Here is a 230,686-nt window from a genome sequence, read left to right on the forward strand (position 1 = left end):
ATTTACAGTCGAATTAGAGACACCATTAGTAGAAGGAATGAAACTTGAAGTAACTCAATCTCAAGAAGATGAAAATGGCGAAACAGTAGAAAGTGATCCAGTCTATGTGACTGTACAGCCAAGTGAGGATAACGGTGCCGATGATGGTTTCACGTTAGAAGCTCCTTTTGTTAATGATGTGTACGATGGGGACACAGCAGTTACAGGGAAAGGTGAACCTAGGTCTACTGTTCATGTGAAAAATAAAGCGGGTAATGAATTAGGTTCTGGATTAGTAGACGAAGACGGCAACTTTACAGTCGAATTAGGCACACCATTAGTAGAAGGGATGGAACTTGAAGTCACTCAATCCCAAGAAAATGAAAATGGTGAAAGAGTAGAAAGTGCTCCTACAAATGTGACTGTACAGCAAGTAGATACGGGTGATGGAGACGCAGATGGTCAGCCGGGAACTTCAGGTACTCCAGGAAATCAAGGAACGAACGGAAATGTTTCAGGATTTGGCAATAGCAATAGTAATACACTCCCAAATACGGCAACTGGTATTTGGACAGTAGGGGCCACTGGTCTAGGTGCATTATTAGCAGGTCTTGGCGCTAGATTATTTGGTCGCCGTAGAAAGCAATAACAATTTTCATATGATATAAATAGAAGAAGCAGATGTTATTTATACATTTGCTTCTTTTATCCTTATCATATGGAGGATTAATAAACACAAGTTAGCTATCCATCCATAACTAATAGATTGAAAGTAAGTTACGAAGCTGTTAAATCGAGCATTTTATGTTAACTGTCAATACTACTCATTCATTTCAAACAAAAGAGTTAAGTACATTTTTATAGATGAATCGAGGAGGGCTTTTTAATGAAGATATTTGGAAATGTGCTAATTATACTCGGGATCATTTTTGTCTCCCTTTTTGGTTATCAACTTTTTCAACATGATCAATCAGAGAAACAATCATTGGTCGAAGCGAAAGAGCGAATAGGGGAAGGGAATCAATCATCCAAAGGAGAAAACAATCAACCGAGCCCAGATCTTTTTAAAGCGAAGCACAATGAGGCCTTTGCGACTTTAGAGATTCCTAAACTAGAAAAAACCTTACCAGTTGTTGAGGGGACCGATCCTGACTCACTAAAAAAGGGTGTAGGTCATTTAACGAATTCATTGTATCCAGGGCAAGGAGATCAAATTGTTTTATCTGGCCATCGTGATACTGTTTTTCGTCAATTTGGAAAAATGGAAATCGGCGACCGGTTTATCGTCAATGTCCCATATGGATCCTATACGTATGAAATAAGAGAAACGGAGATTGTACCTGAAGATGATACGACAGTTATTAGGGAAATGGGTGAAGAGGTACTAGTCGTTACAACTTGCTATCCATTTAGCTATATCGGTAATGCACCAGATCGATTTGTTGCTTATGCTTATCCCGTAGATTAATTCTTATTAAATGAAGAAAAGGTAGAGGGATGCCATTCGGCTAATTACCCTGGAATACAAGAGTGAAGCGAGCTATTCAGGAAGGAATCTCGATGAAAAAGATTGAGGATCTTGTTGAACAGTAGATCAATGCAAAATACGGATGAATATTTTCAAACGAGTGCATTAATAAAATAAAGGCAAGTATTCTGTCTGGGGTTCTTTAATGAGGAAAGGGCGATGATCTTACAATCACCATCCTTTCTTCTTTATCCTAAGTTGTTTGTACCCGAAGTGATAAGGGGGGAGTTCTATGCTCTAATGTTGTGATTGCTTCGTAGATAAATGTATATAGTATGACGTGTCCTGTGTTCTACTATCTATCATTTTTCTGTAATTTCATGCTTAAACGCTAAAGTTAATTTGATGTTATTGCGAGACTTTGGTAAAAGATTATTAATATGTTTCTCGCAAAACCAAATGCACTCCATATTAGAAGCTAATTTGCTAGGAAACCAGTAAATGCTAGGCTTCCCGATATTTTTACAGCGGGCACATCAATATTTCCCAATGCTAATTTTGCTGCTTCTATAGCCCCTTCATAATCGTGACCGTAATAAAGTATATTTTTTTCAATTATTGTAATTGGACTCATGTTGACCAAAAAGCTCGATTTTCCCTCGAGCAATCGTGTAATCAAGTTTCCATATACATCCAAATCAGGTATTAATACAATAGTCTTTCGGTTAATCACGTATTATGCAGCTATATTCATATTCTTGAATGGATCTTAAGACATGCATTGGGATAAAAGTGAATGATTACACCTGAGATATTTATCTAATCAAATGTTTGATTAGCTATTTATAATGGATAGATTTAAATATTTATTGAGTAAACCTCAAAAAAATAATAAACAAACACGATTGACCATCATTGGTTCATACAATATTGAAAATGATATAGGAGATGAGTGTATGGGGCTATGGATTGATGTCTCAATCAAAAAGCACCAATTAAAACTTTTTGATGATCGTAAATTAATTAAAACGTATCCAGTAGCTTTAGGAAAGATGGTAACGCCAACGCCGCACGGAGCGTATACGATTATTAATAAACAGCCTAATCCGGGAGGTCCATTTGGGGTCATGTGGATGGGATTATCTAAACCGCATTATGGCATCCATGGAACAAATAATCCGTCTTCAATCGGAAAAAGTGTGTCGCATGGCTGTATTCGAATGCACAATCATGATGTACTTGAGCTTTCTAAAAAGGTTCCGATCGGGACTGGAGTTGTGATTCATTGAATAATGGATACCTTCCTAGAAGGTTTAGTAGAATACAATTTTATGAGAGGTACAATCCTTAACATTGATAACTAGTTTGCTCTGATTTTCCCAAATTTAAATTTATACGATTTTCACCAATTCCGTTCAAGCATCGATTTTTATTTGGTCAGCTATGTCAGTAAATGAAACGATAATTATATTACGAGTCAGTAGTCATTCTAAAAAAGGCAAGCTTGATATATCAAGCTTGTTTTATTTATCGTGGAGCAGTTCGCATATTTTCCTTGCATCCCTATAGGTGATCTGGAATTATTTGTACGCCAAGGTTCGTTTTCAATTCATGTTATAATTGAGAGATCAGGCGCATGCCTGCACTCAAACAACAAGGTTAGGTGTTGCATATTTTGAAGCGATTTTTACTTTTATTGTTAATAATAGGTATTGCATATATATCAAAACCGGTTTGGGAGGATTATTTGAACCGGGAAACGACGCTTTCTGCGAAAGATTCGATTACCACTAAAATGGAATCTATAAAAAATAACCCTGATGTGGCTACTGGATTAAACGCCATAGCAGATACGTTTCATGAAGTAATCGGATGGTTAGATGGTTCTATCGCTCAATTGCAGAAGGAACAGGAGCAATCAGAATTGTCACCGGTAGAAAAACCTACCTTGACTGCACCAGAACAACAAAAGTTTTCCTTGCATAATATCGAACTAGGGGACTCAAAGGATAAAGTTGAACAAGCGGTCGGTGCTCCGAAGCGTGTATCAAAAAATGAATATGGTGTTGATTGGTATAGCTACCATGAGAATTACCAAAATTTTATGATGATCTCATATAGCGAAAATGATATAGTGAATGGTCTTTATACAAATCAAGATTTAATCTCATCCTCTAACGGGGTTAAACTAGGATCTTCGAAAGAATCTGTGAAAGCCTATCTAGGTGAGCCAATAACGCAAATGCGTAAAGGTTTTGTTTATTATCAAATTCAGGATAATGGAGAGTATGAAATTTATCAAATAGACAATAGTTATATTACTGTTTTTTATGATCAGCATGAGAATAATACTGTCACAGCGATTCAAATAATTGATTTGGATTTAGAAGGAAATAGAAAAGATATGTATACGAAGCCAAGTGAACAGCTCAAAGAAGGTTTCGAGTATCAGCTATTTGATTTAACGAATGCATCGAGAGTGAATCACAACTTGGGCATATTAACTTGGGATGATCATGTAAAAGAAACAGCCCGAAAGCACAGTATAGATATGGCGGAAAATGCCTATTTTAACCATGAGAATTTACGAGGACAATCTCCTTTTGATCGGATGCACGAAGACAATATTGCCTTTATTGTTGCAGGGGAAAATCTAGCTTATGGCCAATTTAGCAGCATCTTTGCCCATGAAGGTTTAATGAATTCAATAGGACATAGAGAAAATATTTTAAAACCCGATTATCAGTATTTAGGTGTTGGTGTTGCATTTAATGAAAAATCGCAACCATATTATACCGAGAATTTCTTTAGTAATTAAGTATGGCAGTGGGTCTAATGACTCGCTGCCTTTTCTATTAAAACAAGTCTATACTCACAACCTTTTTCTATTTAATGTTAAATACCCCTAAAGTTATTGCGATTTAAGACGATATATAACTATGTAAAGTTTTTTTGATGTGTGTGTTTAAAATTGCAACGAAATTAAAGTGGGGGGAAGATGTATGAAAAAATTTAATGTAAGCTTGAAAAATAAACTAATTCTTTCTTTTATTAGTATCTTGTTAATTCCTAGTATTACGATAGCTATCTTTTCGTATAAGAGCTCGGAAAAGAATATAGATATTCAGATGCTTGAAGCTACACAAAAAAATGTGGAGATTATTAATCAGACAGTGGATCAATTTATGTTAGCGCAAATGGAAAACGTCGATTATTTATCCAATATGATGGAACCTAACAAAATTGATAAAAATAGTGATCCAGCAACGAGGAAACTATTAGATACGATTCAAGGTTCAAAAGCAGATGTTGAGCAAACCTATATCGGAACAGAAACTGGTCAATTTATGAATTCGCCTACATCTTTTAAAAATCCACCAGATTATGATCCGCGCCAACGTCCATGGTATCAGGAGGCAATGAAAAGTCGTGGCGAGGTTATTATTACCGACCCATACGTCTCACAATCTTCGCAGCAAGTAGTAGTCACACTTGCTAAAGCAACTGCAGATGGCAAGGGAGTTGTGGCTGTAAATCTTAAGTTGGAAAGTCTTACAGAAATGATAAGTAAGGTTAGTATTGGGGAGGAAGGTTATTTATTTTTATTAGATAAAAATAATCACTATATTAGCCACCCTACAGGGGAAGCCGGAGAGGAAGCTCCGAGTACTTTAGTAGAGAAACTTGGGTCATCTAATTCAGATAGTTTTACTTATGACATAGATGGTGATCAAAAAAAATTATCCTTTACAACGAGTGAGCCTACAGGCTGGAAGATTGTTGGAACCATGTTTCAGGACGAAGTAGACCAGGCAGTTAAGCCAATACTAAATACAACTTTAATCGTTATTATTGCTTCGTTGATTTTAGGTGGAATTTCGATCTGGTTAATTATTGTTTCTATTATTAAACCAATAAATACACTTGTAAGTGCAGCGGATCAGATGAGTCAAGGAGATTTAAGCGTTCAAATTAATCTGCAAAGTAAGGATGAGCTAGGCCGACTAGCCCAAGCGTTTAATCATATGCGAGCAAATCTAAGTGATATTATTTCAAAAGTTCATGAAAAGTCTAGTAACCTGGCAGCATCTTCTGAGCAATTAAATGCGAGTACGGAAGAAAATACATCAGCTACAGAACAAATTTCTTCATCTATTCAGGAAGTTGCCGCTGGAATGGAAATGCAAACTAGTCGGATTGAAGAAAGCTCGATCATGGCTGGAGATATGTCTAAATCCATTCAATATATTGTTACGAGTTCCAATGGGGTTTCACAAACGGCAGTAAACGCAACATCTGCTGTTGAAGAAGGAAATAAAGCAATTGAAACAACTGTAGCACAAATGGAATTTATTAAACAAACGGTGAATAAATTATCCGGAAATATTGAGGTCTTAGATAATCACTCACAAGAAATCAGTAAAATTGTAGATGTTATTACTAATATAGCAGAACAAACGAATTTACTTGCACTGAATGCTGCAATTGAAGCGGCTAGAGCAGGTGAATCTGGAAAAGGATTTGCTGTTGTTGCTGATGAAGTACGCAAGCTTGCAGAACAGTCGGCCCAATCAACGGAACAAATTAGAAAAATGATTGGTTCTATCCAGCAAGAGACTTCTGTTGCTGTGAAGTCTATGGAATCAGGAACGACGGAAGTAGATAGAGGAATTGAAGTAGTTAGCCATGCAGGAGAGTCCTTTACTGCTATTACAGGTTTCGTTAATACGATATCAGAACAGATAGCACAAGTTACATCTGAAATCGAAGGAATTTCTGCAGGAACGGAACAGTTTATTGGAACGTTCGAGGAAGTATCTAAAGTAGCAGACTCAACAGCAGGTGGCGCGCAAAATGTATCAGCATCAACACAAGAACAATTAGCTTCAATGGAAGAGATTAGAAGCGCTGCGATGTCATTATCAGAAATTGCAGAGGAACTACAAGGTCTAGTTCAGCAATTTAAACTGTAATTTTAGATAAAGTTGAAAAAACGCGATGTGGATTCATAGTGCATCGCGTTTTTTCTGCTTCTTTATAGCATTTACAAGCGGTTAGCAGTCATGTACTGTCCGTCGTGCGCAAATACTGGCGGTAAGGGAAATTTTACAAGCCATGGCAGATAACTTACTGTCTGTCATAGGCGAAATACTGGCTGTCACCATTTTTTTAGCAGACAGCTGGTGACAATATTCGCTTTATAACTTCTAGCAAAATAAAAAACGCAAGGCACATCATTGTGTGCCTTGCGTTTTTTTAATTCAATCCCGACGGTATATCTCTTTCGTTTCCGGGTATTGTTTCTTCGTAATGGTCCAACCAGTGAAGCCAAAGATAATATTAATGAGTGGGACGAGGAAGACAAAGAAACTGAATGGGATAAATTCACCTGGACTAGGACCGAGAATATTCATGGCAAATACAGCAGTTATTCCCCAGGGAACTAGGTTTATACCCACTGTTCCAGCGGCTTCTACACTTCGTGATAGATTTTTCGTATCGATTCCCATTTCTTTATATTTTTTTGTAAATGTTCTTGCTGGTAAAATAATCGATAAAAATTGTTCGCCACTCGCAAAGGCAATCACGAATGTGGATAGAATCGTGGAGCTAATAAGCGATCCGGTAGTACGCACCTTGTCCATTATTTTAGCAGTCAATGCATCGAAAGCTCCTGTTGTTTCTAAAATTCCCCCTAAAGCAGTCGCGATGATTAATATTGCTACTGTACTGAGCATCGACATTAAGCCACCGCTGTTTAATAAGGAATCAAGCGCATCTATATCGCTTGTAACTGAAAATCCATTTGTCATAATTTGTACTACTTCTGAAACGGATATACCTTGAACAATGACTGCGAGCACTCCACCTAGAAAGCTAACGCCGATCAAAGTAGGGATAGCTGGAAGTCGTTTCATCATCAGAAAGATGACAAGTACTGGCATGAGCAATAATAGCGGATGAATAACAAATATATCTTGTAAACCATCTGTGATCAGATCAATTGTATTTGTATTTACCGTAGATTTTGGCACAAAGAAAAGGCCAACGACCCAATACATGATTATCGCAATAAGGAATGCCGGAATGGTATCCCAAAGCATATGTTTGATATGGCTAAATAAGTCAGTATCAGCCATTGCTGGAGCGATATTAGTCGTGTCGGATAACGGAGATAATTTATCACCGAAGAAAGCACCTGAAATCACCGCACCTGCAACAAGTCCGCCAGAAAATCCGAGCCCTTCTCCAATCACCATGAAGGCAAGCCCTATTGTAGCAATGGAAGTAAAGGAGCTACCTAATGTAATCGAAACAATTCCAGTCACGAGCGCAACCATAGGAACAAACAATGAAGGGTGGATCAATGACAGTCCATAATAAATCATCGTTGGGATTACGCCACTTGCGATCCATGTACCGACTATAATGCCGATAATAAGAAGGATGAATACAGCGGGTAATGCTCTAGCAACACCACTCACCATCATTTTTTCAATTTCCGTCCAACTCCATCCGCTCATAACAGCAACAATTGCTGCTGCCGCAACTCCAATCAGTAAAGGGATATGCATACTGGCGTCCCATATAAAGATAGAGGCAACCGCCGAGCCTATTAGCCCGAGTATCGGAATCAGCGCCATGCCAATTGATATATTCTTTTTCATATATATGTGATCTCCTCTATGTTGAAAAAATACAAAAGTACCCGCATCATAATTTACTTTAGTGGGGCAACGCGAGCACGTAACATAGTATACCATGTTTGCAGAGTCGGGTACTACTAGAAGTTTATAGGGGATTGTAAAAGTAGAATAAAGTTCACAACCTTAAAAACTTCAATAAAGGACAAGGTATTTAAAATGAATATAAAGAGTATTCAGGACAATGAAATATATGGTACGATTTAAATACTAATATAGAAGAATGACGCTATTGAACAGAGTATTAATATCGAAAACGCTATTAAATAAAAAGAAAGCGCTATCTCGAAAGAGAAGGGGGGTCCATTGGTGAAGAGAAGTGTAAGAATTCCAATCATTTATCAGCATTTATTCATTTATATTATTCTACTAATTGTCCCTATCTTTATCATGGGCTATATTATCCATTTCCAGTTAATCACGAGTTTAAAAAGCCAAGTAACAGCATCAAATGAACAAAAATTGACTCAAATGAAAGATATAATGGATACGAAGTTACTTGAATTGCATAATATTTCTATGCAAATATCCAATCAACCTGAGTTAACACCGTATAGTATTAATAATTTTTATGATGTATTTAAGGCAAAGAAGTTATTAAGCTATAAAGTGGGTAATGATTTTATTTATGATCTTTTTTATTTTATTAGGGATGGAGATTATTTGTATTCAGGGGACTCCAGTTATTCTATTCCTCTTTTTATTGAGTCACATTATCAATATAAACATTGGCAGACCGATGAATTCTATCAAGACATCAATACAAGTGAACAACGCTTTTTGCGCAATGCAGAAGATATTACGTTATTCAATGGTGTTCAATCAAGAATGATTACCTATGGAGTTCCTGTCCCTTTAAATAATAGTAATCCTTACGGAACGATTCTTTTTTTAATAAAGGAAAAAACAATTAGGGATATGTTAAGAAACGTTGTTCATACATCGGAAGGAAATGCTTTTATATTAGATGAAAATAATCAAATGGTGGCAAGTCTCTCTCCTAATGACAAAGAATTATCCATGATTAATAAAGAAATAGAAAAGAACGGAGTAGAAGGGATTCGTAGTCTGAATATAGGAGATCAAACATATTTTATGTCACATGTAAAATCTGAATTTTTTGATTGGACATATATTACGTTTATGCCTGAGAAGGAACTGATGAGAGAGGTCCATGCTGTGAGAAATAAAGTGTTAACCTCTTATGCTGTTATTTTAGGTGTTGGGGGATTACTCATATACTTGGGTATTCATATGAATTATAAACCACTACGCAGATTGATTCGGCGTGCGGATGAAAAATGGGCACGTGTGGTGGATCATCGACATGAGCTAGATAAAATATGGGGAGCAATGGATTATACAGATTCGATGAATCGGAAGCTAAGTGAACAGGTCGAGAATAGTCTTCCTGTTCTCCAACAACATTTGCTTATTCGATTATTAAGAGGAGAACTGATCGATCATACCGAGTTTAATGTATTGGGTGCAGAGGTTGACTTGACGTTAAAAGAATCTTCCTACTTTGTGATGTTAGTAGATTTTAACAAAGATGAAATGCCACATGTCCACATGCGCGCCGAGCTAGTGGAAACATGGTTATCCCACCTGCCAAATATTGAAAAGTATCGAGTTGATTTATTTGAAACCTCAAAAATCGCAATGATTTTATCTGGTGAGGTGGATGCTTCCTTATTGGAAAATTGGTACCAAACATATATTAAAAGCCAATCATCTACTATTACCATTGGTGTGGGAAATAGTTATCGTGACTTTACGCAAATAGGAAAGTCACATTTGGAGGCATCAACAGCGCTTCATTATAAACTGATTAAAGGTGCCGATCAGATTATTTTCTTTACGGAAACTTCTGCACAACACTTAAGCTTGCGATGGTATGATAAACGTATGATTGAACAGTTAGAATTATTTTTAAGGCAGAAAGATAAGGATCGCGTGGATGAGATTATTGATCAGATTGTACATATTATTAAAGCGGAAGATACTAATTTATTTATGGCAAAATGTCTTAGCTTTGACGTATCAAGTACTGTAATGAGAATTGTTCATGATATGCGGCGTTTTCAGAAAGAGGTTGGCGGCACTTTACCAGATGTTTTCCTTATTAATGACTTTCATTCTGTAGAAGAAATAGAGGAGACAGTCAGAAGGATGATTCAAGCAGCTATCCGGCTTGATGATCAAACAGCACCAGAACAAAAACTATTGGATGAGTTATTGGATTATATGAATAGAAATTACCATGATTATGAATTCTCTATTCAATCGCTTGCGGATCAATTTGGCTTATCTGAAACATATATTATGCGTTATTTTAAAAAACAAACAGGTGATACAATTTTACAACATTTGAATCGTTTAAGAATGGATCATACGAAACAATTGTTGGAGACAACAGATATGCCGATTAAAGAAATCGTCACGCAAGTTGGGTATAGTGATGTTTCCAGTTTTATTAGAAGGTTTAAACAGTCGACACAATTAACCCCAGGAGAATATAGAAAAAGATATGCAAAGAAAAAAGCGTAGCTTAGCTAGGCTTTTTTTCTTTGGATTAATAATGAACTTTCTTGAAAAATTGCATTATATCAACGTTTCAACCAATGTGCATATTTAGCATATTGGTTTGCTTTTAGCCAATTGTATAAAGTTAGTCTCTTTCAGGTGAAGTTTGTTTTCGCATATGTATGTTGAAAAAACTGATTGCGCTACCTAAAAAAATTACTTTATGATAGTGGCACTGAGAGAGCCATTAGCCAGCTTGGATATAAATGTATCCGTTTTCAGTTAAAGAATGGGGGAGATGATATGGATGAACAAGGAAGTGCCATACTTCAAAAAGATCAAGCAGTAATCCTTAAGCAGAAGAAACGTTCACGTACATTGAAAAAAATAATGGGAAGTTATCAATTATATCTTTTACTTCTACCAACATTGATCTACTTTTTAGTATTTCATTATTTCCCTATGTATGGAGTCCAAATTGCATTTAAAAACTTCAATCCAGTACTCGGAATAAACGGTAGTCCTTGGATTGGTTTTGAACACTTCGAACGCTTTTTTAACTCGTATCAGTTTTGGACTGTCCTAAAAAATACGTTAGGCTTAGCAGTATTTGAATTGGCGATGTTTCCGATCCCAATTATCATGGCATTGTTATTAAACCAATTAGTAAGCTCACGTTTTAAGCGTGTTGTTCAAACGGTCACATATGCACCACATTTTATCTCTGTCGTTGTGTTGATTGGAATGTTATATCTATTCTTATCTCCACGAAGCGGAATTATAAACCAATTAATCGTGTTGCTTGGCGGCGATCCTGTCTTCTTTTTTGGAATTGCGGAATGGTTTAAACCGCTCTTTGTCTTTTCGGGCGTCTGGCAAAATCTTGGTTGGGGAATGATTATTTACTTAGCGGCTTTAACTGCTATTAGCCCTGATTTACACGAAGCAGCGGTGATGGATGGAGCAAGTAAATTACGCAGAATCTGGCATATTGATGTTCCTGGCATTATGCCGACTGTAATTATATTGCTAATTCTAAATGTAGGAAGTCTGTTAAGTATCGGCTTTGAAAAGGTATATTTGATGCAAAATTCACTGAATATGTCCTCATCAGAGGTTATTCAAACCCATGTGTACAAAACTGGATTATTAGGAGCTCAGTACAGCTATGCCGCCGCAGTAGGGCTATTTAATTCAGTCATTAATTTTATATTGCTTATTGTAATCAATCAGACGGCTAAAAAAGCTGGTCAGTCAAGTCTTTGGTAAAAGGAGGGGAAGTCTGTTGAACATTGGAAGCCGTACGAGAGGCGATAAAATATTTGATTATGCAAATGTCACCTTTTTTCTAATTATTCTATTTATCACGATTTATCCGCTTTATTTCATGCTGATTGCTTCTTTCAGCAGTCCTGATAGTGTGAACAACGGGGAAATATGGTTATGGCCGAAAGATATTACATTTGAGGGCTACAAAATGATTTTTGAACATGAGAAAATTTGGACTGGATATAAAAATTCGATCATCTATACGGTCGTTGGTACGTTAGTGAATGTTGTTTTAACGATTACTGGTGGTTATGCTTTATCGCGAAAAGATTTGGTTGGTCGTAATGTGTTTATGTTTTTTATCGTATTTACAATGTTTTTCAGTGGTGGGATGATTCCTAACTATTTACTCGTGAAAGACTTAGGGATGGTAAATACGCTATGGGCAATGGTCATACCTAATGCTATTTCTGTTTTTAATTTAATTATCGTCCGCACGTTTTTTCAAAGTACGATCCCTGATGAATTATTGGAAGCAGCTAAAGTGGATGGATGTAGTGATTGGAAGTTCTTTTTGAAAATTGTACTCCCAATATCTACACCAATCATTGCTGTAATGGTACTTTTCAGTGCCGTAGGACATTGGAATACTTACTTTTCAGCGCTCATTTATTTACGAGATTCCAATTTATTTCCACTTCAATTGGTGCTAAGAGATGTCTTGATATTAACTCAAGCACAGGAAGTCATGGATTCGGGTGCTTTGATGGAGGGCAATGCAGAATTACAAAATGTTTCGGAGCTGATTAAGTACGGCGTCGTTATTATTGCTAGTCTGCCGGTTCTCATACTTTATCCGTTTGTACAAAAACATTTTGTGAAAGGCGTTATGATCGGATCAATTAAAGGTTGATTGATCTGTTTATATATAAATTGTCATAAGGGGGAAACAAAGAATGCAGAAACGATTTATTGCTTTGACTATTGTTTTGTTACTATTGCTTGGTGCTTGTAGCTCTAAAAAGGAAGAAGCGGGAGCGAAAGAGGATGTAGATTCAGATGAGAAAGTAACGCTCAGTGCATTTGGAATAAAAGCACCAGCTGCTACAACAGATTACGATGAGATGCCATTTTTAAAAGAATTAGCTGACAATGTCAATGTCGATATTAAGTGGACGACAGCAACAACGCAAACATCTACGGAACAAATTAATTTAATGTTCGCCAGTGATGATTTACCGGATATTTTCTATTCTGCATGGTCTTTAGGCGGCAGTGATATTGTTAAATACGGATCGACAGGTCAATTAGTTGCACTCGATGATCTGATTGAAGAACATGCTCCGAATATTAAGGAATTGTTTGAAAAAAGACCTGATTTAAAAAAGATGATCACCGCACCTGATGGACATATTTATGCTTTACCTCAATACGATGAATCGAAAGCTAGTAAGTCCAATGATGCATTTTTTATCAATAAAAAATGGTTAGATCAATTAGATTTACCGATTCCGACAACGACAGAAGAATTCCATGAAACACTAAAAGCTTTTAAAGATAATGATATGAATGAAAATGGTAAAAAGGATGAAATTCCATTCAGCTTCACCTTTGAGAATCAAATACGTGGCCCTCACTCTATGAGCGGTGCATTTGGTGTGGTTGGTCGTCATATAGGTGTAAAAGATGGAAACGTATATTATGCGCCAGCACAACCAAAATATCGGGAATATGTGAAGTATATGCATGATTTATATAAAGATGGCTTAATAGATCCAGAGGCTTTTACACATGATGTTCAAGTGTATGATTCAAAAATTAAAAGCAGCACACCAATCTTAGGGGCGCTTTTTAGTTGGTCCAATTTTTCATCTTTCGGAAAAGTGGATACAGATTATGTAGCGATACCCCCACTAAAAGGACCAGAAGGGGATCAGATGTGGAATGCTAACGCTGGTGGACTAAGTATGTCAGGCTTTTCGATTACATCAGCTAATAAAAATCCAATCCGTTCCATTCAATGGGTGGACCAAATGTTTGATGAAGAAACGGGTATACAAGTATCATTAGGACCACTTGGTGAAAATATTAAAAAAGAAGACGATGGTACGATCACTATTCTTGAAGCGCCTGAGGGCATGAGTTATGAAGAATTCAGACATAAAACAACTCCTGGTTCATACGGTGTGTATGCTAATCTAGAGGAAACGAATGATAAAGTAAATAAAAGCCCCGGCCAAATTGAAAAGGAAGAATATGCGGAGATGTATGCTCCTTTCCAACCGGAGGAAATCTATCCAAACGTATTATATAGTGTAGAAGACGGAGATCGTTTGTCGATCTTGTCGACGGATATCGATAACTATATGAATGAAACGATTCCTAAGTTTATCATTAATGGAGATGTAGACGCGCAATGGGATGCATATGTGAAGCAATTGGAGAAAATGGGCTTGGCAGAACTACTGGAAATCTATCAGAAGTATTATGATGAATTTAAATAAGTAACATAAGGCTTGTAGACAGGGGCGGGCATCCGTACTCTGTTTACAAGTTTAATATATATTTGGATCATTGCGATCTTAGGGGAGGCATATGTATGGCTGATTTACGTAAAAAGAAGCCAAATATTGTATGTATAATGTCTGACGACCAAGGAATCTGGTCTTTAGGATGCTACGGAAATAAGGAGATTCAAACACCAAATCTAGATCGTTTGGCAGAAACAGGGGTAAAGTTTAATGAATTTTTCTGCACTTCACCAGTCTGCTCTCCTGCTCGCGCATCTATATTAACAGGAAAAATACCATCTCAACATGGCGTACATGATTGGATTGCAGGAGGAGATGTCGAGCAGCCTATCGAATATTTAGAAGAACATGTTGCTTACACAGAAATTCTGGCCGAAAATGATTATGTTTGCGGCTTAAGTGGTAAGTGGCATCTTGGTGATAGTTTAAAGCCGCAAAAAGGTTTCAGTCATTGGTATGTTCATCAAGCAGGGGGAGGGCCTTATTATGATGCACCAATGGTTCGCGATGGTACATGTATGAATGAACCCGGCTATTTGACTGAGGCGATAACGAATGATGCATTACAATTTTTAGACGACCAGACAAGAGATGAGCGGCCTTTTTATTTAGGTATTCATTATACCGCTCCGCACGATCCATGGCTAAACAGTCATCCAGAAGAATTTGTACAGCTTTATGATGATTGTGCTTTTGAAACATGTCCGCAAAAAGAACTACAAAAATGGTTTTCCCCTACAATGAATATTGGAGACGATTGGCGAGAGCATGCGAAAGGATATTATGCAGCGATTACAGCGATGGATCAACAGATTGGTCGAGTGCTTGATGCCTTAGAAGAAAAGGGAGTTCGTGAAGATACCGTAATTATATTTATGAGTGATAATGGTTTCAGTTGTGGTCAACATGGGTTTTGGGGTAAGGGAAATGGTACTTTTCCACTAAATATGTACGATTATTCAGTGAAAGTTCCATTGATAATAAGCCAACCAGGGCGTATTACTGAAGGCCGTAGTTGCGATGCTTTATTAAGTGGTTATGATTTTATGCCGACCTTGTTGGATTATGTTGGTCTAGATACATATAAACATGGGACAGATTTACCTGGAAAGTCCTTTGCTCCTCTGTTAGCAGAAGAAAGTCATGTAAGTGAAAATAATGCGGTAGTTATTTACGATGAATATGGTCCTGTACGGATGATCCGAACAAAGGAGTGGAAGTATATTCATCGCTATCCATATGGTCCACATGAATTATATCACTTAACGAATGATCCATTAGAAAGAATTAATTTAATTGAAAGCCCACACCATAAGGCAGTATGGAAGGAACTAAAATATCAACTAAGTAATTGGTTTCATGAGTATGTTGATACAAAGGTCGATGGCACAAAAGAAAGTGTAGTTGGTACAGGACAAATCAATTTAGCAGGTTTGAAAAATAGCGGGGAGAATGCTTATTATGGACGAAGTGATAATTAAAAGTACAGGCTATACATGTGTGAGAGGGAGACGCTTATGAAAAAACCAAATATTCTTCTGATTACAAGTGATCAGCAACATTGGAATACGATTGGAGCTTTTAACAATGAAATCTCCACACCTAATTTAGATAGATTAGTAAAAGAAGGGACGACTTTCAATCGTGCTTACTGTCCTAATCCTACATGTACACCAACGCGAGCTTCGATCATCACAGGGAAATATCCAAGTCAACATGGTGCATGGAGTATTGGTACGAAACTGTCTGAAGATCAGCTGACAATAGGTGATATCCTTAAAGAGGAAGATTATCGAACTGCTTTAGTTGGTAAGGCGCATTTTCAACCACTTACATCAACAGAAGAGTATCCATCACTGGAAGCATATCCGCTTTTACAAGATCTTGCATTTTGGAAGCGCTTTGATGAAGACTTTTATGGTTTTGAAGATGTCGATCTAGCTCGTAATCATACGAATGAAGCACATGTTGGTCAACATTACGCGATCTGGCTGGAGGAAAATGGATGTCATAATTGGCGAGATTATTTCCGGACTCCTACTGGCACAATGGATCCATCAGAAAAATACAAGTGGGATATTCCAGAAAAATATCATTATAACAATTGGATTGCTGAGAAAACAAATGAAAAATTAGAGAAGTATCAAGAAGAAGAGGAGTCATTTTTCTTATGGGCTAGTTTCTTTGATCCGCATCCACCATATATCGTACCTGAACCATGGGATACAATGTATGATCCAGAGAAACTTACATTACCTAAGATTGTTCCGGGTGAGCATGATAAAAATGCTCCACATTTTCAGTTAACACAAGCGGAGAATCCAGACTTTACACCTTATCAAGAGACGAATATTGGCAATATTGGTTTTCGTTCCTACGTTAATATAAAAGAGTCGGAAGCTAGAAAAAATATGGCCGTGTATTATGGCATGATTACGATGATGGATAAGTATATTGGTAGAATCTTAGACAAGTTAGATGAGCTTGGACTAGCAGAGGATACGATTATTGTCTTTACAACGGATCATGGTCATTTTTTTGGCCAACATGGGCTTCATGACAAGGGTGGATTCCATTATGAGGATGTAATGAAATTACCTTTTATCGTCCGCTATCCAGGAAATATCCAAGCAGGGCATGTCTCAACGGCTATGCAGTCACTTGTTGATTTAGCTCCTACTTTTTTAAGTTTTGCTGGGATTCCCATTCCAGCTACGATGACGGGCTGTGACCAAAAACCGGCGTGGATAGGAGAAGAAGAGCAAGTAAGGGACCATATTATTTGTGAATACAGAACACAACCAACGGCTGTACACCAGAAGACATTTGTAGATGAACGGTACAAAATAACCATTTATTATAATCGGCCGTATGGAGAAATATTTGATTTGCTTGAAGATCCTGGGGAAATCAATAATTTATGGGATGACCCAGCGTCTCTCCAGTTAAAGGCCGATTTACTATTAAAATATGCTTGGGCAGAGTTAGGTAAAGAAGCACTACCGATGCCAAGAATTTCAGGTGCTTAAAGGGAGCAGGCCTTAACGTTTATAAACATTTGTATCTTGAGAACACTAGGGAAGGATAGATGTTGAATATGAGTAAAAACACAAACAAAAAGCAGCCGAATATTATTTTTATTATGAGCGATGACCATGCTGCACATGCGATTAGCGCTTATGGAAGCAGGATTAATGAAACGCCGAATCTTGATCGTATTTCTAATGAAGGGATTCGCTTAGATAATTGTTTTTGTACAAATTCAATATGTGCTCCGAGCCGAGCGGCAATTTTAACTGGGAAATACAATCATGTGAATGGCGTGCGAACGCTTTATGAGGATATTGATTCGAGTCAGCAGAATGTCGCAAAAATATTGCAGGCTAATGGATATCAAACCGCAATGATTGGTAAATGGCATCTAGGGCATGGCGAGAATAGTAATCCGACTGGGTTTGACTATTGGAATATCTTCCCTGGCCAAGGAGAATATCATGACCCTGACATGTTTGAAATGGGTGAGAAGAAAAAGTTTCCTGGATATGCCACAGACATTACGACGGATTTATGTATTGATTGGATGGAAAAAAGAAATAAGGAACAGCCATTTTTTATGATGTGTCACCATAAAGCGCCGCACCGTCCATGGGATCCGGATGAAAAACATATGCATTTATATGAAGATATCGATATTCCAGAACCAGAGACTTTCCATGACAACTATGAAAATCGTACATATGCAGCTGCAGAGGCAGAAATGCGCATTGAACGAGATTTAAGAAAGAGAGATGTGAAGGAGGACCCGCCGGAAGGCCTTTCGTCATCTGAATTGAAAAGTTGGTATTATCAAAGATACATAAAAGATTATCTTCGTTGTATCGCCTCCATTGATGATAATGTCGGGCGCTTGCTTGATTATCTGGATGAAAAAGATCTGACGGATGACACAATCATTATGTATACTTCGGACCAAGGCTTTTTCCTTGGCGATCATGGATGGTACGATAAACGTTTTATGTATGAAGAATCATTGAGGATGCCGTTTCTAGTACGTTATCCGCGAGAAATTTCTCCTGGAAGCGCAACAGAAGATTTCGGTTTGAATGTTGACTTTGCTCAGACGTTCTTAGATTACGCCGGGATTCCAGCCCCTGAAGATATGCAGGGAACAAGCCTAAGGCCAATTTTAAAAGGAGAAACACCTGATGATTGGCAGGATTCCATGTACTATCGCTATTGGGAGCACATGAGCGAGCACAATGTCGCTGCACATTATGGAGTACGGACACATCAATATAAATTAATTTATTATTATGGGGAAGGGCTGGGGGTACCAGGCGCTCGCGATGTTTCCTTTGAACCACAATGGGAATTATTCGATTTAGAGAAGGACCCATATGAAATGAATAATGTGTATGGGCATGAGGATTACCAAGAGGTGGCTTCAGATTTGAAAGCGGAATTATATAGATTAAAAGAACAAGTAGGGGATCATGATTGATGACTTTTAACTTTATGCAGTGGGATAAACTCCGGCTGAATGAATTCAAATCACCGTCGGAGTTCACTAATTTTAGGGGAAGATTATCGAGCAGGTGATAAAATCTGGAGGCATTTCGCAGGGGTGTAATGGATAAAGAGGCATCCATCTCTATCAGTGGAGTTACTTGTGTATCAAGATCTTATGCTAAAAGTTTATTGCATACGAAACAATTTGTAACCACTGAGCAGTCAGAATACAGGTAGACTCCTGCGAGATATGCGAGACGGTGAGTCCCTGCAAGAAGCGTAGCGACTGTAGCGGCTTACCGCTCGCCCCGCGGAAAGCGAAGTGAATAAATGATGGGTAAATCGCCAAATATATTGATTATATTAAATGATGATATGGGTTATTCTGATATTGGCTGTTATGGTGGAGAAGTAGACACTCCAAATCTAGATACGCTTGCTGAACAAGGGGTTCGCTTTACGCAATTTTATAATACGGCAAGATGTAGCCCTTCAAGAGCATCATTACTTACAGGTCTCCATCCTCATCAAACAGGAATAGGTATTTTAACGGATGATGACGGTCCCGAAGGATATGCTGGTAATTTAAACAAGCAGTGTGTAACCATTCCAGAAGTTTTAAAAGGAAGCAATTATAGCACTTTCATGAGTGGGAAATGGCATGTGGCAAATGACTTTCATCATGTATCGGACACTTGGCCTAAGCAACGGGGATTTGATCAATTTTATGGCACTATTGCTGGAGCCGGTAGTTACTATGATCCAAAAACCCTTACTCGAGACAATGAAAATATTGAATGTGAAGCACAGGAAAATGACGATTTTTATTATACGGATGCTATCAGTGATAATGCTGTCCGTTTTATTCAAGAACATGTTAGTAGTGGAAAAGAGCAGCCATTTTTTCAGTACGTTGCTTATACAGCACCCCATTGGCCATTACATGCCCCAAAAGAAGTAATAGATAAATATAAAGGGCGATTTAATTCCGGCTGGGATAAATTAAGAGAGCAACGTCTAGAACGTATGATTGATATGGGCATCATAGAACCACATTGGAAATTGTCTGAACGAGATGCTTCCCAACCATTATGGGAAGATGCGGAAAATAAAGAGTGGCGACAACGTTGTATGGAAGTATACGCGGCACAAATTGATAGGATGGATCAGGGAATTGGAAGAATAATAAATGTATTAAAAGAAACAAATCAATTAGAAGATACAATCATTATATTTCTGTCTGATAACGGAGGTTGTGCAGAAGAAATAGGACCTGATTGGGGACCGAGACTCGTGAAAAATAGCGCCCGTGCAAAAACGAGATCAGGTGAAGAGGTTATCTTTGGGGATCGGCCAGAATATATGCCTGGACCGGAAAATACATATCAAAGTTACGGCATTGCATGGGCCAATGTATCAAACACACCTTTTAAATTATATAAACATTGGGTTCATGAAGGAGGAATAGCGACACCGCTTATCGTCCATTGGCCTAAAGGCATCAAAGCAAAAGGGGCGATCAGACATAGCCCTGCTCAACTAACAGATATAATGGCAACAGTTTTAGACGTGACTGGAGCCTCTTATCCAGAATCATATAAAGGAAATAAAATATTACCATTAGAAGGTCAGAGTATCGTTCCTTTCTTCGAGGAAGATATAGAGGAAGAGAGACCGTTGTATTGGGAACATGAAGGGATTTCAGCTATTCGAATTGGAAAATGGAAACTCGTTAAAAGATATCCAGGGGAATGGGAACTCTATGATATGCAAAGTGATAGAACAGAGCATCATAATGTTGCATATCAATATCCAAAAAGAGTAGCGAAGATGATTAAAAAATATGATGCATGGGCAAAGCGCTGCGGGGTTATTCCTAGAGAGAAGATATTAAAACGATAGAAGCATGAAGTAATAGATGTATGGAATTGTAGTTTCAACGGATTGTTAGGTTGAAGGGAAAAGGAAATAAATGGATTGAGAAAATGGCAGGTCATGATAAATGGTTTTTTTAGGGACAACTCTGTGATAGGAGTTGTCTCTTTTGATAATGATCGTGTAGTGGATTTAAACTTTGTACACATTGGATATTGGGATCATTTAAAAATTCGATTTGAACTTACCAGGGGGGAGTTAGTTCGATGTTAAAGAGAATTCCATTATTTTATAAGTATCTGCTTTCCTATTCTATACTATTAATCATTCCGCTCATTGTTACATCTTTGTTTTCATATAAACATTATACATCTATTTTAAAAGAAGAAATTATGCTTGGTCATGAACAAATGCTAGAACAAATGAGAGATACATTTGATACAAAAATGAGGGAAATGAACACTATTTCTTATGAAATATCTTCTAACCCCGAATTGACTCCCTATTATTTGGAGCAAAATATGTATCATGCCTATGCTGCAAAAAGACTATTGAATTTTACTGTTGCAAATAACTTTTTTCAGAACGTTTTTCTCTATATTAAAGAGGGAGATTATATTTATTCCGCCGAAAGTACTTATTCAATCCCGTTATTTACGGATAATATATATCAATATAAAAATTGGAGTCCTTCACAGTTCCGTAATGACCTTAACCGTTTAGAGACTCCTATATTACGTCCTTCCGAAGAGGTTGATTCGTCCTTATTAAAGAGTAACCGAGCAATAACATATATAGTGCCACTTCCGCCAAGTGGGGTTGAACCTTATGGAGCAGCAGTCTTTATTATTGATGAAGATACAGTAAAAGGATTACAAAGAGGTGGCATTGAAGAAAGAGTAGGAAATACATTAATTTTAAACGAAAAAGGAGAAGTTATTACTTCATTATATGATACTGATTATCTTCAGGATCAGTCATTTCTACAGTCTATTAAGGCATTACCACCTGGTTCAAAGTCGATAAAAATAAAAAATGAACAATACATTCTTTCAACAGCTAAATCTAACTATACTGGTTGGACTTATTTAACTATGATGCCACAGGAGCATTTATTGAAAAAGGTTAGCCAAGTGCAATATCGTGCAATGATTGTTCTAATTGCCAATCTATTTCTGGGAAGTATCGTTATATATTTTTTAATGAGAATCAATTACAGTCCATTACAACAAATATTTTCATATACAACGCTTCAACTTGGTAAATCTGTTCAAAATTCGAGTGATGTTTTAAATATGCTATCTAATATGAATAAAAAAAGTAAAGCCATAGAAAACAAGTGGAAGGATAATCAGTATGCTATTAGAAAGTATTTGTTAATTGAATTATTGCACGGACAAATAACGGACATGAAAGAATTTTATGATCGAGGGGAAGAAGTTGGATTAAACTTTAGAGAAAAGCGAATATTTGTCCTTCGCTGTGAGATTAAAGATGAAGATATTGACAATAAAGCAATAATATCGGAAAGGATTAATAACGAAATCTACACAAGATATGAAGGTTATGAGGTGAAGTGGGCTAATCAAAATGTGATTACCTATATATGTACCCTTGGAAAAGAAGATCAACAACTGAAGGAATTTATTCTGTTTCTTCATAAAATCCTTAAGGAACATTCTCAGGGGAGTATCACGATTGGTGTTGGTTGCATCTATGAAGATATGAATAAGATCGGAAAATCTTATATGGAAGCGTCAACGGCACTTGACTATAAACTAATCAAAGGTCAGAACCAGGTGATATTCTTTGATGAAATTAATTCTGAAAATCAGCTAGATTATTGGTATCCTAAACAAGAAATTGAAACACTTCAATTATTAGTGAATGAAAGGGATACCGCTAAAATTATCGAGATGATAAAGAATATTCATCGGGATGTAGAAAAGAACAAACCGCCATTGCATATGGTACGTTGTATATGCTATGACATCATTAATTGTATTATTAAAAATTCCTATAACAACGAAAATAGCTATCTCGCAGATTTAACGTATCCTGATATTGAGAAGCTTTCCAAGTTTGAAACATTGCAGGATTTTGAACAATTAGCTAATGAAATTTGCATGCGATTGCAAGGGGTGGTGCAGGACCGAAATATAGAATCTGATTTACGGGAGCGGGCCATTACATTTATACGTGAAAATTATCGAGATAATCAATTTTCAGTTCAGAAAATGGCTGATTCATTATCAGTAGCACAAACATATTTAAAAAGATACTTTAAACAACAGACAGGTCAGACTATTACTGACTATTTGAGCTTTTACCGGATAGAGCATGCTAAGCAATTGTTGAAGAATAGTAATATCTCTCTGAAAGAATTAGTCAAGGAAATCGGCTATCATGATGTTTCTAGTTTTATCCGTAAATTTAAAAATGAAATGAAGATTACACCAGGAGAATACCGAAAGATTCATACAGACCGAAAAAAGGTTAATTAGTTTAATGACTTCCTAATGCAAGGCGTTTTCCATTGTAATGGAGATAATGCTTTGCTTTTTTGGTGCTATTCGAATATTAGGAATATGTGAGTATGCTAATTGTATCTTTTAGGCTTTAGATATAGGGGAGAAACCGTGCTATAACTAGCTTTGGAAAAGCATGGATTTTTCGCATAGTTGTTGCACATATAGCATATTTACTGAAAATATCCCAATGGCTATAGTAAATGTAATCAAAAATGATAAGGAGGTGATCAATTGGCGATCGAAAAGGTAAATAAAATGACAGCGTTTACAGGAGTGGCGCGAACTACGAAAATAAAGAGATCTTTGACAATGTGGAAAAAGGTTCGAAAAAACTATGAGCTTTACATATTTTTGCTTCCAACCTTATTATACTTTCTCCTTTTCCATTATGTCCCTATGTATGGAATGCAAATTGCATTTAAAAATTATATTGCAATAAAAGGAATTCACGGAAGTCCGTGGGTCGCTTTCGAACATTTCGAACGTTTTTTTTCATCATATCAATTTCTAACGGTTCTTAAAAACACATTATTTATTAGTTTGTACCAGTTGTTACTAGCGTTTCCGATTCCTATCATTTTGGCGCTTTTATTAAATCAAATAGGTAGCATGCGTTTTCGAAGATTGGTTCAAACCATCACTTATGCACCTCATTTTATTTCTGTTGTGATTATCGTTGGTATGATGTACTTATTTTTATCACCAGTTAATGGTTTGTTTAATAATCTTTTGACTTTATTAGGAATGGAACCCATCTACTTTATGGGAGAAGCAAGTTGGTTTAAGTCTATTTTTGTCTTTTCAGGAATATGGCAAAACGCTGGCTGGTCGATGATTATTTATTTGGCAGCCTTGGCATCTGTCAGTGTAGAACTTCATGAAGCTGCAATCATGGATGGAGCAACAAAATTCCAACGAATTTTGCATATAGATTTTCCCTCCATCATGCCTACTATCATGATCCTACTCATCTTAGATGTCGGAAACTTTATGGCTGTGGGGTTTGAAAAAGTATATTTGATGCAAAATGCATTAAATATTGATTCATCAGAGGTTATCCAAACATATGTGTACAAAACAGGTCTTCTTAGTGCCCAGTTTAGCTATGCAACTGCAGTGGGGCTGTTTAACGCATTAATTAACTTTGCGCTTTTAATTGCGATGAATCAATTTGCCAAGAAAATGAAACAAACAAGCTTATTTTAAAAAGGGGGGGAGCGCTTGAATGTAATAAAAAAAAACAAAGCAGATCGAATATTTGATACTTTTAATTATACCTTTATGACGATCCTTATTTTGATTGTTCTCTACCCTCTGTATTTAATCGTTATTTCATCTGTCAGTAACCCTTATGCAGTAAATAGCGGTACGGTTTGGCTTATTCCCGAAGGCTTTACAATGGAGGGATATAAAAAATTATTTGAGTTTGGAAAGGTTTGGATTGGGTATCGGAATTCTTTATTCTATGCTGTGTTTGGTACAGTTCTTAATCTAAGTCTTACCCTTACAGCAGGTTATGCACTTTCTAGACATGATCTTGTCGGACGAAATTTCTTTATGTTTATCATTGCATTTACGATGTTTTTTGGCGGTGGAATTATACCAACATATTTATTGGTAAAGGATTTGGGAATGGTTAATACAATTTGGTCACAGGTAATTCCAAATGCTGTTTCCGCTTTCAACATCATTATTGCCAGAACATTTTTTCAAACTACCATTCCAAAAGGACTGCTTGAAGCAGCCCAGGTGGACGGATGTACAACTACGAAATTTTTCTTCAAAATTGTTCTTCCTTTATCGGTGCCTATTATTGCAGTCATTGCATTGTTTAGTGCGGTCGCTCATTGGAATTCCTATTTCCAGGCGCTAATTTATTTGAGGGATGAAAGTCTATATCCATTACAAATTATTTTGAGAGAAATATTGATAGTGAATGAATCGCAAGGAGATACAATGGTTATTTCTCCTGATTCTGAACTGCAGGATGTCTCAGAGATTATGAAATACGGTGCCATTATTGTTACTAGTTTACCGGTATTAATCTTATATCCATTTGTACAAAAATACTTTGTAAAAGGAGTTATGATTGGTTCGATTAAAGAGTAAAAAAGGGGGTTAGGAAATGAAAAAGATAGCTTGGATTTTTGCAATAATGGCAATTTTAATGATAGTGGGTTGTAAGAATAAGGAAGTGGCTAATGATGCGGGTGCTACTACAGACAATTTTAACAAGACAGGTTTGCCTATAGTGAATGATAAAATCACATTAAACTTTGTCACGTCAAAACCACCGCAACAACAGAAATCAACTGAAGATTTACAAGTTGTAAAAGATTTGGAGAAAAAAACGAACATCCATATTAATTGGGATGCCTCATCACAGGGTTACGCTGAAAAGAAAAATTTAATGTTTGCCAGTGGTGATTTGCCAGATGCATTCTTCGGGAGTGGTAGTTTAAGTTCCTCGGATTTAATTGAATACGGAAACCAGGGAATGTTAATCCCCCTTCAAGACTTGATTAATGAATATGCACCAAATATCAAAAAAATCTTGGATAGTAATCCTGATATAAAAAAGAAAATTACTGCGCCAGATGGGAATATTTATTCTATTCCAATGGTGCATGCTGAACCTGGTAATGCATTGCCTGAAGTCATATTCATTAATAAGGTATGGTTGGATGAGCTTGGACTTGAAATCCCTAAAACAACGGATGAATTTGAAAAGGTTTTGCAAGCATTTAAAGACAAGGATCCGAATGGTAATGGTAAAAGTGATGAAATTCCATTTAGTTTCCTTTATGGTAATAGCCTTAATGGTATTTTTTCCTTCTATGGTGCTTTTGGGGTGTTAGATCAGCCAAATCACATTAGTGTGGAGGATAAGGAAGTTTCATTTACTGCTATCACCCCAGAATTTAAAGTAGCAACTGCTTACTTTAATAGTTTGAATAACCAAGGCTTAATTGATCCAGAGGCATTTACTCATGATCGAACAGTATACTTTGCAAAAGGTCGAGGGGCAGATACTCCTTTATATGGGGCTTTCTCGGGATTTATTGCAAGCAATGTTATTGGCCCGGAATTTGCAGATCAATACATTCCAATCCCACCATTAGAAGGACCTGATGGGGTGAAGCAATGGAGAGAAGATGAAGCAATAGCGATGGCTAAGGGAAGTTTCTCGATTACTTCGGCAAATGAAAATCCTACAATTACCATGCGGTGGATTGATGAATTATATACTGAAGAAAATTCAATTCAATGGACGTTCGGACCTAATGGCACGAATATGAAAAAAAATGATGATGGCACTTATGATTATATTGAGCCAACAGATGGATTATCTTTCGATGAATTCAGATGTACTGAATCGCCGTGTTATTCCTCGGCCAGATCACTTCTGCCAGAAACGATGCAGAAAATACATCCGAATGAAAAGGATTCTACTAGGTTGGAATATTTCGATATTTATAAACCGTACATGAAAAAGACCGTTTTTCCTGATGTGTTTTTCACATTGGAAGATACTCAGAAATTAAACACTTTGACAACGGACATTATAGAATTTGTAGATAAAAAACAGGCCCAATGGATCATCAATGGGAATATTGATGCAGAGTGGGATGAATACTTGAAAAAACTAGATGATATGAAGTTGGATGAATTCGTTGATATATATCAAAGGAATTACGATGATTTCATGTCAGAATAAAGTACGTGGAGGATTATATAACTGCTGCATTGGATAATCATATGAAAAAGCGTATAGCATTTGTGCGCGATGATTAAATAGTGGTGATGGGCAATGAGTAAATTGTTGAATAGGGTTCACATGGCGAACGAATAACACAAAACGGGCTATAGAGAAATCCCTAGGAGAAATAAATGAAAGCATTGCAATCTGAAGAATTATTAAAAATGCATCTTTTCTTCAAAATGAAACTGAGAATTCAGGTCATAATCATAGGAATGAAGTGCACGAGTGATGATTATCAAAGAGGCTTTACTTTATCGCCAGATATGCAATCGACGATATCGGTTTTTATACTAATTAAATATGCATAACAAGAAAATGTGAGTCTCCCTTCTGAATAGTGGGAGACTCACATTTTATATTTCCTTCGTTTCCATCAGCTCGTATAATTTTAAACTTCCGTTCATATTTTTAATTTTACTTTTCGTTCTGTATGATCTATCTTTTGAAGAGTCTGGAGTAATAATAGTGAACTTTTCTATCGTTACTACTTCCCATGTATTGTCATCTATTTTTTTCGATGATTCTACAGTGGTGGAGAGAAGCTCTTCTGTAATACCTTTCGTTTCTAAGTAATCGATATAGTCATCTTGTTCTTTCGCCCTTGGTGCTCCAGGGACGATATAATCTTCCACGATGGAGAAATCACGCGCATTGATCGAGTCTACACTTTTTTCATTATACATCAGCATGAATGACGCAATGTCTTCATCAGTAATTGTTATTGGCGTAATGGTAGCTGAATACAATTTTTGTGAACCTTTCATCGTTTTTGTCGGTTCAAAGTCATTGTACCAGGAGCCGACATCCGCACTATCATGGACTAACCACGCTTTGGTTTTTGTATCATATTGTAATTCTACTTCACAATAATCGATTCTGTCCTCTAAGTCTGCTTCTTCGTCAGCATCGTGAAAATCCGCTAAAAAGTGAAAATTTGCTGGAACAATAACAGTAGGTTTCTTTGCATCCTCATCAAAAGATAAATCATCGAAGTTAAGATCGATAGATTCCAATTTCCCGGAAAAAAGATCTTGATAATCTTTGTAGGATGAAAAATTAGATTTAAAAATTTCTTTTAATTCATGTGTGGCGGTAGTAAACTTTTTCACGTCATAAGCGGCATGGGCTTGTACATATTCTTCACCGTACTTTAAAATTACGTCTGCCAATTCATCTGTAAGTTTTTCATTTACAGTTTCAGGATAAATTTCATGATAGCTATCAGTCATTTTTACACTGTCAGATTTAACCTTTCCCCACTGTGTTTCAACCATTGGTATAATAGCGACAGACCCATCTAAAGCTAAAGGTCCTAGTTTTTCAATTCTTAAATCTTTATTAAATTTAATGTTTTTTCCATTGATTTCAATGGAGGCATTTGTGATAGGTGTATTCTTTTCATTAAAAAGTTCTAATGTTACATAGTCTGCCTCTAAATCAACTTCATGGGTTACCCATTCATCATATTCATTAACGACGTGTACTTTCTCTTTTGCATTTACTTCTGTATACTCACCACTAAATTTACTCTCTAGTTCATAAATTCCGGGAGCCATCGGTCCATAAACGACACGTAGTTCCTCGCTTTCTCTGATAGGGAATTCCTTGCCGTTCATAGTGATGTCAATATCTTCAAATGGTAGGTCTAAATCGATGTATTGAGATTTCAATGCGATACTATGTCGTTTAAATAGCCCAAGAAATTTTCCGTTTTCTACGATTCGGAAAAGATGCTCATCTGATGAAAATTCTGCTGGCGCGATGGAATGTAGTTGCTCGTTGATATATTCAATTTCTTTATTAGCCAGCGTAAGCAAAGCGGTTGCTTCTGCTTTTGAAATAAAAGATCCATTACTGTTAATCGCTGTTTTTTGTAGCTTAGCTTTATCCCTGTCTTTTATTGCAGTAACAAATCGCTTCGCCGTTTTTTCTGGTGAGGCATAGGAATTACCCCACATATAAAATGCACTAAATAGGATAAGGATGGCAGCTATAATACTTGTGATTAGTTTTTGTTTTTTTGTAAAAGGCTTTTTACTATTATCTCGTTTGACTGTACTCGTCTTTAGTGGCGTCCCGCACTCTGTACAGATAAGATCTGTCTCATTTATTGGCTTTCCGCATTCTTGGCAAAATCTATTCATAAAGAAACCTCACTTATTTATATTAAAAGGATCATACATGGTATTAGAATAATGGTAAATCGTCCAATATTTCACCGACAATTGAATCCATCATGATCCCGGTGAAAATGGAAAATAGTATTCCAAATAAAACGATATAAATAATAAAAGCATATAAAGGATCTATTAAAGAAGATTTTTGTGCTAAATATTTTCCGACAATGTACAGCGGTAATATAATAATAGAAAACAGGAGGACGATACTTAACAGTGCGTTACCTGCCACATATGATTTTAATAAGATTAAGATAAAGGAAATAACTAAAAGAAGGATGAAAGGTATTAAATGAGTTCCATAGTGACTGACTATTTCTTTATATGTGTAGCCTGGTCCGAAAAATTTTCCGATAATAAACAAAGAAAACGTAACTAGTATCATACAAATAATTGTAAAAATAAACACACTTCCAAACGCAGTGAAAAAGGTAGGTCCAGCGTATTCCTTCATCAATAAACTTCCGTATGAACCAAAGGTGGAACGAGCGACACTTTGAACAAAACTATATAAAATTATTCCGATAAGAAAGGCGAAAATACCAATGGATATCACTCCATTAACAAATTCTTGCTGTTGATTTTCGAAAATACGTGCTGGTTGTTTCATATAATGTGTGAAGTAACTCCAATATTTCTTCGATGTATCTTTTACCTTTTCAATGTGAACATTTGGCTGTGTAGGTTGAGCTACATGGTCTCCTGTGGCTGCAGATTGTTGTGTGGCTGTAGTCACGGTTTCAGCTGATATTTTTTCTGCGTCTTGATCGACTAATTTGTTTCCACATTTTCCGCAGAAATTTCCTGTGTTTTGTTCATGTTGACAACTTGTACAAATCATCTTCATTACCTCCGCTTTCTCTCACTGTGTCTATCATATTGATTTGATAATCGTTTTATTTCGTTTAACTTGATTGTATATTCTTTCATACGTTCATAATTGGTGACTTCGCCTTTATGATTCGTAAAAACAAATCATTCTTATGTCGTTACGATTATGTCTTCTTTTAATAATGTAAAAATAATGGCATATCTTGACTTGTTCTATAAGCCACATAGAATGCTGGTTTGTATGTAACGTTTTTGGGAAAATCTAGCTTTACAAAAAAAGAGTCTTGATCTTCGTTGATCAAGGCGTGATAAAAAGCATTCAATTTTTATCAGGTGCTGTTATATGTTTCATCGTGAAATGTGTAAAACGATGAAACTTGTAATGAGGCTTATCTTTTTTCGTAAAGTTAAGGCTTAATTCTGCTTTGTGATTGAATGTTTGCTAGGACTATTATGCTAGCAATGTCAAAAGCGGTCCCGCATTCAGGGGCAGAATCTTTCCTCTTGGTGCAATTTTGTTACGGACTGCATGCAGAACTTATCTTCCGTTATACATACACCTTCTTTCAAAATGATTGTTTTTAGATATATAATTCTCCTTTATCCCATTATATTTATTAAATTCTATCATATATTTATGTAAAAGTGCTGAAAAAGTAGTTATAAAGATTTAGGTTTTATTACCTATTGTGAAGCCGCTGTAAAATAGTTAATTCAAAGAGTGACTAATATATCCATTCATATCGAAATAGTTATATAGACCTGATTGTAATTTAATACATAATAAAAGAAAAAAGGCCTATGTATGATAGGGATTTATAAATATCGAGTGAACGAAACCTAGATTCATTACAATCGTATAAAAGATAGTATAGGAGGAGATCGTGTGAGAAGGATGCTTAGTGTAATCTTTTTAGCATTGCTGGTGGCTGGTTGTTCGCAAGGTTCCACACCAAAACCGGTAGGAAAAGAGAAAGTGATGGAAAATAAAGTGGAAGAAAAAGGAGAAGACGAAACAAAGATATTGAATCAAGTCCAAGTTCCGACTTCGATAGAAGAACTACGTGAAACAGAGCCTGGCATATTAACAAGCGATTTTGAGAATGAAACGAGCGTATTTGCGGCGATTGATCCATTAGAAGGAATCGAGAAGCAGTGGGTTGCTGAATTGAAAAAGATGCCGAAAGAAGCTGACATTGAATTATGGATGAAGGCGCTCGTATACTATTTGGGTAATAATGCATATCAAAAAACGGTAGGTGATCTTGTTGAATTTGAGCCGAATTTTCCAGAAGCATTATTACCAGAACCAGAAACAATAACTAGAGATGATAAGACAAAGAAGGAATCACCAGATAAAGCAATCATTTTATTGGATGCGAGCTCAAGTATGTTACTTGATGTGGATGGAAAACAGAAAATGAAGATCGCAAAAGATGCGGTTTTGAATTTTGGTAAAACAATTGGTGCGAACAGTGAATTATCTTTATACATTTATGGACATGCGGGTACACAAAATGAGGAAGATATGACTTTATCTTGTTCGCAAATTGATGAAATTTATGATAGATCGAAGTACGAAGAGAAATCATTTGTAAAAGCTGTGAATGAAGTAGAGGCGAAAGGGTGGACACCGTTGGCAGAAGCAATTAAAACTGCTCATGCGGATAATGAAAAATATGAAGGAAACCTCACTCTTTATATAGTGAGTGATGGAATGGAAACATGTGAAGGAGATCCGATTGCCGAAGCGAAGGCATTTGCAGGTAATTTAGAAAAACGCCATGTTAATATTATTGGTTTTGATGTTGATGCAGATAGTGAAACACAATTAAAGGAAGTAGCTGCCGCCGGAAATGGAGAGTATTTAAAGGCGGATAGTGCGGAGGAATTACAAGGATCGATTACAAAAAAATGGGTGCCAAGTGACTTTGATATAGCAATGAAATCCCTACAGTCTCCGAAAAATTCATTTGCTTTAAGTTTTCAACGTCTGGAAGTAGATAAGATGGCAGTACTCATTCAGCATGCGATCTCAACAGAAAATCGCCGTTTTAATGAGGCAATCCGCATGGCGAAATCTGAAGCGGTCATTACAGATGAGCAGGAAGTGACATTACAAAAAGAGATTGACCGTCATAAAGAGTTATTACTGCAGTTGAAAGATACTTTGCAAGCAGAAAAACAACAATCAATTGAAGATGAAGTGAAACGGATTGATGGAAAAATAGAAGATTGGACAAAACGGATGGAAGATTTAAAATAGGAAACAAGGCTGGTGCATACACCGGCTTTTTTCTGTTTCATTCTATAGTTAACTATAGAATGAAACAAGAGGAATTAAATGAACGAGTAATTAATTCATATAGATTTACAATCCAGCAAGGACTATCAAAATCAAAGATAATTGCTTTACTCACATTAGTTTTCCTCTTTTATGTATGATAAATATAGTTTATCATGTTTGTTAAGACAGGGGATGCTTCTTCTTCAAACGAAAAACCAAAATGAAAACGATTTATTAAATGAGGAGTGAATATAATGGAAAAGTGGCTTGAATGGTCCAAAAGAATTCAGTCTATTGCTCAGGCGGGTATTGCCTTTTCTAAAGATGTGTATGATATTGAGCGCTTTGAGGAGCTTAGAAAAATAAGTTTGGAAATTATGGCGGAGCACACGGAAGTTGAAATGGAAAAGCTTACGGAGTTATTTGCTAATGAAACAGGTTATCAAACGCCTAAAGTAGATGTTCGAGCAGTTATTTTTCAAGATAATAAAATTCTGATGGTACGTGAAAATTATGATCAGCATTGGGCGCTACCTGGAGGATTTTGTGATATTGGTATTTCTCCATCAGAAAACGTCGTGAAAGAAGTCAAGGAGGAGTCAGGGTATGAGGTTGTTTCGAAAAGAATATTGGCACTTCTTGATTCGTACAAACACCCGCATCCGCCGCAAGCCTATCATTATTATAAAATATTTATTCTATGTGAAATTATCGGTGGGAAGGCAGATATTGGTGTAGAAACAAATGATATTGGGTTTTTCGCAAAAGATGAGCTGCCACCATTATCGCAAAATCGAAATACAGAAACTCAAATGGATTTATTGTTTCAATTTTTAGAAGATCCTCTTAAAGAAACGATATTTGACTAGCAAGATTCATGACAAATGAAGCTGGTGATATAAATGATAAAAAAGTTAATGAGTTTAAAGCTTCATACAAAATTGATGCTGTTTTTTTCGGCAATCACACTTATACCTCTCCTGTTTTTGGGGATATTTACTTATCAAGTTTCTTCTAAAATGGTGAAGGAACAAGTGAGTAAAGGGATCATGGGAAAATTAACACAGATTAATAAAAATCTAGCTTTTTTTTCTCGGGATATTGAACAGTTAAGTAATTATATTTATCGTTCTGATGTGGTACATAGTGTGTTAGAAAAGCCGGAATCGCGAACGAATTTAGAAAAGTATCAGGACTTCAAACAAATAGAAACGTTATTTGACTCTGTTTTAGGTACAAAAACATGGGATATCAATCTATATATTCTTGGTTTTAATGGCGATCGTTATTTTACAGGAGATTATTTACCATTAGAATATAGCGATATTCAAGCAAATTGGGGCATATTTAGAAAGGCAGAAGAAGGAAAGGGGGCAGCAGTATGGGATACGCATTATACGATTAAGCATACTGGTGAGCAGGAGGTGGTACTGCGTGTTGGAAGATTAATCAAAAGTCCTCAAAATGAAGAGACCATTGGTTATCTGGTGATTGATATATTAGAAACTTCGATTGCGGAGCTCTATCAATCTGACTATGAAGATACACAAAATCAGCTATTCCTCTTAGATGCAGAAGGGTATGTTATTTCAGGCTTTCCAAGCAAGACCACGATTGGTACGAGAATGCGCCATGAGTCTATGGATAATATTATGGGTAGCCAAAGTGGCTTTTTTGATACAAATTGGAATGAGAAAAAATATATTACTATTTTTGATACGAATGAAGAAACCAATTATAAAATTGCGACCTTTTTACCGGAGAACAATATTGTGAAAAGTGGTCGTTCCATTAGATTTTTAACCATATTATTAATTATTATCGGTTTTATTGTAGCTGTTTGGCTATCTTATTTTTTCTCGCTTACTATTACAACACCAGTCAACAGATTAAATAAGATCATGAAAAAAGTAGAGAGCGGAAATCTAGATGTTCGTTTTCAAGCAAAATTCCAAGATGAAATTAGTGATCTTGGACGAAATTTTAATAAAATGATTATTAAACTGAAAACCTCTATTAAGGATAGCCTAGAAAAAAAGAACCGTCTGCAGAAAGCTGAAATACAAACATTACGCGCACAAATCAATCCTCACTTTCTCTATAATACACTGGAAACGATGAGCGCCATTGCAAAGATCAAAGGGGTGCGAACGATTAGCGAATTAGCTATTTCCTTAGGAGAAATGATGCGTTATTCCATTAAAAAAGATAGTGAACTTGTGCGATTAGAGGAAGATTTATCATTACTAGAACGTTATTTATATATACAGGAAGTCAGATTTCGCGAAAAAATCACTATTATTTTTACCGTAGATGAATCAACGAAACACTTATTTATTCCTCCGTTGCTAATTCAGCCAATTGTAGAAAATGCGATTATTCATGGATTGGAAACAAAGGTGGGCAAAGGAAAACTATTGATTCGTATTTTTTCTCGGAATGCTTTTTTATATGTGGAGATTAAGGATGATGGGATTGGCATGAGTGTAGAGAAATTAGCATATGTAAATAGACTACTTCATCACACAGAGACAGCAGGAGAATCGGGAATTGGTTTGGAAAATGTGATGAAAAGGATATCGTTATACTTCGGAGATAATTATGGATTAACGGTTGATAGTGAGAAGGATACTGGAACAACCATTATAATGAAATTACCGATACTGAAGGAGAAATGATCATGATGAGGATGGTTATTGCTGATGATGAATGGCTGATCCGAGAAAGTCTTCGTTGTGGTATTAATTGGGAGGAAAAGGGGATTGATGTAGTCGGTATGGCAGCTGACGGTTTGGAGGCACTTGAATTAGTAAAAAAAGCTATGCCCCATATTTTGTTAACAGATATTAGAATGCCTGGGATTGATGGGATTGAATTAATTCAGCAAGCAAAAGAACTAGCTCCTCGTTTGAAGACGATTATTATTTCAGGATTTGGAGAGTTTGAGTATGCACAAAGTGCACTCAAAATTGGTGCGAATGATTATATATTAAAACCAATTGTTGAGGATGAATTAATTCAGATTGTGGAACGGCTATTACTCGATGTGAAAAAGGAAGAAAGTGAACAGCTCACTCATTATCTTTTCAAAGTTATCCAAGGAGAGATCAAGTATGATCATACTAAATTCGAACAATTATTAGCAAAGGGTGAGTATGCATTTATTTGTTGGAAAAGTGAACAAGCTGTTCAGATTCCGGTAATAGATGGCGTGCATCCTCTATTAGCTCAATCCTGTGAAGGAATTATATTTGTGGAAGAAGCAAATATAAAAAAGACTTATTTTAACCAATTGCATGAGTTATTTACCGAAAGAGGCATAGTAGGTGGTTGTAGTTCTATTTCCAGCCACCCCGAAGATTTTCATCATTTATATAAGCAGGCGTTGACGATTAAAAGTCAACATACATTAAGCGAAATAAAAGGAGGATTATATACGGAACATGCTTCACCGATTAACGTGGAAGAAGTTATTCAATATATTAAAGACAATTACCGAGAAGCGATCTCTTTACAAGACCTTGCTAATAGTTATTATATATCCGATAGCTATTTTAGTAGGATTTTCAAGCAGCATACAGGGAAAAATTTTATTGAATATGTAACAGATTTTCGGATAACAAAGGCAAAGGATTTATTAGTATATTCATCGCTAAAAACGAATGAGGTCAGTACCTCAGTAGGTTATTTGGATCAACGTTATTTCAGTCAAATATTTAAAAGGCATACTGGGATGACGCCATCTTCTTATAAGAAAAAACATAGAGATGTTCATTAATTTGAACGTCTTTTTTATTTTAGGGGACGAGATGATATATTAATCTTTCCATTTTACTTATTGTCTCCAGTTCGCAGAGACAAGCAAAGTCAAAATTCTCCTACAATGAGTCAATAAATTCTAATGTTCCTTACTTCATATCAGTGGGGCCTTATTTGTACGAGGAGCGTTTCTGCTATACTGTCATGAAATAATTTAAACATTTAAGAAATTACGTCCCGTTGTAATCGCTTTCTGTATGCGGATATAATTTAGTTAGAAAAGAAATATAAAGAAGGGGTTGAGGAAATTGAAAAGAATATTATCTCTGATGCTTATAGCCCTACTTGTTCTGACAATTGCAGCATGTGGAAATAAGGAGGAAGAGAAAGAGAGCGAAGGGAAATCTTCAACAAAAGTAACCGTGTATTCGCCACACCAAGCTGAAATTATTAATCCGATTGTAAAAGAGTTCCAGGATAGAACGAAAATCGAAGTGGAGCTTGTAACAGGTGGGACAGGTGAGTTGCTAAACCGCGTAAAGGCAGAGTCCAATAAAGCATTGGGCGATGTGTTTTGGGGAGGCGGAGCAGAATCCTTAGCCGCTTTTACAGACAACTTTGAGCCATATAAAGTGGAAAATGATGCAGACATTGCTGATATCTACAAGAGTGCCGATGGGGCATGGACTGGTTTTTCTGCCTTGCCGATGGTAATTATGTATAACAAAGATTTGGTGAAAGAAGACGAGGTTCCAAAGTCTTGGAGCGATTTACTCGATCCAAAATGGAAAGGGAAAATTGCATTTGCCGATCCAGCGAAATCAGGATCTTCCTATACACAACTTGTTACGATGTTATTTGCGAATAAGGATGATGGAAAAGACGGATGGGATTTCGTGAGTAAGTTTGTGGATCACCTAGATGGAAAAATTTTAGGTGGATCAAGCATGGTATTTAAAGGTGTAGCAGATGGGGAATTCCCTCTTGGTATTACGTTAGAAGAAGCAGCCTATCGCTATATTTCTGGCGGCGCAAATGTGGATGTGACATATCCAACGGAAGGAACATCATCTGTACCTGATGGAATGGCATTAATAAAAGGAGCAAAGAACAAAGAAAATGCCCAGAAATTTTTGGACTTTTTAGCAAGTAAAGATGTCCAAGAGATTATCGTAAAAGAATTTAATAGACGCTCTATTCTTGATGATGTAGAAGCGCCAGAAGGGTTAATTACTTCTAAAGAAATTCCTTTAGTTGACTATGATTTTAATTGGGCTTCAGAAAACCAAGATGATGTAATGAAAAAGTTCCAAGATTTAATTATTGGAAAATAGCGTAAATATTTGAATTGAAAAAGAAGAATCGTTTTTTACAGCGGTTCTTTCTTTGATAGGAGGAAATTATTGTGACAGACGTTCGAATAGATAGAGTAACAAAGTATTTTGGTGAGATGAAGGCAATTAATAATGCTGACATTCATATTGAAGAAGGAGAATTTTTTACCTTACTTGGCCCAAGTGGGTGTGGGAAAACGACTTTATTACGAGCGCTAGCAGGGTTTTATCGGCAAGATGAAGGAGATATTTATTTTGGCGAGAAATGTATTAATGATTTGCCAGCACATAATAGAAATATAGGGATGGTATTCCAGAGTTATGCTATTTTTCCGCATATGTCTGTGTTTGATAATGTTGCTTATGGTTTAAAAGCACGTAAGGTAAAGAAGCAAGAGATTCAGAGACGAGTGATGGAAGCACTGGAAATGGTAGAACTTGCCCATTTAAAAGATCGCCAACCATCACAAATGAGTGGTGGACAACAACAGCGTATTGCATTAGCCCGTGCCATTGTTATTCACCCTGGATTGTTATTAATGGATGAGCCCTTATCTAATCTGGATGCCAAATTACGTTTGAAAATGCGCTCAGATATTCGGGAACTGCAAAAACGACTTCATATTACAACTGTATATGTAACACATGATCAAGAAGAAGCATTAGCAGTTTCCGATCGAATCGCAGTTTTAAATAATGGGGAAATCCAGCAAATTGGGAAACCATATGAAATATATTTAAGACCGAGAAATAAATTTGTTGCCAATTTTATTGGAACGACAAATTTTTTAGATGGAGAACTCGTTCAACGAGTAGCAGGGGAGTCTGTAGTAAAAGTGGAAGGAGTGGAGTACCCAGTTTCTATTAATCAATCATATGAAGGAAAAGTAATTTATAGTGTCAGACCAGAACAAATTAAAATGAAAAAGCCTGAAACAAAGCTGGCGGGCGTATTTCTGCAAGGGATGATCAAGGAAACAATGTTTCTAGGTGAAAAAGTAGAGTACACAGTAGAATTAGCATCTGGTAAGTCTGTAAGTATACATGAGCATGCTATTAGTTATCGCGATTTGATGAATGAAGGAGAGAAAATTGAATTTTATATAAATCCAGAGGAGGCAATTATTTATTCGGAAAGTGGAGAGGAGGCGCTGAATCTCCATGGCAACGCCTAAACGCAAAAAGTTATTTCAATGGGATTTCTGGAACTTCGTTACGATTGCCGCTTTTCTATTAGTACTTTTATTTTTAATTTACCCGTTATTTAATATTTTTATTAATAGCTTTATTCAAGAAGGAAAGTTTACATTAGAAACATATAAAGACTTTTTTTCATTAAAGTATTATTATAGTTCTCTAACTAATAGTTTAATTGTATGTTCATTAGCGACGATTTTTGCTATTTGTTTAGGGTTGCCAATGGCTTATATTATGGCTAGGTTTGATATTCCTTTTAAGAAAACCATTCATATTTTAATTATTTTAACATTGCTCTCTCCACCTTTTATTGGAGCATATTCTTGGATTTTAATGCTTGGTAATAATGGGTTTTTAACAAGGTTTTTTCATGGTATTGGCTTAAATACAAAATCGATTTATGGATTGCATGGTATGATCTGGGTGTTTACAATCCAATTTTATCCGCATATTTATCTGTATGTGTCCGGAGCATTAAAAACAATTGACTCATCATTAGAAGAAGCTGCGGAAAGTTTAGGAAGCACACGCTGGGAAAAATTAAAAACCGTGACGATTCCACTAATTTTCCCTACTTTGTCTACAGGTGCTCTCATGGTATTTATGGCTTCCTTTGCTGACTTTGGTACACCAATGTTGATGGGGCAAGGGATTAAAGTATTACCAATTCTAGCTTACGAACAATTTATTAGTGAAATGGGTTCTAACCCTGCAATGGCAAGTACTTTAAGTATGATATTATTGGCTGTTAGTACGAGTATTTTGTTTTTACAGCGATATTTAGTTTCTCGTAAAACATTTACGATGAGTTCGATGAGACCACCTGCTATCATTAAGTTAAAACCATTTCAAAAATTCTTGGCTATGACCTACGTTTTTATCGTCGTTGGCGTATCAATTATTCCACAAGCGACAGTCATAACAACCTCATTTCTAAAGACAAATGGACCAGTGTTCACGAGTCAGTTTAGTTTAGATAGCTATCGCGAAGTATTGTATCGAGTACCAAAAGCGATCGTCAATACGTTTACTTATGCCAGTGTGGCAATTGCATTCATGTTAATCGCAGGTTTATTATTATCTTATGTCGTTGTCAGGAGGAGTTCTAAACTAAGTTCGCTCTTGGACGCGCTAATTATGATTCCTTACGTTATACCAGGAACCGTGCTCGGAATCAGTTTAATTATAGCTTTTAACAAGCCGCCATTAGAATTAACAGGAACATGGATTATCTTGGTGATAGCCTATTTTATTAGGAAACTACCATATACGATGAGGTCAAGCACGGCGATATTATACCAAATTGATAAGAGTGTAGAAGAGGCATCAATTAGCCTTGGAGTGCCTCCGATGAAGACATTTTTTAAAACTACAGCTGTTTTGATGATTCCAGGCGTTTTATCTGGGGCGATTTTAAGTTGGGTTACAACGATTAATGAATTGAGCTCAACGATCGTTTTATATGCGGGTTCGACTGCAACGATTACTGTTGCAATATATAGTGAAGTCTTCACAGCAAATTTTGGCACAGCGGCAGCGCTAGCATCAATTTTGTCTTTAAGCACAATTATTTCACTCATAATTGTTACCATTATTTCAGGGAAAAAGGGCGTATCTATTTAACGGGGGGCTGACCCCCGTTGCGTTAAACTGCTAAAGTAAGGAGGGGACACATTGAAAAAGTGGTTGAGTATCATTAGTTTGATCATTGTTTTTCTATGTGTATTTTTCCTCTATACTTTAAAACCGGAAAATGTGAATGAACATCAAATGGTAAATAAAGAACGGATTACATTTTGGGCATATTCACCGGGATTATTAAAGATTGCAGATCAATTTGAAAAAGAGAATCCAGATGTACGAGTTGTGAAAAAACTTTTGAAAAACTCAACAATATTATTGGAAGAGCTCTATGCGGCCCAATCTGCAGGAAATTCTCCCGATATTGCTGAAATTCCTTCGTGGTATGGTATTGCTCCACTAATAGAATCAGATGCGATTTTACCCATGGATGAATATTTAACGACGGAATTCCAGGTAGCGATGCCGAAATCCATTGCAAAACGTTTTTTACTTGACGATGTTTTATGGGCAATCCCACTCAACTATGAAATACCAATTTTATATGCGAATGATGCAATATTATCACATGATAAGGTCTCATTAGAAAATATAAACAGTTTCTCTAAATTGCTTGAAATGGGGGAAAAGTTAGAGCATCCAAATGTAAAGTGGGCTATCAATGCAGATAACTTATATCCATGGTATATAGAGAATTTAAATGAGGGATCTGAAAAAACTGTTGCTTCGCTAATCGATGAATATGAAGAGATTCTTCTTCATATGAACCATATGGCATTAACTCAATTTGTGAATGGCGAGGGTGCAGTCCTACTTAGCTCTTCAGGTAAGATGCAGTTAATTGAAAAATTAATTGGTAGTAGATTTAAGTGGAGCATGCGCCTATTTCCAGTAGCGCCCGAAAATATCATTCCGAATGGAAATGGAATTGTAATTTTAAAAAATGAAAAGGTTCCATCAGATTATACAAGACAGTTTCTTCGTTATATTCAAGAAGAGGATCAGTTGAAGACATTAGCAATGGAGCAGTCGCTAATACCTGCTAATATGCGGTTAATAAAAAATGAAAAATTTCATAATTTTTATCGCCACTTTCCTGGCTACCAGAAGATGCTGATTGAAAGTTTGAAAGCCGAAGGGCAATTTTTACGTAAAGACGATGAAGTGGAGTGGAAGATGATCTTGCATGCAAATGAAAATAAAGAATAGGTGTTGATGAACTGTATGACAATTTCAGTGCTAGAACTATTTAATCAAGGGAAATTGGGTATTCCGGAAATATGTGAAGATTTATATGTGGTAAACGATCATTTTGTAGCAGTTATAGATGGTGCAACGAACATAACCGGTAATTTAATACATGGGAAAGCACCTGGCAGACTTGCAGCAGAAGTAATTCAACGTGTGATTCTAGAAGCTAGAATGGATGTGACATTACAAGAGTTAATTGCTGACATAAATAAAAATTTGCAAATATTATATGAGGAATATGGTATTTTAGATGACATTAAGAAGTGTGCTTGGATGGCGCCTACAGCGTGCTTAATTTGCTATAGCCATTATTATCAAGAGGTTTGGCAATTAGGTGATTCCCAGTGTATGATCGATGGACAACTCCATACAAATGAAAAACAAATTGATGATATTACAGCTAATGCAAGGGCGTTATTTCTCGAAGCTGAAATTAAAAAAGGGAAAACAATAGAAGACCTGCTTGAGCATGATACAGGATGGGATTATATCAAGACATTAATTCAACTGCAGTATTATTTGCAAAATGATAGAGACAGTCAGTTTGGGTTTGAGGTAATCAATGGATTCGATGTTGATTTTTCAAGAGTAAAAACGATTCAAGTACCAAAAGATGCGAAAACAATCATCCTAGCATCAGATGGCTACCCTATGTTGAAAACGACATTGAACGAAACAGAAAGTGAATTACAGCATTTGCTTCAAACAGATCCGCTTTGCTTTCGCCAGTTTAAATCTGCTAAAGGACTACAAAAAGGACATCTTTCCTTTGATGATCGAACATATATTAAGTTTGAAATTGCATAAAAACAATAGCCATAATTGCAAAATTGGTGGGTGTAAATACTAATTTAATCCCTGATAGTAAAAAAACTGCCTGACAGCATTTAAATGCTGTCAGGCAGTTTTGGTTTTATTGAATTGTATCTAGCAATTGATATGCTTCTTCTGTTGTTTTCACAGATAAAAGATCGTTTCTAAATGTATCGTCCATTAACTTACGAGAGAGCATTTGTAAGATTTTCAAATGTTCATCTCCGGCGTTTTGTTCAGGTACAGCAATCATAAAGATAATTTTAGCGTCTGTACCGTCAAAGCTTTTCCAATCAACCCCATCGCGTTGAAGTCCGAATACGACTGCAGGGCGTTTTACAGCATTTGATTTGCCGTGTGGAATAGCAATGTTCGTACCGATACCAGTCGTACTTTGTGCTTCCCGATTTAAGATTGCTTCTTTAAAAGCTTCTTTTGAATCAAGAACATTATTTGCATATAGTTTTTCAATCATCTCATCGATGACATCATCACGAGTTGTACCACTTAAGTTTACATCGATTAATTGTTCATTTGTGATATCTGTTAATTTATGAATTTCTTTTTCAGTTGGTGCAGATTCCTTTTCTGCTTCCACATGTTCAGGAATTGGCGCACCCCCAGCTATTGCTGGCTCAGGATTAACATCTTTCTTCAAAAAGTTTACCATAAATGCTGTTACAAATACCCCGACAATTGCTGCAATGAAGAACATAAGCACATTATCAACTGCACCAAGGGCTGCAACAATTGGACCACCATGAGCAACTCTATCGCCAACGTTTCCGATCATCGCAATAACTGACCCAACGATAGAACCAACCATAATACTTGGAATTACTCGAAGTGGATCTTGTGCGGCAAAGGGGATAGCACCTTCTGTAATACCGAATAATCCCATCGTGAATGATGCTTTTCCTGTTTCTTGTTCAGCTTTTTGATATTTCTTTTTGTTTAAAAATGTAGCTAATCCCATTCCAATTGGTGGAATACAAATGGCTACTGCAATTGGTCCCATGATTTCATAGTTACCTTCGACAATCATTGCTGATCCGAATAAGAATGCAACTTTATTAAATGGACCGCCCATATCAAAGGAAATCATTGCTCCAAGTATAATTGCGAGTAAAATAGAGCTCGTTCCTTGCATACCAGCAAGCCAAGTAGTTAACGCTTCAAATACTCCTGCAACAGGAGCGCCAATGATATAAATAAAAGCCAATCCGACAATTAACGTAGCGAAAATAGGGATGATAATAATTGGCATGATTGGTAGAAGTGCTTTTGGTACTTTGATCTTTTTAATCCCAAGTGCAACATAACCAGCAAGGAAACCTGCGATAATACCACCAATGAATCCCGCTCCTGCTTCACTTCCGTAAAAACTACCGTTGGCTGCAATGAAACCGCCAATCATCCCAGGCGCAAGTCCGGGTCTGTCTGCGATACTAACGGCAATAAACCCAGCTAAAATAGGGATCATAAATGTGAAAGCAGCGCCACCAAGACTTTCGATTGTTTTCCAGATAGAATCTTCAGGAATAACAATACCACCCGGTGTTTTTTCTCCGCCTAGAGTCAAAGCAATTGCAATTAAAAGACCACCGATAACAATAAACGGGATCATGTAAGATACACCATTCATCAAGTGACGATAAATTGGATTTTGTTTCGAAGCTCTATCTTTTTTCGTATCATCAATGGAACGTTGTTCTGGTTTAAATACCGGCACATCACCAGCATTAAATTTATTAATTAGTTCTTCAGAGCGGCGAATACCGTCTTGTACCCCTGTAACAATGACGCGCTTTCCAGCAAAACGTTCTTTATCAACCGTTTTATCTGCTGCGATAATAATACCATCTGCTTCTTGAATATCTTGATCTGTGAGTGCGTTTTCAACACCGGTAGATCCTTGTGTTTCTACTTTTATATCGACGCCAAGTTTTTCCCCGGCCTTTTGCAAGTTTTCTGCTGCCATGTATGTGTGAGCGATGCCAACAGGGCAAGCGGTTACAGCTAAGATCTTCATATATAAGTCCTCCTTATTCATAGTATTAAATGACTACATTCATCTTATACCAAAAGGATTATGTATATATTTTTCTTTTTACCGTAAGTTCCGGTAAAAAGAATATATTGATCTGAAGGTGCAATGTGATAACGAAAGGGCGGAGCAAAAATTAGTGGAAGAAATGAAGCAGACTTTCTATTGAAGCGATCAAACTTAAAGAAGAAAAAACGATGGCAGAAGTTAGTCTAAAGGAAGTTAGCTGATAAAGGAAGGATTTTTGCGACTAATTTTATCAAAAGGATGACACGTCTAAACTGAAAGCAAATGGAATGATGCAGATGCTAAATCATTAGGCAACTGCATCACTGGCTACTAACAGTTAGGAATTCTACACCCGTGTCACATAAAGTATGATTGGAAAATGAGTTTATTTGAATAGCACAATAATAAATTATATTTCCCAGGAAATCGACATATTCTTTTATATTTAAAATCGTTCAGTTTATTATATATAAGGTTATTCGACAAGCGGGTGTTACTGTTATCCCTCGAACGAGATGAAGGAAATAGTGGAGGAAATGTAGGGAAATAAGCGGCCACTATTTCTTTCAATTAGTATGGAGAGGATAGGTGGTATAACTACTTGCTATTTTGGTAATTTATTTAAAAAGCTATCTAATTTCGTTTGTTTCGAGAGTTCTTTAACTAGCTCACTTTGTTCACTTAACAGGGATATTTCATTAAAGAGTTGCTTAATTACTTGTTGTTCTTCATGAACAACAGCAAGTAAAAATACAAGAGATACTTGTTCCTTTCCCCATTCAATCGGTTCTTTTAAAGTGGCTACAGCAATTCCAGAATGAAGAATATCTGATGGGTTTCCATGTGGAATTGCAATCGAGGATCCAATCGAAGTTGCTGACATTCTTTCTCTCAAAAGTGCGCTATGGATATATTCCCTTTTGACAAAGCCACGATCATGTAAAGAAGTTGCCAGTAATTCAACAATCTCGTAGCGATGCTTTTGATCAACTTGTAAAAAAATAGAATCATCATCTATAAAATGAAGCAGAGTAGCATACTGATGTTGAGTATGTTTATTTATTCCTTCATTTTTAATAAAGGCTTGTAAGCGATCTTGGTCAGCCGAATCAAATAAAGGAGAGATAACAATATGTGGTGCTGATACATTTGGCAAATCGATAGTAGAGATGATCATATCAAAATCTGTTGAAGCAAATTTATTTAAATCAGCTCTGCTAACGCAATGTTCAATCTGCAAATCTGAAATTTGGCGCTCAATTCTTGATCTTAATAAATGAGACATACCAATTCCAAGATGACAAACGATAATTGCTCGCTTTTTCTGTGATACCATACGCTTTCTGCGCTCTACAGAAGCCTGGAAATGAAGAACAATATAGGCCGCTTCATCTTCTGGAAGCATCATAGAAAATAACTCGCTACATCTTTCAAGCGTTAAAATCACCATGCTGAACATATAAGGATACATCTTTTTAATTTCAGTTAACAATGGATTTTTAATCGGTAACTGATAAGAAAGCCGATTCAATACTGGTTCTAAATGAACAGAGAGTCCTTGAAATAGTGTAATGTCAGAAGTGAAATCAATTTTTGTTAACTGTGTCATTTGCTCAATAAGTTTCGTAACTAACTTTTCTAAGAAAGGGTTCTCTATTTCGTCTGCTGTCCTTTTTTTACCGCTTATTAAATGCCAAGCTAAGTAAATAATTTCGCTGTCAGGAATGCGGATCGCAAAGAATGGCTCAATTTCCAACATTAATTGTTTGGCTTGTTTAAATTCTGCTTTTTCCGTTATTTCCATGTTTTGCTTAGGAAGTTGAATAGGACTTTTTTGTTTGATTCGTTTAATCATAATTAAAATATGAATGACTAAACGGTCGAATGTTTCATCTGTATAAGAAAAATCAGCTCGGTTTAATACAGTTTTCACGATGTTTACCTCTTGCTCTGGAAATAAACGGGTAATGGAGGTTTGTTCATAATCATGATTGCTAGCAAGTTGTGGAAGATGCGCCATAGCACTACGTCTTTTTGTTTCCGCTCCATCAAGAAATACTCCGACTTTTTGTTTAGAATAAAGATTGATTTCGAAAGCTAGTAACCAATCAGCGATGATATCTAGGTCTTTTTTTACCGTTGTTTTATTTGTAAAATGTTTGTCCGCAAATTGTTGGAGTGTAAGGGGGTGCTGAGCCGTTAATAATTCGTAAGCTATATCGAAGATTCGCTCTTCACTCGATTTTTCCCATTTTGCTTGTAACAAATCCAATACTTGTTGACGATCCACTTCTGTCCCCTGTAAAAAAATACCGCGGCCTGGTTTTCGATGGAGGCGAATATTGGAATATGCCACAAAAAAATCAGTTATATCCTTTAGATCATTTCGCACTGTTTTTTCTGAGCATCCAACTTTCTCTGCTAACTGATCAACTAATGCATAGCGTTCAGTACTTGTTAATAATATTTTTATTAACTCAAACTGGCGTACATTCACTCATCACACCCCCCTTATTTTTATCTGTCAATAATTGATTATTAGTTATTATTATACATGTACATTGTACTATGTACTAATGGAGAGCTTTTGCGCCTGTGGAAATCACAATATTTAAACAGTTTGAAAATATATTAAATATTATTAATCTTTATAGTATACTAGGGGAGAATGAATTTTCAGGTGAAGAAAGGGGGATGACATAATGAGAGTTAAATTAAGAAACGATGCTGGAGTTGTAAAAGACGTTAAAATTGGATTCAGTTGGACTACTTTTTTCTTTGGTTTTTTCCCGGCTTTATTTAGAGGCGATTTGAAGTGGGCTGCGATCATGTTTGTATCTTCGGTTGCTATCGGCTTAATTACATTTGGTTTTGGTGGTTGGATTCCAGGTATTATATTTTCTTTTATTTATAATAATATTTACATAAAAGATCTACTAGAAAAAGGATATCGTCCTGCTGATGAACAGGCAGAAGCTGAACTTAAAAGCAGAGGCATCATTTCAGGTAACCAAGCAGTGTCTTAATAAAAAGTAAGAGCCCAATACTCATTGATTGGGCTCTTACTTTTATTATGTGCCTCTTACATTTCCTCAAACAATCATTTGATAACCCCTCAAGCAATATTATCTTTTTATCTATATCAATATTCATGAATAGTCTGTCTTTCTTCTTATCATCCTGTGATAAAATAGAATCTAGTAAATAAGGTATCAGTGGTGATTGAATGCTAAAAAAAGTAAATGTCATTCCAATTATTTTAATATTAGGTATTCTTATATCAATCGGATTTACTTGTTTTTATTTTATGAATGCGCTTCATTATAATGTTTCGACAGATCCTACAGAAAAAATAGTGGAACCAGATTTTCATTTTGTTCTTATTGTTCAAGAAATGGATAACCCTTATTTTTCTGATTTACTAAAGGGAGCTCGAGACGTCGCTAAGAAAAGCAATGTTTCTCTTGAATATATAGGGACGCAGCAAACGGATATTAATGAACATATTAAACTGATTGAGAAGGCAATCGCTTCAAAGGTAGATGGTATATTAACGCAAGGTCTATCTAACGCGGAGTTTGAACCTGTTATCCAAAAAGCATTGGATAAAGGGATTCCTGTTATTACGGTTGATACCGATTTGGAAAATAGTAATCGTATTTCATATGTTGGAACAGATAATTATCAAGCAGGCTATATAGCTGGCCTTACGGTAATGGAGGAAACGAAGGATTCTGCCAATGTAGGGATTATTACAGGCAGCTTTCAATCAAATCAACACGAAAGAAGGGTACAGGGTTTTTTAGATGCAGTCGAATCAAATCCTAAAATCGAGGTATTGGCGATTGAAAGTTCTAATTTAACTAGTATTCAGGGGACCGAAAAGACGTATCAGATGTTGAGGGATTATCCAACAATCAATGTTATTTATGGAACGAGTGCTCGAGATGGGATTGGTATTGTTGGTGGTTTAGATATAGTGAAACCACAGTTGCCTGTTCGAGTATATACATTTGATGATTTAGAAGAAACGGTGAAGTTAATGAAAGATGATCGGATTCATACGATTTTTCAGCAGCAGCCATATGATATGGGCTATAAAAGTCTCATGCTTTTACTTGATTTGATGAAAGGGAAGGAGATTAAATCTACATATTATACAGATATCCATATTTTGCGGAAAGAAGATGTCATAGATCAATAGGTTAGGCGGATGCTGAAATGTATAAAATAAAGACTAAATTAATGGTATTTTTTATTCTATTATTTATTGTTTTAAACAGTTTATCGATCTTTTTATTTTATTCCCACAAGCAAACGATTAAACAATATGATCATATTCTTAATCGCTTTTTTATATTGAACAATATATCAAAATCTACAAATGATTCTTATGAATCTATGAACCTGTACTTAAATTCTAATAGAAGCAGTGATTTAGACGATTATAATGATCACCGTTCAAAGTTAATTTCCTTTAATGAAAAAGTAGAAACAAGATTAGAGAGTAATCAAAATAACACGGTTCTTAGTAATTATAAAAATATGGTAGATAGCCTTGTACAAGAAAATGATTTAGCGATTAGAAATTTCTCGAAAGGTGATATTGAATCCTATTCGATGCAACAAAGAGAAGCATTAAAACTGCTAGGATTCATACAAGAGGAAACATTGCTATTGTTAAATAATGAATTGACGGATTTACATTCTTTTTATGGAGCGATGAGTAAGAGAAATAGTTATATGAACTCGATGGGGATCGCTATGTTTCTAGGCACGTTTTTAACTGGATTTTTATTCGCATATTTATTTAGTAATAGTATCACTAAGCCGATTTATCAGTTAACCTCAACTGCAAGGGAGATAGCAAAAGGAAAACTGGACGGAAAAGATATAAGGTCTTCAAGAAAAGATGAGCTTGGCTTTTTGACGCATACATTTAATCAGATGCGGGGTGAACTTGATTATCTCGTTCGGCAAATAAAAGATAAATCAGAGCAGGAAAAGTTGTTAAAAGAAATGGAATTGAAAAGTTTACAGAGTCAAATTAATCCGCACTTTTTATTTAATACCCTTAATACTATTGCAAAGTCGGCATATCTTGAAGGTTCAGATCATATATCAAAGTTAATTACATCCCTTTCAAAATTATTGCGATATAACTTAAGTCATATTGAAAAACCAGTGAGACTATTAGATGAAATTAATATTGTGAAAGAGTATTTTTTTATCCAAAAAACGAGGTTTGAGGAGAGAGTACAATTCTCTATCAACATACCCGAAGAATGTTTGGCAGTACAAATGCCCATTCTTACTTTACAACCTCTTGTAGAGAACGCATTTATTCATGGGATTGAACCGTTTGAAAAACAAGGGAAAATAGAGATTGAAGCATATTCAGAAAAGGGGAGTGTGATCGTCCTTATTCGTGACAATGGGATAGGCATTGACGAACATAGGATGAAAGTATTGATGGATCGCTCATTAGATAGAATACCAACATCTGAAGGTCATTCCACGGGGATTGGTATAAATAATGTGATGAAAAGATTAGAGATGTATTACCAAAGTGATCAAGTCTTTTCTGTTTTTTCTGAAGTAGGACAAGGGACTACGATTAAAATCAAATTATCAGATCAACCTGTGGGGGTATTCCATGATTAAAATAATGATTGTTGATGATGAAAGAATCGAGCGGAAATCACTTCGGAAAACGATATGCGATGAGTATCAAGAAAATGTGGAGATCAAAGAGGCAGAGAATGGAAGAACTGCCATCATGATTGCCGAGGAATTTCGGCCAGATATCATTTTCATGGATATTAAAATGCCTGGAATTAATGGGATAGAAGCTGCACAAAAAATAAAAAATAGGAATAGTGACACTAAATTTATTATGGTGACAGCTTTTGATACTTTTGAATATGCAAGGGAAGTAATGAAAATTGGGGTCACTGAATATTTATTGAAACCGAGCACCCAAGAGGAAGTACTAACATCACTTGAAAGTGTAATGAACGAAGTTAATAATTCACGAAACAAACGTCGTGAGGAAATTACTTTAATTGATAATTATCGAAGGGCATTGTCGATCGTTCAATCAAAAGTAATTACCTCATTATTAATGGGTGAAATAGACGAAGGAGGCATATTGGATCTCCAGGATGGATGGGAGCAAGATTTTGAGAAAAAAAGTTTTGCGATGGTGTTCGATTTCAATAAAGAAGAAGGAGATGTAAAGACATTTACTGATCTTATTCAAAGGGAATTGGAACAATCTTTTTACAGAAGTTTTATTGGAACAATTGGGCATAATCGTTTGCCAGTGCTCATTCAGTTAAAAAGGGATGAGCGAATAGATACACATACAATTAGAAGACGAGCATTGCTTTGCGGAAGAGGAATTGTTGCATCGTTTAGAAAACGATTTCCTGGCAATGACGTGAAAATAGGAATTGGCACAGCGTATGATGAAATCGAATCATTTGTACATTCTTATCATGAAGCTATCTATGCTTTGACTACTTCTACCAGCTCAAATTCTATTGTTTATTATAGTCAAGTTGTGAGGGAGAGAACGGAAGCAAACAGTTATCCATATCAGCTAGAAAACCGCCTTCTTGAGGCAATTACCACGGGGGAGAAAGAAGAATGTATCCAACTTTTTGATACCTACTTTTATGCAATTGAGAAGTATTGTAATCATTCATTAGAGGGCATAAAGCAAAAATTAACTGAGTTTAATATTGTATTGAATAGGCAAATGATTAATATAGAGCAGCATTTTCAAACTACTAATAATTATCTTCATACTACAAATTTATTAGAATTGCATCAAAAGACAAAAGAGGAATTGCTTCATGTTACACAATCAATTCAATCCATGTACCATACACATAAAAAAGATGTCATCATGATCACAAAGGAATATATGGAGAAAAATTATCATAAACCAATCACGCTTGAAGAGGTAGGAGAAATGGTTCATCTGAGTCCACATTATTTTAGTAAAATGTTTAAAATAAGAACAGGTAGATCTTTTATCGACTATTTAACGGATATAAGGGTAGAGCGGGCGAAGGAATTAATGCATACCCATGAAAAGAATATAAAGGAAATTTGTTATGCTGTTGGATATAACGATCCAAATTATTTTAGTCGTGTTTTTAAAAAGATGACTGGTTTTTCTCCAAGTGAATATCGACAGGAAGTACTTTCATCTAGCTGAAACATCTATCTACTAAGAGGGCACTGAAAAGGACCTCCTCATGCTAGGATCTATTAATACCGTTGATTTGCGCTCTATGCGGGCGCTTTTTTACCTGGAGTCAAGTGTTTTCTCAAATATTAAATTAAGTGAGTGTAAGAGTGGATCATCGTTGATTTCCGCTTCAGGATGTCGCTTCCCGGGGGCATGCGGTGAGCTTCCTCGTCGCTACACTCCTGCGGGATCTCACCTGTCATGCTGATCCCCTCGAAGTCGCCGCTCATGCTTCAATCAACTTGGTTTTCCTTTTCCCTAGAGCCTTTTTGCTGTAACTGAATCACCCTATGATGAATTGGCGTTACACCGATTCATCATATTAGGTAAAATGCTTCTTTCAAGAACATGCACACACATACGATGGCTGCAACCTTACGATACATACTCTGAGGTTGCTTTTTTATTGTTCTTAATAATGTTGAAGCAGCAAAATAATCCAGTTCAAAATGAAATAATGCTAGTTTTATTTCTACAACAATTGGAATCTAATAAAAGGACTAGGAAATGCAGAAGATCGTAAAAATGTACAGATATAAAGCGCTACCAAAACTACTATAATTAGAGGCATATAAAGTATATAGGGGGAAGCTAAGATGAAGAAAATGCTATTAATCATTATATCCGTATTATTTTTAGCTGTAATGACTGCCTGTGGAGATAAAGAGTCTGCTGGTGGTGGAAGTGGGGAAGCTGGTTTCGTTGGTATAGCGATGCCGACCAAATCCTCCGAAAGATGGGTACATGACGGGGAGAATATGGTAAAGGAATTTAAAAGTTTAGGCTATAAAACTGTTTTGCAATATGCAGAAGATGTTGTAGAGAATCAGGTTTCACAAATTGAGAATATGATTACACAAGGTGTTGATGTACTTGTAATCGCTTCAATTGATGGTGAGGCATTAACGGATGTGCTTAATAAAGCTCATGATGAAGGTATTGAGGTTATAGCCTATGATCGTTTGATTAAAGGCAGTGAATACGTTAGCTATTATGCGACATTCGATAATTTTCAAGTTGGTGTTTTACAAGGGACATATATTGCTGATGCTTTAGATTTAGAAAACGAAGCGGGTCCATTTAATATCGAATTATTCGGCGGATCTCCAGATGATAATAACGCATATTTCTTCTATGATGGCGCATTATCTGTATTACAACCATATATCGATGAAGGAAAGCTAGTTGTGAAAAGTGGTCAGATGGGCATGGATAAGGTCTCAACAATGCGTTGGGATGCAGCACTTGCACAGGCGAGAATGGATAATTTATTAAGTACTTACTATACAGACGAAGAAGTGGATGCCGTTTTATCTCCATTTGACGGAATTAGTATTGGGGTTATATCGGCATTAAAAAATATCGGTTATAAAGAATTGCCAATTGTCACAGGTCAAGATGCAGAGTTAGCGTCTGTAAAATCGATTGTAGCTGGCGAACAAACAGCAACTGTATTTAAAGATACAAGGGAATTGGCAAAAAAAGCTGTTGAAATGGTGAATGCAGTTTTAAAAGGTGAAGAAGCAGAAGTAAATGATACAGAAACATATGATAACGGGAAAAAAGTTGTACCATCCTATTTGCTAGAACCTATTTTAGTAGATATCAATAACTACGAAGAGATAATCATTGATGGCGGTTATTACACAGAAGAAGAAGTGAAGTAATAAAGAAAAGCGCAAGCAACCGCTTAGCGATGTATGGACTGGGCTCACAAGATGAGCTTTCATCTTGTGGGTCTAATCTAGATTTAGTGGCAGAACGTTGCTGCTAAATCTTTTATTAAAAAGGTGTGGTGAAAAGATGATGAAACAGGTCATATTAGAAATGAAAAACATCACGAAAGAATTCCCAGGTGTAAAAGCACTTGATGATGTTAGCTTACAAGTTATCCAGGGAGAGATTCATGCACTTTGCGGTGAAAATGGTGCAGGTAAATCTACCTTAATGAAAGTGTTGAGTGGTGTGTATCCATTTGGAACATATGAGGGCGATATTCTTTTTCAAAATAAAAGATGTGAATTTAAGGATATTCGTCAAAGTGAACAATTGGGTATTGTTATTATCCATCAAGAACTTGCGTTAATACCCGAATTATCGATCGCGGAGAATATATTTCTTGGAAACGAACAAGCGAATAAAGGTGTTATTGACTGGAACGAAACAAAACGTAAAACAATTGAGCTTTTAAAAAAAGTCGGACTTAATGAATCACCTGATACTTTGATTAGTGATATTGGTGTTGGTAAGCAACAACTTGTTGAAATCGCCAAAGCCTTATCTAAAGATGTAAAGCTACTAATTTTAGATGAACCGACAGCGGCATTGAATGAAAATGATAGTGAAAATTTGCTCGAGCTTTTACTAGAATTGAGAAAACAAGGAATTACAGCAATCATTATATCTCATAAATTAAATGAAATTAAAAAAGTCGCAAATTCGGTAACGATTATTCGTGATGGGCAATCAATTGAAACAATTGGTACAGCTGACATTACAGAAGACCGGATTATTAGAGGGATGGTTGGTAGAAGTTTATCTAATCGTTATCCAGATAGAAAGCCGAATATTGGGGAAATATTTTTTGAAGTGAAGAATTGGAATGCGTATCACCCACTTCATGGTGACCGGCAAATTGCTAAAGACATAAATTTTCATGTCAAAAGGGGAGAGATTGTTGGTATTGCTGGGTTAATGGGTGCGGGACGAACAGAACTTGCCATGAGCATTTTTGGAAAGTCATATGGAAAAAAGATTAGTGGAGAAGTCATTAAAGATGGTAAACAGGTGCAATTAACGGATGTATCGAAAGCAATTAATCAAGGTATCGCTTATGTAAGTGAGGATCGTAAAGAATACGGATTGATTTTGATGGATGATATTAAACAAAATATTACACTTGCTAAATTAGAGAAGATTACAAAAAGGCAAGTGATTAATGAGTACGAGGAGTATGCGGAAGCTGAAAATTACCGAAAAAGGATGAACATAAAAACACCGACAGTAACTCAAACAGTTGGGAATTTAAGCGGTGGTAATCAGCAAAAGGTTGTATTGAGTAAATGGATGTTTTCAGAGCCGGATCTCCTCATCTTAGATGAACCAACACGTGGAATTGATGTTGGGGCAAAGTATGAAATTTACACGATTATTAATCAATTAGCCGATCAAGGAAAAGGAATATTAATCATTTCTTCTGAACTTCCTGAGATTATTGGCATGTGTGACAGAATTTATGTCATGAGTGAAGGCGAAATCACAGGCGAAGTAAGTCAGGAAAATGCGACTCAAGAAACGCTGATGAAGTATATGACAAATAGTAAGGGGTAATCAAGCATGAAATCAATTAATTCTTTAATGAAAAATAATATGAGACAGTACAGTATGATCATTGCTTTAGTCATTATCGTTATCTTTTTTCAAATAATCACTGGAGGTACATTATTAAAGCCACTTAATATAACTAATCTTATACTCCAAAATAGCTATATTTTAGTGCTTGCAGTAGGCATGGTGCTAGTCATTATCACAGGTCATATTGATTTATCGGTAGGCTCGATTGCAGCCTTTGTGGGAGCTATTTCGGCAATCATGATGATTGATATGCAATTAAACCCAATTATCACTATTATTGCTTGCCTATTATTAGGTGCTGTGGTTGGTGCATGGCAAGGATTTTGGGTGGCATATGTAGGGATACCTGCATTTATCGTTACTTTGGCAGGGATGCTCTTGTTTCGAGGGTTGACCTTAGTTGTCATGCAAGGTCAATCGATTGCACCTTACCCAGAGGCGTTTCAGAAAATTAGTACAGGATTTTTACCAGATCCATTTAAAGGGGACGGTATACATGTTTTATCCATTATCATTGGGGTAATTATTTCGCTAGTGTTGGTTGGTCTAGAATTTAGAAATAGAAAAAATCAAATAAAATATCAGTTTAACAGCTTACCAATAGGATTATTTTATGCGAAAATTATCGGTATTTTAGCAGTAGTGAATATATTTACATTTGTCCTAGCCTCGTATAGGGGAATTCCAAATATTCTAGTGATCTTATTCATTCTCATTGCTTTTTACACGTTCGTAATGAAAAAAACAATCGTTGGGCGACATATATATGCTGTAGGTGGAAACTTGAAAGCAGCATCGCTTTCAGGAGTGAAAACGAAGCGCGTTACTTTCGGAGTTTTTGTAAACATGGGGGTATTAGCTGCATTATCAGGATTAATTTTTGCTGCCCGTTTAAATGCCGCAACGCCTAGAGCCGGGAATTTGTTTGAATTAGATGCGATTGCCGCTGTCTTTATTGGTGGTGCATCTGCATATGGTGGGGTGGGAACTGTAATCGGCGCAGTTGTTGGAGGTCTCGTTATGGGCGTAATGAATAACGGAATGTCCATTAAAGGGTTAGGAATCGATTGGCAGCAAGCGATTAAAGGGTTGGTTTTACTCGTTGCGGTAGCTTTTGATATTATTAATAAAAAGAAATCTTAAGAGACTTAAGTAGCTATTTTGAGTGTCATTCCTTAAAATAGCTTTTTTAGAGTAATATTATAATAGTGGAAATATACGCTGGACATATAACGATCAATTGAGATAAAATCACAGTACGCTTCCTATCTTTTAAGTGAAGAAGATTAGTAGGATTCGAAGCGTTAAGTAAATAAGGGAAGTTGGGGAGTATATAATGTCTAGTAAAGTAAAGATTGGAATTATTGGAAGCGGTGGCATTGCGCAAGCTCATGCTAGAGCGTACAAGCAAATGCCTGATGTGGAGATCGTTGCAGTAGCAGATGTAGTACCTGGTAAGGCAGAGGAATTTGTGCGAAATTTAGAGTTAACGGAGGCAAAAGCCTTTGATAACCATTTGCATTTATTGGAATTAGATTTAGATGGGGTAAGTGTTTGTACACCAAATGTTGCTCACCATAGAACGAGTATCGATTCATTGCGAGCTGGGAAACATGTGTTAGTGGAAAAACCACTTGCTGTAACGCTTGAACAAAGCATTGAAATGGTTCAAGAAGGAAAGAAAGCTGATAGAATGTTAACGGTTGGATTTCAACCTAGATATGACCCAAATATGAAAGCGGTTAAGGAAATTGTGCAATCTGGACAATTGGGTGATGTTTATTATATACAAGCAGGCGGTGGTCGAAGAAGAGGGATGCCTGGGGGAACATTTATTAATAAAGAATTAGCTGGTGCAGGCGCAATGGCTGATATTGGTTGTTACTCACTGGACTTAGCCCTAAATGCAATCGGTTATCCAAAACCTTTAAGTGTATCTGCCTATACATCCAACCATTTTGGCACAAATCCTACATACCACCCAGAAGCGGATAAGTTTGAAGTGGAGGATTTCGGTGTAGCAATGGTTCGTCTTGAAGGCGGAAAGGTACTTAATTTTAAAATCTCATGGGCGATGCACATGGATTCATTAGGACCAACACTCTTTTTAGGAACGGATGCTGGACTAAAGTTGACACCAGCTGGAAGTGGTCCATGGAGTGGAGTATGGGATGGAGGTATTGGTTCGATCACACTTTTCCATGATGTGCTTAACCACCATACTGAAAGCGTTATTCCTGTACAACAACATAACTTTGATATTTTCTATGAAAAAGTGCGTGCTTTCGTTAAAGCAATCCAAACAGATAAGGTTGCTCCTATTCCAGGAGAGGAGATCCTCATCAATCAAGCGATTATTGATGGTATTTTGAGATCCTCAGAACTAGGAAGAGAAGTGGAGATTGTTATACCGGAAGTGTAAGAGCTAGACTTAATCCCTGCAGAGTATCTGCAGGGATTAAGATATTTAATGAGAATTCACTTAGGAGGTGACTACTAGGAGATGCAAACAATTTATATCATATCTGGACCATGTGGAGTCGGCAAGTCTACCGCTGCTAAAGAGCTTGCAAAACAGGTTCCGAAAAGTGCGCTTATTCATGGGGATGATCTTTTACACTTATTTGATGATCGCTCTTCACCCCCTTGGGATGAAAAGTTAGCAATCATGTGGAAAAATATACTTGCTGTGACAAACAATCTCATTCAACATGATTTCAACGTCATTATCGACATTGTTGTGGAGGATGAATTAGAGTGGTTTTGTAGGCATTTTCAGTATATGAACGTGAGTTTTAAATATATCGTTTTGCGAGCGGATGAAGAATTATTAGTAGAGAGGATTAACAAACGCGGTGATGTATATATGATTGAGCGTTCTTTATTTTTGCTAAATCAACTTGAGAATGAGACATCGTTTAATCAGCCTTACCTTTATGATACTACAGGTAAAGAACCGGCAGACATTGCGAAAGATATAATTGAGCTTCCAAAGTTTAGCTTGCCAAAGTAATTCGTGTGGAAAAAAGAGCTTCAATTACGTTTAAATTCATGGAAAAGCTGGCCATGATCGAGCATGGACGCTTTGATTACGCCCATGCTATTTTTCAATTTTAAGCCTTGATCCAATTAGAGGTAACTGGTACACCAGCATCTAATAACAAATTCATAACAGGACATCTTTTTTCAACGGCAGTTTTTAATTCCTGTAATCTTGCTTCACTTTCATTCGTCTTCACAATAACATCAAAATTAACAGATTGAAAATGCGGAGATACCCCTTCCACGCCCATTAATCCTTGTAAATCAATTTCACCGGCATTTTTAAATTCAGCAGCTTCATAAGTGAATTTTTGTTCCTTAGCGATAATTGCAATCATGATCGAAGTGCAGCTAGATAATCCGGCTAAAACAAATTCAACTGGATTTGCTCCTTCATCTGTACCACCAAGGCTTTTCGGCTCATCGACGATAAAAGGTTCGAAATTTCGAATAGCTATGGATGTTTTTAGACCCCCTTTCCAAACACCGCTTGTTTCTACATTTAATAATTGACCGATTGACATTTCACTCATCCCTTTTCAATTCATAGTAATATGGTTTGTTTTATTAACTATAAATTACTATCAATTAATATGCAATATTAAAAATATTCACCAAAGGTTTCTATTGTTTTTAAACATATAAAAATCGAGATTAATCGTAGAATTTATTTATCGGTAAATAGGACTTATTAACACTCGACAAAATATATGATAATGCATGGAAAAAGTCTTGAGATGAATAGAAATGGATGTGTATTAGTGCGGAATTTGTCGGTGGATCTAGGCGGTTTAACAGGTGTTGACCATCGTATCATCTGTTATAATATGAGTATTAGATTGGAAAAGAGGGATATATTTTGTCTTGGAAAACAAAAGTGGATCAGTGGATAGCTTATACATCTTTAGATAAATCTCTGAAAGAAAAGTTAGTATCTATTCAAGGGAATGACAAGCTTTTAGAAGAGAGTTTTTATAAGGAACTTGAATTTGGTACTGGTGGTATGCGTGGAGAAATAGGGCCAGGTACTAATAGAATGAACATTTATACAGTAAGAAAAGCAGCGGAAGGGTTGGCGCGTTATATCGTGCAACAAGGAAAAGAAGCGATGGCGCGTGGGGTAGTTATTGCTTATGATTCACGTCATATGTCTCCTGAATTTTCGCTTGAAGTAGCTAAAACAGTAGGCAAACATGGCATTCAAGCTTATTTGTTTGAATCTTTACGTCCAACGCCTGTACTGTCTTTCGCAGTACGCTATTTACATGCATTTACAGGTGTGATGATTACGGCAAGTCATAATCCTCCTGAATATAATGGTGTGAAAATGTATGGGGAAGATGGTGGACAATTACCACCAGCAGCGGCAGATGTCATTATTGACTTTGTTCAAACCGCTGGCAGTGAGTTAGAAATAGCGTTTAGTACGAAGGAAGAACTTTTAGAAAATGGGTTACTTACATATATTGGTGAAAAGGTAGATCGTGCATACATAGAAGCGATGAAATCTATTCATTTAAATCATGAAGCTGTTAAACAGGCGGGGAAAGATTTAAAGATCGTTTTTACACCACTTCATGGAACCGCTAATCATTCCGTCCGTGATGGCCTTCAAGCATTTGGTTTTGAGAATGTAACTGTCGTAAAAGAACAGGAACTACCTGATCCGGAATTCTCCACTGTTGAGTCACCGAATCCTGAAGAACATGCAGCGTTTGAACTTGCAATACGCTATGGTAAGGAAATAGATGCAGACGTACTTTTAGGAACAGACCCCGATGCAGACCGTCTTGGTGTAGCAGTGAAAAACGATGAAGGGGAATATGTCGTTCTTACAGGGAACCAAGTAGGCGCATTGATGATGCATTATATTCTTGATCAGAAGCAGAAAAACGGAACGCTTCCTGGAAATGGAGCTGTTCTTAAAACAATCGTAACATCTGAAATGGGTCGTGCGATTGCGGAAAGTTTTAATATAACCGCATTAGACACACTGACAGGTTTTAAGTTTATCGGTGAAAAGATTCTTGAATTCGAACAAACAGGAGAGCATACATTTTTATTTGGTTATGAAGAAAGTTATGGTTATTTGATTGGTGATTTTGTGCGTGATAAAGATGCAGTTCAAGCAGCCGTATTCGTTGCGGAAATAGCTGCATTTTATAAAACGCAAGGAAAATCATTGTATGATGGATTATTGGAATTATATGAAAAATATGGTTACTTTAAAGAATCATTAAGATCATTGACTTTGAAGGGAAAAGACGGTGCGGAGCAAATAGCTGGGATTTTGGAAACCTTCCGAGCAGAGCCTCCTTTGCATATTAATGATCAAGCTGTTGTCTTTATTGAAGATTATGCTGCAAGCGAACAATTCGATGTACAGAATGATACTAAGTCATTAATCGATTTGCCAAAATCAAACGTGCTGAAATTCAAATTGGCTGACGGCTCATGGTTTTGCGTCCGTCCATCTGGAACAGAACCGAAAGCGAAATTTTATTTTGCTGTAAAAGGCGATTCACTTGTTGACAGCAAAGCGAAAATTGATGGACTAGAAAACACTGTAATGGAAATAGTAGAAAAGTTAGTATAAAAGGGGTCTGCCCCCCAACGCTTTAAGTGTGAAGTTAAAGTAGCGAAAATTACTAAAAAGTTGACTGATTGGTATTCATATCAGTCGGCTTTTTTTATTTTGCTAGATCCATTTAAATAGTTTTCTATTCAGATTTCATATAAAAAGAGAATAGATTAACTTTTTGGCTTTTTCGTGTATGATATATGAAGGAGAGGTGGGTTATGATGTACATAAAAAAAGATATATTTGGACATGTAGAAAGCACGCCAGTTTATTCATTTACACTAGTGAATGATCAAGGTGTGGAAATTCACTGTATTAATTATGGATGCGTTATCACTAAAATAGTAACTCCAGATCAGCAAGGAAAATATGAAAATATTGTTCTCGGATTTGATAATCTAGATCAGTATATGACTGATTCACCATTTTTCGGTTGTGTAGTTGGCCGTGTAGCGGGCAGGATTAGTGGAGCTGAATTTGAATTGAACGGTCATACCTATCATTTAGCAAAAAATGAAAATGGTAATCATATTCATGGTGGATTACATGGTTTTGATAAGGTAATTTGGGAAGCATCAGTTACGGAAAAGGAAGACCTGATACAGGTTCAGTTTACCTATTCAAGTCCAAATGGAGAAGAAGGGTATCCAGGAAACTTAGACATGAAGGTTACTTATACGCTGAATAATGAAAATGAATTCTCCATACAGTATGACGGAATCTCAGATGAAACGACATTGTTGAATATGACGAATCACTCTTATTTTAATTTAAGTGGTGATTTAAAGCGAGATGTACTAAATCACTCGCTGACATTAAAAAGCGACCAATATCTTGAGCTTAATAATGAATTACTACCAACTGGGAAGTTGGTTAATGTTGAAGGAACCGTTTTTGACTTTCGCGAGGGGCGGCAAATTAAAACGGGGGTACAATCAGAAGACCCTCAAAATCAACTAGCTGGTGGAGGCTATGACCATCCATTTGTATTAAAAGAAAATAATAATCAAGAAATTATTCTTGAAGACCCAGAAAGTGGACGAACAATGACTGTGGAGACAGATGAAGTGGGTGTTGTCGTTTACACGAGCAATCAGCTTAGTGATGAGGGCGAAGTGTATGGCGTTTCCTCACGTAAACATCTAGGTATTTGCCTTGAAACACAAGGTCTCCCTGATGCGATTAACAACCCACAGTTTCCATCTTGGGTGTTAGAAAAGGATAAACCCTTTACCTCTGTTACAAAGTATCAGTTTGGTGTCGTGAAATCATAAATAGCGTTGCATTAATTTAAATGAAATGCTCAAAGTGTTCAATTGATCACTTTGAGCATTTTATATATGTGGTAACGCGTCCAAAACATATGGAAAGGATTATACGAATAACTTAATACCTGTTTTTCATTTAATTTTCCGGATAATATGTTCTTCAAAAATAAATCTTACCCTTTAACGGATCCAATCATGACACCTTTTTCAAAGTATTTTTGCATAAATGGATAGAGAACTAAGATTGGCAAGGACGAAACAATAATCACGCCATATTTAATTTGATCAGCATATCTTTGTGCATAGCCACCACCAGTACCTCCGCTACCAGCTCCTTCTTGGAAGACTTGATTTGATAATAGAATATCCCTCAAAACTATTTGTAGTGGTTGTATACTATAATCCCTAATATAAATCAAACCAGTAAAGAAATCATTCCAGTGCCAAACTAAATAATAAAGACCAATCACAGAAATTACAGCTTTTGATAGAGGTAATACAATAGCAGTAAAGAACTTAAAGTGAGAGCATCCATCCATCGTAGCTGCTTCATACAATTCTTTGGGAATGGTATTTTCAAAAAATGTACGTGTAATAATCAGATTAAAGACATTTACAGTGACAGGGTTGAATATAAATACCCACATTGTATCAATAAGGTTTAAATCTTTCATTAATAAATATGTCGGTATTAACCCTCCATTAAAGAACATAGTAAAAATAAAGAAGAACATCAATAAGCGTCTAGCGCGGAATTCTTCTCTAGATAATACATATGCCGCTGGTAAAGTGAAGAGCAAACTAATCAAAGTACCACCGATTGCATAGATTAATGTATTCCTATAACCGATCCAAATTCTCGAGTCTTGAAATATTTCCTGATAGCCAAATAAACTAAATCCTTTTGGAAAAAATAACACTTTTCCTGTTGAGACAAGAGTAGAATCACTGACAGATGCTATGATGATAAAATACAATGGATATGCCACGATAAAAAATACTACAATGCAAATTGCATATACAATAAAATCAAACATTAAATCGGACTTTTTTCTAGCTTTTAATCTTTGTAAAACAGCAGCCATTTTCTTTCTCCTTTCACTTTTCATACATTATATTTACGGAGGATTTATAGTCAGAGTCTAAGGCTACTACCACAAACTTATTTTAGATGAGCGTTTAGCAATATAGTTCATCAGTAATAATAATGAGAAGTTAATCAATGTATTAAACAAGCCAATGGCAGCTGCATAGCTAAATTGATTTGAAATAATACCAATCTTGTAAACGTACGTTTCAATCACTTCAGAAACTGGTAAATTCAAAGAATTTTGCATTAAAAATATTTTTTCAAACCCTGTACTAATGATGGACCCCATATTAAGTATCAAAAGGATAATAATGGTAGGGATGATTGCAGGGATTTCTACATTTTTTATAATTTGCCATCTACTGGCCCCATCCACTTTAGCAGAATCATATAACTGTGGATCTACACCAGATAAGGCTGCTAAATAAATAATGCTGTTCCAACCAACATGTTGCCAAACATCTGAAAGAACATATACAGGTACAAATGCCTTTACTGATGCAAGTAAATTAGAATTTTCAAAACCAAAGGCACTTATTAAGTGACCAATAATCCCAGTATTAGGGGAAAGCAAAACATTTAGTAAACCAACAAGCACAACAATTGAAATAAAGTGTGGTAAATAAACAGTTGTTTGAAGTATCTTCTTTCCTTTTTTCCACTTAATTTGGTTTACTAGTAATGCCAAAGCAATCGGCGCAGGGAATCCTACTAAAATCGTTGTAATGCTAATAACAAGTGTATTTCTAATTAAATCCCAGAACATATGACTATTCAAAAACTGGGAAAAGTATTTGAAACCTACCCATTCACCACCTGTAAGTCCGGCAGTAAAGTCATATTCACGAAATGCTAATTGAATGCCGTACATAGGGATATAGTTAAATATAAGAACGCAAACAATGGCTGGAAATATCAATAGCCATAATTGATAATCACGTTTAAACGTATTTATAATTGTCGGTTTACTTTTCTTGGTATTAGCGACCGTACCTATAGATGGATGTCTTTTCGTTTGAGAAGGTGTAAAAGCCATAGCATGTACTCCTTTGCTTTAAGGAGATATTTGTTTATAACTAAATATCTCCTTAAAAATTTTTGAGTTAGATTAAATTAAATTATTGGTTGTTTTTATATTCATCGAAATATTTTTGTATCACTTCAATATTTGAATGAAGTCCAATTTTCTCCATTTCTTGTACGTATTGATCCCATTGTTTTTCAATATCACCTTTCGTGATCCATTCACCAAACTTGGACATACTTAAATTCATCAGATCTGTATTGACCAAAGCCATTTGGTTGTTGTCTTCCGTACTATACTTTAAAAACATACCCGGCAATACATTGTCCTCTAGATTTAAAGTTTCAAAGGTTTTGATAAAAGGCTCCTGTTGAGCTCCGACTGCCTTCATATCTTCTCCAAGTTCCAGTTCAAGTGAATCGGCTATATACATTGGACCGTTATCAGCCCATGTGGAGGTCCATTTCCATGTACCCGGATCCATAGAATCATCTTCAGGAGGTAATATTTTATACGTTTCATCTCCATTATCCTGAATATTCGGACCAATTGAACCGAAAAGTACTTGCATACTTACTTCCGGATCATATAATTCATTAATAAACTTCATCGCAGCTTCTTTATCTTTTGTCTTTGATGACATTTGAATGAAATTTACTCCATAGTTCAATTCATTATAGTCATATGTCCAAGAAACTTCCCCAGCATAATCAGCTGATGTTTTCATAGGTGCAAAGGAAACATATTGATCTGCAATTTCTAAGCCGAACCTATCTGTTCTTTCCCAGCCAAACGTGTAGCCTATCTTCGCCACATCGCCATTGCCGCGAGCAACGGATTGATACTTCGTATAATCCTGTGTAAATACTTCTTCGTTTATTAAGCCATTTTTATATAATTTGTTTAAAAAGGTTACAACTTCTTTATAGCGTTCATCAACAAAGAAGTTCTTGACCTTACCATCTTCTAGGAAATATCCTTGGCCACCTCCACCTGTAATGGTCATACCGGTACTACCTAATAAAACGGTTGGCTGGAAATAACCGAAACCACCTGTGCCAACTGGTGAAAAATCCATCGGTATCTCATCGTTCCGGTCACCATTTCCATTTGCATCTTGCTCTTTAAACGCCATTAATACGTCAAATAATTCATCCCAATTGGTAGGGACTTCTAGGTTAAGATTATCAAGCCAATCTTGATTTATAAATTGCATTGTTGCTGTTTCAGGCCAAAACCTTTGATATTTTGGCAATCCATATATTTCTCCACCAGATTGCGTAGATAAATCTTTTGTAAGCGGCTTTTGGTCGTACATTTCTTGTATATTAGGACCGTGTTCTTTTATTAAATCAGACATATCTTCAAATAAACCGGTAAACTTAGCAAAATCCGCATCTGTAATCGCATTAGGGCCAATTATTAAATCAGGGATATCACCACCAGCTAACATTGCTCCTTTTTTCTGGTCCCAGTCAGCAGAAACTTCTTCCCATTTAATCTTTACTCCAGCACGCTCCTCTACTTCTTTTAGCCACTCCATATCATCTACACTTTTCGTTAAAGGATGTTTTGTAATCAAAGCAGTAAGGATAGGCTTGCCATCTCCTGTCACTGCCTTTTTTTCTTCTTTATTGCACGCTACTAATACAAATATCCCCAGTAAGCTAAATACAAGTAAAGATATAACTCTTTTTCTCATTTTGATTCCCCCTCGTATTTTATTATTAGCAATCTTCCAGAAAGAACAGTATAAAAATAGATTGCTAACCACTCTAATAGACAGCGCTTTCTTTTTTTATTGAAAGACAAACTCTACCGTACCACCTCCGTTCATATATTAAGATGACCGCACATATCTATTGAGTTCTTAATAATAGTTGTACGCATGATGTTTGTTTTAAAGTATAAATAACTGACGTAACATTTGCAACAAAATTCTAAAGAATATAAAAATAAAAGTTCAGGATGTTATATGAATTTTTCTCCACGTTAAAACCAGTCATCATTTCAACTTTATGCAAGAAAAAAACCTCCATACTAGAATATAGTTAGGTGGTAATCCATTGCTAATAGGGGACATAAGAAAAAACAAGGAAGTATTTCACCATCATTTATGCAAAACTAAAGTAAGTTCATCTTTACATTCACTATTCGCTAGGTTAATAAAGTCGCAAGCAGCCATTTTAACTATTTATCAGAAATAAAAAACCGGCCCTTTTTGAAGGTGCCGGTTTTTATTAGTTTGCTTGCTTTTTTTTCAGTAAACTTTTTGTCGAATTCCGAATAACGAGTTCAGGTTCGTAGGTAATCGATTTTTGTAGTTCTGGTTGATTTTTCTCCACTGCATCCACTATCCATTTCGCAGCGTCCGTCCCCATTTGTACTTTTGGATGCGTGACGGAGGTAAGTTTAATGTCAGATGCCCAAGCTAAAGTGGAGTCATCATAACCAATAACAGATATATCCTCTGGCACATTAAATCCATTGTTGCGCAATATCGCAATGACAGTTAATGCGCTAGCATCGTTATAACAAACGATACCAGTTGGTATATCCGTAGGATTTGCAAGAAGTTCTTTTAACCTATCTTCTAATACTGTGTCCAAGTCTTCTGTTGTATAAGAGATAATTGTATCATTTAAAAAAGGAACTTTATTTTCGCGGAATGCGCGAATAAATCCTTTCATCCTATATACTCCTTGCATATCGTCTGTCTTAAAAATGCCAATGATTTTCTCATGTCCTAATTCAATTAAATGTTCCGTAGCAATAAATCCACCTTTTTCATCGTCCAACATAATATAAGGAGGATTTAGTTGTGAGTAGTATTGGTTGATCATTAAATAGGGGATGTTTTTTCGTTCCAGTTCCAAATAATAGTGAATGTTAGGATTGTATCCACTACTTTTTGTTGGTTCGATAATAAGTCCGTCAATATTTCTACTTAACATTGCTTCTAGGCATTGTTTTTCTTTATCTAAATCATTATCAGTAGATGAGATGATAAGTGAGTATCCCTTTGAAGTTAAATAAGACTCCATTCCTCTGATGATCGAAGGAAAAATATAATCGGAAATATAAGTCGTAATGACACCAATATTTTTACCAGGCATTTGGGGAGCCTGGCCGGTAATAGGCGCTACTTCCAATGGAGAAACTGGGGGATGAGCGCAAAATGTACCAGCGCCTTGCTCCCTATATAGCATCCCCTCATGTACAAGTTGGCCTACCGCTTGGCGAATCGTATGTCTACTTACATGGAACATTTTTGCTAATTCATTCTCGGAATAAATTTTTTCACCGGGCTTGACCTCTCCGTTCGCAATCCATTCCTTTATTTTATCAATCACGATCATGTATTTTGTGGGTTTAACCATAAAATCCCTGCTTTCGAGTTGTTCGTTTAAAAATTTAGTTGTTGGTACAATTATTTCCATTATACATGAATGATAAGCGTAATAGTATCACTTTAATCTATCAATTTGATGATATGGTAAAATTGACATGTACGTACGTCAATATTATGATGTCTATATTATATAGAAGAGGAGAAGGGGTAAATGAATGTAATCCAGAAACCATTTGGGTCTATGAAAGATGAAGAAGTAAATGAGTTCACACTTATGAATGATAATGGTATAGAGTTGACTTGTATTAATTACGGTTGCGCCATTACGAAGATAATAACTTCTGACCAAGATGGCAGTAAAGAAAATATAGTCCTAGGCTATGATTCTCTTGAGGAATATGTAAATGGCTCATCATTTTTTGGCAGTGTTGTTGGCAGGGTTGCCGGGCGAATTGGTAATGCCGAGTTCGAGTTAAACGGGAAGAACTATACAGTCGCAAAAAATGAAAACGGTAACCATCTTCATGGTGGAGTAAAGGGCTTTGATAAGGTTATTTGGAATGCTGCGATATTGGAAAGTGAAGAATTGGCTCAGGTACAATTTACCTATTTAAGTCCAGATGGGGAAGAAGGTTATCCTGGTAATTTGGAAATGAAGGTGACATATACACTGAATAATAACAATGAATTCACTATTCTTTATGAAGGAATTTCAGATGAGAAAACCATCTTAAATGTTAGCAATCACTCTTATTTTAACTTGAGCGGGGATTTAAAACGTGATATTCAGGACCATAAATTAATCTTAAAAAGTGATAGATTCCTTGATTTACAAGAAGACCTGCTACCAACTGGCAAATTTGTCGATGTAGATAATACAACATTTGATTTTCGCGAAGGAAGAAATATTAGAGCTGGAGTAGAATCTAATGATGTTCAAAATCGATTAGCCGGCGGCGGTTATGATCATCCATTTGTATTGAATGACAATCATAATCAGGAAATTATACTCGAAGACCCCGAAAGTGGACGGACGTTGACAATCGAAACAGATGAAGTTGGTGTCATTGTTTATACAGCTAGCCAACTCCCTGAAGAAGGAGAAGTGTATGGAGTGCCTTCACGGAAATATCTTGGGATTTGCTTAGAGACACAAGGGCTACCTGATGCTGTGCATCATGCTGAATTTCCATCTTGGGTACTCGAAAAAGATACACGGTTTTCATCTGTAACGAAATATCAATTTGGTGTGAAAGAGAAATAGAATATACGTCAAAAAATCAGCACATTATATCAGATATATCCCTTAGGGGTGTCTGCAATAATGTGCTCATTTAAGTTTATAGGTAAAATAATTTAAATACGATATCTTGATCATGGTTTCCGAATTTCTTTCCGAAAATCGATGCTCCTCCAACATGCTTTGCATCCTCTTTTACTTCGATCCGAAAGGTCCACCTATCACAAGATGTATCTAGATCTTCAACTAAAACCGGAGACAGCGGATCACCATCAATATATGTGCCGTGGCTTGTAATTCTAATGGTCTTTAACAAACCATATTGATTGATATTGTGTGGCCACCAATCAGGTGTGAATTTTCCTCTCGTATCAGCAAAGTCACCTGGGCTCGTCCAAGTGCCTAATTCTAATCCGTTTAAGGAAAAAGTTATATCTGAAGGCCAAACATCATTTGAAAACGGAAATTCTGAAGAGAGTTCTAGGCTGATTTCAAACTGTTGCAATTTCTCATCTGCTTTTAAAAAGTTAGGGATATTATACTGGATGAAACCTTGGGTGAACCATAATATTTCAGCATCTACTCTTTTTGGATCCATAAAGTATATTGGTTCGTCTACTCTGCCGATAAATTCTTTCTCCGATGCAATTCCACAAGTTGGCTTTAAGTCAAAGTCAGTATAATGACCAATTGGAACAGAGGTTTCGTAGGATGCAAATGAATGGAAGATCTTTTTCGGGAAGTTAATCTCAATATGATCTACTTTTAAGATGGAAATTCTTTGTCTCCCCGATTTACCAGGGATTTTTTCTGTTTTAATTATCCCAGCGTCTTCTAATTTCTTAATATGCTTTGTCACGATTGGACTGCTTATATTAAGTTCTTCAGCTAATTCCTTAATATTCATTTTATTTTTGGAGAGTAACTGAATTATTTTAATTCGAACCTCACTAGCTAAAGCTTGATACACAACAAGTGAGGATTCGTCTATTTCAAGTTGCATGCTATACCTTCTCCCAAAATTATTTTGTGAAGCGAAAGAGATTAACCTATATATATAATACGTTAAAAAGTGATTAATTCATACGTATAATAACATAAAGGTTAATTGCTTGTAAATAACACTTAATTCAGAACTATATAGTTAACCAAAATGTTAACATGGTGTGTATAAATTATTATATAATTCACTAAATAGTTATTGACAGCGTTTTCTGTCGAATGTATACTAAACCCAAGTTAATTATTCGCGAAGATTGTCGTGAATAATTATTCGAATAATTATTAGAAAAAATAGAAAGTGGGGGAAAGGTATGAAAAAAAAGTTCGTTTTTTCAGTGATGCTTGTTTTTTTAGTTACAGTGATATTGTCTGGATGTAGTGGTGATGACAAAAATACGATTACATTCTGGACACCACTAACTGGTGATGATGGTGCGTACATGGACCAATTAGTTAAAGATTATAATGAAACAGATCCGGAGATTAAGGTGAAGCATGTTATTACTTCCGATATGTATACGAAAATGTCGACAGTATTAAACTCTGGAAAAGGTATACCAGATTTATCGATTATTCATGCTGATCGAGTACCATCATACGCTAAGCAAGATGTGTTAGAACCGATGACCACTATAATGGAATCTGGATCTGAGCTAAAAGAAGAAAATTATCTACCGCAAGCATGGTCTTCTGGAAATATAGATGGCACACAATATACAATCCCACTAGATATCCATAGTAATGCCATGTACTACAATAAAGATTTACTAAAGAAATATAATGTAGAGCACTTCTTGGATGATGATGTTGTTACTTTTGAAGAAATGTTGTCTTTACAAGGGAAATTAGATGAAGGCGATTACGTTGTCAATGATGCTTTGTTAAGCTGGGTTATCTTTGCCCAAATTCAAAACCTTGGTGGTGACATCCAAGAGGATGGAAAGCCTGCAGTTGATACGGATGTAATGAAACAGTCGATTGAAGCGGTGAAAGAAATAGCTGATTTAGGTTTAATGACGCCATATGGTGAAGACGGTTACTTAATCTTCCAATCGGGTAATGTGCTGTTTTCAACAGATGGTACTTGGAGTTCTACCGCACATGCTGAAGTGGAAGGATTGAATTTTGGTGTAACAAATATTTATGCTTTCGAACCTGAAAAATTTACTAACAGGGCTTCTTCACACTTATTCGCTATGTTAAAGAGTGAAAAAAGAACAGAAGAAAAAGAAAATGGGATTGCAGATTTTCTAGAATTTATTCGTAAAAATTCAATTGAATGGGCAGAAGCTGGACAAATCGTGGCAAGTAAAGAGGTCAATGAAAGTCCGGAGTATGAAAAGTATATGCAATCTTTCTTTACTTCAAATGAGAAAGAAATTGAATCCCTTTACATTTATACATATGAATATTATCCATATGTTGCTGAAGCGTTAGATACGTATGTTGCCGATATGGTTCATGGGGAAGTGGATATCGATGAAGGATTAAAAACAATGCAGACCTTTGTAGAAGATAAAATTGCTGAAGGTGACAAAGGAGAAGCTAAGGCAGAATAGATAGCAAAAAGTAATGTGCCGTCACATGGCACATTACTTTTACAAAAGGAGAATTACTATGAATAAGAAATTAAATGCGACACCTCTTTTCTTTGTTGGTCCCCATGTGATTTTGTTTGCTGTCTTTATTTTTCTTCCAACGATCTATGGAATTTATGCTTCATTTACTCAATGGAATTTAATTAATGATCCGGTTTGGGTAGGGCTTGATAACTATAAAACTATTCTTTCGAATAGTGAGTCCACTTTCCACTTCCAATTCAGGAATGGTTTAAAAAATACGTTGATTTTTGTTGTTCTCAGTGTTCCTTTATTAATTGTTATCCCGTTAATGGTGGCTGTAGCACTAGAACATAAAAAAGTGAAATTGAAAACTTTCATTCAATCAATTATTTATATACCTGGATTAATATCAATTTCTGCAGCTGCACTAATCTGGTCTTTAATTTTTAATAAACAACTAGGGATTACTGGAAATGTATTTGGATCAGATACTGTGTGGGCGGCAAATCAGCCCTATGCTTGGCTTATCATTATTGTAATCACTGTTTGGGGTGGAGTTGGAGGGAACATGATTATTTATCGTGCTTCCATAAACGGTGTATCGCAGGATTTGTATGAATCAGCAGAAATTGATGGAGCCGGGCCGATTCGGAAATTCTTTAGTATTACCTTACCATCTATTCGTTTTCCGTTAATTTATACATTTGTCATGACCACTGCTGGTGCGTTTAATGTATTCGGTCAACCGTTAATGATGACCGATGGTGGTCCGAAACAAAGTACAACCGTATTGATGATGTATATTCGCCAACTAGCATTCAGTCACGGGGAGTCAATTGCTGGAATGGCATCAGCCATGGCAGTATTACTAGGATTGGTCATTTTAGTCATCTCTGCACTGCAATATTACGTGATGAACCGAAATGCTTCCTAAAATGAACGATGTATATTTGCTAATAATGGAAACGGAAAAGGTGTGAGAAAATGTTGAAAAAAATAAGTATATCAAAATACTCAGCATATACATTCTTAATTGTTCTTTGTGCTATATGGGCGATTCCTATCATATTTGGAATTACCACATCCTTTCGATCCCAAACAGAAGTTGTCTCTGTCGGATTTAGGTTATTACCTGTTAACTGGATTGTTGATAATTATGTTAATATTCTGGCGAACACTTCTACAGCGCCTATCTTGCGTTGGCTAATGAACTCTCTATTTATTTCAACCATGCATACACTATTAGTGGTGGTTGTCATTTCTATCACCGCTTATGGTTATTCCCGGATGAAATTTAAAGGGAGAGATACATTGTTTTTTACATTGTTAGGTATTTCATTTTTTCCAGGAGTAGTTAACCTAATTCCTTCCTATAAGATCATTGATGCTTTAGGTTGGGTGAACACTGCTTGGGCCATGATTATTCCTGGGTTAGCGGGAATGGGGAATATATTCTTAGTGAGACAGTTCATGAAAGGGATACCAATGGAGTTGGACGAGTCTGCACGGGTAGATGGCGCTGGTGATTTTAGAATCTATTATTCTGTCATGTTACCGCTAATAAAACCAGTATTAATTGTTTGTGGTTTATTCTCATTTACTGGGTCGTGGAATGATTTCCTTTGGCCAGTTATCGTTTATACGGATGTAGATAAAATGCCAGTAACAGCAGGGCTGCTTTTATTACAAGATATCTATGGTAACTACCGTATGATTGGTCAATTAATGGGCTCAGCGATATTAGCGATAATTCCAACATTATTATTGTTTTTATTCGCCCAAAAATATTTTGTACAGTCCATTAATTTGAACTCGGGTATTAAAGGTTAGGAAATTTCTTATGTATGAATAAAGTGAGGAATGAACATGAAAAGAGGGTTAGAAAGAAAGTTACTAATAGTTGGTTCCATATGGAATATGTTTACAGCTCTTATAACCATTGTAGGATATTCCACTTGGTTTAAGAAGACTGGGATCGAAGGGATACAAGATAATACCGTAGATTCTGTGGTAGCGGGAATGACACTAGTTGATAACGTAACAAAAGTGATATTGACCTTTGGATTATTTATCTTTGTTGGTGCGATCGTGAACTTTTTGATTGCAAGAAATATAAAAGATGATGAAATTCAATATAAAACATTAATTTGGATTGCTTGCTGGGCGTTACTTCAATTGGTAGTCATGGATATAGTTGGCTTCGTATTGTTTTTGATCGTATTTGTTATTTACACGGCAAAAAATAAAGCAATTAAGTTATCACAAGTTCATCCTGAAAGTATTTAATAAAGTGATAGTGATAAAACTGACATAAATTAATAATAAAAAATATAAGTATATAGGGGTTGTCATCATGACTGAATTTAACGTAAAAAATCCACTTATTGAACAAAGAGCGGATCCTTGGATCTATAAACACACAGATGGTTATTACTATTTCACAGGTTCTGTTCCGGAATATGACAGAATTGAACTAAGGCGTTCCGTTTCAATACAAGGATTAGCAAATGCTGAGTCGAAAGCGATTTGGTACAAACATGAAACAGGTTTAATGAGTGCGAATATATGGGCACCGGAGATTCATTATATAGATGGAAAGTGGTATGTGTACTACGCTGCTGCACGTACATCTGAAACAAAAGATGGGCTCTTTGATCATCGTATGTTTGTATTAGAAAATTCATCTCCAAATCCGTTGGAAGGTGAATGGGTGGAAAAAGGCCAAGTGAAAACAAAATGGGAATCGTTCTCCTTAGATGCGACATCCTTCGAGCACAAGGGAGTTAGATACTATGTATGGTCACAAAAGGACCCTGAAATAATAGGGAATTCTAATATCTATATCTCTGAAATGGAAAATCCGTGGACACTTAAAGGAGAGCAGGTGTGTATTACTACCCCTGAATATGACTGGGAGAAGATTGGTTATTTAGTCAATGAAGGTGCTGCAATAATGAAACGAAATGGTCGAATTTTCATGACATTCTCAGCAAGTGCAACAGATTCAAACTATTGTATGGGATTATTAACAGCAGACGAAAACAGCAATTTATTAGACGCAAAATCGTGGGTGAAAACACCGGAGCCTGTTTTTACTACTTCTGAAGAAAACGGTCAGTTTGGTCCAGGACATAACAGTTTTACTGTATCCGAAGACGGCGCACAGGATATTCTAGTTTATCACGCAAGAAGTTACAAAGAAATTGAAGGAAATCCATTATATGATCCGAATCGTCATGCACGCGTACAAGTTATTCAGTGGAATGAAGATGGTACACCAAACTTTGGGATCCCTAGACCGGATACAAAGTAATAATTGAAATGAACCATTGTCTCACTAAATAAAGTTATCATCTTTTGATCATCTGTAATAAATTTTTCTTAATTTGTATATTTTGATTGAAAAAAGCTTTTTAAATGATAATATGGAGGAAAGTGTTATACGTACAAGTTAGGTATTACTTATCATTACTTGGACGAACGTGTTGTAAATGATGAAATGAAAGGATGAATTATTTTGGTCAAATATACAATCGGCGTTGACTACGGAAGTCTATCAGGACGAGCAGTACTTGTAGAAGTAGATTCAGGGAAAGAAGTTGCTACTGCCGTGAAAGAATATACGCATGGGGTCATGGATGAATTTCTGCCCGATGGAACGACTAAGCTTGAGGATGACTGGGCATTACAGCATCCCAATGATTATTTAGAAGTTTTAGAGATTACTATACCAAAAGTATTACGAGAATCTGGTGTATCTGCTAATGATGTTATTGGTCTTGGTATTGACTTTACAGCTTGTACGGTCTTGCCAATTAAAAAGGATGGCACTCCCCTCTGTATGACAGATGAGTGGAGTGGCCATCCGCATAGTTATGTAAAACTATGGAAGCACCATGCTGCACAGGATGAAGCAAATCGATTGAATGAAATTGCCGAAAAACGAGGGGAAGAGTTTCTAAAACGCTATGGTAGAAAGATTTCATCGGAATGGATGATACCAAAAGTGTGGCAAATTTTAAATGAAGCTCCGGAAATTTACGAAGCGGCTGATCAAGTAGTCGAAGCAACAGACTGGGTAATTTCCCAACTAACAGGAAGCATTAGTAGAAATAGTTGTACAGCAGGTTATAAAGCCATTTGGCATAAGCAAGAAGGATATCCTTCAAATGAGTTTTTTAAAGCACTTGATCCACGATTAGAAAATGTGGTGGAAGAGAAGCTTTCAAATGACATTTTCGCTATTGGTTCTAAAGCGGGTGAACTAACGGAAAAGGCGGCTGAATTAATTGGCCTAAATCAAGGAACAGCTATTGCTGTTGCCAACGTGGATGCACATGTATCGATTCCAGCAGTGGGGATTACTGAACCAGGAAAATTACTGATGATTATGGGAACGTCTACATGTCATATTTTACTTGGAGAAGAAGAAAAAATTGTTCCAGGTATGTGTGGGGTTGTAGAAGATGGTGTGCTTCCAGGATATATGGGCTATGAGGCAGGTCAGTCATGTGTAGGAGATCATTTCGAGTGGTTTATCGAAAACTGTGTCCCTGCTAGTTATTATGAAGAAGCAAAAGAAAAAGACTTGAACATCCATGTCTTACTAACAGAAAAGGCAAGTAAACTTCAGGTTGGTGAAAGCGGTCTCCTAGCTTTGGATTGGTGGAATGGAAATAGATCGACACTTGTGGATGCAGATTTAACTGGGGTTTTAATAGGATCGACGTTATTGACGAAGCCGGAAGAAATATATCGAGCATTAATTGAAGCAACAGCTTATGGAACGAGAATTATCGTAGAGGCATTCCAAGATAATGGTGTCCCTGTCGATGAAGTCTATGCATGCGGTGGAATTGCTGAGAAAAACGCATTGATGATGCAAATTTACGCAGATGTGTTAGACATGGAAATTAAGATTTCAGCATCTTCGCAAACGCCGGCATTGGGGTCTGCTATGTTTGGGGCAGTTGCTGCTGGCAGTGACCGTGGCGGTTTTGACAATATTACAGAAGCAGCAAAAGTAATGGGTGGAGTGAAAGAGGAAACATATAAACCAATAGCGCAGAATGCCAAAGTTTACGAACAGCTTTATGCAGAATATGAGGAGCTATATGATTACTTTGGGCGTGGCGAAAATGATGTGATGAAAACATTGAAGAATATTAAAAGAACAGCCTCTAATTTGAAATAGGAGGAATGACAATGCTTGAAACATTAAAAAAGGAAGTATTGGAAGCAAATTTACAACTTCCTGAACATGGACTTGTAACTTTTACTTGGGGAAATGTGAGTGGGATTGACCGTGAACAAGGACTTGTTGTCATTAAGCCAAGTGGTGTGGCTTATGAGGATTTAAAACTGGAAGATCTAGTTGTTGTTGATCTAGAAGGGAATATTGTGGAAGGAGAATTGCGTCCTTCATCTGATACAGCGACACATCTTGCACTTTATAAAGCATTCGGTGAGATAGGGGGAGTTGTTCATACCCATTCTCCTTGGGCGACAAGTTGGGCGCAGGCTTCAAGACCTATTCCAGCACTTGGAACAACACATGCTGACTATTATTATGGAGAAATTCCAGTCACGCGCCCACTAACACAAAAAGAAATAGAAGAGGCTTATGAATTAGAAACAGGAAATGTCATTATTGAGACCTTCCGAAATCTTGACCTAGATCCGAAGGCAATGCCTGGTGTACTTGTTTCTGGACATGCTCCATTTTGTTGGGGGAAAAATGCGTATGAGGCTGTACATAATGCGGTAGTTTTGGACGAAGTGGCCAAAATGGCATTTCATACGTTTCAACTAAATCCTCAAGTACAAGCAATGGACCAATTTCTTTTAGATAAGCATTATCTACGTAAACATGGACCGAAGGCTTATTACGGACAAAATTAATTCAGATAAGCATTATTCATACTATAAACCTAGGGGGAATTCCTTTGTTAAAAACGAAATCTTATGAATTTTGGTTTGTAACAGGTAGCCAAATGTTATATGGGGAAGATGTACTACAACAAGTGGAAGAGCATTCAAAAAAAATCGCTACAGGAATTGACAATGATCCATCAGCAACTTACAAAGTGGTTTTTAAATCAGTTGTAAAAGAGTCTGATGCCATTCGCAGATTGTTTCTTGAAGCAAATGCAGATGAAAACTGTGCAGGTATTATTACTTGGATGCACACATTTTCACCTGCGAAAATGTGGATTTCAGGTTTGAATGCATTAACCAAACCACTATTACATTTACATACACAATTTAATCGTGACATTCCATGGGATAGTATCGATATGGATTTTATGAACTTAAATCAATCTGCTCACGGTGATCGTGAATTTGGGTTTATCGGTAGTAGAATGAATGTCACAAGAAAAGTAGTTGTTGGTCATTGGGAGAACGCTGAAGTAGTTGAACGAATTGGTGCTTGGATGCGGACTGCTGTTGCCTTTAGTGAAAGTCAGAATTTGAAAGTCGCTCGATTTGGAGATAATATGCGCCAGGTCGCTGTAACAGAAGGCGATAAAGTGGAAGCACAAATTCAACTAGGTTGGACAGTAAATGGATATGGAATTGGCGATCTTGTTCAGCGCATGAATGATGTATCAGATCAAGAAATCGATCAGTTAATGGATGAATATAAAGAGAAATACGACATTGTCAGTAAGGGAGACTCCGATATAGAGTCCATTCGCTATCAAGCAAAAATTGAAATTGGGATGAAATCCTTTTTAGAAGAAGGCGGTTATACTGCTTTTACAACAACCTTTGAAGACTTGCACGGTATGCGCCAACTGCCAGGGCTGGCTGTTCAACGACTGATGGAACAAGGTTATGGATTTGCTGGTGAAGGGGATTGGAAAACGGCTGCTCTCGTTCGCTTAATGAAAATTATTGCCGATGGTAAAGATACTTCGTTTATGGAAGATTATACGTACCATTTTGAACCTGGAAATGAGCTTGTGCTCGGATCACATATGCTAGAAGTATGTCCGACAATAGCAGCGACAAAACCAACGATTGAAGTTCATCCTTTAGGAATTGGTGGCAAGGAAGATCCAGCTAGAATCGTATTCAATGGTGCAAGTGGTGCTGCATTAAATGCATCTATTATTGACATTGGTCATCGTTTCCGCTTGGTAATTAATGAAGTGGATGCAGTGGAGGTAGAAAAAGATATGCCAAATCTTCCGGTTGCACGAGTACTATGGAAATCGCAACCATCCCTTGCTCAGGCAGCGGAAAATTGGATTATGGCTGGTGGTGCACACCATTCATGTTTCTCATACAAAGTTACACCAGAACAGCTAAAAGATTTTGCAGAGCTTGTTGGTATTGAATCTGTATTAATTAACAACGAAACAAATACACATGCGTTTCAAAATGAATTGCGTTGGAATGACGTAATTTATCGTTGATTTGCGTTTCAGGCGGACGCTTTCCGGGGGGGGCTGCGGTGAGCTTCCTCGTCGCTGCGCTCCTACGGAATCCCACCTGTCACGCTAATCACCCAGGAGTCGCCGCCTTACGCTCCAATCAACGGAGCCTGCTAAAAGTTCTAGCACCATTCTTTAAAAATAGAAAGATTTCAAGTGCCCTCAAGGTACGAGGGAGAAGGCTCACAGGTCGCCTAAGTGCGCAAAGTGAATCTGACTGCGAGTTAATAACTATATATACGAAAACGGCCAATAATTTTTAATAATTTGAATGATAGGGTTGTCATGAAAAACGAGCCTACATATTATTTTTCAAAAGGGAGATTAGGATGAAGAAAAATACGGTTGTAATCAATGCAGATATCGGAAAAGGTGTTATTAATAAAAATATTTATGGGCACTTTGCTGAGCATTTAGGACGAGGAATTTATGAAGGGATTTGGGTTGGCGAAGATTCACCTATTCCAAATACAAATGGTATTCGTAATGATGTGCTAGAGGCTTTGAAGAATTTAAAAATTCCTGTTTTACGCTGGCCAGGGGGTTGTTTCGCCGATGAATATCATTGGAAAGACGGAATCGGTCCTCGTGAAGACCGTAAAAGAATGGTTAATACACATTGGGGCGGTGTCGTTGAAAACAACCATTTTGGTACACATGAATTTATGATGCTTTGTGAGATGCTTGATACAGAGCCGTATATTTGTGGAAACGTTGGAAGCGGAACAGTTCAAGAAATGTCCGAATGGGTTGAATATATGACATTTGATGGTGAATCACCAATGGCGAACTGGAGGAAAGAAAACGGTCGAGATAAGCCTTGGGATTTAAAATACTTTGGTGTTGGTAATGAAAACTGGGGTTGCGGAGGAAATATGCGTCCCGAGTATTATGCAGATCTTTATCGTCAATATCAAACCTATGTGCGGAATTATGGGGATAATCGTATCTATAAAATCGCCGGCGGAGCGAATGTGGATGACTATAATTGGACGGAAGTACTAATGAAAAATGCTTCTTGGTTGATGGATGGTCTTAGTCTCCATTATTACACGATTCCAGGAGATTTCTGGGAAGGGAAAGGCTCAGCTACAGATTTCCCGGAAAGCGAATGGTTTATTACGTTGCAAAGAGCGCTTCATATGGACACATTAATTACGAAACATAGCACGATTATGGACAAGTATGATCCTGAGAAAAGAATCGGCATGATTATTGATGAGTGGGGTACTTGGTTTGATCCAGAGCCAGGCACAAATCCAGGATTCCTATATCAACAAAACACAATCCGTGATGCACTTGTAGCGGGTATTCATTTTAATATTTTCCATGAGCATGCTGATCGTGTACAAATGACGAATATTGCGCAAACAGTCAATGTTTTGCAAGCAATGATTTTGACCGAAGGCGAGAAAATGCTATTAACACCAACCTACCATGTATTTGAAATGTTTAAGGTACATCATGATGCTACATTATTATCGGTTGATGGAAATTTTGATACGTATGAATTTGATGGTCAGTCATTGCCGCAAACAAGTGTCTCTGCTTCTAAAGACGAAAACGATGTAGTGCATATTAGTCTATGTAATCTTGATCATCAAAATGGCGCTAATATTGATGTAGATCTTCGTGGAATAGACTTAGAGGCAGCTGAAATTACTGGGAAACTTTTAACCGCTAATGAAATGAATGCCCATAATACATTTGAACAACCAGAAAATGTAAAACCAGTTACTTTCAATGATGTGAAGGCAAAAGGTCATTCACTATCCGTTGCTCTACCACCAATGTCTGTCGTTGTTCTAGCTGTTAAATAAGGTGCATCCCTATGAAAAACCTTTGCAAAGGATGTTCGGAAAGCGTCATTATTTCTAATGATGTAGTGGATGAGATCATTCTAGGAGCAGTAGAGTTAGGAAAAACGATTGTATCAAATTCTATTTATGAGGAGCGGCTTCGTATATGTGATAGCTGCCCCTCCTTACAATACGGTACTACTTGTAAACATAATGGCGTGTTTGTTCGTTATCATGCAAAGCTAGCTGCAAGGAGTTGTCCATATCCGCATGATCCAAAATGGAGAGAACATGTGTGAATAGAAAAAGTGGCATACCAGTAGAGGAGATGAGTGAAAATGAGTAGTAAAAAAGCGAAGATGATCGTAGAAAAGGACTTTAAAGTGTCAGATATAGATAATCGAATTTACGGGTCATTTGTAGAACATCTTGGCCGTGCAGTATATGGTGGAATTTATGAACCAGGACATCCCGATGCAGATGAGAATGGTTTCCGTAAAGATGTGATTGAGCTTGTGAAAGAGCTGAATGTACCACTGGTTCGCTACCCAGGGGGAAATTTTGTCTCTGGTTATAACTGGGAGGATGGAGTGGGTCCAAAAGCGGATCGCCCACGTCGACTTGAACTTGCATGGAGAACGATTGAAACAAACGAACTTGGTACGAATGAGTTTATGGATTGGGCGAAGCTTGCCAATGCGGAAGTAAATATGGCTGTAAACCTTGGAACGCGCGGAGTGGATGCAGCCCGTAACCTAGTAGAATATTGCAATCACCCATCTGGTACGTATTACAGTGATTTACGCGTTTCTCACGGTTACAAAGATCCACATAAAATCAAAACTTGGTGTTTTGGCAATGAGATGGATGGCCCGTGGCAAATTGGTCAAAAAACAGCTGTCGAGTATGGAAGAATTGCCAATGAAGCAGCAAAAGTAATGAAACTTGTTGATCCGACAATCGAACTAGTAGCCTGTGGAAGTTCAAGTCGGACGATGCCAACATTTGCAGATTGGGAAGCAACAGTACTCGATCATACATATGAGAATGTTGAATTTATCTCCCTGCATCAATACTATGGAAATCGTGATAATGATATAGCGAATTATTTGGCACGATCGCTTGAAATGGATGATTTCATTAAATCTGTCACTTCTATTGCGGATTACATCAAGTCAAAAAAGCGAAGCAAAAAGACCATTAACCTAGCATTTGACGAATGGAATGTTTGGTATCATTCCAATGATGCTGATAGTAAAATGGAGCCATGGAGTATTGCGCCCCCTCAGCTTGAAGACATTTATAATTTTGAAGATGCATTGCTTGTTGGCTCTATGCTCATTACATTATTAAAAAATGCGGACCGAGTGAAAATTGCTTGCCTTGCACAGCTCGTGAACGTCATAGCACCTATCATGACTGAAAACAATGGTCCAGCGTGGAAACAAACAATCTTCTATCCATTTATGCATGCTTCCACATTTGGAAGAGGAGCTGTATTGAATCCAATCGTTTCTACGCCTAAATATGATAGTAAGGATTATACTGATGTTCCAGTGCTTGATACGACGGCTGTTTATAATGAAGAAAAAGAAGAACTAACGATTTTCGCTGTTAACCGTGATCTGGAAGACAGCTTACTACTAGAATGTGATATTCGTAATTTCGAAGATTATAAGGTTGTGGAACATATCGTATTGGAAAATGATGATTTGAAAAAGGTTAATTCTGCTAAAAATCAAGCTGTAGCTCCTCATAGTGGAGGGAATGCAGAAATTGATAACGGTCTTATCTCAGCAACATTGCCAAAATTATCATGGAATGTGATTCGATTGAAGAAGTAATAATGTCAGGTGGGAAATTTAAACCACCTGACGCTTATTAGTGACTGAAAATTCAGATAAAAACACTCACCTGTAGATCTATTGAAAAATAGAAGCACCTCAGATTGATAAATAGAGAGGTGGAAAAACAAATGAAAAAAAATCATTTTTATAGAATGATCATCTGTTTTATGGCAATGGTTTTCATTATACCTAGTTCTGTGTTTGCGAACACAAAGGAAGTGAGTAAGCCAGTGTTCAAGGAAGTATCAGTTCATGATCCCTCTATTATAAAGAAGGATGACATGTATTATGTGTTCGGTTCACATATTGATGCTGCTAAGTCAACGGATTTAATGAATTGGACGACTTTTACAAATGGCTATACTACGCCTAATAATGTGATATATGGGGACTTGTCAAAAAATCTAGCTGGTTCGTTTGCTTGGGCTGGTGAAAATGACTCTGATAGTAAAGGTGGATATTCTGTATGGGCCCCAGAAGCATTCTGGAATGAAAACTATCTGAATGAGGATGGAACAAAAGGTGCTTATATGATGTATTATAGTGCATCCTCTACATATATTCGTTCAGCAATTGGTTATGCCGTTTCGAAAAATATAGAAGGGCCTTATACATATGTAGATACAATTATCTATTCTGGTTTTACTAAAGATGAAGCATATGATAAAGATAGCAAGGTTAATAAGAAATGGACAAATACAAATATCAAAGATTTAGTAGATAACGATATCCTAGGTGGCGAAAGTTCCAGCTGGTTTAATAAGGATGGTTCCTATGCGAACGGTAATTTCCCAAATGCAATTGATGCAAATTTGTTTTATGACGAGAATGGGAAGCTATGGATGACATATGGATCTTGGTCCGGAGGAATTTTTATCCTTGAAATCGATAAAGTGACAGGAAAAGCTATTTATCCTAGGGAAGATGGGACTACAACTGATGGTAGACTGATTGATCGATATTTCGGCACAAAAATATCTGGTGGCTTTGGAAAGTCAGGGGAAGGTCCTTATGTTGTTTATGATAAAAATACTGGCTATTACTATTTGTATGTAACTTATGGTTGGTTAGCTTCAGATGGCGAATATAATATGCGACTGTTTAGGTCTAAAAATCCTACTGGTCCTTATGTAGACGCAATGGACCAAAACGCTGTTTTACCTGGAAATGTAGATCATGCTCCTTATGGAAATAAGCTGATCGGGCACTTCTTATTTGAAAGAAAAGTAGGTGATCCAGGTACAGGTGTTGGCTATGGTTATGTATCTGCAGGACATAATTCCGTTTATCTTGACCCACAAACTGGTCAACAGCTCTTAGTTTTCCATACACGTTTCCCGCAAAGAGGTGAAGCTCATGAACTTCGTATTCATCAAATGTTTATGAATGAAGATGGTTGGCCAGTAGTAGCGCCATATCGCTATTCAGGTGAAACACTTGATAAAGTAAATAAAGCGGATTTAGTTGGGGCATACCAATTTGTTAATCATGGAAAAGATAATTCGAATGTGATAAAAAAAGCCAATACCATTCTGTTAAATGAAGAAGGAACTGTCTCTGGGCTGGATAATGCGAAATGGGAATTGAAAGGTGATTATCATGCGACTTTGACCATAGGAGACGATATATATAAAGGTATGTTTCTACGTCAGTGGAACTCGATTACTGAAAGCTATAGTATGACATTTACCGCCTTATCAAATAAGGGGGAGTCAATCTGGGGAATTAAAACCTTAGATCGTACAGATGAGGAGCTTGTAGAGATCATCAAAGATGAGTTAAGTCTAGGCGATACAACCGGGGTGATGGCTAATTTATCTCTACCAACTACAAGTATTGGTGATGCGAAAATTTCTTGGAAGTCCTCACATCCTGATATTGTTTCCGAACAAGGTGTTGTCAATCGACCGGGTTCCGATAAAAGGGATGCACATATTACCCTCACTGCTACGATCTCAAAAGGCGCTATTTCAACTACAAAAGCCTTTGATGTAGTTGTCCTAGCTATGAAAGAGGGGAAATTAGTTGCCTATTATCCATTTGATGATAATTTAGAAGACCGTACGAAAAGCGGTGCTTCTGGAACAATTACTGGTGATAAAGTGGACAATATGGGAGGCACAATTACTTATTCAGATGGGAAAAAGGGGAAAGCTGCCCTCTTTGATGGTCAATCTGGTGTTTTATTACCAAAAAGTTTAATTTCAAGCGATAAATATACCGTTTCTTTATGGCTAAATCCTGAAGAACTAACTGAATTTACAACCACCTTTTTTGGAGCAACCGCTACAAATCATTGGATCAGTTTTTTACCAACAGGTCCCGTAGATGGAGAAACGATGTTATGGTCGGGGGAAAATTGGTATGATGCCCCTGTAAGTATGACGATGAATAAGAATGAGTGGACACATATGGCTTTCAATGTGGATAAAGGCAAGGTTGATGTATATATCAATGGTGTTGAAAAGTTTTCTGGTACAGACTTTCCTAATGTATTTACTTCGAATGATGCCATATTTGCATTAGGAGTAAACTATTGGGATACCCCTTATAAAGGCCTAATGGATGAGTTACTTATTTATGATAATATGACTTTGTCGGAAAAAGAAATAAAGAATTATTATGAAGCGGGAGAATTTCCCGGTTTAGAGAAAACAGAAGACGAAAAGAAAGAAATAGATAAGAAAAAATTAGAAGCGTTAATAAATGAAGCGAAAAAAATTAAAAATGATAATAATAAATATACGGTTGAATCCTATCAAACTTTAGAGGCGGCAATTGTAACCGCAGAATCTGAACTAGATGTAATAGACTCAGAGGAATCTCTTGCACGTGCGATTGCCTCATTACAAGCAGCGATGGATGGGTTAAAAGAGGTGGAGTCTAAACCGAAAGAAGATAATAAAGATCAAGAAAAAAAGAAAGATGAACTTCAAGAAACGACAAAAGATAAAGGGAAAGAGGTGAGCAAACCTCATAACAAAGAGGGGAAGCTTCCTAACACAGCAACATCCTTATACAATATGTTATTCATTGGTATCGCATTGATCATGTTAGGGGGAGTCTCTTTCTTTGTAGTAAAAATACGCAGTCAAAAAAAGCAATGAGTTGCGGTAATTAGAGTAATTGATTGTAGGAAATATTAGTTAGCCGAGAAAAAACGAATAGATTGCTAGATTAATTATTATAATAAAGGGGCTAATTTAATGGGAAATGTAAAATTACTTGACGGTGTTTTTAAGCGATCTCAAGAAAAAGGAAAGGAATATTTATTGTATTTAGATGTTGATAGGCTTATTGCACCATGTTATGAGGCAATCGGGCTCGAAGCAAAGAAACCTCGTTATGGTGGATGGGAGGCAACGCAAATTGCGGGACATTCCATTGGGCATTGGCTCTCCGCAGCCTCTGCTATGTATATAGCGACCAAAGACGAAGATTTACTTGCTAAGCTAAAGTATGCCGTGAATGAACTTGCCTATTTACAAAGTTTGGATCCAGAAGACTATGTTAGTGGCTTCGCTAAAGACTGCTTTGACAGGGTTTTCACTGGCGAATTTGAAGTGGAGAGATTCAGCCTTGGTGGAAGCTGGGTACCTTGGTATAGTATTCACAAAATTTATGCTGGGCTTATTGATGTGTATTCCTTAGTGGGAAATAAAACGGCTCTCGAAGTTGTTATAAAGCTTGCTGACTGGGCTAAACAAGGAACAGATCATTTGGATAATGCACAATTTGAAAAAATGCTTATTTGCGAATATGGTGGCATGAATGAGGTAATGGTCGACCTCTATAATATAACTGGAAATAAAGATTATTTGGAACTGGCCATTCGATTTTGTCATCATGAAGTGCTTGACCCATTATCAAAAGGGCTTGATGAACTTGAAGGTATGCACGCTAATACTCAAATACCAAAGGTGATTGGTGCGGCTAAGCTTTATGAAGCAACAGGCGATGAAAAATTTAAAAAAATGGCTCTGTTCTTTTGGGATCAGGTAACGAAATATCGATCATATATAATGGGTGGAAATAGTAATTATGAACATTTTGGTCCACATAATCAAGAAAAACTAGGTGTTCAAACCGCTGAGACATGTAATACGTATAATATGCTTATTCTTACTGAAATATTGTACAGTTGGGAGCAAAAGGCCGAGTATATGGATTACTATGAAAAGGCGCTTTACAATCATATTCTCGCTTCTCAAGATCCTGATTCCGGCATGAAAATGTATTTTCTCTCTACCCAACCTGGACATTTTAAAGTATATAACTCACCAGATGATTCGTTTTGGTGCTGTACAGGAACAGGAATGGAGAATCCTGCACGCTATAACCGAAACATATATTATCGCAAAAATGAAAAGGTATACGTGAATTTATTTATTGCTTCCGAGTGGACTAGTGATGATAAGAAAATCAAACTAAGTCAGGTAACTGATTTTCCTCATTCAGAGAAGGTAGTAATAAGATTGGAAAAAGCCGAATCACCATTTTTAAACATGCATATTCGCGTCCCTTATTGGGTTTCAGGTCCTATTACTATAATGATTAATGGCGATAAAGTGGATGTTATTGCTAATGATGGATATATAATGATCGAAAGAAATTGGAGTACTGGCGATATAATGGAGATTAATTTACCTATGTCCCTTCATACTTATGAAGCGAAAGATAATCCTAATAAGGTTGGGATCCTGTATGGACCGATCGTATTGGCTGGAGCACTTGGTACAAAAGACTTTCCAGAAAGTGATATTTTAGGAGATCATTTAAAATTAAATAATCATACGCTTATTGATGTTCCTAATTTGATTGCAGATAGGGACAATATTGAGGCATGGATAACTCGCGTTGACAATGGATCACTGGAGTTCGAAACGGATCATGTGGGACAGCCCGGAAATAGTAAATTGACACTTATCCCTTTTTATGAACTTCACCATCAGAGATACACTATTTATTGGAATATGATGGATGAGGAGACTTATAAGACGTTTGTAGATGATGAGAAGGAGCAAATGGAAAAGTTAAGAAAGATAACAGTTGATTTTGTTCAACCTGGTGAACAGCAACCCGAGGTAGAGCATGGAGTTAAATCGAAAAACTCACAAACTGGATATTTAAATATTGCCGAAAGAATGTGGCGAGACAGCCTGAATGATGGATTTTTCGGGTATGAAATGGCAGTGATTCAAGATCAACAAATGTATTTACAGGTCACATATTTTGATGGTGACAAATTCATTTTTGCTGATGGAAAATGGTATGAACAAGACTTTACGATAGTAGCGGATGGTATCAAAATCGCTGAACAAAGAATGGAAGGCAAACGAAGCGATCGTCTTTTTAATATTTGTTACGAAATCCCATTTGACTTGACCAAAGACAAAGAAAAAATTGAAGTGACATTCGTAACAACGGAAGGAAAAGCAAGTGGTGGGATTTTTGGAGTGAGGATTGTAAATGAGAAATCATAAACAATAAAGGTATTCTCTAGGGTTGTAAGATGAATGAAAAACGGCTAGAAAAGAAAGGCATTACAAAGGATGGATTATAATCATCAAATTAGTTAGAATGCGATTTAGTAAAATAGATTGATCATTTTTAAGGGCATCTTTACATGCTCTTTTTTTTGTTTTGGAAACAAAAAAAGCTATCTTATTCCTTATTAAACAAGGTTCGACACTAATTGTGAAATCCTTAAAAAAGGAAGTCATTTTTATACACCTAATATAGTTTTTAGTCTACCGACAAAGAATTAATAGGATGATAGTATAAATGCTATAAAGATAAACATTTGCAACTAGAGTAGAGAGGTTGAGGGTTAAAGAAGGAAGAGTAAACATTAATAGGGGAGGAATGAAAGGTGGCCAAGAGATTAAACCTCATATTGTTAACAGTCATGGTAGTTTCCCTTGTATTGCTAGGTTGTACATCAAAGGAGACGGCGACAAAGTCTAGTAAAGATGGCCCTGTAACATTAAAGTTTATGGGGTGGGAAGCAAGCCCGCTGGAAACGGAAAGTGTTAAAAATGGGATTAAGAAATTTGAAGAAACACACCCTAATATTAAAGTGGAATACACACCTGTACCTGGTGATCAATATGCGTCGAAACTGTTAACAATGATGGCTGGTGATGCTCCTCCAGATGTCTTCTTTTTAGGGTCAGTTGATTATCGTGCATTCCAAGAGCGTGGTGTACTTCTAGACCTATCAACCTATTTTGAAAATGATTTAAGTATAGACGACTTTATCCCATCTTCAGCGGATATTATGCAGATTGATGGAAATATTTATGGTGTAAGTAGCTGTACAGTATCTCCAGTGCTTTATTATAATAAAGAAATTTTTGATAAAGCGGGTGTTCCTTATCCACCGAGTAATCCGGATGAAGCATGGACATGGGATAAGTTTGCTAGTGTAGCTCAAGATCTAACAGTTAAAGAAGGGAAAAAGATAACTCAATTTGGTACTTATGGATTTGAAACATTAGCGAATACTGTTGCCGCAATTACGGAAAATGATGGATCCATCTTTAATGATGAGTATTCAGCGGTCAATATGAACTCGCAGCAAACAAAAGATGTATTAGAAGCCATACTAGCATTGAAAAAAGATGGAGTAAGTCCCGAAGCAAAATTATTAGAGGAATCAGGAATGAGTGCTTCGCAAATGTTGCAAACAGGAAAAATAGCGATGCTCATTGATGGATCATGGTCCTTACAGCAATTAAGCCAAATGGATTTTCCAGTTGGAGTAGCGGCACTACCAAAGTTTACTCAGGCCGTAACAAATGGACAAGCACATGTTCATGCAGCATCAGTTAATACTGAGTATCCAGATGAAGCGTGGGAGTTTATAAGTTTTCTATCCTCTGAGGATTATCAGATTGACTTAATTAATGAAGGATTATGGATGCCGAACAGGGCGTCTCTATATACCGAGGAAGGTATTGATAAGTGGTTTAATGAAAAGGTTCATCCTGCTGGATTTAAGGAATTAGTACCATATTTTCAAGCTGCAAATGTTGATCCATTTGCTAAGATTGGGAAAAATCAAGTAGATGACATCATGATAGAAGAATTAGATAAGTTTTGGTATGATAACCAGCCGGTTGAAGATGTTCTCGCTAATATTGATAGAAGAGTAAATGAAGAACTAACGAAAGACTAATTATTCTTTTATCCTATTAGATTTCTAGAACCGTTGATCAAGGAGGGAAAAGCTTGAACCTCAATACAATATTTTATAAGGATGGTCCGTGGGCGTTTATATTATTGCTCCCGAGTTTAATCGGATTTTTGATCTTTGTTCTTTTTCCTGTTGTTGCCTCCTTTTTTCTTAGCTTCACAAGCTGGGATCTGCTAACACCTATTCAATGGATTGGTTTTGAAAATTATATCAATCTATTTAATGATGAGACATTTAAAAAGGTGTTATGGAACACACTTTATTTTACGGTAGTGACGGTACCTGTAGGGATCATTATTTCATTATTCTTAGCAGTTGCTCTCAATCAGAAGATAAGATTTATTAAGTTTTACAGAGCTGCTTATTTCTTGCCAGTTATTTCTTCCATGGTTGCAGTCGCAGTAGTATGGCAATGGATTTATAATCCGGAGTATGGTTTGTTAAATTTTATTCTTAGTTTAACTGGAATTCAAGGTCCAAGCTGGCTAAGTGATACGAAATGGGCAATGCCAGCAGTTATGATCACTTCCATTTGGAAAGGATTAGGGTTTAATATGTTGATATTTCTCGCTGGAATACAAGGAATATCAGAAAGTTATTACGAAGCAGCGGATATCGATGGCGCTACATGGTTTAAAAAGTTTCTTTATATTACCGTTCCGTTGCTAAGACCAACAACTTTCTTCGTTACGGTGATGGCTATTATCGGTTCATTTCAAGTATTTGATGCGGTATTCTTAATGACAGGTGGAGGACCAGCTCGATCCACATCTGTGCTAGTTCATTATTTATATCAGAACGGTTTTGAGTATTTTAGAATGGGTTACGCAAGTGCGATGGCTTATATTTTATTTTTTCTTGTGCTTATCTTTACATTTATACAATTTACATTACAGAAGAAAAGAGGGGAAGTTTAATATAGGGGGTGCATCATTGAATAAATTAGTAATGAAAGATAATCAATTTATTAAAATGAATGGCGAGAATCCTATTCAAAAAAGAAGAGTGAAAAGATCGATTCGCTATAAAAATATACTTGCACATATATTTCTTAGCCTCGGGGCGCTGACCATGTTATTTCCATTCGTATGGATGATAAGTACATCGTTAAAAGAGTTGAGCGAAGTGTTTGTGTTTCCCCCTACACTATTAGGTAAGTCAATCCAATGGGAGAATTATTTGAAAATATCAGATCGCTTCCCTTTTATGCAATACTTTTTTAACAGTTTAAAGGTAACTAGTATTGTTGTCATATCACAACTCCTTACTAGCTCCATGGCTGGATTTGTATTTGCAAGATTAAAATTTAAAGGTCGGGATTTGATTTTTGGTTTATATTTAGCGACGCTCATGATCCCAATGCAAGTGACGATGATACCAAACTTTGTTATTATGCGTTTTTATGGATTAGTGGATACTCATGCCGCATTAATATTACCTGGATTAGTAAGCGCTTTCGGCACATTCTTAATGAGGCAGTTTTTCCTCACTATTCCAAAGTCGTTGGAAGAAGCAGCCAAGATTGATGGCTGCACACCATTTGGTATTTATTGGCGTATATTTGTGCCATTAACAATGCCTGCAATGGCAACTCTAGGAATATTTGTTTTTATGGGTACGTGGAATGATTTTTTCAGCCCACTTGTATATATCAATACACAAAGTAAAATGACACTTCCTCTTGGTTTAGCTTCCATGCAAGGTATGTATGCAACTGATTGGCCTGTACTAATGGCTGGAACAGTGATTAGTGTCCTGCCGGTGATTATCATCTTTTTACTGGCACAGGATGCCTTCATTAAAGGAGTTACTTTGTCTGGGATTAAAGGGGAGTAATGAAATAACACATATTGGAGGAATGAAAAATGGAAAAGCTGAGCTTAAAACGATTAGAGAATGTAGATTTAAAAAAGGTGGTTATTAATGATTCATTTTGGTCAAAACGACAAAAACTCATCAAAGAAACTGTCATCCCCTATCAATGGGCCGCATTAAATGATGCGATCCCTGGAGCTGAACCAAGCCATACAATCGAAAATTTTCGGATTGCAGCGGGGGAATCGAATGAGGAATACTATGGAATGGTTTTTCAAGATAGTGATTTAGCTAAGTGGTTAGAGACTGTTGGCCATTCATTAGCTATAGAAAGAGATGATGAACTTGAAAGAATTGCTGATAAGGCGATAGATTTAATTGGTCGCGCACAACTGTCAGATGGGTATTTAAATACGTATTTTACAGTAGCTCACCCAGATAAAAAGTGGACAAATTTAAGAGACGATCACGAGCTATATTGTGCTGGACACTTAATTGAAGCAGCAGTCGCTTATTATGAAGCGACAGGCAAACAAAAGATTATCGATATTGTATGTAAATTAGTAGATCATATCGATTCAGTATTAGGACCAGAAACGGGAAAAAAACGTGGGTATCCGGGCCACCCAGAAATAGAACTAGCACTTATGAAACTTTACAAAGTAACTGGAAATAAACAACACCTAAACTTGTGTAAGTTTTTTATAGAAGAAAGAGGGGCACAGCCGCCGCATTACTATGATATAGAGGCTAAACTACGAGAAGAAAAACATAAGAACAAAAAGGATTTATTTCACAGTAAAGACTATTCACAAGCCCATTTGCCTGTCAGAGAACAGAAGACGGCAGAAGGACACTCCGTTAGAGCTCTCTATTTATATAGTGGAATGGTCGATCTCGCTACAGAACTACAAGATGAAAGTTTAATAGAGGCATGTAGGCAACTGTGGAAAAATGTTACAAGACAAAGGATGTATATAACTGGAGGAATAGGTTCATCACAGTATCGGGAATCTTTTACCGTAGATTATGATTTACCAAATGATCGTGCTTATACTGAAACATGTGCTTCGATTGCCTTGGTTTTCTGGGCAGATCGTATGCTTCAAATAGAGGAGGATAGTGAATATGCAGATGTGATTGAACGCGCTTTATATAATGGAATATTAAGCGGAATGTCATTAGATGGTAAAAGCTACTTTTATGTCAATCCATTAGAAGTATGGCCCTCCACTGTAGACCATCGAAATGATATGGAATCTGTTCAGTACAAAAGGCAATCTTGGTTTGGTTGTGCGTGCTGTCCGCCGAACTTATCAAGATTAGTAGCTTCCTTAGGTAGATATATATATTCGCATCATGACAGTAATAAGGAAATATTTATTCATCAATATATTGGTGGTAACACAACTGTTGAGCTTGATGGAAACAATGTAGGAATTACACAAAAAACGGAATATCCTTGGGATGAAAAGATAAACGTCCAAATAGAGATAGAGCACGAAATGGAATTTACAGTGGCACTTCGCTTACCTTCGTGGTGTAAAAATCCAAGAATTAAGGTAAATGATGAAATCATTGACGTTTCATCTATTAGTAAAAAAGGATATGCGAAAATTACACGTAAGTGGAAGAATGATGATCGAATCGAATTGGTTCTTCCTATGCCGGTTGAAATGGTACGCGCAAATCCTAATGTGAGAGAAAATATTGGAAAAGTAGCCCTACAACGCGGACCAATTGTTTACTGTATCGAAGAAGCGGACAATGGGGAGAATTTAAAATCAATCAGTTTAGCCACCAATTCAGCATTATCAGTAGCATATGAGAAAGACTTATTAGAGGGGGTAACAGTTATTACAGGCGAAGGTTTACGAATAAAAGAAATCGAAAGCGACCAGCTTTATTTTACAGGAGAGATAGAGATGGTGAGATCAGAGGTAAAAGCAATCCCATACTTTTCTTGGAGTAATCGCAAGCCTGGAGAAATGAGCGTATGGATTAGAGAAGAATAGGCTTTACATGGATGGGGTTGTTGTTATAAAGCGGCAACCCCGTTCGCTATCAGATAGTTTAATTATTGTTCATTTTTGTCCTGAAAAAGGAAGATCTGTACTCTGTTGGGGTCATGTTTTCATATTTTTTAAACAGCTTCATAAAGTACTTTTCGTCTTGAAATCCTACTGAATAAGCAATTTCTTTAATACTTTCATTCGTTCGGGCGAGATAATCCTTCGCCTTCGATATCCTGATGAAATGTATATACTCGATTACAGTCATGCCTGTATTTTTCTTGAAATAACGGGATAAGTATTCCCGACTATAATTAAATTTGTTTGCGATCAAAGTGACAGAAATATTTTCTAACGCGTGAATTCGCGTCCATTCAAGTAATGAATGTAAGTTTTTATCTTCCTCGGTATTTTGATTTGGCAAATATATATGTGAGATGGCTTGTTCGGTTAATTCAATAAGAATAGAAGTTGTTAAATAATGACCACTATAACAAGTAAAGTAGTTTGATTGATAAACATGTAACAGTTGTCGAAACATGATATTAATCCGATCTATACTGCTTGGGCTGAAAAAGATTGGTAAATAAATATAATTAACAGACCTGGAATTATTTGCGTTTTTCTTCGAAATATTTACCTCATCTTTCATTTTATCTTGGTTTATGATTTCGTAATTTGTTGGACAGTAGAAGTGAAACCAATAAAAAGACAGATCCCTTTCGCTCATATCAAACCCCTTATGTTCCATATGGGGGGATAGAATTAGTACTTCGCCTGGATTCACCATGTAGTCAATACCGCCTTGCTCTATATAAAGTGTTTTGTTTGCACCGATGATTATTTCAAAACTATCTATATTTCTTTTTGTATGAATCCATGGCTTTTCAGAAATAAATTGCCCGCCAGAAATAAACTCAACGGGAGTATTAATGGGCATTTTTAAAATTTTAGTCATGAATTAACTGGCTCCTTTTTAAAAATTCTTTACTTGTATTATTCGTTGAATCGTCGCATTACCCTTTATTAAATGAATCGGAGGTACGTACATGTATACGATTGGCTATGACTTTGGAGATACGATCATTCAATTAAAGCAACTTCGCTTTGCGGTGAGATTGTTTACTGAAGTAAACGCATATGCACCAGACCCTGATCGTGTGGAAATAATAGAAGAAAATAATCGAGTCTACTTAAAAGCAACGGGTCTATCATGGGCTGGAAACCAAGAAAAGGCAGAAGGAAAAATCGAACTTGATATTGCAATCGGAAAGGATAATCGCTTCATTGTCCAAGCAAAAGGCAGCCATTCGCATGAAATATGTAAATCTATGTTAATTCAAGTTTTCGATATTAATTTAAAGTCGCTTCATTTCGATCAAAATAATATCGTTACGATTTCAAAGGATAGTTATTGCCGTGATATTAAAGCCCAGCATTATCCATCAAGGTTAAAAATGCCAGTTGTTTTTGTAGGGGACCAAAAAGGTGATAACTGGTTTGTTTTATCTAAGGATAAGAAACTAAGATTAAAAGGATTCGCAAGTCATTATGATCCATATCTTGAAACGCAGGTTTTAGATCTTTCCCATGAAGAGGACAAGCGCTATAGATCAACTGAAATGACCATGCCAGCGTGGCATATCGGTTGTAACCAAAGCGAAGAAGCGGTATTACTTGAACGCTGTGAAGATTTAGAAAAGAACTTTGGATTGGTTCCATATAACCAAAGGACAGATACACCTATGTGGCTAGAAGATATTAAACTCGTAACAATCCTTCATGGTGAGCATTGGACTGGTCATGTATTCAATACCTTTACTGAGATGGAAAAACGCTTAGAATGGATAACGAATGAAATAGATGGAAAAAATGTACTCGCCTTTTTACCTGGTTGGGATGGGAGATATTATTATAATTATCCAGAATATGAGCCAAGCCTTCGAATGGGCGGGGAAGAAGGATTAAAAAGCTTTGTGAAAAAGGCGCATGAACAAGGGGTTAAGGTCATCCCGATGTTAGGTGCTAATAATGCTAATATAGAGGTAATGGAAAAGCTAGGGTTGGAAGACGCTGTGATTCGCGACCCGTGGGGACTTGAAAAGCGATGTGATTGGGTAGATTGGGACTATGATTTATCAGCAGAGAATAATTGTATGCTAGCAAATATGGGTCATCCAGGCTATTTAAAACACATGATTGAAAAATCTAATTACCTCATTGAAACATTTGGTGTAGACGGAATTTTTCTTGATATTACTTGTTTTTGGGCAAATGACCCCAACTATTCTCCATATGAAGGTCTAGTAAAATGGGCGAAAGAAATGAAGAGGAAGCATCCTAATTTACTTCTTTTCGGAGAAAATAGTTATGATGCACTTTGGGGAGTATTCTCGGTCTTTCATGAAATGGGGACTCCATCCGGCCATGGGCATGCGCTCTACCGGTATGCTAAACAAACGCATTATCTCGCATATCCTGCACCCGGAAAGGGGTCAGGCGGAATTCATGAATATGCCTGGAATCAAAATGGTCTTCCTTGGGAAAGGGATATACCAGAATTAATTCCAACACTCTCGGTCGTTTCAGATACGATTGAACAATATTCGCAGAGTGCTAAGTTTCAAATTAAAAAGGCTAATAATTGGTATCAGGTCTATCCGGGTATATCTGGTAAAAATATAAAAAGTTTAAGTCTAAAATAGATATGAGTAAAAGCAGACCCTTGTAAAATATAGAAGTGTAGAAAAGCCATGATTTTTTATAATCATGGCTTTTCTACATTTAAGTTTAAAAAGACCCAGTCTATGTTCGGTGTCTATGTCCAATAATACAAGCTATTAGTGTAATTCTAAATGAACTTATACCAAACTATATAAAATGTTAGCGTTGTCATGATATATTAAAGATGACTACTAATGGAGCTTATCTCTATCATACATTTTATTGAAAAGGGGCGTATATGAATGAATATTACTGCGATTAAAGATTTAGCTGACGAGATAAAACAGAATATTCAACAAGTAATTGTTGGAAAAGACGAAGCGATTGATTTACTGCTTGTTGCACTTATTTCTTCGGGGCATGTTTTACTTGAAGATGTTCCCGGAACAGGAAAAACATTATTGGCCAAGTCGATGGCACAATCTCTATCGTGTTCTTGCAAACGGATTCAGTTTACGCCTGATTTACTGCCTTCTGATGTAACTGGGATTAATTTTTATAATCAAAAGGTTGGAGAGTTTGAATTTCGTCCTGGGCCGATATTTTCTAATATTATTTTGGCGGATGAGATTAATCGTGCAACACCAAGAACACAATCAAGTTTGCTAGAGTGCATGGAAGAACAACAGGCCACGATTGATGGTGAAACTCATTCTTTAGAGGGGCCATTTATGGTAATCGCGACACAAAATCCATTAGAGAGTCAAGGGACTTTTCCATTACCAGAGGCACAGATGGATCGTTTCTTGTTAAAACTCGATTTAGGATATCCATCTAAAGAAGAAGGGATAGCTATTCTTAAACGTTTTAAAGAAAAAAATCCGATCCATCAGTTGCAATCTATTGTAGGCAGATCTGAGATTTTAATAGCACAACAACTATTTTCTCATGTATATGTAAGTGATGATATGTTTGGGTATATGATGGAAATTATAGAAAAAACGAGAACGCATGAGCATATTGAATTGGGCGTTAGCCCTCGTGGAAGTCAGGCCTTATTAAAAGCAGTTCAGGTATATGCCGTATTAAAGGGGAGAGCATATGTTATTCCAGATGATGTGAAAGCAATGGTCAAGCCAGTGTTAGGACACCGTCTCATTTTGGCTCATACGATGAGGCTAAGGGATAATCAAGTCGATGTACTTCTTGATGAAATTCTTGATCAAATTACTGTGCCGGCGGAAGAGTTGATATTGAAAGGATCGAATTAATCGATGAATATCGCCTGGTTTATTATTGTTACCATTGTGTTTATCGGCATACAAACCTACATATACGGTAAATGGGGCCTATCTCGTATTCAATATACTCGATCGTTTAACGAAAAAGCTGTTTTTGAAGGCGAAAAAATAGAAATGATTGATGAAATTTCTAATAAAAAGCTACTTCCGATTCCATGGCTTCGTCTAGAATCGAAAATAAGTGAGCATCTGAAATTTCAAAAGCGCTCTGAATCGGATAATGATATTAACAGTGGTGAATTCCATCGGACACTTTTCAGTTTAATGCCGTATCAAAAGGTAAAACGCAGACAATATTTAACATGTGAAAAAAGAGGTTTTTATCGTTTTCAAACGGTCTCACTTTCAACAGGTGATATATTTGGGATTACTGAAAATTTTAGAAGCGTTCCATCTACCGCTGAAATTACTGTTTATCCACAATTACTGGCAATCGATGAGATACCGCTGCCTGCACATAGTTGGTTAGGAGATGTGATCGTCCGTCGCTGGATTATTGAAGATCCATTTTTGACCTCAGGTGTTTGTGATTATGCTTTTGGTGATCCGTTGAACGCTATTAATTGGAAAGCAACAGCTAGAACTAATCGTATGCAAGTAAATCAAAAAGACTTTTCGGCCGATCATCATTTGATGATTTATATCAATTTTAATCAGACGAAAGATGTGTGGAGGCCAATAATTGATGAAGAAGCGTTGGAAAAGGCACTTTCATATGCTTCCACCGTTGCTCAATATGCGATCGCAAATGGGATTAGTACTGGTTTTGGCTGTAATGCGTATATTGATGAAGTGAATAAACAATCCATCCGCATCGAACCAGAAAATGGTAGGCAACAGCTAACATACTTATATGAAACGATGGCAAAAGTGAAAATGGGTACAAGTACGTTTTTTGATTATTTTCTAAAAGAAGATATTGATAAAAACATGAATGGAACAGATATTCTTTTAATAACCGCAATGATAACGGATAAAATGACAGAGATGATTAAGCATTTAGAGGAACAGGGAAATTCGGTTGAAGTTCTCATGATGGAACTTGATGCTGTACATCAGCAAGCGAATGAGGAGGTGTTAAAATGAGGCAAAGAAACCTCCTTATTACGCTTTTCCAAGGGATGGTCGAATATCTCCTTCTTTTTCCGATTATTCTTATCATTGGTGTTTTATTGGAGGCTCCTTCATTAGGTGCTTGGCTTATAAGCTTGTTCGGGTTATTTTGCATTGGTGTTTTATTTAAAACGTTGTTACCAAATCAGAAATGGTGGGTGTATGCGAGTTTTTCGCTTGTTATTGGTGTTTTTTCCAGTGTGTTTTTTTATGAACAGTTAATCGTTTGGATTATATGGGCGATCATCCATCCCAGCTTAATTTATCGTGGGATCATGTACGCAAGTAGATCGTGGGATCGTCTATTATCAGCTGGATTCCTGTGGTTTGGTGGGTTTATTATTTACTTCATTAGTTATTTCTTCTTTCGTTATGTGGAAAAGCTTCATCCATACTTGACGCTTATCACAGTGGCAGGAGCTAGTGTAATTGTTCTTATCCTATTTATCTCTAATAGTGAACAGCTAAAGTCTGCAACACTATCCAAGCAGCGAACGCCTTTTATTAGTCGAACGATTAAAAAGCAAAATAGGTTGTTTCTTGTTATTACAATCGCGTTGATTGCATTAGTAACAAATGGACAAGCGATAAGGGATGTGTTATTAAATGGAGTAAAATCATTCATAAACTGGATGCTTGGATTTGTTTCTAGCTCACAAGGTGAACAAATGACAGAGCAGGCTCCTCCACCAGCACAGCCAAATCTTGGTCTGGAACCTGGAGGACCTTCAGCGTTTGCTAAATTTCTTGAAATGATTATGACCTATGTATTTTATGTGTTTTTAATAGTAGCAGCCATTGCAGCCCTTCTTTTAATAATAAAGAAAAGTAGACTGTGGATAAAAAGAATAATCGGTTCGTTTATCGCGTTTTTAAAACAAATAGGAAACAGATCGATGGAACGGGAAGAAACCGGACAATATATCGATGAAAAAGAGAGTGTTTTTGACTGGAAGGAATGGAAAAAAGAACAGCAGGATAAAGCGAAAGAATTGGTTCAAAACATATTCAAGCGGGAACCTCGCTGGGAATCGCTATCCAATCACCAAAAAGTTCGATATATATATCGGCGTTTTTTATTACAACAATTAACTAAACTTAACTTCAAACCGACTAATACTCCGAGGGAAACATTGCAGGAATTAAAAACAAATATAGTGGATGAGGGTCAAATAGACAAGTTAAGGGATGCGTACGAGCAAACGAGATACGGGGAAGAAGATATCGGGGATGAGAAGATAAAAAAACTTTATGCTTTCATGAGAGAAAAATAATCCTATAATTTAGGAGGATCCTGTGACTATATCGAGTTTATTTCAACAAGAATTAATAGAAGACAACTATTATGCCAAAGTGAATGCATACTATTTTAAGCAATGGGATGCTTTCGACATGGCCTATCATGAACATAAAGATGTAGAAATAATGTATGTAATCGATGGGAGCTGTCTAGTTAAGACATTAACAGAATCTATTTCTTTAAAAAAAGGCGATTTTATTTTGCTGGATTCTCATGTACCTCATCGGTTAGTCGTTGGAACTGGCCAACTTTGCAGAATGTTAAATGTGGAGTTCTCCTTTATTCACAAAATTAGCCGCTTTCCTTCTATAAAGGAGCTAGCAGATGAAAATAGTGCATTAAGGCAATTTCTAGGGATAAAGAGATCATTTATCACATTAAAAGATCCAAATGAGATTTATCACACGCTCAAAAATGTCGTGCTTGAAAGTGATAAAAAGGAAACAGATAAAGAGATAATGGTCCAACTACTACTATCACAGTTACTTATTCAAATAGCTAGATTAGGTGTGGAAGATCAAAAGCTAAACAGGGAAAATCAGCAAGCAAATGTGTATGTGAACCAAGCTATTGAATTTCTTCATTATCATTATGATTGTGATATTAAAGTGAGTGATGTAGGAAAAGCAGTAAGTTTGCATCCGGGTTATCTGCACAGGATTTTCAAGAAACTGATGGACTGCACAATGATGGAATATTTGGCGACTTTGAGGATGGAAAAGGCAAAAATGTTATTAAAAGATACGGAGATTCCAATTATTGAAATAGCTCAATATGTCGGCATTAATAGCAGTCAATATTTTAGTCAGCTTTTCAAAAAACATACGAAAATAACACCGATAGAGTTTAGAACATTATATAAAATGGATATCGTCAAATTACAAAAAGGTTAAGATTTTAAACATCGAATACGACAAAAAAGTTACGATGGTACAATCTTCATGCTGGAAATACTGTTAATCTATTATTAATCAACATATTTCTGAAAGGGGATAGTCCCATGTCATTTAAAATAGCGTTTATTGGTGCAGGAAGTATTGGATTTACTAGAGGACTTTTAAGAGATCTGCTTGCGGTACCCGAGTTCAATAATATAGAAGTCGCTTTTACAGATATTAATGAACAGAATTTGAATATGGTTACAGAGCTTTGCCAAAGGGATATTAATGGAAACGGTTTAAATGTTAAGATCCATGCTACGCTTGATCGTAAGGAAGCATTTAAAGACGCCAAATATATCTTCTCTGTCGTTCGTATCGGTGGACTTGAAGCTTTTCAGACAGATGTGGATATCCCATTAAAATATGGAATTGACCAATGTGTAGGGGATACTTTATGTGCGGGCGGCATTATGTATGGGCAACGTGGTATTCAGGAAATGTTAAATATTTGTAAGGATATAAAAGAAGTAGCTGCCCCAGATTGTTTACTGCTTAATTATGCAAATCCAATGGCAATGATCACATGGGCATGCAATAAATACGGTGGCGTGAAAACAATTGGTTTATGTCATGGTGTACAAGGCGGTCATTGGCAAATTGCCCAAGCGCTTGGTCTCGAAAAAGAAGAAGTCGATATTGTTTGTGCTGGTATTAATCATCAAACATGGTATATAAGCGTAAAACATAATGGTGAAGACATGACAGATGCCTTACTTGACGCTTTTGAAAAACACCCTGAATTTAGTAAAACAGAAAAAGTTCGCATCGATATGCTGAGACGTTTTGGTTATTACAGTACAGAATCGAATGGGCATTTAAGTGAATATCTACCATGGTATCGAAAAAGACCAGAAGAGATCAATGAGTGGATTGACTTAGGAACGTGGATTAATGGTGAAACAGGTGGTTATTTAAGGGTTTGTACAGAAGGACGAAATTGGTTTGAAACAGACTTTCCAAATTGGTTAAAGGAAAAACCAATGGAATATAAAGAGGGAAATCGTAGTGAAGAACATGGTTCCTATATTATCGAAGGACTGGAAACAGGCCGTGTTTATCGAGGTCACTTTAATGTCGTGAATAATGGTGTAATTTCAAACCTTCCAGATGATGCGATCATTGAAGCACCCGGTTATGTCGATCGCAATGGAATCAATATGCCACAAGTAGGAGATTTACCACTCGGCCCAGCTGCTGTTTGTAATGTAAGTATTTCTGTGCAGAGACTAGCTATAGAAGCGGCAGTTTCAGGAGATGACTTTTTATTGCGTCAAGCGATGATGATGGACCCACTAACAGGTGCTGTCTGCAACCCTAAAGAAATATGGCAAATGACGGATGAACTACTTGTCGCCCAGGAAAAGTGGCTACCGCAATATAGTAATGCAATCGCAGAAGCGAAACAACGATTGGGTGCTGGTGATTTAATTCCTACAAAAGACTATAAGGGTGCAGCCCGTCTGAAAGTGAAAACGGTAGAAGAAATGGCTGAGGATAGAGAGGCTGCAAACAAAAATGCAGGTGAAGCTGATAAGGCGAAAGAGCGGCCTTCGGAAGTGTAATAATTTATGGGGGGAAATAATCAAAAGATTATATCCCCCCATATAAGGAATAGAAGGCAATCTTGGGAGATGCGTGGAACAAACCGTTAAGTAATGTTAATTTATTGTCTTTAGCCTATTTCTTATGTGCATATATCTGAATTTACGGATAATTACTTGCATTCTCATCTCAACAATTTCGACAATGGACAAGAAAAAGGGAGGGGAGTCAATGAATAAAGATATACTAGAGAAACTATTAAAATCTCCATCAAAGTCACTGTTGTTTACTAGTAAAGAGAAGAAGGATGCATGGCGGATACAGGTGAAGCGGGATGCCGATATAGCACCATTCATTAACGAAATTAAAGCGGAAGCTAAAAGACTGATCATTGAAAGTGGAACGGAATTGTCCTATTCTTTGTTTCGGGTTTTTCAGGAAAATGGCAATCGACTTGAGTATGAACGAGTATACTTTGAGAAAAGAAGACGGTTAAATACCTTTGCCATGATGGTTTTGCTGGAGCCAGAGGAATCGGTGTATCGAGATGAGTTGCAAAATATCATATGGTCTATTTGTGATGAGTATACATGGTGTTTGCCTGCGCATATAGGAGATGGCCCAGAAATGAATGTGAAACATGATTACTCCTTGACAGAATCATTAAATGAAGAGCGAACAATTGATTTATTTGCCGCCGAAACGGCGTTTGCACTGGCTGAAGTTTTGGAGTTAACAGGTCAATATTTGGATCCACTCATTTGTAAGCGGATTCAAAAAGAAATATATAGCCGTATTTTTTGGCCGTTTCAAACGCAAAATCCATTTGGTTGGGAAACGGCCACCCATAATTGGTCAGCTGTTTGTGCGGGTTCGATTGGTGCTGCTGCTATTCATTTAATGAAAGATAGCGAAGAACTTGCGATTGTGTTGAAGCGTGTACTACCAGCAATGGATGCTTATTTAAGTGGATTTAATGATGATGGTACTTGCCTAGAAGGATATGGATATTGGCAATATGGATTTGGTTATTATGTATATTTTGCAGATCTATTAAAGAAAAAAACAAACAATGGATTAGATTTATTTCAATCGGAGAAGGTTCATCAAATTGCTCTTTTTCAACAAAGAATTTTTTTGAATAAAAACAAGCTTGCTAACTTTTCAGACGCTGTTCCAACAAGCAATTTATTTCTGGGACTTAGTCATTATTTAAGTGAAAGATACGCTGATTTTATCGTGCCAGAAAAAAGTCTAAGGGCAAAATATACAGAAGACCATTGTAGCCGTTGGGCGCCCGCCATTCGAAATTTACTTTGGTTTAATAAAGATGCCGAGGGGCGACCATGGGAAAATACATCTTATTATTTCAAAGAGTCGTCATGGTTGATATCTAGACATAATAAACATGCTTTTGCGGTAAAAGGAGGGCATAATGCGGAGCCGCACAATCATAATGATATAGGTCATTTTATATTGCTATTAGATGATGAATTATATTTGCGTGATTTAGGTTCTGGTATATACACGAAGGATTATTTTGGAGCAAAACGTTATTCATTTATATGTACTGGTTCACATGGGCATTCAGTTCCCATCATAGATGGTCAATATCAACAGGAGGGTGAATCTTATGCTGCGACTGTAAAGCAGGTCGAAGTTCGAGAGGAGCAAGACTTTTTTATTTTGGAGATGGCGCATGTATATAATCTTCCTAATTTGCAGAGTCTAACTCGTACCTTCACCTGGGTGAAAACGGAAAGTCCACTGCTTCACGTAATAGATGACTATACTTTTAAAGAAAAGCCCGCTTCTATTGTTGAGCGATTGATTACTTCTGTATTTAAGTTGACCGAAGACGAAGCAGGGATTATTTTACATGGTAAGAAAAAACTGCGTATCCACTTCGATCGTAAACAACTTAAATTTACTAGTAATAAACTGGATTTTGTGAATCATGCAGGAATAAAAGAATCATTATTATCACTCGATTTTACGTTAATTGAGCTGAGAAAAAGTTGTGAAATCCAAATAGCATTTCAAATAGAATGAAAGTGGTTATACAGGAAATAGTAAACGTTAAGTTAATAAATTGAACATGCGAAAGATACTATTTCTAATGCTTTTGGCGTGTCTTTAACACAGGTAAGTCTTCTGTTTGTGGAGTGAATAATCGCCTTAAAAAGAGAAACCTACATTTCAAAACACTAAAAATGTCGGAATTTATCGATAAATAGAATTTTCAAATAAATCATTGACAAAGGGAAAAAATAACATTATATTTATTTGCAACCGGTTTCAAATTACGCGATTTTATTAACTCTACTAATTATTATGTTTTCATGTTGGGCTAGAAGATACACATTTGTTTAACAATTAATTCTTTGAATAAATAAAATGACACCGGTTGCAATTTTTAAAGCAATTAGATCGGGAGGTGTGGTAAACAAAATGCTAGTCTCTTTAAAAAAATTGATGAATAAAGTGATAAATATGCACTTTATCCAATCGACACTTCTAGCATTTAATTGTCAATAAAAGCTATGAATAAATAGAGATATTCATAGACAGGTATTTTGGAGGGATTGAAATGAAAAATGTGACTGTGCAATTGGAAGCACCTATCATTCAAAAAAAAGCAAAGGATACTGTCTTTAAGAGAATGTGGAGGAACCGGTCCCTTCTTCTCATGTGTTTACCCGCAATTATTTTCTTTGCTGTATTTGCATATCTACCAATGCCGGGGTTATATCTTGCATTTGTAAACTATGATTATGCACGCGGTATATTTGATAGCGCTTTCGTAGGGTTTGATAATTTTCGCTTTTTGGTGATGACCGGCGATCTATGGAAGTTAACCTTTAATACGATTGCTTATAATCTAGCTTTCATCGTGCTCGGTAATATACTACAAATTGGTGTAGCCATTATGCTTAATGAACTAACCAATAAATGGTTTAAAAAAATCTCACAAACAATTATGTTTCTACCACATTTTATTTCCGCAGTTTTAGTTGGACTTTTAGCCTATAACATACTTAGTTACGATTATGGCGTACTTAATTCATTTTTGAAAATGGTTGGACTAGACCCAGTACAGACGTATTCAAATCCAGCGATTTGGCCTTATATTATTGTTATTGCTTTTCTTTGGCAATCGACAGGTTATGGATCAATCATCTATTTTGCAGCCATCATGGGTCTTGATAAATCCATCATAGAAGCAGCTGAAATTGATGGGGCTAACGCTTTCCAACGTATTAGATATATTGTTATTCCTTGGCTAAAGCCTACCTTTATTATTTTACTATTATTCTCTTTAGGTGGAGTTTTAAAAGGAAACTTTGGTTTGTTTTATAACTTAGTCGGTGCTAATAATACAATGCTCTATCCAACTACGGATATTATTGAAACTTATGTGTTCCGAACATTGATGACGAATTTTAACTTTTCATTGGGAAGTGCTGTAAGTTTGTATCAATCTATCTTTGGATTCTTTATCGTCATTACAGCAAACTGGGTTGTTAAAAAGGTTTCGCCAGAAAATTCATTGTTTTAAAGGAGGAACGAATTTATGGAGAATGCAGCCAGACATAATATAGATTATTCAACTTTAATAGTTCGTTTTATTGGATACAGCTTTATTGGTCTTTTTGCTCTATTTTGTCTTTTGCCATTTGTCTTGATCGTATCATCTTCATTCTCATCTGAAAGTGCAATCATGGAAAGTGGATTCACATTATGGCCCAAAGAGTTTTCAGTTTTTGCATATGAAATCGTATTTCAAAATCCAAGGCTTGTCATTGGATCATATGTTGTAACGTTGGGAATCACAATTGTCGGGACTGCGCTAGGTTTGTTTATTGTAGCGATGACAGGTTATGCCCTGCAACGCCAGGATTTTCTATATCGTAATAAAATATCATTTTTTATCTATTTCACAACGCTTTTCTCAGGTGGGCTTGTCCCATTTTATCTATTAATAACGCAGTATTTGCATCTTAAAGATAATTATCTGGCAGTTTTGCTACCAGCATTACTAAGTCCATTTCTAATCATCATGATGAAATCGTTCGTAAAATCCATTCCGCATGAAATTACGGAATCTGCGAAAATGGATGGCGCTGGAGATTTCACAATATTTTTACGATTGATCTTGCCGATGTCTACTCCCGCTTTGGCGACAATTGGACTTTTCATTGCTCTAGGATATTGGAATGAATGGTATAATTCGATGCTTTTTCTTTCACCTAACATGGAGTTTAGACCGCTACAGTTATTTCTTTATAACGTTATCACCAGTGCTGATTTTATACGGAATTCTGCTGCATCTTCCAATGTAACTCCTCAAGATGTGCCATTGGAAACGATGAAAATGGCAACAGCAGTTGTGGCTACAGGACCAGTTATTCTATTTTATCCGTTTGTACAACGGTACTTTATTAAAGGTATTACAATTGGTGCAGTTAAGGGGTAATTGAATATGGTTGAGGAACTTTCCTCATTTCATAGAGTTTTTGTACAAAAATATTAAGGGGAAAAGGGAGGAAATAAAATGTTGAAGATGAGGAAATTCATTGTAATAGTGATGGTAATGCTATTGACCTTTAGTCTTGCGGCCTGCAATGGATCAAGCCAAACTGGTACAAAAAATACAAAGCCCAGTACAAAGGTAAATGAAGACGGGGAAGTAGATACTTCTGAATTTGTTACTATTACGATGATGACGCTTGGAGATAAACCGACCAATGGACAATTAGAAAAAGTAATGGAAGAAGTAAATGCAAAATTAAAAGATAAAGTAAACGCTCATATTGAGTTGAAATGGATTGAATGGGCGGATTATATGACGAAGTATAACCTCACTCTAGCTTCTCGTGAACCTGTTGATTTAATTATTACAGCAACTGACTGGTTGGATGCTTGGGGAAATGCACAAAAAGGCGCATTCATGGATATTTCTGACCTTCTACCACAATTCGCTCCACAGACATGGGAAGAAGTTTCCGATGAAAGTTGGGAGGAAACAAAATACAATGGGAAAATTGTGATGATCCCGGAGGATGCTTATACACAATGGGTGAACCATGGCTTTTTCTATCGTACAGATTGGGCAAAAGAGTTTGGAATTAATGAGCATATTAAAGACTTTGAAATGTTAGGAAAGTACTTTCAAGGGATTGTAGATAATAAAAAGGGAGTCATTCCTTGGGATACACCAGGTACAAACGTTACTACAGCATGGGGATACTTAAATTCTTATTCAGATGCAATTGAACTTCCAATTACTACGGGGGTATTCCCGATTTACTGGGGTAAATCATATGACGAATTCACCAATGTTACTAGTCCAGTATTCGAAGATATATTTGTAGATTATGCGAAACTGATGAAGGAATGGGCAGATAAAGGCTACTGGCGCACGGATGTGTTGAATTACAAAGGTGACACACGCGAGTTGTTCCAAGCTGGTAAAACAGGTGCTGACCAACATCATACGCAAACTTTTTCAGGTCTGCGTACGCAAATGGACTTAAAACAACCAGGTTCAGAAATCGATATGTTTGCTTGGTCTGATACACGTGATAATTTAATTTCGATGTCCATTACTCATGGTGCAACAGCTGTAGGAGCTCATAGTAAAAATCCTGAGCGTGCCCTTATGGTATATGATCTAATCCGTAACGATGAGGAAATATACAAACTATTCAACTATGGTATCGAAGGGGTGCAGTACGAAATTGTAGACGGTAAGCGTGCTCATCCTGAAGGATATGACGAAACAAAAGATTCATTTGCTTCTAATTTTTGGGGCGGTCGTGTAGATAAGTTTGAAATTCCATCTGAGGATACATGGGATGGAGTGGCTGATATCTATGCAAAGTATGATGAAATTAAAAAGCCATTCCCATATGGTAGATTTGTTTTTGATAGTACACCTGTAGATGCCGAAATTGCTGCTCTATCACAAGTAACTGCACAAATGGTACCAGCGATTGCGTTTGGTAAAGCTGGAGATCCAGAAAAAGCTGTTAATGATTTCAGAAAGAGACTTGAGGCAGCAGGTTATGAAAAGGTACTAAATGAAATCCAAAAACAGATGGATGAATATAAAGAGCTTGTAGACGGTAATTAACGTTAAAGTTACTCTCAGTTGAAAAAGGGCTATCGCACACTTGATAGCCCTTTAACTTTATTCAGCCTTAGCCATTTTAAAGAAATTATCGAGTAAACTCGATAAAAGTCTGGGCGCAAATACGCCAAGGAAAGTGTGAGCTATAAGTCTATTGAAAGAAGTGTTTGTTAAACGTAAAACTCGAATGATTAAAAGATAAGAGGTGTAAAGTAAATATGGTAAATACAATAGAGCAAGAATGGAATCTGTCTGTTAAAAGTAGGAAATTTAACTTTGATTGGAAGTTCTTAAAAGCTGACAATTCTCATGCATTTAAGAATGAGTTCGACGATTCAGAATGGCGTACATTAGATTTGCCACATGATTGGAGTATTGAAGGTCCCTTTAAAAAGGAATACGCAAGTTCAACTGGTTATTTACCTGGAGGGATTGGTTGGTATCGAAAAAATTTTATTGTACCTGATAGCATCGGGGAAAAGAAATTAATTATACAATTCGATGGGATTTATAAAAATAGTGAAGTGTGGATAAATGAACAATATCTTGGTAAAAGACCCTATGGATACAGCTCATTTCATTACGACTTAACCCCATATTTACACTTTGATAATAAAGAAAATACGATTGCTGTTAAGGTAGATCATTCAGACTTTGCTGATTCTCGCTGGTATACAGGATCTGGTATTTATCGAAATGTATTTATCCATCTGACTGATAAAATGTATATCAAGCCGTATGGAATATTCGTAACAACACCGAAGGTATCAACATCAGAAGCAGAAATTAGCATTCAAACAACGGTGGAAAATGAATATCAGAGTGTAGAAAATATCCAAATTGAACATCAAATTAAAGATGTTACTGGCAAAGAAATAATCAAAAGTTCATCATTGGAGACTATCCAAGCCAATGCTGAACAAGATTTTACACATTCCATTTTCCTAGAAAATCCAAATCTTTGGTCACCGGATAATCCATATTTATATAGCGTGGAAACAAAGGTGATGAGAAATGGTGAAGTGATAGAATTTGAGACTACTCCACTTGGTATTAGATATTTTCATTTTAATGTAGACTCAGGATTTTATCTTAACGGTAAGAATATAAAATTGAAAGGTGTATGTATCCATCATGACGCGGGATGTCTTGGTGCAGCAGTTCCTGAAAAGGTGTGGCAGAGACGATTGCAACTTTTAAAAGAAGCTGGTGTTAATGCAATTAGAATGAGTCATAATCCGCCTGCACCGGAGTTATTAGATATGTGTGATTCTTATGGCTTTTTAGTACAAGATGAAGCATTTGATGAATGGGAACATCCTAAAAACAAATGGGTAGAAGGTTGGAATATAGGTGAACCATCATTAGACGGTTATGCATCTGATTTTACTAAGTGGGCAGAAATCGATTTGAGAGATATGGTTTTAAGAGATCGCAATCATCCTTCCATTGTTTTCTGGAGTATAGGAAATGAAATTGATTATCCTAATGATCCATATTCACATCCTGTACTTGAAGAACGTTATAAAGCAAGTAAACCTGAAGCAAAGGGCATGGGGGATATCGCTAAGAGACTTACAAAGATTGTGAAACAATATGATCCAACGCGTCCTGTTACAGCTGCGTTAGCAAGTGTCATCATGTCAAATGAAACTGAATTTCCAGAGGCACTTGATGTAGTGGGTTATAACTATCAAGAATTTCGTTATGATGAAGACCATGCAAAATATCCAGGTAGGATAATTTACGGAAGTGAAAACGGAAGAAATCACGATGCATGGTTGGCAGTAGAAAATAATGACTTTATCTCAGGACAATTTATCTGGACAGGGATTGACCACTTAGGAGAAGCGAGAGGATGGCCCACTCGTCATGCCACTCCTGGAATGCTCAATTTAGCAGGCTTCAAAAAACCTTTATTTTTCTTCAAACAAAGTCAATGGTCAGATAAAGAGATGGTGCATATAGGATTGACTTCCATTAAAGAAGATAATCCCGCTCACATTAACTGGGACCATGAAGTTGTTTGTCAATGGAAAGGGAAGGAAGGAGAGATAGTCAGGGTTGCATGTTGTACCAATTGTCCTGAAGTGGACTTGCATGTAAATGGCGAATCTGTTGGTGTCAAAAGACGTAAGGACTTCCCTGGTGGAACAATCTATTGGGACATCCCATACTGTAAAGGAACAATAAAGGCAATAGGGAAAAGAAACGGAACGATTAGGTGTACACATGAATTAAAGACGGCAGGTAAGCCAAATAAGATACATTCATACTCAGACGTCCTAACTATTAAAGCTGACAAACAGGATATCGCTCATGTAGAGGTAACCATCCTTGATCAGGACAATAACCTTGTCTATGATGCAGAGAATGAAATATCTTGTCAAATCGAAGGACCTGGTGAAATGATCGGTATTGAATGTAGTAACCCTGAAAGCCATCAGGCTTATAAAGGACACGACAGAAAAGCCTATCATGGGAAATTATTAATCTATGTGAAAGCTACTGATCAACAAGGGATGATAACATTAAACACATCTTCTCCAGATTTGAAAAGTTCGTCTATAACAATTGAAGTGAAATAAAAATTATCACGAAATAATAAAGCCTAGCGATGATCCAAGCGTTTATTAATTATATATGCGGATTGGAGTATTAAATAAATTATTTGGGGGAGAAGGATGAAAAAAGTATGCTCGTATTTCGGAGTTTTTCTGATGATGGTTTTAGTCATGGTTAATTTTCAAAGCGGTAAATTGGTGATAGCAGCTAGTTGGAGCCCACCAAGTCCGGATGAATTGGCGGCAAATGATTATATTCTATACTTTGTAAATGCAGGTGCTTCAACACCAGATGAAATACCACCAGGAGAGAAGCTAGGATTATACCAGAGTAAAACAGAACAGTCCTATAATGTTGATGCAGTAACAGGTAATAGTTGGGGATATACTACAACATATAAAAGTTCAGCTACGAGTTCATCTTCTCCAAATAAATTTGATACAGTACGCTACTATGACCCTCCGGCCGCAGATAAGGTACCCAAAAAGGGATTGGAATATAAATTTGATTTACCGAATGATAAATACGAGGTGACACTTGGTTTTAAAAACCCTTGGAGTACAAGGGAATCAGATATTATTTTGGAAAATAGCAATGTTGATAAACGTTACACAGTCGTTCAAGGAAAGGAACAAATTGAAACATATGAAGTGGAAGTAACTGATGGTGAGTTGAATATTGAGGTTGTAAGACCGGCTGAAGGTGGTTCCGCGACGTCAACATGGGCAGACCCATTGGTAAGTTTCATTGTAATTAAATTGAAGGTGGATATAACAAAGGAAGTTTTGCAGAAAGCGATCAATAAAGCGGAATCGATTAATCGAGATGACTACACAGACTATTCACTAGATAAATTAGATCAGGCAATTGGTGAAGCGAAAGCAGTTTTAGAAAATGGGAAAGCCCACCAGGAAGAAATAGATAAGGCATATAGAAATTTAAACGATGCGTATAACAATCTTGCTACACCATATTCATCTTTCGTCCCTGGAGCTGTTTGGAATGATACGGGTGGTACTCCTATCCAAGCTCATGGTGGCGGAATAATGAAAGATGGCGATACGTATTACTGGTATGGCGAAGATAAGACAAACGGTTATTTGCCTGCGACTGGTGTACATGCATACTCATCAAAAGATTTATATAACTGGAAAGATGAAGGCGTGGTAATGAGAGCGATCGAAAGCAAAGATCAATTTACTACTGATCCTTATTTTGCAGATTTATATGCTCATAGATCGGAAGAAGAGAAGGATCTTATTTTCAGTGATATTAATTCGGAAAGAGGAATATTGGAAAGGCCTAAAGTAATTTATAATGAAAAAACGAAAAAATATGTTTTATGGTTGCATGTTGATGGCCCATATCAAGGCTCAGATGCCAATTATGCCAAAGCGAAATCAGGTGTGGCGATTAGTGATTCACCGACAGGTCCATTTGAATATATAGAGAGTAATCGCTTAAATAAGGCACCAGAAGGTGAACCAGTTTATGGACCAGATACTGGGATGGCACGGGATATGACGTTATTTAAGGATGATGACGGTACAGCTTATGTTATTTATTCGAGTGAAGAAAATATGTCTTTGTATATTTCTAAGCTTACAGATGATTATTTGCAGATAACAGGCGAAAAATATGGTATGGATTATATTAGAGCACTTCCGGGGAAACAGCGGGAAGCTCCAGCAATGTTCAAATATGATGGAAAATATTACTTGATGACATCTGGGGCCACAGGTTGGGACCCAAATCAAGCCAGTTATGCAGTAGCGGATTCGGTGTTGGGAGACTGGACGATTAAGGGGGATCCAAGCGTTGGGACAGGCGCTAATACAACCTTCCAAAGCCAGAGCACATATATCATTCCAGTGGATCCTGAGAACGGAAAGTTTATCTATATGGGAGACAGATGGAATTCAGGAAACTTAAAGGATTCTCGTTATATTTGGCTACCACTTGAATTTGACCAAGAGGGAGATATGATGCTTAAGTGGTACGATAAATGGGACTTAAGCGATTTAGACAATAAAGGAGTATTAGAATTAGTTACAGCCCTTCCAGATGCTGTTACTTTAGGAAAACAACCAGAACTACCAAATACAATAGAGATTATTAATAGTGGCAGCCAACAAAAGGTTCCAGTCACATGGAAAATTGATGAACAAAGCTTTTCTAAACCAGGTCCCTTAAACATTACAGGTATTTTGCCAACTTTGAATAATAAAATAATCACCCATCGATTATTTATAATTCCTGATAATGTGAAGTATTTTGTTAGTCCGGGTAGTACGGTGACAAAAGACTATGAAGAAATGTCTTCATATATGGAAGATACGCTAGAAAATAAAGGTGTAAATGATCAAGTATACGATTCAAATAGTGGAAATATATGGGGGTACTCGGGTGGTAAGACTGCTACTACAGATGGAAATGATATTTTTAGTTCCCTTCGGTATATTGTTAAAGACAGCGAGCAAAAGGATTTTACCTATACATTTGAGGTAGGGGAAGGAAATTACACAGTATTTGCTGGATTTTATGATCCTTGGGCTGTTTATGCCAAAGGTGATAGAAAGGCAGATATTTTTGTAAATGAGAAATTAGTAGACTCAGAATATACGTATTCTGATCAATATGAAGTTAAGGGATATAAAAATAGGAATGCGGTTAATGGAAAGATAGAGATGAAAGTGCAGCCAGCAGCCAGTGTCGCAGGGAAACCTAATTCCGATTCGCAAATTAGTTGGATCATGATTATTGATGATCATGCAGAACTTAAAAAGCTTATTGAAATAGCAGAAACGAAAGAAGAAAGAGATTATTCAAAGGCGTCCTTCGCTTTATTGAAAAAAGCGATTAAAGAGGCAAAAGAAGTTATTGCTAACAGTGCGAATCAAAAAGAGATTGATGCAGCAGTTGATAAATTAGAAGCTGCACTTGATGGTTTGCAAAGATTGGTACAAAATACAGGGGATATGTTAAAGATCCTTGAGGATTTAGAGAAAGAGGGAGCATTTGCTAACAATGGTGCTTTCCGTTCCTTAGAAGTTCATTTAATAGCTGTAAATCGTTTTGAACAAAAAGAGGTAGCTGAAAAAGTTGTTAAACACTTAAACGGTTTTAAAAGTCTACTTGCTAATCATCAAAAGTCAGCATTGATTTCTGAGGAGGCTTTTAACGTTCTTTATGTGCATACAGATTATTTAATTGCAAAGTGGCAGTAGGTTTTAAATCATGATGCAGAACCCCTGTGAAAAGAAATCTTATATCACAGGGGTGCAATTAGATGCCCTACAAATATCCGAACTAGAATGCCATGGAAGAAAGCAAATTGAATGCCAAGGATATTTACGAGTGGGGGTTTGTTGCAATAATGGGGAAAAGAATGCGGCAACTTATAGGGGACCCTAACAGAATGATTGTTTACTAATAAGAAGGAATAGACAGAAATTTGCATAACATATATTGAATGTACAGTAAACTAGTAGTACAGTTAAGTTAACTAGTTTTTACATTAAATGGGGTAAGCAAATATGAAAAAGAAAAATATTACTATATATGACGTTGCAAAAGTCGCGAATGTCTCGCCAACAACAGTTTCTAGAGTTTTAACAAGGAGTCCGCTAGTAAAAGAGAGTACACGAAGGCGTGTGCTTGGAAAAATGGAAGAGTTGGACTTTTCTCCGAATGAAGCGGCAAGAAGCTTGACGACGAATCAAACAAATATGATTGGCTTCATCCTTCCAGATATTACAAATCCCTTCTTCTCCCAAACATATATTGATGTTGAAACCAAGGCGCGTGAAAAGGGATATACAGTATTATTAAGAAATTCAATGAGCAGAAGTGAGATGGAATCAGCCCATTTACGTGAGCTGGCGGAGAGACGGGTAGAATGTATTGTTTTTATGGGGGGAAGGATAAATAAAGTAAATCCTCCAATAAAAGAAATAGAAGAAATGTTAGAAGTGATAAAAAAGGTTCCAATTATCATGGTCAATGGAGAAATGAAAGGAATTGATAGTCATATCATTCGTACAGATGAAGAAGAAGGAATCAGATCTATTGTATCCCATTTAGTTTCACAAGGTCATAAGAAGATTAGTATGATCGGAGGGGCAAAGGGGATTTCATCTACCGATATAAAAGTAGAAACCCTCCAAAAGGAATTGAAAAAGTATCACTTAGATTACAATGATAATTGGCAAATTTATTCAGGGTTTGGCATTGAGGATGGACGTGAGGCAATGGAGCAATTATTGTTAGAAGATAGCCATCCGACAGCTATTATTGGAATCAATGACATGGTCATATATGGAGCTTTAAAGGAGTGTCGGGAGCAGAATGTTCCCATTAGCAACTTTTCCTTTGTTGGCTTTGATGATATTTTTCCATCAGATATAGTGCATCCAAGCTTAACTTCAGTCAACCATAATTATGATCTTTTAGGCACAGAGATTGTCCAATCTCTTAGTAAAATAATTGAAAAAGAACATCTGGAAAAGGAGATATTGATTGATACTAGATTAATTATTAGAGAGTCTAGCCAAAGCAAACTGTAGAGTATAATTATTTTTAAAATGACACCGGTTGCATAGTTGGTAAAACAACATTTTGAAGAAAAAGGTTTTACAGAATACACCAATTTATCAAGCAGAACCATTATTATTATAGGAAATACAAGAAACATCAAATATGAAAGAAAGAGGGATCTTCGTGCTAAAACAGTTAAAGAAGTTTGAGTATACGCCACCGAAAAACGGTTATCCGGAATGGAATAATAATCCGGAAATCTTCCAAATTAATAGATTGGAAGCACACGCAAGCTTGATGCCATATAAAACAGTAGAAGAAGCTTTACTGGGTAATAGGTATGCATCAGATTTTTGCCAGTCTTTGAATGGGAAATGGAAATTCCTATTTGCGGAAAATCCAGAGCAACGCAATTTAGCATTTTTTGAAGCTGATTATGATAGTAGTGCCTGGAATGAAATTAAAGTGCCAGCACACTGGCAATTACAAGGCTACGATTATCCGCAGTATACGAATGTACGTTATCCATGGGAGAATACGGAAGATATTGAAGCCCCGTTTGCACCAACGAAATATAATCCTGTTGGACAATACATACAAACATTCACTGTTCCAGAAGAATGGGATGGGCAGCCTGTATATATTAGCTTTCAAGGAGTTGAATCGGCCTTTTATATTTGGGTGAATGGTGATTTAGTTGGTTATAGTGAAGATACATTTACACCAGCGGAATTTGATTTGACGCCTTATTTAATGGAAGGAGAAAATAAGCTGGCGGTAGAAGTATATCGCTGGTGTGATGCAAGCTGGTTGGAAGATCAGGATTTCTGGAGGATGAGCGGGATTTTTAGAGATGTGTATTTATATTCTACCCCCATTGTCCATATCAACGATTTTTTCGTACATACAGAATTGGATAAGGATTATCAACATGCGGAACTAAAAATTGATGCAAAGGTTACAAATTATTTTGAGCAGAATAATGGGAAAATCGTTATTGAAGCGATGTTATTTGATCAAGAACAACAAACAGTATTAGATGCGCCGATAAGTGTAGAAATGGATGTGTCTAATGAAGCGAATGCTGAAATTAGTACGTCGGTGTATATTGAAAGCCCTTTAAAATGGAGTGCAGAAGATCCAAATCTTTATACACTTGTACTAAGTTTAAAAGATGAAAATGGTAGTTTGATAGAAACAGAGAGTTGCAAAGTAGGATTTAGAACATTTGAAATGAAAGATGGTTTGATGAAAATTAATGGCGAACGGATTGTATTCAAAGGTGTGAATCGTCATGAATTTTCAGCTGATAAGGGGCGTGCCGTTGATTATGAAGACATGGTTCACGATATTAAGTTGATGAAACAGCATAATATCAACTCTGTTCGTACATCGCATTATCCAAATCATCCATTTTTATATGAATTATGTGATGAATATGGCCTCTATGTTATTGATGAAAATAACTTAGAAACGCATGGAACATGGGAATATGGGCAGCAAGAGGAAGGTAATGCATTGCCAGGGAGCAAGCCGGAGTGGACAGAGAATGTGTTGGATCGATGTAATTCAATGTTCCAACGTGATAAAAATCATCCGTCCATTATCATTTGGTCATTAGGAAACGAATCATTTGGCGGCGATAACTTTATTAAAATGCATCAGTTTTTCAAAGAAATAGATCCATCTCGCCTCGTTCATTATGAGGGAGTGTTTCATTTCAGAGAGTCGGAAGCAGCATCCGATATAGAGAGTACAATGTATGTGCCTCCACATCTAATAGAGAAATATGCAACGGATGCTGAAAAAACGGAAAAACAAGCGAAGCCATATATTATTTGTGAGTATAGCCATGCAATGGGGAATTCCTGCGGTAATCTATTTAAATATACCGAGTTATTCGATCGCTATCCGATTTTGCAAGGAGGATTCATTTGGGACTGGCGGGATCAAGCCATTCATACAAAAACGGAGGATGGAACTGAGTTTCTAGCTTATGGTGGAGACTTTGGGGAGTCACCGCATGATGGAAATTTTTCAGGTGATGGGCTTATTTTCGCTGATGGAACTGTTTCACCGAAAATCTATGAAGTGAAAAAATGTTACCAAAATATTGAGTTCACAAGCGTTAATCTAGAACATGGCATAATCAAGATTAATAATAAGAATCTTTTTGTAAATCTTAGCGACTATGAGTGTCGTTGGGAAATTAAGAAAGATGGGAAAAGCGTTAAAACAGGTGGCGCGGAAGTAAGTATAGAACCAGGATCAAATAAAGAAGTGCAGTTGAGCTATCAACTAGCTGATTTTGCTTCTATTGATGGTGAGCTTGTATTGACTGTAAGCATGCATCTGAAGGAAGCGAATGTTTGGGCGGTGCAAGGTCATGAAATTGCGTTTGAACAATTTGTACTTCGCGAGGCAACGAAGGAAAATAGGGAGCTAGCTGCATTAAATTTGGATGTAGCAGACAATGATGCTGCATTAGCAATTTCAGGTGAGAATTTCTCCTTTCGTTTCAATAAGCAAACTGGAGACTTAGAATCTTATACTTTTGAAGGTGTGGAATTGTTAAAAACAGCACCGAGGCCAAATTACTGGAGAGCTATGACAGACAATGACAAAGGTAGTAGGCTTGATCAGCGGAGTGCTACATGGCGGGAAGCTGGACTGAAGCGAATTCTGTGCTCGTTTGACTTAGAGAAATGGAATGAGCATGTTGCTATAACTGTAAAGTATCAGTTGCCAACAACAAATGAGTCAAGTACTGTGATTCGCTATACAATTAATCATGCAGGCGAAATTACGGTAGATTATGAAGTATCACCAGGGGAAGATTTACCGGAAATTCCGGAAATCGGTATGCTTTTCACGATGGAAGCTAATTTCGAAAATATTGAATGGTACGGAAAAGGCTCACATGAGAACTATATAGATAAGGAAAAGGGAGCTAAAATCGGTTTATATGCAGGGAAGGTTAAAGATCAGTATGTCCCTTATTTAAAGCCACAAGAATGTGGAAATAAAACGGAGGTAAGATGGGCAACTATCAAGAATGAAGATGGACTGGGGCTGGAAGTTTTGGGATATCCAACGGTTGAGCTTAACATCCTTCCATATACACCATTCGAACTCGAAGAAGCAAGTCATGGTTATAAATTGCTTAATAGTAACCATTCAGTCGTGCGCATCAACCATAAACAAATGGGGGTTGGCGGTGACGATAGCTGGAGTCAAAAAACACATGCGGAGTTTACCATATATGCAGATCAAACATATCGGTATACGTTTACGATGAAGGGTGTTAGTAATAATTAACAGGCAGGCTATCTTAGTTTTATTCTAGGATAGCCATTATTATTTCCTCAAGAATGGTATCTGAAATTAGAAAAACATTCCCCCTTTATATGCAGTAAAGGGAGCGAAAAATTATTCAAATAATGTGGTTAGATATATATTAAGTTAACCAAATATATGCAATAATTAAAGTGAGATTGGTATGATACATAATCTAGCGATTTTGAAAGCGTACTTTGCTAAGGAAAGTTTAATGCCAGTTGTCCGTATCAGTTGATTGAAAGCGTTTGATACCGGTGTAGCAGTTATTAATTATGAATCCTAAGAAAGGAAGTCTTTATTATGAAACTAGAAGAAATGATTTCAGAGATTGAACTAGCCGCTAAGGATTGCGAATGTGGAAATGCACATAATAAAATTACCATAGAAACAATGACGGTTGGCGACGATGCTTTTGAAAAGTGTGCAGCATTTATAGTGATGAAAAAATATAAACGTGTTCTGATGATAGCTGATGTACGTACATATGCAGCAGCTGGAGAAAAGCTTCATTCTATATTTGTGGAAAAGGAGATTGAACATGCCATCTGTTTGATTGAACCGAATGTGAATGGGGATGTCGTTGCCGATGAGGTATCAATTGTTCAGGCGATGTTGGAGTTGGATGCTGATGTTGATGCAATTATTGCTGTCGGTTCTGGTACGATCCATGATATTGCAAGATTTTGTGGTGCGAAAACGAGCAAACCATTCATCTCGATTCCGACTGCAGCTTCGGTAGATGGATTTACATCATTGGGGGCTCCGATTATTGTCAGAGGAATGAAAAAGACTTTTCAAACAGTATCGCCGATTGCTTTGTTTGCTGACATCAATGTACTAATAAATGCGCCAAAGGAAATGACTGCTGCTGGGTTTGGAGATATGTTAGCAAAATTCACTTCACTTGCAGACTGGAATTTTGGTCATTTGCATGCGGGCGAACCATTTTGTCGGCTTTCCGCCTCTATTACTGAGGAAGCGCTGCGTGATTGTGTAGAAAAAATAGAGCAAATTGCAACTGGTGAAGAAGAAGGGATTGGCAGTTTGATTACAGCTCTTATTCAATCTGGGCTCGCCATGCTCATTTTTGGGCAATCACACCCAGCATCTGGTGGTGAGCATCATTTATCACATTATTGGGAGATGGAATTTTTACAAAAAAATCAGCCGCAAGTTCTGCACGGAGCTAAAGTAGGGGTCAGCTCTATTATACTCGCAAAGCTCTACAAGCAATGGTTTGGTAGTGAGTCTAATATCCCCGAAGGTTTAAAGGAGCGAGCTGCTAAAGTTGCTGCAATTGTTGAGAATATTCCAGATGCCGATAGGTTGAAAAGCTGGCTTGAAAAAGTCAGTGGCCCGACAACTCCACTTGAACTTGGAATCAGCTCAGAACTTGTTGAGAGAAGTTTAAAAGAAGCCTATTTATTGCGAGATAGATCTACGATGTTAAAGTATTTTAATGTCGAGATGAGATAGGAAGACAACGAGATTGTCTGCGTATGAAGTTAGTAGTTATTAAAACAAATGGAATAGAAGGAAATTCTATCGAGTGAAAGGGGAGTAAATAATGAGCAAACATAGAATTGTTGTGGCAGGATGCGGGGGAATGTCGAATACATGGTTTGATTATGTAGCAGAACGGGACGATGCACATGTTGTTGCACTCGTCGATGTCCATCTGCCCGCCGCTAAAGCGATGGCTGAACGACGTGGACTAAATGTGCCACTTTATTCTGATTTGAGTGAAGCGATTAAAGAGAATGAGGCAAATCTTGTGTTTGATGTCACTATTCCTAAAGTGCATAAACAAATTGTCACAACTGCATTAACAGCGGGCTGTAATGTGTTTGGTGAAAAACCAATAGCTAAAACACTGGCAGATGCCAATGAGGTTGTTGATGTTGCTGGAAAAACAGGTAAAACATATTCTGTGATGCAAAACCGTAGATTCAATAAGCAGATCCGGGCTTTTCATCAACTACTAGCAGATAAAACAATTGGCAATGTGGGTACGCTACATGCTGACTTTTTTCTTGGTCCGCATTTTGGCGGATTCAGGGATGTAATGGACAGTCCACTCATTGTTGATATGGCAATACATACTTTTGATCAAGCTAGATTTCTTATGAGGGCCGATCCTGTATCTGTCTATTGTCATGAATTTAACCCACCTGGATCTTGGTATAAAGGGAATGCTTCTGCAATTTGCATTTTTGAAATGAGTGATGGCTCTGTTTTTACATACCGTGGTTCATGGTGTGCAGAGGGATTTGCAACTTCTTGGGAGAGTGATTGGCGTGCGATTGGCGAACTTGGAACTGCAAGATGGGACGGCGAACACTTACCAACCTGTGAAGTTGTAGACGAATCACAACCTGCTGACTTTTTGAGGAAAGCAAAGGCGATTGATGTTCCAGATGCTTGGAAAGGTAGAGAAGGCCATTGGGGTTGCTTGGACGAAATGTTCATTGCACTCGAACAAAATCGCCAAGCAGAAACTGATTGTACAGATAATATAAAAAGTATGGCGATGGTTTTTGGAGCAGTGGAGAGTGCAAGAACTGGGAAGAAAGTGTTTTTAGAAGGGTAGTGGTCAAAATTAGATATGAATTCAAATGAATAATGGTAGTTCTTTAAAAAAAATCACTCCTTTTGTTTTATCGATCTTTGCAAGGGTAAATACAAAGTAGAAGTTAGGTAGACTTAAGGAGGAATGGTATGCATGGATGATAAAAGATTCATCGGTATTTTCCCAGTGGAAGAGGAAGCTATTCTTAAGATTCAGGAATTGAAAATTCAAGGATATGAAGCAGATGATATATATGCAGTAGCAAAAGATGAAAATGAGATTAATATGTTAAGAGGCCGTACAGATGTGGATGTGCAATCGGCAGATGGAGCAGAAACTGGTTGGGTTGATCGGTTTATATCTTTTCTTTCAGGTGAAGAACCAGTAAGGGACGCACTAGGGAAAATGGATTTATCCGGTGCTGAAGTGGAGCGTTATTATCAAGCAATTGAAAATGGTAATATCCTATTATATGTAGATAAAGAGTATGGCACTCTATATGATAGTGGTGCCAATATCGTAAAGCCAGCAGATCCAAATTTAGGACCAAATCCATTAAATCCACCAATAGATTCAGTAGATCCAGTTGATGATACGAAGGATGATTCATATATGGAAGAAAGAGAACAGGTTAAAGTACAAACAGATACCGATATTAGTCAACAAGCAAGCATGGAGAAGCAACAAAAAGAAAAAAGCGATGAATTGCAGACAAAGGACAATAATCCATATACTAATCCTGATGAAGACAGTCGTTATTGATTAGGTTCGTTTCAAACTACCTATTATTAAAGCGGATAAGAAAGTAAGTATCCACCTACTTACTTTCTTATCCGCTTTTCTATTTTTAAAGAATATATAAAGTAAATTAAGATACCAATATTTTTACTTGGCATATTTTCAATCGCAATTTGAAACACCAACACGTTTTATCCTCACAGACTTCCGCACTTACTCAAATTATAAGTTAAAGGGATTATCCAACTTGTGGTTAATCCCTTTAACTATGTCTACATTTTCATATAATTTTCCGATGATCTGAATGTATTGTAAATAGAATAAAACCGATAGAGTGAAAATTTAGGATACTATCTTAATATTTTAGTATTATAAAATTTATAGATAGCGCTTACAATGGGACTGCAATTAATTAATAAGGGGGGAAGAAAATTGAATAAACTAAAAAGAAGTAGTTGTATTGTTCTTTTGCTAACAATAATATTAGTTGTTTCTGCTTGTTCTGGTAAAGGTCAAAAAAGTAGTTCAGAATCCAAAGGAGGAAATGGTGAAAAGATTGAGTTAACTTTTTGGAATTCTTGGACAGACCCATCTCCACAGAATGAAGCTAATACAAAGCAAATTGAAAAGTTCATGAAAGAAAATCCAGATATTGTTATCAAGCAAGAGAAAATTCCACACGATCAATTTAAGGTGAAAGTGAAAACACAGGCAGCAGGTAAACAACTTCCGGATTTAGTTCAGGTTTGGCCTGGAGCAGAGTTGAAACCGTTGGTAAGTGGTGGATTACTTCATAGTATTGATGAAATGATGGACCATTGGGATGAATTAATTCCAGAGGGACAGTTGGGTGATTATCAAATTGATGGTAAGCAATATGCCATACCGGCAAGTCTAACGCCGACAAGCCTTGTATACTATGACAAGGATATGCTCTCTGAAGCCGGATATGAAGAATTTCCTACAACATACGAAGAATTTAAAACCCTAATAGACAAGCTGAATGAACAAAAAATCATTCCGATTGCGCTTGGTAACAAGGCACAATGGTTATTGCAGTCCTCTTATATTAGTACAATTGGAGATCGCTTAACAGGTGATGACTTTTTGACCTCTGTATTAGATACGGGTGAAAAGAAATTTACGGATGAAAAGTTTATTGAGGCACTGTATGTGATTAAAGAGCTAGCTGATATGAAAGCATTCAATGAAGACTTTAACTCTATCGATAATACTCAACACAGGGATCTCTTCATGTTAGGTGATGCTGCAATGATGATTGACGGTGTATGGTCCCTAGGTCCGCTATTGGAAAATGCTCCTGATAAAAATATTGGTATTGCATTATTCCCAGAAGTGGAGGGCGGGCAAGGAGATCCAACCGCTGTTTCGGCTGTAACGGGAACAGGAATTGGTATGAATAGTGAATTAGAAGGAAAGAAGTTGGAGGCAGCGCAAAAATTCTTAAAAGGCTTTTATACAGAAGAATACTATGAGAATTTAATGAAGGCTGATCTCGTTGTTGTAGCTGATATTGAAGTGCCATCGGAGATAAGTCCAGCATTGAAGGAAGTAGCACAATTGACGTCTCAGAAAATCGTACCTGTTTATGATGCAGTATTACCTACAGATGTTACAGATATTATTAATTCCGGTTTACAAGAGTTAACAATTGGCACGATAACACCAGAACAATTAGCAGAAAAACTACAACAAGCAGTTGAGAAACAAAGGTAAGAATATGGCAGGGAATCAAGCGCTTTGTCTCTTGGTTTCCTCTCTTTATTTAGGAGGGATGTTATGCATCTATTAAGTCGAAATAAGTGGCCTATTATTATCGGATTAACACCAGCGCTCCTAATTTATGTAGTGTTTGCTATTATCCCGATATTTATTTCATTTTACTATTCTGTTATGGAATGGGATGGCTTTACAGAGATGAAGTTTATTGGACTAGCAAACTTTAAGGAAGCCTTGAATGACCCAATTTTTTGGAAATCTCTAAAAAACAATATGTTCGTCGTGGCAGCATCTGTACTAGGACAAGTACCTATAGCTCTCGGACTTGCCCTTCTATTAAATAGAAAACTAAAGGGCGGAAAAATTTTTCGAACACTTGGTTTTATGCCTGTTGTTATCTCAACCGTTATTATTTCATTGGTATGGGGAATGATGTATAACTCGCGAATGGGATTGTTTAATCAATTGCTTACATCTGTCGGTTTGGAAAATTGGAAACAAAATTGGTTAGGTGATCCAAAATGGGCAATGATTGCAGTCTGTATTACAATCATTTGGCAATTCGTTGGTTTATATTTAATTATCTTTTTAGCGGGACTACAAAATATTCCACAAGAAATTTATGAAGCAGCGGAAATAGATGGGGCATCTGGTTGGACCAAAACACTTTATATTACGCTTCCAATGATGAAAGATATCATTACGATAGCTGTTATTCTATGTATTAGTGGAAGCCTTCGCACCTTTGACCTCATTTATGTAATGACCTCTGGTGGTCCAGGGCATTCTACAGAAGTTTTGGCCATGTATATGTTTGAACAAACATTTTCTTCAACAAGATATGGATATGGTAGTGCTCTGTCGTTGTTTATCTTTTTCTTTAGTTTAGCTTTGATTTATCTATCGACCGCAATTCTTCAAAGAAAAACAAAAAAGTAGTGAAAGGGAGAGAGGCTGATGGAAAAAGTACTATTGAAACAACAGCATAACCCTCAACTTGGATTGAAAAAATACTCGAAAAAGACAATAATTTATGTCATCCTCATTATTTATGCTTTGATAAATGCTTATCCGATTTTGTGGATGATATTGAATTCGTTTAAGAATAGCTTGGAATTTGCAAAAAGTCCATTTGCGCTGCCAACAGAGTGGCTTATCGCAAATTATAAAACAGCCTGGGAAACAGCTCGATTAGATACGTATTTTTTAAATAGTATCATCGTCTCCGTTGCTGCTGTTATTATAACCGTTTTCATTGGAGCGCTTGCTTCCTACTTTTTAGCCAGATTTACATATAAATGGGGAAAACCTTTATATGCCTTTTTTGTTTTCGGTTTGCTCATTCCGATTCATGCTACTTTAGTGCCTATGTTTTTACTTATGAAAAACTTAAATTTATTAAATACACATATTGGATTAATTCTGCCATACATCGCATTTAATTTGCCGATTACTATTTTCATCCTTGTTAGTTTTATGCGGGCTTTTCCACAGGATATTGAGGAATCTGCAATAATGGACGGATGTGGTGTGTTTCGCATATTTTGGTCCATTATACTACCAATGACAATGCCCGCCATAGCGACTGTCGTTATCTTGAACTTTATTAACAATTGGAATGAATTTTCATTTGCATTAGTGTTAATCAATGATGATGCTTTAAAAACATTACCTTTAGGACTTGCTAATTTTGCGGGACAGTACACAACAAATTATGGTGCACAAATGGCTGGATTGACGCTTGCCATTATCCCAACAATTGTTATTTATATGCTATTGGAAGAATATCTTGTGAAAGGGATGACAGCGGGGGCGGTTAAAGGATAATCTGGAAGAACAGATCTCAGCGTAAAGAGGCGAGTGTCATGAAAAATATGCTGTTTTTTTCCAGGTGGAATCTACAATGGAAGTTTTTATTTCTCTTTTTGTTGCTCGTATTACTTCCGATGCTGGCTTTCAGTATTTTTATTTACAATCAAGCGAATAAAGCTGTCCAGGTCCAAGCAGTTAATAATGTAAAGAGCCATTTAGAAAAGATGAACCAAAATTTATTAACTGCGTTACAGGATATAGAAGATATTTCAGCCTATATGATATATAGCGAGGATATCCGTTCTTTTTTACAGTCATCTAATCCAGTAGATAGTAATTTATATAGCAAAAGAATAAACGGATTTGCTGTATTTCATCTTACATCCAAGCCATATCTGAATTCCATTTCACTCCAAAATTTTAGTGGAAGTCAAATGGATATCGGAACAAATCTTGGTGAAAATGATGAGAGTAAATGGAGAAATAAAGCAGAAATGCTTAAGGGAAAGATTTTTTGGAGTGATGCTTATTCCATTAAGGATCAATGGGGAAGAGAAAATAAAGTGATTACGCTATATCGTGTAATCAATGATTTGAATGACTTTACATCAGCACTTGGAATGGTGGCGATCCGACTTGATGCAGAAAAGTTGTATCGCAAAATGGAACCAGACTTTCAAAATATAGAGGAGATTTACGTTCTTAATCGTAATGGAGATGTCATACTTCACTCTAATCCGAAGTTAATTGGCCATCCGTATCCTAAAGATAGTATCGCCACAGCCATTCAAAAAGGTAAAGGTAGTTCTGTGTCTCTTGATTTTAAAGAAAATAAAGTCAATTATACTGCAGTTGCTGGTCCTATAGAAGGTACCAACATGGTCGTGCTCGGAATTGTGAATAAAGAAAATGTAGCTCAAGGTATTTCATCGATCCAAGAATCCATTCTTATCATGATGGTTGTATTAACTACTTTGGGTTTACTGGCGCTGCTAGGATTTTACCAATTTAATATAAAAAGGATTAAAATATTGGCTAATCAAACGAAACAAGTAGAAAAAGGGGATTTTACCGCAAAAGTCTCGGTAAAATCGGGAGATGAAATTGGTTTATTGGGTTTAAGATTCAATAAAATGGTGGAGCGTTTAAAGCATTTAGTAGAAAATGAATATCAAATGGAAATTAGAAATCGTGAATCCGAATTAAAGCTACTGCAAAGCCAAATCAATCCGCATTTTCTTTATAACACTTTAGACATGATCCGTTGGACAGCACGACTAGAAAGTGCGGGGGAAACAAGCAAATTAATTGAGCAACTTTCCAAGATGTTTCGTATTAGTTTAAACCGTGGCAAACCATGGATCACGCTGAAAGATGAACTAACATACAATCAAATCTACCTAGAGTTTCAAAAAAGAAGGCTCGGGGATAAGTTGAAATTCACTATATACTGTGACTATAGAGTGCTAGAAAGTTTTGTGTTGAAACAAATGATTCAGCCGCTAATTGAAAATAGCCTTCAGCATGGTTTTGAAAATAAGCGTATAGTACGGCATATATATATACGTAGCTATCTTGAACATGACATGCTAATTATTGATGTAATTGATAATGGGGAAGGCTTTAATACTAACCATTTTAATGATGCTATAAAGACAGGATTTGCCTTGCAAAATATTCACTCAAGGTTGCAAACGGCATTCGGGAAATCTGCAAACATCACAATAAAACAAATAAACTCTCCAGGAGCATGGATAAGAATAACACATCCATATACTGAATCTTTATTAGAAAATGATATGGAGGTCAAAGGAGTGAAATAAGTGATGTTTAAAGTATTGATCGTTGATGATGAGCAGATTATTTGTATGGGACTTAGGCAAACTGTTCCTTGGCAGAAAATAGGGGCGAAAGTAATTGGTGAAGCATATGACGGGGAAGAAGCGCTTGGAATGATTGAACGAATGGATATTGATTTAGTCATTTCTGATGTCAAAATGCCAATAATGGATGGGTTAGAATTGGCCGAGCACATTGAAGCGCGGCATCCCCATATAAGAATGATCATTATTAGTGGCTATGACGAATTTAATTATGCAAAGCGTGCACTTCAGTTTAAAGTAAGCGACTATTTACTGAAACCTGTAGATATTGATGAATTATTGGAAACTGTAAGGAAAGTTAAAATTGAAAAGAAGCAAGAAAAACAGAGGGAATGGCATTATTCTATGAACCAAGTTTTAATCACTTTAGCAATGGAGCAAGAACTAGAAAATAAAGAGTTCGACAAACGTTGTTTAAATAAAGGATACCGGCTTATTGGAAGTGAAATGGAGGATTACGCTGCAACGATTCTCCACTTACCTGACAAGGAAAAAAGTAAAATCAAAAAGCAATGGAATCTTCAGTTAGAAAAAGAATTACTAGCAAGAGGGATTCATGGAACTTCTGTTTTTATAAGTAAAAATCGCTTGATTACGTGTTGTAATCTAATTGAGAGTGATGCACAAACAATGTCTATATTAAACGAAATTGTTTTGGCTATTCATAAAAACTTGGGACATAAACTGAAATTTTGCTTTTCATCTTATTCAGCTTCAGCTAGAGAATTGCCTGATCAATACCAGTTATTAATAAAAAGTATGCGGGCACATCCATTTCAACAAGAAGCTGTATACAATACAGAAGAACTCGACTTAACTATAATGAAAAAGGAAATACCTGCATTTTTTGAACACCAATTTAAAAATATGGACAAGTTAGATGAAGACGATTTAATTCGGTTTACTAAAAGTCTGTTTCAATATTTTCAAGAGAATGCTTGGTATATCGAGGAAATTATAATATATTTAAAAACATTCGAAGAAAAGTTTTTTATAGAATTAAAAGATGTGGTGCAACTTCAAATGCTTCATCGAGTGAATGCAGATGTTTATAATTCATATAACCAAATGGAACTACTATTTTTAGCTGATCTCAGAGCATTTTTTACCTATAGAAACAAGCTTGACCAAGGAAGACAGCAATTGCTTGCTAAACAAGCGGTAACTTATATGAAAGAACATTTTTCAAGTGATTTAAAAGCTACAGAGGTAGCAGATGTAATAAATGTGTCAGCTAATTACTTTAGCCAATTAATTAAACAAGAAACAGGTCAGCACTTCAATGATTATTTACATTTTATTCGTATTAATCATGCAAAAACATTATTGCAAGAAACACCTTATCGTATTTTTGAAATTGCAGACATGGTGGGTTATAAAGATTATAAGTATTTTGTGCATATATTTAAGAAAACAACGAATATAACCCCGACTCAATATAGGAATATGGGAATGAAAAATGTCGTTATAAATGGGGAGTAATGGATATAACAAACACGGAATCTAGCTATTTTAATTATTTTGTGAAGTGATAAAAAATTCATACAATGTACTATTTAACTATTTGCTATAAATAGTATAGTATATTAGTAACCTAAGCAGCCAACCCTGCGTTATAGGGAAGGATGCTTTTCTTTATAAGAATGATCTTGTATGGAAAATATGAATGATTAGAGGAAGTAACTTTATGTCAAACAACCATTCTCGCTGGAAACTTAAATTGTTTTTGTTTTTTGGAAGTTCGATTAGCGCGCTCGTTGTTAGTTTTCTACCACTTTATTTTCAAAAAAAGGGTATAACAAATGCTCAAATAGGCATGTTTTTAGCACTTGGTACATTTGTAGGTTTGATCTCACAACCTACTTGGGGATATTTAAGTGACAAATTTAAAACTGTGAAAACAATCTTGATCATTTGTTTGCTAGGAGTCCTAATTGGAGTTATCTGGATATTCAAACTTGAATCGCTTATCTGGGTTTTCGTTGCGGGTTCATTCTTTTTCTTCTTTTTTTCAGCAATTAACCCATTGTCAGACAACCTATCTAAACGAATTGCTGATGAACAGAAGGTTTCCTTTGGATCCATTCGATCATGGGGATCTTTTGGCTTTGCTGTCATTTCCCTTGGAAGCGGTTTCTTATTTACTGCTATTAGTGTTGAATACCTTTCTATCCCAATGTTCCTCATCGCAATCATCGCTTTTATATTGGCGCTTGGACTGCAAGATGCAAAAACTGGAACGAAGAAAGTGAATTTAAAGGAAATAGGTCAGTTTTTTAAGGATCCAACATTATTAATGTTCTTTTTATTAGTGTCTTTCATTTCAATGACACATCGCACCAACGACAGCTTTGTCAGTTTGTATTTATTTAGCATCGGTGGCGATGAAATGTTAGTTGGCTGGCTTTGGTTTATCGGTGTATTAAGTGAAGCTATATTATTCTTTTTAAGCGCTATTTGGTTTAAGGCTGAACATCCAATCAAGTATATTATATTTGCCGGTTTTCTATATTTTATAAGATGGATGATGACTGCCTTCATCACGGATCCAGCAATTCTTCTTTCCATTCAAGTATTGCATGGTGTATGTTTTGCTATTCTCTTTTTGGGAGCTATCGAATATTTGTATAAAGTGGTTCCATCAGAAATGCAGGCTACCGGTCATATGGTGTTTATGGGAATTGCCTTTGGAATTACTGGTATCATTGGCTCATCTCTAGGTGGAATGATTTTTGATAGATTTAGTGGTACAGCACTTTATCTGTCAATGGCTGCATCAGCCCTTACCGGAATGATTGGATTTATTATATTTTACTATAAAGAGCGGAATAAAGAGGTTATAATGGCGATTGAGAAATCATAGTGATGTAGAGTGTGATTAGCACCAATCTTGTATATGGCGTTCCCACTCTCGTATAAAGCGATTCCATTCTTGTGAAGCAAGTTAACTCCGGTTTAGTATGATCTATGGTCGCTATATTTAAACGAAAGAGATAGTTCCCACTGCAAACATGCAATGGGAACCACTCCTCTATAAATCCTCTTTGATTTTATCAAGTAATACCCTACACCCCTCACTAACGAGGTCATATGTTTCTTGGAAATCTCCTGTGTAATAAGGATCTGGTACATCAGATTTATGATCAGTTAGATCTAATAAGCGAAAAATCTTTGGATGTTCTGGCTTACCGAGTATGTTATACATATTGTGAATATTGCTTTCGTCCATTCCGACAATATAATCAAATTTTTCAAAGTCCTCAGTAGTAAACTGTCGACCTACGAGCCCTTCTGCGCTGATCCCATATTCATTTAGTTTACTCAATGTCCCTTTATGTGGGGGAGAACCGATATGCCAATCTCCAGTTCCAGCAGAGTCAGTTGAAATTTGCTCATCTAGTGTATCTTTTTTCACCATATCTTTGAATATTGCTTCAGCCATTGGTGATCGGCATATATTGCCAAGACAGACAAACAGTACATTAATCATCATTTAAAACCTCCACATTTATATTCAATTGATGTAACGCTTCGTTCCAATGTATTACCATCTCTTTTGAAAAAACAAATGACCAAGGCTGTGAACAATGCGGATTAATAATAAGGTTGGGTTTGAATCTGCCTTCAGCTATTAAAGTATCATCAGAGTTAGTAACTTTTATATAAGCTTGATTGATGTGTAAAGAATCCGGATACCCATTATTAAGTAAAACGGTGACAACGAATCCCCCATTATCTTTATAATTTGAGATCACTGCTTTAGTTGTTAATTGGTTTTCAGTGAATGGAAGAGCGGACACGATACGAGTGAATTTTTCCTTTTGATCATCAGCCATCGTTTTTTCCCAAACAGACTGGAATTGTATTCGATATGTATTCATGATCCACCACCTTTAAGTGAGGACCATTAGGCATGGCCCTACGTTTTATCTTCTTATTCATCTTACCTCTTTTTTGGTTGGTTTGAAAGGCAGGCATGAATAATCTCTCCTGTCGGCTGTATGATATCCTTTATGTTTTGATAGCAAACTTATATCAATTGTAGCAAGTGAAATCGATAGTATAATAGATTCTTACTTTAAGAGGAATCTAATTTATGGCAATTTAAGCGTCCAAAAACAGCTAAAATGAAGTAAGATATAGAGGACAAATGAAAAAAAACTGAGGTATAAATATGAATAAAAAAAACTTATGGCTAACAGCTGCGATTGTATGGTGTGTAGCCATTTTTCTTGCATCGGCTTCACCTTCCGCCACTGGTGGCAATACAGAAATGCTCATCCAGCGATTTTTTCAACTTACGGACAGTCAAGCAGCATTTTTTAACGTAGCCTTTCGAAAATTTGTTCATCTAAGTGCATTTGGGCTTCTGGCTATATTAATTTTCAATGGAATTGGTCAGAAAAGGCCTTGGCTAGCGTGGCTATTAACAACGATATACGCCGCTACAGATGAAATCCACCAGGCTTTTCTGCCAGAAAGAACTGGGTCGGTGATGGATGTTGGACTAGATTCAATTGGTGCACTGCTGGCAGTATGTGGGATGATGTACCTAAAGAAAAAACGGCTTCAACATTTGAAAAGAAGCTAAACTAGGTTAAAATGTGGTATAGATACAGCGTGGAAAGGATGATGATAGAAATGAAACAACCATTATTTTTAGAACCAGTTTTTCAAGAAAGAATTTGGGGTGGTACTGCTTTAAAAGAGAAATTTGGCTATGACATTCCATCTGATCTTACAGGTGAATGCTGGGCGATTTCTGCCCATCCAAATGGACCATCAATTGTAAAAAATGGTGAGTTTGCTGGTAAAACATTAATCGAACTGTGGACAGAACAGAAAAAATTATTTGGAGACCATGATACAGAAGTATTCCCTCTTTTAACAAAGATTTTGGATGCGAATACAGATTTATCTGTTCAAGTTCACCCAAATGATGAGTATGCAAAACTTCATGAAAATGGAGAATTAGGAAAAACGGAATGCTGGTATATTATTGATTGTGAAGACGGTGCTGAAATCATTTTCGGTCATAACGCACATACGAAAGCAGAATTTGTAGAGATGATTGAGAAAGGTGAATGGAATCATTTGCTACGAAAAGTGAAAATTAAACCAGGTGACTTTTTCTACGTACCTAGCGGGACGATCCATGCACTTGGTGAAGGAACTGTCGTGCTCGAAACACAACAAAGCTCTGACACGACATATCGTCTATATGATTATGATCGTGTTGGTCAAGATGGCAAATTGCGTGAACTACATATTGATAAATCAATCGAAGTTTCTACGATTCCACATCGTGATGCAGTAGCAACACCTGAACAAAGTACAATCCCAGGCGCTAGCATTACAAAATTTGTAGAAGCCGAATATTTCACTGTTTATAAATGGGACATTGATGGTAAAGCACAATTTGAATTTAAACCATTCGTACTAGCGAGCGTCATTGATGGACAAGGAACATTAACTATCGATAGTGAAACATATTCAATCAAAAAGGGAGATCATTTTATCATCCCAGCAAATGCGGGTACTTTTGAGGTAGAAGGAAAAGCGAAGCTGATTGTATCACATGTTTAATGGTAGTAAGTATGGAACAAATCGGGCGCGATGGTTAGTAAACATCGAAAAAAATTATTCGATCTCACCGTTTTATGAAAACTTGCCGAGTAAAATAATGGATTTTATTCACTTAAGCAGTTAAATGCTAGGCCAGTCATTACGCTAATTAATAATATTAGAAATCCAAATAAAAGTTAATTACAACTAGTAAAACCCCAGCCACAATGTGACGGCTCATATTTTACTACTCACGGCCGGTAAATCAGCTTCAACGCGATATTTACATAAAGTTTTTCGGAAAATAGAGCGAAATCATTACTTTATGTAAAAAAATATGGATTCGAAAAAGTTGACTCATAAGCGGGTCAACTTTTTCAGTTTTGTTGAAGTGGTGCAATTAACGTGGAAGTGATGCAATTAATACCAAAAGTCGTGCAATTAACGCAGAATAAGAGCAATTAACCATTGAAGTTGAGCAATCAATATTCGAACCCCTCTTGTCAATAAATATAAGTATTAATTAATTACCATTCATTTGTTTAAACGAGAGCTATATCCAATATGTTTCATTTAAAAACATCAAACCAAGGCTCTCACAAAGATCCCTGATACATGTTCATAGATCTCATCAAATTGTTCAATAGGGAGAGGGTTTTGGCCAAGGCCAAGTTCGAGAGTGAAGCCAGGCTTACGGAACTGCTGAATAAACCAATCTTTATAACCTGCGTAACTATCAACATAACGGACAGATTTATAGCCACTCACCATCGCGAAATCGTTTGCAAGTATTTCTGATTCTGGTGGTTCTAATCCTTCGTATCCCCAATAAATTTCTTTACCTTGTGTGTGTAAGGCGAGCAGTCTTTCAAAACCAGTTTGCTCGGCCAATGCCGCCATTGCTTTTGATTCGGGTTCCGATAACGGACTATACCCCGGAAAGTCACGTGGTCCGGGTTCTTTTGGTTTACGTTCTTTTTCAAATTCCCAATTTGCGGGGAACTGTTTATTTAAATCGACGCCTCGAATATTCGCTTTCCATCCAGAAAAGTCGGTATTCCCTTTATTCAATTTGACCACTTCTGCTTTTACCGATGCCGGTGGTCCGTTCAATACAAGATTCACTCCGTCTGGATTTACCATTGGGACGGCAGACAGCTGAGAGCGCAAATATAAAGTGAGGGCAGATATTCCTTTTATTGTTTGCCCATTTGTTAATGCGAGTAAATATTCATTTAAAAATTTCATAAGAATGGGTGTGGTGATCCACTCATTTGCATGAAAGGAAGCATTTATATTTACTTTTCTACTACTTTTTCCAACTCTGACTTGGTCAAGTGGCAATTGAAGTACACTTTTACCTACTTCATTGCTCTTAATAAATGGATAAATGGTTCGCAGTGTTTCTAAATCTTTACTCATTATGTTAAAATCATAAGCCCTATTGCCATTCACAATAGGCTTTGTCACTCTCTCAGGTAAGCGAAGAATGGTGCCAATTTTCAAATGTGTTGGATTGGCATCCTGGTTTAACAGCATCAAAGCATCGATATCCACGTTTCGGGCACGCGCCAGTTTCCAGTACGTATCGCCGTTTCGAACGGTGTATTTGCTCGTTGTAAAGCCAGGTATTTTAACGAATTTTCCTAATGGAAGTGCATTCGGATCAATTTCAGGATTTGAATCAATAAGTAAGACAAGCGGAATATAAAGCAACTTGCTATAATGCCAAAGCGTATCGCCGGCTCGAACACGTACGTCCATATGCATTCCCCCTCAAACAAAAATCGTCATCAGTTTAGATGTATGTGAGAAAAGGAAAGTCATGACAATTAGTTTTCTAAAAAGACATCTGCTAAAATCAAAGAAGCTGCACCAGTTGCTGTACTGTACGAACCTTTAGTGGAACAAGAAATATCTGTAGTTTTTGCTTGTTCCGTTAATCCTCTTTTCGTTATAGCTTCTTTAATATGTTGCAAAATAAAATCACTCGCACCAGATACACCACCACCAATAATAATTTTCTCTGGATTAAACATATGAATTAAGTTGGTAAGTCCGATGCCAATGTATTCTCCTGTTTTCGCTAAAACCTCAATCGCTAATGCATCTCCAGCGACCGCTGCCTCATACACTGTTTTTCCTTCAATCACTTTATTTTCTAATATACTTTTGTTTCCTTGAAAGAGTGCATGTTTCGCTTCCTCAGCAATCGAAGGGCCAGAAACGAGTGTCTGCCAACAGCCTATATTTCCACAAGAACAAAGTTTTCCTGAAAGATCTACAGTCATGTGACCTATTTCTCCGGCCAAGTCATGTTCGCCATGGAATAACTTTCCGTTTAGAATAATTCCAGCTCCCACACCATGACCAAGATTTACTGTCACCATATTCTCGTTATGCTCTCCATTTCCATACCAATACTCTCCAAAGGCCATTGCTCTTACATCATTATCTACCTTTATTGGAACATCAAAAGCCTTCTCAAGTTCAGATTTCAAATGTACATCTTTCAAATGGAGCATTGGTGCATACAAAGCTATACCGCGCTCAACATCGACGGCCCCATGCATGCCAATCCCGATGCCAATTATTTCTTTGTCTTCATGATCTGAAACAAGTTTAGTAACTAGCTTTTTTATGAAAATAATAAGTTTTTCGTTCGTGATTGATTCTGTGATGGGTAAATGATTATGTTCTATAAGTTTGCCAGTTAAGTTCGTCAAAATCCCACGTATGGATGTTGGACCAATATCTAAACCAATTACATGAAAACGATCAGTATTTATAATGAGCATCGTCGGTTTGCGACCCCCGAGTGATGCCCCAATTTCACTTTCTATAATTAATTCTGAACTCAGTAAATCACTCACGATTTTACTGACAGTGGGAGGAGTCAGCTTTGTATCCCTAGCAATTTCAGCTCTAGAAATTGGACCGTCGATGCGGATTTTATTTAGAACAATAGAACGGTTCAATGATTTCATCCATTGAAAACTACCTTTTTTCATAAAAACTCCACCTCTTTGTAGAAAATGATTGCAAATACATTGAATATATAATAACATAAAAAGTAAATTAAATTAATTAACAAAGTTATTTCATGCTATAAAATATAAATAGGTAGGTGACTATATTGGAAAATTTACAAGAATTAAAAGCAAAGTTCGTAGAAATATTTGGTGGAGAAGGAGAGCAACGCTGTTTTTTCGCACCAGGACGTGTTAATTTGATCGGGGAACATACTGATTATAACGGGGGACATGTGTTTCCATGTGCACTTGATGTCGGAACGACAGCAGTGGCAAGGAAAAGAATAGATCGTAAGCTAAGACTTTATTCGATGAACTTTCCAGAGAAAGGAATCATTGAAGTAAGTTTAGATTCGTTAATATATAGTGAAGAAGACGATTGGGCCAATTATCCTAAAGGGGTAGCAGCAACGCTTCAGAAAAATAATATTAACCTAGAATTTGGATTGGATGTACTATTCTTCGGTAATATTCCAAATGGTGCAGGTTTGTCTTCGTCAGCGTCTATTGAAATGGTAACCGCTGTCATGTTAAATGACATATTTAATCTTCGTCAAGATATGGTAGAGCTTGTAAAAATGGGGCAGCAAGCGGAGAATGAATTTGTTGGTGTGAATTGTGGAATTATGGACCAGTTTGCTATTGGTATGGGAAAAGAAGAGCATGCTATTTTGCTAGACTGCCAAACGCTAGATTATCAATATAGTCCATTTCGACTTAAAGATCACACCCTTGTGATTGCGAATACGAATAAACGACGTGGGCTTGCCGATTCTAAGTATAATGAACGCCGAGAGCAATGTGACCGTGCATTGGAACAGTTACAAGGCGAGCTAAAGATTGATTCATTAGGTGAATTATCGATAGAGCAGTATGAAGCGAATAAACATCTTATTCAAGATGATACAGATCGTAAACGTGCAAAGCATGCTGTTTATGAAAATCAACGTACATTGGCAGCTGTAGAAAAATTGAATGCAGGAGATATTGAGGCATTTGGTAAACTAATGAATGAATCGCATATTTCATTAAGGGATGATTATGCGGTGACAGGAACAGAGCTAGATGCGCTAGTTGAAGCAGCTTGGGATGCTGGTGCTGTTGGTGCCCGCATGACAGGTGCAGGTTTTGGTGGTTGCACGATTAACCTTGTTCATAAAGAAGCTTCTAACAGTTTTATTGAAAAGGTAGGCGAACAATACGAAGCAGCCACAGGAATCAAAGCTGACTTTTACATTGTGAAAATTGGTAGTGGCGCACAGGAAATTTAATTTAATATGGCAAGAAACGCTCACTTATATAGTGGGGAAATGAATGCAATCTAAAGATTCCCCCCTGCTAAATGAAGTGAAAGCCTCTAACGGATGTCGCAGATTTTGAATCGGGTAAACTGGATTCAAAATCTGGACGCAATAACGCCAAGGTTTAGTCGATTAGATGCTTTGAAAAATAGATGGAAGCGGAGGAATCATGAATGACAATTTTAGTTTGTGGTGGAGCTGGATATATTGGTAGTCATGCTGTTGCAGAATTGATTGGACGTGGAGAAGAAGTTGTTGTCGTCGATAATTTGCAAACGGGGCATGCAGCTGCATTGACGGAAGGAACCAAATTTTACGAGGGTGATCTACGTAATGAATCTTTTCTTGATCTTGTTTTTACAGAAAATGAGATTGATGCAGTCATGCACTTTGCTGCAGATTCACTTGTTGGTGTAAGTGTAAAAGAGCCATTGCAGTATTATGATAATAATGTTGGTGGAGCTATTTCATTACTAAAAGCAATGCAAAAGCATGATGTGAAAAATATTGTATTCTCATCTACCGCTGCAACGTATGGGGAGCCGAAGGAAAGTCCAATTGCTGAAACTGCGGAAACATCACCTACAAATCCATATGGTGAAACAAAGCTTGCGATTGAAAAGATGTTGAAATGGAGTGAACAAGCATATGGAATTAATTATGTTGTTCTTCGTTATTTCAATGTCGCTGGGGCACATCCAAATGGCGTGATTGGAGAGGATCACAACCCAGAAACACATTTAATCCCAATCATTTTAGAAGCTGCATTAGGTAAACGGGATCAAATTTCAATTTTCGGTAATGATTATGATACACCAGACGGTACATGTATTAGAGATTATATTCATGTGATTGACTTGGTTGAGGCACATATTTTAGCTATTGAAAAATTGCGTAAATCCGGAACGAGTGCTACGTATAATTTGGGCAATGGTAATGGCTATAGTGTCAACGAAGTACTTGCGGCTGCTAGAGAAGTAACAGGTAAGGAAATTCCTGCTGTCATCGCTCCGCGTCGTGGTGGTGATCCTGCGAGACTTGTTGCCTCATCAGAAAAAGCAAAGCAAGAACTGGGCTGGAAGCCGCAATATGAATCATTAGAATCAATGATCGATAGTGCATGGGCTTGGTTCCAGAAACATCCTAATGGCTATAAGCAGTAAGAGATGAAGGAGGATATCCATGTCAATATATGAATCTTTAGAACAGCTTGTTCAGTATGGATTAAATAAGGGGTTAATTGAAAAATGGGACGTTGATTTTGTCCGAAACGATTTGCTAGCAACATTAGGTCTTGAAGAGTGGAAATCAACTGAAATAATAGAAGTAGATGATGAATCACCTGTTCATATTTTAGAAGAAATTTTAGATTGGGCTGCTGAGAATGGAAAATTGCCGCATAATACGATCACATATCGTGACATGCTCGATACCAAAATAATGGCAGCATTTATTGCTCGCCCATCTACGGTGATCAGTACATTTAATGATCTATATCACTCAGAAGGACCGGAAGCTGCTACAAATTACTTTTACAACTTATCACAAGACTCCAATTATATTAGAACAGATAGGGTTGCGAAAAATGAGCATTGGTATGCGGAGACACCATATGGTGATCTGGAAATTACGATCAATTTATCGAAACCAGAGAAGGATCCAGTAGCAATTGCAGCTGAAAAGGATAAAGTGAAGATCGCTTATCCAGACTGTTTATTATGTAAGGAAAATGTCGGGTATGCTGGGAGGGTTGATCATCCCTCGAGACAAAATCACCGCATCATTCCTGTTACATTGAATGAGGAACAATGGTATCTCCAATTTTCACCATATGTGTATTATAATGAGCATGCGATTGTGTTTTCTGGAGAGCATGAACCGATGAGAATATCAAAATTAGGCTTTCAACGACTACTTGATTTCGTCGATCAGTATCCACATTATTTTGTTGGATCGAATGCAGATTTACCAATTGTTGGTGGATCTATCCTTAGCCATGACCATTTCCAAGGTGGAAACCATGCTTTTCCAATGGCGAAAGCTAAATTGGATTCGACCTTTACAATTAAAGGGTATGAAGAGATAGATGCAGGGATTGTACATTGGCCAATGTCGGTCATACGTCTACGAGGAAAAGATCGCCATCAAATTGCCGAGCTTGCAGACTATGTAACCAACGCATGGAAGAATTACAGTGATCCTGAAGCAGATATCCACGCATTTAGTGGCGCCGAGCCACATAATACAGTAACACCAATCGTCCGACGTTCGGGAGAATATTTTGAGTTTGATATTGTTTTACGCAATAACCGAACTAATGAGGAGCATCCAATGGGGATATTCCATCCACATGAGGAAGTCCATCATATTAAAAAAGAAAACATTGGCTTAATTGAAGTAATGGGGCTTGCGGTTTTACCAGGTAGACTAAAAGAAGAACTGCAAAAAGTGGGAACTTATTTACTTGAGGCAGATTATGAACAGCAGCTAATTGCTGACGAACTCACGAATAAGCATGCGGTTTGGGCGCTAGGAATTAAAGAAAGACATAGTGATATAAATGAAGAAAATGTACATGAAATCATTAGGAATGAAGTAGGTCGCGTTTTTTCTACTGTTCTTGAACACGCCGGAGTGTACAAACGGACACCAGAAGGGCAGCAAGCCTTTCAAAGATTCATTGATTCCATTTAAGAAAGCAGTTCTCCAACGCAATGATGCGATGGAGAACTGCTTTACTTTATCATCCACGAATTAGCCTAATATCATCAACAACGTCAAGACTTTTCATGTTAATTAGCTCAAACGCTCTATTTTAGTTAAGGTATTATCCATTATCCTCCAATGTTTTCTTGAGAAAGTGCTCGACTGAAAACGCGGAGACGCCTAATGCCGTGGAAGGAGTAAATGGGCTAGAAAATTGAATACTAACCTCGCCTTGTAGAGAAGCCATTGCATGCTTTTTAACATAATCCTGTACAGGTCTTTCTATCCACTTTTTAGCCCCAGATAGAATATTGCCGACGATAATTTTCTTTGGATTAAGAGCATGAACAATACTGACAATCCCCATACCAAGATGAGCAGCAATATCATCTAGAAGAGAAATTGCTTTACTGTCAGATGCCTCTGCTTTTTCGGTCACTTGAATCACACAGTCTTCTTCTCCTTCAATTAAATTTAATTCTAAGGCCCTTTTTATTAAAAATTGTTCAGAAGCGTATAACTCCCAGCAACCGATATTTCCGCAACGGCATCTATCTCCATTCATATTCATCGTCATATGGCCGAATTCTCCGGAGAATCCATAAGAACCCTTGTACAATTGCCCGTTGAAAATGATACCGGTTCCGATTCCCGTTCCGGCACTGATATAGACTAGATCATTTACATCTTTTGCTAGTCCAAACATCTTTTCTCCGTAAGCGCCCGCATTTGCTTCGTTCTCAATGATAACTGGAATATTAAAATCGGATTCGATTTCTTTTTTAAACGAAGAATTTTTCCAACCAAGGTTTGGTGCAAGTAATACGTCATTATTTTCATCAACAATGCCGGGAGCCCCTATGCCAATTCCTACGATCCCATAGGGGGTGGAAGGTGCTTCGGAGATTAAATGGGAGATGTTAGCTTTTACATGATCTAAAGTTTGTTCGATGGATGATGAAGTATAGGATTGCTGCTTTTGATTTAAAATATTACCCTGAAGATCCGTTATAATGCCACGAATATAATTTACGCCAAGATCAATACCAATGGCAGAACCAGCACTTTGATTAAAGGTGAGCATGACTGGGCGCCTGCCACCACTAGATTCACCAGGACCTGTCTCTAAAATTAATTGTTCTTTAATTAATTCCGCAACTAATGAGGAAACAGTCCCTTTATTTAATCCCGATTGTTGAGCAATATCCGCACGCGAAATCGGTGATTTCGTTTTAACTAGCTGAAGCACAATCGACTTGTTTTCTTTTTTTATTAACTGTTGATTCCACGTTGAAATTTTCATTGGATTCTCCTTTGAGCTTTAAACGTTAATTTACTCAACCTTGGCAGTTGAATTTTAATTGCAATCTCTTAAGCTAGGATAGCTTAAGAGATTGCGATTAAAATTATATACTAAACTTGCTTTTAGTTGAATGCCTTGTATGTAAAAAAGACACCTTGTCCCTTGGTATAAAAATGGCGATGAACCAATTACACAAACAGAAAGGTGTCACCAGTATGTTATCTGAAAATGCTTCCTTTTTCCACTTGTGGAGCTCGAGTTTTTTTACTTCCCTTAATTAAGCCGCGGATTCATTGTTAGGGTCACCATTCTCTTAACAATGAAAGTTTTCAATTCCATTGTATATCCGTTTACCAATATTACTTTTCAAATCGATTCGACCTTCTCTTGTTACTTAAACTATACACTAAAAATCTCTTAGGCATCAAAAGATATAGAGTATAATGTAACGTTTGCATGATTGGAACAAAACATAATGTGGGAAAGTAAAAACCAAGTTGATTGAAGCGGCTCCGAGGGGATTAAGCGGCTCACCGCACGCCCTTCCGGAAGCGGAAATCAACGACGATCTACTCTTACATTGTGATAATTTACTCAGTAAAAAGATAGGAGAGAAAACCACTTGCCTACAGGTAAGAAAGCGCCTGCCTAGAGTACAAATCAACGAAAATTAACATTTAAGCATAATATCATCTTCAGTGTTAAGAGAACTGGGGAGTACCTGTTTTTTAAGCTCCAAAGTTATAGATAACTCTATTTTTTGTGGAGATGCTATAATATAAGGAAGTAGCTCGAAATTTGATGTCGTTGCGTCTAGTAATTTGGTTAGGAGGGATGAATGATGTCAGATAATGAATGGTGTAAAGTGTTAATTGTCGATGACGAGGTCCTTATTAGACAAGGGATTAAATATTATGTGAACTGGGAAGAAGAAGGATTTCAAATTGTAGGTGAGGCAGCAAATGGTAGTGAAGCATTGGAGTTGATCGAAAAGACGCAACCTCATATCGTGATCACTGATATTGTAATGCCGATAATGGATGGAGAAGATTTAACGAAGATTATTAGAAAAGATTATCCAGATATACAAGTGATTGTATTGAGTAGTTTTAGCGATTTTGAATATGTGCGTTCTACATTTCAAAGTGGTGTGACTGACTATATTCTCAAGCCGAAATTAGAAGGAGCGGAGCTTTTAAAAGCTTTAAAAAAGGCCGCTAATAAGCTTACAGGGTTCCAAGTCCTTCATAAATCATATGATGATAATTTGTCTCCAATTGATCATATTCTCGCTACTATTATGTCAGGATTTAGTGAAGATATTGACGAGGATATAATCAAGGACACCTTTCGAGAGAAATATTATAGTATCCTTGGGATCAGTATGACACATAAAGAGGATACTAATGGACAGATGGTGAAGGATCATGTGGAGCAAGCATTAAACATACACTTTGGAGATATTGCGATCTATCCCCTTATGAAGGAGGATTATGATCTGGCTTATATTTTGAATTTTAAATTAAACAAGCTTCCAATTATTCGTCGTAATATGAAAGAACTATCCACTAGTTTATCTGGGACGATTAAAGGAATAAGTTTGAGTGAGCCGTACAACGCCATTAAAGATACAAACAAAAAATATCAAGAAAGTATATCGACGCTAAAGAATTGCCGATTTTATTTTCCAGATAAATCTGTTTTTATTTATGATGAATTGCCAGCCGCTCCAGCTTTAAAAGAAACCTTTAATTTAAATCGTTTTATCGAGGTTTTTAAACGTGGTGAATTTAATGAATCCTTTCATTATTTAAATGGTTATGTCGATTATTTATCACATCAGTTTACAAAGGACGTTCATGAATTCAAATCATTTATCGGTAATATCATATTCAATATTACAGTGCTTTTAGGAAATCTGCATTATGATAATAAACAATTGGATAAAGAAAAATACCAATATTTCACGTCAATTAATGAAGCAGTGGATATACATGAAACTGTTGGTTACTTACATTCATTTTTAGAGGAAGTAAATGAAGTCATTATATCAAAAATGAATGATAAGAGTGATACGAATATACAAAAATTACTCGACTATATTGATCAACACTATGCTGAGCCGCTCAATTTAACAGAAATGGCCAACCATTTCCACTTTAATCCTTCTTATTTATCTTCTTATTTCAGTACACATCATAGTGTCGGGTTTAATGAATATTTAAATAGGGTTAGGATTGAGAAAGCCAAGGATTGTTTACGGAGTGGAAAAATTTCCATTTCAGAAATTAGCGGTATGATTGGTTATTCTGATCATAGCTATTTTTGTAAAGTATTTAAAAAGATGACAGGGATGTCACCAAGCAGCTATAGAAAAAGCTTTATTTAGGAAATGAGAAAAGCGATGACGAAATTTTTAGGGCAATTTAAAAGTAATGGTTTATTTTTTAAAATGTTTATCGTAATGGTTGTTAGTATTATTTCAGTTTCCGTACTTATTACTTATAACACGATTAGGATGTCAGAAAAACTATTCATGGAAACATTTAGTATTACGAACTATAAAGTATTAAGTCAAATTAAAACAAGTTTTGAAACCTTCAGCTTTTCAATTGTAAGGGCAGCTAATAATGTGCAACAAAGTGGAACGGTTCGAAAATTTTTAACAGCTGATGATACAGATTCCATGTCAGTAATGAAAAATTATTATGATATTATTCAGCAAATGAAGGGTTTGTCTTCACCTGTTGATGAATATGAGGTCAATATGGTGATCACGGGTTTAAATGGACGTGCCTATTCAACCAATTATTATTATTGGCCAACCTCTGAGGAAGATCTGAAAACTGATCCGATTACGTTAAACACACTAGAAGAACCGAATCGATTATTATACCAATATGATCCTGCTGACGAAATGAAAAATTATCCGTCCATTGTTATCTCAAAAGCTTTAGTTGATAGATCAACTCAGAATCATTATGGTGTATTATATATCTCCATTCGAGAAAGCGATTTTAAACAATTTTATAGTAATTATACGAGTGAAGGTAATGATGTTATTCTGCTCAATCCGTCGGGTACGGTTGTGTCGAGTAATAGAGAAGATTTACTTGGTATAGAAAATAATCGATTACTTGAACATGCCAAGGAAATTGAGGAAATGAATCTCGATTATAAGGATATAGAAGTATTTGGTAAAAGTCATGTGATGATCGCTGAATATTTACCAACTTACGGAATGTATCTCGTCAATTTAATTGATCGAGAGTCAGTGACAAACAATATTGTTGATACGAAAGCGATTGTAATGATTAGTATCTTTATTGTATCTGTAGCTTTGTTGATTGTTTACTTTATTTCACGTAGATTAACAAAGTCATTGACAATGCTTGTACAGGAAATCTCTAATATGGCAAAATATAATTTCGGACAATATGTCACCGTAAAAGGAAGCTATGAGACAAAGGAATTAGCGAATGCTTTCAATTATATGCTAGATGAGCTTCATGATTATGTAGAACAATTAGTCGAAACGCAAAAAAAACAGCGAAATGCAGAATTAGCAGCACTTCAGCAGCAAATCAATCCACACTTTCTATATAATACATTAACATCTGTTAAGATTATGGTTCAGCAAGGGAATAAAGAGAAATCAGCAAATACAATTCATGCTTTAATTTCTTTGTTGCAAAATTCAATCGGTAATGTAAGTGAAACAGTTACGGTAGAAGAAGAATTAGAGATGATGAAAAATTATATATATATTAATCAAGTGCGTTACGGAGACCGAATCAAAGTAAATTACTTCATATCACCTGATTGTTTACCATATCAACTTCCTAAACTTATCTTACAACCTTTTATAGAAAATGCATTTTTCCATGGATTTAATAGGAAATACGAAGGTTATATCCATATTCTCATTGCAGAAAAAGATAATAAATTGATATGTGAGGTAATCGATAATGGGGACGGAATGGAAGTAAATGCAAGTAAGGAAATTCAAAGTCATAAAAATAAGCGCCATCTCTTCAGTGGGATTGGTATTCGCAATGTTGATGAGCGTATAAAATTATTGTACGGTGAAGAATTTGGTATTGAGATACTAAGTGAAGTAGGTGAGGGAACGCGAATCATTATTCAACTCCCACTCATTACAGATAGAAATAATGCAAAAATCTAAAAATAATACAAATGTCTAAGGTTGTCGAAATATGATGGATAAAATCCAAAACAAACTGCAAATACATTCTAAAGATCGTGCTAACGGTCTTCTTTTTTTTTATGATAACCTTTACATATGGAGCAAACGCTTCCAATATCCAAGGGGGTTAACCACATGAAAAAAATAATGTTATTACTTGTAACAAGTATTTTATTACTTGCAGCATGTTCATCAGGTTCCAAAGACGGAGCTGATAGCAGTGATAGTGAAAGCAATGCGATTACAGCTTGGGCATGGGATCCAAAATTCAATATTGCAGCATTAGAACTTGCTGAAAAGTCTTATACAGATGATGCTGAATTTGATCTTAATATTATTGAAAGCGCACAACCTGATATCGTTCAAAAATTAAATACAGGTCTTAGCTCTGGTACGATGAACGGAATGCCGAATATTGTACTGATTGAAGACTACCGTGCACAAAGCTTTTTACAAGCTTACCCAGATGCATTTTTCGAATTAAGCGATTACTTTAATGCGGGTGATTTTGCAGAGTATAAAATTGCACCGACAAGCTTTGATGGAAAACAATACGGCTTACCTTTTGATACAGGTGTAACCGGTTTATATGTCAGAACGGATATTATTGAAGAAGCAGGCTATACGTTGGAAGATTTAACAAATATTAGCTGGGATCAACTAATTGAAATCGGTAAAGACATTAAAGAAAAAACAGGTACGAACATTATAACTCTTGATCCTAATGATCTTGGTACAATCCGTATGATGGTTCAATCTGCAGGAGAATGGTATTTGAAAGAAGATGGTGTAACACCTAATATTGCTGGAAATGAAGCATTAAAAGATGCTTTCCGTGTGTATAAGACCATGCTAGATGAAGATATTGTAAAACCTACATCTGACTGGAGTCAAATGGTTGGTTCCTTCAACAATGGCGAAGTTGCAATGATTGCACAAGGTAACTGGATTACTCCAAGTGTAAAGGCAGAAGAATCTCAAGCTGGAAAATGGGGAGTCGTTCCTACTCCAAGTTTAACTGTTGAAGGGGCAACAAATGCTTCTAACTTAGGAGGAAGTTCTTTCTACGTATTAAATGTTCCAGGTAAAGAAAAGGCAGCAGAATTCCTTGGAAAAACTTTTGGTTCAAATGTAGACTTCTATCAAAAACTTGTTACTGAAGTAGGTGCACTTGGTACTTACGTTCCAGCTACTGAAGGTGAAGCATATCAAAGTAGTGACGAATACTTCGATGGTCAAAATGTTGTAGCAGATTTCTCTAAGTGGATGGATGAGATTCCAGGTGTGAACTATGGAATGCATACGTACGCAATCGAAGATATTTTAGTTGCTGAAATGCAAAATTATTTAGGTGGTAAAGATATTGACGAAGTTCTAAATAATGCTCAACAGCAAGCTGAAGCACAATTAAAATAAGCAACATAAATAAAGCCTTGGATAGCAGCTGTCCTCTTAGTAGGAAAATTGCTCCAAGGCTTTCTTGCAAAAAGAGATGTATAGGCTTTCTCTAAATATATCAACTTTCTATTATGTAAGGAGTGAAGATCGTGAATCATAAGTTGAGGAGTAATGCGAGCGGTTGGGCGTTTGTATTAATTGCGACTGTTTTTATCGCCATATTTTCTTTTTATCCAATGATCCAAGCGTTTCTCCTGTCATTTCAATCAGGAATGGGAAACAATTTAAAATATGTTGGGCTTGATAATTATATTCGTTTATTTAGTGACCCGACATTCATTGCGGCAATCAAGAATACATTCATTTATTTAATTATACAAGTACCGATCATGATTATACTTGCATTAATCATATCTGTATTACTGAATAGTAAGACGCTAAAATTTAAAGGCTTCTTTCGAACAGCGATTTTTCTACCAGCTGTAACATCACTTGTAGCATATTCTATTATATTTAAATACTTATTCGCAGGAGACGGTATTATTAACCAGCTCTTGATGAATCTTTCACTAATTTCAGCACCTATCCAATGGTTAACAGATCCATTTTGGGCGAAAATAACGATCATTATTGCGATCACATGGCGTTGGACAGGCTATAATATGATTTTCTATTTGTCAGGTCTGCAAAATGTGGATGAATCCATTTATGAAGCAGCGAAAATCGATGGAGCAAACGCATTTCAAATATTTACAAAGATCACGATTCCTGTTTTAAAACCAATCATCCTATTCACTTCCATCACATCAACAATTGGAACACTACAAATCTTTGACGAGATCATGAATATTACAAAAGGTGGACCAGGTAATGCAACAACGTCTATTTCTCAGTATATTTATAATTTATCTTTTAAATATACTCCTGACTTTGGATATGCTGCCGCAGTGTCCTTTGTCATTGTAATATTAATTATCATCTTCTCGGCACTACAATTTAAACTGGCAGGTGATCGAAATTGAGTAAGCTTAAATCGATTTTCGGCTATCTTTTCTTATCAGTAGCTGCGCTCATTTCCATTTTTCCATTTTTATGGATGATTATTAGTTCTACAAATAAATCTGTAGATGTAACAAAAGGTCGCTTACTTCCAGGTAATCAATTCTTTGAAAACCTTTCAAATTTATTTGGTACAGTTAATATGGGAACGGCATTGTGGAATTCAGCAGTAATTGCGATTGTTACAACCATTCTTGCATTGTTTATTTCATCTTTAGCAGGATATGGATTTGAAATTTATCGTAGCAAAAAGAAAGACTTAGTCTTTACTATTTTATTATTATCTATGATGATACCGTTTGCAGCATTAATGGTTCCGTTGTATCGTATGTTTGGGGGCATTTCTCAAACAGCACCATTTATCGGAATTGATACTTTAGCAGCAGCGTTTTTACCAACGATTACAACTGCCTTTCTGATTTTTCTTTTCAGACAAAACACGAAAATGTTTGCAAAGGAACTAGTTGAAGCAGGACGAATTGATGGGCTAGGGGAGTTAGGAATTTTCTTTAGAATCTTCTTACCTTCTATGAAAACGACTTATGCAGCAGCAGCTATTATTACATTCATGAATAGTTGGAATAACTATTTATGGCCGCTCGTTGTCTTACAATCACCTGAAAGACAAACGATACCATTGCTTATTTCTAATCTAGGCGCAGGATATTCTCCAGATTATGGTGTAATTATGACGGCAATTGTCATTGCGACATTACCAACAGCATTAGTGTTCTTCATCATGCAAAAACATTTTGTTGCAGGTATGACTGGATCGGTGAAATAAGGTACAGACAAGTAAGTTTCTTATAATATTATGTGAAAAAGAGGGATGAAGATGTTTAGTAAACTGAAGAAATTTGAGTACACTCCACCAAAAAACGGATATCCTGAGTGGAATAATAACCCTGAAATTTTTCAATTAAATAGGCATGAGGCGCATGCTACATTAATGCCCTATCATACAGTGGAGGAAGCATTAAAAGGTAAACGTGAGGCTTCTAAAAATTATCAATCATTGAATGGTCAATGGAAATTTTCATTCTCTGAAACTCCTGATACACGAAACTTTGAATTTTTCAAAGCGGATTTTGATTATAGTAAATGGGATGAAATTAAAGTTCCAGCCCATTGGCAATTAGAAGGTTATGATTATCCTCAATACACGAATGTGAGATATCCTTGGATTGATACAGAAGAGCTTGAAGCACCTTTTGCACCAACAAAATATAATCCAGTCGGACAATATATTACAACGTTCAAAGTTTCTGATTCATGGAAGAACCAACCGGTATATATTAGCTTGCAAGGTGTTGAATCTGCCTTTTATATTTGGCTAAACGGAGAGCTTGTTGGCTATAGTGAAGATACATTTACACCCGCTGAATTTGATTTAACACCATATTTAATAGATGGTGAAAACAAACTTGCAGTAGAAGTATATCGTTGGAGTGATGCGAGCTGGCTTGAGGATCAAGACTTTTGGCGTTTGAGTGGAATCTTTAGGGATGTCTATCTATACTCGACTCCACTCACGCATGTTCAAGACTTTTTCGTAAATACAGAGCTTGATGAAGATTATCGAAATGCAGAACTGAAGATCGATGCGAAAGTAACGAATTATTTAGCTGAAAAAAATAATGGGGTTACATTTGAAGCAATGCTTTTTGATGAAAATCAGCAAGAGGTATTAGAAACCCCTCTCACAGTAAAAGTAGAGATTTCTGAACAAAAGAAGAAAGATATTCATACATCTGTGTTAGTTGAAAACCCACGTAAATGGAGTGCGGAGCATCCTAATCTATACACACTTGTAATCAGCTTGAAAGGCGAGAATGGTAATTTAATAGAAACACTTAGCTGTAAAGTTGGATTCCGCAAGTTTGAACTCAAAGATGGTTTAATGAAAATAAATGGGGAGCGTATCGTATTTAAAGGAACAAATCGCCATGAATTCAATGCTGATAAAGGACGAGCGATTGATCATGAAGATATGGTTCACGATATTATTCTAATGAAACAAAATAATATTAATTCAGTTCGTACATCGCATTATCCAAATAATCCTTATTTATATGAATTATGTGATGAATATGGGCTCTATGTTATTGATGAAAACAACTTAGAAACACATGGAACATGGAAGTATGGCCAGAAAGAGCTTGAAAATGCGATTCCTGGAAGTAAGCCTGAATGGACGGAGAATGTATTAGATCGTTGTAATTCCATGTTCCAACGCGATAAAAACCATCCATCAATCATCATTTGGTCACTTGGTAATGAATCATTCGGCGGCGATAACTTCCTGAAAATGCACCAGTTCTTTAAAGATGTTGACCCATCACGCTTAGTGCATTATGAAGGAGTATTCCATTATCGTCCATCGGAAGCTGCATCTGATATGGAGAGCACGATGTATGTTTCCCCTGAAAACGTAGAGAAGTATGCATTAGAAGCAGAGACAGCTGAAAAACAAGCAAAGCCATATATCATTTGTGAGTACTCTCATGCGATGGGAAATTCTAATGGTAACCTTTATAAATATACTGAGCTCTTCGATAAATATCCGATTCTTCAAGGTGCATTTATTTGGGATTGGCGTGATCAAGCAATTCGTACGAAAACCGAAGATGGAATTGAATTTTTAGCATATGGCGGAGATTTCGGCGAGTCCCCACATGATGGAAACTTCTCTGGAAATGGATTGATTTTTGCTGATGGTACACCTACACCAAAGCTTTTGGAAGTGAAAAGATGCTATCAAAATGTTGAATTCACCGCTGTAGATCTTGAAAAAGGGATCATTAGCATCTGGAATAAGAATTTATTTACGAATGTAAGTGAATACGAGTTACGTTATGAGATAACAGTAGATGGTAAAAGTGTTAAAGTGGGTCAAGCAGAATTAAATATAGAGCCACTTACTACTGGCAAAGTTCATCTCGACTATGTACTAACTGATATTGAAGCAAAGGGAGAACTTATTCTCACAGTAAGTCTTCATTTAAAAGATGCTACTACTTGGGCAGAACAAGGACATGAAATTGCTTATGATCAATTCATCCTTCGTGAAGGCGTAATTGGAAATGATAAAGTGAAGCTAGGTGAATTAAATGTGAATGATCAATCTGAAGAGTTAATCGTTTCTACAGAACAAATTTCGGTTCGTTTTAATAAACAAACCGGTGATTTAGTATCTTACAAAGTATCAGGAGTAGAATTGTTGAAATCTCCACTCATTCCGAACTATTGGAGAGCAATGATTGATAATGATATAGGTAGTGGGCTTAATGAGCGTAGTGCAGCTTGGAGAGAAGCAGGTGCGAAGCGGAAACTGGAATCATTTCATGTAGAATCAAAAAATGATCAAGTGAACGTCACTGTGAACTATCTGCTGCCAACTGTAAATGGATCTAAAACAGAAATCCGTTATACAATTAGTGGGAACGGAGAAATTACAGTAGCATCCAAGTTGACACCGGGTGCAGATCTTCCGGAAATTCCTGAGGTTGGTGTGCTGTTTACGATGGATCAACCATTTGAAAACCTTGAATGGTATGGCAGAGGACCACATGAAAATTATATTGATAAGAAAAAGAGTGCTAAGATTGGTCTTCATAATGGAAAAGTTAAAGATCAATATGTTCCTTATTTAAAACCACAAGAATGTGGAAATAAGACAGATGTGAGATGGGCTACTGTAACAAACAACGAAGGGGTAGGACTAAAAATTACTGGACTACCTACAGTCGAAGTAAATGTTCTTCCATATACACCGTCCGAACTTGAAGAAGCTAGCCATTTCTATAAATTACCGGTTAGTAACCAATCTGTTGTACGGGTGAACTTCAGACAAATGGGTGTTGGTGGAGATGATAGTTGGAGTCAAAAAACACATCCTGAATTCACGATTTATGCAGATCAAGAATATATTTACTCATTTACATTAGCGCCAATCAGTAAATAAATACTATGATGAAGTGATAGCTGATACAAAATAGCTATCACTTTTTTTATTATTTTATTTCACTTAAAAAAACTTTGTTTAATCGATAGACAAAGTTTAGCTGCATGTGCTATACTAATTTCAAAAGGTGGCGTTCTTCAATAATTAGTAAACGCATTCATCTAATAAACAATACGGAGGTATTAAAATGGCTTACTTTGAAAACGTAAACAAAATTCAGTATGAAGGTGCAAGTTCTAAAAATCCTTTTGCTTTTAAGTATTATAATCCGGGAGAAAAAATAAATGGACAAACAATGGAGGAGCTATTGCGTTTCTCAGTGGCGTATTGGCATACATTCACAGCGGATGGAACAGATCCATTCGGAGTCGGAACAATGCTTCGTCCATGGGATAAATTCCAAGGAATGGATTTAGCAAAAGCACGTGTAGAAGCAGCATTTGAACTATTTGAAAAACTAGATGTTCCATTTTTCTGCTTCCATGATTCTGATATTGCACCTGAAGCTGATACCCTAAAAGGAACATATGAAAATCTTGACGTGATTACTGCAATGATTAAAGATTATATGAAAGATAGCAAAGTGAAATTGCTATGGAATACAGCAAATATGTTCACTCATCCGAGATATGTACATGGCGCTGCTACATCAAGTAACGCAGATGTCTACGCATTTTCTGCTGCAAAAGTAAAGAAAGGTCTAGAAACTGCAAAAGAACTTGGAGCAGAAAACTATGTGTTCTGGGGTGGACGTGAAGGGTATGACACACTTTTAAACACGGACATGAAGTTGGAGCAAGATAATCTAGCGCGCTTCTTCCATATGGCTGTTGATTATGCGAAGGAAATTGGTTTTAATGGCCCGTTCTTGATTGAGCCTAAGCCGAAAGAGCCGACGAAGCATCAATATGACTTTGATGTAGCAACTGGACTTGCGTTCTTGAAAAACTATGGCCTTGAAGAGCACTTTAAATTTAATATCGAAGCGAACCATGCGACATTAGCTGGTCATACATTTGAACATGAGCTAAGAGTTGCTCGAATCAACGGTATGCTAGGATCTGTAGACGCAAACCAAGGTGACACATTACTAGGATGGGATACAGATGAATTCCCAACAGATTTATATTCTACAACTTTAGCAATGTATGAAATCTTGCAAAATGGTGGACTTGGAAAAGGCGGTTTGAACTTTGATGCGAAAGTGCGCCGAGGATCATTTGAGCCAGAAGATTTATTCCATGCTCATATTGCAGGAATGGACAGTTTTGCAATCGGCTTAAAAGTAGCTAATAAACTATTAGAAGATCGTGCGCTGGAAGACTTTATTGCGAAACGCTATAGCAGCTATACGGAAGGGATTGGTCTCGATATCGTCGAAGGTCGTGCCGATTTCCATCAACTTGAAAAATATGCACTGGAATTAGGAGAAATTAAAAACATTTCTGGAAGACAAGAACGTCTACAAGGCATTGTTAACCAGTATTTGCTTGAAACTTTATCAAATCAAGGTAAATAAGTGGAAAATGGGGCTGTCCCAAAATAAAGGCCAAGTATTTCTTACGTGCTTCATGTAAGAATGCCTTATGGGACAGCCTTTTTTCTTATCATCATATCCGAGGGGGAGTAGCAATGAAATATGTTATTGGAGTGGACTTAGGAACGAGTGCAGTGAAAGTTTTACTAGTGAATCAAAATGGTGAGGTGTGCCAAGACGTTTCCAAATCATATCCACTTATCCAAGAAAAGTCGGGTTATAGCGAACAAAATCCTGAGGAGTGGGTGGAAAAGACGGTCCAAGCTCTTGCTGAAATCACAAAAGATTTTGAAGGCAATGTAGAAGATATCGAAGGGATAAGCTTCTCTGGTCAAATGCATGGTCTTGTTCTGCTTGATAAAGAAAATCGAGTGTTAAGAAATGCTATTTTATGGAATGATACGAGGACAACAAAACAATGTCGTAAGATTGAAGAGCAAGTAGGAAAAGATACACTTTTGAAAATCACTAAAAATCCTGCGTTAGAAGGTTTTACATTACCCAAGTTATTATGGGTAAAAGAAAATGAACCAGAAATATATGAAAAGGCTGCAGTATTTCTTCTTCCAAAAGATTATTTGCGATATCGACTGACTGGGCTTATTCATAGTGAATATTCCGATGCGGCAGGTACATTACTGCTTAATGTGGAAGAGAAAAAATGGAGCAAGGAAATGTGCGAGCTTGTAGACATCCGTTTTAATCTCTGCCCACCGCTTATTGCCTCACATGAGCAAACAGGAACAATTACTAACCAAATAGCTACAGAAACAGGTTTAGAGGAATCAGTAAAAGTCTTTGCTGGTGGCGCGGATAATGCTTGTGGTGCTATTGGCTCTGGAATTTTATCTGAAGGAAAAACGATGTGTAGCATCGGTACATCAGGCGTTGTTCTTTCATATGAACAACGCGGCGATCAAGACTTTCAAGGAAAAGTTCATTATTTTAATCATGGAGAAGAAGCTGGATTTTATACAATGGGGGTAACATTAGCCGCGGGATATAGCTTGAGTTGGTTTAAAGATACCTTTGCAACAGATGTAGACTTTGATATTTTATTACAAGATGTGAATGAAGTTCCAATTGGAGCGAATGGCTTATTATACACCCCTTATTTAGCAGGAGAAAGAAGTCCACACGCCGATTCTACTATTCGAGCAAGTTTCATAGGCATCGATGCCTCCCACGAAAGAAAAGACTTTGTTCGCGCAGTACTGGAGGGAATTACGTTTTCTTTAAATGAATCAATTGAGATATTCAAAGAGAATGGAAAAAAAATCGAATCAATTGTCTCGATTGGCGGCGGTGCGAAAAATGAGCATTGGCTACAAATGCAAGCAGATATATTCAACGTAAAAATCGTAAAACTAGCCAGCGAACAAGGCCCAGGAATGGGGGCAGCAATGCTCGCTGCATTCGGAAGCGGCTGGTTTACATCGCTGCAAGCATGCGCTGAAAAATTTGTTCAAGTCGTCGAAACCTACTACCCTAAACAAGAAAATGTCGCTAAATATGAAAAACTATTTCCCATTTATCAAGAGGTGTACGTAAAAACAAAAGAGTTAAATCAACGATTGGTTGAGTTCAGGAGATAGAGGGGCATTTGGGTTAGGTCAAACTACCTAATAAAAAACGAAAAACTTTTCATTCACTTTATTAGTTGTTATAGTTAATATATCAACTGATAAGGTGATGTTAAGATGAATGTGCCGTTGTATAAACAAATTTATAAGAGTATATTGAACCAAATCACTCGTGGAGAGTTAAGCAAGGGGCAAAAAGTTCCTTCAGAACAGGAATTGGCAGAAAAGTTTAAAGTAAGTCGAATTACATCTAAGAAAGCCTTAGATTTATTAGCTCAAAACGAAATTATAGAAAGAGTGCAAGGGAAAGGTTCCTTTGTACTACATTCTGTAGATTTGCCAACAAGTCAATTGAATAGAGCTAATATAGAAAATGAAGGAAATAGGATTCTGAAAATTGGATTAGTTATTACAGATCTTTCGGATAGTTATGGTATTGAATTAATGAAAGCAATAGAGCACAATATCAGTAAAAGTGGGGCGCATATGATTGTCAAGTTCACTCATGAAATGATTGAAAATGAGGAAAAGGCGATTACTGAGCTATTACAAGCAGGAGTGGAAGGGATGATTGTGCTTCCGATTCATGGTGAGCATTATAATCCGAAAATTCTTGAGCTAGTGCTACAAAATTATCCCATTGTTCTTGTTGATCGGTATTTGCGTGGGATTCAAGCGAGTTCAGTTTCCACAAATAATATGAAAGCAGCCAAAGAAGCGACAGAGTATTTAATTTCTTTAGAGCATGAAAAAATTGCTTATATTACTCTCCCTTATGATGGTACCACTGTATTAGAAGATAGAATGAAGGGATTTCAACTTGCTCATACAGAACAAGGTATACCCCTTAATCCTAATTATCTCTTTACGAATAATGCATGCGAATTGGCTTATAAGCCGACAATGAAACATGAATTAAATAAGGAGCTTAATAAAATAAAGCAGTTTATTAAAGAAAATCCAGAGATAACAGCTTTTGTGGTTTGTAGACACTCTTTTGCAGAAATCCTTATTTATGTGCTTGAATCTATGGGGAAAAATGTACCTGAAGATTATTCAATTATTTGTTTTGATTCACCAATCGCTACTATCGACAAGCCACAATTTACGCATATTCATCAAAAGGAAGATAAACTAGGTGAAAAAGCGGTAAAGCTTGTCATTGAACAATTGGCAGGAGATACTGATATTCAAACGGAATTTATTGATTTTGAATTAATAGAGGGAATATCGACAGGGAAAATGAAGAATTTATAATATTCTTCATTTTTTTTATGAAAACAGTTGACATGTTGATATATAGTAATATATTATTCTTGTTATATTGGATATATCAACATCTTGTGTAACTACATAAATAGAAAGTGTAAGCGCTTTAGGGAGGTAGGTAAGAAGTTTCACGTCTGTAAGAATAATAGGGGGTGTAAAAATGAAAAGAAAAGTTGGAAGATTTGGTCAATTGGTGGTCGTTTTAATTCTTACGTTATCTTTATTTCTAGCTGGATGCTCGTCGAAGGAAAAGGCTAGTGGTGGTTCAGATGCAGGTAAGAAAGAAATAACACTGTGGCATGGTAGTACTGGCATTGGCTTAAATGCACTAAAAGTATTAGTGAAAAGTTATGAAGAAAAGAATCCTGATATTAAAGTGAAAATGGTATACACGGAGGCTAGTGAGGGAGCAGACCAAAAGTTGTTAACTGCTGTAGCTGGTGGAAATCCACCTGATGTTGCGACTTTTGATAGATTTAAAGTTGGATCTTGGGCTGCTCAAGGATCACTGACGGATTTAACGGAGATGGCAGCATCAGATGGCATTTCAGAGGAGTTATATTATCCGTATGCATGGGAAGAAGCGAACTATGAGGGGAAATTATACGCTATCCCAACTTCTACAGATTCGCGATTACTCTATTATAATAAAGATCACTTTAAGGAAGTTGGATTAGATCCAGAAAACCCTCCAAAAACAATTGCGGAATTAGAAGCTGCTGCTGAAAAATTAACGATAAAAGAAGGAAAACGATTTAAGAGAATTGGCTTTATCCCATGGTATGGTCAAGGGTGGCTTTATAGTTGGGGCTGGGGATTCGGCGGTGAGTTTTATAATAAAGAAACTGGAGAAGTAACTGCCAATGATCCTAAAATCGTAGAAGCATTACAGTGGATGGTCGACTTTGGTAAAAAGTACAATGTTGAAGATATCTCTGGATTTGAAAGTTCGGCAGGTAGCGACGCAATGGATCCATTTATTGCTGGCCAAATAAGTATGAAAGTAGATGGAAACTGGTCGGTAACAGCTATTGAAAAATTTAAGCCAGATTTAAATTATGGTGTAACTCCTATTCCTACTCCAACCGGGACTGATTTCACAACCTGGTCTGGCGGTGGAGCTGTTATTATTCCAAAGGGTGCCAAAAACGTAGAGGATGCTTGGGACTTCTTGAAATATTATGGTAGTGAAGAAGGGCAAGAAGTTTATTATGGCGAGCTCTCTGGGGATTTTTCTGTTATAGACTCTGTTAACGAAAAATTAGGTCATAAAGATGATCCAATTGGAAAAGAGTTTATCGAAATATTACCGGTATCAAACTCACGTCCTGTTATTACAGAAGGGCAACTGTTATGGAACGAATTAGTTACTGCTGTTGAAAACGCGACTAGAGGTAATGGTACTCCGCAAGAGAACTTAGATAAAGCCACTGAAGCGGTAAATAAAGCACTGCAGAAATAATAACAAATAGGGGAGGGCTAGCCCCCTTCCCATTCAATAGGGAAGGGGTTTCTGAAATTGGCGAAGATAGACAAATCTACTAGTGTCCTAGATGTACCTATCAGCAAAAAAAGAGTATTTACTGCATCCAATCGAGCTGGTTGGCTGTTTGCCTCTCCGTGGATCATAGGCTTGGTTATGTTTTATGCTGTGCCATTAGTATCTTCTATTTACTTTAGTTTTACTAACTATAGCATCTTACAACCCGGTGAATATATCGGTCTCCAAAATTATAAAGAGCTATTTAAAGATGATTTATTTTGGAAGTCTATCTATAATACTATTTATTTTGCTGTATATTTCGTGCCTTTAAGTATTATCTTTGGTGTTGCGCTAGCTATGATCTTAAATATGAAGGTAAAAGGTATGGCGATATATCGGACGATATTTTTTCTCCCGACTCTAGTGCCACATGTTGCTCTGGCAGTTCTTTGGATGTGGCTTTTAAATCCTGGCTTTGGCCTTGTCAATGGCATGTTAGAATTGGTCGGCATACAGGGACCAAACTGGCTTGGTAGTGTGGCGTGGTCAAAACCGTCACTAATATTGATGTCATTATGGGGGATAGGACAAGCTGTTATCATCTATCTTGCTGGGTTAGCTGATATTTCAGATGAATACTATGAAGCAGCAGATGTAGATGGTGCCAATTGGTTTCAAAAAACGATTAATATTACGATTCCATTGCTCACACCTGTTATATTCTTTAACTTAGTCATGGGGGCAATCGGGGCGTTCCAGCAATTTACGTTACCATATACAATGACAGCGGGGCAAGGAACCCCAGCAAACTCACTTACATTTTATGTGATGTATCTATACGATAACGGATTTAAGTTTTTCAAAATGGGCTATGCATCTGCGATGGCTTGGATACTATTTATTATCATTATGGCATTAACAGCCGTAATATTTATGACATCCAAGCGTTGGGTTCATTATCAAGGTGAGTAGAAAGGAGTGTGTTGAATGCAACCTATAGTAAAAAAGAGGTTTAAATTTACAATAGCCCACTTATGTCTCATTATCGCTTCTGCATTCTTTTTAGTTCCGTTTATTTGGATGGTCTCGACCTCATTAAAGCCGATTACACAAATTTTTTCCTATCCACCTGAATGGATACCTAGCCCATTCCAATGGGCGAATTATATAGATGCGATCGAGTATATCCCGTTTTTTACATTCTTGAAAAATACGGTAGTCATTACTGTTTTAAGTACAGTAGGAGTAGCTATTTCATGTCCACTTGTCGCTTATAGTTTTGCGAAGCTAGAGTGGAAGGGCCGTAATGTTTTGTTCGTCATTACTATTGCAGTCATGATGATTCCAGCGCAAGTAACGATGATTCCATTGTTTTTACTATTTAATAAGATTGGATGGGTGGGAACCCCATTACCATTGATTGTTCCAGCATTTTTTGGAGTCCCATTTTTTATCTTTTTGTTGCGTCAGTTTTTCATGGGACTACCAAATACATTACGGGATGCCGCTAAAATTGATGGGGCGGGAGAGTTTAGAATCTATTGGCAGATTATGCTGCCTTTAGCGCAGCCAGCTGTCTTAGCAGTTGCTTTGTTTCAATTTATGAATAGCTGGACAGACTTTATTGGTCCTTTACTGTATTTAACAGACGAAGTTCAATATACTTTATCATTAGGTCTTCAGCAATTTCAAACACAAATGGGTACAGAGTGGGGCTTAATGATGTCTGTCGCTACTATGATGACATTGCCAATTATAGTTATGTTCTTTTTCCTACAAAAAACATTTATAAATGGTATTACATTTAGCGGCATAAAAGGGTAGAATATGAGATGTGTGAAAGCGTATTATCAAAATAACTTATATAGAAGGAGAATGAATCATGACAAAAAAGTTAAAAGTTGCAATTGTAGGTTGTGGAGGAATCGCTAACGGTAAGCATATGCCAAGTCTTAGTAAGGTAGATCAAGTGGAAATGGTTGCTTTTTGTGATATAGAAGTTGAGAAAGCAGAGAAAGCTGCTGCAGAATATGGAAGCGCTGACGCAAAAGTATACGTCGATTATAAACAATTATTAGAAGATACAGAGATTGATATTGTTCATGTATGTACACCTAATATTTCTCATGCGGAAATCTCTATTGCAGCGATGGAAGCTGACAAGCATGTTATGTGTGAAAAGCCGATGGCTATCAATACAGAACAAGCTAAATCAATGGTAGAGGCTGCGAAACGGACAGGCAAAAAATTGACTGTAGGTTATAATAATCGTTTCAGACCTGATAGCCAGTTTTTACATAAGGTGTGTGAACGTGGAGACTTAGGTGAAGTCTATTATGCGAAAGCACATGCGATTCGTAGAAGAGCTGTACCAACATGGGGTGTGTTTTTAGATGAAGAAAAGCAAGGTGGTGGCCCTTTAATCGATATTGGTACACATGCACTTGATTTAACGCTTTGGATGATGAACAACTACAAACCAAAAGCTGTAATGGGTTCTGTAAATCATAAATTAGGGAAAAAGAAAGATGCTGCAAATGCTTGGGGACCGTGGGATCCAGAAAAATTCACAGTGGAAGATTCTGCTTTCGGATTCATCACAATGGAAAATGGTGCAACGATTGTACTTGAATCAAGCTGGGCATTGAATTCCCTTGATGTGGACGAGGCAAAATGTAGCCTGAGTGGAACAGAAGGTGGGGCAGATATGAAAGAAGGTCTTCGCCTTAACGGGGAAGATATGGGGAAACTTTATACAAATAAAGTCGAACTTGGTGCTGGTGGTGTTGCATTTTATGATGGAAAAGTAGAAAACGATTCCGAGTTGGAGGCACGCCTTTGGGTGGAAAGCATTATTAACGACACAGAACCAGTTGTAAAGCCTGAGGAAGCACTTGTTGTTACTCAAATTTTGGAAGCAATTTATGAATCTGCGAAAACAGGAAAAGCTGTTTATTTTAATGAAGAAGCACAATCAAATGTAGGAGAAAAAGGAGCGGTTCTAGTTGATTAAGGTAGCATTATTAAGTAGATGGCATGTACATGCTGATGATTATGCACGAGGTGCAAAAGAAAATGAACAAATATCCATTGAATTAGTATGGGATGAAGATGCAGAACGTGGTAAACAATGGGCAGATGAATTGGGAGTACCTTTTGAACAAGAATTAGAAACTGTACTTGCAAATCCTGAGATTGACGCTGTCATTGTCACAACTCCAACAAATATGCATAAAGAGGTAATGGTTGCCGCGGCTAATCACGGGAAACATATCTTTACAGAGAAGGTATTAGCTTTTTCAACTGAAGATTGTGAAGCAATATATCAAGCGGTAGAAGAGCAGGGCGTTCAATTAATGGTATCTTTGCCTAAATTAACAGATAGCCCATTTGTATATGCAGAAAAGGCATTGCAAGCAGGAAAATTAGGAAAATTAACAACTGTTCGCTGTCGCTTTGCTCATAATGGAGCTGTTGCGCCAGAAGGACAAGCAACTGGTTGGTTGCCAGAACGTTTCTATAACTTGGAGCAGACTGGTGGAGGTGCTTTAATGGATCTTGGCGCACATCCCATTTATTTAACAAATCGTTTAGCAGGGAAGGCAACAGCAGTACAAGCCCGTTTACAAGAGACCAATAATCTTGGTGTAGATGATAATGCCGTAGTATTGGTAGAATACGAATCTGGCGCACTTGGTATCATTGAAACTAGCTTTGTATCGCATGGCAGCCCTTTCCAATTAGAACTTTATGGGACAGAAGGGTCATTGATGATTGAGGAAGGCCGGATCCGCCTGAATAGCCGTCATGGAGAAGAAGAAGTTTCTGCAGAGACGATTACTTCATTGCCAATGCCAATGGAACAATGGGTGCAAGTAATCCAAAATGAAACAACACCATCTATTACTAAAGAAGATGTGTTGCGACTAACAGTGATTAATGAAGCAGCAGCGAAGTCACATCAAGAAAACGCAAGAGTTCAAATAGGTTAATTATACTTTGTAAGAAAACATTAATATAATACAAAAAGAATCATTCTTTCGCTTTGGTTTAGGAATTACACCAAAGCGAAAAGGATGATTCTTTTATTTGGTACATAAATAAGGGAAGAATATATAGTGGATTAATCTTATGTTTGGTGAATAAATGTTAGAGGTTCTATTGGTCTAATTGACAATATTTGAATATAAAACTATGTTAAATTCATATTTGTGAAATGATAGTCAAGTTTTCAATGGTACTAAATGTTAGCGCTTTCCGTAAATGGAGGTGAGGTATTAGCAAAAGCAGTGAAGAGAATGGAAAGTCACCGGTTGTATTTTATATTTAAGTAATTAAAAACTAGTGAGGTGGAAATGTGTCTTTCAAAAAATTAAGTTATCAAGTTATTCTATTACTTATCGTATCTATGTTTGCCATGCCATTGAAGAGCGGAGCATCAGCACCAATATCTTCGTCTTGGTATCCAGAAGATCTCCTCGAATGGAGTTCAGAAAACGATCCAGATGCTATTTATAATCAAAGTACAATCCCATTGGAAAATAAAGAAATACTTTTTCAAATGAATGATCATGCGCAAACAGAGGCCAAGGTTGCTGCACTATCTGCATTAAATCCTCACACGAGCGGTGTCCCCTCACAGGGAGGGAAAGAATTTTTTGCAAACACTTTTAGTTATTGGCAATATGTCGATTTAATGGTGTATTGGGCTGGGTCTGCTGGTGAAGGAATTATTGTACCTCCTAGTGCAGATGTCATTGATGCAGCACATAAAAATGGCGTTCCGATTCTAGGTAATATCTTTTTTCCACCGGCTGTATATGGTGGGAAATTGGATTGGGTGGAACAGATGGTTACTCAAGCTGAGGATGGATCGTTTCCAGCGGCAGACAAACTAATCGAGGTAGCGGAGTTTTATGGATTTGATGGCTGGTTTATTAATCAAGAAACAGAAGGTGGAAATACCGAAACAGCGCTAAAAATAAAGATGTTTATTGATTATTTACAAGCGAATAAGCCCGAAAACATGCAGATCATGTGGTATGATTCCATGATTGATAATGGAAAGATTTCTTGGCAAAATCACTTGACAGACAATAATAAGGACTTCTTTCAACGATCTGATAGTATGTTTTTGAATTTTTGGTGGGAAAATCAGCAAGTATCTGCTAAAAAGGCAAAAGAGATGGGGAGAAGCCCTTATGATCTTTATACAGGTATTGACGTGGAAGCAAAGGGAACAGCAACAAAAATTCCATGGGAAGGGATATTTCCAACTGGGCAAGATGCTTTTACTTCTCTAGGAATTTACCGTCCTGACTGGGCTTTTAAGACTGCATCAAATATGAAAGAGTTCTTCGAAAAAGAGGATCAGTTTTGGGTTGGAGAATCAGGTGACCCAAGTGACACAGTTAATAATGGTGATTGGAAAGGTTTAGCTCATTATTTTACTGCCAAAACAGTTATTAACGAGCTTCCTTTCGTTACAAACTTTAATACGGGAAGCGGAGAAGTATTTGCAATTGAAGGGGAAATAGCATCAGAGCAGGAGTGGAATAACAGAAGTTTGCAAGATATCTTACCTACATGGCGTTGGATAAAGCAAAGTGATGGCACGCCTTTAGATATCAAATTTGATTGGGAAACTGCTTATTATGGCGGAAGCTCATTGGAGATTTTTGGAGATTTAAATAAAAAGAACTCGACAAATTTCAAGCTTTATAAAATGAATGTACCTATTGAAAAACATACTGAAATTGCTCTAACTTATAAAGCAAATAGCGATGAAGCGAATGTAAAAGTAGGCGTAAGCTTTCAAGATAATCCTGACAATTTCACATTTTTCGATGTGAGAAAAAGAAGCCATGGTAAATGGGTAACAGATCAATTGAAGCTTCATAAGCATGAAGGAAAAAGAATTGCTGCTGTTTCCTTATATATAGAAAGTGCAAAAACAATTTCCGATTATACGACTAATATAGGAGAACTGAAGATATATAACAAGCATGAAAATAAAGTTAAGGCCCAATCAATCAAGGATATGACATGGCTTGAACAGAATTTCAAGGATGGCATCTATGCTAATCTCGGATTTACATGGGAAAAGGTAAACGAAGAAATTCGCCATTATGAGATTTATAGAGTGATGGCTGATGGAAGTAGGCAATGGCTAGCTGCTACTCCTAATAATGCATACTATCTTTCGAATTTGAAAAGAAATGGAAACGAGCCACAAACATCATTAGAATTGATAGCGGTAAATGAACATAATCAACGGAGTAAAGCACTCCCGTTCTCATTTGAATGGCCAGCATATCCGAAGCCGATTGCCGATTTTCAAGTAAATAAAACAGTGGCAATGCCAGGGGAAGAAGTGCAATTTCTTAATAAGTCATCGGAAGTGACGGAAGAAGTGGAGTGGCATTTTGAAGGAGGGACACCTGAGTCAAGTGTTGAAAATAATCCTGTTGTCAGTTATGCGGAAGAAGGAACTTATAGTGTTCGCTTAACCGCTAAAAATAGCGAAGGTGAAGATATAGAAACGAAAGAATCGCTTATTACAATCACGGAAGATGCTAAAAATATGATAAATCTTGCTTTAAATAAAGTAGGTTCTGTTAGTGGGCAGTGTGCTGCAAACGAAGGAGCTGCACAAGCTACTGATGGGATAATTACAAATAATAGTAAATGGTGCTTATTAGATAAAAATGCATGGCTTGAGCTCGATCTTGGGGAAATAAAGACGATTTCCAAATTTGTTTTAATGCATGCTGGAGCGGGTGGAGAACCTGCAGTATTAAATACAAAAGCCTATACAATTAAATGGAGCGAAGACGGGATGAATTGGTCTGAAGGTGTCCAGATTACGGACAATACATTATCAACCTCTGAACATTCTATTGCGCCTGCAAAGGCACAGTATATTCGCCTAGATATTCAGCAACCAACACAAGGTGGGGATCAAGCAACTAGAATTTTTGAAATGGAAGTGCATGGTTATTAACAATTTGGCCTTTATCGATAAACATCGATAAAGGTTCTTTTCGTTTTTGGGATAATAACAAAACAATGGGTTAGTGATAACTTTCAAAAAGAAGTTAATTGTTCAACATCGACATAGTGCCTCGGAGCCACAGGGCGTGGGGATCTATATGGCCATCGTCGAGCGACTAGCTTTACAAATTATCGTGTTTCTTTAATCCGGCACTACAGATACCTCAACTAAGAACGCTACATCCTCTGACCCCGGAGAACCCGCATCATACGGAACAGTTTGTACATCGCTAAACGGACGCTTGTGTTTTTATTATGTGCACATAATTTAGAAATAGTGTAAAAAACTTATGCATTGTTTCAGGCTTATTGACTTTACGTTTATAGAAAACTAAGGTAGAGATGCACGGGAAGATAACTTATAGAAATAGGAAATGAAAGCGCATATAAATTAAAAGTAATGTACAGAAAGTTTTGCTATTTATTCAGAAATTTAAGTGTGATTGATAACGCTTCCCGAAGCGTTACAAAGCAAATCGTTTACGGAAGGGATTGTGAATAATCATGTCAAAAACAACAGCTCATATTATCTCGCACTCACATTGGGATAGGGAATGGTATTTACCCTTTGAAAAGCATCGCTATTATTTGGTAAAACTAATGGATGATTTACTAGAAAAACTAGAAAGTGACCCTGAGTATAAAAGTTTTCACTTGGATGGTCAAACCATTGCAGTAGATGATTATTTAGAAATTAAACCAGAAAAACGTGAATTACTTAAAAAGTATATTGAAGAAAATAAAATTATTATCGGCCCATGGTATATTTTGCAAGATGCCTTTTTAACAAGTGCTGAGGCAAATGTACGAAATCTTATTATTGGTATGCATGATGCAGAGAAATTTGGCTCATTCTCCAAACTAGGTTATTTTCCAGACACATTCGGTGTGTATGGACAAGCGCCACAAATGCTACAGCAAGCTGGGATTTCAACTGCGACATTTGGCAGAGGTGTAAAGCCAACTGGTTTCAACAATATGGTTAGCGATAGTGTTAATTTCGAATCACCGTTTTCTGAATTAGAATGGCAATCTCCAGATGGATCAAGCGTCCTTGGTATATTACTAGCCAACTGGTATTCAAACGGGAATGAAGTGCCAACTTCTGAAGAAGAGGCGAAGCAGTTCTGGGAGCAAAAGCTAGCTGATGCAAGGAAATATGCTTCTACACCGCATTTATTATATATGAATGGTTGTGACCATCAGCCATTACAAAAAGATTTACCAGAAGCAATAAGAATGGCAAAGGATTTATATCCTGAAATTGACTTCGTTCATTCTAACTTTGCCGATTATATGGAAGCGGTACAAAAAAACTTACCGGAAAATTTGCAAACGGTTCAAGGAGAATTAAGAAATCAAAGAACAGACGGCTGGTCAACACTTGTAAACACAGCTTCTGCAAGGATTTATTTAAAACAAATGAACCATCTTTGCCAAATTAAATTGGAAAGACTTGCGGAACCACTTTCAACTTTTGCTTATATGCTTGGTGAAGAATACCCAGAAGATTATTTACGATTTGCATGGAAACAGTTAATGCAAAATCATCCGCATGATAGTATTTGTGGCTGCTCCGTTGATGAAGTCCATGAAGAAATGGTGACAAGGTTTAAAAAAGTCGACCAAATGACAGATATGATTATTCAAGAACAAATAGAGAAATTGACCAATAAAATAGAAATAAATGCACCGGCCGGTTATAGTCATGCAAAACCGCTAGTTGTCTTCAATACTGTTGGTCATGAGAGACATACAGTGATTGAAAAAGTGATAGATTATGAACGTGTGTATTTTAGAGATATGTCATTTACTAAAATACCAGATTATCTAAAAGGAAAAGTATTACCAGAACTAGCAATCGTTAATGCTTCAGGGGAAGTACAAGCTGCTTCGATTGAAGATGCAGGTGTGGAATTCGGCTATGACTTGCCAGATGATGCATTTAGACAGCCTTACTTCGCTAGAAAATTGAAATTAACTTTTGCAACGGACAAACTTCCGGCAATGGGATACCAGACTTATTTTCTCGTAGAAAAACAAGAAGCAACAGAGGAAGTCTTAATGATAAAAAATGATCGAGTGATAGAAAATAATCATTTGAAAATTTCTGTTCATAGTAACGGTTCATACGATATTGAACATAAGGGATCTGGAAAAACGTATTACCATGTTGGTGGATATGAGAATACGAGCGACATTGGTAATGAATATATGTTTAAGAAAGGCACAAATGAAAAGCCTTATACAACATCAGCACTTAAAGCTAATATTCAAATCCTTGAAAACAATGCTGCAAGAGCAATGATGGAAATAACACATAAATGGGAGATTCCAGTATCAGCGGCTGCTGAGTTGGAGGATATGAAAGATCGACTTGTTTGGCATCGAGATCGCGAAGCTGGAAGATCCGAAAAAATGACAACGCTTGTGTTGAAAACAATTTTAACATTAGGCAAAGAGTCAGAAGGATTAGCTGTTAAAGTAACGATTGACAATACGGCTAAAGATCATCGACTGCGCGTTCTTTACCCGACAAGTTTACAAACAGATCACCATTTAGCGGAAAGTGCGTTTGAAATTGTGCAAAGACCAAATAAACCTGAAGTAGAATGGGAAAATCCAAGCTTTGATCATCATCAACAATCTTTTGCGTCATTATCAGATGGAGAATTTGGTTTAACAGTTGCGACAAAAGGCTTACATGAATATGAAGTGCTTGAAGATCAAACAACATTGGCTGTTACTGTATTACGATCTGTATCAGAGCTTGGTGATTGGGGCTACTTCCCAACACCAGAAGCACAATGCTTAGGAACACAGACAGCTGAGTGGTTTGTCATCCCACATGAAGGTAATGCCATCGAAGCAAAAGTGTATGAACAAGCATATGATTTCCAAACACCGGTTGTTTGCCGACAAGCTGAGATAAAAGCAGGATCTATACCAACAAATAACTCTTTCATAAATTGGAACAGTGATGGATTGGTTTTCACAAGCTTGAAAATGGGCGAAAAACAAGACGATATTATCATGAGATTTTACAATCCAGCAGATGCTGAAAAGTACTTATCTATTGAAAGTCCACATATCGCTGACTACTATACGAGCAATATTATCGAAGAGAAGTTAGATAAGGTCGGCGAAACTTATGCGAATATACCTGTTAGCAAATATAAAATTATGACAGTTGCCATGGAGGGAAGAAAATAATGAATACAACATTACCGAATTCATTACAAACAACAATCGAAAAGGTTAAAAAAGCGTTTCCTGGTGAGACGAAGCTACATGATATGTTTGCTCAATGCTATGTAAATACTTTTTCTACCACATTAAAACATTTGGAAGATGGGACAACTTTTGTTATTACGGGTGATATTCCTGCAATGTGGCTGCGAGATTCAGCAGCCCAAGTGCGTCCATATTTAATGGTCGCTGATCAAGATGAAGAAGTTAAAAATATGCTTGTTGGTGTCGTAAAAAGACAATTGAAATTTATTTTACTTGACCCATATGCGAATGCATTTAATGATTCTCCAAATGGAAAAGGATTTCAAGCAGATGTAACAGAGATGTCTCCACACGTTTGGGAGCGGAAATATGAAATTGATTCATTATGTTACCCAATCCAACTTGGATATTTATTATGGAAAGCAACGGGAGAAACGGCTCATTTTGAAGAAGACTTCCATGAAGCGATTAAAACGATTATTCATGTATGGAAAACGGAACAAGATCATGAGAAGCAATCACCTTATCGATTTGAAAGAAAAGATGTAAGACAGTCTGATACGTTAATACGTGATGGAAAAGGAAGTAAAGTTATCCCAACAGGCATGACATGGAGTGCATTTAGACCGAGTGATGATGCATGCACGTATGGCTATCTCGTTCCGGCTAATATGTTTGCTGCTGTCGTATTGGATTATGCGGCTGAAATATGTGAGGTTGTTCTACAAGATAAGGATTTATCACAATCATGTAAAGACCTTAAGCAAGAAATTCGTATAGGAATTGAGACACATGCAACAATGGAACATCCAGTCCATGGGAAAATATATGTATATGAAACGGACGGAGCTGGAAATTATCAATTAATGGATGATGCAAACGTGCCAAGCTTGCTTGCTGCACCTTATCTTGGATATTGCTCATTCGACGATCCAGTTTATCAAAATACGAGAAACTTCTTATTAAGTAGAGATAATCCATACTATTACGAAGGAAAAGTGGCTTCTGGTATCGGTAGCCCTCACACGCCAGATCATTATATTTGGCATATCGCCTTATCGATTCAAGGAATGACAAGTATAAGTGCGGAAGAAAAAGCAAAAATTTTACAAACGATGATTGCAACAGATGGCGGCACAGGCTTTATGCATGAAGGGTTTAATGCAAGCAAGCCAGAGGAATTTACACGCGATTGGTTCGCTTGGTCGAATTCGATGTTTAGTGAATTTGTATTGAGTATGTGTGGATCGGCTGTAAAAGGCAGTCCTTTGCATAATCAGGTTGACGGACAGTAAATACAGTGCGATGGCTTATAAAACGAGTTGATGGACAGTAAACAGATGGCAACGGCAGGTAAATATCGCCTAACGGCCAGTACACACTCCGCGACGGCCAGTAAAATATAAAATATATAAGAGAATCTGAGGTAAATATACCTATTTACCTCAGATTTCATTATCTAAACGAGTATATTTGGTTTGCTTCATCTAAATAGCTAAAATTTCTGATGAAATGTAAAGCGAATCACATGGTTAATAAAGTACTTATTATTGTCATTGATTTGATAGATTTCTTCAGCACATATATCTTAATTACACGTCATGGCTCTTTACAGTAAAGGATGATTAATATATGAAAGTATTTCAACAGATAAGTGAATGGATTATGAGATTGATCTGGACAAACCTTTTATGGATTGGTTTTACTCTATTTGGGCTGATCATATTTGGTATTATGCCAGCTACAGTGGCGTTATTTGCTGTGACAAGAAAATGGACAATGAAAGAGTTTGATTTCTCCATATGGAAACTGTTTAAAGAAACATATATGAAAGAATGGAAAAACAGCAATAAAATCGGAATTATTTTTTTGATAATCGGTATGTTTTTATTTTTCAATCTAAGTATTGCCGAACAGATGGAAGGTTTTTTCTCTCTTTTTCTATATATCTTTTTTATCTTTCTTATGCTTTTTTATATGATGATGATCAGTTTCTTTTTCCCCATATATGTTCAATACAGGTTTAGTGTAAAGGAATACATTAAGCAATCATTTATTTATTCACTTGTCAGCTTGAAATCAACTTTACTTATTTTACTTGGCTTATTCTTTATTGGCTTTTTATTGTTGAAAATGCCAGGGCTTATTCCATTTTTAACAGGTGTTCTTCCAGCATATTGGATTATGACTGTGTGTATGAAGAGATTTCGATATTTAGAGAAAAAACTAGCAACTGAGGAGTGAGCATATTGTTTTTGACAGAAAGAAAGTTTGAAGCACGTATCCAAGAATTAGACGGATTTAGATATCGTGATTGTGTTTCCATTGAACAATTTTATACTAGGGAAGATGATGGGGAAATAGGAGCGAAACCGCCAACAGAATACAGTGTTAGCGACAGTCTTGCACTTGGCGATCATTGGAAAGGGAGAGACCGTTATTTATGGCTCCACGCAAATATAGACACTCATTTACAACTTGCTAATCAACAAATCGTTGGATTATTCTCTTTCGGTAGAACCGGTGGGGGTAATAACTCGGGGTTTGAGTCGTTATTATTTGTAAATGGTAAACCTTATCAAGGTGTTGATTCTAATCATGAAGAAGTCCTATTTGATGAAACAGTAGGTAACGGACCTTTACGTTTAGATTTTCGACTTTGGTCCGGTCTTGAAGGCGGCGGGGAGCCGAAAGAACAAGAGTATAAGCTAGAGACAGCGAAGATTGGCTGGCTAGATACGAAAGTGGATAATTTATATTTCACACTTTTAGCTGCCTATGAAGTATTAATGGAAACGAATGAAGCAGATCCTGCTTTTATGTCATTAAAAAAAATGATCTCCGATTCACTTGCGGTGGTTGATTGGACGGAGCCTGGAAGTGAGTCATTCTATGAGTCTTGTTATCAAGCAGAAGCAATTTTAACAGAAGCAATTAGTAAAACTGATAAAACTTCAGACATTACGATTCATGCAGTGGGCCATACACATATTGATGTTGCGTGGTTATGGAGATTAAAACATACAAGGGAAAAATCAGCGCGTTCTTTTTCGACAGTTTTGCATTTGATGAAAAGATTTCCCGATTATTTATTTTTACAAACGCAACCACAACTTTATGAATATATAAAAGAGGATTATCCAGAGATTTATGCGCAAATGCAAGAACGGATTGCGGATGGTCAATGGGAAGCTGGCGGAGCGATGTGGCTGGAAGCAGACTGTAATATTCCGAGCGGTGAATCCCTCGTACGCCAAATATTATATGGAAAAGAGTTCTATAAAAAAGAATTTGGTGTAGATTGTGATTACCTTTGGTTACCAGACGTATTTGGTTACAGCTGGGCACTACCACAGATTTTGAAAAAGTCAGGCATTAAAACAATGATGACGACAAAAATAAGCTGGAACCAATATAATCGGATGCCGCATGATACGTTTAATTGGAAGGGTATCGACGGTTCTGAAATCCTCACTCATTTTATCACAACGCCTGAGCCGTGGAATGGTCCGGATTCTTGGTTTTATACGTATAACGGCTTTATTTCGGCGAAAACGGTCAAAGGCTCTTGGGATGGTTATCGGGATAAAGACTTGTCGAAGGATCTTCTTCTATCGTATGGATATGGAGATGGTGGAGGTGGCGTAAACCGTCATATGCTCGAGATGAGACGCAGGTTTGATCAATTGCCTGGAATGCCAAATGTGAAAACGTCGACAGCGGGCGAGTTTTTTGAAAAGTTACATGAGAATGTAAGTGAGTCTGATGGATATATTCATAAATGGGATGGCGAGTTGTATCTTGAGTACCATCGCGGTACATATACGAGTCAAGCATTTATGAAAAAGATGAACCGACAATTAGAATTGCAATACCGTAGAGCCGAGTTCCTTACATCGTGGTTATCAGATCAAGCAAAATGGATTGGAAACGACGATATAAAAGAAGGTTGGAAAATCATTCTTCGTAATCAATTCCATGATATTATCCCTGGATCTTCCATAACAGAAGTATATGATGATGCGAAATTAGAATACGCTGAAGCATTTCAAATTATTAATGATGTAGAGAAGGAAATCACAAGCAAATCTGTGATAAATGACGAGAATACCGTTGCTTTAATAAATCCGTCTCATTTGCAGGGGACGCGAAATGTGGTGATTCCTAAATCGGAAAGTTACGAAGATGGCATCTGGAAAACAAGTGAAGGTAAAGCGTTAAAAACACAGAAATACAAAGATGGTTATCTTGTTGAAGTGGATGCACTTCCTTCATTTGGTGCGAAAACAATCCATTTTGAACAAGGGGAAATAACTGAGGGAACATCTAATTTCCAATATGATGAGAAGTGCTTGGAAACACCTTTCTATACAGTGGAATGGAATGAGGTTGGCCAAATTATCAGTTTATACGATAAAGAGGCTAAGCGTAATATTTTATCTGAGAATGAAAAAGGGAATGTCCTGCAAATTTTCGAAGATAAACCACTTGCACATGATGCATGGGATATAGATATTTTTTATCAAGAGAAGATGGAAGAAGTACGTGAACTTCTCGAATATAATGTGGTAGAAAATGGCGAGCTTGTCTTCAGAATGCAGATGAAATGGAAGTATCACCATTCAGAAATCGAACAAAGTATTATATTCTATGCCAATGATAGACGTATCGATTTTGATACGAAAGTAGATTGGCATGAAAAACGAAAAATGTTAAAAGTTGCGTTCCCAGTTGATATTCGTGCTACAGAAGCAACATATGATATTCAATTCGGTAACGTAAAAAGACCAACACATTGGAACACGAGCTGGGATATGGCGAGATTTGAATCTGTTGGCCACCAGTGGGCTGATTTGTCTGAAGCAGATTACGGGGTAAGTTTGATGAATGACTCCAAATATGGCTATGACATTAAAGAAAGTAATATCCGTCTAACATTATTAAAATCAGCAATCTATCCAGACCCATTGGCAGATCAAGGTGAACATGCTTTTGTATATTCTCTTTACCCACATATTGGGGATTGGAGAAAAGCAAAAACGGTAGAAAAAGCATGGGATCTAAATGATCCAGTCGCTACAGTATCAGGTAAATGGGATAAAGAAACTTCTTTCTTAGAGCTGGATGCAGACCATGTATGGATCGATGCAGTAAAACCTGCTCAAGACGGAAATGGATTGATTATTCGTCTTCATGAATATGAAGGAAGAAGAGGGAATATATCATTAAATATGCACCGAAAAATTGGATCGTGGGTAGAAACTGATTTAATGGAGCAGCCAATTGGGGAAAAACAATCGGATGCACCAATAAATTTTTCGATTACACCTTATGAAGTGAAGACTTTTAAACTATATATTTAATATGAAGGGCCGGGAAGAGAAACGGCCCTTTTTTTATATTCAAAATCTTGTAATCTGTTCCATACAATTGGGTAAAAACATGCTATTATTCAAAGTACATAATGAATTTAGGAGGAAGTATATGGATAGTCGTTTAAAATTTCGCGATGATGGTACGTTTAAAATAGTTCAACTCACCGATTTGCATATAGGGACAAATGATGGCAACGAGGCTGATGCCCGCACATTCAAGTTAATAAGTGAAATTATCCAAAAAGAAATGCCTGATTTGATTGCAATTACTGGCGATCTTATTTGGAGTGAGGCAGACGGAGCAGGTCAATCATACCGAAGGGTATTGGACCATATTTCACAATGGGACATTCCGTTTGCAATTGTTTATGGAAATCATGATTCAGAAGCGAATATTACTAGGGAAGAATTACATGAAATTCAAGAAGGCTATCAACATTCATTATCTAAAGTTGGTCCACAAGAGATACATGGGGTAGGCAATTATTCTTTAGCGATTCAATCTAATGATGGAAAAGAGACCGAAGCATTATTATACTTTTTAGACTCTGGAGATTACGCACCAAAACATATTGGTACATATGAGTGGATTCATTCTAATCAAGTAAGTTGGTTTGTTTCCGAATCACATAAGTATGCAAAACTTCCTGCATTAGCATTTTTCCACATGCCACTACCAGAATATAATGAGGTGTGGAAAAGAGGGAAAGTTTCCGGAAATAAACTGGAACAGGTTTGTTGTCCAGTAATTAATAGTGGCTTATTCACGGCTATGCTTGAAACCGGCAATATAATGGGAACATTTGTAGGACATGATCATGATAATGATTACTGTGGTGAGCTTCATGGAATATCCCTATGTTACGGAAGAATAACTGGTTATAATGTGTATGGCGAATTGGAACGGGGAGCGAGAGTGATCCAGCTATATGAAGGTGAGCATCGTTTTGAATCATGGCTTCTCCTTGATAATGGGGAAAGAACATCTCACTATATCCACAATCATCAGGTAGAAGAGCCAAATTAAAAGATAATACAAGATATGGAAGTTTGTATATTGGGGACAGAGAAAAGTTCATCCATCCCAATTGATAATCAAACAATTAAAGGAAAGCGTATTCAATGATTCTTTTATTTGAGGATCTCATTCCTCTTACTTTTATCTGTTAGTTTCATATTTTCCGAGATTTTCCACCACGACAGCTTGGACTTCAATGCTAAATAGATACGGCGATTTGCAATATAAAGATTGAATATTAATTGTTAGCAGATTCCGTTGATTGAAGCGTGAGGCGGCGACTCCAGCGGCTCACCTGAAACGGAAATCAACATTGTTCGAATCAAGAATTATCTATATTGATTCAGCTAAAAACCTAGCACTTCAAATATGCTTGGAGAGGAAATATATATAATCCCATGGAGAAAGATATCAATGGAAAAAAGTCCGTTATCATTATTGCTTTAATTACTGCAGTGAGCGTGTTGGGAAATGAAATGCTTTTTATTGTGATGCCCATATATTGGAAGTTTTTTGGACTCACTTCAATATGGCAAATTGGCGTTCTGCTTTCAGCGAATAGAATCATTCGTCTGCCTATCAATTCATTAGTAGGCTTATGTTACGAAAAAATGAGTAAAAGAAGTGGTTTACTCCTTGCTGTTATTCTTGCCGTTATTTCTACCTTTTCCTATGGTGTGTTTAAAGGTTTTGGGGTATTGCTTGCGATGAGAATTCTTTGGGGAATCGCTTGGTCCTTTCTTCGCTTAGGTGGTTATTTAACCGTTATCTCAAGTAGTGATCAAAAAACAAGAGGGCATTTTATTGGTTTATATAATGGTCTTTGGGGGTTAGGTACTTTATTTGGGATGTTAATAGGTGGTATTTTTACTGAAATTATAGGTATTAGGACAATTACTACGATATTTGCAATACTTGGCATATGCAGCATTCCGTTTGTTATTCGGTATGTACCAAATAAGACAGCTGATGAGGGAATGGAGAAAAAGAAGACCCAACCTTCTGTTAACGTTAATAGGAAGCAGCTATTATCCGTATTACTAAGTGGATTGTTAGTTGCCTTTGTCGTATATGGCATTTTTACATCGACATTAAGTAAAGTGATTGAACATCAAATTGGTGATAGTCTCGTATTTTTAACGTATACAGTTGGGGCAGTTGCCGTTGCCGGAGTATTACAATCATTTCGAATGGGGTTAGATCCTTTTTTAGCTCCTTTGATTGGAAAGTTGTCTGACCAAAAATTTGGAAGGGTCCCTATATTAATATTTGCGCTCTCACTTGGAACTATTTGTTTATTTATTATTCCAATTAACACTCCATTTATTGCATTCCTATTCATTATCCTAGTTTTTCAATTAGTATCAACTTTATTAATAACGACTAGCGATTCTATGGCAGCAGATTTATCGAGTGACTATTCGTCTGTAAAAACAATGACACATTATACTTTATTCGTAGACCTTGGCTCAGCTCTCGGACCATTAATTAGTTATTTTGTTATTGATTTTATTGGCCTTCATTGGCTGTATTGGTCCACAGGAATAATAATGATATTTTTAATCGTTTTTTGGTCTAAAGAATTCCAGCAACAGCGTAAAAAAAACTTTGCTCATTAGGAGATCTTTAAAACAGAAAAGGATAGTTATATGGGTAAGGCTGACGCAATTTTGCGTCAGCCTTATTAAACTTTCATCAACATATAAATGCTTATTTAATTTGTCCAGTGAATCTCAAGTAAGTCAACTATGAATAGGCTTACATGTTTTTTATAATAAGTATATGAAAGTGTTTACAACAACGTGAGAAGGAGGTCGAGGAGGAAATTGAAGAAGATATTCAAAGACCTAATAAACAACCGTATTTGGCTCCTTATGGTACTTCCAGGTACTATCTGGTTTCTGCTGTTTTCCTATTTACCGATGTTTGGAACTGTCATTGCCTTTAAGGACTTTCGTATATCGCGAGATGGCTTTTTCGCCAGCGTATTAAATAGTGAATGGGTTGGATTCGACAATTTTAAATATTTATTTAGCACTGATAGTGCATTCGTCATTACGAGAAATACAATTTTGTATAATCTGGTATTTATTATACTAGGATTGGTTTTGGCGGTCGCAGTGGCCATTATTTTAAATGAATTGGCTAATAAAAAACTAGCGAAAATATATCAAACAGGAATGTTATTTCCCCATTTTCTTTCATGGGTTATCGTCAGTTATTTTGTATTCACCTTTTTGAGTGCGGATAGAGGATTATTGAATAATATTCTGGATGGCTTCGGTATTGATGCTATTTCCTGGTATAATGAGCCGAAATATTGGCCGTTTATCATCATATTTATGAGCATGTGGAAAGGCATCGGATACGGAAGCATCGTTTACTTAGCTGCAATTGTCGGTATTGATCGAACGTATTATGAGGCAGCAATGATTGATGGTGCAACGAAGTGGCAACAAATTCGTCACGTTACCATTCCGATGATCACACCGCTGATTGTCATCCTGACTATTTTAAACGTAGGTAAGATTTTTAACTCTGATTTTGGATTGTTCTATCAATTGCCAAGGGATTCAGGGGCCTTATATTCCGTTACGAACACGATTGACACCTTTGTTTACCGAGGACTTATGTCATTGGGAGATATCGGTATGAGTACGGCAGCAGGACTTTATCAGTCATTTGTAGGATTGGTTCTCGTGCTACTAACAAATTATATTGTTAGTAAAATTGATGAAGAGAATGCATTGTTTTAAAACATATCACTTATTCATGAAAGGGGGCAGGTCGCTTAGCGGCTGAAACATATGGCGAGCAAAAATACAAAAAACACTTTTGTTGAAGCAGAAACTCTTTCTACTAGTGACAAAAATATTAAAGTAGTTTCAAAGAATAAACGAAAAAAGAAGTTTGATCCTCATGGTTTTCACCCAGTAACGAACTGGGGCTTGAATATATCATTGGCTATATTTACATTCATGTGTTTGTTTCCTTTCTTCTACGTAATCGTTATTTCCTTTACAGATGAGGCAACGATTGTGCAGAATGGTTTCCAACTTATCCCCGAAGCATGGAGTCTTGAAGCATATCAATATCTATGGCATATGAAGGATCAATTATTACGGTCATATGGTGTGACCATTTTCATTACTGTAGTAGGAACAGTTATTAGCGTTCTGATGATTGCTTTTTATGCCTATGCGATTTCTAGAAAACAGTTTATATATAGAAAGTTCTTTACATTCTTTGCATTCTTCACGATGCTTTTTGGAGGAGGAATGGTTCCTTTCTATATCGTGTCCACACAGTTTTTAGGGTTGAAAAACTCTGTTTGGGCATTAATATTGCCACTCGCAATGAATGCCTTTTACATTATTATCATGAGGACATTTTTTATGAGATCCGTTCCCGAATCTATTTTGGAATCTGCCAGAATTGATGGAGCGAGTGAAACACGAATTTTCTTCCAAATTGTTTTCCCACTATCATTACCAGGGATTGCGACCATTGCATTATTTAGTACTTTGGGCTACTGGAATGATTGGTTTAACGCATTGCTGTTTATTGATGTACCAGACTTGGTCCCATTACAGTCCTTACTCATGAAGATTGAAAATAATCTTGAGTTTATGAGACAAAATATTGAAATAAGTGCGATGCAATCTAGTTTATTTTCAACCATACCAGCAGATGCTGCAAAAATGGCCATGGTAGTAATCGCCACATTACCAATAGCAATATCTTATCCGTTTTTTCAAAAATACTTTATTAGCGGACTAACTATTGGTGGCGTGAAAGAATAAAAAACATAGTGTTAAGGGAGGAAAGATGAAATGAAAAAGAGATTATTAATGTTTCTTGTTTTAATGTTAGGAATTGGCGGTATTTTAGCTGCTTGTGGAAATGATAAGGAAACAAGCAAAAAAGGAAGCGGGTCTTCAGAAAAACCGTATGAAATTTTATGGTATACGATTGGTACACCGCAAAAAGATACGGATAAGGTATTTGAGGAAGTAAATAAGTATACAAAAGAAAAAATTAATGCAACTGTAAAGCTTACTCAAATTGACTGGGGCGATTACGAACAAAAGATGCAAGTGATTATTGCCTCTGGTGAGCCTTTCGATTTAGCTTATACAAGTGGTGGTAAATATGTACAAGATGCGCAAAAGGGTGCATTTGAACCATTGGATGAATTGCTAGATAGCCATGGTAAAGAGCTTAAAGAAGTGCTTGATCCAGCTCTAATGGAAGGTGCCAAAGTGAATGGAGAATTATACGGCATCCCATCCAATAAAGAAGCAGGTCGTCAATCAGTTTATACTTTTAACAAAAGATTAGTAGATAAATATAATTTCGATATTTCTAAAGTGAAAACATTAGAAGATTTAGAGCCAATGCTGAAAGTAATTAAAGAAAAAGAGTCAGGGATTTCACCAATCGCAACATTTAATGCTTATCTACCGTTTGACTATGTGTTAACTGGTAAACTTCCATTTGCATTCCCATTAGAAGGAGATACAGATAAAGTAATCAACTTCTATGAGTCTGACGAAGCAATGCAAACATATAAAACAATGCATAACTATTATAAAGCAGGCTACATCAAAGCTGATGCAGCTACAAGTAAAGAATCATGGCCGATGGATGTAGAAAACTGGTTTGTTCGCATGGGAGATTCACAACCTTATGCTGATCTATTATGGTCACGTTCGGCAAAATATGAAGTTGTTTCTACACCAGCTGAAGAGCCTACTACATTCAATAGTTCAGTAACAGGTGCAATACAAGCTATTTCATCTACAACTGAAAATCCTGAAAAAGTAATGGAATTCTTGAACTTATTAAACACAGATGAATATCTTCGTAACCTCGTAGATAAAGGAATCGAAGGCGAACATTATGAGAAAAATGAAGATGGTACAATTAAAGACCTTGAAGCTCGTATAGAAAGATACAATATGCCAACATATTCACTTGGAAACCATTTCAACTTATATCTATATGAAGAGGACCCTGCTGATAAATGGGATGCTTTCAAAGCGTTTAATGAATCATCAACAGCAGCACCAACGTTAGGATTCCATTTTGATAGTAATCCAGTAAGATCTGAAATTGCGTCTATCTCAAACGTTGCAGAAGAATTTTATCCAGCATTGGCGACTGGAACAGTTGATCCAGAAGAATACTTACCAAAAGCGAACAAAAAATTCAAAGAAGCTGGTTTGGATAAAGTAATGGAAGAAATTCAAAAACAATATGATGAGTGGAAAAAAGAAAATAAATAAGAAGAGTCGAGCCGGATGGAAATCCGGCTTGCACTTTTTTATAGATTACAATGGGTTTATAAATCCCTGTTTTAAGATGCATGTTCATATTCTATAATCATGAGACGATAAGAGGAATCCATATAAATATTTAATTGTATATCCATTGGTTGGCCTCGTTTGATATTTTCAATCCGTGATATAATAGTAATATAATAAGCTTATCAAACTTAATGAGGGAGCAAAAAAAGCGTGGACTTCAAGAGAAAACTACCTTATAAGCATAAAATATTTAATAAATTATTATTAACTTCCTCTATTACGATCATAGCGACAGTTTCCATTTTGTTTGTTACAATCACAAACTATTATTCTGAAGTACTTATTCAAAGGGAAATGGATTTGAGTACGCGAACTTTGGAAAGAGTAGATGATTATTTTACTCGTAAAGAAACAGATGTTACAAATATGATAAGAGATCTTTATGGGAAAGATGGCCTAATTAATGATATGTCTTACGCCCTTCAAAATGGATATCAAGATTATCTTAAGTATCGTCTCGATCGATATACAGATAGTCCTTCTTTTGTTCCCATGGATATTAATACATTTTTCAATGGCTATTTTGATCAATATAATGATGTGAATGCGATTAGTTTACAAGCCAATGAAACCCCATCTATTGAATATTTATTTATTTATAATTATTTACGGTGGAATAGCTCGATTATTAAAGAATCGATAGACTATTCAACGATTGAATATTACCAAAATGAATTAAATCCAATTCCGTATGTTAAGATCCCTTCAAGAGAATTACAGGACACATTTATAATAAAACGGGACATAAATAATCCTAGTACACTAAAAAAAATGGGAGAAGTTTCTGTTTATTATACGACAGATGAATTGAATGAGATGATTAAAAAAAGAAAAACAGAAGCAAAGTCCTCTATTTTTTTATTGAATGATGATGGAGAAATTCTTTATTCCTCCAATCAAGCTATTCCTACTCAAATGATTCAAGGATCCTCTCAAGAGACAAATGAGAAAGTGATGAAGTGGGAGGGAGAAACCTATTATGTGAACTCGATTGCTGGACATAATCATTTTACGTACATTGCTGTCATCCCGCAAAAAGAACTAAATAAATTAACCATTGTTAGAGGTACGATGTGGTTGGTTATTGCCATTTCTACATTTATCGCTATATTGATTACGTATTCACTAATGCGTAATTACTCGTCAAGAATTAAAGATATCGATTCAGCGATACGAGAAGTAGAGAAAGGGAATTTAGCCGTTCGTATACCGGAATTTAAACAAAAAGATGAACTTTCAACTATTGCAAATAGCTTTAATTCTATGCTTGATGAATTAAATAGTTACATTGACCGTTTTTATGTGTTAAATATTAAACAGCAACAAGCTGAGTTGAAAGCGTTGCAATCACAGATCAATCCACACTTTCTATTTAATACATTAGAGGTAATTCGAATGGCTGCAGTAATAGAAGGTTCTAAAACCTCTAGTAAAATGATTTATCACTTATCAAGATTATTTAGGTATACGCTCGACTCTAAAGAAACGGTACCATTATATATTGAATTGGATCATACGAATCAATATCTACAACTAATGCAACTGCATCATCCAAACAAATTAGATATTATCGTGGATATACCTAAAGATATCGAGAATATACCTATTCAAAAATTAATCCTTCAGCCTGTTATCGAAAACTATATGATTCATGGATTTCGTAAAGACCAAACCGACAATCATTTAGAGATACGAGTTTCACGAGTGGAGGAAAAGATAGAGATTACTGTAAAGGATAATGGTATAGGAATTTCAAAAGCAAGGCTAAAAGAAATTATGGATCATCTTGATGATAAAGGAGACGTAATACAATCAATTGGTTTGAAAAATGTGCATCAACGTTTAAGACTGAAGTATGGAACAGACTATGGTTTATCCATTCAAAGTATGGAAGGGATAGAAACTATCATCACAATTTCGATTCCTATAGGGGGAAACTCGCATGTATAAAGTACTTCTTGTAGATGACGAACCAATCATAACACAAGGGTTGCAAGCTTTATTAAATTGGGAAGATTACGGTTTTGAAGTCGTTTATATTGCACAAGACGGGGAGGAAGCCCTCGCGTATATGAAGGAAAACACGATTCATTTACTTGTTACTGATATTATGATGCCGAAAATGACCGGCCTTCAGTTGATTGAAGAATCGCAAAAAATACAGTCACATATTAAATATATTATATTGTCGGGCTATCAAGAATTTGACTATGTAAAGCAAGGAATGCGACTTGGCATTGAAAATTATTTGTTGAAGCCTGTAGATGAAGAGGAATTAATCAAGACAGTTCAAGCAGTTAGTCAAAAATTATATACCTCTTTAAATAGAGCTCATGATCCGGAATTTACAACATTAAAAGATAATACACTGTGGCGGTTGCTAAATGGAGAAATTGAAAAAAGTGATTGGCAAGAAAGATTATCCTTGTATGAAATGAGTTTTATTCAATCATTTTACAATGTGTCCATTCTTCATTTTACGAATGATAGAGATATGAAAAAAAGTAAACAATTAAGAAGATATATTGAGGAAAACTATTCGGCTACTTGTCTTTATAATCCGGATCAAGAATTGATCATTATTTTTGAAGCTGAAAGAGAAGATATATTGGTAGAGTATAACAAAAAGCTTACATGGTATCTTGAAAAAGCATATGCGGAAATAGGGAACTTTTTTCTATCGATGGGTAAAGCAGTAACATCGATAGAGGACCTGGAAGATAGTTATATTTTAGCGAGAGAATTATCATTATATCAAATTTGTTTGGAAGCTAATATGTTGATTTCGGATAAAATAAACATTGATAAGCAACAGTTATTAAGAGTTCAACAAGAGTATAAAGTGGAAGTGGCAAAGAGAGTGTTGAAATCAGAGGAAGAAATAGCAAAGGGAATCAAACAGTTTTTTGGGGCATTACATGTGGGGGAGTCTTATGTATCACATATTGTTGTGAGAAAATATACGATTGATTTAATTTCATATATCCATCATTCGGTGCAAATAGATAAATATTATAATCATACATCAGCAATTGAAAAGCTCGTGTATGCCTCCAATATAGAGCAAATACAAGAGGTGCTACAGGACTATTGTGATGAGTTGATTCATACAATTGACAATCAAAATGATACGCGTAGCCCGATTGTGCAAAATGTACTCGAGTATATGCATGCGAACTATAATCAAGAACTTTCTTTAAAAACATTAAGTCAACGTTTCCATGTCAATCCAATTTACCTTGGTCAATTATTTCAAAAAGAACTTGGGGTTGTATTTTCAGAATATATTAATCACTATAGATTAGAAAAAGCGAAAGAATTATTGAAAAGCACCCATTTGCGTGCAGGAGAAATTGGTAAGCAAGTAGGTTATTCTGATACGACTTATTTTTATAAGCAATTCAAAAAAAATGTAGGAGCAACACCTACTGAATGGAGAAATATTTAAACTTAAATTGGAGGAAACTGAAAAGATTGTTTTAATATAGGGTACTTTTGATTTCCGCTCCAGGCGGGCGCTTTCCGCGGAGCGAGTGGTGAGACGCTTCAGTCGCTACGCTTCTTGCAGGGTCTCACCTGTCTCGCGGACCCCGCAGGAGTCGCCGCCCTCCGCTCCAATCAACTAGGTTTTCTTTTTCTTACATAGTTTTGTTCTTTTCATGCAAACGCAGCAAGATGCTTTATATCTCCTCGGAAATCTTCATGCTAAATTAACCTAACGAATATAGGGGCTTTGTACTGTAATTGAATCAACTTGCGATGTATTGATATTGCGACGATTCTTAATCAATTGAGATATCATATTGAATAAGTTGAATAGTCATTTTAGTCTTTATTTTATTGCCTAATTTAGGTATTGTATTATACCCTTTTTATTTTCATCTCTGCTAAACTTGACAGATTGGTACGAAAATCAACATTTTTAACAAATCCTTACATTAAGTGTATTTTTCAATGTCAGCGTATCTTAGCATGGGAGATTTTCTCTATTTAGTTTTACCAGTAAATCTTAGAATTGTTTACTTTAATGACCAGGACCTTCTTATATATAATAGTAATTGTAAGGGTTTTCTAAAACGATGAATATATTAAAAAATTGGGAAGGCGGTAGGAGTTATTGCAACAAGCAAATTAACTTCCATCGCCTTTTATTATTTAAGTGAAAGGATTGATCAATATGGAAAATAAATTTTATCCATTTCCGACAGATTTTTGGTGGGGGTCTGCTTCATCTGCAACACAAATGGAGGGAGCATCAACACAAGGTGGAAAAGGCGAGAATATTTGGGATTACTGGTTTCAAGAAGAACCTAATCGTTTTTTTAATGGTGTAGGACCAGGGAATACCTCTAATTTTTACGAGCAATACAAAGAAGATATATCCTTAATGAAAGAGCTCGGTCATAATAGCTTTCGACTTTCCATTTCTTGGTCAAGGTTAATCCCGACTGGTGATGGTGAGGTTAATGAGGAAGCGGTTACCTTTTATAAAAATGTACTTAATGAAATGATAAGCCAAGATGTTGAACCATTTGTAAATCTTTATCACTTCGATATGCCGATGGCGATGCAAAGAATAGGAGGATGGGAAAGTCGAGAGGTAGTCCAGGCTTACGTACGATATGCTTCTATTTGCTTTGAGTTATTCGGTGATTTAGCGAGTAAGTGGTTTACACATAATGAACCAGTTGTTCCTGTTGAACAACAATACTTATACGGTAACCATTATCCAGCTGAATGTGATTTTAAGAAAGCGGTACAAGCAGGTTTTCATTCCGTTTTAGCTGGAGCAAAAGCTGTAAAAGTATTTAAGGAAAAAGGATATAAAGGTGAAATCGGCGTTATTTTAAATTTAACACCATCCTATCCGCGCAGTAACCATCCTGAAGATCTGAAAGCGGGAAATATGGCTGATTTATTCTTTAACCGCTCTTTCCTTGATCCATTTGTTAAAGGAGAGTTTCCTTCAGAATTGGTTGATGTGTTGAAGACAGAAGGTTTTATGCCTGAAATCCAAGAAGGTGATCTTGATATCATCGCAAATAATACAGTTGACCTATTGGGGGTAAATTATTATCAACCAAGACGTGTAAAGGCGAAGGAAAATATGCCAAATCCAAATGCACCATTTTTGCCAGAACGTTATTTTGATCATTATGAAATGCCTGGAAGAAAAATGAATCCATATCGTGGCTGGGAAATATACGAAAAAGGTATTTATGATATTTTAGTTAATGTGAAGGAAAATTACGGAAACATCCCTTGTTTCATTTCCGAAAATGGCATGGGTGTGGAAAACGAAGATAGATTCCTTAATAGCGAGGGACAGGTCCAAGATGATTACCGTATTGAGTTTTATAAAAACCACTTGAAATGGATGCATAAAGCAATAGAGGAAGGTGCCAACTTAAAAGGGTATCATGTGTGGACATTTATTGATAATTGGTCATGGCTAAACGCATACAAAAACCGATATGGTTTAATTTCTCTTGATCTGGATAATGGGTTCAAACGGACAATTAAAAAGAGTGGAGAATGGTATAAAGAGTTGTCCATACAGAATGGTTTTTATGATGGAGAATCAGTGAAATGAAGCTTTACTCTGTAATGGATATTGGTGGGACATATGTTAAATCCGCCGTAATGAATGAAAGAGGAGAAGTCGTATCAGAGGAAAGAATTCCGACTCCTGAACAAGGAGAAGGAGAGATTTTTAAACTGATTCGCAGTATCGTTCATAGGGATATCAACGTGTATCCAGCTATTTCTGGGCTTGCTCTGAGTGTCCCAGCAGCAGTGAATGTGGATAATGGTTATGTTTCTTATGCAGGTTCAGTAACAGATTTAATCGGTAGTCAGATAAAAGAAGAACTTGCGGACTTAAAGATACCAATTGAAGTAGAAAACGATGCAAATTGTGCTGCATTGGCGGAAAAGTGGAAAGGTAATGCCAAAGATGCGGAATCATTTCTTTGTGTAACGGTTGGGACAGGAATAGGTGGTGCCATTTACTTAAATAATGGCATTTTGCATGGGCAAGAAGGAATGGCTGGGGAATTTGGATTGATGCTTTTAAACCATTCAGGAGAAATGGATGATTTATTCGCGAAGTGGTCATTTAGTCGTGTTGCTTCAACATGGAACATGATTGACCATTTGAACAAAGAGTTCAATATAAGCCGAACAGGTGAAGAATGGTTTCAACTCTATGATAATGGCGATAAAGAAGTGGCTATTATCGTAGAAAGATTCTATTATCGGATGTCGCTTGGAATTATTAATTTAATGCATATATTTGCTCCGGAAAAAATAATGGTCGGCGGCGGTCTTAGCGAGCGAGGAGATTTAATTGATTTTATTCGCCAACAAGTTGCCAAGGTCCCTACGCCAATCGCCCGAAAAATAAAAATTGAGGCATGCAGGCAAGGTAATCAAGCAGGATTGATCGGTGCCTTGTATCACTTTTTACAAAAGCACTAGGATGATGTTAGCTCTGGATCCTCTAATAATTCTGCGCAGTTCATTCGTCGATGCTAAGCGGTTATATAGCGATGTCATACTTCCATAAACATGATAAACTAAAGATATAATATATTATAGTGGGGTAGGGGTGTTTTTTATGTTAGGAGCAATTGAAGCAGGTGGAACAAAATTCGTGTGTGCAGTTGGTACAGTAGAAGGAGAATTAATTGAACGAATTCAAGTGGATACGGAGATGCCAGAACAAACAATGCCGAAAGTGATTGCTTTCTTTCAAAAGCATCCAATTGAAGCGCTGGGTATTGGATCATTCGGTCCAATTGATATAGAAAAAGCGAGTAATACATATGGGAATATTACATCCACACCTAAGCCAGGTTGGGGAAATTATCCTTTTGTTGAAACAATGAAAGAGGCCTTAGATGTACCGATTGAATTTAATACAGATGTTAATGCCGCTGCTTTAGGAGAGTTAATGCATGGTGCAGCCAAAGGACTAGATAGTTGTTTATATATCACTGTTGGAACAGGAATCGGTGCTGGTGCTGTCGTTCAAGGTAATTTATTGCAGGGGCTTTCCCACCCAGAAATGGGACATGTACTCGTACGTAGACATCCAGAAGATACGTATAAAGGACGCTGTCCATATCATGGTGATTGTGTAGAAGGTATGGCTGCTGGGCCTGCGATTGAGGAACGTTGGGGTAAAAAAGGTTTACAACTTGCTGATCGTCATGAAGTATGGGAATTGGAAGCTTATTACTTAGCACAAGCGCTCATGCAGTATATTTTAATCGTATCGCCGAAAAAAATCATCATGGGCGGTGGCGTCATGAAACAGGCGCAAATTTTCTCACTCGTTCACAAACAATTACAGGAATTGCTAAATGGATATGTGGCAATGCCGCAAATTTCTGAGCGAATCAACGAATATATTGTACCACCAGCACTTGGTGATGATGCTGGAATTACGGGTGCGCTTATGTTAGCAAAGCAAGCACTTGAATCAAAAGCATAAAAACGGGTGTCAGGTACTGCCAGATGTTAAAATTAGCTCATTTTATATTCTTTCACATAGTAGGGCTGATTTCTATTTTAGGTACAATCTAGTCGCAGTTCCATAACCGAATAAATTAGAAGGTACTGTCCAAAGTGAACTAATATACATTTTTGGACAGTACCTTTTCTTACACATCGGTTTCTAAATATACATTTTCTCCACTTTCAATAATTCCTTGTCCATTTGTCAAATCAGTCATCCAGTCGCTAAAGTTTTCTACCTGTGCTTCTTCTACATAGGTTTCAATGTCGACTAGATCAGAGTAATGAATTTCTTTTAGTTGATAAACAGAAGAACGAAGCTCATTTTCCAATTTACCAAGCCAGGAATAATCTACTTTGACATGCATTATAACCATTAATTTACGCTCCACAATACCAACAGTGTTAAGTGCTTCTGATACTGACTTGCCATAGGCACGGATCAATCCTCCTGCTCCAAGCTTGATGCCGCCAAAATATCTAGTCACTACTGTAACTGTATCTTTCAGATCGCGTTTTTTTAGTACTTCAAGCATAGGGACACCTGCGGTTCCACTTGGTTCCCCGTCATCATTGGCTTTTTGAATTTGGTTTTGTTCGCCAATTAAATAAGCGGAGCAATTATGGGTTGCATCCCAGTGCTTTTTTTTGATTTCCTGAATGAATTCCTGGGCAGCCGTTTCTGTTTCCACTCGGCCCACATAAGTAATAAATCGTGATTTTTGAATAATGATTTCATGTTCGCCCTTTTCCTTTACAGTAAAATAGTGCGGAAGCATCAAATCTAACTCCTCTCTCATTGAAAATTTAGCAACGTCTACAGCTTTCGCTTGATCTTCACTTAAATGATTTTGTATCATTACTCCTTCGTATAGGTCTACTAACTCTACATCATAATTTAAAGAATTTAACTTACCATTCCAGTCCAGACGTTCAAACAGTTCGATCATGTAAAATTGCCAAATGGTATCGACTTATGTATTTACATTTCGGACGAGTGGATCGAAATCATCTGTAATATAGTCCTTTGTTTTTACTTGATCAACAATAACAACCGATAACTGTTGTATGATTGGTTATGATAAAACTACAGCTAGAGTAGCAAACAAAAAATCCTCCGTTCAAAAGAAGGGGGTTTTTGTGGTAAAATTAACTACATACTAGGTATTTTTATGGAGTACAAACTAAACAGCCTTTAAATGAAACTAAATGACATATCTATTATTACTATAAGGTTTCAATAATATCTCGATTTGGATACTAGGCTTTTTTATTTACAAATCTCGATATATAATAAACATATATGCTAACGATAGCCGCCAGATCGCATGCATTTTTATCAGTAATAAACAAACAATATGCAAAGCAATACGAAAGTTCAATGTTTATCAACACTCATTACTATACATGATATAATAAGTAATTAGAATCAATAATGCGTTGATAATGTTAAACCTATTTTAGAGAATTTTATAAGATTAAGGCTTTAGATTCATTTTTATGGGTATAAAGTGAGTAGGCTATTAAAATACGGTGGTTTTATAAGGGAAAAGGATGGTTTTTATCGAAAATATTATTTAGTTTTTACATTTTCATGTAAAACAGAAATAGCCAAATAAGGGGTTACCCTGGAGGGAAAGATGGCATTAAGAAAATTAGATGTAAAAGCATTAGATTATATTGTTGATCAAATGATTACAACGGTCGATCGCAGTAAAGATGAAATCTTTCGAATCGGAGAACAATGCCGTAATGACCATGATGCAATAGTTGCAGAATTAAAAGATATGAAAGAACAAGTTAAACAAGTTATTGAAGAAAGTGATGCTTTAGAAGTGAAGACGCGACTCGCGCGGCTACGTCTATCCGAGGTAAGTAAACATTTTCGTGACTTTTCCGAGGAACAAGTTCGAGAAGTATATGAAACAGCACATGAATTACATACTAGATTGCTAGTCAACCGCCAAACTGAAAAGCAATTGAGGTTACGACGCGATGATTTGGAAAGGCAGTTACTCGTTCTGCAAGAAACAATTGAACGGGCGGGAACACTTGTCTCCCAAGTAACCATTGTTTCTAATTATCTTGTTAGTGATATTAAAGAAATAGGCGAAGTGCTTGAGGATGCGAAAATGAAACAGGACTTCGGACTGCGGATCATTGAAGCGCAAGAAGAAGAGAGACGGCGTTTATCGCGTGAAATACATGATGGACCTGCACAGCTTTTAGCAAATGTGCTAATACGCTCGGACTTAGCTGAAAGAGTACATAAGGAACAAGGACCAGAGCAATCACTCATTGAGATAAGAAGTCTAAAGGAAATGATCCGAACCGCTCTATACGAAGTTCGTAGAATTATTTATGACTTGCGACCAATGGCACTGGATGATCTGGGATTGATTCCCACACTCCAAAAATACCTAGCTACGATCGAAGAATACAATAAGAAGACAGTTATTCGGTTTATACATCTCGGTAAAGACACGAGATTAGCATCAAAATATGAAGTGGCGCTTTTTCGACTTATTCAAGAATCTGTACAGAACGCACTTAAACATGCCGAGGCAGATGAAATAAAAGTAACGATTGAGATACGAGAAGATAATGTACATGTTATCATAAAAGATGATGGTATTGGATTTAATATTGAAGATAGAAAAAGCAACTCATTCGGAATAATGGGTATGAAAGAACGCGTTGTTATTTTAGAAGGTGAAATAAATATTGACTCAAGTCCAGGTTTTGGTACTTCTGTAGTGATCAAAATACCATTACTTGATTAAGAATATAATATTATAAAATGGTTGGTAGAGATTTAAGGGGGAATAGTTAGTGACGACGAAGATAGTAATAATTGATGATCATCAGCTTTTTCGGGAAGGAGTGAAGCGAATACTTGAATTTGAACACTCATTTACCGTGGTAGCAGAGGGTGATGACGGGAGTGATGCTGTCCGCCTTGTGGAGGAGCATTCTCCAGATGTTGTTTTATTGGATATAAATATGAAACAGACAAATGGTATTGAAGCCACACGTCAGTTGATTGAAGCTTTTCCAACAACAAAAGTGATGATTTTATCTATTCATGACGATGAAGCATATGTAACGCATGCACTGAAAACAGGTGCATCCGGATATATGCTAAAAGAAATGGATTCAAGTGAATTGATCGAAGCAGTCAAGAGGGTTGCAGAAGGTGGTTCTTATATCCATCCAAAAGTCACGGATAAATTAGTGAACGAATATCGCCGTCTAGCCAATCAATCTAATAAAGGAAGAGGCTATCAACAGCCAGAAGTTCACGTTCCACTCCATTTACTAACAAGCAGAGAATGTGAAGTATTACAATTGCTTGCAGATGGAAAAAGTAATAGAGGAATTGGCGATGCCCTTTTTATTAGTGAAAAAACAGTTAAAAACCATGTCAGCAATATTTTACAAAAAATGAATGTCAACGACCGTACACAGGCAGTAATTACTGCTATTAAAAACGGATGGGTTGAAGTTCGATAAGAATAAATAAACGTCCTAAGCTAAAATGCTTAGGGCGTTTTTATGCTTGCTAGAAAAAGTAGAAAAAAGTGAGGACGGCTAGTAAACGTTTCACCAAGGCTTGTAAGCTTCACCTGACGGCTTGAGAATGACTTGCGACGGCCAGTAAAAAGCCAGTGACGGCTCGTAAAAGATATGTAACGGCCAGTAAGCTCAGGAAGGTGCTTTTGCTCAGCTTCCCAAATACACATATACTGGAAAATGGTGACAATAAAGTGGCTTTTTCTCGCTCAAGTTTGACCGTTAGTTAAATGAATTTAGTGCATATATTAAAAAAAGTAGTACAAACCAACATTCTTGGTTGTACTACTTTCTCTTATATGAATGACTTATCAGCTTGTGTGATCTTGTTCCAATAGTGATGCTGCTTCCTCATCAATGATTACGATTGCGTTATCACTATTTCTAAGTGCTGTAGCAGGACAGTCTGTTGTGATTTCACCTTCTAGTAAAGCTTTTACTGCTTCTGCTTTAGATTTTCCAGATACAAGAAGTATTACTTTTTCTGCTTCTAATATTTCAGTAAATCCTAGCGTTAACATTTCTGTTGGAGCTTCTTCTCTTGATATGCCATAGCCGCTCATCGTACTTTGAATAGTAGATTCATCATGCTGAGCTAAGAACATAGTTGAGTCAAAAGGGGTTCCTGGTTCATTAGCACCGATATGACCATTCGTACCTAATCCTAATACTTGTACATCTCTAGGATATTGATTAAGAATCTCTTTATATCTAGCAATTTCTTTATCTGTGTCCTGAGTTTCTCCGTCGATTAGAAAAATATTTTTAGGCTCTGTATTGACTAAGTTATATAGATTTTCATACATAAATGTTCTTACTGTATAAACAGCATCTTTAGGGCCCATATATTCATCTAAGTTCATAATTGTCGTATTACTAATATCTAATCCATTATTAATATCTTCTACTAATAATTTAAACAATCCTCTAGGTGACCCACCCGTAGTCATAGATATGACTGGTTGCTCTTTCGTTTCTATCACTTTTTTCATTAATTCATAACCCTTTTTTGACATTTCATTATAATCTTTTACAAATATAGTTTTCATTTGGTGTTTCATTAAAGCGAAATTGCTTTAATGAACTTCCCTCCTTTTAAGATGTTAATATATCAATGGTTTCATCACTAAGACGAACCACTAATTAAAATGCTATTTTTTTACTTCCTTTTTTAAGGACCGTGCTGCTTGTTCTACTTTAGGACCATATACGACTTGAATATTCTTCGTATCAATTTTAACAAGTCCCATGGATCCGGTTGCTTTTAGTAATGATTCATTGACCAATGAAGTATCATTTAGTATTAATCTTAATCTTGAAATGCAATTATCAATTTCTACAACATTTTCTTTTCCACCTAGAGCTTTAAGAATAGTAGCTCCAAGTTGGTCTCCATCTGATGCTACTTCGATTTCTTCCTCGCTTAATTCAGAGTCTGTGTTTCTCCCAGGTGTTTTAACGTTAAATTTCAGAATCACAAATTTGAATACATAGTAGTAAATAACTGCATAAGCTATACCCACTAACACGACTAAGTACCATCTCGTATAAGTTCCTTGTAAAATCCCAAAGATGGTTAAATCAATCATTCCTCCCCCAGCATTCCCAACTGCAACATTCATCAAAGTCATTAGGAAAAATGACAACCCTGCCATAAACGCATGGAATATCCAAAGAACTGGTGAGATAAAAATAAACGCAAATTCTATCGGTTCAGTAATACCGGTTACAAACGCAGTTAAAGCAGATGCAAGAAGCATTCCTTTAATCTTTGGCCGATTTTTTAAATAAGCAGTTTTATACATTGCGAAACATGCAGCAGGTAAGCCGAATAACATGAAAGCATGGGATCCCTGTGTCAAAAAGCGAGTTGATTGTCTTAATGTATCAATATCTGGTTGTGGTGATGCAAGTACTGAATTAAAAATAGTTAATGCTCCTGATACTGTTTGTCCGTCAACAACTGCAGTGCCGCCAATTGGTGTAAAACGAATCAACTGATTTAATACATGATGTAGACCTGTTGGTATAAGCAAACGCTCGGAAAAACCATACATAAAAGTACCAAATGCTCCTGATTTACTAATCAAGGTTCCCAGCCCGTTGATGGCACTATTGAAATAAGGCCATATAAAGAAAGTTGCAATAGAGATGAACGGAATCGTAACAATGATGACAATTGGTACAAAACGATTACCACTAAAAAAACTAAAAGCTGTAGGAAGTTGTTTCGTGTGATACCTGTTGTGAATAAAAGCAGTCCATAGACCTACAAGTATTCCTCCAAAAACTCCCATGCGATACGTAAATACACCTAACATTGTTTCATAAGCATTTGAAATCTCAAACGCTTGAATTTGAGTTAGCCCCTGTTTCAGCAAATATTCCACTGAAGTGGTTTCGAGAGTAATATCTTTTAATTGTAATAAATAACCGATCACTACATGGAAAATGATAAAGGCGATTACTACAGCAAAACCTGCTATCTCTTTATCCTCTTTTGCCATTCCAGTTGCTACGGATATAGCAAATAAAATAGGGAGCAAACCAAACATCATAGAAACAATCGCCCGAACGCCGCCTATGAAATTCTGAATAATAACAGCGTTAGAAACAGTTTCGCCAACAAGAGCCGGATTCTGTAAGATGGATACTATACCTAAAAGCAATCCAGAGGCTACAATGATTGATAATGGCCCCATTAGTGTTTTACCGAACTTTTGGATACTCGTTCTCATAATTCCTCACCTACTAATTTATAAATTAGAAAATCAAGTTGAATTCAAAGATACTTAAGCAATATATAATTCTAAAATATTCCCCCTCGTTATTTTTGTATGTTCTCCGGAAACATACTCCTAATAACATAAAATTATCTCTAGAGACGTGCTATTAGAAAATTGATGAATATTTAAGCAAACCCTTTCATCTGACTTTCTGAACCCATGTTATCACTTAAAAAAAATGCAAACAATATATTCTTATAACTAAAACTCTTTAATCCAATTTTGAATATTACTCCACATTGTGAAAAAAAAATCAGGCGAACGTACCATCCTATTATTAACATGGGCCTTTGTAAAGTAGATTGTTGTTTCGGTGAGGACATACTAATATTTAATATTATTTTTTGCCATTGGAGCAATCACAAGAGGATGAAGCACAAAACTTGTACCACACATTGAAATATAATGAGAATCAGAGAATCACAGGAAAATAAAAATTGGTATTTCATCCACGACAAAAGGCTCTATTCCATGAAGAATTAACAAGACTGGAGCCTGCATCATTAAGGATATTTGAACAAGGTGCGATGACTTTATTCGGCATTATATCCAAAGAGGATAATGGCGCTAAAATAGAAACAAAAATAAAGAGAACATAAAAAAGCAAATTTACGTTCTGAATCACGGAAACTTGCTTTTTTCTTCCTGCATGTGTTCCCTGACAAAGAGGGGATTGACTGTGGATCCATAGCCCAGCAGAAGCACTAGTCCAAAATGGACGAAATTTCGTTTTAATTGCGTGGTAAATTAAGATAAGGCACAAAATCAATTTATAAAGATATGGTGGAGAGTCGGAGCAAGAAAACTAATGATTTTCTTAAACTAAGAGTTCTTTTAGACATAAGAATTCGCCCCCTTAAAGCAGATAGATTAAAGTGATTAGCTATCTACTTTTAGAGGGTATAATGAGTGGTGTACAAAAGTTAAATCTGATTTTATTTGTTATAAAGTAATTATTATTCTAAACCTGCTTCAGTAAAAACTTTTGTAAATGCTTTTCTTGAACGACCAGCGAGCACTTCATTTGTTTCCGTAGGTTCTTCAATGGATAAAATTTCTTGAGAAACTACGCCAGTATAGTTAATTTCTTTTAAGCAGCGAAGAAATCCATTTAAATCAATCACTCCTTCACCTGGATATAAACGATCATTATCAAGCACTTCTTCTACCGGTCCGTCTTTTGCATCATTAAGGTGAACATAAGCAATCTGATGTGGCTTTAATGAAATAATGTCTTCAAGTGTTCCCTCACTCGTATACCAATGAATGCTATCTAGTACGATTCCAACATTGTCTTCACCAATAATATCTAACCATTCAATTGTAGATTTGATATTCCAGATAAATATATTTTCCCATTTATTTCGCAAATGATGTGGTCCAACAAATTCCAATGCTAGGTTGATATCATACTCTTTCAATAACCGGGCAGATGTTCGAATACGTTTCGTAAGGATCATTAAATGCTCAACGACATTATTGTCAGTTGAAGGCATGAAGTATGTGAAGAAAGTATGGCAACCAAATTGAGCGGCTGTTTTTGCATCAGCTAACAAAAGTTCTAGGCCATCTCTAAATTCTTCATCGGTTTGTCTCCACTCCACTGGAAAAGCCATAGATCCAATGATAACTCTCTTCTTTTTCAAAAAGGCTTTCGCTTCGGACAAGCCTTTTTCTGCAACAAAGTTTCTTAAAGCGGATCCACTGGTATCGATAGCTCCAAATCCATTTTCAGAAGCTAAATTAATTAACTCTTCCACATTTTCCACATTTGCAAGTCCAGCTTCACTTAAACCTTTAATCATATGTATATTCCTCCAAATAACAATATGGTGTAATCGTCTTCTGAAAGTGGTTTCAAAAAACGTTTTCAGTAAAAAGTTTATCAGATTGATAGAAACTGTCAAATGTAAAATGGATATTTAAACGAAAATTGTGTTTTTAAGTAATAGTAATGTATATAAGAGTGAGAATAAGTAATCTTTCAATAATTCATACAATATATTGACAAGATTATTTTTATATACTAATCTGTAAATGAGTTATTTCTGAAAGCGCTTTTGGAAAATTGCGAAACGTATCAGTTGAGATTCAATTTATTGCTTAATTATGATTATGGTATTGGTAAGCGCTTTAAATAGTCAGTTTGGATATATCTAGTTTATTTTATGAAAGTGAGTCAATAAACATAAGGGGAGATAAACAATGTGAGAAATACGTAAAATGAGGGTAGCAATCATTGGATGTGGAGGGAACGCCAATCAAAAACATTTACCTTCATTGGCAAAAGTAGACGATGTAGAGATTGTTGGTTTTTGCGATGTTTTGATTGAGAGGGGTAAAAAGGCTGCAAAAGAGCAGCTCAGGCGATTCGGCGAAGAGGGCTCCCGACTTGGGGAGTCTTCAGGGACAAAGAAAAACATGGTGGCGGCCCGGTGATTGATATTGGTACTCATACAATGGACCTTGGAATCCAGATGAATACAAGGTTGAAGATTCAGCGTTTGGTTATATAAAAATGGAAAACGGAGCTACGATTACGTTAGAAGCGTCGTGGACATTAAACTTGCTCGATGAAAAAAAAGAAGCACAAGTTACTCTCTGTGGATTAGAAGCTTAGAAGCTGGAGCAGAGATGTCTGGAAATCCGTACAAAAACGAAGGCTATGTAACTTTTAACAGTACAAAATATGGACAAAGAATTGAATCGACACAACTCAACCCCCAGGTATTTCTTACTTTGAATGGCGAGAAATGGATATGGGTTACCAAGAAGCGAAACAGTGGATCGAAGCTATTCTCAATGACAGTGCGAGCAACTGGTGAAGCTTGAAGAAGATTATGTTGTAACACAAATTTGAAATCTATCTATCAATCTGCTGAAACGGGAAAGGCAGTAGAACTGAAATAAAAGTATTTTGATGAGAGAAAGATGAAAACTATCTAGCAGAAACAAGTCTATATTGGGTGAGAGTGGAGTTACCAAAATAAATAAACAACGGAGACTAAGAGATGAATCTAACAACGATAAAGACAGATAAGGCAACCTTATCAAACAGGCCAACTTTACAAGATAAGTTAACTTTAAGAGAGAAAATTAGCTATGGATATGGAGATTTAGCTTCGAACTTTGTTTGGGGAATGGCCACGAGTTATTTACTTTTCTTTTATACCGATGTTTTCGGTATTTCCGCAGCAGCGGTTGGAACATTATTTCTACTCACGCGGATTTGGGATGCCATCAACGACCCTCTTATGGGAGTCTTAATTGACCGAACAAATAGCAAGCATGGGAAAGCGCGTCCTTATCTATTGTGGATGGCAGTTCCATTTGGAATATTAAGTGTATTAACCTTTATTACACCCAATTTTACGGATACAGGGAAGTTAGTCTATGCCTATATTACGTACACTTTACTAGGGATGATTTACACTGCTATTAATTTACCGTATGGTACTTTAATGACAATGATGACGAGAGATTCGGGTGAAAAAGCACAATTAGGTAGTTTTCGTTCAATTGGTAGATCCATAGGTGGTATTATTGTAGCTGCTTTAACTTTGCCATTGGCTAGTTACCTTGGAAAAGGAAGTCTACAAGTTGGATTTCCATTTGTGATGACAATTTATTCAATTATTGGGATTGTCCTGTTTTTATTAGTCTTTAAAAATTGTAAAGAAAAGATTACTCAATCGATTAAAAAGGAGAAAATGCCAAATCTAAAAAAATCTATTAGGCAAATGTTTAGAAATCAACCATGGGTGGTTTCCGCAGTCAACGTACTATTGTGGTTTGTTCGTTTGGGGGTAATGAACGCAATCCTTATTTATTATGTGAACTATGTGCTCGACAAACCACATATGGTACCGGTCTATTTAACTCTGCTAAATGTCGCTAACCTAGTAGGAGCAGTTATTGCACCATACTTAATTAAGAGATTAGGAAATAGAAATTCAAGTATCGGTATGTATTCAATCGTAGTAGTATTATTAGTCTTACTATTTTTCGTTGAAGGTCAATCTACCATTCTTTTTGCTTTATTATTCTTCTTTATTAACGTACTCATTGGATTCGGTGAGCCAGCGAACTTAACTATGTTAGGGGATAGTATTGATTATCAAGAGTGGAAATATGGCGAGCGTACTGAAGGATTGCTTTACTCAGCATACAGTTTTGCAACAAAATTTGGGGTTGCTATTGGATCCGCATTCGTAGCATATGCCTTAGGATGGGTAGGTTATAATCCAGATGCTATATCAGACAATGCGATTAGTATGATTAGAATATTAATGATATTGGCACCGATTATACTCACCGTATTGGAAATTTTCGTTTTAATGTTCTACAAACTAGATAAAACGCATGGGCAAATTACAAAAGAAATAGCCGAGCGCAATCTATGACGAAGAAAAAATGTAAACGGTTGATCATATAGCGAAAAGAAAGGATAAAAGTTGGAATTCAATTGGAACTAAGTAATATTTATGTAGACTCCCTAAACGTCGATTTCAACCGATCTTTAGAGAGTCTTTTTATATATAAAGATAGTATTCTAAAAGATTTCAATTCCTATTATCAGATTTGACAATTTATCTAATGACATCCATTTTCTAATAAAATTACCATTTATAATTATTAAAATACTTAGGTAAAAATAACTGATCATTCTATTCTTATGTATCGCATATTTTTTGCGAAAATGAAATTTTATTCAAAATAAGATTAAAAAATCTTAATACATGACATGTGTTGTTCCTCTATTTTTCTAGTGCTACGATTATTCCAGATATCTACTATGTGTTTGAAAGGAATGAAAAATATGAAGGTTAATCTGGATAGAATAATTAAAGATATTGAGACATTAGCTACCTTTACTGCAACTCCAGGCAATGGAGTTACAAGGTCATCATATTCTCACGAAGATAAAGTAGCAAAAGAATATTTGAAAACTGAGATGGAGAAAATTGGTTTAAAAGTATGGGAAGATGGATTCTCCACTTTATTTGGACGTAGAGAAGGAAAAAATCCTGACGCACCTGTAATTATGATTGGTTCACATTATGATTCCGTCGTAAATGGTGGAGCTTTTGATGGGGTTGCCGGCACTGTCGCAGCCTTGGAAATTATGCGTGTTTTACATGAAAATAACATTAAAAATGAATATCCGATAGAAATCATAGCAATGAACGCGGAAGAAGGAGAAACATTTGGACCAGGTACTGGGGTCTCCAATTCTAGGGCAATGGTCGGAACTTTAACAGAGAAAGAATTAGATACAGTTAGAAATAGACATGGATTAACGAAAAGAGAAGCGATGAAAGAATACGGTCTGATTCCTGATTTAGAAGCTGCTAAAAGGGAAAAAGGTTCGATTAAAAACTTCATCGAGCTTCATATAGAGCAAGCACCGATTCTAGATAATAATAATATTGATATCGGTTTAGTTGAGTATCTCCCTGGAATAGGCAGATATAAGATTAAGTTTCATGGCAAATTAGCAGATTCTACCGCACCAATGGATACTAGACAAGATGCAATGATAGCTGCGTCAAAATTTGTTTTAGCAGTTAATCAACTTGTCAAATCATTAGGACCTGGAATTGCAGGAATGGTAGGAGAAATGGAAATATCACCTAATTCCCACCAATTTGTTCCGGAATATGTTCAAGCTAAAGTGGAAATAAGAACCTTTGATGTAGAAACGCTCAAAGATGTTAATTTACGCGATTTACTAATGGCAGAAATAAAGTCTATTCAAGAAGAGACGAATGTGGAAATAGAATTAATAGAAATGGCTCGAATCGGCTATAGCAATCCAACTCCTCCTAGTGTGATGGTAAAAGAAAATGTTGATAAAATGGAGGATATTTGTAAGGACTTAGGTTATAAGTATACGATTATCAATAACGGAACCGGACATGATGCAATGATTATGACTGATTTCGCTCCTACTAATTTTATATATGTACCAAGTAAAAATGGCATTTCACATCATCCGGATGAATGGACAGATTATGAAGATATAAAAAAAGGAATAGATGTGATGTTACATTTAGTAATGGATCTATGTAAAGAATAGATGTTGAACCATCCATGGCGGGAATATATTAAGTTCTCATATTCCTGTCCATTGACCAATCATTTAATAGTTATTGTTCAAACTTAGGAAATGGTAGGTCTTTCAAAGGAAGAAAATCCATTTGGCTATTTTGATAGAAAAACATTATACGGGAGGGAAATTGATGTTTAACTTTTTAAAAAAGAATAATAAACTGGAAATAAAAGCTCCAATTATTGGAACAGGACGTCCTCTTTCTGATGTACCTGATGAAGTATTTGCTTCAAAAATGATGGGAGATGGAATAGCTTTTGAACCATCGGAAGGTATTTTATATGCACCAATGGACGGGGAGATTGTTCAGGTATTTCCAACTTTGCATGCTGTGGGAATCAAATCAAATAATGGTTTGGAAATATTGCTGCATATAGGAATAGACACGGTAAACTTATCTGGCGAGGGTTTTGAGAGTTTTGTAAACGCTGGCGACAAGGTTACTGCTGGCCAGAAGTTAATCTCATTTGATATAAATCTCATCAAGGAAAAGGCTAAATCTGTGATTACACCTCTTATCATCACGAATATGGACGAAGTGGCGAACATAGAGCATCACTATGGTGCTACAACGGAAGACTCGGTCGTTTTAACAATAACTTTAAATTAAGTAAAAATATAATAAAAAACGGAGAGTTATCAATAGGATGATAACCTCCGCCGATGTTATTCAATCTTCTCTCACATAGTTGATAAATCCTTCATACAATAGACTTAATACTAGATTTAATGTAACAAAAGAAGAATTGTTTAATTGGCTAACTTTATTTAGATTTGAGACCTGATAATAAAGGTTATAATTTGCTAAATAAGCTAATTCATTTCTTGAAAAAACAGTTACTGAAACCATTGGTACTTGCCTTACTGCAATATTTTTTATCATCGAATCAATGGATTTCATATTTCCGGATAAAGAGGCAACCAATAATAAATCATTTGGAGTAATGGTTTGAGAGATTAATTCAAGTTCGGTTTTGCTAGGTATAATATTTAAATAAATATTATGATTTAATAAGCATCTTGAAAATTCCTTAAGCATTAAATTTTGCCCATAACCGGTTCCGTAAGCAAAAATGCGATTTGACTCTAAAAATAATTGATAAATTTTTTCTAAGCTTTTATCTTGTTCAAACAGTTTAATCGTTTCTTTCACATCTTTTAGTATAACTGAACTATTGAAGTATTGATTATTAGGCACTTTTGTTTCTTTTATTCGATCGGCCTCTTCTTTTAAAAAGTAACGAAATTCACTGTAGCCATCAAAGCTCAGTTTTTTTGTCGTTCTAATAATAGTAGAAGGGGAGACATTACAATACTTTGCTATTTCTGTGACGGTTTTATCTTTACATAATTCGATATTTTGACTAATGTAACTGATTACATGTAAGTCGTTACTGTTTAATTGATCATAATATTTATTAATCAACGCTTCTAAATTCATTTTCAGGTGACCCCCTAATTGTTCCGTATTCATTCTAAAATGTATCGAAGGTCCATAAATAACCTAGTCTTAATAGAGTAGCTCTTTCTACATATTATAGCATACTCGATATGGTTTCTATACCGAGATAATTATAGCGAAATTAATCTTTACACCACGGGAGAGTGAATTACCGTTGATTTCCGATTCAGTGAGGCGCTTTCCGGGGGGGCGGTGTGCGGTGAGCTTCCTGCGGGATCTCACCTGACACGCTGATCCCCTCGGAGTCGCCACCTTACGCATTAATTAACTTGATTCTCTTTTTCTCCTAGTAATTAATTGTTCCATTTGTTTGTGATTCACATTCTTATTGACATATACCAATAATTAAAATAAGAGGTCGAAAAGTATATGCTTTTCGCCTCTTATTTTTTATCCGTATAACTGAATATAAAGATTATGTGAATTATTAACAAGATATTAACAATTGTCGGCCATTATTTTCCTGAAAGCACGATCGAGCAACACGCTTAAATCTTTTCTATATTGGAGAAACTTTACAATCTCCACAATGGAAATTGGCTTTATCTTAATATAGCTCCTCTATGATTAATCTATGAGCAGGAGAAACACCTTGTTCTTTATTAAACACTTGATGGGAGGAAACGCGATGGATCAGCTAAGAATCGCCTCAACATTATGTTGGGCCTATAAGATAGAGGATGTTCTGCAAATTGCAAGCCGGTTTCAAATAGGTGGTGTTGAAGTGTGGGCGGATCATTTTTGGTTTTACGATTCGGATCCTAAACAGGTGAATCAAATTCGTGAAGAGTCTGGACAAAAATTAACGATGCATGCTTCAAGTTGGGACTTAAATATTTGCGCCCTTAATCAAGGAGTTAGAGAACAATCGATCGGTGAAATCAAAAAGTCAATATTATTAGCTGAACAAATAGGGGCTGATAATATTACACTTCATCCTGGGAAAAAGACGCTTGTTTCCTTGAGCCAATCCATGCATATGGAATTATTATTTGAAGGATTGCATGATATTGTCTCCTTCGCCAAGGGTAAAGGGAAGACGCTGTCTTTAGAGCTAATGGAACCAATTCCTAAAGAATTTATTGTTTCACCTAATATTATTAATCGAGTAACTGGAGTATTTCAACCCGATCTACAAACGACCTTTGATGTCGCCCATATTTCGCTTACAGAGGATGTGTACGAACAATGGTTACAAACATTATATGTGAATAAAATCCATATTAGTGATGTGAGCAAACATCAACTTCACATTCCACTTGGTGACGGTATTTTACCAACTAATACACTGTTGAGATTTTTACAAATGCAAGATGTTCCAATTGTAATCGAAGGGTTTGATCCTAGCGTTGGATTAGCCTGGCTACGAAGAAACATGCAATTTTTCGAAACCATTGCTTCGAAAAAAAGAGAGGTGTTTTTTTGAACATATTAATTACGAATGATGATGGAATTTTTGCACCAGGCGTGGAAGCATTAACAGAAACACTACAACATTTTGCTGATGTGTATGTATGTTGTCCCGACCAAGAGCGAAGTGCAATTGGACATTCGATTACGCTAAGAAATCCCCTGAAAGCAAAGCCGGTGGATATCTTTCCTAAAGCGAAAGCAGCATGGTGTATAAACGGTACACCTTCAGATTGTGTGAAAGTGGCAATGGAAGTCCTCATGCCCGAGCCGCCTGATATCGTGTTTTCAGGTATTAATCTAGGGCCTAATGTCGGTCGAGATATATTTTATTCAGGGACGATGGCTGGAGCAGTTGAGGCTTCGTTGTACCAAATCCCATCCGTGTCTGTTTCACTTCATGCGTTCAACGAAAAGGACGTAAATTATTATAGAACAAAACAAATTTTATATGAAGTGGTTGAAACTATATTGCAAAATAGTATTCCAAAAGGCGTGATCTTGAATATTAATCTCCCAAATGTATCGAAGGATACATGCAAAGGTATTGTCATCCTTCCTTTAGATATGAGTATTTCTCGATATCAATATGTTGGTTTAAATGACCCGCATGGACATGTTTATTTTTGGCTAAAAGATGAATGGGAGCAATTATATAATTTCGATGATCAAAGTGATTTTAAATATGTGAAAGACGCTTATGTGACGATATCACCGATAGAATATCAATTTGAAAATAAAAGAAAGTCAGATAGAATCAGTCGCTGGTTTCGTGATCACCCATTAAACATAAAAACTCGTATAAAGGAAGGGGTATAACATGAGAAAACACTTTCTATTTTCAATGACATGTATCATCGTATTGCTTTTAGCAGCATGCGGAGAAAGCAACACAGAGCCAAGTAATAAAACAAAAGCAGCAGGTCAACCAGATATTTCAGGAGAATTACAGTTTTATACTTCACAGCCTGATGAAGATGCACAAAAGCTAGTAAGCGAGTTTAATAAGCTATATCCAGATGTAAAAGTATCTACCTATCGTTCAGGGACAGAAGAAGTCGTTTCAAAACTTATGGCTGAAAAAGAAGCTGGAGATATTCAAGCTGATGTATTACTTGTAGCAGATGCGATTACGTTTGAGAGCTTGAAAAAGGACAATTTATTATTAAGTTACCAATCTCCTGAAGCGGAAAATATTCCTGAAACACTGGTCGATCCGGAAGGTACATATAGCGGTACAAAAGTAATGGCCACAGCGCTTGTCATTAACACAAATAATGTAACCTCCGCACCAAAAGATTGGGAAGATCTATTAGAAATAGAAGCAAAAGATAAAAGCTTGATGGCAAGCCCCTTTTATTCAGGTGCAGCCGCGTACAATTTAGGGATTTTTACAAGAGACAGTGCTCTTGGTTGGGACTTTTATGAAAGCTTAAAGGATAACGGCATGACGATTACCAAAGGCAATGGAGCCGTGCTAAAAGAAGTTGCTTCAGGAGAAAAGTCATACGGCGTGGTAGTGGACTTTATCGTAGCTAAAGCAAAAAAAGAAGGCTCACCAGTAGAGCTGATTTATCCAAGCAGCGGGGTACCAGTTGTGACCGAACCAATCGGCATTATGAAAAATACACAAAACGAGGCTGCAGCGAAAGCGTTTATTGACTTCGTACTATCTGAAGACGGACAAAAAGTAGCGGCGGAACTAGGATATACGCCTGCAAGGGATGGCATTCCTGCTCCAGAGGGATTGAAAACTATCACTGAAATGACTGTTTTAGAAGCAGATATGAAAGACTTATTGGCTGAAAAAGAAGAAGACAAAACAAAATTTGGAGAGATTTTCGGACAACATTAAGCATGTAGGAGAATGATGAATGATTCCTAAACAAATATCTGTGGAGGAGATAACGGAGGTTCGTCGTCCCTTATCTTCTTCCTTCCTAAATAAACGCATTATATCCTTGTTTGGTTTCCTATTGCTCATACTTTTATTCCTTACACCTGTATTTCGATTAGTCTTCATTAGCTTCAGGCAAGAAGACACTTTCACACTTGCCCATTATGCCCATGTTCTTTACGACAAAACTACTTGGCTAACTGTTAAAAATACGCTCATTATTGTTACCGGTTCAACCATATTATCTTTATTTCTTGGTGTTGCTTTTGCTTGGGCAATGGCATACGTAAATATTAAAAACAAAAAGTGGATTCAGCTATTCATTTTTTTTCCATTCATTATCCCATCTTATATAACGACGCTAGCTTGGGTGCAATTATTTAGTAAAAATGGATTTGTCCATGCTGGATTGCAGCTCCTATCCAGTCATTTCACTGCTCCTAATTTGTATAGCATTGGTGGTATTATTTTCGTACTTGGTATATCCCATTATCCACTTGTTTATTTACTCACTGTAAATGTATTTAGAAAAATACCGCGTGAACTAGAGCAAGCAGCGAAAGTTAGCGGAGCGAGTAGATGGCATATATTATTCAAACTAGTTATCCCACTTGCAATACCAGGTATTACTGCTGGTGGTTTCTTAGCCTTTTTATCGAATCTTGATAATTTCGGTATTCCTGCATTTTTGGGAATACCAGCAAATATTCGAGTCCTTAGCACGTATATTTATGAGCAAATTGTAAGTTTTGGACCCTCCGCATTTTCACGTGCAGCTGTTTTATCCATCGTATTAGCGATCATCGCAGCAGCTGGCATGATAGCGCAATGGTTAATGATGCGAAAAGGAAAAATCACAGAAACAGCTACTACAGATATGGAGGCGCGTATACTATTATCTACAGCAAAAAGGAGGATATGCGAAACCTTTATTTGGTGCTTTCTGCTTTTCACTAGTATCATTCCATTTATTTCAATGGCGGCATCCTCGTTCATAAAGGCATACGGGTTATCGTTTCGTTGGGAAAATCTATCTCTTAAGAACTACCAGTATGTACTTTTTTCCGATCAGCGGACTTTTTCAGCGATCAACACTAGTATAAAGCTTGCGTTAATTACAGCAATTGTTTGTTTATTTGTCGGGACAGCAATTGCCTATATTCGTCACAAGAGTCAAAGCAATATAACGAAGTTAATGGAAGGTATCGTGACAGTGCCTTATGCATTACCAGGTACTATTTTTGCATTAAGTATGATATTAACTTGGATGCAGCCTATTCCAGGATGGAATCCAGGTATATATGGGAGTATTTGGATTCTTGTTATTGCCTATTTAACACGCTTTTTAATATTGCAAGTTCGTTCTAGCTTTACTGCTTTTTCACAAATTGATCCTTCTATTGAAGAGGCTGCACGAACATCAGGAGCAAGTGGAATAGCCAAATGGCGAAAAATCCTTTTTCCCCTCTTGTTTCCAGGATTGATAAGTGGTGCTTTATTAGTTTTTTTAACGGCTTTAACCGAATTAACCGTATCAAGTTTATTATGGTCAAGTGGACAAGAAACCATTGGTGTCGTGATCTTTAATTTTGAGCAATCTGGTTATACGACTTATTCTTCAGCGTTGTCGAGTATGATCGTGATGGCAATCTTCATTGGCGGTATTTTATTTATTCAATTAGAGAAAACATGGGCAAGGAGTGTGCTGAAAAAACGATGATTACTTTAGATGGCATTTCTAAAACATATGGAAATTATCAAGCGCTGCAGTCGATCGATCTTTCTATTAATAACGGTGAATTCATCGCTATCCTTGGTCCTTCAGGATGTGGCAAAACGACCTTGTTAAAATTACTCGCTGGATTTATGTCACCGACATCGGGACGAATGATAATGAATGAACAACTCATCGCGACAGACAAAAAAGTTACTCCACCTGAAAAACGGAATATCGGCATGGTTTTTCAATCCTTCGCACTTTGGCCGCATATGAATGTGCAAGAACATGTCCGCTTTCCTTTAAAACATCACAGATATGTAAATAAAGGATTAAGTAAAAATCATGATAAAAGAATCACTGATATTTTACATTTGGTAGGTTTGGAAAAGTTCGCAAAACGCTATCCAGAAGAGCTATCTGGTGGTCAAAAACAACGGGTGGCGCTAGCCCGCGCGCTAGCGCCTGAACCAAGTTTATTATTAATGGATGAGCCACTCAGTGCACTCGATGCAGAGCTTCGCATGGACATGCGCAAGGAGATTCAACATATTCATCGAGAAACAAAGGCAACCATAATGTATGTTACCCATGACCAAAGCGAGGCACTTGGGATGGCAGACAGAATTGTTGTCATGAATAATGGAAGAATTGAGCAAATCGGAAGTCCGGAAACGATCTATTTGAGACCGGAAACAGAATTCGTGGCAACGTTCGTTGGGAAAAACAATTTAATAAAAGGAAAGTGGATGAATCAATATTTTATTCCCGATCACTCACCGGCGGAAAAATGGAGCAATTTGGACATATCACCTCAATTGAAAAAGAAAAATATTTGTCCAATTCGCCCGGAACAATGGCGTTTATCTTCTCATGGGCAAGGTATGTCTGGCAAAATCACTACCGTTCAATATCAAGGAAAGGAAATCCATTATACGATTCAAGTCGGAGAAGAACGGATTACCGCCCATGATAATATTACATCTGGACGATATTCTCATGGAGACACTGTAAAACTATCTATTAGAAATCCAGAATCACAAACTGAGATGCAGTATAGACATAGCGTTTAATATACATAACTAGCAGCTAAAGTGTTTTTGCTGCTAGTTATTTTTGTGTCTGTTCGTTTTCGCATGAAGTTCTATTTAATATCAGCTAGTAAAAAGCTACAATTGTTATAATAAGTGACTACGCCAGTAAATGTTCCTTCACGGCCAATAATTGTCCCTCGACAGCTAGTACTTCGCGCTCGACCGCTAGTAAACATCAAGTGACGGCCAGTAAATAATCTGTCATGGCCAGTAATTTCGGAAAAAGTGTTTTTTATTTGATATGCTAAATTGTGATGTATTTTGTCATTCGTCCTAAATAGGTTATGATGAAGTTCAAGTGTAGCGTTCATTCACTAGTAAAACCCAGTTTACTAGTACAAAGTGGACTATCATGTGATTGACCTTGTTGATATGTGTAGAAAGGATCTATATCACGCTCCTCCAAAGCACCTAGCAAATAATGCATATATTCGACAAACTTCGCATGGTGCTAACATTAGTCACCCCTTTTCAAACCTTTGTATATTAGATAGAATGGTAAGGTCGAACAATATTAAATAATGAACTAAGGATGATTACGAATGAAGATTGCAGTTGTGACTGATAGCACTTCATATATACCAAAACATATTAGAGAAGATTTACATATACATATGATCCCGTTATGCGTCGTTATTAACTCTGAAACATATCGAGAAGAAGTCGATATTTCAGCGGCGGACTTTTATGAAGAAGTAAGAAACGGTACGAAGCTTCCTACGACAACGCAACCGCCAATTGGTGAATTCGAAGCATTATACAGCAAGTTAGCGAAAGAGTATGACGCGATCATTAGTATCCATCTTTCAAGCGGTATTAGTGGAACGTTTCAAGGAGCTGTTGCTGCAGGGGATATGACGGAAAATGCTAAAGTGTTTGCTTATGACTCTGAAATTAGCTGCATGCCCCAAGGATTCTATGTTTTAGAAGCGGCAGTAATGGCGAAGGCAGGAAAAACACCAGAAGAAATCATTGCCCGTCTTGATGAGTTAAAAGCATCCATGCGCGCTTATTTTATGGTCGATGATTTAACCCATTTACAGCGGGGAGGACGTCTATCAAGTGCACAGGCGATCATTGGCAGCTTGCTAAATATTAAACCTCTACTCCATTTTGAAAATAAAGTGATCGTTCCATTTGAAAAGATTCGCACACGTAAAAAGGCGATGAAACGAGTTGCTGATTTGCTTGGTGAGGACGTAGAAAAGGGCCATCGCTTACAAGCAACGATTATTCACGCAAATCGTGTACAAGATGCAGCGGAATGGAAGGCAGAATTAGAGCAATTGTATCCAACAGTAGATTTTAATATTAGCTACTTCGGTCCAGTGATCGGCACCCACCTCGGTGAAGGTGCAATGGGCTTAGGATGGACGATTCGTTTATAAATTTTGGGACTGGCACATAGAAGGGCCAGTTCTCTTTTACAAATAAATTAATGAGGTGATAATTTGAAAACTAATACAAACCCCGATTTACCCTCGACAACTCTCATCCCCCGCGATATTCAGCTATTTCTTTCAGGTCGTTCCCTACTCCAGCAAGAACTTCCCTTTTCTCAAAAAATAATGAACGAATATCTTTCTCAAGGTCTTATTAAGTTGAAGCCTGGCATTCGAATTCAGCATAGAACCTTAAGATGTGAGAGGTGTGCTAATACAGTTATGCGTTTATTTGGGCGATTTCCTTGTGCCAATTGTGGAAAGGAATGTTCCTATTGCCGTAAATGCATCATGATGGGGAGGGTTTCTACATGTACACCATTATATAGTTGGAATGGTCCAATCCCTGAAAACAATGTTACCGTATCCCTTCAATGGCAAGGAGAACTATCACCTGGACAGAAATTAGCTTCCGAAGCTGTCTTACAAGCAATCGAATCAAGTTCAGAGATTTTAATTTGGGCAGTTTGTGGCGCTGGAAAAACTGAAGTGCTTTTTGCCGGCATTGAAAAAGCGTTACAGCTCGGACATCGTGTGTGTATTGCTACACCAAGGACAGATGTTGTATTAGAGCTTGCACCAAGGTTTAAAAAGGTGTTTCCAACCATCGACATTGCAGCTCTATACGGTGGAAGTGATGATCGAAACCTTTATGCTCCTCTTACCATTTCTACAACACATCAACTCCTAAGGTTTGAAGCGGCTTTTGATGCCATCGTCGTGGATGAAGTGGATGCTTTTCCATATACATTTGATGAAAGTCTACAATGGGCAGTGAAAAAAGCGGCCATGCTTCGCTCAGCAAATATTTACTTAACGGCCACACCTAGTGCAACTTGGCAGATCGAATGTAAAGTTGGCAAGCGACCACATATTAAAATCCCCGCACGCTACCACCGAAAACCGCTACCAGTTCCTGCCTTCACTTGGTGTGGAAATTGGCGTAAGCAACTTGAAAAAGAGATAATTCCTCATAAGATCATTCAATGGGTTCGACAACGTATCACTGCTAAAAAACAAGCACTCGTATTTTTTCCCCATATTGAATTAATGGAAAAAGCATTACCTTTATTTAGACGTCTCCATCAAGCAATTGAATCTGTTCATGCAGAAGATCCCGAGCGTAAAGAAAAAGTCGAAAGCATGCGTGCCAAAAAAATCCCTATTCTGTTGACAACAACCATCCTCGAACGTGGTGTGACTTTTCCTAATATCGATGTCGCTGTCATCGGTGCAGAAGATGATACGTTTACTGAGTCGGCTTTAGTGCAGATTTCTGGTCGGGTAGGAAGAAGTGCTTCCTATCCATCTGGAAAGATTACTTTTTTCCATTATGGAAGAACGCAAGCGATGATTAAGGCGCTCACACATATCGATGAGATGAACCAAGAAGCACAGAAAAAAGGGCTTTTGTCATGATGAACAATCATTGTATTTATTGTGATATGCAGATCGTTACCGAAGTAACTTGGAGAAAGCTCATCTTTAAGTCTGAAGAAGCCGTTTTATGTCATCATTGTTTTGAAAAGTTAACATTAATAAAGGGAAAGCGTTGTGGCAAATGCTCTCGATCTTTAGAAAAGCTGAAAGCAGAATTTATTACAGATTCAGTATGTACGGATTGCGTTCGCTGGGAAGTGAATCCAAATTGGAAAGATATCCTTCAGCAAAATCTCTCCGTATTTGAGTATAATGAGTACTTAAAAGAAATGCTTGCTCGTTATAAATACCGTGGGGATTATGAACTTGCGGCTGCATTTTCTAAGGAAATAAGCGCATGCATCAACCAACTCACCTATGATATACTCGTACCAATTCCATTAAGTGAAGAACGTCTGCAAGAAAGAGGATTTAATCAAACGATAGGGCTCGCCGAAAAAGCCGGATTCGCAATAGAGGATTTACTGATCCGTAAACATGCGGAGAAGCAATCAAAAAAGACGAGGCAAGCTCGTATGCAATCAACAGATGTCTTTGCTGTATCTACAAAAGAGGATTTAACAGAGAAACATATTTTGCTCATAGATGATATTTATACAACGGGTTCAACGATTCGCCATGCAGCGAAGGTGTTAAAACAGGCTGGTGCTAAGTCCATATCAGCTTTTACTTTAGCAAGAGGTTAAACATCAAGCGGAATAGCCGATACAATAAATAGAAGCAAAAATCAGGGGGAAGTAATAATGGATTTAGATAATTGTCCAAACTGTGGTAACATTTATGTGAAAAATACCATTCGTGATTGCTGTGATGCATGTTATAAAAAAGAAGAGGCAGATTATGATAGGGTGTATCGATTTTTAAGGAAAAGGGAAAATAGAGCCGCGACGATGGAAACAGTAGCAAAAGCAACAGATGTAGAAGAATATCTGTTGCAGAAATGGGTTAAAAAAGGACGCTTGCAAGTGGCGCAATTTCCTAATTTAGGCTTCCCATGTGATCGTTGTGGTACTTTGATTACAAAAGGAAAAATATGTGAAAACTGTGCTACATCGATCAAACAAGAACTGAGCGCATTTGAAAATGAGAAAAATAGACAAGACCAACTTCATACAGCTGTGTATCATTCTCAAGACCTAAAGAAATGACATATAAGGTTAGTTAAAATGAGAGAATTGGCCTATGAATTCATCCTAAACAATTTAAAGAGTGAACCGATACTAATAATATAGAAACAGATGAGAGACGGAATCAAAGGAGGAAAGACCATGAAAATCAATCCCTTTCGACCTGTGGAACACAATCCATATAAACAGAAAGTAAATAAAGTGGAGCAACAATCTGCAACAGGCAAAACGGATAAAGTGGAAATTTCCGCTAGAGCTAAAGAAATGCAGCAAATTCCGTCCATTGCCAAAGAACGGGAAGCGCGAATTGCTGAATTAAAAGAGCAAGTGAAAAATGGGACGTACGAAGTGAACCCGAAAGAAGTAGCAGAAAGCATCGCAAAGTTTTACCGACTATAAACAAATGTACAGAGTTAGAAAATTTAATATAGCGACATTCGAACGGATTCGACTAGTGCTCATGGATGAGCGGCTACAAATGTGAAATGTCAGCGATTGCGTAGAACCATGAAATGCATAGGTTCTATTTAAAGATGGCTGATATTTTGTGTAACGAATCTGATGATTGAGGGAACTTGCCCCAGCATCTTTGTATGCTTAGCCAATTTGGCTGATGGGCTAGTTCCCTCTCTTTATGGGGGCGTGAATTTAATGTTGATTCAAAACGAATCAAAGCTTCAATCTTTAATAATAAATGAAAGTTCTAGCCAGCTTAAAGAAGGCGGAACATATCATGCAACTGTAAAAGAAAAGCTTCCAAATAATGAGGCGCTTGTCCAAATAAAAGGACAAGAAATGAAGGTAAAAGTAGACGGTGCTCTTCCGAACACAGGTAAAGTACTGTTGCAAGTGACAGATATGAAGCAGGAGATTCCAGTTGTAAAAGCAACAACGAACCAAGTGAATGCCAATCAACCACAAAACGTAAAGCCACAACAGGCAGTACTTTCAGATGGTGTGAGACAAGCAGTTCAACTTCTCCAAGATAATCATATTCCAATAACAAAAGAAACGATAAATAATATAAAAACATATATGGAAAAAGGACCGGGAACACCAGAGCAAAAATTAGAAACGATTGCGCAAATGGCTGGAAAAAAGCTTGAATTTACACCTTCACAAATAAAGGCTGCTCATGAATCATTGCATGGCAAACCATTCGGGCATGTTTTGGAAGATATTGCTTCGGAATTGAATCAAGACTATAAAAACCAGATCCGGCAACAAGATTCAATCCAAGGAAAAGTGGCGGAAGTATTAGCAAAGCTTGAACAGCTCGTGAAAGATCCGGCAAAATCAGCAATCATTCAGCAACTAGCAAAAGCATTACAACAAGGGGAAAGTCCGCAAAACGTGGCAAGAGAGCTTTTAAGTAAACTTGCAGTTGAATTAAAAAACAATCCCCAATTGGCGAAAATAGTTTCAAACGTACTGCAAGCAACAGTCGAAGTGCGCGTGCCAACATCAAGTCTTGCGACAACAGATATGTCTGAATCAATCATCCAACAAGCTGCTAAGCAAATTAAAACCGTGCCAAATCTGACCAATGTGATTCAATTTCTCAAAGATAGTATAGGGCAGGATGAATGGACGGGAGCTCAAAAAGAGATATTACAAGCAGCGATTGGAAAAGCGGAACAATTCCAATCTGCGGGAAGAGAGCTTGCAGCACGACAAGAACTTGCCACTGCATTGACTCAGTTGGAAACGCAACAACCTCAGCAGGCACAAACACAGGAAGCGGAAACAACATATCGTTTTAATAGCGAAATACTAGCAGCTGTTCCAGTAGAATCACGGGATTTAATTGTGACAACTATTTCGAAAAAGCTATCACAGGCAGCATTAGATTTTAAAGCGGTGCAGAGAGATATTAGAAATGCTTTACAAACGACGGAAAGTTTAATGAAGCAAGCGCCACTTCAAGCGAGACCGCCATTAGAAACAGCGATCAAACAGCTCGACAATGCTATTTTAAAAAGTGATTTTATGCTCTATACGGATATGGGGACAGAAAAGAAACTATTGCAAGCAAGCTCCCAACTTCATGATGCAAGAAAATTGCTTGCTAAAGGCGAATTCGCTAAGGCAAGTGAAATTGTCCATCAAGTGAAAACAACCGTAGAAAAGCTCATGTTTCAGCCATCAGATGTACGCATGAAGCATTATGTATCAAAAGAAATGCTGCAACTTGAACAGCCATCACTTGGCAGACAGCTGGCACATGTTGTAGAAGAGCCACTCCAAGCGCTGAGGCAGGAACCAACAGCAAGGCATGCACTTGAATATATGCGAAGTCTCGGTCTGTCCTATGATTCAGATATTGCACATCGACTTGTTGCTGGAGAGAGCGCGAAAGCAGATGCAGATACAACATTGAAAAATTTATTGTTGAAGCTTGCGCAAACAGAAGGAAACAATCAAACGAGTCAAAAAGCAGAACAAGCATTGCAAAATATGACAGGCCAACAATTAATGAGTAAATCAGACTCAACAGGCCTCCAAACGATGCTATTTTCATTACCAATCGTATTGCAAGATCAAGTAGAAAATGTAAAAGTATTCCTCAAGTCAAATAATAGTGGGCAAAAAATTGATTGGGAGAATTGCAGTCTCTACTTTTTATTGGAAACGAAAAAAATGGGTGATGTCGGCATTATGCTTACTGCAGTTGATCGAACATTGTCCTTAACACTAAAGAACGATCAGCATGGTTTCAAAGAAAGAATGCTGCCACTTGCAGAAAAAGCAAAAGGTCGCCTAGAAGAAATTGGTTATAAAATTGGTGCATTGCAATTTACAACTTTGACAGAAGCAGTAGAACAAGAGAAAAAAGCAGAACCAGTGAAACAACCATCTATTTCAGAAAGAGGGTATGATTTTAGCGTATGATCCCTAATTATTATAATCAGAAAAAACGCCGCATGAAAAATGGCCCTTCAGCAGCGGTACTTCGCTATGATGAGACAGAAGGTGGAGCACCACAAGTTGTCGCCCAAGGAACAGGTGCACTTGCAGTGAAAATTATGGAACTAGCAAAAGCACACGATGTCCAAATGCAAGAAGATGCCAGTCTTGTCGGCCAATTACTCGATATCGACCTTGGTAATAACGTCCCACCACAACTTTACTCAGTCATCGCGGAAGTTTTAATCTTATTAGAAGAGATGGAACATAGATAGAGGATAAAATCTAGCCTATACGAGAAAGAATTCATCTTAAATGAGAATCAAATGGCTCTATACGAGAATGAATTCGTTCTGAACGAGAATGAAACAACTTTATACGAGATTGAACTTGACCTAAACGAGAATGAAGATAGAAAATGAGAAGGAATTCGAATGTACCTCTTCATAAAACGAATATGACGCCGATATTTATAGTGAACGGAGGCGAAAGCCAGTGGACTTCTTAACAAAAGAATTAATCTATCAAATGACACCACAAAAAATTACGGCACTTTTATATGAAGTATGTATTAATCATTTACAAGATGCCATTCAAGATATTGAGCAAAACCAACCACTAGAAGCGAACGTGAAATTACAAAAAGTGAATGATATATTAGAGCGTCTCGGTGCTGGAATTAATTACGAAGCAGGCATTGTCGCAGACCAGCTAGACACACTTTATAACTATATGGCAAACCAAGTGATTATTGGAAACTTGAAAAAAGATAAAGCGATCCTTGAAGAAGTATTAAATATATGTGAACAATTGGCAAGTGCTTGGAATGAAGCAATGAACACAGGCGAAACACAAAGTCAACGCCTGCACCAGCAAAGAACAAATGCTTACGAGCAAAACGTAATGGTCTTAGACCGCGAGTAGAGAGGGGAACATAAACCATGAGAATCAACCATAATATACAAGCTTTAAACGCATATAGAAACTTATCGCAAACAATGCAAAGTACATCGAAAAGTTTAGAAAAACTATCATCAGGCCTTCGTATTAACCGTGCAGCAGATGATGCAGCAGGACTAGCTATTTCCGAAAAAATGCGCTCACAAATTCGCGGATTAGGCATGGCAGAACGTAATTCATTGGACGCAGTCTCCCTCATTCAAACAGCAGAAGGTGCGTTGAATGAAACACATACGATTTTACAAAGAATGAGAGAGTTAAGTGTGCAAGCGGCGAATGGGACGATGGAAGACGATGATCGCAAAGCAGTACAAGCAGAAATCGATCAACTAACAGCAGAAATCGATCGGATTGCGGACACAACTCAATTTAATCAGAAAAAATTACTAGATGGTGCGGTAGGTGCAACAGGAGAATTAAAGATCCAGTTCCAAGTTGGCGCTAATAAAGATGAAGTGTTAATTGTTGAGATTGAAAAAATGGATGCGGTAAGCTTGAACATTGCAACGGCAACTCAGAATACAAGCGTATCTACTGCAGAAGATGCGGGTAAGGCGATTTCAATATTTGAAGCTGCAATTCAGAAAGTATCTGAACAACGCTCCAAACTCGGTGCCTACCAAAACCGTCTAGAACACACGGTGACGAATTTACAAACAGCCAATGAAAACTTAACAGCTGCTGAATCCCGGATTAGAGATCTTGATATGGCGTTAGAAATGACGACCTTTACGAGAAACAATATTTTAAACCAAGCTGGACAAGCAATGCTGGCACAAGCAAATCAGTTACCGCAAGGAATCTTGCAGTTACTTCAATAATTAATTTGACCGTCTCTGGCACCTTCTTTAGCAGCGGGTGTCAGTTTTTTTACAAAAAAAGGAGTGATCACGATGGATGTGCGCAGGGTGGAAAGTACTGGAGTGCATAGTGTCCAAAAGAAAGAACAGCAAGCAGCACATTCTGTTCATTTTTCTGAAGTGATGTCGAAAAAACGTGAAAATGTTGTGTTCGAGCGGATGGATAAGCTTCGTCAGGAGATTGAACAGCAAGGTGAGAAACTTGCTAAGTCACAAACGATCGAAGACTTTAGAAAATATAAGCAACTCGTTAAATCATTCATGGATGATGCGGTCCGTAATGGCCTTCAGCTGGAAGAACAACGTGGATTCGATTGGCGTGGACGAACGAAAGTGTATAAGATCGTCAAAGAAGTGGATAAGAAGTTAATAGACTTGGCGAATACTGTTTTAGACAAAGAGCAAAAAGGACTGAACATTCTCAGTCTTATTGGCGAAATTGAAGGGCTTTTAATTAATATCTATACTTGAAAAATGACGATGCTTGTCGATATTACAAAAGAGGGAGGTCAGCAGATGGCGACCCAATTACTCGTAGAAGCAATGGAAAAGCTGATCTCTATACATAAACTTTTATTAGAGACAGCAAACGAAAAAACAGAGGCAATTAAAAATAATGATATGCAAAGTCTGACTAGACTTTTACGTGAAGAACAAAAACATGTAGCTGCAATTCAAGTTGCAGATCAAAATCGCCTAAAAGCAACAATTGATTTAACGAATAATAAAGAGGCGACAATTTCGGAGATTATCGAGGGTCTCAGTGGAACGGAGCAAGAAAAGCTGATCATTTTACAAGAGAAGCTAGTTGCAATTATTGATGAGTTGAAAGATAAGAATGCATTAAATCAGCAACTGCTTACTTATTCTATGCAATTCGTAAATATGAATCTAGATATACTTGCGCCGGAACAAGAACTGCCAAACTACTCGAAAACAAGAAATGAAGGAAACGATCAACCGGAAGCTGGTAGATCGATATTCGATTCAAAAGCATAGGGGGATAAGCAATGCGATCCACATTCATGGGACTCGAAACAGCAAAACGCGGCATGTACGCTCAACAAAGCGCAATCTATGTGACAGGCCATAATATTGCTAATAAAAATACGCCGGGATATACACGCCAACGTGTAAACTTCGTACAGACCGAACCATATCCAGCTGCATCAATGAACCGTCCGCAAATTCCAGGGCAACTTGGAACAGGGGTGACAGACGGCAGTATTCAAAGAATTCGTGAATCATTCATCGATGAACAATATCGCGCGGAAAATAATAAATTTGGTTATTATAATACCCTCGCAAGTTCGATAAGTAAAATGGAAGATATTATGAATGAACCAAGTGATACAGGCTTATCAAAGGCTATGGCGCAATTTTGGCAGTCGCTTCAAGATTTAAGTAAAGACGCAGATAACGAGGGAGCAAGAAGGGTTGTGCTTCAACGTGGAGTCGCGCTTTCTGAAACATTCCAATACTTGCATTCTTCTTTAACGACGATTCGTGGGGATATCAAAAAAGAACTGGATGCTTCAGTAACAGAAATCAATTCACTTGCCAAACAACTTGCTTCCATTAATAAGCAAATAAGTGATGTAGAACCTCATGGTTATTTACCGAATGATTTGTATGATGAGAGAGATCGGTTGCTTGATGAATTATCGAATCTTGTACCGATTGAAATTACAACTGTTCCTTACGGAGGGAATTCCCTTGCCATTGCTGAAGGAGGACGGAAAGTTGAAATCGTCCTTGGCGATGAACGAATAACGCTTGTCGATGATAGAGCAGCGAATGAATTAGAGATAAATGGTAAGCAATTAAGTGTCAAAGGCTCAACAGATTCTATTACTTTTGGTGATCATGCGGAAGGTAAGGGAAAACTAGCAGCATTTATTTCTGCTTATGGAGAAGATGGCCCACCACCAACAGGTTTATATCCTGAAATGATTGATGATCTTGATAAATATGCATTTACATTTGCAAAAGTTTTTAATGCGGTTCATCAAGAAGGTTTTGATTTAAATGGGGATAAAGGAAAAGCCTTTTTTAATATTGGTGATGGTGATTCTTATAAAGGTGCAGCAGGGAAAATCGGTGTTTCATTAACTAACCCATCTGACATTGCAGCTTCTTTAAAGCCAACACATCAAGGAAATGGAGACAATGCCTTAAATTTTGGAAAGATAAAAGACTTGGTCATTAAAGAAGGAGTAATAACACTTCCTTCAGGTCAAGAACTTTCTGGATTGGATATTGAATCAGGTACATTGCAATCATTTTATGAGGGAATTATCGGAAAAATGGCTGTCGAAGGTCAACAAGCCAACCGTCTATATTACAATACTGGCGTATTGCTTAATTCCGTGGACAATAACCGTAGATCCGTAAGTGAAGTATCCTTGGATGAAGAATTCTCAAACTTGATCCAATATCAACATGCATATTCCGCTTCAGCTAGAATGATTACAGTTGTTGATGAAATGCTGGATAAAATTATTAACGGGATGGGACAAGCTGGTAGATAAGGAGGGGTTACATGCGTATAACTGATGGAATGATCGCAAGAAATGTAATGAATAATATTAATCAAAGTTATTCAAGACTAGATAAATTATTTGAACAAGCACAAACTCAGAAAAAAATCTCACGACCATCCGATGACCCAGTCACTGCGATGAAAGGGATGTTTTACAGAACGAATGTAATAGAAGTGGAACAGTTTAAACGAAACTTCTCAGAAGCCCATAACTGGATCGAAACGACAGATTCAGCGATCGGGGAAGCGACGAAAATCATGGAACGTGTACGTGAGCTTACCACACAGGCTAGTAATGAAACTTATGACGAGGGACAACTGAAATCAATTGCCGAAGAGGTAACTCAATTAAAAGAACATATGAAAACTCTTGCTAACTCTAAAGTTGGTAATAAATATATTTTTAATGGCACAAACACATTAAATGCCCCATTTAAAGACTTAAATGATGCGGCACCCAATTTTAATTCTGACGACGTAAACTTTGAATTGGCAAAAGATATTTTCGTGCCTGTTAATATGCAAGGATCAGCCGTGTTTGGAGAAGGTGAAGATAGTATCTTTAGCCTATTCGATAAATTGGAAACAGCACTTAATGATGGGGAAACAACAGGACTTACTAATTTTCTTGATGATATAGATGCTAGTACGAATAAACTATTAGGTGCTAGAGCTGAAATCGGAGCGCGGACAAACCGCTTGGAGTTCATGGAAGAGCGAATTGATAATCAAGAAGTGATCGCCAAACGAATCATGTCTGATAATGAAGACGTGGAATTCGAAAAAGTAGTAATGGAATTTAAAGCACAAGAAGCGGTGCATCAAGCCGCAATGGCTGTCGCAGCTAGAATAATTCAGCCAACACTTATGGACTTTTTAAGATAATAAATAGCCGCATAAAGTGCCAGGCTCCTCCCAACGCGCTATCTACATAGCGATTTTTCGCAACGTAGGAGGTGCTTGGCACTTTTTTATTGGGGGTTAATATAGATGCAAATGCCACAGATAAGAATGCAGTCGCAATCAGCACAATTGGCAATCCAGTCTCAGCCAGCGTATCAATCGATACAACAACCAAAAGCAGATTTGCAAATCAAACAAAATCAAGCGACAATGTCGATAAGAACAACAGAAGGAAAACTAACGATTGATCAAACGCAAGCATGGGAAGAGATGGGATTAAAAAGTGTATTCCGAAGTGCGCGGGAAAATTCACAAAAAGCAAGACAAGCAGTTTTACAAGGGATCGCAAGGGTATCAAGAGAAGGGGATGAAATGCTCCAATCTTTAAAAGGAAGAAATGTCGCCGCTGAGCAAGCGGCACGAAAGGCAAACCCAGCTCCTTCAGAAACGTATATTACTTACATCCCTTCTAACTTTTCAGTGAAAACACATTATCAGCCCGGAAAAACCGATATTCGTTTTCAAGAAAACAAGCCAGTGATCCAAGCACGTACCCAAAAGCCAATCATTTCTTATCATCCAGGAAAAGTTAATTTCTCCTTAAAACAACATAATAGCTTGAAAATTGATTTCGTAAAATAAAACGGAGCGTGAACTTATGAATATTCAAACGAAATACCATGGCGAAGTCGACATTACCGAAGATACAATCCTATCTTTTGAAAAAGGGATTCCAGGATTTCCTGACGAGAAAAAGTTTACCTTACTGCCTTTACCTGACCAAACCGTTGTTAGCGTGTTGCAGTCGGTGGAAACAACTGATCTTGCTTTTGTCATTGCAGACCCATATAGTTTTTACGAAAAATATGATTTTGCATTGGATGATACAACAGTAGAATTACTACAAATTGATAGTGCTGAAGATGTTAGCGCATTTGTGATCTTATCTGTACATGACCCATTTGAAGCGAGCACAGCTAATTTACAAGCACCGATCATTGTCAATGTCAAAAATAATCTTGCAAAACAAGTAATCATCAACGATGAAAAATACAAAACAAAGCACCCGCTCTTCGGGCAGCCGGCAAAGGGGTGACAAGATGCTCGTATTAACTAGAAAAAAAGGCGAATCTATCCAAATAGGCAACGACATCGAAATCAAAATCACATCCATTAAAGGTGACCAAGTAAAAATCGGCATCAACGCACCTAAAAATGTCGAGATCCATCGCAAAGAAGTATGGCTAGATATCCAAAACGAAAACACCGCAGCATCAGAAGGAGTCACAGATTTATTCACAATCCTGTCAAAAGCAAAAAAACAATAAAGATTTTAACAAAAACTATTAAACTTTCCATTAAAGGGACGATATAACTATTGTAAGCGAAAGAGAAAGGGCGGCCGACCTTGACTCCTTCGCTCAAAAAATAAACAACTATTCACAAGGACGTGGATAGTACATTCAAGGAGGAAATTTATAATGATTATCAATCACAATATCGCGGCGCTTAACACGCACCGTCAACTAGGTGCTGCTAACGGAGCACAAGGTAAATCAATGGAGAAATTGGCTTCAGGTATGCGTATTAACCGTGCTGGAGATGACGCTGCTGGGTTGGCAATTTCTGAAAAGATGAGAGCGCAAGTAAAAGGTCTAGACCAAGCTTCACGTAACTCACAGGATGCGATTTCTATGATCCAAACTGCAGAAGGTGCATTGAATGAAACTCATTCTATCTTACAACGTATGCGTGAATTAGCCGTTCAATCATCAAATGATACAAACACTGCTGATGATAGAGCAGAAATTCAATTAGAAATTGATGATTTAATTGAAGAAGTTGATAGAATTGCAACAACTACACAATTTAATAGTCAAAATCTATTAGACCAAACGGGTGGTGCTACAGGAGCCTTTACATTCCAAATTGGCGCTAATACTACTCAAACTTTAGAGGTAACTTTTGCAGATATGCAATCAGCTGCTCTTGGTATAGATGCAATTGATTTAGGAACAGATAGCGCGACTTCAACTGCGGCTATTAAAACAATTGACGATGCTATCAAGCTTGTTTCAGATGAGCGTGCTCAGATGGGAGCAAAACAAAACAGACTAGAGCATACTATTAATAATCTAGGAACGGCATCTGAAAACCTAACTGCTGCAGAATCACGTATTCGTGACGTAGACATGGCGAAAGAAATTATGGAGCAAACTAAAAACTCTATTCTTTCACAAGCAGCTCAAGCTATGCTTGCGCAAGCTAACCAAGCTCCACAAGGAGTATTACAACTTCTTCGTTAATTTTAATTTACTTGAAAGGACTCTAGTTATGCTAGGGTTCTTTTTATATTTATAAGATTTTATACGCTTCATTGGAAAAAGTAACTTTTGAATTATGTATACAAAGTAATCTAGTATTACATTATAGAAGCACAAGGTGGTTATTATGGGATATCATCGTTTTAGAGACGAGCAGTTGGCTGTGCCCATAGAGGAAGGGGTGAGTAATAAAAATATTAATATACGTTACCAAGAATTTCAATAACCATCGAAAAGAGAAAACCCAATGAATAAAGACGACCAAGATATAAAACAATTTCTTGAAGAACAGATTCAGTGGAGTGAAATACAGATTCGTATGTTAGATGAAATGAATCAGAAGCTTCATAACATAAAATAAAAGAAATAGTGGAGTATGCACTTGAGCATGAACTTACTCCTTTGGAAATTAATAATTTGAATGCTCAATTAGAAAGATTGAAGAATGAATTCAGTTTCTTAGAGAAGCAGTTCTATCCCGTTTTCCATTAATACTTCTTTCGTTTTACAAATTTATCATAAAAAAACCGAGTGCTAACACCCGGTCGATAAATCTATCATATGATGACTGTAAGACATTAAAAATCTTCAAATTTTCAACGGCCCCGCCGCTTTAACCCTCACCAGTATTGCATTACCCGGCAAATATGCAAGCGCAAAATCCTCCAATAAAATGATCTCAACCTTATCCGGATCAGCACCAGCATTGACAGCTTCTTCAATAGCTTCCGCTTTCGCTTCTTCCATTACTTCTTGATAACTCTGATTTTCTAAGGAGTAGATGCGCTCTACTGTCCCGCTTATATCTCCAAGGGCGGCCCCGATTGCGTTAGCGACTTGGGCATGTTCAGGGCGAATGACTCGGCTTGCTCCTTTTAATGTTGTGGGTATGAGTGATGCACCACCACCAACAAGAACGACTGGCAGATCTTCAGCACTTGTTTTCATGCGATCAATGGCTTTTTCAATTAAGGTAACGAAGTCTGGATAAATTTTTTCGCAAGGAATCGATGCTAGGCGTGATAGATCCGTATGTTCAATTTCCATATAACCTGCACCGATGGCGATATCTGTTGTTGTTAATTCAGTGCCACCGAAAACGATGCCTTTTTCAGTTAATTGATAGCCAACGCTTTCAGGTCCGATTGTCCAAGCATCTTCTTGAAGATATACACGGGTTCCTCCTCCAAAGCCAATCGAGTATATATCGGGCATCCGGTAGTTTGTGCGTACGCCGCCTACTTCAACAGCAAGTGAAGTTTGGCGCGGGAAATTATTTGCTAGCACACCGATATCTGTTGTCGTTCCACCAATATCAACGACAATCGCATTCGGCTCTTTAGATAAATGGGCAGCACCTCGAATAGAGTTTGTTGGCCCACATGCGATCGTGTAAATTGGATATTTTTGTGCGTATTCATTTGTCATTAATGTCCCATCATTTTGGCCGAAGAAAATATTCGCATGAATGTCTTCGGCTTGCAATGCGCGTTTAAAGCCATTGGACACATGACTAATCGTTGTCATTAAGGCAGCATTTAATATTGTCGCATTTTCCCGTTCAATCAAACCGATTGAGCCAATTTCACTTGAAATGGACACAGGGATATTCGGCAATTCTTTTTCAAAGTATCGTGCTACCTCTTTTTCTTGATCACCAAGGACTGGGGAAAAAACACCGGAAATGGCAATCGAATCCACTTGGCCACGGAATAGATCTACGGATTTTTTTAACTCATCATAATCTAGATCTGCGATTGGTATGCCGTTAAATTCATAGCCGCCATGAATAAGCACTGTTTTTGCATGAAGCTTTTCAACTAAATCATTAGGCCAGCCAAGTAAAGGGGGGACAGTCGTTCCAGAAGGTAGGCAAATTCGAACAATCCCAACCTTGTTTAATGATTTCCTTTCCACTATCGCATTTGTACAATGTGTTGTACCAAGGGTAGCTACATTTATTTCTTTTACATTTATTTTCGTTTCCTCAAGCAGGCTTTTTATCGTCATTTGAATGCCTGAAAAAATATCCTTTGTTGTTGCCGTTTTTGCACTTCCTAATACTTCATTGGCATCATTGAGAATAACGCCATCCGTATTTGTGCCTCCTACGTCAATTCCAAGTCGTATCATCTAGGTGATTGCTCCTTTACTAAAGTTTCTAATGGTACATAATCATATGGATAATTGAAGTAGCGTGGACCAGCCGTTTCAATTCCAATCTTTGTCCGCCACTTTTCATTGGCAGGAAAGGCTACAATCACGACTCTTGCTCCATATTTCAAACCTTCTGTTGTAATAGGCATTCCAGTTTCTTCATCCAATACAGCAATTAAGTCTGGTGCCATTGCAATTGGTTTGCCATCGATTTCTGCTAAAAGATGTTCGTTTTGAAAAAATAATGTGCATGTTTTATTTTTATCATCATCCGTACCATCAAAGTTTGCTTCGCCTCGTGTAAACCCGCCTTGAACACCTCTTTTTATGAGCACGGCTTTTCCTTTAAATAATTGGTAACCATCCAAGATGTCGAGCATTTGAACAATAGGATGAATAGCTGCAGTTCTTTGTTCTTTTAATAATGCCCCGATTTGTCTCGCTAAAGTTAAAGTGCCCGGAATGACGCTTTTTTTCGCTTGAGCACCAGTAATACCATAGTCACAAACAATGGAAGATCCGCCCATTGCCACAGTTATATTACGGGCAAGTTTTTCACTCCAATGACCGTTTGCAGGTTCAATAGTTACAACGTTTCCTTGTTCATCGCCAAGTGTAACAAGTTCTGGTTTCAGGCCATCTAAATGAAAAGTAACCATCTGTGCCTCGGGAAAAGCTCGTCCCATGGCATCCCCATCTAAAATTGGAATTCTCATCATTGCTGCAACAGCAACGGGAATCAATGAATTAACTCCGCCAATTTCGATCGGCATCACTACATCCGTTTTTTTTCCTGATGCTTTTTCAAAAGCTTTAAGAGGGGCCACTAACTGTTTAAATGAAGGGATCTTTTCAACAAGGACACTAGGTGATCCCATTCCAGAAGCAGGCAATACCCATTGATTATCCTCTAGTTCATCTACTGTAATTACTTTAACTGGACCGTATTTTTGTATGGCAGAGAGAGCCATCATTTTCCCGATATACGGATCTCCACCCCCACCAGTGCCAAGGACTGCGGCACCGACTGCAATATTCTCAATATCTTCCTCATTTAACCATTTCATATTAATGAACTCCTTTTTGCATGCGTTGTTTATAGAATAGTAAGAATATAGATTGGAAAATAAAGGCAATTAAAAAACTATCTAATGATGAAATGCTTGTAAGAGTGAAAATTTCCAATCCGATCGGGCCTTCCATAGTGAGCCAACTAATCAATGATCCAAGTGCCCATGCAAGAAGAGGAAGAAATTTAAATGCTTGATCATTCACGCTGTCAAATATTTTCTTGCCCCCAATATAATAGGAAGCAGTGTATACACCACCTATTGGTGCGATAAACATGGTCATAATCGTTAAGAAATTGATGAAGTGATCATAAATACCAAACACAGCAAGCAATGTGCCAAGACCACCGGCGACTAGTGTAAGAACAGCTTTGTTTGTACGTGTGAAAATGACAGAAAGACTTAAACCAGAAGAATAGGCATTGCTAGTGTTCGTTGTCCACTGTGCAAGAATCAATACTAAAATACCGGGAATCCCTAACCCGACTGTAATCATAATAGTAGTCAAACTGCTTTCATCCATGATCCGCGATAAAATCATTGCCACAATTATCATGAAGCTATTTCCAAAGAAAAAGCCGAAAAATGATGCTAAAACTGCATCCTTTCTCGTCCGAGCCCATCTGGATACATCAGGAGAAATGACTGCACCAACAACAAAGATACTAATAACAAGTGAAATAGCCATCCCAATAGAAAAAATATTGTCTACAGGTGCACTAAGTTGGCTTATTCCAAACTTATTAACAGCTAAAATAACCGCGAGGATAACTAATATAAGTAATAAAGGCACAGACCATGAACTTAGTTTTTCGATCGCCCTATAGCCAATAATGGCAGTCGTCATCATCAATATTCCGCCAATACCTGCAAGTAGAGGAATGGGGACACTTAAACCAATGGATCCTTCAATGGCAACAAAAGCATTTTCTGCAAAAAAACCTGCTTGAACGCCAAACCAACCAAGTAAAGAAATAGCGATGAAAAAGGAAACAAACTTTGCTCCAGATATACCAAAAGTAAAACGGGAGATCATGGAGGTCGATAACCCTGTAACGGCGCCGACATATGCACAAAATGCAGCTAGTACTCCTAAAATAGCTGATCCGATAATTACTGAAAACAATGCATCATTAAACGTCATGCCGTTCCCTAATTCAGCTCCGAACAACATGGCTGACAAATCTATTCCTACAGCAATCCAGACCAAACTAATAGAAAACCACTTTTTTCTTTCATTCAATGGGACAGCTTCCCTTGCGTAATCATTTTTCATGTTCATAGCCTCCGAGTAAAATTGCTATTATGTGAAGAGCATGGTAGATTTGCTCACATAGTTCTTCTTCATCATATAAATTAATTTCCCAAAAAACGCCATCCATTAAAAGAAGGAACTGTTTCGTAATGGTACTTGCTTCCCGATTGGAAATAGATGGCTTGTCCCTTTTAATTAAATCAGTTAAAGAATCGATGAGCCAATAATCGAAATTTTTCATATGCTCTTGTAGAAATCGATTTATTTCGGATGGGGGAGACGTGATTAACGAGATATAGGCATTGGTCTCATGCATATTTTTTTTATGATAATCAATAGTCCCAATTAATAAGGAATGGAAAATTTCTAAAATAGACTTGTCGCGAGCCTCATTTAAGACTTTTTTCATTTCTAAAAGATGCTTTTCTAAAAGCATCTGAAACGCTGCAACGAATAATTCTTCTTTATTTTTAAAGAAAAAATAAATGGAGGCAGGTTTAATATCCACCTCCTCAGCAATTTTTCTCATAGTAGCCCCATGGTAATTAAAAAGCGAATATTGATTAATAGCCGCTTCTAGAATTTTGTCTCTAGTCAAAAAATTCACCACCTAATGAATGTTAGGTTAATGATAAACTAGGCTTTTTAGAAAATCAAGGACATTTTTGTACTACTATAGGCAAAAGTGTGAAATGTTACATAAATCTAAATATTGTTCATTCAACCTCATGCTCCATGGGTCTATGCATTATTTTCATTGGAAGATTCGAGTCTCCCAATGAAAATAATTGAGTGTATCGCTAATAAAACGATTCCATATTTAATAGTAGATTTCAAAGAGCCCACTAAATATGTAATAGATTGAATGAGGAATAATCGAGTAATTTACAGAATAAATGAAAAAACAATTACCTTGCATTCAAATTGTGGATGCAAGGTAATTGTTTACAAACGTTATTTTAGTGAGTAAAGCAGAAAAAATGAACTTGGCCGAGGAAATCTTAAAAGCTGTAGCATTTTAATGAACGAGCCCAGTTAGAATTCATCAGTCAAAAGACGAATATCTTCTAAAATCTTCTCCTTTTCAATAGGGTTCTTTGAGTTGGACATCTGATAAAGAGCACGTACTTTATTATTCACATCTATTAAATACATCGTCGTTGAATGTGTGTATATACCATCTTCAGATTCTACATATTGGAGTTTTAATTGATCGGCAATTGTTTTTGTTTCTTTTTCTGTGCCCCTTAACCATTTCCAGCCTAATGGATCTGCTTGGAAGGCACTCGCATAATTCCTAATTACTTCTGTAGTGTCGTGTTTTGGATCAAAAGTGATGGCCACTAATTCGACCTTTTTTCCAAATAAGTCTTCACTTTTGAGGTCAGCCTGTAAGTCATTGAAATCTACCATTGTTAAAGGACAAATGTCAGGACAATTTGTGTAATAAAATGTAAGTAATTTGATTTTATTATTATCTGAATGATAAATATTGCCATGGACATCATCTAATTGAAAAGCCTTTACTTTCTCCAATATGGGTAATCCTTTGCTATTTGGCCAAAACCAATAAACCAATGCCACACTAATAACAAAGATAAAGAGGAGAATGATATATTTTTTCATCCATTGATGCCTCCCGCTAATAGTATTGTTAATTAAATGTAATGGCGGAAGGTTATAAGCTTACATATGCAGATGATTCCCCCATTTGTTCCTGTTTGATTAGCGAATACCATAGTAAGCCGGTTGTCAAAACAATAAGGATAGAGCCAAAAAGGCTAAAAATTATAGTGTTTTGCTCTACCATATTTATATTGACTGTAGGCAAACTACATAGACTAGGATTCTTAATTACAGCACCAAGCATTGTTCCCATCAATCCACCCACAACTCCGTAGAAAAAAATGGATAATAATGATTGGAATATTACAAGTAAACCAAACAGGATGCCAATTGATCCACCAATGATCCCGCTAATAATAGAAGTCAAAGATATACTCGCTGGAAGCAAAAATAGCAGGTTCATCCCCATATTTAAGCTTAAAATACTACTAGCGCACATAGCCATCCCATCTTTGACACCTAACGCTTTTCTTTTTCTATACAAGCTTCTATAAATAAACAAACCTATTGAACTGTTGAAAGTGAGGATACAGGAAAGAAAAAGAGTCAATCGGCATTCATCTCCTCGTGCTTTTCATATTTAGCGGCGAAGATAAGCAGGAACATGCTAAGAAAAAATATCAGTTCTAAAAAGGCTAAAAAAATAAAGCTATTTTGCGCAGCAGCTCCCACCATAGGGGCCATAATGCCTAACATGAGACCGTTAATAAATCCTGTTAACAATGCTTGATGGTTGAATAACCTACCAAATATTCCTCCGACTAACATTCCGACGAGTGTGCTAATAATCGTGACTAATACAAATTTTAATGGAAATTGGTATATCAAAATTACTCCCGTAATAAAAGCTACAATCCCGCCAGCTAAATTAGCCATATTCATACTTAGTTGAAATCCGATTTGCTTTCGCATGTTATGAAGGCGTAAATACGTTAATCCTATTAATAAAATATTTATACATAATAAAAAACCAAGATTTCCTACCAGCATATAACTCACCTCAAGTGAACATAAGAATGTACAAAATAAGCTCTATATACAAGTATGAAGGTGCGAGATTGTCCTATTCACCAAAGTAACTAAAAGAATATTTTGTCCTATATGTGAGTATTTGCGTCAGAAAAGTGAATTGTCAAAAAGGTTGTTGCATATCGAGTGGAAACATAGTATATTATTAGTGAAGAGACAATGTGAAACATTTCACAAATAACTAAACAGTATACAAAATAGCAGTCATTTAAATTTTTTTATCCATACATGTGAATTGTATCACAAACTCTAATAATTTATAGGAGTGAGGAAAATGAGAAAATTATTCGACGGTAAAGTGGTAGCAGGTCTTTGGGCATTAGTAAGAATATGGTTAGGGGTTCAGTGGTTACAAGCTGGATGGCATAAAGTGATTGGCGGTTTTGATGCAACTGGATTCTTACACGGAGCAATTGCTAAAGCAGGTGGAGAGGCACCTATCGTACAAGGTTGGTATGGAACATTTCTTGAAACTGTTGCCTTGCCAAATGCGAAATTATTTAACGTGTTGATCCCATGGGGCGAGCTGTTAGTCGGTATTGGATTAATTGTTGGGGCACTTACCATTCCTGCATTAATTGCCGGTGGACTTATGAACTTGAACTTCCTCTGGGCGGGAACAATCAGCACGAACCCAACGCTTCTCATCATAGCAGTTATCTTGTTATTCGCTAGAAAAGGCGCCACATATTGGGGAGCAGATCGTTTCTTAACACCAATGATCAAAAAAACAATCGATAAAAATAAACACAAACATAACGAGACAATCGATCCTACACCGATCAAACAGCATGCTTGAACTTAAATATGAGGAGAACCTGCCATCTAGGTTAGAAGGCAGGTTTTTTCTATTGGAATGAAAGTTATCGTATTACAATGTGGAAGCTATTGCTATACAATGTAAGTAGGTATTTAGGAGGGGGAAAAAATATGGGGTTATTTCGTGGGATTGGTAAAGGGCTAGGTGAAATTGCAGGAACCGTTGTTGGAGGTCCGATAAAGTTTGTTGGTGAAGTGGCGGGTGCAAAGTTATTAGAGGATATCGGGGATGGTGTGAAAGGGGCATCAACCTTTGCAGGTGATACGCTTGGTACTTTTACGGATGGAGCGATTCATACCGTTTCAGGTATAGTCCAAGATGATCAGTATAAACGTGAAGAAGGATTAGACGATATGGCAGAAGCGATTGGTCGGACTGCGCAAGGTGTATACAATACAGCTAAAAATGCTGTGCAAAATTGTGAGAAAGTGATTGTTGGTGCGAGGGATGGTGATATGGAGATGGTAAAAAAAGGCGGTGCAGGAATTGTTACTACTGTAGCAGTTGGAGCATTTGCCATCGGTGTAATTGATGTATTAGATGGGCCCGATGGTACAGATGCTAGTACACAAATGGCCTTAGATCAACAGACTCCAGACACGCATGATGTACAACCACATCATGTAGACGGTTATACGAGAGCCGATGGAACTGTAGTATCAGATTATTATCGTGATGGAGATGGAAATCCCA

175 protein-coding genes and 2 pseudogenes (1 of these 177 cut by a window edge) are annotated in these 230,686 nt (G+C 36.8%); 145 read left to right on the top strand and 32 right to left on the bottom strand.

What is annotated here, in order from left to right; genetic code table 11:
• Together BLE01S_RS10160 and srtD are read left to right on the top strand one after the other, a co-directional pair.
• Positions 1 to 628: Ig-like domain-containing protein (locus BLE01S_RS10160; protein ID WP_157419495.1), on the top strand; the 628-nt coding region annotated here is incomplete at its 5' end.
• 237 nt (positions 629 to 865) lie between these two features.
• Complete coding sequence (gene srtD / locus BLE01S_RS10165; protein WP_066141106.1) at positions 866 to 1,447, top strand: class D sortase, LPxTATN-specific; 582 nt, start codon at positions 866 to 868, stop codon at positions 1,445 to 1,447.
• Between the two features lie 362 nt (positions 1,448 to 1,809).
• On the opposite strand, the gene BLE01S_RS21400 is transcribed toward srtD, so the two are convergent.
• Together BLE01S_RS21400 and BLE01S_RS10170 are read right to left on the bottom strand one after the other, a co-directional pair.
• Positions 1,810 to 1,917: a hypothetical protein gene (locus BLE01S_RS21400; protein ID WP_082788682.1), complete on the bottom strand. Its 108-nt coding sequence runs from the start codon at positions 1,915 to 1,917 to the stop codon at positions 1,810 to 1,812.
• Between the two features lie 8 nt (positions 1,918 to 1,925).
• Positions 1,926 to 2,180 (bottom strand): competence protein ComK, encoded by a 255-nt coding sequence (locus BLE01S_RS10170; RefSeq protein ID WP_082788683.1) that lies wholly within the window; start codon positions 2,178 to 2,180, stop codon positions 1,926 to 1,928.
• 223 nt (positions 2,181 to 2,403) lie between these two features.
• On the opposite strand from BLE01S_RS10170, the gene BLE01S_RS10175 reads away from it, so the two are divergent.
• From BLE01S_RS10175 to BLE01S_RS10185, 3 genes are all read left to right on the top strand, one after another.
• Positions 2,404 to 2,736 (top strand): L,D-transpeptidase, encoded by a 333-nt coding sequence (locus BLE01S_RS10175; RefSeq protein ID WP_066141112.1) that lies wholly within the window; start codon positions 2,404 to 2,406, stop codon positions 2,734 to 2,736.
• A 386-nt stretch (positions 2,737 to 3,122) separates the two neighbouring features.
• A complete protein-coding gene (locus BLE01S_RS10180; protein WP_066141115.1) occupies positions 3,123 to 4,265 on the top strand; it encodes a CAP domain-containing protein in 1,143 nt (380 codons plus the stop codon).
• 184 nt (positions 4,266 to 4,449) lie between these two features.
• Positions 4,450 to 6,420, top strand: coding sequence for a methyl-accepting chemotaxis protein (locus BLE01S_RS10185; RefSeq protein ID WP_066141117.1), 1,971 nt, complete (start codon positions 4,450 to 4,452; stop codon positions 6,418 to 6,420).
• Between the two features lie 288 nt (positions 6,421 to 6,708).
• On the opposite strand, the gene nhaC is transcribed toward BLE01S_RS10185, so the two are convergent.
• Positions 6,709 to 8,115 carry a Na+/H+ antiporter NhaC gene (gene nhaC / locus BLE01S_RS10190; RefSeq protein WP_066141120.1) on the bottom strand — a complete coding sequence of 469 codons (1,407 nt, stop codon included), beginning with the start codon at positions 8,113 to 8,115 and terminating at the stop codon, positions 6,709 to 6,711.
• A 345-nt stretch (positions 8,116 to 8,460) separates the two neighbouring features.
• Between nhaC and BLE01S_RS10195 the strand changes: the two genes are divergently transcribed.
• The 13 genes from BLE01S_RS10195 (at position 8,461) to BLE01S_RS10255 (ending at position 27,463) form a co-directional block, all read left to right on the top strand.
• Positions 8,461 to 10,701, top strand: coding sequence for a helix-turn-helix domain-containing protein (locus tag BLE01S_RS10195; RefSeq protein WP_066141123.1), 2,241 nt, complete (start codon positions 8,461 to 8,463; stop codon positions 10,699 to 10,701).
• A gap of 279 nt (positions 10,702 to 10,980) precedes the next feature.
• A complete protein-coding gene (locus BLE01S_RS10200) occupies positions 10,981 to 11,946 on the top strand; it encodes an ABC transporter permease (protein WP_066141126.1) in 966 nt (321 codons plus the stop codon).
• A 16-nt stretch (positions 11,947 to 11,962) separates the two neighbouring features.
• Positions 11,963 to 12,859 (top strand): carbohydrate ABC transporter permease, encoded by an 897-nt coding sequence (locus BLE01S_RS10205; RefSeq protein WP_066141129.1) that lies wholly within the window; start codon positions 11,963 to 11,965, stop codon positions 12,857 to 12,859.
• A 43-nt stretch (positions 12,860 to 12,902) separates the two neighbouring features.
• Positions 12,903 to 14,450, top strand: coding sequence for a type 2 periplasmic-binding domain-containing protein (locus BLE01S_RS10210; RefSeq protein ID WP_066141131.1), 1,548 nt, complete (start codon positions 12,903 to 12,905; stop codon positions 14,448 to 14,450).
• 95 nt (positions 14,451 to 14,545) lie between these two features.
• Positions 14,546 to 15,958, top strand: a complete 1,413-nt coding sequence (locus tag BLE01S_RS10215; RefSeq protein WP_066141133.1) for a sulfatase family protein — start codon at positions 14,546 to 14,548, stop codon at positions 15,956 to 15,958.
• Between the two features lie 36 nt (positions 15,959 to 15,994).
• The gene (locus tag BLE01S_RS10220; RefSeq protein ID WP_082788684.1) at positions 15,995 to 17,506 is read left to right on the top strand and encodes a sulfatase family protein; all 1,512 of its coding nucleotides are present in this window, start codon (positions 15,995 to 15,997) and stop codon (positions 17,504 to 17,506) included.
• A gap of 68 nt (positions 17,507 to 17,574) precedes the next feature.
• Positions 17,575 to 18,978 carry a sulfatase family protein gene (locus BLE01S_RS10225; protein ID WP_066142191.1) on the top strand — a complete coding sequence of 468 codons (1,404 nt, stop codon included), beginning with the start codon at positions 17,575 to 17,577 and terminating at the stop codon, positions 18,976 to 18,978.
• Between the two features lie 338 nt (positions 18,979 to 19,316).
• Positions 19,317 to 20,888: an arylsulfatase gene (locus BLE01S_RS10230; RefSeq protein ID WP_231955851.1), complete on the top strand. Its 1,572-nt coding sequence runs from the start codon at positions 19,317 to 19,319 to the stop codon at positions 20,886 to 20,888.
• Between the two features lie 239 nt (positions 20,889 to 21,127).
• On the top strand, positions 21,128 to 23,365 hold the full coding sequence (locus tag BLE01S_RS10235) for a helix-turn-helix domain-containing protein (RefSeq protein WP_066141145.1): 2,238 nt from the start codon (positions 21,128 to 21,130) through the stop codon (positions 23,363 to 23,365).
• A gap of 282 nt (positions 23,366 to 23,647) precedes the next feature.
• On the top strand, positions 23,648 to 24,598 hold the full coding sequence (locus BLE01S_RS10240) for an ABC transporter permease (RefSeq protein ID WP_066142194.1): 951 nt from the start codon (positions 23,648 to 23,650) through the stop codon (positions 24,596 to 24,598).
• Between the two features lie 15 nt (positions 24,599 to 24,613).
• The gene (locus BLE01S_RS10245; RefSeq protein ID WP_066141148.1) at positions 24,614 to 25,501 is read left to right on the top strand and encodes a carbohydrate ABC transporter permease; all 888 of its coding nucleotides are present in this window, start codon (positions 24,614 to 24,616) and stop codon (positions 25,499 to 25,501) included.
• Positions 25,502 to 25,517: 16 nt separating this feature from the next.
• Entirely contained in the window at positions 25,518 to 27,110 is a 1,593-nt protein-coding gene (locus tag BLE01S_RS10250) for a type 2 periplasmic-binding domain-containing protein (protein ID WP_066141150.1), read from the top strand.
• 173 nt (positions 27,111 to 27,283) lie between these two features.
• Positions 27,284 to 27,463 carry a hypothetical protein gene (locus tag BLE01S_RS10255; protein WP_066141153.1) on the top strand — a complete coding sequence of 60 codons (180 nt, stop codon included), beginning with the start codon at positions 27,284 to 27,286 and terminating at the stop codon, positions 27,461 to 27,463.
• A gap of 45 nt (positions 27,464 to 27,508) precedes the next feature.
• On the opposite strand, the gene BLE01S_RS10260 is transcribed toward BLE01S_RS10255, so the two are convergent.
• Positions 27,509 to 29,299: a zinc ribbon domain-containing protein YvbJ gene (locus tag BLE01S_RS10260; RefSeq protein WP_066141158.1), complete on the bottom strand. Its 1,791-nt coding sequence runs from the start codon at positions 29,297 to 29,299 to the stop codon at positions 27,509 to 27,511.
• Positions 29,300 to 29,342: 43 nt separating this feature from the next.
• Positions 29,343 to 30,173 carry a Yip1 family protein gene (locus BLE01S_RS10265; protein WP_066141163.1) on the bottom strand — a complete coding sequence of 277 codons (831 nt, stop codon included), beginning with the start codon at positions 30,171 to 30,173 and terminating at the stop codon, positions 29,343 to 29,345.
• An 885-nt stretch (positions 30,174 to 31,058) separates the two neighbouring features.
• Here BLE01S_RS10265 and BLE01S_RS10270 point away from each other — a divergent pair.
• From BLE01S_RS10270 to BLE01S_RS10310, 9 genes are all read left to right on the top strand, one after another.
• Complete coding sequence (locus BLE01S_RS10270; protein WP_326255485.1) at positions 31,059 to 32,429, top strand: vWA domain-containing protein; 1,371 nt, start codon at positions 31,059 to 31,061, stop codon at positions 32,427 to 32,429.
• Between the two features lie 272 nt (positions 32,430 to 32,701).
• Positions 32,702 to 33,319, top strand: a complete 618-nt coding sequence (locus BLE01S_RS10275) for an NUDIX hydrolase (protein WP_197713583.1) — start codon at positions 32,702 to 32,704, stop codon at positions 33,317 to 33,319.
• A gap of 33 nt (positions 33,320 to 33,352) precedes the next feature.
• Positions 33,353 to 35,128, top strand: a complete 1,776-nt coding sequence (locus BLE01S_RS10280) for a cache domain-containing sensor histidine kinase (protein WP_066141172.1) — start codon at positions 33,353 to 33,355, stop codon at positions 35,126 to 35,128.
• Positions 35,129 to 35,130: 2 nt separating this feature from the next.
• Positions 35,131 to 36,228 carry a response regulator gene (locus BLE01S_RS10285; RefSeq protein WP_066141174.1) on the top strand — a complete coding sequence of 366 codons (1,098 nt, stop codon included), beginning with the start codon at positions 35,131 to 35,133 and terminating at the stop codon, positions 36,226 to 36,228.
• A gap of 289 nt (positions 36,229 to 36,517) precedes the next feature.
• Positions 36,518 to 37,543, top strand: a complete 1,026-nt coding sequence (locus tag BLE01S_RS10290; RefSeq protein WP_066141179.1) for an ABC transporter substrate-binding protein — start codon at positions 36,518 to 36,520, stop codon at positions 37,541 to 37,543.
• A gap of 71 nt (positions 37,544 to 37,614) precedes the next feature.
• A complete protein-coding gene (locus tag BLE01S_RS10295; RefSeq protein ID WP_197713561.1) occupies positions 37,615 to 38,718 on the top strand; it encodes an ABC transporter ATP-binding protein in 1,104 nt (367 codons plus the stop codon).
• Positions 38,705 to 40,363 carry an ABC transporter permease gene (locus tag BLE01S_RS10300; protein WP_066141182.1) on the top strand — a complete coding sequence of 553 codons (1,659 nt, stop codon included), beginning with the start codon at positions 38,705 to 38,707 and terminating at the stop codon, positions 40,361 to 40,363. Before BLE01S_RS10295 ends, BLE01S_RS10300 begins: the two co-directional genes overlap by 14 nt.
• A gap of 51 nt (positions 40,364 to 40,414) precedes the next feature.
• Positions 40,415 to 41,530: an ABC transporter substrate-binding protein gene (locus tag BLE01S_RS10305; protein WP_066141185.1), complete on the top strand. Its 1,116-nt coding sequence runs from the start codon at positions 40,415 to 40,417 to the stop codon at positions 41,528 to 41,530.
• Positions 41,531 to 41,545: 15 nt separating this feature from the next.
• Positions 41,546 to 42,379 carry a hypothetical protein gene (locus BLE01S_RS10310; RefSeq protein ID WP_066141189.1) on the top strand — a complete coding sequence of 278 codons (834 nt, stop codon included), beginning with the start codon at positions 41,546 to 41,548 and terminating at the stop codon, positions 42,377 to 42,379.
• Between the two features lie 106 nt (positions 42,380 to 42,485).
• Here BLE01S_RS10310 and BLE01S_RS10315 read toward each other — a convergent pair whose 3' ends face one another.
• Positions 42,486 to 44,417, bottom strand: coding sequence for a PTS fructose transporter subunit IIABC (locus tag BLE01S_RS10315; RefSeq protein ID WP_066141192.1), 1,932 nt, complete (start codon positions 44,415 to 44,417; stop codon positions 42,486 to 42,488).
• Positions 44,418 to 45,045: 628 nt separating this feature from the next.
• Positions 45,046 to 46,938 (bottom strand): BglG family transcription antiterminator, encoded by a 1,893-nt coding sequence (locus BLE01S_RS10320; protein ID WP_066141197.1) that lies wholly within the window; start codon positions 46,936 to 46,938, stop codon positions 45,046 to 45,048.
• Positions 46,939 to 47,143: 205 nt separating this feature from the next.
• Here BLE01S_RS10320 and BLE01S_RS10325 point away from each other — a divergent pair, with 205 nt between their 5' ends.
• The 9 genes from BLE01S_RS10325 to BLE01S_RS10365 all read left to right on the top strand — a co-directional run bounded on the left by BLE01S_RS10325 (position 47,144) and on the right by BLE01S_RS10365 (position 58,069).
• A complete protein-coding gene (locus tag BLE01S_RS10325; protein WP_066141201.1) occupies positions 47,144 to 47,467 on the top strand; it encodes a hypothetical protein in 324 nt (107 codons plus the stop codon).
• Between the two features lie 200 nt (positions 47,468 to 47,667).
• The gene (locus tag BLE01S_RS10330) at positions 47,668 to 48,645 is read left to right on the top strand and encodes a sugar-binding protein (protein WP_066141205.1); all 978 of its coding nucleotides are present in this window, start codon (positions 47,668 to 47,670) and stop codon (positions 48,643 to 48,645) included.
• A gap of 17 nt (positions 48,646 to 48,662) precedes the next feature.
• The gene (locus BLE01S_RS10335; protein ID WP_066141207.1) at positions 48,663 to 50,105 is read left to right on the top strand and encodes a sensor histidine kinase; all 1,443 of its coding nucleotides are present in this window, start codon (positions 48,663 to 48,665) and stop codon (positions 50,103 to 50,105) included.
• The gene (locus BLE01S_RS10340; protein WP_066141212.1) at positions 50,098 to 51,669 is read left to right on the top strand and encodes a response regulator; all 1,572 of its coding nucleotides are present in this window, start codon (positions 50,098 to 50,100) and stop codon (positions 51,667 to 51,669) included. The genes BLE01S_RS10335 and BLE01S_RS10340 overlap by 8 nt, the downstream gene beginning before the upstream one ends.
• A gap of 629 nt (positions 51,670 to 52,298) precedes the next feature.
• Positions 52,299 to 53,369 carry a multiple monosaccharide ABC transporter substrate-binding protein gene (gene chvE, locus BLE01S_RS10345; RefSeq protein WP_066141215.1) on the top strand — a complete coding sequence of 357 codons (1,071 nt, stop codon included), beginning with the start codon at positions 52,299 to 52,301 and terminating at the stop codon, positions 53,367 to 53,369.
• A gap of 139 nt (positions 53,370 to 53,508) precedes the next feature.
• Positions 53,509 to 55,032, top strand: a complete 1,524-nt coding sequence (gene mmsA, locus BLE01S_RS10350; RefSeq protein ID WP_066142200.1) for a multiple monosaccharide ABC transporter ATP-binding protein — start codon at positions 53,509 to 53,511, stop codon at positions 55,030 to 55,032.
• A gap of 6 nt (positions 55,033 to 55,038) precedes the next feature.
• Positions 55,039 to 56,199, top strand: coding sequence for a multiple monosaccharide ABC transporter permease (mmsB, locus tag BLE01S_RS10355; RefSeq protein WP_066141218.1), 1,161 nt, complete (start codon positions 55,039 to 55,041; stop codon positions 56,197 to 56,199).
• A 193-nt stretch (positions 56,200 to 56,392) separates the two neighbouring features.
• On the top strand, positions 56,393 to 57,478 hold the full coding sequence (locus BLE01S_RS10360; protein ID WP_066141221.1) for a Gfo/Idh/MocA family protein: 1,086 nt from the start codon (positions 56,393 to 56,395) through the stop codon (positions 57,476 to 57,478).
• Positions 57,479 to 57,559: 81 nt separating this feature from the next.
• The gene (locus BLE01S_RS10365; RefSeq protein ID WP_066141224.1) at positions 57,560 to 58,069 is read left to right on the top strand and encodes an AAA family ATPase; all 510 of its coding nucleotides are present in this window, start codon (positions 57,560 to 57,562) and stop codon (positions 58,067 to 58,069) included.
• 100 nt (positions 58,070 to 58,169) lie between these two features.
• Here BLE01S_RS10365 and BLE01S_RS10370 read toward each other — a convergent pair whose 3' ends face one another.
• Positions 58,170 to 58,622 carry an OsmC family protein gene (locus tag BLE01S_RS10370; RefSeq protein ID WP_066141231.1) on the bottom strand — a complete coding sequence of 151 codons (453 nt, stop codon included), beginning with the start codon at positions 58,620 to 58,622 and terminating at the stop codon, positions 58,170 to 58,172.
• A 335-nt stretch (positions 58,623 to 58,957) separates the two neighbouring features.
• Here BLE01S_RS10370 and BLE01S_RS10375 point away from each other — a divergent pair, with 335 nt between their 5' ends.
• The gene (locus BLE01S_RS10375; protein ID WP_066141235.1) at positions 58,958 to 60,694 is read left to right on the top strand and encodes a phospho-sugar mutase; all 1,737 of its coding nucleotides are present in this window, start codon (positions 58,958 to 58,960) and stop codon (positions 60,692 to 60,694) included.
• Positions 60,695 to 60,900: 206 nt separating this feature from the next.
• The gene (locus BLE01S_RS10380) at positions 60,901 to 61,953 is read left to right on the top strand and encodes an aldose epimerase family protein (protein WP_066142202.1); all 1,053 of its coding nucleotides are present in this window, start codon (positions 60,901 to 60,903) and stop codon (positions 61,951 to 61,953) included.
• Positions 61,954 to 62,120: 167 nt separating this feature from the next.
• On the opposite strand, the gene BLE01S_RS10385 is transcribed toward BLE01S_RS10380, so the two are convergent.
• The 4 genes from BLE01S_RS10385 to BLE01S_RS10400 form a co-directional block, all read right to left on the bottom strand.
• Entirely contained in the window at positions 62,121 to 62,984 is an 864-nt protein-coding gene (locus BLE01S_RS10385; protein ID WP_411825140.1) for a carbohydrate ABC transporter permease, read from the bottom strand.
• A gap of 114 nt (positions 62,985 to 63,098) precedes the next feature.
• The gene (locus BLE01S_RS10390) at positions 63,099 to 64,073 is read right to left on the bottom strand and encodes an ABC transporter permease (RefSeq protein WP_082788686.1); all 975 of its coding nucleotides are present in this window, start codon (positions 64,071 to 64,073) and stop codon (positions 63,099 to 63,101) included.
• Between the two features lie 82 nt (positions 64,074 to 64,155).
• A complete protein-coding gene (locus BLE01S_RS10395; protein ID WP_066141243.1) occupies positions 64,156 to 65,763 on the bottom strand; it encodes an extracellular solute-binding protein in 1,608 nt (535 codons plus the stop codon).
• A gap of 538 nt (positions 65,764 to 66,301) precedes the next feature.
• The gene (locus tag BLE01S_RS10400; protein ID WP_066141245.1) at positions 66,302 to 67,441 is read right to left on the bottom strand and encodes a GntR family transcriptional regulator; all 1,140 of its coding nucleotides are present in this window, start codon (positions 67,439 to 67,441) and stop codon (positions 66,302 to 66,304) included.
• A 183-nt stretch (positions 67,442 to 67,624) separates the two neighbouring features.
• Between BLE01S_RS10400 and BLE01S_RS10405 the strand changes: the two genes are divergently transcribed.
• Positions 67,625 to 68,677, top strand: coding sequence for an aldose epimerase family protein (locus BLE01S_RS10405; protein WP_066141247.1), 1,053 nt, complete (start codon positions 67,625 to 67,627; stop codon positions 68,675 to 68,677).
• A 76-nt stretch (positions 68,678 to 68,753) separates the two neighbouring features.
• Here the strand turns inward: BLE01S_RS10405 and BLE01S_RS10410 are convergent, their stop codons facing one another.
• Positions 68,754 to 69,656, bottom strand: coding sequence for an ArsR/SmtB family transcription factor (locus tag BLE01S_RS10410; protein WP_066141250.1), 903 nt, complete (start codon positions 69,654 to 69,656; stop codon positions 68,754 to 68,756).
• A 310-nt stretch (positions 69,657 to 69,966) separates the two neighbouring features.
• Between BLE01S_RS10410 and BLE01S_RS10415 the strand changes: the two genes are divergently transcribed.
• The 18 genes and pseudogenes from BLE01S_RS10415 to BLE01S_RS10500 all read left to right on the top strand — a co-directional run bounded on the left by BLE01S_RS10415 (position 69,967) and on the right by BLE01S_RS10500 (position 93,330).
• Positions 69,967 to 71,214 carry an extracellular solute-binding protein gene (locus tag BLE01S_RS10415; protein WP_066141253.1) on the top strand — a complete coding sequence of 416 codons (1,248 nt, stop codon included), beginning with the start codon at positions 69,967 to 69,969 and terminating at the stop codon, positions 71,212 to 71,214.
• A 58-nt stretch (positions 71,215 to 71,272) separates the two neighbouring features.
• Complete coding sequence (locus tag BLE01S_RS10420) at positions 71,273 to 72,151, top strand: carbohydrate ABC transporter permease (protein ID WP_066141256.1); 879 nt, start codon at positions 71,273 to 71,275, stop codon at positions 72,149 to 72,151.
• A gap of 50 nt (positions 72,152 to 72,201) precedes the next feature.
• Entirely contained in the window at positions 72,202 to 73,047 is an 846-nt protein-coding gene (locus BLE01S_RS10425; RefSeq protein ID WP_066141259.1) for a carbohydrate ABC transporter permease, read from the top strand.
• Between the two features lie 36 nt (positions 73,048 to 73,083).
• Positions 73,084 to 73,503 carry a hypothetical protein gene (locus BLE01S_RS10430; RefSeq protein WP_066141262.1) on the top strand — a complete coding sequence of 140 codons (420 nt, stop codon included), beginning with the start codon at positions 73,084 to 73,086 and terminating at the stop codon, positions 73,501 to 73,503.
• Between the two features lie 67 nt (positions 73,504 to 73,570).
• Positions 73,571 to 74,530, top strand: coding sequence for a glycoside hydrolase family 43 protein (locus BLE01S_RS10435; RefSeq protein WP_066141265.1), 960 nt, complete (start codon positions 73,571 to 73,573; stop codon positions 74,528 to 74,530).
• 201 nt (positions 74,531 to 74,731) lie between these two features.
• Positions 74,732 to 76,411, top strand: coding sequence for a ribulokinase (araB, locus tag BLE01S_RS10440; RefSeq protein WP_411825139.1), 1,680 nt, complete (start codon positions 74,732 to 74,734; stop codon positions 76,409 to 76,411).
• 11 nt (positions 76,412 to 76,422) lie between these two features.
• Positions 76,423 to 77,118: an L-ribulose-5-phosphate 4-epimerase gene (gene araD, locus BLE01S_RS10445; protein WP_066141272.1), complete on the top strand. Its 696-nt coding sequence runs from the start codon at positions 76,423 to 76,425 to the stop codon at positions 77,116 to 77,118.
• Between the two features lie 92 nt (positions 77,119 to 77,210).
• Positions 77,211 to 78,638 (top strand): L-arabinose isomerase, encoded by a 1,428-nt coding sequence (gene araA / locus BLE01S_RS10450; protein WP_420812700.1) that lies wholly within the window; start codon positions 77,211 to 77,213, stop codon positions 78,636 to 78,638.
• 347 nt (positions 78,639 to 78,985) lie between these two features.
• The gene (locus BLE01S_RS10455) at positions 78,986 to 80,476 is read left to right on the top strand and encodes an alpha-N-arabinofuranosidase (protein WP_066141282.1); all 1,491 of its coding nucleotides are present in this window, start codon (positions 78,986 to 78,988) and stop codon (positions 80,474 to 80,476) included.
• 11 nt (positions 80,477 to 80,487) lie between these two features.
• The gene (locus tag BLE01S_RS10460) at positions 80,488 to 80,754 is read left to right on the top strand and encodes a DUF6171 family protein (RefSeq protein ID WP_066141285.1); all 267 of its coding nucleotides are present in this window, start codon (positions 80,488 to 80,490) and stop codon (positions 80,752 to 80,754) included.
• Positions 80,755 to 80,793: 39 nt separating this feature from the next.
• Positions 80,794 to 82,299 (top strand): arabinosylfuranosidase ArfA, encoded by a 1,506-nt coding sequence (arfA, locus tag BLE01S_RS10465; protein ID WP_066141288.1) that lies wholly within the window; start codon positions 80,794 to 80,796, stop codon positions 82,297 to 82,299.
• A 170-nt stretch (positions 82,300 to 82,469) separates the two neighbouring features.
• Positions 82,470 to 84,908 (top strand): annotated as a pseudogene (locus BLE01S_RS10470) (lipocalin-like domain-containing protein); the annotation flags it as partial.
• Positions 84,909 to 85,160: 252 nt separating this feature from the next.
• Entirely contained in the window at positions 85,161 to 85,409 is a 249-nt protein-coding gene (locus tag BLE01S_RS21290) for an LPxTATN C-terminal sorting signal domain (RefSeq protein ID WP_274379915.1), read from the top strand.
• Positions 85,410 to 85,508: 99 nt separating this feature from the next.
• A complete protein-coding gene (locus BLE01S_RS10475; protein WP_066141291.1) occupies positions 85,509 to 87,785 on the top strand; it encodes a glycoside hydrolase family 127 protein in 2,277 nt (758 codons plus the stop codon).
• Between the two features lie 389 nt (positions 87,786 to 88,174).
• The gene (locus tag BLE01S_RS10485) at positions 88,175 to 89,482 is read left to right on the top strand and encodes an ABC transporter substrate-binding protein (RefSeq protein ID WP_231955850.1); all 1,308 of its coding nucleotides are present in this window, start codon (positions 88,175 to 88,177) and stop codon (positions 89,480 to 89,482) included.
• Positions 89,483 to 89,535: 53 nt separating this feature from the next.
• Positions 89,536 to 90,417: a carbohydrate ABC transporter permease gene (locus tag BLE01S_RS10490; protein WP_231955849.1), complete on the top strand. Its 882-nt coding sequence runs from the start codon at positions 89,536 to 89,538 to the stop codon at positions 90,415 to 90,417.
• A gap of 16 nt (positions 90,418 to 90,433) precedes the next feature.
• Positions 90,434 to 91,336: a carbohydrate ABC transporter permease gene (locus tag BLE01S_RS10495; RefSeq protein ID WP_231955848.1), complete on the top strand. Its 903-nt coding sequence runs from the start codon at positions 90,434 to 90,436 to the stop codon at positions 91,334 to 91,336.
• Between the two features lie 29 nt (positions 91,337 to 91,365).
• Positions 91,366 to 93,330: a glycoside hydrolase family 127 protein gene (locus tag BLE01S_RS10500; RefSeq protein WP_066141297.1), complete on the top strand. Its 1,965-nt coding sequence runs from the start codon at positions 91,366 to 91,368 to the stop codon at positions 93,328 to 93,330.
• A gap of 58 nt (positions 93,331 to 93,388) precedes the next feature.
• Here BLE01S_RS10500 and BLE01S_RS10505 read toward each other — a convergent pair whose 3' ends face one another.
• A complete protein-coding gene (locus tag BLE01S_RS10505; protein WP_174521719.1) occupies positions 93,389 to 94,285 on the bottom strand; it encodes a helix-turn-helix domain-containing protein in 897 nt (298 codons plus the stop codon).
• Positions 94,286 to 94,376: 91 nt separating this feature from the next.
• Here BLE01S_RS10505 and BLE01S_RS10510 point away from each other — a divergent pair, with 91 nt between their 5' ends.
• From BLE01S_RS10510 to BLE01S_RS10620, 23 genes are all read left to right on the top strand, one after another.
• Positions 94,377 to 96,032, top strand: coding sequence for a hypothetical protein (locus BLE01S_RS10510; protein WP_066141299.1), 1,656 nt, complete (start codon positions 94,377 to 94,379; stop codon positions 96,030 to 96,032).
• 261 nt (positions 96,033 to 96,293) lie between these two features.
• Positions 96,294 to 97,262 (top strand): AAA family ATPase, encoded by a 969-nt coding sequence (locus BLE01S_RS10515; RefSeq protein WP_066141302.1) that lies wholly within the window; start codon positions 96,294 to 96,296, stop codon positions 97,260 to 97,262.
• Positions 97,263 to 97,265: 3 nt separating this feature from the next.
• The gene (locus BLE01S_RS10520; RefSeq protein WP_066141306.1) at positions 97,266 to 98,378 is read left to right on the top strand and encodes a DUF58 domain-containing protein; all 1,113 of its coding nucleotides are present in this window, start codon (positions 97,266 to 97,268) and stop codon (positions 98,376 to 98,378) included.
• Positions 98,375 to 99,679, top strand: a complete 1,305-nt coding sequence (locus BLE01S_RS10525; protein WP_066141309.1) for a DUF4129 domain-containing protein — start codon at positions 98,375 to 98,377, stop codon at positions 99,677 to 99,679. The genes BLE01S_RS10520 and BLE01S_RS10525 overlap by 4 nt, the downstream gene beginning before the upstream one ends.
• A 22-nt stretch (positions 99,680 to 99,701) precedes the next feature.
• Positions 99,702 to 100,598 carry an AraC family transcriptional regulator gene (locus BLE01S_RS10530; protein ID WP_111703536.1) on the top strand — a complete coding sequence of 299 codons (897 nt, stop codon included), beginning with the start codon at positions 99,702 to 99,704 and terminating at the stop codon, positions 100,596 to 100,598.
• 107 nt (positions 100,599 to 100,705) lie between these two features.
• Entirely contained in the window at positions 100,706 to 102,208 is a 1,503-nt protein-coding gene (locus BLE01S_RS10535; protein ID WP_066141312.1) for an alpha-glucosidase/alpha-galactosidase, read from the top strand.
• Positions 102,209 to 102,419: 211 nt separating this feature from the next.
• Positions 102,420 to 104,240, top strand: a complete 1,821-nt coding sequence (locus tag BLE01S_RS10540) for a heparinase II/III family protein (protein ID WP_066141315.1) — start codon at positions 102,420 to 102,422, stop codon at positions 104,238 to 104,240.
• 610 nt (positions 104,241 to 104,850) lie between these two features.
• Positions 104,851 to 105,747, top strand: a complete 897-nt coding sequence (locus tag BLE01S_RS10545; RefSeq protein WP_231955959.1) for an ABC transporter permease — start codon at positions 104,851 to 104,853, stop codon at positions 105,745 to 105,747.
• A 15-nt stretch (positions 105,748 to 105,762) separates the two neighbouring features.
• A complete protein-coding gene (locus BLE01S_RS10550) occupies positions 105,763 to 106,665 on the top strand; it encodes a carbohydrate ABC transporter permease (protein WP_066141321.1) in 903 nt (300 codons plus the stop codon).
• Positions 106,666 to 106,743: 78 nt separating this feature from the next.
• On the top strand, positions 106,744 to 108,324 hold the full coding sequence (locus BLE01S_RS10555; protein WP_066141324.1) for an ABC transporter substrate-binding protein: 1,581 nt from the start codon (positions 106,744 to 106,746) through the stop codon (positions 108,322 to 108,324).
• A gap of 215 nt (positions 108,325 to 108,539) precedes the next feature.
• Positions 108,540 to 110,909 (top strand): glycoside hydrolase family 2 TIM barrel-domain containing protein, encoded by a 2,370-nt coding sequence (locus tag BLE01S_RS10560; RefSeq protein WP_066141327.1) that lies wholly within the window; start codon positions 108,540 to 108,542, stop codon positions 110,907 to 110,909.
• A gap of 96 nt (positions 110,910 to 111,005) precedes the next feature.
• Entirely contained in the window at positions 111,006 to 114,113 is a 3,108-nt protein-coding gene (locus tag BLE01S_RS10565; RefSeq protein WP_066141330.1) for a family 43 glycosylhydrolase, read from the top strand.
• A 309-nt stretch (positions 114,114 to 114,422) separates the two neighbouring features.
• Positions 114,423 to 115,451, top strand: a complete 1,029-nt coding sequence (locus tag BLE01S_RS10570; protein WP_066141333.1) for a LacI family DNA-binding transcriptional regulator — start codon at positions 114,423 to 114,425, stop codon at positions 115,449 to 115,451.
• A gap of 154 nt (positions 115,452 to 115,605) precedes the next feature.
• Positions 115,606 to 118,740, top strand: a complete 3,135-nt coding sequence (gene lacZ / locus BLE01S_RS10575) for a beta-galactosidase, LacZ type (protein WP_066141336.1) — start codon at positions 115,606 to 115,608, stop codon at positions 118,738 to 118,740.
• A 321-nt stretch (positions 118,741 to 119,061) separates the two neighbouring features.
• Complete coding sequence (locus tag BLE01S_RS10580; RefSeq protein WP_231955847.1) at positions 119,062 to 120,237, top strand: sn-glycerol-1-phosphate dehydrogenase; 1,176 nt, start codon at positions 119,062 to 119,064, stop codon at positions 120,235 to 120,237.
• 91 nt (positions 120,238 to 120,328) lie between these two features.
• Positions 120,329 to 121,351: a Gfo/Idh/MocA family protein gene (locus BLE01S_RS10585; protein ID WP_066141339.1), complete on the top strand. Its 1,023-nt coding sequence runs from the start codon at positions 120,329 to 120,331 to the stop codon at positions 121,349 to 121,351.
• A 132-nt stretch (positions 121,352 to 121,483) separates the two neighbouring features.
• Positions 121,484 to 122,092, top strand: coding sequence for a YflT domain-containing protein (locus tag BLE01S_RS10590; protein ID WP_066141342.1), 609 nt, complete (start codon positions 121,484 to 121,486; stop codon positions 122,090 to 122,092).
• 408 nt (positions 122,093 to 122,500) lie between these two features.
• Positions 122,501 to 123,805 carry an extracellular solute-binding protein gene (locus tag BLE01S_RS10595; protein ID WP_066141347.1) on the top strand — a complete coding sequence of 435 codons (1,305 nt, stop codon included), beginning with the start codon at positions 122,501 to 122,503 and terminating at the stop codon, positions 123,803 to 123,805.
• A 63-nt stretch (positions 123,806 to 123,868) separates the two neighbouring features.
• Entirely contained in the window at positions 123,869 to 124,747 is an 879-nt protein-coding gene (locus BLE01S_RS10600; protein WP_066141350.1) for a carbohydrate ABC transporter permease, read from the top strand.
• 18 nt (positions 124,748 to 124,765) lie between these two features.
• Positions 124,766 to 125,635, top strand: coding sequence for a carbohydrate ABC transporter permease (locus tag BLE01S_RS10605; RefSeq protein ID WP_066141353.1), 870 nt, complete (start codon positions 124,766 to 124,768; stop codon positions 125,633 to 125,635).
• A 38-nt stretch (positions 125,636 to 125,673) separates the two neighbouring features.
• The gene (locus BLE01S_RS10610) at positions 125,674 to 127,443 is read left to right on the top strand and encodes a sensor histidine kinase (protein WP_066141356.1); all 1,770 of its coding nucleotides are present in this window, start codon (positions 125,674 to 125,676) and stop codon (positions 127,441 to 127,443) included.
• A gap of 3 nt (positions 127,444 to 127,446) precedes the next feature.
• Positions 127,447 to 128,985 carry a response regulator transcription factor gene (locus BLE01S_RS10615; protein ID WP_231955958.1) on the top strand — a complete coding sequence of 513 codons (1,539 nt, stop codon included), beginning with the start codon at positions 127,447 to 127,449 and terminating at the stop codon, positions 128,983 to 128,985.
• 205 nt (positions 128,986 to 129,190) lie between these two features.
• Positions 129,191 to 130,366, top strand: coding sequence for an MFS transporter (locus BLE01S_RS10620; RefSeq protein ID WP_066141363.1), 1,176 nt, complete (start codon positions 129,191 to 129,193; stop codon positions 130,364 to 130,366).
• A 168-nt stretch (positions 130,367 to 130,534) separates the two neighbouring features.
• Here BLE01S_RS10620 and BLE01S_RS10625 read toward each other — a convergent pair whose 3' ends face one another.
• Both BLE01S_RS10625 and BLE01S_RS10630 read right to left on the bottom strand, forming a co-directional pair.
• The gene (locus BLE01S_RS10625) at positions 130,535 to 130,993 is read right to left on the bottom strand and encodes a low molecular weight protein-tyrosine-phosphatase (RefSeq protein WP_066142224.1); all 459 of its coding nucleotides are present in this window, start codon (positions 130,991 to 130,993) and stop codon (positions 130,535 to 130,537) included.
• Complete coding sequence (locus BLE01S_RS10630) at positions 130,986 to 131,384, bottom strand: SLAP domain-containing protein (protein ID WP_066141366.1); 399 nt, start codon at positions 131,382 to 131,384, stop codon at positions 130,986 to 130,988. Before BLE01S_RS10630 ends, BLE01S_RS10625 begins: the two co-directional genes overlap by 8 nt.
• A 293-nt stretch (positions 131,385 to 131,677) precedes the next feature.
• On the opposite strand from BLE01S_RS10630, the gene BLE01S_RS10635 reads away from it, so the two are divergent.
• Positions 131,678 to 132,094 (top strand): VanZ family protein, encoded by a 417-nt coding sequence (locus BLE01S_RS10635; RefSeq protein ID WP_066141369.1) that lies wholly within the window; start codon positions 131,678 to 131,680, stop codon positions 132,092 to 132,094.
• Between the two features lie 50 nt (positions 132,095 to 132,144).
• The gene (gene manA / locus BLE01S_RS10640) at positions 132,145 to 133,089 is read left to right on the top strand and encodes a mannose-6-phosphate isomerase, class I (RefSeq protein WP_066141372.1); all 945 of its coding nucleotides are present in this window, start codon (positions 132,145 to 132,147) and stop codon (positions 133,087 to 133,089) included.
• A gap of 561 nt (positions 133,090 to 133,650) precedes the next feature.
• Here manA and BLE01S_RS10645 read toward each other — a convergent pair.
• Both BLE01S_RS10645 and BLE01S_RS10650 read right to left on the bottom strand, forming a co-directional pair.
• Positions 133,651 to 134,832 (bottom strand): M14 family metallopeptidase, encoded by a 1,182-nt coding sequence (locus BLE01S_RS10645; RefSeq protein ID WP_066141374.1) that lies wholly within the window; start codon positions 134,830 to 134,832, stop codon positions 133,651 to 133,653.
• A gap of 68 nt (positions 134,833 to 134,900) precedes the next feature.
• The gene (locus BLE01S_RS10650; RefSeq protein WP_066141377.1) at positions 134,901 to 136,079 is read right to left on the bottom strand and encodes an ROK family transcriptional regulator; all 1,179 of its coding nucleotides are present in this window, start codon (positions 136,077 to 136,079) and stop codon (positions 134,901 to 134,903) included.
• Between the two features lie 125 nt (positions 136,080 to 136,204).
• Here BLE01S_RS10650 and BLE01S_RS10655 point away from each other — a divergent pair, with 125 nt between their 5' ends.
• From BLE01S_RS10655 to galT, 3 genes are all read left to right on the top strand, one after another.
• Entirely contained in the window at positions 136,205 to 137,371 is a 1,167-nt protein-coding gene (locus BLE01S_RS10655) for a galactokinase (RefSeq protein WP_066141379.1), read from the top strand.
• A 203-nt stretch (positions 137,372 to 137,574) separates the two neighbouring features.
• On the top strand, positions 137,575 to 138,564 hold the full coding sequence (gene galE, locus BLE01S_RS10660) for a UDP-glucose 4-epimerase GalE (RefSeq protein WP_066141386.1): 990 nt from the start codon (positions 137,575 to 137,577) through the stop codon (positions 138,562 to 138,564).
• A gap of 19 nt (positions 138,565 to 138,583) precedes the next feature.
• Positions 138,584 to 140,095, top strand: coding sequence for a UDP-glucose--hexose-1-phosphate uridylyltransferase (gene galT, locus BLE01S_RS10665; protein ID WP_066141388.1), 1,512 nt, complete (start codon positions 138,584 to 138,586; stop codon positions 140,093 to 140,095).
• 133 nt (positions 140,096 to 140,228) lie between these two features.
• Here the strand turns inward: galT and BLE01S_RS10670 are convergent, their stop codons facing one another.
• Entirely contained in the window at positions 140,229 to 141,410 is a 1,182-nt protein-coding gene (locus BLE01S_RS10670; protein ID WP_066141390.1) for an ROK family transcriptional regulator, read from the bottom strand.
• 838 nt (positions 141,411 to 142,248) lie between these two features.
• On the opposite strand from BLE01S_RS10670, the gene BLE01S_RS10675 reads away from it, so the two are divergent.
• From BLE01S_RS10675 to BLE01S_RS10815, 29 genes are all read left to right on the top strand, one after another.
• Positions 142,249 to 143,799 carry a response regulator transcription factor gene (locus BLE01S_RS10675; RefSeq protein ID WP_231955846.1) on the top strand — a complete coding sequence of 517 codons (1,551 nt, stop codon included), beginning with the start codon at positions 142,249 to 142,251 and terminating at the stop codon, positions 143,797 to 143,799.
• A gap of 15 nt (positions 143,800 to 143,814) precedes the next feature.
• Positions 143,815 to 145,596 carry a sensor histidine kinase gene (locus tag BLE01S_RS10680; protein WP_066141396.1) on the top strand — a complete coding sequence of 594 codons (1,782 nt, stop codon included), beginning with the start codon at positions 143,815 to 143,817 and terminating at the stop codon, positions 145,594 to 145,596.
• Positions 145,597 to 145,752: 156 nt separating this feature from the next.
• On the top strand, positions 145,753 to 147,033 hold the full coding sequence (locus BLE01S_RS10685) for an ABC transporter substrate-binding protein (protein ID WP_066141399.1): 1,281 nt from the start codon (positions 145,753 to 145,755) through the stop codon (positions 147,031 to 147,033).
• A gap of 131 nt (positions 147,034 to 147,164) precedes the next feature.
• On the top strand, positions 147,165 to 148,037 hold the full coding sequence (locus tag BLE01S_RS10690) for a carbohydrate ABC transporter permease (protein WP_066141401.1): 873 nt from the start codon (positions 147,165 to 147,167) through the stop codon (positions 148,035 to 148,037).
• Complete coding sequence (locus BLE01S_RS10695) at positions 148,034 to 148,858, top strand: carbohydrate ABC transporter permease (RefSeq protein WP_066141403.1); 825 nt, start codon at positions 148,034 to 148,036, stop codon at positions 148,856 to 148,858. The genes BLE01S_RS10690 and BLE01S_RS10695 overlap by 4 nt, the downstream gene beginning before the upstream one ends.
• Positions 148,859 to 148,909: 51 nt before the next feature.
• Positions 148,910 to 152,038, top strand: a complete 3,129-nt coding sequence (lacZ, locus tag BLE01S_RS10700; protein WP_066141405.1) for a beta-galactosidase, LacZ type — start codon at positions 148,910 to 148,912, stop codon at positions 152,036 to 152,038.
• A gap of 187 nt (positions 152,039 to 152,225) precedes the next feature.
• The gene (xylA, locus tag BLE01S_RS10705) at positions 152,226 to 153,557 is read left to right on the top strand and encodes a xylose isomerase (protein ID WP_066141408.1); all 1,332 of its coding nucleotides are present in this window, start codon (positions 152,226 to 152,228) and stop codon (positions 153,555 to 153,557) included.
• Positions 153,558 to 153,670: 113 nt separating this feature from the next.
• Positions 153,671 to 155,170 carry a xylulokinase gene (gene xylB / locus BLE01S_RS10710; RefSeq protein WP_066141411.1) on the top strand — a complete coding sequence of 500 codons (1,500 nt, stop codon included), beginning with the start codon at positions 153,671 to 153,673 and terminating at the stop codon, positions 155,168 to 155,170.
• A gap of 105 nt (positions 155,171 to 155,275) precedes the next feature.
• Positions 155,276 to 156,415 (top strand): GntR family transcriptional regulator, encoded by a 1,140-nt coding sequence (locus tag BLE01S_RS10715; RefSeq protein WP_066141414.1) that lies wholly within the window; start codon positions 155,276 to 155,278, stop codon positions 156,413 to 156,415.
• Between the two features lie 172 nt (positions 156,416 to 156,587).
• Positions 156,588 to 157,889 (top strand): ABC transporter substrate-binding protein, encoded by a 1,302-nt coding sequence (locus BLE01S_RS10720; protein ID WP_066141417.1) that lies wholly within the window; start codon positions 156,588 to 156,590, stop codon positions 157,887 to 157,889.
• A gap of 57 nt (positions 157,890 to 157,946) precedes the next feature.
• Complete coding sequence (locus tag BLE01S_RS10725) at positions 157,947 to 158,882, top strand: carbohydrate ABC transporter permease (RefSeq protein ID WP_082788694.1); 936 nt, start codon at positions 157,947 to 157,949, stop codon at positions 158,880 to 158,882.
• 15 nt (positions 158,883 to 158,897) lie between these two features.
• A complete protein-coding gene (locus BLE01S_RS10730) occupies positions 158,898 to 159,734 on the top strand; it encodes a carbohydrate ABC transporter permease (protein WP_066141420.1) in 837 nt (278 codons plus the stop codon).
• A 58-nt stretch (positions 159,735 to 159,792) separates the two neighbouring features.
• Positions 159,793 to 160,923: a Gfo/Idh/MocA family protein gene (locus tag BLE01S_RS10735; RefSeq protein WP_066141425.1), complete on the top strand. Its 1,131-nt coding sequence runs from the start codon at positions 159,793 to 159,795 to the stop codon at positions 160,921 to 160,923.
• Positions 160,916 to 161,902, top strand: a complete 987-nt coding sequence (locus tag BLE01S_RS10740; RefSeq protein WP_066141428.1) for a Gfo/Idh/MocA family protein — start codon at positions 160,916 to 160,918, stop codon at positions 161,900 to 161,902. The genes BLE01S_RS10735 and BLE01S_RS10740 overlap by 8 nt, the downstream gene beginning before the upstream one ends.
• 365 nt (positions 161,903 to 162,267) lie before the next feature.
• Positions 162,268 to 164,913, top strand: a complete 2,646-nt coding sequence (locus BLE01S_RS10745; RefSeq protein ID WP_231955845.1) for an endo-beta-N-acetylglucosaminidase — start codon at positions 162,268 to 162,270, stop codon at positions 164,911 to 164,913.
• 554 nt (positions 164,914 to 165,467) lie between these two features.
• Positions 165,468 to 168,176 (top strand): alpha-mannosidase, encoded by a 2,709-nt coding sequence (locus tag BLE01S_RS10750; RefSeq protein ID WP_066141430.1) that lies wholly within the window; start codon positions 165,468 to 165,470, stop codon positions 168,174 to 168,176.
• A complete protein-coding gene (locus BLE01S_RS10755) occupies positions 168,176 to 169,492 on the top strand; it encodes a glycoside hydrolase family 125 protein (protein ID WP_066141434.1) in 1,317 nt (438 codons plus the stop codon). The genes BLE01S_RS10750 and BLE01S_RS10755 overlap by 1 nt, the downstream gene beginning before the upstream one ends.
• Positions 169,493 to 169,829: 337 nt before the next feature.
• Positions 169,830 to 170,441, top strand: coding sequence for a YesL family protein (locus BLE01S_RS10760; protein ID WP_066141437.1), 612 nt, complete (start codon positions 169,830 to 169,832; stop codon positions 170,439 to 170,441).
• A gap of 5 nt (positions 170,442 to 170,446) precedes the next feature.
• Complete coding sequence (locus BLE01S_RS10765; protein ID WP_066141439.1) at positions 170,447 to 173,560, top strand: alpha-mannosidase; 3,114 nt, start codon at positions 170,447 to 170,449, stop codon at positions 173,558 to 173,560.
• 121 nt (positions 173,561 to 173,681) lie between these two features.
• Positions 173,682 to 174,599, top strand: a complete 918-nt coding sequence (locus tag BLE01S_RS10770; protein WP_066141441.1) for a metallophosphoesterase family protein — start codon at positions 173,682 to 173,684, stop codon at positions 174,597 to 174,599.
• Between the two features lie 389 nt (positions 174,600 to 174,988).
• The gene (locus tag BLE01S_RS10775) at positions 174,989 to 176,209 is read left to right on the top strand and encodes an MFS transporter (RefSeq protein WP_066141443.1); all 1,221 of its coding nucleotides are present in this window, start codon (positions 174,989 to 174,991) and stop codon (positions 176,207 to 176,209) included.
• A gap of 255 nt (positions 176,210 to 176,464) precedes the next feature.
• Positions 176,465 to 177,346, top strand: a complete 882-nt coding sequence (locus tag BLE01S_RS10780) for an ABC transporter permease (RefSeq protein ID WP_082788721.1) — start codon at positions 176,465 to 176,467, stop codon at positions 177,344 to 177,346.
• A 51-nt stretch (positions 177,347 to 177,397) separates the two neighbouring features.
• The gene (locus BLE01S_RS10785) at positions 177,398 to 178,393 is read left to right on the top strand and encodes a carbohydrate ABC transporter permease (RefSeq protein ID WP_066141449.1); all 996 of its coding nucleotides are present in this window, start codon (positions 177,398 to 177,400) and stop codon (positions 178,391 to 178,393) included.
• Between the two features lie 30 nt (positions 178,394 to 178,423).
• On the top strand, positions 178,424 to 179,878 hold the full coding sequence (locus BLE01S_RS10790; protein WP_066141451.1) for an ABC transporter substrate-binding protein: 1,455 nt from the start codon (positions 178,424 to 178,426) through the stop codon (positions 179,876 to 179,878).
• Positions 179,879 to 180,109: 231 nt separating this feature from the next.
• Positions 180,110 to 181,909, top strand: a complete 1,800-nt coding sequence (locus tag BLE01S_RS10795; protein ID WP_066141454.1) for a sensor histidine kinase — start codon at positions 180,110 to 180,112, stop codon at positions 181,907 to 181,909.
• The gene (locus BLE01S_RS10800) at positions 181,902 to 183,407 is read left to right on the top strand and encodes a response regulator transcription factor (protein ID WP_066141457.1); all 1,506 of its coding nucleotides are present in this window, start codon (positions 181,902 to 181,904) and stop codon (positions 183,405 to 183,407) included. Before BLE01S_RS10795 ends, BLE01S_RS10800 begins: the two co-directional genes overlap by 8 nt.
• Before the next feature lie 729 nt (positions 183,408 to 184,136).
• Positions 184,137 to 185,552 (top strand): glycoside hydrolase family 1 protein, encoded by a 1,416-nt coding sequence (gene gmuD / locus BLE01S_RS10805; RefSeq protein ID WP_066141460.1) that lies wholly within the window; start codon positions 184,137 to 184,139, stop codon positions 185,550 to 185,552.
• A complete protein-coding gene (locus BLE01S_RS10810) occupies positions 185,549 to 186,439 on the top strand; it encodes an ROK family protein (RefSeq protein WP_066141463.1) in 891 nt (296 codons plus the stop codon). The genes gmuD and BLE01S_RS10810 overlap by 4 nt, the downstream gene beginning before the upstream one ends.
• A gap of 139 nt (positions 186,440 to 186,578) precedes the next feature.
• Positions 186,579 to 187,457, top strand: coding sequence for an ROK family protein (locus tag BLE01S_RS10815; RefSeq protein ID WP_066141466.1), 879 nt, complete (start codon positions 186,579 to 186,581; stop codon positions 187,455 to 187,457).
• Between the two features lie 169 nt (positions 187,458 to 187,626).
• Here the strand turns inward: BLE01S_RS10815 and BLE01S_RS10820 are convergent, their stop codons facing one another.
• The gene (locus tag BLE01S_RS10820) at positions 187,627 to 188,259 is read right to left on the bottom strand and encodes a YigZ family protein (protein WP_066142234.1); all 633 of its coding nucleotides are present in this window, start codon (positions 188,257 to 188,259) and stop codon (positions 187,627 to 187,629) included.
• A gap of 861 nt (positions 188,260 to 189,120) precedes the next feature.
• On the opposite strand from BLE01S_RS10820, the gene BLE01S_RS10825 reads away from it, so the two are divergent.
• Together BLE01S_RS10825 and BLE01S_RS10830 are read left to right on the top strand one after the other, a co-directional pair.
• The gene (locus BLE01S_RS10825) at positions 189,121 to 190,263 is read left to right on the top strand and encodes a sensor histidine kinase (protein ID WP_066141469.1); all 1,143 of its coding nucleotides are present in this window, start codon (positions 189,121 to 189,123) and stop codon (positions 190,261 to 190,263) included.
• A 49-nt stretch (positions 190,264 to 190,312) separates the two neighbouring features.
• Positions 190,313 to 190,993, top strand: coding sequence for a response regulator (locus BLE01S_RS10830; RefSeq protein WP_066141472.1), 681 nt, complete (start codon positions 190,313 to 190,315; stop codon positions 190,991 to 190,993).
• Between the two features lie 371 nt (positions 190,994 to 191,364).
• Here the strand turns inward: BLE01S_RS10830 and BLE01S_RS10835 are convergent, their stop codons facing one another.
• Both BLE01S_RS10835 and BLE01S_RS10840 read right to left on the bottom strand, forming a co-directional pair.
• A complete protein-coding gene (locus BLE01S_RS10835) occupies positions 191,365 to 192,102 on the bottom strand; it encodes a glucosamine-6-phosphate deaminase (RefSeq protein ID WP_066142237.1) in 738 nt (245 codons plus the stop codon).
• A gap of 102 nt (positions 192,103 to 192,204) precedes the next feature.
• Positions 192,205 to 193,791, bottom strand: a complete 1,587-nt coding sequence (locus BLE01S_RS10840) for a PTS transporter subunit EIIC (RefSeq protein WP_066141475.1) — start codon at positions 193,789 to 193,791, stop codon at positions 192,205 to 192,207.
• 485 nt (positions 193,792 to 194,276) lie between these two features.
• Between BLE01S_RS10840 and BLE01S_RS20815 the strand changes: the two genes are divergently transcribed.
• The gene (locus BLE01S_RS20815; protein WP_157419496.1) at positions 194,277 to 194,438 is read left to right on the top strand and encodes a hypothetical protein; all 162 of its coding nucleotides are present in this window, start codon (positions 194,277 to 194,279) and stop codon (positions 194,436 to 194,438) included.
• 357 nt (positions 194,439 to 194,795) lie between these two features.
• Here the strand turns inward: BLE01S_RS20815 and BLE01S_RS10845 are convergent, their stop codons facing one another.
• Entirely contained in the window at positions 194,796 to 195,644 is an 849-nt protein-coding gene (locus BLE01S_RS10845) for a sugar phosphate isomerase/epimerase family protein (RefSeq protein WP_066141478.1), read from the bottom strand.
• A gap of 418 nt (positions 195,645 to 196,062) precedes the next feature.
• On the opposite strand from BLE01S_RS10845, the pseudogene BLE01S_RS21480 reads away from it, so the two are divergent.
• The 4 genes and pseudogenes from BLE01S_RS21480 to BLE01S_RS10870 all read left to right on the top strand — a co-directional run bounded on the left by BLE01S_RS21480 (position 196,063) and on the right by BLE01S_RS10870 (position 200,561).
• A pseudogene (locus BLE01S_RS21480) lies at positions 196,063 to 196,749 on the top strand (Gfo/Idh/MocA family oxidoreductase).
• Positions 196,750 to 196,850: 101 nt separating this feature from the next.
• Positions 196,851 to 198,242 carry a glycoside-pentoside-hexuronide (GPH):cation symporter gene (locus tag BLE01S_RS10860; protein WP_082788695.1) on the top strand — a complete coding sequence of 464 codons (1,392 nt, stop codon included), beginning with the start codon at positions 196,851 to 196,853 and terminating at the stop codon, positions 198,240 to 198,242.
• A 416-nt stretch (positions 198,243 to 198,658) separates the two neighbouring features.
• On the top strand, positions 198,659 to 199,918 hold the full coding sequence (locus BLE01S_RS10865; RefSeq protein WP_066141486.1) for a Zn-dependent hydrolase: 1,260 nt from the start codon (positions 198,659 to 198,661) through the stop codon (positions 199,916 to 199,918).
• 163 nt (positions 199,919 to 200,081) lie between these two features.
• Positions 200,082 to 200,561 carry a PTS sugar transporter subunit IIA gene (locus BLE01S_RS10870; RefSeq protein ID WP_066141489.1) on the top strand — a complete coding sequence of 160 codons (480 nt, stop codon included), beginning with the start codon at positions 200,082 to 200,084 and terminating at the stop codon, positions 200,559 to 200,561.
• A gap of 60 nt (positions 200,562 to 200,621) precedes the next feature.
• Here BLE01S_RS10870 and BLE01S_RS10875 read toward each other — a convergent pair whose 3' ends face one another.
• Positions 200,622 to 201,392, bottom strand: coding sequence for a MurR/RpiR family transcriptional regulator (locus BLE01S_RS10875; protein ID WP_066141493.1), 771 nt, complete (start codon positions 201,390 to 201,392; stop codon positions 200,622 to 200,624).
• A gap of 649 nt (positions 201,393 to 202,041) precedes the next feature.
• On the opposite strand from BLE01S_RS10875, the gene BLE01S_RS10880 reads away from it, so the two are divergent.
• Genes BLE01S_RS10880 through BLE01S_RS10900 form a run of 5 tightly spaced genes read left to right on the top strand, consistent with a single transcriptional unit; the run spans position 202,042 to position 207,510 of the window.
• Positions 202,042 to 202,839 carry a sugar phosphate isomerase/epimerase family protein gene (locus BLE01S_RS10880; RefSeq protein ID WP_066141496.1) on the top strand — a complete coding sequence of 266 codons (798 nt, stop codon included), beginning with the start codon at positions 202,042 to 202,044 and terminating at the stop codon, positions 202,837 to 202,839.
• Positions 202,836 to 203,642 (top strand): 5'/3'-nucleotidase SurE, encoded by an 807-nt coding sequence (gene surE / locus BLE01S_RS10885; protein ID WP_066141499.1) that lies wholly within the window; start codon positions 202,836 to 202,838, stop codon positions 203,640 to 203,642. Before BLE01S_RS10880 ends, surE begins: the two co-directional genes overlap by 4 nt.
• A 1-nt stretch (position 203,643) precedes the next feature.
• Positions 203,644 to 204,678, top strand: coding sequence for an ABC transporter substrate-binding protein (locus BLE01S_RS10890; protein ID WP_066141502.1), 1,035 nt, complete (start codon positions 203,644 to 203,646; stop codon positions 204,676 to 204,678).
• Between the two features lie 19 nt (positions 204,679 to 204,697).
• Positions 204,698 to 206,440: an ABC transporter permease gene (locus tag BLE01S_RS10895; protein ID WP_066141505.1), complete on the top strand. Its 1,743-nt coding sequence runs from the start codon at positions 204,698 to 204,700 to the stop codon at positions 206,438 to 206,440.
• Positions 206,437 to 207,510: an ABC transporter ATP-binding protein gene (locus tag BLE01S_RS10900; protein WP_066141508.1), complete on the top strand. Its 1,074-nt coding sequence runs from the start codon at positions 206,437 to 206,439 to the stop codon at positions 207,508 to 207,510. The genes BLE01S_RS10895 and BLE01S_RS10900 overlap by 4 nt, the downstream gene beginning before the upstream one ends.
• A 71-nt stretch (positions 207,511 to 207,581) precedes the next feature.
• Here BLE01S_RS10900 and BLE01S_RS20820 read toward each other — a convergent pair whose 3' ends face one another.
• The gene (locus BLE01S_RS20820; protein WP_145981936.1) at positions 207,582 to 207,842 is read right to left on the bottom strand and encodes a hypothetical protein; all 261 of its coding nucleotides are present in this window, start codon (positions 207,840 to 207,842) and stop codon (positions 207,582 to 207,584) included.
• A 231-nt stretch (positions 207,843 to 208,073) separates the two neighbouring features.
• Here BLE01S_RS20820 and BLE01S_RS10905 point away from each other — a divergent pair, with 231 nt between their 5' ends.
• The 17 genes from BLE01S_RS10905 to BLE01S_RS10985 all read left to right on the top strand — a co-directional run bounded on the left by BLE01S_RS10905 (position 208,074) and on the right by BLE01S_RS10985 (position 222,018).
• Positions 208,074 to 208,919 carry a DegV family protein gene (locus BLE01S_RS10905; RefSeq protein WP_066141511.1) on the top strand — a complete coding sequence of 282 codons (846 nt, stop codon included), beginning with the start codon at positions 208,074 to 208,076 and terminating at the stop codon, positions 208,917 to 208,919.
• Positions 208,920 to 208,982: 63 nt separating this feature from the next.
• A complete protein-coding gene (locus tag BLE01S_RS10910; RefSeq protein ID WP_066141514.1) occupies positions 208,983 to 210,392 on the top strand; it encodes an ATP-dependent helicase ComFA in 1,410 nt (469 codons plus the stop codon).
• A complete protein-coding gene (locus tag BLE01S_RS10915) occupies positions 210,389 to 211,099 on the top strand; it encodes a ComF family protein (RefSeq protein WP_082788697.1) in 711 nt (236 codons plus the stop codon). The genes BLE01S_RS10910 and BLE01S_RS10915 overlap by 4 nt, the downstream gene beginning before the upstream one ends.
• A 54-nt stretch (positions 211,100 to 211,153) precedes the next feature.
• Complete coding sequence (locus BLE01S_RS10920; RefSeq protein WP_066141517.1) at positions 211,154 to 211,561, top strand: TIGR03826 family flagellar region protein; 408 nt, start codon at positions 211,154 to 211,156, stop codon at positions 211,559 to 211,561.
• A gap of 120 nt (positions 211,562 to 211,681) precedes the next feature.
• Complete coding sequence (flgM, locus tag BLE01S_RS10925; RefSeq protein ID WP_066141520.1) at positions 211,682 to 211,939, top strand: flagellar biosynthesis anti-sigma factor FlgM; 258 nt, start codon at positions 211,682 to 211,684, stop codon at positions 211,937 to 211,939.
• Positions 211,940 to 212,191: 252 nt separating this feature from the next.
• Entirely contained in the window at positions 212,192 to 214,432 is a 2,241-nt protein-coding gene (locus tag BLE01S_RS10930; protein WP_066141523.1) for a hypothetical protein, read from the top strand.
• A complete protein-coding gene (locus BLE01S_RS10935) occupies positions 214,429 to 214,722 on the top strand; it encodes an EscU/YscU/HrcU family type III secretion system export apparatus switch protein (protein ID WP_066141526.1) in 294 nt (97 codons plus the stop codon). The genes BLE01S_RS10930 and BLE01S_RS10935 overlap by 4 nt, the downstream gene beginning before the upstream one ends.
• Positions 214,723 to 214,942: 220 nt before the next feature.
• Positions 214,943 to 215,371, top strand: coding sequence for a flagellar export chaperone FliS (gene fliS, locus BLE01S_RS10940; RefSeq protein WP_066141528.1), 429 nt, complete (start codon positions 214,943 to 214,945; stop codon positions 215,369 to 215,371).
• A 17-nt stretch (positions 215,372 to 215,388) separates the two neighbouring features.
• Entirely contained in the window at positions 215,389 to 216,228 is an 840-nt protein-coding gene (locus BLE01S_RS10945; RefSeq protein ID WP_066141531.1) for a flagellin N-terminal helical domain-containing protein, read from the top strand.
• 72 nt (positions 216,229 to 216,300) lie between these two features.
• Positions 216,301 to 216,738 (top strand): YaaR family protein, encoded by a 438-nt coding sequence (locus BLE01S_RS10950; protein WP_066141533.1) that lies wholly within the window; start codon positions 216,301 to 216,303, stop codon positions 216,736 to 216,738.
• A gap of 45 nt (positions 216,739 to 216,783) precedes the next feature.
• Positions 216,784 to 217,266 carry a flagellar protein FlgN gene (locus tag BLE01S_RS10955; protein ID WP_066141538.1) on the top strand — a complete coding sequence of 161 codons (483 nt, stop codon included), beginning with the start codon at positions 216,784 to 216,786 and terminating at the stop codon, positions 217,264 to 217,266.
• Between the two features lie 11 nt (positions 217,267 to 217,277).
• Positions 217,278 to 218,798 (top strand): flagellar hook-associated protein FlgK, encoded by a 1,521-nt coding sequence (flgK, locus tag BLE01S_RS10960; protein WP_066141543.1) that lies wholly within the window; start codon positions 217,278 to 217,280, stop codon positions 218,796 to 218,798.
• Between the two features lie 11 nt (positions 218,799 to 218,809).
• Positions 218,810 to 219,694, top strand: a complete 885-nt coding sequence (gene flgL / locus BLE01S_RS10965; RefSeq protein WP_066141545.1) for a flagellar hook-associated protein FlgL — start codon at positions 218,810 to 218,812, stop codon at positions 219,692 to 219,694.
• A gap of 105 nt (positions 219,695 to 219,799) precedes the next feature.
• A complete protein-coding gene (locus BLE01S_RS10970) occupies positions 219,800 to 220,354 on the top strand; it encodes a DUF6470 family protein (RefSeq protein WP_066141550.1) in 555 nt (184 codons plus the stop codon).
• A gap of 16 nt (positions 220,355 to 220,370) precedes the next feature.
• On the top strand, positions 220,371 to 220,808 hold the full coding sequence (fliW, locus tag BLE01S_RS10975; RefSeq protein WP_066141553.1) for a flagellar assembly protein FliW: 438 nt from the start codon (positions 220,371 to 220,373) through the stop codon (positions 220,806 to 220,808).
• 4 nt (positions 220,809 to 220,812) lie between these two features.
• Positions 220,813 to 221,040, top strand: coding sequence for a carbon storage regulator CsrA (gene csrA, locus BLE01S_RS10980; RefSeq protein WP_066141558.1), 228 nt, complete (start codon positions 220,813 to 220,815; stop codon positions 221,038 to 221,040).
• Between the two features lie 153 nt (positions 221,041 to 221,193).
• Positions 221,194 to 222,018 (top strand): flagellin N-terminal helical domain-containing protein, encoded by an 825-nt coding sequence (locus BLE01S_RS10985; protein ID WP_066141560.1) that lies wholly within the window; start codon positions 221,194 to 221,196, stop codon positions 222,016 to 222,018.
• 606 nt (positions 222,019 to 222,624) lie between these two features.
• Here the strand turns inward: BLE01S_RS10985 and BLE01S_RS10990 are convergent.
• The 7 genes from BLE01S_RS10990 to BLE01S_RS11020 form a co-directional block, all read right to left on the bottom strand.
• Positions 222,625 to 224,169, bottom strand: coding sequence for a hydantoinase/oxoprolinase family protein (locus BLE01S_RS10990; RefSeq protein ID WP_066141563.1), 1,545 nt, complete (start codon positions 224,167 to 224,169; stop codon positions 222,625 to 222,627).
• Positions 224,166 to 225,260, bottom strand: coding sequence for an S-methyl thiohydantoin desulfurase family protein (locus tag BLE01S_RS10995; protein WP_066141565.1), 1,095 nt, complete (start codon positions 225,258 to 225,260; stop codon positions 224,166 to 224,168). Before BLE01S_RS10995 ends, BLE01S_RS10990 begins: the two co-directional genes overlap by 4 nt.
• Position 225,261: 1 nt before the next feature.
• Positions 225,262 to 226,539: a cytosine permease gene (locus tag BLE01S_RS11000; protein WP_066141568.1), complete on the bottom strand. Its 1,278-nt coding sequence runs from the start codon at positions 226,537 to 226,539 to the stop codon at positions 225,262 to 225,264.
• The gene (locus BLE01S_RS11005) at positions 226,529 to 227,116 is read right to left on the bottom strand and encodes a TetR/AcrR family transcriptional regulator (RefSeq protein WP_066141570.1); all 588 of its coding nucleotides are present in this window, start codon (positions 227,114 to 227,116) and stop codon (positions 226,529 to 226,531) included. The genes BLE01S_RS11000 and BLE01S_RS11005 overlap by 11 nt, the downstream gene beginning before the upstream one ends.
• 437 nt (positions 227,117 to 227,553) lie before the next feature.
• A complete protein-coding gene (locus tag BLE01S_RS11010; protein ID WP_066141574.1) occupies positions 227,554 to 228,144 on the bottom strand; it encodes an SCO family protein in 591 nt (196 codons plus the stop codon).
• Positions 228,145 to 228,196: 52 nt separating this feature from the next.
• Positions 228,197 to 228,589: a hypothetical protein gene (locus BLE01S_RS11015; protein WP_231955844.1), complete on the bottom strand. Its 393-nt coding sequence runs from the start codon at positions 228,587 to 228,589 to the stop codon at positions 228,197 to 228,199.
• Positions 228,590 to 228,690: 101 nt separating this feature from the next.
• Positions 228,691 to 229,134 carry a hypothetical protein gene (locus BLE01S_RS11020; protein WP_066141583.1) on the bottom strand — a complete coding sequence of 148 codons (444 nt, stop codon included), beginning with the start codon at positions 229,132 to 229,134 and terminating at the stop codon, positions 228,691 to 228,693.
• A 313-nt stretch (positions 229,135 to 229,447) separates the two neighbouring features.
• Here BLE01S_RS11020 and BLE01S_RS11025 point away from each other — a divergent pair, with 313 nt between their 5' ends.
• Both BLE01S_RS11025 and BLE01S_RS11030 read left to right on the top strand, forming a co-directional pair.
• On the top strand, positions 229,448 to 229,972 hold the full coding sequence (locus BLE01S_RS11025; RefSeq protein ID WP_066141587.1) for a DoxX family membrane protein: 525 nt from the start codon (positions 229,448 to 229,450) through the stop codon (positions 229,970 to 229,972).
• A 131-nt stretch (positions 229,973 to 230,103) separates the two neighbouring features.
• A protein-coding gene (locus BLE01S_RS11030; protein WP_066141590.1) for a hypothetical protein crosses the window boundary here: on the top strand, positions 230,104 to 230,686 show its 5' portion. The gene runs 83 nt beyond the window's last position; only the first 583 of its 666 coding nucleotides appear in the window; its start codon is at positions 230,104 to 230,106; the stop codon falls past the right edge of the window.

Source organism: Lederbergia lenta NBRC 16444 (assembly GCF_001591545.1).
GTDB lineage: Bacteria > Bacillota > Bacilli > Bacillales > Bacillaceae_C > Lederbergia > Lederbergia lenta.

Excerpts from the sequence above, each read along its gene's own strand:
- BLE01S_RS10270 (WP_326255485.1), top strand. The coding sequence starts at position 31,059 with ATGCTTAGTGTAATCTTTTTAGCATTGCTGGTGGCTGGTTGTTCGCAA.
- BLE01S_RS10455 (WP_066141282.1), top strand. The coding sequence starts at position 78,986 with ATGAAGAAAAATACGGTTGTAATCAATGCAGATATCGGAAAAGGTGTT.
- BLE01S_RS10800 (WP_066141457.1), top strand. The coding sequence starts at position 181,902 with ATGTATAAAGTACTTCTTGTAGATGACGAACCAATCATAACACAAGGG.
- mmsB (WP_066141218.1), top strand. The coding sequence starts at position 55,039 with ATGAAATCAATTAATTCTTTAATGAAAAATAATATGAGACAGTACAGT.
- BLE01S_RS10550 (WP_066141321.1), top strand. The coding sequence starts at position 105,763 with ATGGAGAATGCAGCCAGACATAATATAGATTATTCAACTTTAATAGTT.
- BLE01S_RS10230 (WP_231955851.1), top strand. The coding sequence starts at position 19,317 with ATGATGGGTAAATCGCCAAATATATTGATTATATTAAATGATGATATG.
- BLE01S_RS10535 (WP_066141312.1), top strand. The coding sequence starts at position 100,706 with ATGTCATTTAAAATAGCGTTTATTGGTGCAGGAAGTATTGGATTTACT.
- BLE01S_RS10680 (WP_066141396.1), top strand. The coding sequence starts at position 143,815 with ATGACGAAATTTTTAGGGCAATTTAAAAGTAATGGTTTATTTTTTAAA.
- BLE01S_RS10820 (WP_066142234.1), bottom strand. The coding sequence starts at position 188,259 with ATGCTTCCGCACTATTTTACTGTAAAGGAAAAGGGCGAACATGAAATC.
- BLE01S_RS10390 (WP_082788686.1), bottom strand. The coding sequence starts at position 64,073 with ATGGCTTTTACACCTTCTCAAACGAAAAGACATCCATCTATAGGTACG.
- BLE01S_RS10400 (WP_066141245.1), bottom strand. The coding sequence starts at position 67,441 with ATGGTTAAACCCACAAAATACATGATCGTGATTGATAAAATAAAGGAA.
- BLE01S_RS10335 (WP_066141207.1), top strand. The coding sequence starts at position 48,663 with ATGTATAAAATAAAGACTAAATTAATGGTATTTTTTATTCTATTATTT.
- BLE01S_RS10935 (WP_066141526.1), top strand. The coding sequence starts at position 214,429 with ATGATCCCTAATTATTATAATCAGAAAAAACGCCGCATGAAAAATGGC.
- BLE01S_RS10815 (WP_066141466.1), top strand. The coding sequence starts at position 186,579 with ATGTTAGGAGCAATTGAAGCAGGTGGAACAAAATTCGTGTGTGCAGTT.
- BLE01S_RS10835 (WP_066142237.1), bottom strand. The coding sequence starts at position 192,102 with ATGAAAACTATATTTGTAAAAGATTATAATGAAATGTCAAAAAAGGGT.
- BLE01S_RS10840 (WP_066141475.1), bottom strand. The coding sequence starts at position 193,791 with ATGAGAACGAGTATCCAAAAGTTCGGTAAAACACTAATGGGGCCATTA.
- BLE01S_RS10560 (WP_066141327.1), top strand. The coding sequence starts at position 108,540 with ATGGTAAATACAATAGAGCAAGAATGGAATCTGTCTGTTAAAAGTAGG.
- BLE01S_RS10915 (WP_082788697.1), top strand. The coding sequence starts at position 210,389 with ATGATGAACAATCATTGTATTTATTGTGATATGCAGATCGTTACCGAA.
- araA (WP_420812700.1), top strand. The coding sequence starts at position 77,211 with ATGTTATATGGGGAAGATGTACTACAACAAGTGGAAGAGCATTCAAAA.
- flgM (WP_066141520.1), top strand. The coding sequence starts at position 211,682 with ATGAAAATCAATCCCTTTCGACCTGTGGAACACAATCCATATAAACAG.
- arfA (WP_066141288.1), top strand. The coding sequence starts at position 80,794 with ATGAGTAGTAAAAAAGCGAAGATGATCGTAGAAAAGGACTTTAAAGTG.
- lacZ (WP_066141405.1), top strand. The coding sequence starts at position 148,910 with ATGTTTAGTAAACTGAAGAAATTTGAGTACACTCCACCAAAAAACGGA.
- BLE01S_RS10515 (WP_066141302.1), top strand. The coding sequence starts at position 96,294 with ATGAATATTACTGCGATTAAAGATTTAGCTGACGAGATAAAACAGAAT.
- BLE01S_RS10865 (WP_066141486.1), top strand. The coding sequence starts at position 198,659 with ATGAAGGTTAATCTGGATAGAATAATTAAAGATATTGAGACATTAGCT.
- BLE01S_RS10720 (WP_066141417.1), top strand. The coding sequence starts at position 156,588 with ATGAAAAGAAAAGTTGGAAGATTTGGTCAATTGGTGGTCGTTTTAATT.
- BLE01S_RS10825 (WP_066141469.1), top strand. The coding sequence starts at position 189,121 with ATGGCATTAAGAAAATTAGATGTAAAAGCATTAGATTATATTGTTGAT.
- BLE01S_RS10435 (WP_066141265.1), top strand. The coding sequence starts at position 73,571 with ATGACTGAATTTAACGTAAAAAATCCACTTATTGAACAAAGAGCGGAT.
- BLE01S_RS10475 (WP_066141291.1), top strand. The coding sequence starts at position 85,509 with ATGGGAAATGTAAAATTACTTGACGGTGTTTTTAAGCGATCTCAAGAA.
- BLE01S_RS10235 (WP_066141145.1), top strand. The coding sequence starts at position 21,128 with ATGTTAAAGAGAATTCCATTATTTTATAAGTATCTGCTTTCCTATTCT.
- BLE01S_RS10260 (WP_066141158.1), bottom strand. The coding sequence starts at position 29,299 with ATGAATAGATTTTGCCAAGAATGCGGAAAGCCAATAAATGAGACAGAT.
- BLE01S_RS10625 (WP_066142224.1), bottom strand. The coding sequence starts at position 130,993 with ATGATTAATGTACTGTTTGTCTGTCTTGGCAATATATGCCGATCACCA.
- BLE01S_RS10500 (WP_066141297.1), top strand. The coding sequence starts at position 91,366 with ATGGAAAAGCTGAGCTTAAAACGATTAGAGAATGTAGATTTAAAAAAG.
- BLE01S_RS10405 (WP_066141247.1), top strand. The coding sequence starts at position 67,625 with ATGAATGTAATCCAGAAACCATTTGGGTCTATGAAAGATGAAGAAGTA.
- BLE01S_RS21400 (WP_082788682.1), bottom strand. The coding sequence starts at position 1,917 with ATGGAGTGCATTTGGTTTTGCGAGAAACATATTAATAATCTTTTACCA.
- BLE01S_RS10315 (WP_066141192.1), bottom strand. The coding sequence starts at position 44,417 with ATGAAGATCTTAGCTGTAACCGCTTGCCCTGTTGGCATCGCTCACACA.
- BLE01S_RS10460 (WP_066141285.1), top strand. The coding sequence starts at position 80,488 with ATGAAAAACCTTTGCAAAGGATGTTCGGAAAGCGTCATTATTTCTAAT.
- BLE01S_RS10330 (WP_066141205.1), top strand. The coding sequence starts at position 47,668 with ATGCTAAAAAAAGTAAATGTCATTCCAATTATTTTAATATTAGGTATT.
- araD (WP_066141272.1), top strand. The coding sequence starts at position 76,423 with ATGCTTGAAACATTAAAAAAGGAAGTATTGGAAGCAAATTTACAACTT.
- BLE01S_RS10340 (WP_066141212.1), top strand. The coding sequence starts at position 50,098 with ATGATTAAAATAATGATTGTTGATGATGAAAGAATCGAGCGGAAATCA.
- BLE01S_RS10930 (WP_066141523.1), top strand. The coding sequence starts at position 212,192 with ATGTTGATTCAAAACGAATCAAAGCTTCAATCTTTAATAATAAATGAA.
- nhaC (WP_066141120.1), bottom strand. The coding sequence starts at position 8,115 with ATGAAAAAGAATATATCAATTGGCATGGCGCTGATTCCGATACTCGGG.
- BLE01S_RS10890 (WP_066141502.1), top strand. The coding sequence starts at position 203,644 with ATGAGAAAACACTTTCTATTTTCAATGACATGTATCATCGTATTGCTT.
- BLE01S_RS11015 (WP_231955844.1), bottom strand. The coding sequence starts at position 228,589 with ATGGCTATGTGCGCTAGTAGTATTTTAAGCTTAAATATGGGGATGAAC.
- BLE01S_RS10505 (WP_174521719.1), bottom strand. The coding sequence starts at position 94,285 with ATGACTAAAATTTTAAAAATGCCCATTAATACTCCCGTTGAGTTTATT.
- BLE01S_RS10905 (WP_066141511.1), top strand. The coding sequence starts at position 208,074 with ATGAAGATTGCAGTTGTGACTGATAGCACTTCATATATACCAAAACAT.
- BLE01S_RS10240 (WP_066142194.1), top strand. The coding sequence starts at position 23,648 with ATGACAGCGTTTACAGGAGTGGCGCGAACTACGAAAATAAAGAGATCT.
- BLE01S_RS20820 (WP_145981936.1), bottom strand. The coding sequence starts at position 207,842 with ATGAACGCTACACTTGAACTTCATCATAACCTATTTAGGACGAATGAC.
- BLE01S_RS10360 (WP_066141221.1), top strand. The coding sequence starts at position 56,393 with ATGTCTAGTAAAGTAAAGATTGGAATTATTGGAAGCGGTGGCATTGCG.
- BLE01S_RS10895 (WP_066141505.1), top strand. The coding sequence starts at position 204,698 with ATGATTCCTAAACAAATATCTGTGGAGGAGATAACGGAGGTTCGTCGT.
- xylA (WP_066141408.1), top strand. The coding sequence starts at position 152,226 with ATGGCTTACTTTGAAAACGTAAACAAAATTCAGTATGAAGGTGCAAGT.
- BLE01S_RS10750 (WP_066141430.1), top strand. The coding sequence starts at position 165,468 with ATGTCAAAAACAACAGCTCATATTATCTCGCACTCACATTGGGATAGG.
- BLE01S_RS10545 (WP_231955959.1), top strand. The coding sequence starts at position 104,851 with ATGTGGAGGAACCGGTCCCTTCTTCTCATGTGTTTACCCGCAATTATT.
- BLE01S_RS11000 (WP_066141568.1), bottom strand. The coding sequence starts at position 226,539 with ATGAAAAATGATTACGCAAGGGAAGCTGTCCCATTGAATGAAAGAAAA.
- BLE01S_RS10810 (WP_066141463.1), top strand. The coding sequence starts at position 185,549 with ATGAAGCTTTACTCTGTAATGGATATTGGTGGGACATATGTTAAATCC.
- BLE01S_RS11025 (WP_066141587.1), top strand. The coding sequence starts at position 229,448 with ATGAGAAAATTATTCGACGGTAAAGTGGTAGCAGGTCTTTGGGCATTA.
- manA (WP_066141372.1), top strand. The coding sequence starts at position 132,145 with ATGAAACAACCATTATTTTTAGAACCAGTTTTTCAAGAAAGAATTTGG.
- BLE01S_RS10860 (WP_082788695.1), top strand. The coding sequence starts at position 196,851 with ATGAATCTAACAACGATAAAGACAGATAAGGCAACCTTATCAAACAGG.
- BLE01S_RS10775 (WP_066141443.1), top strand. The coding sequence starts at position 174,989 with ATGGAGAAAGATATCAATGGAAAAAAGTCCGTTATCATTATTGCTTTA.
- xylB (WP_066141411.1), top strand. The coding sequence starts at position 153,671 with ATGAAATATGTTATTGGAGTGGACTTAGGAACGAGTGCAGTGAAAGTT.
- BLE01S_RS10630 (WP_066141366.1), bottom strand. The coding sequence starts at position 131,384 with ATGAATACATATCGAATACAATTCCAGTCTGTTTGGGAAAAAACGATG.
- srtD (WP_066141106.1), top strand. The coding sequence starts at position 866 with ATGAAGATATTTGGAAATGTGCTAATTATACTCGGGATCATTTTTGTC.
- BLE01S_RS10585 (WP_066141339.1), top strand. The coding sequence starts at position 120,329 with ATGAGCAAACATAGAATTGTTGTGGCAGGATGCGGGGGAATGTCGAAT.
- BLE01S_RS10945 (WP_066141531.1), top strand. The coding sequence starts at position 215,389 with ATGAGAATCAACCATAATATACAAGCTTTAAACGCATATAGAAACTTA.
- BLE01S_RS10250 (WP_066141150.1), top strand. The coding sequence starts at position 25,518 with ATGAAAAAGATAGCTTGGATTTTTGCAATAATGGCAATTTTAATGATA.
- BLE01S_RS10875 (WP_066141493.1), bottom strand. The coding sequence starts at position 201,392 with ATGAATTTAGAAGCGTTGATTAATAAATATTATGATCAATTAAACAGT.
- BLE01S_RS10600 (WP_066141350.1), top strand. The coding sequence starts at position 123,869 with ATGCATCTATTAAGTCGAAATAAGTGGCCTATTATTATCGGATTAACA.
- BLE01S_RS10590 (WP_066141342.1), top strand. The coding sequence starts at position 121,484 with ATGGATGATAAAAGATTCATCGGTATTTTCCCAGTGGAAGAGGAAGCT.
- BLE01S_RS10645 (WP_066141374.1), bottom strand. The coding sequence starts at position 134,832 with ATGGACGTACGTGTTCGAGCCGGCGATACGCTTTGGCATTATAGCAAG.
- BLE01S_RS10970 (WP_066141550.1), top strand. The coding sequence starts at position 219,800 with ATGCAAATGCCACAGATAAGAATGCAGTCGCAATCAGCACAATTGGCA.
- BLE01S_RS10880 (WP_066141496.1), top strand. The coding sequence starts at position 202,042 with ATGGATCAGCTAAGAATCGCCTCAACATTATGTTGGGCCTATAAGATA.
- BLE01S_RS10650 (WP_066141377.1), bottom strand. The coding sequence starts at position 136,079 with ATGAAAAAAGGTAGTTTTCAATGGATGAAATCATTGAACCGTTCTATT.
- BLE01S_RS10780 (WP_082788721.1), top strand. The coding sequence starts at position 176,465 with ATGGTACTTCCAGGTACTATCTGGTTTCTGCTGTTTTCCTATTTACCG.
- BLE01S_RS10410 (WP_066141250.1), bottom strand. The coding sequence starts at position 69,656 with ATGCAACTTGAAATAGACGAATCCTCACTTGTTGTGTATCAAGCTTTA.
- BLE01S_RS10220 (WP_082788684.1), top strand. The coding sequence starts at position 15,995 with ATGAAAAAACCAAATATTCTTCTGATTACAAGTGATCAGCAACATTGG.
- BLE01S_RS10225 (WP_066142191.1), top strand. The coding sequence starts at position 17,575 with ATGAGTAAAAACACAAACAAAAAGCAGCCGAATATTATTTTTATTATG.
- galE (WP_066141386.1), top strand. The coding sequence starts at position 137,575 with ATGACAATTTTAGTTTGTGGTGGAGCTGGATATATTGGTAGTCATGCT.
- BLE01S_RS10760 (WP_066141437.1), top strand. The coding sequence starts at position 169,830 with ATGAAAGTATTTCAACAGATAAGTGAATGGATTATGAGATTGATCTGG.
- BLE01S_RS10200 (WP_066141126.1), top strand. The coding sequence starts at position 10,981 with ATGGATGAACAAGGAAGTGCCATACTTCAAAAAGATCAAGCAGTAATC.
- BLE01S_RS10995 (WP_066141565.1), bottom strand. The coding sequence starts at position 225,260 with ATGAAATGGTTAAATGAGGAAGATATTGAGAATATTGCAGTCGGTGCC.
- BLE01S_RS10565 (WP_066141330.1), top strand. The coding sequence starts at position 111,006 with ATGAAAAAAGTATGCTCGTATTTCGGAGTTTTTCTGATGATGGTTTTA.
- BLE01S_RS10430 (WP_066141262.1), top strand. The coding sequence starts at position 73,084 with ATGAAAAGAGGGTTAGAAAGAAAGTTACTAATAGTTGGTTCCATATGG.
- BLE01S_RS10365 (WP_066141224.1), top strand. The coding sequence starts at position 57,560 with ATGCAAACAATTTATATCATATCTGGACCATGTGGAGTCGGCAAGTCT.
- BLE01S_RS10525 (WP_066141309.1), top strand. The coding sequence starts at position 98,375 with ATGAGGCAAAGAAACCTCCTTATTACGCTTTTCCAAGGGATGGTCGAA.
- flgL (WP_066141545.1), top strand. The coding sequence starts at position 218,810 with ATGCGTATAACTGATGGAATGATCGCAAGAAATGTAATGAATAATATT.
- BLE01S_RS10605 (WP_066141353.1), top strand. The coding sequence starts at position 124,766 with ATGGAAAAAGTACTATTGAAACAACAGCATAACCCTCAACTTGGATTG.
- BLE01S_RS10285 (WP_066141174.1), top strand. The coding sequence starts at position 35,131 with ATGATGAGGATGGTTATTGCTGATGATGAATGGCTGATCCGAGAAAGT.
- BLE01S_RS10870 (WP_066141489.1), top strand. The coding sequence starts at position 200,082 with ATGTTTAACTTTTTAAAAAAGAATAATAAACTGGAAATAAAAGCTCCA.
- BLE01S_RS10790 (WP_066141451.1), top strand. The coding sequence starts at position 178,424 with ATGAAAAAGAGATTATTAATGTTTCTTGTTTTAATGTTAGGAATTGGC.
- mmsA (WP_066142200.1), top strand. The coding sequence starts at position 53,509 with ATGAAACAGGTCATATTAGAAATGAAAAACATCACGAAAGAATTCCCA.
- BLE01S_RS10620 (WP_066141363.1), top strand. The coding sequence starts at position 129,191 with ATGTCAAACAACCATTCTCGCTGGAAACTTAAATTGTTTTTGTTTTTT.
- BLE01S_RS10580 (WP_231955847.1), top strand. The coding sequence starts at position 119,062 with ATGAAACTAGAAGAAATGATTTCAGAGATTGAACTAGCCGCTAAGGAT.
- BLE01S_RS10955 (WP_066141538.1), top strand. The coding sequence starts at position 216,784 with ATGGCGACCCAATTACTCGTAGAAGCAATGGAAAAGCTGATCTCTATA.
- BLE01S_RS10215 (WP_066141133.1), top strand. The coding sequence starts at position 14,546 with ATGGCTGATTTACGTAAAAAGAAGCCAAATATTGTATGTATAATGTCT.
- BLE01S_RS10370 (WP_066141231.1), bottom strand. The coding sequence starts at position 58,622 with ATGTCAATCGGTCAATTATTAAATGTAGAAACAAGCGGTGTTTGGAAA.
- BLE01S_RS10415 (WP_066141253.1), top strand. The coding sequence starts at position 69,967 with ATGAAAAAAAAGTTCGTTTTTTCAGTGATGCTTGTTTTTTTAGTTACA.
- BLE01S_RS10175 (WP_066141112.1), top strand. The coding sequence starts at position 2,404 with ATGGGGCTATGGATTGATGTCTCAATCAAAAAGCACCAATTAAAACTT.
- BLE01S_RS11010 (WP_066141574.1), bottom strand. The coding sequence starts at position 228,144 with ATGAAAAAATATATCATTCTCCTCTTTATCTTTGTTATTAGTGTGGCA.
- flgK (WP_066141543.1), top strand. The coding sequence starts at position 217,278 with ATGCGATCCACATTCATGGGACTCGAAACAGCAAAACGCGGCATGTAC.
- BLE01S_RS10385 (WP_411825140.1), bottom strand. The coding sequence starts at position 62,984 with ATGTTTGATTTTATTGTATATGCAATTTGCATTGTAGTATTTTTTATC.
- BLE01S_RS10685 (WP_066141399.1), top strand. The coding sequence starts at position 145,753 with ATGAAAAAAATAATGTTATTACTTGTAACAAGTATTTTATTACTTGCA.
- BLE01S_RS10845 (WP_066141478.1), bottom strand. The coding sequence starts at position 195,644 with ATGATTAAAGGTTTAAGTGAAGCTGGACTTGCAAATGTGGAAAATGTG.
- BLE01S_RS10310 (WP_066141189.1), top strand. The coding sequence starts at position 41,546 with ATGACAATTTCAGTGCTAGAACTATTTAATCAAGGGAAATTGGGTATT.
- BLE01S_RS10715 (WP_066141414.1), top strand. The coding sequence starts at position 155,276 with ATGAATGTGCCGTTGTATAAACAAATTTATAAGAGTATATTGAACCAA.
- BLE01S_RS10615 (WP_231955958.1), top strand. The coding sequence starts at position 127,447 with ATGTTTAAAGTATTGATCGTTGATGATGAGCAGATTATTTGTATGGGA.
- BLE01S_RS10950 (WP_066141533.1), top strand. The coding sequence starts at position 216,301 with ATGGATGTGCGCAGGGTGGAAAGTACTGGAGTGCATAGTGTCCAAAAG.
- BLE01S_RS10540 (WP_066141315.1), top strand. The coding sequence starts at position 102,420 with ATGAATAAAGATATACTAGAGAAACTATTAAAATCTCCATCAAAGTCA.
- BLE01S_RS10900 (WP_066141508.1), top strand. The coding sequence starts at position 206,437 with ATGATTACTTTAGATGGCATTTCTAAAACATATGGAAATTATCAAGCG.
- BLE01S_RS10300 (WP_066141182.1), top strand. The coding sequence starts at position 38,705 with ATGGCAACGCCTAAACGCAAAAAGTTATTTCAATGGGATTTCTGGAAC.
- BLE01S_RS10755 (WP_066141434.1), top strand. The coding sequence starts at position 168,176 with ATGAATACAACATTACCGAATTCATTACAAACAACAATCGAAAAGGTT.
- BLE01S_RS10380 (WP_066142202.1), top strand. The coding sequence starts at position 60,901 with ATGTACATAAAAAAAGATATATTTGGACATGTAGAAAGCACGCCAGTT.
- BLE01S_RS10520 (WP_066141306.1), top strand. The coding sequence starts at position 97,266 with ATGAATATCGCCTGGTTTATTATTGTTACCATTGTGTTTATCGGCATA.
- BLE01S_RS10610 (WP_066141356.1), top strand. The coding sequence starts at position 125,674 with ATGAAAAATATGCTGTTTTTTTCCAGGTGGAATCTACAATGGAAGTTT.
- BLE01S_RS10990 (WP_066141563.1), bottom strand. The coding sequence starts at position 224,169 with ATGATACGACTTGGAATTGACGTAGGAGGCACAAATACGGATGGCGTT.
- BLE01S_RS10735 (WP_066141425.1), top strand. The coding sequence starts at position 159,793 with ATGACAAAAAAGTTAAAAGTTGCAATTGTAGGTTGTGGAGGAATCGCT.
- BLE01S_RS10425 (WP_066141259.1), top strand. The coding sequence starts at position 72,202 with ATGTTGAAAAAAATAAGTATATCAAAATACTCAGCATATACATTCTTA.
- BLE01S_RS10785 (WP_066141449.1), top strand. The coding sequence starts at position 177,398 with ATGGCGAGCAAAAATACAAAAAACACTTTTGTTGAAGCAGAAACTCTT.
- BLE01S_RS10635 (WP_066141369.1), top strand. The coding sequence starts at position 131,678 with ATGAATAAAAAAAACTTATGGCTAACAGCTGCGATTGTATGGTGTGTA.
- BLE01S_RS10985 (WP_066141560.1), top strand. The coding sequence starts at position 221,194 with ATGATTATCAATCACAATATCGCGGCGCTTAACACGCACCGTCAACTA.
- BLE01S_RS10420 (WP_066141256.1), top strand. The coding sequence starts at position 71,273 with ATGAATAAGAAATTAAATGCGACACCTCTTTTCTTTGTTGGTCCCCAT.
- BLE01S_RS10510 (WP_066141299.1), top strand. The coding sequence starts at position 94,377 with ATGTATACGATTGGCTATGACTTTGGAGATACGATCATTCAATTAAAG.
- BLE01S_RS11020 (WP_066141583.1), bottom strand. The coding sequence starts at position 229,134 with ATGCTGGTAGGAAATCTTGGTTTTTTATTATGTATAAATATTTTATTA.
- BLE01S_RS10265 (WP_066141163.1), bottom strand. The coding sequence starts at position 30,173 with ATGATTTGTACAAGTTGTCAACATGAACAAAACACAGGAAATTTCTGC.
- BLE01S_RS10670 (WP_066141390.1), bottom strand. The coding sequence starts at position 141,410 with ATGAAAATTTCAACGTGGAATCAACAGTTAATAAAAAAAGAAAACAAG.
- BLE01S_RS10280 (WP_066141172.1), top strand. The coding sequence starts at position 33,353 with ATGATAAAAAAGTTAATGAGTTTAAAGCTTCATACAAAATTGATGCTG.
- BLE01S_RS10255 (WP_066141153.1), top strand. The coding sequence starts at position 27,284 with ATGAAAGCATTGCAATCTGAAGAATTATTAAAAATGCATCTTTTCTTC.
- fliW (WP_066141553.1), top strand. The coding sequence starts at position 220,371 with ATGAATATTCAAACGAAATACCATGGCGAAGTCGACATTACCGAAGAT.
- BLE01S_RS10210 (WP_066141131.1), top strand. The coding sequence starts at position 12,903 with ATGCAGAAACGATTTATTGCTTTGACTATTGTTTTGTTACTATTGCTT.
- BLE01S_RS21290 (WP_274379915.1), top strand. The coding sequence starts at position 85,161 with ATGGATGGGTTAAAAGAGGTGGAGTCTAAACCGAAAGAAGATAATAAA.
- BLE01S_RS10730 (WP_066141420.1), top strand. The coding sequence starts at position 158,898 with ATGCAACCTATAGTAAAAAAGAGGTTTAAATTTACAATAGCCCACTTA.
- BLE01S_RS10675 (WP_231955846.1), top strand. The coding sequence starts at position 142,249 with ATGATGTCAGATAATGAATGGTGTAAAGTGTTAATTGTCGATGACGAG.
- chvE (WP_066141215.1), top strand. The coding sequence starts at position 52,299 with ATGAAGAAAATGCTATTAATCATTATATCCGTATTATTTTTAGCTGTA.
- csrA (WP_066141558.1), top strand. The coding sequence starts at position 220,813 with ATGCTCGTATTAACTAGAAAAAAAGGCGAATCTATCCAAATAGGCAAC.
- BLE01S_RS10185 (WP_066141117.1), top strand. The coding sequence starts at position 4,450 with ATGAAAAAATTTAATGTAAGCTTGAAAAATAAACTAATTCTTTCTTTT.
- gmuD (WP_066141460.1), top strand. The coding sequence starts at position 184,137 with ATGGAAAATAAATTTTATCCATTTCCGACAGATTTTTGGTGGGGGTCT.
- BLE01S_RS10770 (WP_066141441.1), top strand. The coding sequence starts at position 173,682 with ATGGATAGTCGTTTAAAATTTCGCGATGATGGTACGTTTAAAATAGTT.
- BLE01S_RS10395 (WP_066141243.1), bottom strand. The coding sequence starts at position 65,763 with ATGAGAAAAAGAGTTATATCTTTACTTGTATTTAGCTTACTGGGGATA.
- BLE01S_RS10555 (WP_066141324.1), top strand. The coding sequence starts at position 106,744 with ATGTTGAAGATGAGGAAATTCATTGTAATAGTGATGGTAATGCTATTG.
- BLE01S_RS10570 (WP_066141333.1), top strand. The coding sequence starts at position 114,423 with ATGAAAAAGAAAAATATTACTATATATGACGTTGCAAAAGTCGCGAAT.
- galT (WP_066141388.1), top strand. The coding sequence starts at position 138,584 with ATGTCAATATATGAATCTTTAGAACAGCTTGTTCAGTATGGATTAAAT.
- BLE01S_RS10325 (WP_066141201.1), top strand. The coding sequence starts at position 47,144 with ATGAGAGTTAAATTAAGAAACGATGCTGGAGTTGTAAAAGACGTTAAA.